Annotated in this window: 199 protein-coding genes and 4 tRNA genes (2 of these 203 running past the window's edge); 107 read left to right on the top strand and 96 right to left on the bottom strand. The window is 67.3% G+C overall.

The window, feature by feature from the left end; all coding sequences use genetic code 11:
- Positions 1–317 carry the start of a bifunctional serine/threonine-protein kinase/ABC transporter substrate-binding protein gene (locus DMB37_RS41410; protein ID WP_240771614.1) on the bottom strand. It extends 2128 nt beyond the left edge of the window, so 317 of the gene's 2445 nt are visible here — the first part of the coding sequence; the start codon lies at positions 315–317; its stop codon lies off the left edge, out of view.
- Between the two features lie 264 nt (positions 318–581).
- Here DMB37_RS41410 and DMB37_RS22170 point away from each other — a divergent pair, with 264 nt between their 5' ends.
- On the top strand, positions 582–1067 hold the full coding sequence (locus tag DMB37_RS22170) for a GNAT family N-acetyltransferase (protein ID WP_240771613.1): 486 nt from the start codon (positions 582–584) through the stop codon (positions 1065–1067).
- Positions 1068–1098: 31 nt separating this feature from the next.
- The gene (locus tag DMB37_RS22165) at positions 1099–1737 is read left to right on the top strand and encodes a bifunctional 2-polyprenyl-6-hydroxyphenol methylase/3-demethylubiquinol 3-O-methyltransferase UbiG (RefSeq protein WP_135234350.1); all 639 of its coding nucleotides are present in this window, start codon (positions 1099–1101) and stop codon (positions 1735–1737) included.
- A gap of 50 nt (positions 1738–1787) precedes the next feature.
- Here DMB37_RS22165 and DMB37_RS22160 read toward each other — a convergent pair whose 3' ends face one another.
- A complete protein-coding gene (locus DMB37_RS22160; RefSeq protein ID WP_240772561.1) occupies positions 1788–3257 on the bottom strand; it encodes a wax ester/triacylglycerol synthase domain-containing protein in 1470 nt (489 codons plus the stop codon).
- 221 nt (positions 3258–3478) lie between these two features.
- On the opposite strand from DMB37_RS22160, the gene DMB37_RS22155 reads away from it, so the two are divergent.
- A complete protein-coding gene (locus DMB37_RS22155) occupies positions 3479–5128 on the top strand; it encodes a cytochrome bc complex cytochrome b subunit (protein ID WP_135234348.1) in 1650 nt (549 codons plus the stop codon).
- Here the strand turns inward: DMB37_RS22155 and DMB37_RS22150 are convergent.
- Both DMB37_RS22150 and DMB37_RS22145 read right to left on the bottom strand, forming a co-directional pair.
- A complete protein-coding gene (locus tag DMB37_RS22150) occupies positions 5125–7977 on the bottom strand; it encodes a tetratricopeptide repeat protein (RefSeq protein ID WP_167768903.1) in 2853 nt (950 codons plus the stop codon). The genes DMB37_RS22155 and DMB37_RS22150 overlap by 4 nt on opposite strands.
- A 248-nt stretch (positions 7978–8225) precedes the next feature.
- Positions 8226–8435 carry a DUF397 domain-containing protein gene (locus tag DMB37_RS22145; protein ID WP_135234346.1) on the bottom strand — a complete coding sequence of 70 codons (210 nt, stop codon included), beginning with the start codon at positions 8433–8435 and terminating at the stop codon, positions 8226–8228.
- A gap of 423 nt (positions 8436–8858) precedes the next feature.
- Between DMB37_RS22145 and DMB37_RS22140 the strand changes: the two genes are divergently transcribed.
- Genes DMB37_RS22140 through DMB37_RS22130 form a run of 3 tightly spaced genes read left to right on the top strand, consistent with a single transcriptional unit; the run spans position 8859 to position 11077 of the window.
- Positions 8859–9344, top strand: coding sequence for a DUF309 domain-containing protein (locus tag DMB37_RS22140; RefSeq protein WP_135234345.1), 486 nt, complete (start codon positions 8859–8861; stop codon positions 9342–9344).
- Positions 9345–9392: 48 nt separating this feature from the next.
- Positions 9393–10310 (top strand): tRNA glutamyl-Q(34) synthetase GluQRS, encoded by a 918-nt coding sequence (gene gluQRS, locus DMB37_RS22135; RefSeq protein WP_135234344.1) that lies wholly within the window; start codon positions 9393–9395, stop codon positions 10308–10310.
- A gap of 47 nt (positions 10311–10357) precedes the next feature.
- On the top strand, positions 10358–11077 hold the full coding sequence (locus DMB37_RS22130) for an RDD family protein (protein WP_135234343.1): 720 nt from the start codon (positions 10358–10360) through the stop codon (positions 11075–11077).
- Between the two features lie 1214 nt (positions 11078–12291).
- Here the strand turns inward: DMB37_RS22130 and DMB37_RS22125 are convergent.
- Entirely contained in the window at positions 12292–12825 is a 534-nt protein-coding gene (locus tag DMB37_RS22125; protein ID WP_135234342.1) for a DUF4190 domain-containing protein, read from the bottom strand.
- Between the two features lie 29 nt (positions 12826–12854).
- On the opposite strand from DMB37_RS22125, the gene DMB37_RS22120 reads away from it, so the two are divergent.
- Positions 12855–13634, top strand: coding sequence for a queuosine precursor transporter (locus DMB37_RS22120; RefSeq protein WP_135234341.1), 780 nt, complete (start codon positions 12855–12857; stop codon positions 13632–13634).
- 51 nt (positions 13635–13685) lie between these two features.
- On the opposite strand, the gene tgt is transcribed toward DMB37_RS22120, so the two are convergent.
- From tgt to DMB37_RS22095, 5 genes are all read right to left on the bottom strand, one after another.
- Positions 13686–14930 carry a tRNA guanosine(34) transglycosylase Tgt gene (tgt, locus tag DMB37_RS22115; protein WP_135234340.1) on the bottom strand — a complete coding sequence of 415 codons (1245 nt, stop codon included), beginning with the start codon at positions 14928–14930 and terminating at the stop codon, positions 13686–13688.
- A gap of 124 nt (positions 14931–15054) precedes the next feature.
- Complete coding sequence (locus DMB37_RS22110; RefSeq protein ID WP_135234339.1) at positions 15055–16974, bottom strand: ABC transporter ATP-binding protein; 1920 nt, start codon at positions 16972–16974, stop codon at positions 15055–15057.
- Entirely contained in the window at positions 16971–18704 is a 1734-nt protein-coding gene (locus tag DMB37_RS22105; RefSeq protein ID WP_135234338.1) for an ABC transporter ATP-binding protein, read from the bottom strand. The genes DMB37_RS22110 and DMB37_RS22105 overlap by 4 nt, the downstream gene beginning before the upstream one ends.
- 142 nt (positions 18705–18846) lie before the next feature.
- The gene (locus DMB37_RS22100) at positions 18847–19356 is read right to left on the bottom strand and encodes an Rrf2 family transcriptional regulator (RefSeq protein WP_135234337.1); all 510 of its coding nucleotides are present in this window, start codon (positions 19354–19356) and stop codon (positions 18847–18849) included.
- A gap of 43 nt (positions 19357–19399) precedes the next feature.
- Positions 19400–19993 (bottom strand): TetR/AcrR family transcriptional regulator, encoded by a 594-nt coding sequence (locus DMB37_RS22095; protein WP_135234336.1) that lies wholly within the window; start codon positions 19991–19993, stop codon positions 19400–19402.
- Positions 19994–20192: 199 nt separating this feature from the next.
- Between DMB37_RS22095 and DMB37_RS22090 the strand changes: the two genes are divergently transcribed.
- Both DMB37_RS22090 and DMB37_RS22085 read left to right on the top strand, forming a co-directional pair.
- The gene (locus tag DMB37_RS22090) at positions 20193–22487 is read left to right on the top strand and encodes an MMPL family transporter (RefSeq protein WP_135234335.1); all 2295 of its coding nucleotides are present in this window, start codon (positions 20193–20195) and stop codon (positions 22485–22487) included.
- A 206-nt stretch (positions 22488–22693) separates the two neighbouring features.
- Complete coding sequence (locus DMB37_RS22085; RefSeq protein WP_135234334.1) at positions 22694–24994, top strand: MMPL family transporter; 2301 nt, start codon at positions 22694–22696, stop codon at positions 24992–24994.
- 40 nt (positions 24995–25034) lie between these two features.
- Here DMB37_RS22085 and DMB37_RS22080 read toward each other — a convergent pair whose 3' ends face one another.
- The 3 genes from DMB37_RS22080 to DMB37_RS22070 form a co-directional block, all read right to left on the bottom strand.
- Positions 25035–25265 carry a hypothetical protein gene (locus tag DMB37_RS22080; RefSeq protein ID WP_135237748.1) on the bottom strand — a complete coding sequence of 77 codons (231 nt, stop codon included), beginning with the start codon at positions 25263–25265 and terminating at the stop codon, positions 25035–25037.
- 90 nt (positions 25266–25355) lie between these two features.
- The gene (locus tag DMB37_RS22075; protein ID WP_107653672.1) at positions 25356–25556 is read right to left on the bottom strand and encodes a hypothetical protein; all 201 of its coding nucleotides are present in this window, start codon (positions 25554–25556) and stop codon (positions 25356–25358) included.
- Between the two features lie 264 nt (positions 25557–25820).
- Positions 25821–26021 (bottom strand): hypothetical protein, encoded by a 201-nt coding sequence (locus DMB37_RS22070; RefSeq protein WP_135234333.1) that lies wholly within the window; start codon positions 26019–26021, stop codon positions 25821–25823.
- On the opposite strand from DMB37_RS22070, the gene DMB37_RS41975 reads away from it, so the two are divergent.
- The 4 genes from DMB37_RS41975 to DMB37_RS22055 are packed head-to-tail and all read left to right on the top strand — an operon-like array spanning position 26005 to position 27821.
- Positions 26005–26370: a DUF6191 domain-containing protein gene (locus tag DMB37_RS41975; RefSeq protein WP_370465174.1), complete on the top strand. Its 366-nt coding sequence runs from the start codon at positions 26005–26007 to the stop codon at positions 26368–26370. The two genes, DMB37_RS22070 and DMB37_RS41975, sit on opposite strands and share 17 nt — an antisense overlap.
- A gap of 49 nt (positions 26371–26419) precedes the next feature.
- Positions 26420–26728, top strand: coding sequence for a hypothetical protein (locus DMB37_RS22065; RefSeq protein WP_135234332.1), 309 nt, complete (start codon positions 26420–26422; stop codon positions 26726–26728).
- Between the two features lies 1 nt (position 26729).
- Positions 26730–27347, top strand: a complete 618-nt coding sequence (locus DMB37_RS22060) for a carboxymuconolactone decarboxylase family protein (protein ID WP_135234331.1) — start codon at positions 26730–26732, stop codon at positions 27345–27347.
- Between the two features lie 45 nt (positions 27348–27392).
- Complete coding sequence (locus tag DMB37_RS22055) at positions 27393–27821, top strand: hypothetical protein (RefSeq protein ID WP_135234330.1); 429 nt, start codon at positions 27393–27395, stop codon at positions 27819–27821.
- 7 nt (positions 27822–27828) lie between these two features.
- On the opposite strand, the gene DMB37_RS22050 is transcribed toward DMB37_RS22055, so the two are convergent.
- On the bottom strand, positions 27829–28683 hold the full coding sequence (locus tag DMB37_RS22050; RefSeq protein WP_135234329.1) for an NAD(P)H-binding protein: 855 nt from the start codon (positions 28681–28683) through the stop codon (positions 27829–27831).
- Between the two features lie 62 nt (positions 28684–28745).
- On the opposite strand from DMB37_RS22050, the gene DMB37_RS22045 reads away from it, so the two are divergent.
- The 3 genes from DMB37_RS22045 to DMB37_RS22035 all read left to right on the top strand — a co-directional run bounded on the left by DMB37_RS22045 (position 28746) and on the right by DMB37_RS22035 (position 29920).
- Positions 28746–29138, top strand: a complete 393-nt coding sequence (locus tag DMB37_RS22045; protein WP_135234328.1) for a helix-turn-helix domain-containing protein — start codon at positions 28746–28748, stop codon at positions 29136–29138.
- A gap of 84 nt (positions 29139–29222) precedes the next feature.
- On the top strand, positions 29223–29591 hold the full coding sequence (locus tag DMB37_RS22040; RefSeq protein ID WP_135234327.1) for a type II toxin-antitoxin system RelE/ParE family toxin: 369 nt from the start codon (positions 29223–29225) through the stop codon (positions 29589–29591).
- Positions 29592–29593: 2 nt separating this feature from the next.
- Positions 29594–29920: a multiprotein-bridging factor 1 family protein gene (locus tag DMB37_RS22035; protein ID WP_135234326.1), complete on the top strand. Its 327-nt coding sequence runs from the start codon at positions 29594–29596 to the stop codon at positions 29918–29920.
- Between the two features lie 96 nt (positions 29921–30016).
- Here the strand turns inward: DMB37_RS22035 and DMB37_RS22030 are convergent.
- The 3 genes from DMB37_RS22030 to DMB37_RS22020 form a co-directional block, all read right to left on the bottom strand.
- Positions 30017–30107, bottom strand: a tRNA-Ser gene (locus DMB37_RS22030).
- Positions 30108–30246: 139 nt separating this feature from the next.
- The gene (locus DMB37_RS22025; RefSeq protein WP_135234325.1) at positions 30247–30705 is read right to left on the bottom strand and encodes a nucleoside deaminase; all 459 of its coding nucleotides are present in this window, start codon (positions 30703–30705) and stop codon (positions 30247–30249) included.
- Between the two features lies 1 nt (position 30706).
- On the bottom strand, positions 30707–31246 hold the full coding sequence (locus DMB37_RS22020; RefSeq protein WP_107653664.1) for a tRNA adenosine deaminase-associated protein: 540 nt from the start codon (positions 31244–31246) through the stop codon (positions 30707–30709).
- Between the two features lie 58 nt (positions 31247–31304).
- Between DMB37_RS22020 and DMB37_RS22015 the strand changes: the two genes are divergently transcribed.
- Positions 31305–32255: a prephenate dehydrogenase gene (locus DMB37_RS22015; RefSeq protein WP_240771612.1), complete on the top strand. Its 951-nt coding sequence runs from the start codon at positions 31305–31307 to the stop codon at positions 32253–32255.
- Between the two features lie 39 nt (positions 32256–32294).
- Here DMB37_RS22015 and DMB37_RS22010 read toward each other — a convergent pair whose 3' ends face one another.
- From DMB37_RS22010 to DMB37_RS22000, 3 genes are read right to left on the bottom strand one after another with little or no spacing between them, the layout of a single operon-like run.
- The gene (locus DMB37_RS22010) at positions 32295–32912 is read right to left on the bottom strand and encodes a putative glycolipid-binding domain-containing protein (protein ID WP_107653662.1); all 618 of its coding nucleotides are present in this window, start codon (positions 32910–32912) and stop codon (positions 32295–32297) included.
- Between the two features lie 51 nt (positions 32913–32963).
- Positions 32964–34814: an ABC transporter ATP-binding protein gene (locus tag DMB37_RS22005; protein WP_240772559.1), complete on the bottom strand. Its 1851-nt coding sequence runs from the start codon at positions 34812–34814 to the stop codon at positions 32964–32966.
- A gap of 29 nt (positions 34815–34843) precedes the next feature.
- Positions 34844–36667 carry an ABC transporter ATP-binding protein gene (locus DMB37_RS22000; RefSeq protein ID WP_135234322.1) on the bottom strand — a complete coding sequence of 608 codons (1824 nt, stop codon included), beginning with the start codon at positions 36665–36667 and terminating at the stop codon, positions 34844–34846.
- Between the two features lie 258 nt (positions 36668–36925).
- Here DMB37_RS22000 and DMB37_RS21995 point away from each other — a divergent pair, with 258 nt between their 5' ends.
- Entirely contained in the window at positions 36926–37204 is a 279-nt protein-coding gene (locus tag DMB37_RS21995) for a putative quinol monooxygenase (protein ID WP_135234321.1), read from the top strand.
- Here the strand turns inward: DMB37_RS21995 and fadD32 (DMB37_RS21990) are convergent.
- Complete coding sequence (gene fadD32 / locus DMB37_RS21990) at positions 37201–39126, bottom strand: long-chain-fatty-acid--AMP ligase FadD32 (RefSeq protein WP_370465173.1); 1926 nt, start codon at positions 39124–39126, stop codon at positions 37201–37203. The genes DMB37_RS21995 and fadD32 (DMB37_RS21990) overlap by 4 nt on opposite strands.
- A gap of 106 nt (positions 39127–39232) precedes the next feature.
- A complete protein-coding gene (locus DMB37_RS21985) occupies positions 39233–40480 on the bottom strand; it encodes a KasA/KasB family beta-ketoacyl-ACP synthase (protein ID WP_107653658.1) in 1248 nt (415 codons plus the stop codon).
- Positions 40481–40872: 392 nt separating this feature from the next.
- Here DMB37_RS21985 and DMB37_RS21980 point away from each other — a divergent pair, with 392 nt between their 5' ends.
- The 3 genes from DMB37_RS21980 to DMB37_RS21970 all read left to right on the top strand — a co-directional run bounded on the left by DMB37_RS21980 (position 40873) and on the right by DMB37_RS21970 (position 43454).
- Positions 40873–42006 carry a DNA cytosine methyltransferase gene (locus tag DMB37_RS21980; RefSeq protein WP_206055365.1) on the top strand — a complete coding sequence of 378 codons (1134 nt, stop codon included), beginning with the start codon at positions 40873–40875 and terminating at the stop codon, positions 42004–42006.
- A gap of 59 nt (positions 42007–42065) precedes the next feature.
- Complete coding sequence (locus DMB37_RS21975; RefSeq protein WP_255508398.1) at positions 42066–42506, top strand: very short patch repair endonuclease; 441 nt, start codon at positions 42066–42068, stop codon at positions 42504–42506.
- A gap of 246 nt (positions 42507–42752) precedes the next feature.
- Positions 42753–43454, top strand: a complete 702-nt coding sequence (locus DMB37_RS21970) for a DUF998 domain-containing protein (protein ID WP_240771611.1) — start codon at positions 42753–42755, stop codon at positions 43452–43454.
- Here the strand turns inward: DMB37_RS21970 and DMB37_RS21965 are convergent, their stop codons facing one another.
- Positions 43455–45026, bottom strand: a complete 1572-nt coding sequence (locus DMB37_RS21965; RefSeq protein WP_240771610.1) for an esterase-like activity of phytase family protein — start codon at positions 45024–45026, stop codon at positions 43455–43457.
- 119 nt (positions 45027–45145) lie between these two features.
- Between DMB37_RS21965 and DMB37_RS21960 the strand changes: the two genes are divergently transcribed.
- Together DMB37_RS21960 and DMB37_RS21955 are read left to right on the top strand one after the other, a co-directional pair.
- Positions 45146–45538, top strand: a complete 393-nt coding sequence (locus tag DMB37_RS21960; RefSeq protein ID WP_135234317.1) for a RidA family protein — start codon at positions 45146–45148, stop codon at positions 45536–45538.
- 101 nt (positions 45539–45639) lie between these two features.
- Positions 45640–46371 carry a maleylpyruvate isomerase family mycothiol-dependent enzyme gene (locus DMB37_RS21955; RefSeq protein WP_135234316.1) on the top strand — a complete coding sequence of 244 codons (732 nt, stop codon included), beginning with the start codon at positions 45640–45642 and terminating at the stop codon, positions 46369–46371.
- 54 nt (positions 46372–46425) lie between these two features.
- Here the strand turns inward: DMB37_RS21955 and DMB37_RS21950 are convergent, their stop codons facing one another.
- Entirely contained in the window at positions 46426–46803 is a 378-nt protein-coding gene (locus tag DMB37_RS21950) for a hypothetical protein (RefSeq protein WP_135234315.1), read from the bottom strand.
- An 80-nt stretch (positions 46804–46883) separates the two neighbouring features.
- Entirely contained in the window at positions 46884–47525 is a 642-nt protein-coding gene (locus DMB37_RS21945; protein WP_370465172.1) for a DUF2867 domain-containing protein, read from the bottom strand.
- Between the two features lie 197 nt (positions 47526–47722).
- Between DMB37_RS21945 and DMB37_RS21940 the strand changes: the two genes are divergently transcribed.
- Entirely contained in the window at positions 47723–48253 is a 531-nt protein-coding gene (locus tag DMB37_RS21940) for an SRPBCC family protein (RefSeq protein WP_135234314.1), read from the top strand.
- Between the two features lie 236 nt (positions 48254–48489).
- On the opposite strand, the gene DMB37_RS21935 is transcribed toward DMB37_RS21940, so the two are convergent.
- The 3 genes from DMB37_RS21935 to DMB37_RS21925 all read right to left on the bottom strand — a co-directional run bounded on the left by DMB37_RS21935 (position 48490) and on the right by DMB37_RS21925 (position 49504).
- Positions 48490–48562 (bottom strand) — tRNA-Arg (locus DMB37_RS21935).
- 35 nt (positions 48563–48597) lie between these two features.
- Positions 48598–48687: transfer RNA gene (locus DMB37_RS21930), tRNA-Ser, on the bottom strand.
- Between the two features lie 91 nt (positions 48688–48778).
- On the bottom strand, positions 48779–49504 hold the full coding sequence (locus DMB37_RS21925) for a dienelactone hydrolase family protein (RefSeq protein WP_135234313.1): 726 nt from the start codon (positions 49502–49504) through the stop codon (positions 48779–48781).
- Between the two features lie 117 nt (positions 49505–49621).
- Here DMB37_RS21925 and hisC point away from each other — a divergent pair, with 117 nt between their 5' ends.
- Positions 49622–50701, top strand: coding sequence for a histidinol-phosphate transaminase (gene hisC, locus DMB37_RS21920; protein WP_107659915.1), 1080 nt, complete (start codon positions 49622–49624; stop codon positions 50699–50701).
- A 12-nt stretch (positions 50702–50713) separates the two neighbouring features.
- Here hisC and DMB37_RS21915 read toward each other — a convergent pair whose 3' ends face one another.
- Positions 50714–51784 carry an alpha/beta hydrolase family protein gene (locus DMB37_RS21915; protein WP_135234312.1) on the bottom strand — a complete coding sequence of 357 codons (1071 nt, stop codon included), beginning with the start codon at positions 51782–51784 and terminating at the stop codon, positions 50714–50716.
- Positions 51785–52634: 850 nt separating this feature from the next.
- Here DMB37_RS21915 and DMB37_RS21910 point away from each other — a divergent pair.
- Positions 52635–53762 (top strand): nitric oxide synthase oxygenase, encoded by a 1128-nt coding sequence (locus DMB37_RS21910; RefSeq protein ID WP_135234311.1) that lies wholly within the window; start codon positions 52635–52637, stop codon positions 53760–53762.
- A 10-nt stretch (positions 53763–53772) separates the two neighbouring features.
- Here the strand turns inward: DMB37_RS21910 and DMB37_RS21905 are convergent, their stop codons facing one another.
- From DMB37_RS21905 to DMB37_RS21890, 4 genes are all read right to left on the bottom strand, one after another.
- Positions 53773–54030, bottom strand: coding sequence for a DUF4235 domain-containing protein (locus DMB37_RS21905; protein ID WP_135234310.1), 258 nt, complete (start codon positions 54028–54030; stop codon positions 53773–53775).
- A complete protein-coding gene (locus DMB37_RS21900; protein ID WP_135234309.1) occupies positions 54027–54656 on the bottom strand; it encodes a DUF3618 domain-containing protein in 630 nt (209 codons plus the stop codon). Before DMB37_RS21900 ends, DMB37_RS21905 begins: the two co-directional genes overlap by 4 nt.
- A complete protein-coding gene (locus DMB37_RS21895) occupies positions 54653–55066 on the bottom strand; it encodes a phage holin family protein (protein ID WP_135234308.1) in 414 nt (137 codons plus the stop codon). Before DMB37_RS21895 ends, DMB37_RS21900 begins: the two co-directional genes overlap by 4 nt.
- A gap of 129 nt (positions 55067–55195) precedes the next feature.
- Positions 55196–56497, bottom strand: a complete 1302-nt coding sequence (locus DMB37_RS21890) for a CdaR family transcriptional regulator (RefSeq protein WP_135234307.1) — start codon at positions 56495–56497, stop codon at positions 55196–55198.
- Positions 56498–56716: 219 nt separating this feature from the next.
- Here DMB37_RS21890 and DMB37_RS21885 point away from each other — a divergent pair, with 219 nt between their 5' ends.
- Genes DMB37_RS21885 through DMB37_RS21865 form a run of 5 tightly spaced genes read left to right on the top strand, consistent with a single transcriptional unit; the run spans position 56717 to position 61385 of the window.
- Complete coding sequence (locus DMB37_RS21885) at positions 56717–57475, top strand: ABC transporter ATP-binding protein (RefSeq protein WP_135234306.1); 759 nt, start codon at positions 56717–56719, stop codon at positions 57473–57475.
- Complete coding sequence (locus tag DMB37_RS21880; protein WP_135234305.1) at positions 57472–58197, top strand: ABC transporter ATP-binding protein; 726 nt, start codon at positions 57472–57474, stop codon at positions 58195–58197. Before DMB37_RS21885 ends, DMB37_RS21880 begins: the two co-directional genes overlap by 4 nt.
- Positions 58198–58199: 2 nt before the next feature.
- Positions 58200–59081, top strand: coding sequence for a branched-chain amino acid ABC transporter permease (locus DMB37_RS21875; protein ID WP_135234304.1), 882 nt, complete (start codon positions 58200–58202; stop codon positions 59079–59081).
- A complete protein-coding gene (locus DMB37_RS21870) occupies positions 59078–60145 on the top strand; it encodes a branched-chain amino acid ABC transporter permease (protein WP_135234303.1) in 1068 nt (355 codons plus the stop codon). The genes DMB37_RS21875 and DMB37_RS21870 overlap by 4 nt, the downstream gene beginning before the upstream one ends.
- Positions 60135–61385, top strand: a complete 1251-nt coding sequence (locus DMB37_RS21865) for an ABC transporter substrate-binding protein (RefSeq protein ID WP_135234302.1) — start codon at positions 60135–60137, stop codon at positions 61383–61385. Before DMB37_RS21870 ends, DMB37_RS21865 begins: the two co-directional genes overlap by 11 nt.
- Positions 61386–61428: 43 nt before the next feature.
- Here DMB37_RS21865 and DMB37_RS21860 read toward each other — a convergent pair.
- Positions 61429–61513, bottom strand: a tRNA-Ser gene (locus DMB37_RS21860).
- Positions 61514–61537: 24 nt separating this feature from the next.
- Positions 61538–62035 (bottom strand): MarR family winged helix-turn-helix transcriptional regulator, encoded by a 498-nt coding sequence (locus DMB37_RS21855; RefSeq protein ID WP_135234301.1) that lies wholly within the window; start codon positions 62033–62035, stop codon positions 61538–61540.
- A gap of 193 nt (positions 62036–62228) precedes the next feature.
- Here DMB37_RS21855 and DMB37_RS21850 point away from each other — a divergent pair, with 193 nt between their 5' ends.
- On the top strand, positions 62229–63218 hold the full coding sequence (locus DMB37_RS21850; RefSeq protein ID WP_135234300.1) for an NAD(P)H-quinone oxidoreductase: 990 nt from the start codon (positions 62229–62231) through the stop codon (positions 63216–63218).
- Positions 63219–63269: 51 nt separating this feature from the next.
- Here DMB37_RS21850 and DMB37_RS21845 read toward each other — a convergent pair whose 3' ends face one another.
- Positions 63270–64472: a cysteine desulfurase-like protein gene (locus DMB37_RS21845; protein ID WP_107659911.1), complete on the bottom strand. Its 1203-nt coding sequence runs from the start codon at positions 64470–64472 to the stop codon at positions 63270–63272.
- A gap of 251 nt (positions 64473–64723) precedes the next feature.
- On the opposite strand from DMB37_RS21845, the gene DMB37_RS21840 reads away from it, so the two are divergent.
- From DMB37_RS21840 to DMB37_RS21815, 6 genes are all read left to right on the top strand, one after another.
- Positions 64724–65329, top strand: a complete 606-nt coding sequence (locus DMB37_RS21840; protein ID WP_135234299.1) for a bacterial proteasome activator family protein — start codon at positions 64724–64726, stop codon at positions 65327–65329.
- Positions 65330–65525: 196 nt separating this feature from the next.
- Positions 65526–66464, top strand: a complete 939-nt coding sequence (locus DMB37_RS21835) for an ABC transporter permease (protein WP_135237744.1) — start codon at positions 65526–65528, stop codon at positions 66462–66464.
- 10 nt (positions 66465–66474) lie between these two features.
- Positions 66475–67314, top strand: a complete 840-nt coding sequence (locus DMB37_RS21830) for an ABC transporter ATP-binding protein (RefSeq protein ID WP_135234298.1) — start codon at positions 66475–66477, stop codon at positions 67312–67314.
- Complete coding sequence (locus DMB37_RS21825; RefSeq protein ID WP_240771609.1) at positions 67311–68327, top strand: glycosyltransferase; 1017 nt, start codon at positions 67311–67313, stop codon at positions 68325–68327. Before DMB37_RS21830 ends, DMB37_RS21825 begins: the two co-directional genes overlap by 4 nt.
- Positions 68328–68593: 266 nt before the next feature.
- Positions 68594–69640 carry a ribosome small subunit-dependent GTPase A gene (gene rsgA, locus DMB37_RS21820; RefSeq protein WP_135234297.1) on the top strand — a complete coding sequence of 349 codons (1047 nt, stop codon included), beginning with the start codon at positions 68594–68596 and terminating at the stop codon, positions 69638–69640.
- A 191-nt stretch (positions 69641–69831) separates the two neighbouring features.
- Complete coding sequence (locus DMB37_RS21815) at positions 69832–70704, top strand: NAD(P)-dependent oxidoreductase (RefSeq protein WP_135234296.1); 873 nt, start codon at positions 69832–69834, stop codon at positions 70702–70704.
- A 52-nt stretch (positions 70705–70756) separates the two neighbouring features.
- Here the strand turns inward: DMB37_RS21815 and DMB37_RS21810 are convergent, their stop codons facing one another.
- Both DMB37_RS21810 and DMB37_RS21805 read right to left on the bottom strand, forming a co-directional pair.
- Positions 70757–72670: a glycosyltransferase gene (locus tag DMB37_RS21810; RefSeq protein WP_135234295.1), complete on the bottom strand. Its 1914-nt coding sequence runs from the start codon at positions 72668–72670 to the stop codon at positions 70757–70759.
- 122 nt (positions 72671–72792) lie between these two features.
- Positions 72793–73341 carry a GtrA family protein gene (locus DMB37_RS21805; RefSeq protein WP_240771608.1) on the bottom strand — a complete coding sequence of 183 codons (549 nt, stop codon included), beginning with the start codon at positions 73339–73341 and terminating at the stop codon, positions 72793–72795.
- 147 nt (positions 73342–73488) lie between these two features.
- Here DMB37_RS21805 and DMB37_RS21800 point away from each other — a divergent pair, with 147 nt between their 5' ends.
- Both DMB37_RS21800 and DMB37_RS21795 read left to right on the top strand, forming a co-directional pair.
- Complete coding sequence (locus tag DMB37_RS21800) at positions 73489–74481, top strand: glycosyltransferase (RefSeq protein ID WP_135234294.1); 993 nt, start codon at positions 73489–73491, stop codon at positions 74479–74481.
- Positions 74478–76052, top strand: a complete 1575-nt coding sequence (locus DMB37_RS21795) for a DUF2142 domain-containing protein (RefSeq protein WP_135234293.1) — start codon at positions 74478–74480, stop codon at positions 76050–76052. Before DMB37_RS21800 ends, DMB37_RS21795 begins: the two co-directional genes overlap by 4 nt.
- 73 nt (positions 76053–76125) lie before the next feature.
- Here the strand turns inward: DMB37_RS21795 and rfbB are convergent, their stop codons facing one another.
- Positions 76126–77139: a dTDP-glucose 4,6-dehydratase gene (gene rfbB / locus DMB37_RS21790; protein ID WP_135234292.1), complete on the bottom strand. Its 1014-nt coding sequence runs from the start codon at positions 77137–77139 to the stop codon at positions 76126–76128.
- Positions 77140–77447: 308 nt separating this feature from the next.
- Between rfbB and DMB37_RS21785 the strand changes: the two genes are divergently transcribed.
- The gene (locus DMB37_RS21785; protein WP_135234291.1) at positions 77448–78170 is read left to right on the top strand and encodes a hypothetical protein; all 723 of its coding nucleotides are present in this window, start codon (positions 77448–77450) and stop codon (positions 78168–78170) included.
- Between the two features lie 193 nt (positions 78171–78363).
- Entirely contained in the window at positions 78364–79074 is a 711-nt protein-coding gene (locus tag DMB37_RS21780; RefSeq protein WP_135234290.1) for a hypothetical protein, read from the top strand.
- A 132-nt stretch (positions 79075–79206) separates the two neighbouring features.
- Here the strand turns inward: DMB37_RS21780 and DMB37_RS21775 are convergent, their stop codons facing one another.
- Positions 79207–80199 carry an alpha/beta hydrolase gene (locus tag DMB37_RS21775; RefSeq protein ID WP_135234289.1) on the bottom strand — a complete coding sequence of 331 codons (993 nt, stop codon included), beginning with the start codon at positions 80197–80199 and terminating at the stop codon, positions 79207–79209.
- Between the two features lie 236 nt (positions 80200–80435).
- On the opposite strand from DMB37_RS21775, the gene rfbA reads away from it, so the two are divergent.
- Together rfbA and DMB37_RS21765 are read left to right on the top strand one after the other, a co-directional pair.
- Entirely contained in the window at positions 80436–81308 is an 873-nt protein-coding gene (rfbA, locus tag DMB37_RS21770) for a glucose-1-phosphate thymidylyltransferase RfbA (protein WP_135234288.1), read from the top strand.
- A 2-nt stretch (positions 81309–81310) separates the two neighbouring features.
- Entirely contained in the window at positions 81311–81859 is a 549-nt protein-coding gene (locus DMB37_RS21765; RefSeq protein WP_135234287.1) for a dTDP-4-dehydrorhamnose 3,5-epimerase family protein, read from the top strand.
- A gap of 66 nt (positions 81860–81925) precedes the next feature.
- Here DMB37_RS21765 and DMB37_RS21760 read toward each other — a convergent pair whose 3' ends face one another.
- Entirely contained in the window at positions 81926–83389 is a 1464-nt protein-coding gene (locus DMB37_RS21760; protein ID WP_206055002.1) for an MFS transporter, read from the bottom strand.
- A gap of 85 nt (positions 83390–83474) precedes the next feature.
- Between DMB37_RS21760 and DMB37_RS21755 the strand changes: the two genes are divergently transcribed.
- A complete protein-coding gene (locus tag DMB37_RS21755; RefSeq protein ID WP_135234286.1) occupies positions 83475–83900 on the top strand; it encodes a MarR family winged helix-turn-helix transcriptional regulator in 426 nt (141 codons plus the stop codon).
- Positions 83901–83933: 33 nt separating this feature from the next.
- Here DMB37_RS21755 and DMB37_RS21750 read toward each other — a convergent pair whose 3' ends face one another.
- Positions 83934–84782, bottom strand: a complete 849-nt coding sequence (locus DMB37_RS21750) for a helix-turn-helix transcriptional regulator (protein ID WP_240771607.1) — start codon at positions 84780–84782, stop codon at positions 83934–83936.
- Between the two features lie 249 nt (positions 84783–85031).
- Positions 85032–85607, bottom strand: coding sequence for a DUF4282 domain-containing protein (locus DMB37_RS21745; RefSeq protein ID WP_135234284.1), 576 nt, complete (start codon positions 85605–85607; stop codon positions 85032–85034).
- 313 nt (positions 85608–85920) lie between these two features.
- Here DMB37_RS21745 and DMB37_RS21740 point away from each other — a divergent pair, with 313 nt between their 5' ends.
- The 3 genes from DMB37_RS21740 to DMB37_RS21730 all read left to right on the top strand — a co-directional run bounded on the left by DMB37_RS21740 (position 85921) and on the right by DMB37_RS21730 (position 89732).
- Complete coding sequence (locus tag DMB37_RS21740) at positions 85921–86403, top strand: hypothetical protein (RefSeq protein ID WP_107659908.1); 483 nt, start codon at positions 85921–85923, stop codon at positions 86401–86403.
- Between the two features lie 265 nt (positions 86404–86668).
- The gene (locus DMB37_RS21735; RefSeq protein WP_135234283.1) at positions 86669–88855 is read left to right on the top strand and encodes a molybdopterin-dependent oxidoreductase; all 2187 of its coding nucleotides are present in this window, start codon (positions 86669–86671) and stop codon (positions 88853–88855) included.
- Positions 88856–89096: 241 nt separating this feature from the next.
- Complete coding sequence (locus DMB37_RS21730; RefSeq protein WP_135234282.1) at positions 89097–89732, top strand: pyridoxamine 5'-phosphate oxidase family protein; 636 nt, start codon at positions 89097–89099, stop codon at positions 89730–89732.
- Positions 89733–89750: 18 nt separating this feature from the next.
- Here the strand turns inward: DMB37_RS21730 and DMB37_RS21725 are convergent, their stop codons facing one another.
- Positions 89751–90206, bottom strand: coding sequence for a GtrA family protein (locus DMB37_RS21725; protein ID WP_135234281.1), 456 nt, complete (start codon positions 90204–90206; stop codon positions 89751–89753).
- A 98-nt stretch (positions 90207–90304) separates the two neighbouring features.
- Here DMB37_RS21725 and DMB37_RS21720 point away from each other — a divergent pair, with 98 nt between their 5' ends.
- The 8 genes from DMB37_RS21720 to DMB37_RS21690 all read left to right on the top strand — a co-directional run bounded on the left by DMB37_RS21720 (position 90305) and on the right by DMB37_RS21690 (position 101596).
- Positions 90305–91786, top strand: a complete 1482-nt coding sequence (locus DMB37_RS21720) for an FAD-binding protein (RefSeq protein WP_370465171.1) — start codon at positions 90305–90307, stop codon at positions 91784–91786.
- Complete coding sequence (locus DMB37_RS21715) at positions 91783–92562, top strand: decaprenylphospho-beta-D-erythro-pentofuranosid-2-ulose 2-reductase (protein WP_107653619.1); 780 nt, start codon at positions 91783–91785, stop codon at positions 92560–92562. Before DMB37_RS21720 ends, DMB37_RS21715 begins: the two co-directional genes overlap by 4 nt.
- 275 nt (positions 92563–92837) lie before the next feature.
- Positions 92838–94865 carry an arabinofuranosyltransferase gene (locus DMB37_RS21710; protein WP_135234280.1) on the top strand — a complete coding sequence of 676 codons (2028 nt, stop codon included), beginning with the start codon at positions 92838–92840 and terminating at the stop codon, positions 94863–94865.
- Positions 94866–95018: 153 nt separating this feature from the next.
- Positions 95019–96887 carry a glycosyl transferase gene (locus DMB37_RS21705; protein WP_135234279.1) on the top strand — a complete coding sequence of 623 codons (1869 nt, stop codon included), beginning with the start codon at positions 95019–95021 and terminating at the stop codon, positions 96885–96887.
- Between the two features lie 59 nt (positions 96888–96946).
- The gene (locus tag DMB37_RS21700) at positions 96947–100345 is read left to right on the top strand and encodes an arabinosyltransferase domain-containing protein (protein WP_135234278.1); all 3399 of its coding nucleotides are present in this window, start codon (positions 96947–96949) and stop codon (positions 100343–100345) included.
- Between the two features lie 138 nt (positions 100346–100483).
- On the top strand, positions 100484–100645 hold the full coding sequence (locus DMB37_RS40615) for a hypothetical protein (protein WP_167768902.1): 162 nt from the start codon (positions 100484–100486) through the stop codon (positions 100643–100645).
- 274 nt (positions 100646–100919) lie between these two features.
- Positions 100920–101159 carry a hypothetical protein gene (locus DMB37_RS21695; RefSeq protein WP_107653617.1) on the top strand — a complete coding sequence of 80 codons (240 nt, stop codon included), beginning with the start codon at positions 100920–100922 and terminating at the stop codon, positions 101157–101159.
- Complete coding sequence (locus tag DMB37_RS21690; protein WP_135234277.1) at positions 101156–101596, top strand: type II toxin-antitoxin system VapC family toxin; 441 nt, start codon at positions 101156–101158, stop codon at positions 101594–101596. The genes DMB37_RS21695 and DMB37_RS21690 overlap by 4 nt, the downstream gene beginning before the upstream one ends.
- A gap of 98 nt (positions 101597–101694) precedes the next feature.
- Here the strand turns inward: DMB37_RS21690 and DMB37_RS21685 are convergent, their stop codons facing one another.
- On the bottom strand, positions 101695–105057 hold the full coding sequence (locus DMB37_RS21685; RefSeq protein WP_135234276.1) for an arabinosyltransferase domain-containing protein: 3363 nt from the start codon (positions 105055–105057) through the stop codon (positions 101695–101697).
- A 385-nt stretch (positions 105058–105442) separates the two neighbouring features.
- On the opposite strand from DMB37_RS21685, the gene DMB37_RS21680 reads away from it, so the two are divergent.
- Entirely contained in the window at positions 105443–105940 is a 498-nt protein-coding gene (locus DMB37_RS21680; protein WP_135234275.1) for a peptidylprolyl isomerase, read from the top strand.
- A gap of 57 nt (positions 105941–105997) precedes the next feature.
- On the opposite strand, the gene DMB37_RS21675 is transcribed toward DMB37_RS21680, so the two are convergent.
- The 20 genes from DMB37_RS21675 to DMB37_RS21580 form a co-directional block, all read right to left on the bottom strand.
- Positions 105998–107500 (bottom strand): acyl-CoA carboxylase subunit beta, encoded by a 1503-nt coding sequence (locus DMB37_RS21675; protein WP_167769152.1) that lies wholly within the window; start codon positions 107498–107500, stop codon positions 105998–106000.
- A 68-nt stretch (positions 107501–107568) separates the two neighbouring features.
- The gene (gene pks13 / locus DMB37_RS21670; RefSeq protein ID WP_135234273.1) at positions 107569–113016 is read right to left on the bottom strand and encodes a polyketide synthase Pks13; all 5448 of its coding nucleotides are present in this window, start codon (positions 113014–113016) and stop codon (positions 107569–107571) included.
- 73 nt (positions 113017–113089) lie between these two features.
- Positions 113090–115003 (bottom strand): long-chain-fatty-acid--AMP ligase FadD32, encoded by a 1914-nt coding sequence (gene fadD32 / locus DMB37_RS21665; protein ID WP_135234272.1) that lies wholly within the window; start codon positions 115001–115003, stop codon positions 113090–113092.
- A 191-nt stretch (positions 115004–115194) separates the two neighbouring features.
- Complete coding sequence (locus DMB37_RS21660) at positions 115195–116214, bottom strand: LLM class F420-dependent oxidoreductase (RefSeq protein ID WP_135234271.1); 1020 nt, start codon at positions 116212–116214, stop codon at positions 115195–115197.
- Between the two features lie 221 nt (positions 116215–116435).
- On the bottom strand, positions 116436–117380 hold the full coding sequence (locus DMB37_RS21655) for a cutinase family protein (RefSeq protein WP_135234270.1): 945 nt from the start codon (positions 117378–117380) through the stop codon (positions 116436–116438).
- Positions 117381–117506: 126 nt separating this feature from the next.
- The gene (locus DMB37_RS21650; RefSeq protein ID WP_167768901.1) at positions 117507–118046 is read right to left on the bottom strand and encodes a DUF732 domain-containing protein; all 540 of its coding nucleotides are present in this window, start codon (positions 118044–118046) and stop codon (positions 117507–117509) included.
- Between the two features lie 101 nt (positions 118047–118147).
- Positions 118148–119953, bottom strand: a complete 1806-nt coding sequence (locus tag DMB37_RS21645) for an alpha/beta hydrolase-fold protein (RefSeq protein ID WP_135237738.1) — start codon at positions 119951–119953, stop codon at positions 118148–118150.
- Positions 119954–120306: 353 nt separating this feature from the next.
- Complete coding sequence (locus DMB37_RS21640) at positions 120307–121341, bottom strand: alpha/beta hydrolase (protein WP_370465170.1); 1035 nt, start codon at positions 121339–121341, stop codon at positions 120307–120309.
- Positions 121342–121734: 393 nt separating this feature from the next.
- Positions 121735–122745 (bottom strand): alpha/beta hydrolase family protein, encoded by a 1011-nt coding sequence (locus tag DMB37_RS21635; RefSeq protein WP_135234268.1) that lies wholly within the window; start codon positions 122743–122745, stop codon positions 121735–121737.
- Between the two features lie 336 nt (positions 122746–123081).
- Positions 123082–124143, bottom strand: coding sequence for an alpha/beta hydrolase family protein (locus tag DMB37_RS21630; protein ID WP_135234267.1), 1062 nt, complete (start codon positions 124141–124143; stop codon positions 123082–123084).
- Between the two features lie 301 nt (positions 124144–124444).
- On the bottom strand, positions 124445–125506 hold the full coding sequence (locus DMB37_RS21625) for an alpha/beta hydrolase family protein (RefSeq protein WP_135234266.1): 1062 nt from the start codon (positions 125504–125506) through the stop codon (positions 124445–124447).
- 259 nt (positions 125507–125765) lie between these two features.
- Complete coding sequence (gene zomB, locus DMB37_RS21620) at positions 125766–127730, bottom strand: flagellar motor control protein ZomB (protein WP_135234265.1); 1965 nt, start codon at positions 127728–127730, stop codon at positions 125766–125768.
- A 4-nt stretch (positions 127731–127734) separates the two neighbouring features.
- On the bottom strand, positions 127735–128661 hold the full coding sequence (locus DMB37_RS21615; RefSeq protein ID WP_135234264.1) for a decaprenyl-phosphate phosphoribosyltransferase: 927 nt from the start codon (positions 128659–128661) through the stop codon (positions 127735–127737).
- A 1-nt stretch (position 128662) separates the two neighbouring features.
- Positions 128663–129217: a phosphatase PAP2 family protein gene (locus DMB37_RS21610; protein WP_206055363.1), complete on the bottom strand. Its 555-nt coding sequence runs from the start codon at positions 129215–129217 to the stop codon at positions 128663–128665.
- Positions 129218–129386: 169 nt separating this feature from the next.
- Positions 129387–131324, bottom strand: coding sequence for a glycosyltransferase (locus tag DMB37_RS21605; protein WP_135234263.1), 1938 nt, complete (start codon positions 131322–131324; stop codon positions 129387–129389).
- On the bottom strand, positions 131321–132550 hold the full coding sequence (gene glf / locus DMB37_RS21600; protein WP_135234262.1) for a UDP-galactopyranose mutase: 1230 nt from the start codon (positions 132548–132550) through the stop codon (positions 131321–131323). Before glf ends, DMB37_RS21605 begins: the two co-directional genes overlap by 4 nt.
- Positions 132551–132746: 196 nt before the next feature.
- Positions 132747–133304, bottom strand: coding sequence for a hypothetical protein (locus DMB37_RS21595; protein WP_135234261.1), 558 nt, complete (start codon positions 133302–133304; stop codon positions 132747–132749).
- 93 nt (positions 133305–133397) lie between these two features.
- A complete protein-coding gene (locus tag DMB37_RS21590) occupies positions 133398–133979 on the bottom strand; it encodes a hypothetical protein (RefSeq protein ID WP_135234260.1) in 582 nt (193 codons plus the stop codon).
- 68 nt (positions 133980–134047) lie between these two features.
- Positions 134048–134824 carry a MerR family transcriptional regulator gene (locus DMB37_RS21585; protein WP_135234259.1) on the bottom strand — a complete coding sequence of 259 codons (777 nt, stop codon included), beginning with the start codon at positions 134822–134824 and terminating at the stop codon, positions 134048–134050.
- Between the two features lie 76 nt (positions 134825–134900).
- Positions 134901–135950, bottom strand: a complete 1050-nt coding sequence (locus DMB37_RS21580) for an EamA family transporter (RefSeq protein ID WP_135234258.1) — start codon at positions 135948–135950, stop codon at positions 134901–134903.
- Between the two features lie 107 nt (positions 135951–136057).
- Here DMB37_RS21580 and DMB37_RS21575 point away from each other — a divergent pair, with 107 nt between their 5' ends.
- Positions 136058–136555, top strand: a complete 498-nt coding sequence (locus DMB37_RS21575) for a MarR family winged helix-turn-helix transcriptional regulator (RefSeq protein ID WP_135234257.1) — start codon at positions 136058–136060, stop codon at positions 136553–136555.
- Positions 136556–136719: 164 nt separating this feature from the next.
- On the opposite strand, the gene DMB37_RS41405 is transcribed toward DMB37_RS21575, so the two are convergent.
- Positions 136720–138924 (bottom strand): SpoIID/LytB domain-containing protein, encoded by a 2205-nt coding sequence (locus DMB37_RS41405; RefSeq protein WP_240771606.1) that lies wholly within the window; start codon positions 138922–138924, stop codon positions 136720–136722.
- A gap of 347 nt (positions 138925–139271) precedes the next feature.
- On the opposite strand from DMB37_RS41405, the gene DMB37_RS21565 reads away from it, so the two are divergent.
- Positions 139272–142124, top strand: coding sequence for an N-acetylmuramoyl-L-alanine amidase (locus tag DMB37_RS21565; protein ID WP_370465169.1), 2853 nt, complete (start codon positions 139272–139274; stop codon positions 142122–142124).
- Positions 142125–142344: 220 nt separating this feature from the next.
- On the opposite strand, the gene DMB37_RS21560 is transcribed toward DMB37_RS21565, so the two are convergent.
- Both DMB37_RS21560 and DMB37_RS21555 read right to left on the bottom strand, forming a co-directional pair.
- The gene (locus DMB37_RS21560; protein WP_135237735.1) at positions 142345–143145 is read right to left on the bottom strand and encodes an HAD family hydrolase; all 801 of its coding nucleotides are present in this window, start codon (positions 143143–143145) and stop codon (positions 142345–142347) included.
- Between the two features lie 114 nt (positions 143146–143259).
- Positions 143260–144450: a hypothetical protein gene (locus DMB37_RS21555; protein WP_135234256.1), complete on the bottom strand. Its 1191-nt coding sequence runs from the start codon at positions 144448–144450 to the stop codon at positions 143260–143262.
- A gap of 158 nt (positions 144451–144608) precedes the next feature.
- Here DMB37_RS21555 and DMB37_RS21550 point away from each other — a divergent pair, with 158 nt between their 5' ends.
- From DMB37_RS21550 to DMB37_RS21490, 13 genes are all read left to right on the top strand, one after another.
- Entirely contained in the window at positions 144609–145586 is a 978-nt protein-coding gene (locus DMB37_RS21550) for an ABC transporter permease (RefSeq protein WP_107653598.1), read from the top strand.
- On the top strand, positions 145583–146506 hold the full coding sequence (locus tag DMB37_RS21545; protein ID WP_135234255.1) for an ABC transporter permease: 924 nt from the start codon (positions 145583–145585) through the stop codon (positions 146504–146506). Before DMB37_RS21550 ends, DMB37_RS21545 begins: the two co-directional genes overlap by 4 nt.
- Positions 146503–148383 (top strand): ABC transporter ATP-binding protein, encoded by a 1881-nt coding sequence (locus DMB37_RS21540; protein WP_135234254.1) that lies wholly within the window; start codon positions 146503–146505, stop codon positions 148381–148383. The genes DMB37_RS21545 and DMB37_RS21540 overlap by 4 nt, the downstream gene beginning before the upstream one ends.
- 12 nt (positions 148384–148395) lie before the next feature.
- The gene (locus tag DMB37_RS21535) at positions 148396–150084 is read left to right on the top strand and encodes an ABC transporter family substrate-binding protein (RefSeq protein WP_135234253.1); all 1689 of its coding nucleotides are present in this window, start codon (positions 148396–148398) and stop codon (positions 150082–150084) included.
- Between the two features lie 32 nt (positions 150085–150116).
- Complete coding sequence (locus DMB37_RS21530; RefSeq protein WP_135234252.1) at positions 150117–151796, top strand: ABC transporter family substrate-binding protein; 1680 nt, start codon at positions 150117–150119, stop codon at positions 151794–151796.
- Positions 151797–151831: 35 nt separating this feature from the next.
- Positions 151832–153502 (top strand): ABC transporter family substrate-binding protein, encoded by a 1671-nt coding sequence (locus tag DMB37_RS21525; RefSeq protein WP_135234251.1) that lies wholly within the window; start codon positions 151832–151834, stop codon positions 153500–153502.
- Positions 153499–154161 carry a hypothetical protein gene (locus DMB37_RS21520; RefSeq protein WP_240771604.1) on the top strand — a complete coding sequence of 221 codons (663 nt, stop codon included), beginning with the start codon at positions 153499–153501 and terminating at the stop codon, positions 154159–154161. The genes DMB37_RS21525 and DMB37_RS21520 overlap by 4 nt, the downstream gene beginning before the upstream one ends.
- 6 nt (positions 154162–154167) lie before the next feature.
- On the top strand, positions 154168–155400 hold the full coding sequence (locus tag DMB37_RS21515) for an MFS transporter (protein WP_135234250.1): 1233 nt from the start codon (positions 154168–154170) through the stop codon (positions 155398–155400).
- A gap of 118 nt (positions 155401–155518) precedes the next feature.
- Entirely contained in the window at positions 155519–156247 is a 729-nt protein-coding gene (locus tag DMB37_RS21510; protein ID WP_135234249.1) for a FadR/GntR family transcriptional regulator, read from the top strand.
- Between the two features lie 8 nt (positions 156248–156255).
- Positions 156256–156972 carry a sterol desaturase family protein gene (locus tag DMB37_RS21505; RefSeq protein WP_135234248.1) on the top strand — a complete coding sequence of 239 codons (717 nt, stop codon included), beginning with the start codon at positions 156256–156258 and terminating at the stop codon, positions 156970–156972.
- 187 nt (positions 156973–157159) lie between these two features.
- Entirely contained in the window at positions 157160–157369 is a 210-nt protein-coding gene (locus tag DMB37_RS21500) for a heavy-metal-associated domain-containing protein (protein WP_107653590.1), read from the top strand.
- A gap of 14 nt (positions 157370–157383) precedes the next feature.
- On the top strand, positions 157384–158343 hold the full coding sequence (locus tag DMB37_RS21495) for a hypothetical protein (protein ID WP_135234247.1): 960 nt from the start codon (positions 157384–157386) through the stop codon (positions 158341–158343).
- 128 nt (positions 158344–158471) lie between these two features.
- Positions 158472–160724, top strand: coding sequence for a cation-translocating P-type ATPase (locus DMB37_RS21490; protein ID WP_135234246.1), 2253 nt, complete (start codon positions 158472–158474; stop codon positions 160722–160724).
- A 139-nt stretch (positions 160725–160863) separates the two neighbouring features.
- Here DMB37_RS21490 and DMB37_RS21485 read toward each other — a convergent pair whose 3' ends face one another.
- Complete coding sequence (locus DMB37_RS21485) at positions 160864–161751, bottom strand: NAD(P)H-binding protein (RefSeq protein WP_135234245.1); 888 nt, start codon at positions 161749–161751, stop codon at positions 160864–160866.
- A 96-nt stretch (positions 161752–161847) separates the two neighbouring features.
- Here DMB37_RS21485 and DMB37_RS21480 point away from each other — a divergent pair, with 96 nt between their 5' ends.
- Complete coding sequence (locus DMB37_RS21480) at positions 161848–162696, top strand: helix-turn-helix domain-containing protein (protein ID WP_135237733.1); 849 nt, start codon at positions 161848–161850, stop codon at positions 162694–162696.
- A gap of 22 nt (positions 162697–162718) precedes the next feature.
- Here the strand turns inward: DMB37_RS21480 and DMB37_RS21475 are convergent, their stop codons facing one another.
- Together DMB37_RS21475 and DMB37_RS21470 are read right to left on the bottom strand one after the other, a co-directional pair.
- Entirely contained in the window at positions 162719–163471 is a 753-nt protein-coding gene (locus DMB37_RS21475; RefSeq protein ID WP_135234244.1) for a 1-acyl-sn-glycerol-3-phosphate acyltransferase, read from the bottom strand.
- A 15-nt stretch (positions 163472–163486) separates the two neighbouring features.
- Positions 163487–164230, bottom strand: coding sequence for a 1-acyl-sn-glycerol-3-phosphate acyltransferase (locus DMB37_RS21470; RefSeq protein ID WP_135234243.1), 744 nt, complete (start codon positions 164228–164230; stop codon positions 163487–163489).
- 120 nt (positions 164231–164350) lie between these two features.
- Here DMB37_RS21470 and DMB37_RS21465 point away from each other — a divergent pair, with 120 nt between their 5' ends.
- Both DMB37_RS21465 and DMB37_RS21460 read left to right on the top strand, forming a co-directional pair.
- Entirely contained in the window at positions 164351–165310 is a 960-nt protein-coding gene (locus DMB37_RS21465; RefSeq protein WP_240771603.1) for a hypothetical protein, read from the top strand.
- 87 nt (positions 165311–165397) lie between these two features.
- Positions 165398–166939 (top strand): Rieske 2Fe-2S domain-containing protein, encoded by a 1542-nt coding sequence (locus tag DMB37_RS21460; RefSeq protein WP_135234241.1) that lies wholly within the window; start codon positions 165398–165400, stop codon positions 166937–166939.
- A 40-nt stretch (positions 166940–166979) separates the two neighbouring features.
- On the opposite strand, the gene DMB37_RS21455 is transcribed toward DMB37_RS21460, so the two are convergent.
- Both DMB37_RS21455 and DMB37_RS21450 read right to left on the bottom strand, forming a co-directional pair.
- A complete protein-coding gene (locus DMB37_RS21455; RefSeq protein ID WP_135234240.1) occupies positions 166980–168035 on the bottom strand; it encodes a DMT family transporter in 1056 nt (351 codons plus the stop codon).
- 222 nt (positions 168036–168257) lie between these two features.
- Positions 168258–169511: an oxygenase MpaB family protein gene (locus DMB37_RS21450; RefSeq protein ID WP_135234239.1), complete on the bottom strand. Its 1254-nt coding sequence runs from the start codon at positions 169509–169511 to the stop codon at positions 168258–168260.
- A gap of 100 nt (positions 169512–169611) precedes the next feature.
- Here DMB37_RS21450 and DMB37_RS21445 point away from each other — a divergent pair, with 100 nt between their 5' ends.
- The gene (locus tag DMB37_RS21445; RefSeq protein WP_135234238.1) at positions 169612–170256 is read left to right on the top strand and encodes a TetR/AcrR family transcriptional regulator; all 645 of its coding nucleotides are present in this window, start codon (positions 169612–169614) and stop codon (positions 170254–170256) included.
- Here the strand turns inward: DMB37_RS21445 and DMB37_RS21440 are convergent.
- The 3 genes from DMB37_RS21440 to serS form a co-directional block, all read right to left on the bottom strand.
- Positions 170253–171527, bottom strand: coding sequence for an MFS transporter (locus tag DMB37_RS21440; protein ID WP_135237732.1), 1275 nt, complete (start codon positions 171525–171527; stop codon positions 170253–170255). The genes DMB37_RS21445 and DMB37_RS21440 overlap by 4 nt on opposite strands.
- 118 nt (positions 171528–171645) lie before the next feature.
- Positions 171646–173511, bottom strand: a complete 1866-nt coding sequence (locus DMB37_RS21435; protein ID WP_240771602.1) for a bifunctional diguanylate cyclase/phosphodiesterase — start codon at positions 173509–173511, stop codon at positions 171646–171648.
- Between the two features lie 223 nt (positions 173512–173734).
- Entirely contained in the window at positions 173735–174997 is a 1263-nt protein-coding gene (serS, locus tag DMB37_RS21430) for a serine--tRNA ligase (RefSeq protein WP_135234237.1), read from the bottom strand.
- Positions 174998–175089: 92 nt separating this feature from the next.
- On the opposite strand from serS, the gene DMB37_RS21425 reads away from it, so the two are divergent.
- From DMB37_RS21425 to DMB37_RS21400, 6 genes are all read left to right on the top strand, one after another.
- On the top strand, positions 175090–176790 hold the full coding sequence (locus DMB37_RS21425; RefSeq protein ID WP_240771601.1) for an aldehyde dehydrogenase family protein: 1701 nt from the start codon (positions 175090–175092) through the stop codon (positions 176788–176790).
- A 126-nt stretch (positions 176791–176916) separates the two neighbouring features.
- Positions 176917–177993: a septum formation family protein gene (locus tag DMB37_RS21420; RefSeq protein ID WP_135234235.1), complete on the top strand. Its 1077-nt coding sequence runs from the start codon at positions 176917–176919 to the stop codon at positions 177991–177993.
- A gap of 9 nt (positions 177994–178002) precedes the next feature.
- The gene (locus tag DMB37_RS21415) at positions 178003–178353 is read left to right on the top strand and encodes a metallopeptidase family protein (RefSeq protein WP_135234234.1); all 351 of its coding nucleotides are present in this window, start codon (positions 178003–178005) and stop codon (positions 178351–178353) included.
- Between the two features lie 158 nt (positions 178354–178511).
- Positions 178512–178832 (top strand): PE domain-containing protein, encoded by a 321-nt coding sequence (locus DMB37_RS21410; RefSeq protein ID WP_135234233.1) that lies wholly within the window; start codon positions 178512–178514, stop codon positions 178830–178832.
- 42 nt (positions 178833–178874) lie between these two features.
- A complete protein-coding gene (locus DMB37_RS21405) occupies positions 178875–180047 on the top strand; it encodes a PPE domain-containing protein (RefSeq protein ID WP_135234232.1) in 1173 nt (390 codons plus the stop codon).
- The gene (locus tag DMB37_RS21400; protein ID WP_135234231.1) at positions 180044–180874 is read left to right on the top strand and encodes an ESX secretion-associated protein EspG; all 831 of its coding nucleotides are present in this window, start codon (positions 180044–180046) and stop codon (positions 180872–180874) included. The genes DMB37_RS21405 and DMB37_RS21400 overlap by 4 nt, the downstream gene beginning before the upstream one ends.
- A gap of 67 nt (positions 180875–180941) precedes the next feature.
- Here the strand turns inward: DMB37_RS21400 and DMB37_RS21395 are convergent, their stop codons facing one another.
- From DMB37_RS21395 to DMB37_RS21385, 3 genes are read right to left on the bottom strand one after another with little or no spacing between them, the layout of a single operon-like run.
- Positions 180942–181625: a histidine phosphatase family protein gene (locus DMB37_RS21395; RefSeq protein WP_240771600.1), complete on the bottom strand. Its 684-nt coding sequence runs from the start codon at positions 181623–181625 to the stop codon at positions 180942–180944.
- Complete coding sequence (pheA, locus tag DMB37_RS21390) at positions 181622–182536, bottom strand: prephenate dehydratase (RefSeq protein WP_135234230.1); 915 nt, start codon at positions 182534–182536, stop codon at positions 181622–181624. The genes DMB37_RS21395 and pheA overlap by 4 nt, the downstream gene beginning before the upstream one ends.
- Before the next feature lie 49 nt (positions 182537–182585).
- Positions 182586–183026, bottom strand: coding sequence for a hypothetical protein (locus tag DMB37_RS21385; RefSeq protein ID WP_135234229.1), 441 nt, complete (start codon positions 183024–183026; stop codon positions 182586–182588).
- Between the two features lie 170 nt (positions 183027–183196).
- On the opposite strand from DMB37_RS21385, the gene DMB37_RS21380 reads away from it, so the two are divergent.
- Positions 183197–183964: a DUF2470 domain-containing protein gene (locus DMB37_RS21380; RefSeq protein ID WP_135234228.1), complete on the top strand. Its 768-nt coding sequence runs from the start codon at positions 183197–183199 to the stop codon at positions 183962–183964.
- A 165-nt stretch (positions 183965–184129) separates the two neighbouring features.
- Here DMB37_RS21380 and DMB37_RS21375 read toward each other — a convergent pair whose 3' ends face one another.
- Positions 184130–184918, bottom strand: coding sequence for a CPBP family intramembrane glutamic endopeptidase (locus DMB37_RS21375; protein WP_135234227.1), 789 nt, complete (start codon positions 184916–184918; stop codon positions 184130–184132).
- A 686-nt stretch (positions 184919–185604) separates the two neighbouring features.
- Between DMB37_RS21375 and DMB37_RS21370 the strand changes: the two genes are divergently transcribed.
- The 3 genes from DMB37_RS21370 to DMB37_RS21360 all read left to right on the top strand — a co-directional run bounded on the left by DMB37_RS21370 (position 185605) and on the right by DMB37_RS21360 (position 188113).
- Positions 185605–186933: an LCP family protein gene (locus DMB37_RS21370; protein WP_135234226.1), complete on the top strand. Its 1329-nt coding sequence runs from the start codon at positions 185605–185607 to the stop codon at positions 186931–186933.
- 10 nt (positions 186934–186943) lie between these two features.
- Positions 186944–187492 carry a ferritin gene (locus tag DMB37_RS21365; protein ID WP_107653566.1) on the top strand — a complete coding sequence of 183 codons (549 nt, stop codon included), beginning with the start codon at positions 186944–186946 and terminating at the stop codon, positions 187490–187492.
- A 72-nt stretch (positions 187493–187564) separates the two neighbouring features.
- Positions 187565–188113, top strand: a complete 549-nt coding sequence (locus DMB37_RS21360) for a ferritin (protein WP_107653565.1) — start codon at positions 187565–187567, stop codon at positions 188111–188113.
- Positions 188114–188367: 254 nt separating this feature from the next.
- Here the strand turns inward: DMB37_RS21360 and DMB37_RS21355 are convergent, their stop codons facing one another.
- The 4 genes from DMB37_RS21355 to DMB37_RS21340 form a co-directional block, all read right to left on the bottom strand.
- Complete coding sequence (locus tag DMB37_RS21355) at positions 188368–189288, bottom strand: DUF5926 family protein (RefSeq protein WP_135234225.1); 921 nt, start codon at positions 189286–189288, stop codon at positions 188368–188370.
- Between the two features lie 304 nt (positions 189289–189592).
- Positions 189593–190360 carry a glycerophosphodiester phosphodiesterase gene (locus DMB37_RS21350; protein WP_135234224.1) on the bottom strand — a complete coding sequence of 256 codons (768 nt, stop codon included), beginning with the start codon at positions 190358–190360 and terminating at the stop codon, positions 189593–189595.
- Positions 190357–191457: a DUF4328 domain-containing protein gene (locus DMB37_RS21345; RefSeq protein ID WP_240771599.1), complete on the bottom strand. Its 1101-nt coding sequence runs from the start codon at positions 191455–191457 to the stop codon at positions 190357–190359. Before DMB37_RS21345 ends, DMB37_RS21350 begins: the two co-directional genes overlap by 4 nt.
- Before the next feature lie 92 nt (positions 191458–191549).
- The gene (locus DMB37_RS21340; protein WP_206054999.1) at positions 191550–191918 is read right to left on the bottom strand and encodes a rhodanese-like domain-containing protein; all 369 of its coding nucleotides are present in this window, start codon (positions 191916–191918) and stop codon (positions 191550–191552) included.
- Positions 191919–192445: 527 nt separating this feature from the next.
- Between DMB37_RS21340 and DMB37_RS21335 the strand changes: the two genes are divergently transcribed.
- The 4 genes from DMB37_RS21335 to DMB37_RS21320 all read left to right on the top strand — a co-directional run bounded on the left by DMB37_RS21335 (position 192446) and on the right by DMB37_RS21320 (position 196019).
- Positions 192446–193057 carry a hypothetical protein gene (locus DMB37_RS21335; protein ID WP_240771598.1) on the top strand — a complete coding sequence of 204 codons (612 nt, stop codon included), beginning with the start codon at positions 192446–192448 and terminating at the stop codon, positions 193055–193057.
- Positions 193058–193505: 448 nt separating this feature from the next.
- The gene (locus DMB37_RS21330; RefSeq protein ID WP_107653560.1) at positions 193506–194129 is read left to right on the top strand and encodes a superoxide dismutase; all 624 of its coding nucleotides are present in this window, start codon (positions 193506–193508) and stop codon (positions 194127–194129) included.
- A gap of 340 nt (positions 194130–194469) precedes the next feature.
- Entirely contained in the window at positions 194470–194997 is a 528-nt protein-coding gene (locus tag DMB37_RS21325; protein WP_135234223.1) for a peptidase, read from the top strand.
- Between the two features lie 296 nt (positions 194998–195293).
- The gene (locus DMB37_RS21320) at positions 195294–196019 is read left to right on the top strand and encodes a TMEM165/GDT1 family protein (protein ID WP_135234222.1); all 726 of its coding nucleotides are present in this window, start codon (positions 195294–195296) and stop codon (positions 196017–196019) included.
- On the opposite strand, the gene DMB37_RS21315 is transcribed toward DMB37_RS21320, so the two are convergent.
- Positions 196016–196693: a TetR/AcrR family transcriptional regulator gene (locus DMB37_RS21315; protein WP_135234221.1), complete on the bottom strand. Its 678-nt coding sequence runs from the start codon at positions 196691–196693 to the stop codon at positions 196016–196018. The two genes, DMB37_RS21320 and DMB37_RS21315, sit on opposite strands and share 4 nt — an antisense overlap.
- Before the next feature lie 26 nt (positions 196694–196719).
- Complete coding sequence (locus tag DMB37_RS21310; RefSeq protein WP_135234220.1) at positions 196720–197598, bottom strand: SDR family NAD(P)-dependent oxidoreductase; 879 nt, start codon at positions 197596–197598, stop codon at positions 196720–196722.
- A 234-nt stretch (positions 197599–197832) separates the two neighbouring features.
- Here DMB37_RS21310 and DMB37_RS21305 point away from each other — a divergent pair, with 234 nt between their 5' ends.
- A complete protein-coding gene (locus DMB37_RS21305; protein WP_135234219.1) occupies positions 197833–198600 on the top strand; it encodes an SDR family NAD(P)-dependent oxidoreductase in 768 nt (255 codons plus the stop codon).
- A 58-nt stretch (positions 198601–198658) separates the two neighbouring features.
- On the opposite strand, the gene DMB37_RS21300 is transcribed toward DMB37_RS21305, so the two are convergent.
- From DMB37_RS21300 to DMB37_RS21290, 3 genes are all read right to left on the bottom strand, one after another.
- Positions 198659–199477: a class I SAM-dependent methyltransferase gene (locus DMB37_RS21300; RefSeq protein WP_135234218.1), complete on the bottom strand. Its 819-nt coding sequence runs from the start codon at positions 199475–199477 to the stop codon at positions 198659–198661.
- A gap of 228 nt (positions 199478–199705) precedes the next feature.
- Positions 199706–201673: a molecular chaperone HtpG gene (htpG, locus tag DMB37_RS21295; protein WP_135234217.1), complete on the bottom strand. Its 1968-nt coding sequence runs from the start codon at positions 201671–201673 to the stop codon at positions 199706–199708.
- On the bottom strand, positions 201670–203406 hold the full coding sequence (locus DMB37_RS21290; protein WP_240771597.1) for a TM0106 family RecB-like putative nuclease: 1737 nt from the start codon (positions 203404–203406) through the stop codon (positions 201670–201672). Before DMB37_RS21290 ends, htpG begins: the two co-directional genes overlap by 4 nt.
- A gap of 153 nt (positions 203407–203559) precedes the next feature.
- Between DMB37_RS21290 and DMB37_RS21285 the strand changes: the two genes are divergently transcribed.
- From DMB37_RS21285 to rraA, 9 genes are all read left to right on the top strand, one after another.
- On the top strand, positions 203560–204204 hold the full coding sequence (locus DMB37_RS21285) for a DUF6474 family protein (protein WP_135234216.1): 645 nt from the start codon (positions 203560–203562) through the stop codon (positions 204202–204204).
- Positions 204205–204211: 7 nt separating this feature from the next.
- On the top strand, positions 204212–204730 hold the full coding sequence (locus DMB37_RS21280; protein ID WP_135234215.1) for a hypothetical protein: 519 nt from the start codon (positions 204212–204214) through the stop codon (positions 204728–204730).
- A 38-nt stretch (positions 204731–204768) separates the two neighbouring features.
- A complete protein-coding gene (locus DMB37_RS21275) occupies positions 204769–205428 on the top strand; it encodes a YcnI family protein (protein WP_135234214.1) in 660 nt (219 codons plus the stop codon).
- The gene (locus tag DMB37_RS21270) at positions 205425–205967 is read left to right on the top strand and encodes a copper resistance CopC family protein (protein ID WP_135234213.1); all 543 of its coding nucleotides are present in this window, start codon (positions 205425–205427) and stop codon (positions 205965–205967) included. Before DMB37_RS21275 ends, DMB37_RS21270 begins: the two co-directional genes overlap by 4 nt.
- The gene (locus DMB37_RS21265) at positions 205964–206923 is read left to right on the top strand and encodes a CopD family protein (protein WP_135234212.1); all 960 of its coding nucleotides are present in this window, start codon (positions 205964–205966) and stop codon (positions 206921–206923) included. Before DMB37_RS21270 ends, DMB37_RS21265 begins: the two co-directional genes overlap by 4 nt.
- Positions 206924–207047: 124 nt before the next feature.
- A complete protein-coding gene (locus DMB37_RS21260; protein ID WP_135234211.1) occupies positions 207048–207527 on the top strand; it encodes an SRPBCC family protein in 480 nt (159 codons plus the stop codon).
- Between the two features lie 25 nt (positions 207528–207552).
- Complete coding sequence (locus tag DMB37_RS21255; RefSeq protein WP_135234210.1) at positions 207553–207927, top strand: DUF5313 family protein; 375 nt, start codon at positions 207553–207555, stop codon at positions 207925–207927.
- A 49-nt stretch (positions 207928–207976) separates the two neighbouring features.
- A complete protein-coding gene (locus DMB37_RS21250; protein ID WP_135234209.1) occupies positions 207977–208342 on the top strand; it encodes a DUF5313 family protein in 366 nt (121 codons plus the stop codon).
- Between the two features lie 86 nt (positions 208343–208428).
- On the top strand, positions 208429–208920 hold the full coding sequence (gene rraA, locus DMB37_RS21245; protein WP_107653545.1) for a ribonuclease E activity regulator RraA: 492 nt from the start codon (positions 208429–208431) through the stop codon (positions 208918–208920).
- 9 nt (positions 208921–208929) lie between these two features.
- Here the strand turns inward: rraA and DMB37_RS21240 are convergent, their stop codons facing one another.
- The gene (locus DMB37_RS21240; RefSeq protein WP_107659886.1) at positions 208930–209148 is read right to left on the bottom strand and encodes an RNA-binding S4 domain-containing protein; all 219 of its coding nucleotides are present in this window, start codon (positions 209146–209148) and stop codon (positions 208930–208932) included.
- Between the two features lie 144 nt (positions 209149–209292).
- Here DMB37_RS21240 and lysX point away from each other — a divergent pair, with 144 nt between their 5' ends.
- The gene (gene lysX, locus DMB37_RS21235; RefSeq protein WP_135234208.1) at positions 209293–212613 is read left to right on the top strand and encodes a bifunctional lysylphosphatidylglycerol synthetase/lysine--tRNA ligase LysX; all 3321 of its coding nucleotides are present in this window, start codon (positions 209293–209295) and stop codon (positions 212611–212613) included.
- A gap of 197 nt (positions 212614–212810) precedes the next feature.
- Positions 212811–213062, top strand: coding sequence for a hypothetical protein (locus DMB37_RS21230; protein WP_135234207.1), 252 nt, complete (start codon positions 212811–212813; stop codon positions 213060–213062).
- Between the two features lie 55 nt (positions 213063–213117).
- Here DMB37_RS21230 and DMB37_RS21225 read toward each other — a convergent pair whose 3' ends face one another.
- Entirely contained in the window at positions 213118–214617 is a 1500-nt protein-coding gene (locus DMB37_RS21225) for an MFS transporter (protein ID WP_240771596.1), read from the bottom strand.
- A 108-nt stretch (positions 214618–214725) separates the two neighbouring features.
- Between DMB37_RS21225 and DMB37_RS21220 the strand changes: the two genes are divergently transcribed.
- The 3 genes from DMB37_RS21220 to DMB37_RS21210 all read left to right on the top strand — a co-directional run bounded on the left by DMB37_RS21220 (position 214726) and on the right by DMB37_RS21210 (position 216546).
- Positions 214726–215424, top strand: a complete 699-nt coding sequence (locus DMB37_RS21220) for a helix-turn-helix domain-containing protein (RefSeq protein ID WP_135234206.1) — start codon at positions 214726–214728, stop codon at positions 215422–215424.
- A gap of 58 nt (positions 215425–215482) precedes the next feature.
- Positions 215483–216094, top strand: a complete 612-nt coding sequence (locus DMB37_RS21215; RefSeq protein ID WP_135234205.1) for a histidine phosphatase family protein — start codon at positions 215483–215485, stop codon at positions 216092–216094.
- Positions 216095–216210: 116 nt separating this feature from the next.
- Positions 216211–216546: a hypothetical protein gene (locus DMB37_RS21210; protein WP_135234204.1), complete on the top strand. Its 336-nt coding sequence runs from the start codon at positions 216211–216213 to the stop codon at positions 216544–216546.
- A gap of 77 nt (positions 216547–216623) precedes the next feature.
- On the opposite strand, the gene DMB37_RS21205 is transcribed toward DMB37_RS21210, so the two are convergent.
- From DMB37_RS21205 to DMB37_RS21190, 4 genes are all read right to left on the bottom strand, one after another.
- A complete protein-coding gene (locus DMB37_RS21205; protein WP_167768900.1) occupies positions 216624–217523 on the bottom strand; it encodes a cutinase family protein in 900 nt (299 codons plus the stop codon).
- A 596-nt stretch (positions 217524–218119) separates the two neighbouring features.
- The gene (locus tag DMB37_RS21200; protein ID WP_135234202.1) at positions 218120–219589 is read right to left on the bottom strand and encodes a glutamate synthase subunit beta; all 1470 of its coding nucleotides are present in this window, start codon (positions 219587–219589) and stop codon (positions 218120–218122) included.
- Between the two features lie 59 nt (positions 219590–219648).
- Complete coding sequence (gene gltB / locus DMB37_RS21195) at positions 219649–224298, bottom strand: glutamate synthase large subunit (protein ID WP_135234201.1); 4650 nt, start codon at positions 224296–224298, stop codon at positions 219649–219651.
- Positions 224299–225170: 872 nt separating this feature from the next.
- Positions 225171–225758 (bottom strand): chorismate mutase, encoded by a 588-nt coding sequence (locus tag DMB37_RS21190; protein WP_135234200.1) that lies wholly within the window; start codon positions 225756–225758, stop codon positions 225171–225173.
- Positions 225759–226024: 266 nt separating this feature from the next.
- Between DMB37_RS21190 and DMB37_RS21185 the strand changes: the two genes are divergently transcribed.
- Both DMB37_RS21185 and DMB37_RS21180 read left to right on the top strand, forming a co-directional pair.
- A complete protein-coding gene (locus DMB37_RS21185; protein ID WP_135234199.1) occupies positions 226025–227728 on the top strand; it encodes a DUF4407 domain-containing protein in 1704 nt (567 codons plus the stop codon).
- An 89-nt stretch (positions 227729–227817) separates the two neighbouring features.
- Positions 227818–229416, top strand: coding sequence for an adenylate/guanylate cyclase domain-containing protein (locus DMB37_RS21180; RefSeq protein ID WP_135234198.1), 1599 nt, complete (start codon positions 227818–227820; stop codon positions 229414–229416).
- Positions 229417–229503: 87 nt separating this feature from the next.
- Here DMB37_RS21180 and DMB37_RS21175 read toward each other — a convergent pair whose 3' ends face one another.
- Positions 229504–230686, bottom strand: the 3' portion of a protein-coding gene (locus DMB37_RS21175; RefSeq protein WP_135234197.1) for an MFS transporter. It continues 365 nt past the right edge of the window; the window shows 1183 of its 1548 coding nt (coding positions 366–1548); the start codon falls outside the window, past its right edge; its stop codon occupies positions 229504–229506.

The raw sequence follows: 230686 nt of genomic DNA, 5'->3' as shown, positions 1-230686 counted from the left end.
GGATTGACCGAGCGCGGATCGAGGGCTCCGGCGTCGATGCCGTCGACGTACTGCATCGAGATCCACCGGATACCGTCGTCGACCCCGCGGTCGTACACCGCGACGATGTTCGGGTGGTCCAATCGCGCGACCAGTTCTGCCTCCCGTTCGAACCGGGCTCGCATCTCGTCGTTGGTATGCAGTTCCGTGCTGAGCAGCTTCAACGCGATCCGTCGAGGCAAGCGCGGGTGCCGCGCCAGATACACCGATCCCATCCCGCCGCGACCCAGCTGGCGCTCGATCACGTATCCGGCGAAAACCTCACCAGCGCGCAGCATCCCGTCCTCTCAGACGTCGAGTCACCGAGCGCATTCCGCTCGATAGATGCGCTGCCGAGCTGAATCGCGCACCTCGCGGTCAAGTTGACCACCCCGGTTCGACCGTGCCGGTCGTTCGGCCATCGTAACCTGCGCATTTGCCATACAGGATGGCCGGAATGTGCTGGGCTGGGACGCGCTGGAAGCGGGCAGTCACGGCGAGTTCCTGCTACGGCACCGGTATTCCGTTGACCAACGCGTGGCTGGTCGACCAGGCTCGATGCTGTGCACAGGAATACGGAACCGGTCCGGCTCGAGCCGCTGACGGAAGGCAACCTAACGTTGCTGCTCGACGCGGCGGTTGCCGATGCCGATCCGCTGGACGTGATGCCACCGGTGGACGGCGAACCGGGCTGGAATACGGCCCGGCGGCAGGCGTTTCTCGACTTTCATCGCGGGCGGGCGCTGCGGGCGGAAAGCCCCGTGGAGTACACGTACCTGATCGCGGTGGGTGATCGGATCGTGGGCGCCGCCCGGTTGCAGCCCGGCGAAGACGGACTCGAGGCGGGGGTTTGGATCGGTCGCTCGGATCGTGGGCAGGGTGTGGGCCGCGCCGTTGCCGACCAGCTACGGGCGGTCGCCGCGACATTCGGCGCACACCAAGTCGTGGCCACCACCACCGTCGACAATTCGGCAGCGCGCAAGCTGCTCGGTTCGGCGACATCGACTGTCGACGGCGGCACAGTCACGGCGAAGCTGGCGCTCGACTGATGCGCGGAAATCCTGTGGCAGAGTGGGATTGATGGCCGGACTCGATTGGAATCACAACAGCTTCTACCACCGGTTTCTCGTGCGGCAGCTGCCGAAACCGTGCGCGCGAGTGCTGGATGTCGGCTGTGGGGCGGGCGCGTTCGCGGTCGAACTGGCGCGGCATGCCGACCAGGTGGATGCCCTCGATCGGTCGCCGGTGATGATCGACGCCGCGAAGCAGGCGACGCCCGGCAACGTGACCTGCCTCTTGGGTGACGTCCTCGAGCACCCGCTGCCCGCGAACGCCTATGACGCGATCGTGTCGATCAGCACGCTGCACCATATGCCGCTCGACGAGGCGTTGCCGGTGTTGGCCGCGGCGCTGCGGCCCGGCGGGGTACTCGCGGTCATCGCGCTGCCGCGCGCCGATCTCCCTCGGGAGCTCCCGGTCGAACTCTTGGCGGCGGTCGGTCAGCGGGTGTTCGCGGTCGGCTTCGCGGCACTCCGCACACTAGGTCGCGGCGACTGGTATGCGAAAGGACCGAACCACGGTGACATGCCGGTGGTGCTGGATCCGCCGTTGACAACTCGTCAGGTGCGGGAGCATGCGGCCGCGCTGCTGCCCGGCGCACGAGTCCGGCGGCTCGTCTACTGGCGGTACGCACTGGTGTGGCACAAGCCGGACAACTAGAACTGCTGGCCACGCGAGTTATCCACAGGTCGAATTATGCTGTGGTGCAATCACTTCAAGCTGTGCACTGTTTCCGCCAACGCGGCGCGCAGCAGCTCGGCGTAAGCGTCGATATCCGGCAGAATTTCGGCATCGGCATGGAGCGAGATCGTGACGGTCTCGCCGAGTCCGTGGACGCCGTGGGTCAGCCGCATGACCGCACCCACGGCGGGAAAGCCACCGGTGAAACGGACCGGACCGCCGCCGAAGGTGAGGTCCGCCGGACCGCGGTGGACGCTGGAGACCACGGTGTGACCGGCGATGGAATCGGGCACCGTATCCAGCGGATAGCGGGCGATGTCGCGGCGGAGCAGCGGCGCGGGAACGACAGCGGTGACCTGATCCTGAGCCGTCAGCAGCGGGTGCTGTGCCCGTCGGCGACGGTCGGCCAGCGCGGCAGCGATCTTGTCGGCGCGGCGACGGAGCTCGGGTTCCTCGATGAACAGGTCGACACTGAGGCTGCGATAGTTGTTGCGCGCGTGCGATACCTCGGCATCCAGCGCCATCGGGACCTGCGCGCCGAGCCGCTCGACCGGCGCGTCCCGCCCTTCCAGGTAGCGGGCGAGCGCGAGCGACACCGCGGTCAGCGCGACAACCGTCACGGTCCGGCCCGGGACACGCAATGCCGTTGCCGCACACACGATCATCCGCACCTGGTGGGCCGAGTCCGTGGTTGGACCGGCACGGTTGATCAGGCTGGATGGAAAGTCGGGGCCGGGAGGCGGCAGCTCCCCCGCCGCGGTGAGCTCGGCGAGTTCCCGCTGCGCCCGAAGCGCCTGATACCCGCGAATTACCGTCCTGGCCAGGCGAATCGGCAGCTGCGGCAAGGCGAGCGCCACGGCAAGCGGTGACTGCTCGATCATCCTTCCCACCGACCGTGCCCGCAGCACCATCGCGGCAACAGGGACCGTTGAACCCCACAGCTCGGACCCCGGCTTCGCGTCGACCGGCCGCCGCCTCGTCACCACATCGGCGTCGGACTGCCGATCCGCTGCAGACACTCCCCCAACAGCGGCTTCGTCCTCGCTGAACAACGCCCGCGCAATCCGAGCAGCACGCCGACCGTCGGCCAGCGCGTGCGACATCTGCAACACCGCGACAAGCGCCGGGCCTGACTGGCTCCCAGGCGCATCGGCGATGCCGCGAAACACATGTAACCGCCACGGCCGCACCGCGGCATCCACACCGGTCCCGACCACCGCACCGACCGCCGCCTGCACATGCGCCCAATTCGGTTCCGCCAGCACATGTTCGACGAACTGATCGTCGGCGAACGCACACGGCACCCACGACGGGTAGTCGAGATCCCCCGGCACGGCACGCGCCCGGACCCGCAGATCGGGGATGCGCGCGCTGCGCTCGGCCACATGGGCACGCAATTCAGCAGACGGCCGCCCACTGTCCGCGAAGCAGTACAGCAGGAACAAATCGTTGCGGGTGCGGCCCGACAGCCAATACATCGTCGCATCCTGCGCCGCCATCGAGCTCACCCTCCGACAGTATCGAACCTGGCTAGCACACCCGTCCCCGGCGCCGAAGGGGGCGTGGACGGCGCCAGATCACGCCCCATGTCCCGGCCGCCGCCAACCGTGAATGATCTTGATCTGCAAGTAGATCCGCGAAAATCTATCGATTACGACCGGAGTTACTGCTACCGTCTGTAGTAGAACGCATACCACTCTCCAGGGGCGGGGTGTCGGCCATGGCAACTCAACTCGGTCGCAAGGTCAGCGCGCAGGCGAACTCCGCCGACGAGCGATATCAGGCCGCCAATTTCCTCAAGCGCTCGATCAACAAGGTCTTCCCGACACACTGGTCGTTTCTGCTCGGCGAGATCGCGCTGTACAGCTTCATCATCCTGTTGCTCTCCGGTGTGTACCTGACTTTGTACTTCGACCCGTCGATGACCGAGGTCGTCTACAACGGGTCCTATCAGCCATTACGCGGCGTGACCATGTCGCGGGCCTACGAGACGGCGCTGAACATCTCGTTCGAGGTGCGCGGCGGACTCTTCGTGCGGCAGGTACACCACTGGGCCGCACTGCTTTTCGCGGCGTCGATCATCGTGCACCTGTTCCGGGTGTTCTTCACCGGCGCGTTCCGCAAGCCGCGCGAGGCGAACTGGGTGATCGGTTCGCTGCTGCTGATCCTGGCCATGTTCGAGGGCTACTTCGGCTACTCGCTGCCCGACGATCTGCTGTCGGGCACCGGCCTGCGGGCGGCGTTCTCCTCCATCACCCTCGGCATGCCGATCATCGGCACCTGGCTGCACTGGCTGATGTTCGGCGGCGACTATCCGGGCACCATCATCATTCCGCGCCTGTTCATCGCGCATGTGCTGCTGTTCCCCGGCATCATGCTCGCGCTGATCGCGGCCCACATCGCGCTGGTCTGGTATCAGAAGCACACTCAGTTCCCCGGACCGGGCCGGACCGAGAAGAACGTGATCGGCGCGCGCATCGTGCCGGTGTTCTCGCTGGACCAGGGCGCGTTCTTCGCGTTCACCCTCGGCATCGTCGCGATCATGAGCGGCCTGTTGCAGATCAACCCGATCTGGAACATGGGTCCCTACAACCCCTCGCAGATCTCCGCGGGTTCGCAGCCGGACTTCTACATGATGTGGACCGACGGCATGATGCGCCTCATCCCACCGTGGGAGCTGTATCTGGGCCGCTACACAGTGCCCGCCCCGGTGTGGGGCGCGCTGATCATGGGCTTGGTGTTCACGGTGTTGATCGCCTATCCGTGGATCGAGAAACGGCTCACCGGCGACATCGTCCAGCACAACCTGCTGCAACGGCCGCGGGATGTACCGGTGCGCACCGCGATCGGCGCGATGTCGATCGCGTTCTATGTCGTGCTCACGCTGTCCTGCGTGAACGACATCGTTGCCTACAAGTTCGACATCTCGTTGAACGCGACGACCTGGATCGGCCGGATCGGCATCCTGCTCGTGCCGCCGCTGGCCTACTTCGCGGCCTACCGGATCTGCCTGGGCCTGCAACGCTCCGATCGGGAGGTGCTGGCACACGGCGTGGAGACCGGGGTGGTCAGACGGCTACCGCACGGCGAGTACATCGAGATCCACCAGCCGCTCGGCCCCGTGGACGAGCACGGCCACCCGGTCCCGCTGCCGTACCAGGGCGCGCCGGTGCCGAAGAAGATGAGCAAGCTAGGTGCGGCGGGTAAGCCGGGCACCGGCAGCTTCTTCCGGCCCGATCCGTGGCAGGAGTCCGAGCGCAATCACGAGGCCGACCACGAGGAGGAGCGCAGGCAGCTCGCGGTGCTCCGGAAATATCAGGAGCGCGGCAACGGCTCGCACGGTAATGGCTCGCCGCCTACGTCTGCCTAATCAGCAGATGGCGATGTTTGCTTGGCTTTCCAATGCGCAAGCTGTTCCTCAGTAGCAAGGACGTCGGGATGATCCGGCCCTACCAACCGCAACCGGTCCGCCAGTAAGTCCGAAAAACCGGTGACTGCCGCCGCCACATCTCCACTGAGTCCACACCACGATGCAAGGTTGTGACGTGCACGGAGTGTGTCGGGATGGTCGGGTCCCTGGACCCGCAGCCGATCTGCAAGTAGCTCCTTATAGCCAGCCACCGCTCCGGCCAGATCCCCACCTGCGCCGCGCCATGCGGCGAGGTTGCCCCGTGCTGCGAGAGTATCGAGGTGGTCCGGTCCGATCAGACGCGGAAGATCACTCAACAGTGACTCGAATTCACGCACAGCCTCCTCGAGATGCCCTTCGTGCGCACGCAGGTTCGCGAGGTTCTGACGAGTGTTCAAAGTAAGTGTGGCGTCAGGTCCAAGTACCCGAACGCAGTCGGCGAGTGCCAGTTCCAATCCTTGAATTGCTCCAGCCCGGTCCCCGCTCGCCCCCCGCCAGTACGACAGGTTGCGCCGAGTTGCGAGAGTATCCAGATCATCCGGCCCTAACACCCTCAAACTGTCCACCAGCAATTCCTCGTACTCAGCGACCGCCGCGACGGCGTCCCCACTCTCGCCTCGCCAGTCCGCCAGGTCGTCACGGACGTCGAGCGTATCCGGGTGGTCGGGCCCCAACACCCTTACGCAATCCTCAAGAAGTCGCTCGAATTCTCGAACCGCTTCACCGGGATCGCCGCTACTGCCACGCCAATGCGCCAAGCTGCCTCGAATGAGGAAGACCTCGACGTCATCGGGCCCGTTCACCCTTACGCTGTCGTCAAGCAGGTGCCCAAAACTTGTCACTGCAGCGTTCAGTTCGCCGGTTTCACCTAACCAGTGGGCGAGATGGAACCGTGCTGTGCGGCAATCGGGATGTACCGAGCCAAGGGTTTCCACGAAGAGAGGAAGCCACGCGGCCCACATATCTCGGTTGTCTGCTGCCCGGACAGTCTCGGAAGTCGCAAGCAATTGCACGGCGGCCGCAGAGTCTCCACAGGCCAAATGATGGCGTACGCCAGCTGCCCGGGCATATTCGACCGCGCGGTCTCCATCCGCTCTCGAGATCGCGGTGGAGATCGCGCGATGCGCCTCAACAACGGGCACTCCGATTCGGTCGGCTTCATCCTGCGTTGGGGACACGAAATCTTGGTGCGTCATCCCCAACATCTCTTGCCGAGTCCCTGGGTTGCCCCGACTGATCAGCGCCCCAAGCGCCACCACAACGTCGCGAACTTCCCTGATGGACAGCTGGTGACCAAGCACCACTACAGCGTCACGCACCAGCTCGAGGGGCATGACCGGACCTGACCCCGCCACCGCCAGAATAGCTAGCACTGCCGCCATCGAATCGTGCGGTGCAGGGGCGGCTGTGCCGAGCGCACACCGGATCCGCTCCTTAACCAGCGCGCCCAGATCGCCGTCAGCCGCGGCCTTGCAGGCTCGGTCGTCAGTTATCTCTGTCAACAATCGGGCGTGCAGCCAACCTCCTGCTTCTGTTTGTCGCAGCAACTGGAGGACAGATTGCTCCCACGCTGAATCACTCGCTAGTCCACGATTTGCAACTGCCCTGGCGAGCTCTCCAACAGTGGGCGGAGGCAGCTCGATGCGATGCATCCCTGCGAAAGCGGGGAGATCATCGATACCTGTCCCTGAACGAATGCCGACAATGACTCTGACATGTGTTAGATCAGAACGATCCGCGAGGTCCGCGATCGCACTTACGATCAGCTGTCTGACACCAGGCTCAGCCTGATCAATACCGTCGACCACGAGATTGATTGGTTCCCATGCTGATTCGAGTCGGGCCAGCGGCGTGAGCACCAATCGATCGAACAGATCAGCAGCGGAGTTGTCTCCACCGGCATCGGCGATGGCCGTAGCGATGGGCGCGAAGCCGTCCACTCGACGACACAGTTGGTCGGACAACTCTCGGGCGAGCGATTCGATCGAGCTGGCTGCTGAGACAAACGCCGCTGCAGCGATGTACTCGGACGTGAACCTTGCTCGCGCGAGTAGGTTGGGCCGGATCAGCAACGACATCAGCGTGGACTTGCCGGAACCGGCCGGTCCGACTACCCCGCGCAGCCGGCTGGAATTGTCGTTCAAGACCTCCGCGAGCCGCCGACGCAAAGTTTCGGTGATCAGTAAGCCGTTCGTGAGTTGGTCTACGAAACCCGCTGTGGGCCTGCCCCACACCGCATCGTTGCGCCGCGCCGCGTTAGGGACCAACCACAGGCCTGGATCGCCGCCATGCGCGATGCCCAGATGCCCAGGCACCTGACGCGCACACTCGACTTCCAATGGATCGAGCAAATCTACAGGCATGAGATTCTCCCCACGCAGAGGCAGGCCTTGGTCGAAGACGGCCAACGTGGTCCGGGTGAAGCAACCCCCGTACGCAGCATCGCTACCGGTCGCTATCAGTAATTCGATCCGTCGCGCGGCCAACTCGATTCGATCGGTTAAATGCCGGGCGGCACCACTCAGACTCTCCTGCGTCTCACAGGCATCGATCAGCACGATCAACCCATCAAGGGCATGCCTGTCCAGCTGCTCGCTGATCACTTGGATGACGTGGAGGGCAGTATCCGACTCCGGCTGTTGAGGGGAGTCGTGAGCAAGCAGAAAAAAGTTGCCACCCCCCGTCGCTACCCCGTGGCCGACAAAGCTGAGTAGCAGCGCGGCCTGCCGCCGGGCGGCCAGGGCGAACGCGGCTTTAACTTCCGCTACTAACTCTCGCGTCGTCGGATTCAGGAGCGGTCCGTCATCCAAGCGAGCAGAGTCCCAGCCACCCAACGTAGTCAACCGCGAATGAAGATCAGTGGCCAACTGCAACGGAAAGCCCAACTCACCAAGCACTTTGCACTCGGAACCGACAACGAGCGCAAGTCTCCCACCCATACTGGGAAGATACCGGATACGTGCCCGGCCCAGTTCCGGATCGAGCCGAATCAGTGCTCGAAACATGAACAAAGCGGCTACCTCGAGTCGCAACCGACCCGAGGTATGCGGCCGAAAGTTCAGACGTGCCTGAAGTTTCCTGCCAATATCCCGCCAAGGAACGCGTCCCACTCGTGTGGAGTGAAGGCAAGTACCGGGCCGCGCTTCTGCGCCTTGGTATCCCGAACAGCCACATTGCCTTCCTTGAGGAAGGCTACTTCTACACAGGCTCCGTCGGGTCCGCTAAAGGTACTCTTACGCCAAACAGCGTCCGTCAGATCAACTTTCACGGCACTAGCTCCTTTGCCTGCGTCGAGAACGAGAATTTACCTGACATGGTTCCGCTCGCACCGAACACCTGCAGGGGCCACCGCATGCGTTCTATGCATTGCGTTAGCACGCGGTTTCTACGGTGCGACATCATCACCCTTGCACCACTAGGTACAAACACCACTTTTGAGGGCTGCCCCCGCAACTCAGACCTTAGCAGGTCTATTGAAAGTTTGCCCAGCTCTTGGCTATTAGGCCATCGCAAATGCCAAGTTTGCGAAGAAAAAATGTTGCGGAAACATTGCCGAAAGGTATAGACCATTCCCCTGATCGGTCATCCGCAAACGTTATGGCCTATGTGATTGCTCTGTGATCCGTCATCATTTCCGTCTTCGGACACTGGCACATCGACGCCATCGCCGGGGCAGTGCATGATGGAAGTCATGGTTGACCGCGATCGCGACGACGCAGGTCGCGCCCTCAACTCACGTCCGCGTGATCGACTGGGCCGCCCGCTTCCGCCCGGCAGTGCCGGAGTTGCCCGAATTCCCGACGATCTGGACCTGCCACCGCAGCAAACCCTCACCTTCGCTCAGCAACTGCTGGACGATGGTTTGGCATTCAACGCGCACGAGGTATTAGAGGCGGCGTGGAAGAACGGCCCGTTCGCCGAACGGATGCTGTGGCAGGCGCTGGCCCAGCTCGCTGTCGGTGTCACACACATCCAGCGTGGTAATGCGAAGGGCGCGCGCACGCTGCTCACCCGCGCGATCACCCGGCTCACCGAGTTTCACCCGGCGGACGATGCGGACGTGCCCTACGGCATCGACCGCGCGGGTCTGATCGCGCACGCGCAAGCACTGCTCGCCGCCTTGGACGCGGGCACCCCGATCTCGCCGACGGAGCTGACGCCGCGCCTGCGCGGCTGATATCTACGATGGGCATCGTGTCCACGTCATCCCGTTCCAGCCGGGCCCGTGCCTGAGCCGGGTGCGGGCCGGTACGCGCCGAGCCCCTCCGGGGACCTGCACGTCGGGAATCTGCGCACGGCCCTGCTCGCGTGGGCGTTCGCCCGCTCGACCGGCCGGCGCTTCCTGATCCGGGTCGAGGATCTCGATCGCGTCCGCCCCGGCGCCGAGCAGCGACAGCTGGACGATCTGGCCGCGATCGGGCTCGACTGGGATGGTCCAGTGGTCCGGCAGTCCGAGCGGTTGCCGTATTACCAGGCCGCCATCGACCGGCTCACCGCCGCCGGGCTCACCTACGAATGCTTCTGCACGCGAAGGGAAATCCAGCAGGCGGCGACGGCACCGCACGGTCCGCTGGGCGCCTACCCCGGCACCTGCCGCACCCTGACCGAGCAGGCGCGCACCAGATTTCGCGACGAAGGTCGCCAGGCCGCGCTGCGCTTACGTGCGGCGGCAACCGAATTCGAGATCGTCGACGACCTGCACGGACGCTATCGCGCCCCGGTGGACGACGTGGTGCTGCGGCGCGGGGACGGCATTCCCGCCTACAACCTCGCGGTGGTGGTCGACGACGCGGCGCAGGGCATCGACCAGGTGGTGCGCGGCGACGATCTGTTGCCGTCCACGCCACGGCAGGCCTACCTCGCGACATTGCTCGACCTGCCGGTGCCGCACTACGCCCACGTTCCGCTGGTACTCAACACCGAAGGGCAACGCCTGGCCAAGCGCGACGGCGCGGTCACGCTGTCCGATCAACTCGCGCTCGGCAACACGCCCGACCAGGTAGTGGCCGCGCTGGCCCGATCACTGGGCTACGCGGCAACCTCGTCGGCGGAGCTCCTCGACAGTTTCGACCCGGCACATCTGCCACACGAACCGTGGATACTCGACGGGAATGGGTTGTTGCAACGCAGTCGATGTCCGTAACGTACGCATTCGTCCAACTACTGATCACTCGACGAGGACAAACAACTATGACAAGCGGTGGGTACGACCCCAACCAATATCCGCAGGGCGGGCAGCCGTATGGGCAGCCGTACCCGCAAGGCGGCCAGCAACATCCGCAAGGCGGTCAGCAGTATCCGCAGGGCGGCCAACAGTTCCCCCAGGGCGGCCAGCAGTACGGCCAGCAGCCCCAGTACGGTCAGCAGCCGCCGCAGTACGGGCAGCAGCCGCAGTACGGCCAGGCGCCGCAGTACGGGCAGCCGCAGGACGCCTACGGTCAGTACCCGCAGCAGCCGGGCGGTTTCAACAACTACGGTGGGCAGCCGGGTGACCTGCTGTCCCGGTTCGGTGCGCGTGTCATTGATGGCATCATCAGCGGCATCCCGGCGGGCATCGTGTACTGGCTGATCGCCTTCAGCATCGGCGGCATCGCCGGCACCATCCTCGCTACCGCGCTTGCCTATGTCCTGGTAACCGCCTACTACGTGCTGATGGAAACATCGCAGGGCGCGACCTTGGGCAAGAAGATCCTCGGCCTCAAGGTGCTCGCACCAGGTGGCGCGGCAAAGATCGACGTACAGACGTCGCTCAAGCGCAACCTGTTCGTTGCGTTCAACATCGTCTACTGCCTCGGCTCGCTTCTTTCGTTGGGTCTGGCAATCTACATCGCCGTCACCATCGAGCAGGACCAGAACAAGCAGGGCTGGCATGACAAGTTCGCCGGCGGGACCCAGGTCGTCAAGGCCTGAACTTCGTCGTACGAACCGACAGCTACGTCAGGGGCGCACCCGATTCGGGTGCGCCCCTGACGTTTCGTGCGCTCGGCGAGCTGGCCGCTGGCCCCGCCGCCGACGACCCAGGCGCAGCACTTCGTCAGGCCGGCTCCCACGCATAGTCGCGGACTGTCCCGCAGGCGTTGACCGCTGAGATAGAGAGCTTTATCGGCCTGCGTCAACACACACCATTGTTCAATGTCACTCAATCATAGCCTTTCGCTATGTTGATTCAAAGCTGTTGAATCGCTTGCTGTTCGAGAATCGACCAGGTAGCGTTTTGCGAAAGTTAGATCTTGCTCGTCACCCAAAGCAAGTACGATCTACTCACCCGGGGGGGCTCATTGTTGTCACAGTGCTTTCATCCACTGCTGCAGCGAAGTCGGCGCCAACTCACGACAATGCGTTCGCCGATGATCAAGTCGTCCGCAACGGCCTCGTTTGGCCCGAGCGTGCGCGGCCCGAAATCCAACTCGCCCTGATCAGCGATACCGGTGGCATCTCTGCCAACTATCCACCGTCACAGCATCGTTGATGCCCCACGCATCACCGACGCGTCCGATGCTTAATGCCGGATCCCGCCCGCGATGGCCCGGGCTCAAGAACCTCGGTTCGGGGAGCTGCCACTCACCAAACCAGGAACTGCACTCCGGTGCAGTTAGCCGCAATACACAACTCACGATTGGAACAAGATGAAAATCCGTAAGCAGATCGCAGCCGCTGGAATCTTGCTCGCAGCGATGGCGGGTGCGGGCGCCGCGCTATCACCTGCCCTCGCTACTGCTGCGCCGAACAGCGCGGGGATCAACCAAAAAGCCCCGCAGTGGCGCGTCGGCGCGGGAGTGGGTAGCTACCTTTACCTGACACCAGCAGAGCAGCAGATGGTCGCCGCGGGTGGTGCTGCGGCCCTCGGCGCAACCATCTGCGGGGCTACCGTAGGACTAGCATGCCCCGCGGTAGCAGGTGCTCTGGCCGCTTCGGCGGCGTGGATCAGCGCAAATGGCGGGGTGTGCCCCGGCGAGTTGGAGATCCGGCAAATCATCGGAAACCCCATGTTCAAATGCGTGTAGCGAGCAAGCTGCGCCAGTAGGACTGTCGCCACTGTTCGGCGCGAGCCCGAATTAACGTGGTCAACTGCTGCACAACCAGGGGGCATCCGAGACCGGGTGCCCCCTGTTCGTTCATACCGGCTACATGCCGCTGAACCCGGCTACGAACGCGACGACGAACCACAGGATGCCGAGCACGATGGAGCCGACGCCGATCCAGACGCCCGCGAGCGCCATGCCGCGGCCTTCCTGGCCGGACTGCTTGACCTGGTTCAAGGCGATGACGCCGAGGATGATGCCGATGATCGAGCCGAGGCCACAGGTGACGAACCCGGCCAGCGAGGAGATCAGCGCGCCGATCGCCATGCCGTTGGTGCCCTGCTGCGGCGGCATGCCGTAGGGCTGGTAGGCGGGCTGGTAGCCGTAGTTCGGCTGCTGACCGTAGGGCTGCTGCGGTTGGCCATACGGTTGCTGCTGGTAGCCCGGGTACTGCTGTTGCGGCGGGGGCGTCATGGGCTGAGCGGACTGTTGCGGGTATTGCGGCGTCGACGGGTACCCCGAGGGCTGGTCAGCGTTCGGGTGTTGCGGAACAGAGCTTTGCGCACCGGATTCCGGCGATACGCCTTGGCCGCCGTACTGCTTCCACCATTCGTCGGAATCGCCGGGATTCGTCATTGCTACAGGGTATTCCACAACCTGGTTGGATGATGCGGGTGAGTGAGCCGAATAAACCCGAAGCCCCGGAACCTGGGCACCCCGCGCCGGCACATGCGGCATTCGCCCAGGTGGCGCGGGGGTACTACACACCGATCGTGGCGTTGTTCACGGCGACGCTGATCATCTCCAATATCTGCGCGACCAAGGGCGTGCAGTTCTTCACCGATCAGTCGGTGAAGATCGGACCGGTGGAGCTGCTGCCGATCAGCACCGACGGCGCCTTCTTCCTCTTTCCCCTCGCCTACATCCTCGGCGATGTGCTGAGCGAGATCTACGGCTTCCGGTCCGCGCGCCGGGCCATCTACTACGGCTTCGCCGTCCTGCTGCTGACGGTGGTGTGCTTCAAGATCGCGATCGAGTTGCCGGCCGCGGCGTTCTACGAGAATCAGGACGCGTTCCGCTCCGTCATCGGCAGCACGCCGCAGCTGGTGGCCGCGGGCCTGGCCGGCTACTTCGTCGGCGAGATGCTGAACTCCGCGACGCTGGTGCTGATCAAGGAGCGGACCAAGGAAAAGCACCTGTGGGCGCGGCTGATCGGCTCCACCGTGGTCGGCGAGTTCGGTGACACGCTGATTTTCTGCTCGATCGCGGCCACCGCCATCGGCATCGACTCGTGGAGCCAGTTCGTGAACTACGTGATCGTCGGCTTCCTGTGGAAGACGCTCGCGGAGATCCTGGTGCTGCCGATCACCTATCGGGTGATCGCCTGGCTCAAGAAGAACGAGCCGACCTACGCACCCCGCAAAGAACCCGCACTACAGAGCTGAAAGACGTTGGCGGCCACCGGACTGCACACCGTGGAGTCCGGGGCCGCCGGTCTACGGCGTCGGGATGCGGCCCTTCCAGCGACCGAGCGTCTCGGCCTTGTGCTCGTCGAAGTAGCCGCCCTCGATGCTCTCGCGGATCCGGTCGACCAGCCGAATCGTGTAGCGCTCGTTGTGAATGGTGCACAGGGTGGCGGCCAGGATCTCCTTGGCCTTGAACAGATGGTGCAGGTAGGCGCGGGTGTAATTGGCGCAGGTGTAGCAGTCGCACGTCTCGTCGATGGGCGTGAAGTCGCGCCGGAAACGACTGGTGTTGATGTTGAATCGGCCCTCGGCGACATAGATGGCGGCATTGCGCGCGACCCGCGACGGGTTCACGCAGTCGAAGGTGTCCGCGCCGTTCTCCACGGCGGTGAAGATGTCCTCCGGCTCACTGATGCCGAGCATGTGCCTCGGCTTGTCCTCGGGCAGTTCGTCGCTGCACCAGCCGACGATGGTGCCGAGATTGTGCTTCTCCAGCGCGCCGCCGATGCCGTAACCGTCGAAACCCGTTCCCTCACTGCCGCGCAATGATTCCAGGCCGCGACAAGCCTTGCGCCGCAGGTCTTCGTACTGCGCGCCCTGGATCACGCCGAACAGCGCCTGGTACGGACGGTGGGTGCGGGCCGCGGTCAGTCGCTCGTGCTCGTCCAGGCAACGCTGCGCCCACTCGTGTGTGCGCTGCAACGACTTCTCTTGATAACCACGGGTATTGAGCAGGGTGGTGAGCTCGTCGAAGGCGAACATGATGTCGGCGCCGAGCTGGTGCTGGATGCCCATCGACACCTCGGGGGTGAACCGATGCTTCGAGCCGTCGAGGTGCGAGCGGAAGGTGACGCCGTCGTCATCGACCGTCGCCAGCCGCTCCTTGCCCTTCGCGATCACGTCGTCGCTGCGGACATCCACCGCTTCCATCGCGAGCACCTTCTTGAAACCGACGCCCAGCGACATCACCTGGAAGCCGCCGCTGTCGGTGAAGGTGGGACCGGGCCAGTTCATGAACTTGCCGAGCCCGCCCGCCTCGTCCACGATGTCGGACCCCGGCTGTAGATAGAGGTGGTAGGCGTTGGCGAGCAGAGCCTGCGCGCCGATCTCTTTCATCGTCTCCGGCAGCACCGCCTTCACCGTCGCCTTGGTGCCGACCGGGATGAACGCGGGGGTGGCGATATCGCCGTGCGGCGTGCTGATCACGCCCGATCGGCCGTGCCGCGCTTCCAGGCGCTTACGAACAGCGAACGAAAAAGATCCGGGTCCAACCACTCGGCCATCCTCCCAGGTCCGCGACTCGGTTCTCACCGAGGCAACCGATAGTCGGTGAACTGAGCGTTCTCGACCTGGGCCACACCGCCGCGGCCGCCGCCGCGAGCCGGACATTCTCGCTCAGCTACACCTCGGCCGCCGCGGCCGCGAACTGCGCGTTGTAGAGGCGGTAATAGGCGCCACGTTCGGCCAGCAGGCGTTCGTGGGTGCCGTGCTCGACGATGCGGCCTGCCTCCATGACGACGATCAGATCGGCGTCGCGGATGGTGGACAGACGGTGCGCGATGACGAAGCTGGTGCGGTCGCGGCGCAGGGCCGCGGTCGCGTGCTGCACCAGCAGTTCGGTGCGGGTGTCCACCGAGCTGGTCGCCTCGTCCAGGATCAAGATGGACGGCTTCGCCAGGAACGCCCTGGCGATGGTGATCAGCTGCTTCTCACCGGCGCTGACGCCGGAGCCCTCCTCGTCGATGACGGTGTCGTAGCCATCGGGCAGCGCGTGCACGAAACGGTCCACGTACGCGGCCCGCGCGGCGGCGAGGATGTCGGCTTCACCGGCGTTCGGGTTGCCGTAGGCGATGTTCTCCCGGATGGTCCCCTTGAACAGCCAGGTGTCCTGCAGCACCATGCCGATGCGGGAACGCAGGTGATCGCGGCTGATCCGGGTGATGTCGACGCCGTCGATGGTGATCGCGCCGGAGTCCAGTTCGTAGAACCGCATCAGCAGATTCACCAGCGTGGTCTTGCCCGCGCCGGTCGGGCCGACGATGGCGACCACGTGGCCGGGTTCGGCGAGCAGCGACAGCCGTTCGATCACCGGCTGCTCCGGTTCGTAGCGGAACGAGATGCCTTCGAACTCGACCTGCCCGCGGTCGACCGGGCGGGTGTCGGCCACCTCCGGGTCGGGGCTCTGCTCCTCGGCGTCGAGGATCTCGAAGATCCGCTCGGCCGAGGCGACGCCGGACTGCAGCAGGTTAGCCATCGCGCCGATCTGGGTGAGCGGCTGGCTGAACTGACGCGAGTACTGGATGAAGGCCTGCACATCGCCGAGCGAGAGCTGGCCCGTCGCGACCCGCAGGCCGCCGACCAGCGCCACCAGCACGAAGTTCACATTCCCGAGGAACATGATCGCGGGCATGATCAGCCCGGAGATGAACTGCGCCTTGAAACTCGACTGGTAGAGCTCCTCGTTGCGCTTGTCGAACTCCGCGCCGACCTCCCGGTTGCGGCCGAACGCGGTGACGATCTCGTGCCCGGTGTAGGCCTCCTCGACCTGTGCGTTCACCAGACCGGTGTTCTTCCACTGGGCCACGAAGTGCGGCTTGGAACGCTTGGCGATCAGCGCGGTGACGTACACCGCGGCGGGCACGGTGAGCAGGGCGATCAGCGCCAGCAGCGGCGAGATCCAGAACATCATCACCAGGATGCCGAGCACCGTGAACACCGAGACGATCAACTGGCTCATCGTCTGCTGCAGGCTCTGCGCGACGTTGTCGACGTCGTTGGTGACCCGGCTCAGCACATCGCCGCGCGGTTGAGAATCGAAGTAGCGCAACGGAAGTCGATGGATCTTGTCCTCGATGTCGCTGCGCAGCCGCTTGACCGTCCGGTTGATCACCAGGTTGAGCAGATAGGCCTGCAACCAACCGAACACCGACGCGCCGAGGTAGAGGGCGAGCACCAGCAGCAGCACCCGGCCGACCGCGTCGAAGTCGACGCCGACTCCGGGCACCACGTGCATGGCGCTGAGCATGTCGGCAAAGGTGTTGTCGCCCTTGGCCCGCAGGTACTCGACCGCCTGCTCCTTGGTGGTCCCCGCAGGCACATCCAGCTGCTTGCCGACCACACCGTCGAAGACGATGTTGGTCGCCTTACCGAGCAGGTACGGACCGAGCGTGTTCAGCACCACCGAGACGATGGCGAGCGCCACGACGAGCCAGACGAACATGCGTTCCGGCGCGAGCCTGCGCAGCAGTCGCTTGAGCGACGGCCCGAACGACTTCGGCTTGGCGTCCGGCGCACCGGGGGCCGGCATTCCCGGCCTCATCGCACCTCCTCCGCGCTCAGCTGGGACGACACGATCTCTTGGTACTCCTTGCAGTCGCGCATCAATTGCTCGTGCGTACCGACACCGGCCATCTCGCCGTCCTCGAGCACCACGATCTGATCCGCATCGCGAATCGTGGTAATCCGTTGCGCCACAATGATGACCGCGCAATCCTTGGTCACCGGCCGCAGTGCGTCCCGCAATCGAGCGTCGGTCGCCACGTCGAGCGCGGAGAAGGAGTCGTCGAACAGATAGACCCGGGGTTTCTTGACCAGGGCGCGCGCGATGGCGAGCCGCTGGCGCTGACCACCCGAGACCGTCGTGCCACCCTGTGCGACCGGAGTGTCCAAGCCCTGCGGCATGTCTCGCACGAAGTCGGCGGCCTGCGCGATCTCCAGGCAGCGCCACAGGTCCGCGTCGGTGGCGTCCGGATTGCCGTAGCGCAGGTTGCTGGCCACCGTCCCGGAGAATAAATAGGCCTTCTGCGGGATCAGGCCGATCTGCGCGCGCAGCAGTTCGAGGTCGATGTGCCGGACATCGGTGCCGCCGAGGTAGACCGCGCCGTCGGTGACGTCCATCAGCCGCGGAATGAGGTTGAGCAGCGTGGTCTTGCCCGAACCGGTGGCACCGACGATCGCGGTGGTGGTGCCCGGCTTCACCTGGAACCGAATGGCTTTCAGCACCGGCTTCTCGGCACCGGGGAACGCGAACTCGGCGAACTGGAAGTCGACGTCGGCGGGGTTGCCCTGGAACGGTTGCGGCAGCGGCGGCGGGACGACCGAGGACTCGGTCTCGAGCACCTCGCCGATCCGGTCGGCGGAGACCGCGGCGCGCGGCGCCATCATGGCCAGGAACGAGGCCATCATCACCGCCATCAGGATCTGCATGATGTAGGAGAGCAACGCGGTGAGCGAGCCGATCTGCATGGTGCCCGCGTCGACGGCGTGCCCGCCGAACCAGATCACCGCGACGGCGGTGACATTGCTGATCAGCATGACCAGCGGGAACATCAGCGCCATCAGCCTGCCGACGCGCAGCGCGGTGTCGGTCAGCTCGGAGTTGGCGACGCCGAAGCGCCAGGTCTCCTGGCGTTCCCGGACGAAGGCCCGCACGACGCGGATGCCGGTGATCTGCTCGCGCAGTACCCGGTTCACCTCGTCGATTCTGGTCTGCATGTCCCGGAAGCCGGGCACCATCTTGCTGATGATGAAAGCCATCGACAGGCCAAGCGCGGGCACCGCGATCAACAACAACCAGGACAGGCCGAGGTCTTCGCGCAGCGCCATGACGATGCCGCCGACGCACATGATCGGCGCCATCACCAGGATGGTCGCCGACATCGCGATGAGCAGCTGCACCTGCTGAATGTCATTGGTATTGCGGGTGATCAGCGAGGGTGCGCCGAACATGCCGACCTCGCGCGCGGAGAAGGTGCCGACCCGGTGCAGCAGTGCGCCGCGCATATCGCGGCCCGCGCCCATGGCCGCCTGCGCCCCTAGGTACACCGAGCAGCCCGAGGCGACGATCTGCACGCCGGTGACCGCGAGCATCCACAGGCCGGTGCTCCAGATGTATCCGATATCGCCCTTGGTGACACCGTTGTCGATGAGATCGGCGTTGAGACTCGGCAGATACAACATCGCGATCACCGAGATCAACTGCAGCACAACGACCCCGGCCAGCTGGGCGCGGTAGGGGTACAGATAGGTGCGCAGTAGTCGAATCAGCATGATGGATCGCAGGCTACCGGCAACCGGTGACGGCCGTCGTAAACATTTCTGACCAGCATCAATACCCTCCAGTCGAGGCGCTTACCCACCAATCGCGCGGCCCTGGCTGCTGATTCATCCGATGCATGTGCCGATCGCCGACCTAATTCAGCGGATGCTCTCTGCGCGCCCACGCACCCGGATCGTTGGTGAGCGCGTCGACGAACTCGGGCAGCCGATTGTCGGCGACCTCATCGATCGACACGTTCTCCAGTACCGCACGAATATTCACCCGCAAGGCGATCCAGACCCGTTGCAGCGATTCGGCCGCACCCGAATACGTCACGTCCTCGGGCCGCTCGCCGCGCACCGAGGCGAGTGGACCCTCCATCGCCCTGATCACATCGGCGACGGAGATCTCCGACGCCGGGCGGGCCAGCCAGTAACCGCCGTCGGGGCCGCGCCTGCTGATCACCAGATCGGCGCGGCGCAGATCGCCGAGCACGGTCTCGAGCACCTTCGGCGGAATGCGCTGAGCGGTCGCGATGGCGTCGGCCTTGACGACCGGCGCCGCCTGCACGACCGGGCCGCTCGGGACCTGATTCAACCGCGGTGCGCGGGCGATTTCGAGCAGCGTCCGCACCGCGTAGTCGACCTTCGCGGTGATGTGCACAGCGTCTCCTGGCGTTTGCGGTGGTCCGACGAGTAGCTGCAATCTACGCGCTACGCAGCGGAGTCAGCACGCAGGTCGCCGCATCGAGCAGCGTGGCCTCCACCAGCGCGTCGTCCGCGCCGGGTGCGAACTCCTTGGACATCAGCGCGACGCCGAGCATCGCGAGCGCGGCACTGGCGCGCAGCTTGGCTTCATCGGTGGCGTCCGGGCCGGCCAGCCATTCGCGCAGGGTCTGATCGTCGTCGACGAGATCGGGGTGTCGGTCGGCCACCGCGTTGACGATCGTCACGGTGTCGCGCAGCACCAGCGCCCCCGCGTCGCGGTGGTGCACCATGCCGCGCAGGTAGCTGCGCAACACGTAGCGAATGCCGTCCGCGTCGTGCGGCGTCCGGTCCAGATCGACGACCACCGAACGCAGGTGATCGATGATCGGATCGATGATCGCGTGCAGTAGATCGAGCTTCGAGGCGTAGTGATAGTAGAGCGACGCCTTTGTGATTCCCACCGCATCGGCGACCTCGCGCAGGCTGGTCTGCTCGAATCCTTTGTCACCGAACAGCTTCACCGCGGCGTCGCGTATCGCGGATTTAGTGCCCCGACCAGCGGCAACGGTGGCGGGGACGGAACGAGCGGCCATCAAGTGATCCTCTCACCATTCGTGCGCCGAGCTAACGATGCCCGCGAAATTGAGGTTGTGCCTCCGCTTAGACCTCGATAGTCTACCTACCGCACGGTAGGCAGAAAGCGCCAGTGGAGGCGGGGACAGGCAGGGCGCCCCGCGAGTGCTGTCTCCGGCTTGATCAGCACGCACCCAGCTATCGCTAGGAGATTCCTTCGTGTCCGTTTATCTGTACCGATGGGGAAAGTTCGCTTTCCGAAGAAAGTGGATAGTACTTCCCGCCTGGCTCGTTCTGTTCCTGCTCCTCGGCGGCCTCGGCGCACAGCTCAGCAAGCCGATGACCAACGACTTCAGCATGCCGGACCTGCCGTCGGCCCGCGCCAACGACATTCTCGACCAGCACTTTCCCGGCGCCTCCGAGGCGTTCAAGTTCGACGCTGTCACCGGCACCTATGTGATCGGCGCGCCGGCCGGCCAGAAGCTCACCGACCAGGTGAACCGGACGGCCCTGGACGCCTTCATCGCCAAGCTCGGCGCGCTCGACATCGTCGACCACAGCAAGCCGATTGTTAACCCGGTCGAAGCGGCCGACAAGATGGGCTGTCTGGCCAACCCTGATCCGGCCCAGTGCAGTGGCGCGCCGCTGAACGTGCTGAGCAAGACCGTGCCCAACTCGGTCGCGGTGCTGAACGTGCCGTTCGCCATCAAGAAGTTCACCGACGTCACCGACGAGCAGCGCGACGCGGCCTACGCGGTCGCCGCCGACGCGCGCAACGCCGGGCTGACCGTCGAGATGAGCGGCTCGATCGCGATGAAGCAGGAGGCGCCGAGCGGCAAGTCCGAGCTGATCGGCATGGGCGTGGCGCTGGTCGTGATGATCGTGGCGTTCGGCGCGATCGTCGCTGCCTTCGTGCCGATCGTCACCGCGATCGTCGGCCTCGGTGCGGCCACCTCGCTGATCATGCTGGGTACCTCGGTGATCGAGGTGCCGAGCTTCACCACCTTCCTCGCCTCGATGATCGGCATCGCGTTGTCCATCGACTACGCGCTGTTCATCGTCTCGCGCTACAAACATGAACTGGCAGTACAGGATTCGCCAGAGGAAGCAGCCGGTACCGCGCTCGGTACCGCCGGGTCCGCAGTGGTGTTCGCCGGTCTCACCGTGATCATCGCGCTCGGCGGGCTCAGCATCGTCGGCGTGCAGTTCATGACCTTCATGGGTCTGGGCGGCGCGATCGCCGCCGGGTTCGCGGTGCTCACCGCGATCACCCTCATGCCCGCGCTGCTCGGCGCGTTCGGCCGCTTCCTGTTCAAGCCGAAACTGCCGCTCGTCGCCAAGCACGACCCCGAGGACGACAACTCGGTCACCAACGGCATGCGCTTCGGCAAGCTGATCGGCAAGGCGCCGTGGGTCGCGCTGGTCCTCAGCGTCGTGGTGCTCGGCGCGCTGGCCGCGCCCGCGGCCGGACTGAACCTCGGCCTGCCCGGCGACGACAGCCAGCCGAAGACCTCCACCATTCGCAAGGCCTACGAGCTGCGCACCGAGGGGTTCGGTGAAGGCAGCAACGGCGTGCTGAACGTGGTGGCCGACCTGTCGAAGGTGCCCGAGGAGAACCGGGACAACGCGGTCAAGGCCTTGCGCGACAAGCTCTCCGCCTACCCCGGCATGGACTACGTGACCGAGCCGCAGTGGAGCAAGGACAAGCAGGGCGTGCTGCTCGACGGCGTGCCGAAGTCGGGTCCGAACAACCAGGCCACCAAGGACCTGGTGAGCGACGCCCGTGACGCGGAAGGCCAGTTGAAGGCCGAGTTCGGCATGGAGTACGGCATCACCGGCACCACCGCCATCTATGCCGATGTGGACAACGTGCTGCTCGGCAAGATCGTGCCGTACCTGGCGATCGTCGCCGGCGCCGCGTTCGTGCTGCTGATCCTGGTGTTCCGCTCGATCCTGGTGCCGCTGACCGCGGCCTTGGGCTTCCTGCTCTCCATGGCGGCGACGTTCGGCGCGACCGTGCTGATCTTCCAGGAGGGCAAGTTCGGGCTCATCGAGGACCCGCACCCGCTGGTCAGCTTCCTGCCGATCATGTTGATCGGCTTGGTGTTCGGCCTCGCGATGGACTACCAGGTGTTCCTGGTGACCCGGATGCGCGAGGAGTTCGTCAACGGCAAATCGCCCAAGGACGCGGTCGTCGCCGGTTATCACCACGGCGCCCGCGTGGTGACCTCCGCGGCCATCATCATGATCTCGGTGTTCGGCTCGTTCCTGATGGAGACCGACGTGACGGCGAAGTCGTTCGGCTTCGCGCTGGCGGCCGGTGTGCTGTTCGACGCGTTCATCGTCCGGATGGTGCTGATCCCGTCGCTGCTGATCCTGATGGGCAAGTGGTCGTGGTGGATTCCGCAGTGGCTGGACCGGGTCCTGCCCGACATCGACGTCGAGGGTGCGAAGCTGCGTGAACTGCAGCAGCGCTCGGCCGACACGGTGCAGGAGCCGGTCGGCGTCGGCTGATCCCCGGTACTACCTCTCGGCCCCGCCCCCGTTCTCGGGTGCGGGGCCGAGTCGTATCCGGGGTCGGTTCTTGATCTTGTGCGCTGTCCACAGCAGACTCAGTAGCAGTTCGGCCTCCAGCTCGGTAGTTCCCCGGCGGGTGCAGTCGGCCCGCGCGCGTTTTGTCGCTCGATCCGGCACGACTCGATCACCGCGAGGAGAACCCTGTGTCCGTGTACCTGTACCGATGGGGAAAATTCGCCTTCCGCCACAAGTGGATAGTGCTGCCCATCTGGATTGTCGGCTTCCTGGTTCTCGGTGCGCTGGGGACACAGCTGAAGGAGCCGATGAGCGACGACTTCAGCATGCCCAACCTGCCGTCGGAGCGCGCGACGCAGATTCTGGACAAGCACTTCCCAGGCATGTCCGAGGCGTTCAAATTCGACGCCGTGACCGGGACCTACGTGCTCGGCGCGCCCGCTGGGCAGAAGCTCACCGATCCGGTCAACCGGCAGGCGATCGACGCGCTGATCGCGAAGCTGAACCAGCTCGACATCGTCGACCACAGCAAGCCGATCCCCAACCCGATCACCGCGACCGAGGAGATGGGCTGCCTCGTCCCCGACCCGGACGCCTCGAAATGCAGCGGCGCACCGTTGAACGTGCTCAACAAGACCGAGCGTGACACTGTCGCGTTCTTCTCCGTGCCGTTCGGGATCAAGAACTTCACCGACGTCACCGCCGACAACCGCAAGGCCGCCTACGACGCGGCCGACCAGGCGCGCGGCGCGGGATTGTCGGTCGAGCTCAGCGGCACCATCGCGATGGAGCAGCAGGCGCCAAGCGGTAAGTCCGAGCTGATCGGCATGGCCGTCGCGCTGATCGTGATGATCGTGGCGTTCGGCGCGATCGTCGCCGCGTTCGTGCCGATCATCACCGCGATCGTCGGACTGAGTGCGGCCACCTCGCTGATCTTCCTCGGTACGTCGTTCCTTTCCATCCCCAGCTTCACCACCTTCCTCGCCTCGATGATCGGCATCGCGTTGTCCATCGACTACGCGCTGTTCATCGTCTCGCGCTACAAACATGAACTGGCAGTACAGGATTCGCCCGAAGAGGCGGCCGGTACCGCGCTCGGCACGGCCGGGTCCGCAGTGGTGTTCGCCGGTCTCACCGTGATCATCGCGCTGGTCGGGCTCAGCATCGTCGGCGTTCGATTCCTCACCTTCATGGGTCTCGGTGGCGCGGTCGCCGCGGCGTTCGCGGTGCTCACCGCGATCACCCTCATGCCCGCGCTGCTCGGCGCGTTCGGCCGCTTCCTGTTCAAGCCGAAACTGCCGGTCATCGCCCAGCACGATCCGGAGGACGACAGCTCGGTCACCAATGGCATGCGGGTCGCCCAGGCCATCGGCAAGGCGCCTGCTGTCGCGCTGATCCTCAGCGTTGTCGTGCTCGGTTTGCTCGCCCTGCCCGCGGTCAATATGAACCTCGGGCTGCCCGGCGAAGACAGCATGCCCAAGACCTCCACCGTCCGGAAGGCCTATGAACTGCGCACGGCCGGGTTCGGCGAGGGCAGCAACGGCGTCCTGCAAGTAGCGGTGGATCTCACCGCCGTACCGGCTGAGAAACGCACAGCGGCGCTCAGCTCCCTGCGGGACGAGCTGGCGTCCTACCCGGACATGGACTACGTGACCGAGCCTCGCCTGAGCCAGGACGGGCTCGGCGCCGTCATCAACGGTGTGCCGAAGTCAGGCCCGAACGATCAATCCACCAAGGATCTGGTCCGCGACGCCCGCGACGCCGAGGGGCGGCTCGAAGCGGAGTACGGGATGGAATACGGCATCACCGGCACCACCGCCATCTACGCCGACATCGACCATGTGCTGCTCAGCAAGATCGTGCCGTACATGGCCATCGTCGCGGGCGCCGCGTTCATCCTGCTGATCCTGGTCTTCCGGTCCATCCTGGTGCCGCTCACCGGCGCGCTCGGGTTCCTGCTCTCCATGGCGGCGACGTTCGGCGCGACCGTGCTGATCTTCCAGGAGGGCAAGCTCGGGTTGATCCAGGATCCGCGGGCGATCGTCAGCTTCCTGCCGATCATGTTGATCGGCTTGGTGTTCGGCCTCGCGATGGACTATCAGGTGTTCCTGGTGACCCGGATGCGCGAGGAATACGTGCACGGCAAACCGCCGAAGGAGGCGATGATCAGCGGTTATCACCACGGCGCCCGGGTGGTGACCTCCGCGGCGATCATCATGATCTCGGTGTTCGGCTCGTTCCTGCTGGAGTCCGATGTCACCGCGAAGATGATGGGTTTCGCGCTGGCGGCCGGCGTGCTGTTCGACGCCTTCCTGGTGCGCATGCTGTTGATCCCGTCGCTGCTCGCGCTGATGGGCAAGTGGGCATGGTGGATGCCGCGGTGGCTGGACAAGATCGTGCCCGATATCGATGTGGAGGGTGCCAAGTTGTTCGCGTTGCGTGGACAGCCGACGCCGGGAGCGGCGCGGCAATCCGCTGACGTCGGTTGATGACACTCGCCCCGCACCGCGCGGTGCGGGGCGAGGTCGTTTACTGGCTCGGCTGCGGCAACGTGCAGTCGTCGACCTTCGGGTTCACACCCATGTAGTTGAGCGGGCCCGCGATCGCCGTGACGGCTATCGTGCCCCAGCCCGCACAATTGGTCGGACTGCTGTCGAAATAGTGACGCTGACCGGCGGCGAGCAAGCCGACGGCCAACCAGATCAGCAACAGAAAGCTGAAGAACCGAGTACCTGTACGGTGCACTGCTCGACCGCGCATACCGCGGTCGCGAATCTCGTGGTCGCGCATGTCGTCGCTCCCTTTCCGTGCTCCCCACCTGGGAATACCCGTCTGAGCACGGTTTATCCCCTACGGGCTCGGCTGCGGCACGTTGCAGTCGGCGACCTTCGGGTTCACGCCCACGTAGTTGAGCGGGCCGGCGAGGACAGTAAGCGCGGTATTGCCGAATCCGGCGCAATTGATCGGACCGCTGTCGAAGTAGTCGCGCTGGCCCGCGGCGATCACGCCGACCACCAGCCAGAGCACGACAATCAAGCTGCCAAGTCGCATCGCTGCCTCGTTCGTCGGCGTCTTTTGAGCAAGCTCATTATGTGGCGCGGAACGCGACGCGCCGAACGCGACGAGGACCCTGCGCGCCGCCGACGATTGCGGAGGCTCCTGCGTGCAGCCGACGATGCGGCGAAGCTCCTGCGCCTCGCAAACGCGGCGGAACCTCTGCGCGCCCGCACGCGGCGGGCCTCGCGCCCGCTGCCGGGCGCGAGGTCACCGAATGGGTTGGGCCGGTGCGCTATCCGCGATCACCGGGTCTGGCGACTACGGACTGGGTTGCGGGACATTGCAATCGTCGACCTTGGGGTTCACACCCATGTAGTTGAGCGGGCCTGCGATCACGGTGACCACGATGGTGCCGGTACCGGCACAGTTCACCGGGCCACTGTCGAAGTAGTCGCGCTGGGCTGCGGCGATAACGCCGATCAGCAGCCAGACCAGGACAATAATGCTTCCGATTCTCATGTTTCTCTCGCTCATCGGTCTCGAGCGGACTGTTCGACGGCGCATGGGCCACCACGTCCTTCCCGCATTTAGCTATCCGGCGTATACCCCGGTTCGGGCGAAATATCCGTTGCGGGTGAACTATTGCTCGCCGGCTGGATCATGGGCGTGTCGTCGCAGGTCAGGCAGTTGTGGACGGTGGCGCTGCTACCCGACCGCACGGGTGGAGCCGGCCCACCGCGAATCGGTGTCGATGCTGCGCGACGAAGACGCGGGAGGCGCACCGCCCTCCGGTGCCGAGCTGGACCGGCGCACCGCAATACTGCGAGCCGAAGGGCGAATGAGCTTGGCCCACCTAGCCTTCCGATAGTGGACCGACGGCACGCCGAGCAAGGGATGATGGGTCGATGGAGCGGTCGATGGATGAGCAGTGGCAGCGGTTAGGTGAACATCTCGAGTCCGCGCCCGGACGGCTACCGGGCGAGGTGCGTCGGCAGATCCGCAGGCGCGCAACCGATTCGGCGGAGGGTGACGGCATTTCCGCCGAGCTCGCCGCCTTCACCGATCTGGTCGCGCAGCGTTCCTCCCGGGTTACCGCGGCGACCGTCGCCGAGCTGACGGCGGCGGGCCATAGCGACGACGAGATCTTCGAGGCGGCCGCCGTCGCGGCGTACGGGGCGGCCGACCGGCGCCTGCGGGCTGCCCGCCGCGCGTGGGAAGGACGCTGAAATGTGGCTCACAGCAGTCGAATCCGGACATGATCGGCCGACCCGGTTGATGTTCGCCATGATGCGGCGATTCACCAAGGGGGAAGTGCCCGCGGTGCTGAAGGTGATGTGCTATCGGCATCGCTATCTCGGGACACCGCTGTCCGACCTCACCCACCAGGCCATGCGCGGACCCTCGTTCTGGACCGAGGGCGAACGCGAGATCTTCGCCACCGGCACGGCGCAGACGAACGAATGCCCCTTCTGCGCGTCGGCCCATCACGCGATCGCCAGCGCGTACGCGGACAGCAACGTCGTGCGCCTGGCCTTGGCCGCCGGCGACGACTCGCCGCTGCGCCCCGAGGCACGGGCGATGCTCGAATTCCTCGAGAAGCTGGCCCGCGACCCCGACGGACTCACCCCGGGCGACGCGGACAAAGTCCGGCAAACAGGCGTTTCCGCGGCAGCGTTCGAGGAGGCCGTATGGGTGGGTGTCACCTTCGGCGTGACCACCCGCATGATGAACATGGTCGGCGCCGGCCCGCTGGAGCCCGAAGAGGCCAAGGTCGGCGCACGATTCATCAAGAGTTTCGGTTACCGGATGCCGCCACCGATTACGCTCTTGTCACGCGGCACTTGACCCTCGCAGCTCGCCCGCATACCCACCTGTCCAGGAGGTAGCACGATGAGCAGGTCCTTCCCCCGAACCATCGTGAGCGCCGCGGCCTTCGCAGCCCTCACCGTCACCGTCGGTCCGCCGGCCAACGCCGACGTGGAGTCCGTCAGCGCCGCCGTCGGGGCCGAGGGGCTGCTGACCGGCTGTCGCTACACCGTGACGGCCACCGTCACCGACTCGGTGATCCCACCCGGCTCCGTGTTCTTCATGCTCGCCGGCGGGGTGATCCCCGGTAACGGTGAACGGATCCCCGGCGAGGTCGTGCACCATCCGGAGAACAACACCGTCACCGCCACCTGGACGCCGACCAGGGTCGGTTCGCAGAATTTGATCGGCATCCAGAGTGAACCGGGCAAGTACACCTCGACGAAGTTCATCACCGTCGAGGTCGTCGGCAGCGGGCTCGACACCGGTAGTTCCTGCGTGCGGATCGGTTAACCGCTCGTCAGGCGAAGTCCGCGGCGTGGTCGGCGGCCCACTGCCGGTAGCTGCGGGCGGGTGAGCCGGTGACCTCCTGAACCGTCGATGTCGGTTGCCCGGGTACGTCGACCATCGCGGCGAGCCCGGCCAGCACGAAGTCCGCGTATTCCGGTGGGAGCCAGGTCATGTGCTGTGCGGCCTGCTCCGGCGGGAGTTCCTCCCATTCCAATGGGCGGCCCAGTGCCGCTCCGATGGCGGCTACCTGTTCGACTCTGCTCAGCGAAATCGGCCCCGTCAGTTCGTATTTCGCCCCGGCGTGCCCGTCGGTGGTCAGCGCGCGGACGGCGACCGCGGCGATATCCGCCTCGTGCAGCAGCGTCATCGATGCCGCACCGTACGCGCCGCGTACGACATTGCCCGCGCGGATCTGCGGGGCCCATTCCAGGGTGTTCGTCGCGAAACCGTGTGGGCGCAGGAAGGTCCATTCCAGTCCGGACTCGACGATCGGTCGTTCGACCGCCGCGTGCGCCGCGCCGATCGGGTTGTCCTGCTCGTCGACGTCGTCCCGGACCGCCCCGGAGGACAGCAGGACAAGACGATCCGCGTGCTCGGCGATCACCTGAACCGCCGAGTTCGCCACGGCGGCAGGCAAAGTCGGCCAAGTCAGGTACACCGCGTCCACGCCGTCGAGTGCGCGAGCCAGCGTCTCCGGTGCGGCCAGATCGCCGGGCGCGAGCTCGACATCGGCAGGCAACGACGCTGCTTCAGGTCGGCGAACCAGTGCGCGCACCGCCACCCCCGTCTCCGCCAGCTGCGAAACAACTTGCCCGCCAACGTGACCGGTCGCGCCGATCACCAGAATTCTGTTCGGTTGAGCCATGCGCTCACGATACGAAGCAAGCTAACTTCAGGTAAGTCCCTACCTCAAAGTAAGCTCATTCCGTGGACGTAGGTTTCCAGAACAGCAAGCTGCCACCCGCTCCCCAGCGTGACGTATTCGACAGCGACTGCCCCGCCCGCACCGTCCTCGACAAACTGACCAGCCGCTGGGGAGTCCTCATCCTCTCGGCTTTACGCTGCGGACCCCTGCGCTTCCACGCCCTGCGCGACAACATCGGTGGCATCAGCGAAAAGATGCTCTCCCAAAACCTGCGCACCTTCACCAATTACGGCCTCGTAGACCGCACCGTAGAACCCACCACCCCACCCCAGGTCACCTACACCCTCACCCCGATGGGCGAGGAAGTCGCCGAACAATTACACGGCCTACTGTCCTGGGTCAGCGTCAACGCCGAGGCCATAGTGCAGTTCCAGTCGGAGTCGTTGACTCCGTAGATCACCGCGATTCACGTTCACCGCGGCGAATAGTGGCAGTTGCGAGCAACTCATATCATCACATGCGTGTGATAATATGAGGTAGTGGACCTGTTCGAGATCTACCTTGACGATGAAGTACTCGAATTTCTCGATGCACTGGCGATCGTCGACCTCGCCCGCGCCGACACCGCCGCCGGGTACCTCGCCGAACACGGTCCAACCCTCGGCGAACCCCACTGCCGCCACCTCGGCGAGGGCGTACGCGAACTCAGGTTTCGGCTCACCGGTGACCGGCCAACCCGCATCACCTACTGGTTTCCACCGAAAACAGGACCGCTGGCGATCCTGCTCACCGCTTTCCGCAAGACCAAGCAGGTGGAGATCAAACAAGTCGCGCGGGCAAAGCAGGCCCGCAAAGTCTGCGAGACCGAGCACGAAACCACGTATCACACGATGTTCGAAACGGAGTGACCATGACCGCCACAAAAGTGACCAGTGCAAAGAAGCCCACGAAGAAAACCCGAGGCGAGATGGCCGCCAGCCTCACCGCCAAGCGCGCCACCCCCGAATACCGGGCCGCCGCAGCGGCATTCCGGCTGGCCACCGAAATCGGTAACGCAGTCCGGGCCGCCCGCGAGGCGCGCGGCTGGTCGCAATCGGACCTTGCCGAGCGGTCCGGGCTGAAGCAGCACGCGGTGTCGCGGCTGGAGTCCGGCGATGTGGTGCCCACGTTGAAAACCCTGCTGCGGGTGTCCGACGCCCTCGACGTGGAGATCGTCACCGTCAAGCATGTCGCCTGAACAGCAATGGTGCAGTGCCAATCGCACTCGTCGCCACAAGTCGAAGCCCGCCCCAAATAAAAGCCCTTCACCCGCTCGCGCAGATGAAGGGCTTTTTGGCGGTGGCGGAGGGATTTGAACCCTCGGAGGGGGGTTACCCCTCACACGCTTTCGAGGCGTGCTCCTTAGGCCGCTCGGACACGCCACCGCCGACAACCATACCGGAATGGGTCCGGATCGCTAAATCGCCAGCGCAGGTACGGAGGCGGTGTGACGTGACGCACGGAAGGTCCGCATGAGGCAAGCGGCAGCCTGCGTCGAGAGCGCGGACCGTGCGTCAGGTGGGTTCAGCGCTGGGTGTGGAAGAAGGTGTTGAGGAGAGCGGCGCAGTCGGGCTCGAGGATGCCGCCGTGGACTTGGGGGCGGTGGTTGAGGCGGCGGTCGCGGACTACGTCCCAGAGGGAGCCTACGGCGCCGGTTTTGGGTTCCCAGGCGCCGAAGACGAGGCGGGCGACGCGGGCCAGGACGAGGGCGCCTGCGCACATGGTGCAGGGCTCGAGGGTGACGGCCAGGGTGGCACCCTCGAGGCGCCAGCCGTCGCCGTGGAGTTCGGCGGCGCGGCGCAGGGCGAGGATCTCGGCGTGGGCGGTGGGGTCACCGAGGGCCTCGCGCGCGTTCGCCGCGCGCGCGAGTTCCCTTCCGGTGGAGTCGAATACGACGGCGCCGACGGGGACGTCGCGTGGGTCGGCCGCGGCGGCCGCGGCGATCGCGGCGCGCACCATGTCGGCGTCCGACGGGGCGGTCATGTCAGCGGGGGAGCTTGTCCAGCACCGCCGCGAGTTCGTCGGCGAAGCCGAGGCGTTGGGCGATCATGCCGAGCTGCTCGTCGGGGTAGAGGTCGGTCTCGGCGAGGATGACGCTCAGTACCGGCTCGGGCAGACCCAGATCGGCGAGCACGCCGAGGTCGCCCTCTTCCCACGGCTCGATGTCGTCGAGTTCGTCGGGGTCGATGTCCGGAATTTCCACGTTGAGGGCGTCGAGGACGTCCGCGGCGATGTCGTAATCAATGGCGGCGGTCGCATCCGAAACCAGCATCCGGGTGCCGCTCGGCGCGGGCCGGACGACGATGAAGAACTCGTCATCGATGTCCAGCAGACCGAACACGGCTCCCGAGCTACGCAAGGCCTTCAGTTCGTTTTCCGCGGCGGACAAATCCGTGAGCGCGGCCTGGCTCAACGGGCTGCACCGCCATTTGCCTTCTTCGCGGACAACCGCCACTGCGAACCCTTCTACGTCGTCGTAATCATCCGACGCCGCCCTATTCGTGCCCGAGCGCTGTGCTGCCATGGGCGCAACGGTAGTCTGCCCGAGCCGAAATGTTGAAGTCGTATGCGAATCTGTTCCGGTGACTTCGACTGGGAAAGCGTCCGTGTGCGTCCTCGGCACCGGCTTGATCGGCGGTTCCCTGCTGCGCGCGGCCGTCGGCGCCGGGTACGACGCCTGGGGGTACAACCGATCGCCGGTCGGCGCACAGGCCGCGCGGGCCGACGGCTTCGACGTCACCGAGCAGCTGCCCTCCGCGCTCACCCGGGCCGCGGCGGCGAACGCGCTGATCGTCATCGCCGTGCCGATGCCTGCGGTCGAGCACATGCTCTCCGCCATCGCCACCTACGCGCCGGATTGCGGGCTGACGGATGTGGTCAGCGTGAAGGCACCGGTCGCCGAGGCGGTGCGCAAGGAGGGTTTGTCGGCCCGCTACGTCGGCGGGCACCCGATGGCGGGTACCGCCGAATCCGGGTGGGCAGCCACCGATTCCGGCTTGTTCCGGGACGCCGTGTGGGCGGTCGGCGTCGACGAGGGCACCCACGTCGAGCCGTGGACCAGGGTCGTGCGGCTGGCGCTGGACTGCGGTTCGGTGGTCGTCCCGACCGTCGCCGACGAGCACGACCGCGCGGTGGCCCGGATCTCGCATCTGCCGCATGTGCTCGCCGAGGCGCTGGCGCTGGCCGGGGCGGCGGGCGGCGGACTGGCCCTCGGGCTGGCGGCGGGCTCTTTCCGCGACGGCACCCGCGTCGCAGGCACCGCACCTGATCTAGTGCGCGCCATTTGCGAACCGAATTCCGGCGCACTGTTGACCGTCCTCGAGGAAACGCTCACCGTGCTCGGCGCCGCACGCGACAGCCTGCGCGCCGACAATTCCCTGGCCGATCTCGTCGAAGCCGGACACGATGCCCGGGAACGCTACGAAACCGCGCGCCGATGGGAAATCACCGACATCCACCCCGGCGACCACAATTGGCTCGCGAACCTTCGGGATGCCGGACAACGCGGCGGAGTAATCACTCGACTGCCCTGATCCCGAAGCACCGCCGAGAAAACGCGACGCGATGAAAACTCAGATGCGTTCGGCCAGACCCGGGTAGTCGAGCAGGAAGCCGTCCGCGTCGACGGTGACCGTCGCGCTGGAAACCGGCGACAGCACGCTGATGCCGTCGGCGGCGCTGCTGTAGGTGAGGCTCGCCTCCTGCACCAGCAGGTCGGGCAGGCGCACGTAGACGACCGGGACCTGGACGTCGTGCACCGCGTGCTGCAGGTCGAAGCGGCGGATCGGCAGCGTGTTGAAGAACGGGCTGAGCACCACGTCCACATCGAGCGCACCGGCGAAGGTGGAGCGCACGTGGCTGCCGCCCGCGTCGACCAGCCAGTAGTTCTCCTCGTCCCTGGCGATGGACGCGTGCCGCTCACCGGCGGCCGTGGTGGTACGCAGCGAGAGCCGCTTGGTGGCGCCGCTCTCGTCGGTGACCAGGTCGTAGGACGCGCTGAACGCCGGGTGGTCGTCGCACGCGCCGCCGATCATGCGACCGGCGGCGCGGATGCGATTGCCGTTCAAGGTCACGCGCACCGACTCCATCCGCGACGCGTTGTGGGCGCGCCAGGTGAGAATCGCCGGCCAACGGGAGGCCGGGGGCGTCTCGGGGCCGGAGGCCTGGCTCTCGGGGGCTGGAGTCGTCACGTATCTACCGTAAGCGACACCGAGCTGTAGTCCGCACCACACCAGCTCGCATCACACGAGGGATTCGCGCCATGCCGCGTGCAGGCTGGCGAACCGGCCGGTGCCCGCGATCAGCTCGGCCGGGGTGCCGTCCTCCACGATGCGCCCGGATTCCAGCACCAGCACCCGGTCGGCGATGGCCACTGTGGACAGCCGGTGAGCGATGATCACCGCGGTGCGCTCGCGCAGCACCGTTTCCAGTGCCCGCTGCACCAGCCGCTCGCTCGGGATGTCCAGACTGGACGTGGCTTCGTCCAGCACGATCACCGCCGGATCCGCCAGGAACACCCGGGCGAACGCGACCAGCTGACGCTGCCCCGCGGAGAGCCTGCCGCCGCGCTTGCGCACGTCGGTGTCGAAGCCCTCCGGCAGCGCCTGCACGAAGTCGTACAGGCCGACGGCGCGGGCCGCCGCGAACACCTCCTCGTCGGACGCGTCCGGCCTGCCGAGCCGGATGTTGTCGGCCACCGAGCCGGAGAACAGATAGGACTCCTGCGTGACCATCACGACATTGCGGCGCAGGTCGGCGTCGGAGATCCGGCGCAGATCGATGCCGTCCAGGGTGACCACACCGTCGGACGGGTCGTAGAACCGCGTCAGCAGCTTGGCCAGCGTCGACTTGCCCGCGCCGGTGGCACCGACCAGCGCGACGACCTGTCCGGCGGGGATGTCCAGGGAGAACTCCGGCAGCACCTGACGTTCGGTGCCGTAGCCGAACGACACCCGATCCATCAGGACCGCCCCGTGGGCCTTCGCCAGCGGTGTCGGATCGGTCGGCTCCACCACCGAGGGCTCTTCCTCGAGCACACCGGAGATCTTCTCCAGCGCCGCGGCCGCGGACTGATACGAGTTGAACACCTGGGCGAGTTCGTCGAGCGGACCGTAGAACTCGTTGAGGTACAACAGGTATGCCGCGAGCACGCCCACCGCGAGATTGCCCTCGATCACCTGCCAGGCGCCGACCAGGATGATGATCACCGTGGTCAGGTTGCCGAGCAGCCTGGTCAAGCCCGCGTAGTCGCCCATGCCGCGCATGGCCGTGGTGGTCGCCTGCTGATATTCACCGTCCTCGTAGGCCAGCACCGACTCGTTGCGCTGCTCGCGGCGGAAGGTCTGCACCGCGCGCATGCCGCCCATCGACTCGACGAACTGCACGACCACCTTGGCGATGGCGCCACGGGTGCGGCGGTAGCCCGCCCGCTGCCTGCGCTGCGCCCACCGGGTGACGAACACCAGTGGCACGAAACCGATCAGCACGATCGCGGCCAGCATCAGATCCAGGTAGATCAGCAGCGCCGCGATGGTCACCACCGAGAGGATCGCGCTCAACGCCTGGTTCAGCGCGCTCTCCAGCAGTTCCTGCAGCGTCTCGATGTCACCGGTGAGGCGCGCGACGACCTTGCCGGAGGTGTACTTCTCGTGGAAGGCGACGCTGAGCCGCTGCATGTGCGTGAACGAGCGCACCCGCAGGTCGAACAGCACGCTCTGGCTGAGCCTGCCGGACACCCGCAGGAACAGGAAGGTGGTCGCGATGCCGAGCAGCACCGCGCCGAGGTACCCGCTGACCGTCCAGGTCAGCGGGGCCCAATTCCCTTGGCGGCCTTCGGCTATGCCTTTGTCGAGCCCATACGCGACGAACAGCGGCGCCGAGACCATCGCGGCGTTGTCGACCACGATGAGCACCAGCGCGAACGCCGCCAGCTTGCGGTAGGGCCGGACCAGGTCGAGCAGCAGTCGGCGAGATCGCTCGGCCAGCACCAGGTTTCCGGCCTGGGTGACCTCCTTGTCCTCGCTGGCGATGCCGCGCCAATCGGCGGCTTCGTCGCGTGGCTTGTCCAGTACCGTCGAGTTCTCGGTGGTAATACCGTCTTTCGACGTGACCGTTTCCGTGCTCACCGCTGTTCACCTCCCATCAGGTCGCGGTATCGGCTGCTGGTGCGCAGCAGGTTGTCGTGGGTGCCTTCGGCGACGATCCGGCCGTCGGCCAGCACCGCCACCCGGTCGGCCAGCGCGGCCGTCGAGGGCCGGTGCGCGACCAGCAACGTCGTCGCGCCGGCCAGCACGGTGCGCAGTCGCTCCTGCACCCGTTCCTCGGTCTCCACGTCGAGCGCGGACAGCGGGTCGTCGAGCACCATGATCCGGCTGCGACTGCCCGGGCCCGCCCCGCTCAGCACGGCGCGAGCCAGCGCGAGCCGCTGCCGCTGGCCGCCGGACAGGCTGAGTCCCTGCTCGCCGATCCTGGTGTCGAGTCCCCACGGCAGGTTGTCCACGAACTCGGTGGCCTGCGCGACCTCCAGTGCGCGACGCACATCGGCGTCGGTGGCCGTCGGGTCGCCGAGCGCGACGTTCTCCCGCACACTCGCCGAGAACAGCACCGGATCCTCGAACGCGACCGAGACGAGCGAACGCAGGTCGCTCAGCCGCATGGACGCGATGTCGATGCCGTCGATGGTGATCACACCGCCGGACAGGTCGTAGAGCCGTGGAATCAGGTTGAGCAGCGCGGTCTTTCCGCTGCCGGTCGCACCGACCAGCGCGACCGTTTCGCCGGGCCGGATCTTGATCGAGACATCACGCAGCACTGGCGATTCCGCGTCGGGGAAAGCGAATTGCACGCCTTCCAAACGCAATTCGCCGACAATTGTCTCCGGCAACTCGACCGGATCGGCCGGGTCGGTGATGTCGACGGGCGTGTCGATGATCTCCCAGTACCGGTCCCCCGCCGTGCGGGCGTCGTTCAGCTCGGCCAGCAGGAAACCGGTCCAGATGATCGGCCACTGCAGGAAGTTCGCCAGCGTGATCGCCGCGACCAAGGTGCCCAGCGTCATCGAGCCCTGCACCACCGCATAGCCGCCGAAACCGAGCGCGAACGCGATCGCCAGCTGCGGCAGACCGGTCATCGCCGACCACAGCCGCGCATCCAGCCGCACCTTGTGCAGTTCGGTCTGCTGGAGTTCGCGCGACTGGGCGAGGAAGCGCCCACCGAAGAACACACCGCGCCCGAACGCCTTCAGCACCCGCACACCCTGCGCCGACTCCTCGGCGATGGTGGCCAGGTCACCCGACTGGTCCTGGGACTTCCGCGACGCCAGCGAGTACTCGCGCTCGAAGCGAATGCAGATGTAGGTCAACGGAATCGAGATGATCACGAAGATCAGCCCGACCTGCCAGCTCAACCACACCAGCACCAGCAGGCCGACCGGGATCAGGATGATGTGGATGATCAGGAACGGGCCGGCGAACGCGACGAAGCGGCGCAGGGTGGCCATGTCGTCGACCGCACGGGACAGCAGCTGACCCGACTCCCAGGCCTCGTGCCTGCCGATCGCCAGCGACTGGAGTTTGCGAAAGATCTTGGCGCGCATGGTGATCTCGACCATGGACGCCGGCTTGGACACCAGCCAGCGGCGGCCCCACACGCCGAGGGCTTCCAGGAGGCCGAGCACCAATACCAGCAGCACCGGCGCGACGGCCGCACCGAGATCGCGCTGGGCAATCGGCCCGTCGATGATCCTGGCGATCACCAGCGGGATCACGATCGCGGTCAGCGAGGCGAGGATCGCGAGCGTGGTGGCACCGAGCAGCGCGCGCCGATACGGGCGCACATAGGGCCAGAAACGCCGCAGCGAATGCAGGCGACCCGGCACGGACGCACCGGGCCGCTCCGGTCTGTCGGCCTCCAAATCCACCGTCGCGACATCAAGTGCAACCGACATAGTTCCCCCTCGAGGTCTGTGGATGGCAGTGTCGAGAACCCGGACACTCGGTGATGTTCGCATCGAGGTCCGACATCTCAGAGTGGCAGCATCACCTGGGTCAGCCAACTGGTTTTCTGCGTCGGCCGATACCGCAGCATCGGTATCCGTGCTGGATATCACGGTCGGACCGCAGGTGGCGACAACCTTCATGAGCCGAGTCAACAACCTCGAGCAACCTCGAGGTCAAGGGTCGATCCGCCGAATAGACTCCGCGGCATGCTGATCGTCGCCGGATATCTGAAGGTCACCGACCGGGACCACTATCTCGCCGCCTGCCGCGAGGTGGTCGAGCTCGCCCGCGGCGCCGACGGCTGCCTGGACTTCACGCTCGGCGCCGACCTGGTCGAGCCCGACCGCGTGAATATCTACGAGCGCTGGGCGACCAGGGACGCGGTGGACAAGTTCCGTGGCACCGGGACCACAAACGACCTCGGCGCCCACATTGTGGGCGCCGAGGTCAGTGAATTCGACTGCACGAACGAGGTGCGGCTCTAGCGAACGCCCGCGCTCTCCCGCTCCTCCGCGGGAGCATCCGGGAAAGCTTGCTGCTGGTATCCGCCGCGCAGCGTGCCGTCCAGGTACGCGGCTCGGCAGGCCCGTCGGGCGATCTTGCCGCTGGAGGTCCGCGGGATCGAGCCGGCTGGCACGAGCAGCACATCGCGCACGGTGACGCCGTGCCGCTGCGAGACGGCCGCCCGCACCGTGTCCGCGACCGGTTCGGTCTCCAGCTTGCCCGCGCCGGTGTTGCGTTCGGCGACGATCACCAACTGCTCGGAGTTGTCGTCGGCGTCGAACTTCAGCCCGGAGTGACTGCCCTTCTCGAACACCAGTGCAGGCAGTTCGTTGGCGGGCACGGAGAAGGCCGCGACGAAACCGGGTCGCAGTGCGGTGCTGGATTCCTGTGCCGAGAACTCCAGGTCCTGCGGGTAGTGATTGCGGCCGTCGACAATCACCAGATCCTTCACTCGGCCCGTGATGTACAACTCGCCGTCGAGATAGGCGCCGTAATCGCCGGTCCGCATCCAGTGGGCGTCCTCCGGTGTGCCCTCCGCATGGCTGCCCGTCGGCTGGCGGGCTGCCAGCTTGGCTTGGAAGGTGGCCACGGTTTCCTCGGGACGCCCCCAGTAACCGATGCCCATGTTCTCGCCGTGCAACCAGATCTCGCCGACCTCACCGTCGGCCCGCTCGACGCCGGTCTCCGGATCGACGATCGTCGCCCACTGCGACAACGCCACATAGCCGCAGGACACCTGCGCGATCGAGTTCTCCGCGCCCTCCTCGACCTGGACCATACGGCCCGAATTGAGCTGGGCGCGATCGACATACACGACCCGCGCCTCGTCCTCGGCCTTGGTCGCGGACACGAACAGCGTCGCCTCCGCCATGCCGTAGCACGGCTTGATCGTCGTCTTCGGCAACCCGTACGGCGCGAACGCCTCGTTGAATTTCCGCATCGACGACACCGACACCGGTTCGCTGCCGTTGATCAACCCGATCACATTCGACAGGTCGAGCTCTTCGCCCGGTTTCGGCTTACCGCGCGCCGCGGCGTGTTCGAAGGCGAAATTCGGTGCCGCCGCGAAAGTTCCGGCACCGTCGGAGGCGGCGGCCAGCTCTTTGATCCAGCGGTACGGACGGCGCACGAACGCGCTCGGCGACATGATGGTGATGAATCCGCCACCGACGGTCGGCAGAATCACACACAGCAGACCCATGTCGTGGAACAGCGGCAGCCAGGTGACGCCGCGCGAATTCTCTTTCACACCAATCGCATCGATCATCTGCAGCAGATTCGTGCCGACGGCCCGGTGCGTGATCTCCACGCCCGCAGGCGTTCTGGTGGAGCCGGAGGTGTATTGCAGGTAAGCGACGCTGTCGATATTGATATCCGGGCGCACCCACGTCGCGCCGACGCTGTCCGGAATCGCTTCCACCGCAATAATCCGCGGCCGCTGTACCGCGGGCAGATGGCGGAAGAAGTTCCGCACACCGCCCGCCGCGGAGCCGACCGTGAGAATCGCGGCGGGCGTGCAGTCGCTGAGCACCGCGGTGAGCCGGTCGGTGTGCCCCTGCTCCTCCGGGTCGAACAGCGGCACCGCGATATTGCCCGCGTAGACGGCGGCGAAAATGGAGACGACATAGTCGAGCCCCTGCGGTGCCAGAATCGCTACCCGGTCACCGGGTTTGGTCACCTGCTGTAGCCGGGCCGCGACGGCCCGCAGCCGGACACCGAACTGTCGCCAGGTCAGCTCGTGGTACTCACCGTCGCGTTCCCGCGAATAGTCGATATAGCGGTAGGCGAGGTCGTCGCCGTTCTCCGCGCTGTGCTTGTCGACGAAGTCGATCAGGGTCTTGTCGCCGCGGATTTTGATATTGCCCTGGTCGTCCAAATAGTCGTCGAAGGTCTCGTCGATCATCGCCTTATCCTTTTGCCAAAGCACGCACACAGGCCGTGCAGTTACACCGAACACAGGTCGATAACGAAGCGTCGGGAAGGCTAGCAGGTGCGCAGCCTTCCGACGCTCAGTACCGCCCGAAGGCGATCGCCACGTTGTGTCCGCCGAAACCGAACGAGTTGTTCACGGCGTAATCGATCCGACCCGGCCTGCTCTGCCCCTTGACCACATCGAGGTCGATGGCGGGGTCCTGATTGTCCAAATTCAGGGTCGGCGGGACGATTCCGTCCCGAATGGACAGCACGGTGATGACCGACTCCAGCGCACCGACCGCGCCGATCGAGTGCCCGAGTGCCGATTTCGGCGCGTAGACCGAGGTGTGACTCCCGATCGCGGACGAAATCGCTTGTGCCTCAGCGGTATCGCCGATCGGGGTGGCGGTGGCGTGCGCATTCACGTGGGTGACGTCCTTCTTCGACAGCCCGGCCTTCTCGATCGCCCTGGTCATCGCGCGCGCGGCGCCCTTGCCCTCGAGATCGGGCGCGACCAGATGGAAGGCGTCGGAGGTGATGCCCGCCCCCATGATCCGCGCGTGGATGGTCGCGCCGCGCGCCTTGGCGTGCTCCTCGGTCTCGATGATCATCATCGCCCCGGCCTCACCGAACACGAAGCCGTCCCGGTCCTTGTCGAACGGGCGCGACGCACTCTTCGGATCATCGTTGCGGGTGCTCATCGCGCGCATCATGGTGAACGCCGCGATCGGCACCGCCTGGATGGAGCCCTCGACACCGCCGGTGACGACCATGTCCGCGTCGCCCATCACGATCATCTGCCACGCGTTGGCGATCGCCTCCGAGCCGGACGAGCAGGCCGACACCGGCGTGACGACGCCCGCGCCCGCGCCGAGCTCGATGCCGACGCAGGCGGCCGAACCGTTGGGCATGATCCGCTGCACGGTCAGCGGTGAAATCTTGCGGTAGCCACCATTTTTGATCCGGTCCCGCGCGTCGATGATGTACTCGCCGCCGCCGAGCCCGGTGCCGATGGCGACCCCGAGCCGGGTCTTGTCGACCTCCGGGCTGCCTGCGTTGCGCCATACCTCGCGACACAGGACCGTGGCCATCTGCTCGACGTAGGACATGTTGGTCGCCTCGACCCTGGTGAGGCTCTCGGCCGGTGAGACCTTCAGGTGCCCGCCGATGCGGACCGGCAGTTCGAACTGGTCGATGAAGCTGTCCTCCAGGACGTCGATCCCGCTCTCCCCGTTGAGCAGGCCTTTCCACGTCGAGTCGATATCGCCCGCAATCGAGGTGGTCGCCGCGAGGCTGGTGACCACGACGTTGGGAAAGCTCCTGTTTTTCGAAGGTATCTGCATGTTCGCTCACTTTCCCTAGCGTGACGACTAAGAAATTTGTCGAGCCCAAAACCTTGTGGAGCACAGACGCTGTGTGGAGCAAATGCGTTTCGCATGCGGACGCGCCGCCGAGCACGTGGGGCGGCGTCCGCGCGGATAGCGCTGGAGCGCAGGCAGATCAGCCTGCCGAGCCTGTCATCAGGGCCGCACACATGATCGGCCGATGAGCATTATCGAGCAGCAGCAGACCGATCATGTTGCTGACACGCGGACGGTACCAGGCCACCATCGGGTTTGCTCCGTCGCGCCGTCATGGCGGTGTTCGCGGACGGCAACCGGCAACTCGAGTAACCTCTGCCGGGCACAGGGGAACCGAGGACGCGAAGAAGGGACAGTCGGTGACGGGCGCGCGGATGGTCGGGCTGTTCGCCGGGATCGGCGGGCTCGAGCTCGGTCTCGCCCGCAATGGCTGGCAGTCCGAGCTGTTGTGCGAGATCGACGCGGGCGCACAGGGCGTGCTGGCCGCCCGCTTTCCCGATGTGCCACTGCATTCCGACATCACTACCCTGCGCGCGCTACCGGCGGGCACCGAACTGGTCGCGGCAGGCTTCCCCTGCCAGGACCTCTCGCAGGCCGGGCGCACCGCCGGCATCACCGGCAAGCGCTCGGGTCTGGTCGACGAGGTGTTCCGGTTGGTGCGCCGTAAGCGCGGGCCGCGCTGGCTGCTGATCGAGAACGTGCCGTTCATGCTGCAGCTCGGTCGCGGCGCCGCGATGCGCCACATCACCACCGCCCTGGAGGAGCTCGGCTACACGTGGGCCTATCGGGTGGTGGACGCACGCGCGTTCGGCTTGCCACAGCGGCGGCAGCGGGTGCTGATGCTGGCCTCCCGGACCGAGGACCCGCGTGGGGTGTTGTTCGGCGAGGACGCGGGGCCGCGGATCGTCGGCGACGCGGACCGCGATCCGTGCGGCTTCTACTGGACCGAGGGTGTGCGCGGGCTGGGGTGGGCGGTGAACGCGGTGCCGACGCTGAAGGGTGGGTCCGCGCTGGGTATCGCGAGCCCGCCTGCGGTGCGGCTGCCGTCCGGCGAGATCGTCACGCCCGGCCTGGTGGATGTGGAACGGCTGCAAGGCTTCGAGCCGGATTGGACCGCACCCGCGGGTGACGTGCCGGGTATCCGGCAGGGGCATCGGTGGAAGCTGGTCGGCAACGCCGTGAGTGTGCGGATGGCCGGTTGGGTCGGGTCCCGGCTGGCCGCGCCGCTGACTCCGTTGCCCGGCGACCAGCCACTACCGCCGGGCACACCGTGGCCGGTGGCGGCATGGGGACACAACGGGGTGGCCCATCGGGTGGCGGTGTCGACCTGGCCGGTGCACGAGCCGTACGAGGACCTGCGGTACTTCCTGACCGACTCGCGACTGTTATCCGCGCGGGCGACCGCGGGGTTCTTGCGCCGGACCGGCATGGGCAGCCTGCGGTTTCCACCGGGCTTCCTCGATGATGTGGAGAGTCATCTCGATCGGATGGGCGGCTGGGCGGCATGAGCGACTCGCGGGACGGTCTGGACGACGCGCCCGGCGATGCGCAACAACGACCGAGTGAGCTGCGGCCGGTCGGGCGCGCACCCCGTCCAACAACCGATGCGGCGACGAGCGCGCGGATGGCGCGGCAGCGGCGCAGCGGGACCAAGCCGGAGCTGGCGTTGCGCAGGGAGCTGCACCGGCGGGGGCTGCGGTACTTCGTCGATCGAGCGCCACTGCGTGGGCAGCGGCGGCGGGCCGATCTGGTGTTTCCGCGACTACGGGTCGCGGTGTACGTCGACGGCTGCTTCTGGCATCGCTGCCCGCAGCATGCGACTGATCCGCGCAACAACGCGCAGTGGTGGGCCGACAAGCTGGCCGGGAACGTGGCGCGGGACCGGGCGACCGATGCGGCGCTGATGGCGGCCGGCTGGCACGTCGTTCGCGTGTGGGAGCACGAAGACGCGGTGGCCGCCGCCGATCGGGTGCAGGCCGCGCTGGGACACCGGCCTAGCGGGACCTGACCCGGACCAGGGTGCGCGGTGCGTGGGCGGCGAGGTAGCTCGACGCCACCATCACCGACATCACGGCTATTCCGGCGGCGGCTGTTGCGAAGCCGATCATGTGGGACCTCCTTGGGAACGCTTCCCTGTCAGCCTGTCGGTCGAACCTGACAGGAGCCTGTGTGCTGGTTGTCAATGGCGTGTGTTTGCCGACGCGCTGACCTACCGTTCGAGCATCGGCCCGGCGGCAGGGAGGAGAATGGATCCGTGACGAATAGCCAGGAGGTCGCCGAGCGGCGCGCACGAGTGGCGTCCCTGGCGATCGCAGCGGCGATCCTGGTCGCGGGCGTCTGCTACTCGTCCTGGGTGCTCGAGTTCTTCCTGAAGGTCGACGTCGACCCGGTCAACTCGTTCCTCAGCGAGTTGGATGCCGAAGGTAAGCCCTATCGTGCGGTGTTCGCCACCGCGGACAAGATCGTCGGCGCGCTGCTGATCCCCGCGGCGATCGGCGGACTGCTGGTGTTTCCGCGGCGCCGGTTCACCACGATCGGCTGGGTCGCGCTGCTCTGCTTCGGTGCCGCGACGATCGCCGATGTGTTGCTGCCACTGAAGGATTGCACGGCGAGCGACAGTGGCTGCGGCGGTGAAAGCGAGCTTTTCCCGCAGTTGCACCAACCGCACGCCCTGTCGAGCACCATCGCGGTCACCTCGATCGCCATCGCCACCTTCGCGTTCAGCCTGGCCGCGTTCCGCTATCACCGCTGGCGGATCCTGCGCGAAGCCGGGCTGGTCGTGCTGGTGGTCGGGTCGGCGGCGACCGTGTGGATGCTGATCGCCGACAACCTTTCCGGCAATTACGCGCTGGGCATCGCCCAGCGGATCCAGGTCGGTTCGATGTCGCTGTGGCTGATCACGTTGGCCGTCGCGGTGATTCTGGAGGGGCGTGAGTGGACCGATCGCGGCGATTAGCTACTCCACTGTCAGCTTGACGGTATGTTCCGCGGTCTTCGCGGGCAGCTTGGTGGTGTCGACGAAGAGGATCTCGCCGCTGTCCTGCACGCCATTCGGCAGCGTCTTGGGCTTCAGCGCGAACGGCGGCTGCTCGCCCTTGCTGCCGGCCAGACCGAAGTCGCTGTCGTTGGCGATGTAGAGCGTCTTGCCGCCGTCCAGGGTCGCGACGCCCTCGATCTTGTCGTGGCCGAAGAACTTTCCGTCGGCGTCGAGCTCCCTGACCAGCGCGGCGAAGTCGAGGTTCGCGGTCTTGGCGGCCGGGGTGACGCCCGCCTTGGTCAGCACGGCGACACCGTCGGAGGTCGAGACCGAGCCGACCAGTGCCTCGAGCGACTTGCCGTCGATCTGCAGGCCGAGTTCCGGAATGTACTGCGCGCCAGGCACCTTCGCGTCGGGACCGACGTCGGTGGCATTGGCGATGTCGACGGTCCACAGCTTCTTGTCCGCCTTCGGCGCCAAGCTGCCGTCACGTTCGTCGATCAGGAAGGTGGTCGCGCTGAGCGCGGTGATCTCCGAGTCGGCGACCTTGCTGCTCTTCGGGTTCTCCAGCGGGACCACGAACTCCTTCAGCGCCTTCGTCTTCAGGTCGACGGTGACGATGCGGGTCAGCGGGGTCTCCTTGGCGGATCCACTGAGCCCGGGCGTGTTCAGGCCGCTTTGCATCAGGCCGACGAGGGTGCTGCCGTCCGGGGTGATGGTCAGGCCTTCCATGCCCTGGTTCGGTGTGCGCAGCGAAAGTTCTTTCGGCAGCCCGGATCCCGGTGCGAGCCGCTCGATCTCGGCACCCTTGGCGTCGAAATGCACCAGGAACGGGCCGTATTCGTCGGAGACCCAGAAGGTGCCGTCAGGCAACGCGACCAGACCCTCTGGATCGAGGCCGTGATCGGTGGGCGGCAACACGTTTCCGGCCAGGTCCTTGATGGTTTCGCCGGTGTTCGCGGCGATGTCGACCTGGCCGTTGAACGGCACGCCTGCCGCGGTGTGCAAGTCGATGCTCGATTGCAGCACCGCACGGGTGCCGACCAGCTTGAACCGGCCGATCTTGGGCACGAAACTCGCTATCGGCGCGAGCTTCTCGTTCTTGCCGGGGCCGTCCACGTTCGGGCCGCGGTCGGTGAGCCCGTAGAACTCGTCCGTGCTGCCCGGCACCGGCGTCCACGCGGAGCCGAAACCGCTGCCCTGCACCGTGGTTCCGCCGAACTCACCCAGCGACGGAATGTCGGTGGTGTACAGGCGCACCGCGTCGGTGGTGGTCACCTTGAAGGTGTCGGAGCCGCGGTAGCCGGCGTCGGGGGTGTAGACCAGCGCACCGTCCACCCGGCGGCTCAGCTTGCCGTGCGCCGGGTCGGCGATGCGGACGGCGGCGCTGCCACCCGTCTCGGCGAGCAGGTCATCCAGGGAGATCACCAACGGCTGGTCCGCAGTCGCGGTGAAGGCCGCGGCCGAATCCGAGGTGGAACAGCCGGTAGCCAGCGCGCCGACACAGAGGACGGCGGCGGCGGTGACGCGAGGACGAGAATGAGCTTTCACCGGGACTGCGTACCCTGCCGATCCGACTTCCGGCCGACGCGCAGGTGACATCTCGGTGTCGAACCTCGGCGTTGCTGGCCGTTGACTGCCCGATCGACGCCGCATGCGATGCTGTCGCCATGACCGCACGCGTGAACATTTCCTCCGGCTCCGAGTTCGAAGACATCGTCGGTTACAGCCGCGCCGTCCGAGTCGGCAACCACGTCGCGGTCAGCGGCACCACCGCCTCGATCCCCGGCGGCGACGCGGTCGGCGGCGACGACATCGGCGAGCAGACCAGGGAAACGCTGCGGCGCATCGGCAGCGCCCTCACCGAGGCGGGCGCGAGCCTCGCCGACGTTGTCCGCACCCGCATCTTCGTCACCGATATCGCCCGCTGGCCCGAGGTCGCCAAGGCGCACGCCGAGGTCTTCGGGGACATCCGGCCTGCCACCGCCATGTACGAGATCAGCGCGCTCATCACCCCCGCGCTGCTGGTCGAGATCGAAGCGGACGCGATCGTCGCCGAGTAGTCCGCATGATCGACGGGACATGATGATCACTCCTGCCGTCCTGTCCCGTTGATCATGAAGAAGCCCGGCGGGGCCCGCCCGGGATCGCTAGGGTCGCAACTGTGACCAGTGCTGCTTTGGAAGGCCCCGTCTCACTCGACATTCTCGCCGAGGCGACCGATCGTTTCCTCGACACCGCGCGCAAGCTGAGCAACGACGACGTACCCGAACCGTCGCTGCTGCCCGGCTGGACCCGCGGACATGTGTTGGCGCACACCGCGCGCAACGCCGACAGCTTGCTCAACCTGCTGCTGTGGGCGCACACCGGGGTGGAGATCCCCCAGTACGCGAGCATGTTCCTGCGCGATTTCGACATCGACGCCGGTGCGCCCCGCCCCGCCACCGAACAACTCCTCGACAACGAAGCAGCCGCCAAACGCTGGTTTGCCCTGGCCAATTCGTTTACCGAGGACGCCTGGCACGCGGAAGTCCGTACCCGCCAAGGGCGGCCGATCCCCGCCAGCGAAGTGCGATGGATGCGCTTGCAGGAGGTGGAGATTCACCACGTCGACCTGAACGCCGGGTACACCCCCGCCGATTGGCCCGCCCCGTTCGTGGCTCGCGTGCTGCATCAGGCGACCGTCGACATGAACCGAATCACCGCCGCCGCAACCGAACCGGTCGCCGGCTTCGAACTCAACGCCACCGATACCGACTTCCACGGCGTCGTCGGCGCCGATGCCCCCACCCGCTCCGTGGCCGGTCCCGCGTCGTCCATCGCCGCCTGGCTCATCGGGCGCTCCGATGGTTCCGATCTCACCGGTGAGCTTCCCGAGCTGCCCGCCTGGAAGTAGCGCCGTCCGGTATCCGAATGAGCCGGTCGCGCAATGGGTCTCTTTCGCTGGAGCTCAGCGGAAGGTCTCGTACAGGCGAGCGTCGGTGGCGATGCCGAAGTGGCCTGTGATGAACTCGTTGCACTCGGCCCTGGGATGGGTTTGCGTCGCATCCATCTCAGGGTGCGGGCCCGCGTAGGCGTGGCGCTGACTCGACTGCCGGTACGGGCCGAACCCCACGCCGCCACGGGTGACGAACACACCGAAGCAGTCGGCTTCCACGGTGAAATACCCGTCTCCGCCGGGGCAGAAGCCCGTCGCCCCGGTCACCGACCGATCGAGGACACAATCCCTCGGCTCGGCCACCGCCGAACCGGCGGTGGCGATGGTCGCGGCCGCCGCGACGCCGAAGAGGGTCGAACCAGTGATGATGCGGCGCCAGGTAGCTGCCATGTCGATCTCCGTTCGTTGAGCCTTCGGTGCAATGTAGCGCCCGAGTCCACACCGCGGTCGCACCTTCGCCGACCCCACTTTCAGTGGGTGTGCGCGTCCGGATCACCCGCGCGACCGTTCTGGTCAGCCTGCGCCGCGCTCGTCGGCTCGAACCGCCAGTCGCGCCCGATCATCCGGATCAACGACGGCCACACGATCAGGCGCCGCACCGGCGCGATCAACGCCAAATAGAGCACCCCGAGTACGCCGTTGGGCCGCACCAACACGGCCATCTGGCCACGGTAGCCACCGGTCACCCCGTCCGGTACCCAGCCGATATGCAGTATCGCGTGCACCGTCCGGTTGGCACTCTCCGATACCCATTCCTCATGCGTCGAGTACACCGAGGTGAACGGCACCGCGCGCAGATCCGGGCCGACGGGTCCGTCGCGCAAATCGGGCGGCAATCTGTCACGCAGCGAAGGCACCCGGGAACCGAGGCCGAAATCAGTTCTGTCCCAACCGAACACCGCGCCGAGCGTCCAGCGAATCGCAAACAGCGCGCGGACCAGCCGCGACCGGTGCTCGCCGTTGCCTTCGGCCAGCTGTCGCACCAATCGCGGGAAGTCGGATGGCCCGCCGGGGGTCGGCAATGCCCACACATCCGCGAGGCGGAAGTCGCCTGCCAACTCATGGATCCGCCAGGGACGGTCGGTGTGCGCGGTTTTCGGAAGCTTCACCACCAGGCCTTCCATCCGGCGACCAGATCATCGAATCTCGGTGACAAGCGCTCGTCGCGTGCGTGATCAAGATAGCCCGCCAGGGTCGCAATCCGGCCTGACCTGCACCTACCTCGGCTCCCGCGCCCTGCTCTCGCCATGCGCGCAATCACCACCTGCTAATATAGAACGAACCTTCTAATAAGAGCCAGGAGGCAGCGATGGCCGTCTACAACGTGCACGAACGACTACTGGCCGCCAAGCCCAGCGAGGCGGGAGCGCTGATCGACACGTTGTCGAGCGGCAACGACCTACTGTGGCCGCGCGAGGCGTGGCCGCCGATGGAGTTCGATCGCCCCCTCCAGGTCGGGGCGGTCGGCGGGCACGGCGTGATCCGCTACACCGTCGCCGCCTACGTCCCCGCCACCTGGGTGCGTTTCACCTTCACCGGGCCACGCGGCTTCCACGGCTTCCACGAATACGCCGCCCTGACCGTCGACGAGAACCACACGCTGCTCCGGCACACCGTCGCCATGAAAACCCACGGCATGGCCCGCCTCATCTGGCCACTCGCCATCGGGCCACTCCACGACGCATGTCTGGAAGACAGCCTGGACCGCGCCGAGCTGGCCTGCACCGCCACCGTGGCACACCCGGCGCACTGGAGCCCCTACGTCCGGCTACTACGCAAACTCCTGGGCTCACCAGAACCGCGGAACAACGTAAGCCACGACAGCCGCCCGGCTGCATAGCCGACCAGGTCGGCAAGCGTGCCGATCGAGCATCCACCGGTACCGAGATCCCCTGCGGGCGGCGGCAGCCGGTCCAGCTCATCGAACCGCGACCGAGACGGTCACCACCGATGTCGATGCCCTCTGACAGAACGGCATTGACGGAGAACGCGATTCGACGCCTGTCAGCCACGCCGCAGTGTCTCGGATATGTGAGAAGCCCCCTTCCGGATCTCCGAAAGGGGGCTTCTACTGTGTGCGGCTGAAGGGATTCGAACCCCTAACCTTCTGATCCGTAGTCAGATGCTCTATCCGTTGAGCTACAGCCGCATGGGTATTCAGTTGTGTACCGGTTGCCCGGGTTGTGGCGGAGGCGAGAGGATTTGAACCTCCGGTCCCCGTGAAGGGACAACTCATTAGCAGTGAGTCCCATTCGGCCGCTCTGGCACGCCTCCTGGAGCCTTCTCTTCGAGGGCACCGGTCCTTTCGAACCGCCGAGCATGAAGATTACAGGAGCCGTTGTCCAGATCGCAAAACGGCTGGTTATCAGCGTAAGTTGCTGTCGAACCAGTCGAAAATACGGGTCTGGGAGTCGACCAGACCGTTGTCGTCCTCGGTGGCGGGATGATCGGCGCGGTGGCGCAGGCCGGGGTAGCTGACGACCAGGCTGGCCACCGCGGCTCGGCCGGTCGCGTCGCGTAGTCGTTCGACCTCCGCGGGCGGGGTGGCCGGGTCGTCGGTGCCGAACAGTCCGAGCCACGGCGCCTGCAGGTGCGGGGCGACGCGGACGAGGGCGTCGGCCTGTTCGGTGAGCGGTTCGACGATGCCGGGTGCGGCGACGCTGACCGCCGCGCCGACCGGGCGGTTGGTGGCGACCAGGAACGCGGCGGTGCCCGCGGAGTCGAAGCCGAGCACGCCGATGGTGTCGGGGAATACCCCGTGCCGGGTCAGCCAGTCGAAGCAGGCGTCGAAGTCGTCGAAGAGCTCGTCGCCGAACACCTCAGCGACCGACTCGCGGCTGGACCGGTGGAACAGGTTGGGCGCGACCACGGTCCAGCCCTCGGAGGCCAGCGAGTTCATCAGCGCGAGCAGCGAGCCGGTGAACTCGCGGGATTCGTGCAGCATCACGATGCCGCCGCGGGCATTGCCCTCGGGCTCCACCACGATGATGGGCACCTGGGTGTCGGCGGCCTGAGGTTTCGAGCCGGTCTCGGGTTCGGGCGACGGGTCGTCGCGGCGCAGGGGGGCGAGGTCGTTGTAAGTGCCCGACATGAAACCAGCGTAGGGCGACTTCTTGATCTTCGGTAGAAATTGCTGTTGGGAGCCTATCGACCACAGATTTTCCGGTACGCGGGCCATGCTTTGCGCTGCGCCACCTATGGTTGGTATGTGACAGCGTCAACCCGGCCGGATCTCGATTCGATTCCGGCGTATGTTCCCGGCCGCAACCACCCCGGCGCGGTAAAGCTCGCCAGCAACGAGACCACCTTCGGCCCGCTGCCCGCCGCGGCCAAGGCGATCGCCGAGGCCGCCGAGCTGGCCAACCGGTATCCGGACAATCTGGCCCTGGAGTTGCGTGCCGCATTGGCCGAGTTCCTCGGCGTCGCGCAGGACAACGTCGCGGTCGGGTGCGGCAGCGTCGCGCTGTGCCAGGAGCTGGTGCAGATCACCTGCGACGCACCGACCGACGAGGTGCTGTTCGCCTGGCGCTCGTTCGAGGCCTACCCGATCGTCACCAAGGTGGGTAACGCGACCGCCGTCCAGGTGCCGCTCACCCCGGACCACGTGCACGACCTGGACGCGCTGGCCGCCGCGGTGACCGAGCGAACCAAGCTGATCTTCGTCTGCAACCCGAACAACCCGACCGGCACCGCGGTCGGCAAGGCCGAGCTGACCCGCTTCCTCGACACGGTGCCCAAGCGGGTGCTGATCGTGCTGGACGAGGCGTACTTCGAGTACCTGCGGCTGGCCGAGGAGGACTACCCGAACGGTATCGAGCTGGGTCGCACCCGCCCCAATGTGGTTGTGCTGCGCACCTTCTCGAAGGCGTACGGCCTGGCCGGCCTGCGCGCGGGCTACGCGGTCGGCGATCCGGCCGTGATCACGGCGCTGACGAAGGTGCACATCCCGTTCAGCGTCAACCGGGTCGCGCAGGCCGCGGCGATCGCCTCACTGGAGGCGCGGCACGAATTGCTGGACCGCACCCACGCTCTGGTGCTCGAACGCGACCGTGTGCGCGACGCACTGCTGGCCGCGGGCTATCAGGTGCCGCCCAGTGAGGCCAACTTCGTCTGGCTGCCGCTTGGCGCGCGCAGCGTCGAGTTCGGCGAGGCCAGTGCCGAGGCAGGCGTGCTCGTCCGGCCCTACGGCGGCGACGGCGTGCGGATCACCACCGGCGATCCGCATGAGAACGACCTGTTCCTGAGCTTCGCCACCGATCCCGCAGTGCTCGAACGCTTCTCGATCTAGACCGCAACCGGGTCAGACGCCGAGGGCACCCGCCACGACCGGCCACGACCGGACCAATTCGTCGGCCCAGTACGGCCACGAGTGGGTTCCGGTCGGCCGGAAGTGCGCGGTGACCGGGATGCCGAGTACGCGGAGCCGATCGGTGAGCCGGTGCGTGCAGATATTGGTCGCGGCCTCGAGCGGACCGCCGAAGCTGATGGCGGTGGCCACGTCGACGTCCGGGTTGCCGGGCACGTCGTGGATGCCCGGTATGCCGCTGCCGACGGACATGTAGATCGTCTTGCCGCGCAACGCTTCCGCGTGCAGCGTCACGTCGTGGTCCAGCCAGGCGGGATCGTCCTGCGGGCCGAACATGTTGTCCGGCTCGCCCTGATAGGTGGCGATCACCGTCCTGGCTTGCGCCTGGCCGAGGTCGGTGCCCATGGAGAAGCATCCGCTGTGCGCCGCGATCGCGGTGTACAGCTGCGGGTTCCGGAACGACAGCATCATCGCGGCCTCGGCGCCCATCGAGACACCCATCACGGCGTTGCGTCCGTTGCCGTTGAACTTCGCGTCGATCAGCGGCGGCAGTTCGCGGGCCAGAAAGGTCTCCCACATGTTGGTGCCGAGCACCGGATCGGGCTTCTTCCAGTCGGTGTAGAAGCTGGCCGGGCCGCCGACGGTGAGCACGACATTGACGTCTTTGTCCTCGAAGAACCGATCGGCATGGCCCATTTCGGTCCAGTTGTTGCTGTCGGGGCTCGCGCTGCGGCCGTCGAGCATGTAGACGGTCGGACGGGGTTTCGACGTGTCCCGCGGCAGCAGCACCTGCACCTCCACGGCGCGGCGCATGGCGGGCGATTCAACGAAGACCCGCAGCCACCGATCGTTGATCGGTTCGATGCGGTCGATCGCCGGTTTCGCGGCCCGGCCCGTGGTCGGCTCGGCCGGGGCCGGGCCGTCCGAGGAGCCGGTGCTTGGTTTGGGTGCATCCGAAGGGGCTGCCGACGACTGGGGAGCGCCGAACACCGCGGCACCGGAAACCAGTGCCGCACTGACCAAGACGCTGGAAACCCAGCGCCGCATCCTGCGCCGAGACAGCATGCGACCCATCCTGCCAGAAATGTGTAGTTAGATCGGTCGGCCATAGCGAGTCGCAATAATGTGTGACCAGGGCCACGTTTGACTCGTGCGGCGCCGGTATTCGAGCCCTGCCAGCAACATTCCGGGTCCCGCCGACCGGCCGATGGCCAAGTGGCGACCCGGCAGCACACAACGCATCCGGCAATGCTGTTGCAGAGATCACGTGGATCCGTCCACAGACCGCGTTGCCCGCCCGCACAACCGACAGCATCCGCGTGCCGAGGCTTACGTCGGCGGCACCCCAGCCGCGCGGGAAGTCGGCCATGCTGCACCCGCGCGGACATGCGGGTCGGGCAGCTGCACGAACGGTTCCCCTCGACCTTATGAATCACCACCGCAAAATGGCTGTCCTGCCCACGCAGCAAACTCCTGGTGTGCGAACGCACCGCGCCGTCAATGGGACTCGACGCCACCCGATTTCGATCCGCTACTCGGTCCGACCCAGCAAATCCAGCAAATCCAGGCACACCGCCAGCACACCCGCCGTAGGCTACTCTCCGGGCCTCTCCCGGGCATGAACAAGGACGCACATGATCGTGGATCCGCACTATCGGCACCGAGCTCGCCGCGCTGCGCTTATGCCCAGCAAGCGGACCGGCCGCTCGGTACGAAGTCGCGACAGCCCACGGCGGCGCGCACTCGCCTTCGAGCCGAAGCTAATTCACGGCATCGCCCTGGGTGCCTCTACGCGCGGACCACCGGCGGGCAACGGTGTCGGCCACGCGCCCGTACGAATTCTCCCGCTCGAACTTGTCTGTTTCACCGCAGTACCGATGCCCGACCGGAGAAAACCGTGAATCCTGTGTTACCCGTGCCACCGTTCGAAAGCTCCCCTGACACACAGCCTTTCAGTACCGATCTGAAACGCCGGCTACGTGAGTGCGACGAATTCTTCCGCATGCCCGAACTGGCCCATCTGTCGTCCCAGCGCCGCCGTACCGCGCTGGAGCAGCTCGAACAGACCGGCGGCTACCTGCAGACCGCCGAGGAGATCCTGGTCGGCGCCAAGCTCGCGTGGCGCAATCACGCGCGCTGTGTCGGCCGAAAGCATTGGCGCTCATTGAAATTGCTCGACGCACGGCGCGTGCGGTCCGCGCGTGATCTGGCCGAGGTCTGCTGGCAACATCTGCAGATGGCCACCAATGGTGGTGCTATTCAATCGATGATCACCGTCGGCCCGCCGCGGCAGCCGGACGGGCGCGAGTTCCGGATAGTCAGCCCGCAGCTCATCCGCTACGCCGGCTACCGCAACGGCGACGGCACCGTCACCGGCGATGCGGCGAATGTGACGCTCACCGAGTTCGCCATGAAACTCGGCTGGCGCGGCGCGGGAACCCCTTTCGACATTCTGCCGCTACTGATCAGCACGCCGGACGAGCCGATCCGCTGGTTCGACATTCCGCCCGAGCTGGCCCGCGAGGTGGAACTCGAGCACCCGGAGTTCGAGTGGTTCGCGGGGCTGGGCCTGCGCTGGCACGCGCTGCCCGCCGTCTCCAACATGAACCTCGAGGTCGGCGGTGTCACTTACCCATTCGCGCCGTTCAACGGCTGGTACCTGGGCGCGGAGATCGGCGCACGCAACCTGAGCGACACCAACCGCTACAACATGCTGCCGCTCATCGCCGAAATGATGTGCCTGGACACCCGTTCCGAGCGCACGCTGTGGCGGGACTCGGCGCTGGTCGAACTCAATCGCGCGGTGCTGTACAGCTTCCGCAAGGCGGGGGTGTACATCGTCGATCACCACACGGTGGCCAAGCAGTTCTGCGATCACGTCAAGCGGGAGGAGGCCGCGGGCCGGACCTGCCCGACCGACTGGAGTTGGATCAACCCGCCGATCTCGTCGGGCCTGACCCCGACGTTCCACCGGTATTACGATCCGCCGGACCCCGACATCCGCCCCAATTTCGTCCGCCGGGATTTCAGCGGAGACGAATGACCCGGCTCGGTTACTCGGGCCAGGTGCCGGTCAACGACTTGTAGCCGGTCGCGCCTGCCCGGTCGATGGCGGCTTTGACGAGGCCGAATATGGCGCCCTGGAGCGCGGCGGCGATCAAGATCTCGCTCCAGGTGTAGTTCCGGGCCGTGGCGCTGGGGGCTTCGTCCTCACCGCTGACGGTGCGCCACACCCGGGTGAACGCCGCGTTGGCCGCGAGGCCGCCCACCACGCTGACCAGCATGCCCAGCGGCTTGTACAGCGTCTTCATGCCTGCCGCCTGCGCAGGATCCACCAGACGATGAGCGCCGCGAGCACCGCGGCACCGGCCACGGCGGCGGGTTGCCGACGCGCCACGTCCGCGGCCTGCCTGCCGCGTTCGACCACCGGCTCGGGGGTGGCGGCTTCGGCTTTATCGACCAGGTCGCGCGCCTGCGCTTTGGCCTGCTGTGCCTTCTCCTCGGCGGCCTGCTTGACCTGCGCGGCCTTCTCGGCGGTCGCCGCCTCCACCTCGGCGGCCTTCCTGCTGGTGGCTTCCTTGGCCTCCGTGGCCTTTTTGTTCGCGGCCTGCTTGGTCGCGGCAGCCTTTTTGGCCGCCGCTTCCTTGGTTTCGGCTGCCTTGCGGCTGGCCGCGGACTTGGCCTGCGCGGTCTTCTCGGCGGCGGCTTCGGTTGCCTCCGTTGCCTTTTCGCGCACGGTGTCGGCGGTGTCGTGCAGTTTGTCCTGCGCTCGACCCTTGACGTCCAGTTTGTCGGTCAGCTCCGAAACCGTTTGCCCGAGTTCTTCTCTGGTCGCGTCACGGTCCGCGCGCAGTGCTTCCTCGTCGATCGGACCGCTCACGATCGGCGTGTCGACCTCGGTGGTGTCGTCGGCGGCCCGGCGTCCCTGGTCGCTCATCGGTGTCTCCCGTCCTTGATGGTTTCGATGTCGCGTTTGACGCCCGCGGCCGCTTCATGCGGCACCGGCGGGACCGCCTCCTGGACGTCCTTCTTGCCGAGGAGGGCGAGTACGGCACCGACGACCACCAGCACTCCACCGACGATCAGCGCCGCGGCCCACGCGGGTAGCGGTATCGCCAAGGCGAATATCGCCGCGGCGATCAAGGCCGCTCCGCCGTAGAGAGCCAAGAGGGCGCCGACTCCGGCAAGCCCGGCACCGCGGCCGATGAGCTTGCCCTTTTTCTGTACCTCTAGCCTGGCCAGCTGCAGCTCGTCCCGAATCAGCCTGCTGATCTGCTCGGTAGCGTCGTTGACCAGTTCGCCGACCGACCGAGTCTCCGCCGGTGGCCCGCTCCGCGCTTCTGTCATTTGGCACCTCCCAGTCGACGGCCGGTTACCCGGCGTCGCGGGCGACAAACACGCGTTCTGGGCGGCGATCGGCAGGGCCGGTACCTATCGCCCCTGCCCTGGACACCAAACGTGGTGTCGGTCAACCACTCAGGAGCCGACCGGCGCCGCGGGCTGCTGTAGCTCGATCGCCACCAGCAACTCGATCAGGTCGTTGACGCTGCGGACACTGCGGCCGGTGAGGTCTTGGATGCGGCGCAGGCGGTATTTGGCGGTGTTGTGGTGGATGCGCAGGGTGTCGGCGGCTTCGCGCAGGTTCATGTCGGCGGCGGCGAAGGCGCGGATGGTGTCGGCGAGCACGCCGCCGCGGGTTCGGTCGTCGGACAGCACGGCCGCGATGCCGGGGTCGATGAGATGGCGGGCGGTGTCGTCGGCGCGCAGCATGAGGTAGCGGAACGGGGTGATGTGCGGCAGCGCCAGCACGCCGCCCGCCTCGAGCAGCAGACCGAGGGCGTTGCGGCTCTGCTGATACGCCTTCGGCAGCTGCGCGATGCCGGCGACGACGGTGCTGACGCCGACGGCGAGGGTGATGCCTGCCGCGCTCAGCTTGCGCTGCATCGCCTGTAGTCGCTCGCAGAGTTCGCCCGTGCTCGCGCTGCGGTTCAGCGCGGGTACGGCGATGATCTCGGTGCCGCGCACCGCCGCGAGGGTGCGCAGGCCGTTGACGCCGACGCCTGCCATCGCCGCGGCGGCGAGTTGTCTTGCCTCGGTGTCGGTTCCGTCCTGCGCCTCGCGCAGCTGACTGTCGAGCACGGTAGCGGTGACGACCACCATAGCGGCGGTGCTCTCCGCGCCGATGCCGTGTGCGCTTGCCTTGGCGAGCAGCGGTCCACGCTCGGGCAGTGCGCCGGCGAGCAGCCGTTCCAGCAGGTCCTGTCCTTCGCGACAGAAGTCGGCCGAGCACGCCTGCTGGAACTCGAGGTAGGCGTTGGCGGCCTCGGTGCTGACCAGATCGTTGTAGCGAGCCAGCGGGGCGACCATCGACAGCGCGGCTTGCCGCCCGGCCTCGGATTCACCGGCGAAGGCCAGCAGCGACTTCCACGTCGCCTGCTGGCCGAGCCGGAAGGCGGTGATGTAGTCGACCAGGGTGAGCCCGGCCCTGGCTCGGCGCACCGCGGCACGGCGGGTGTAGGCGAGTTCCTCGACGGTCACCTTGCGGTGCTCCAGGAACGCGCTGAGCCCGGACCGGCACAGCCTGGTCAGTTGATCATGCACATCGGCGTGGAAGGTGCTGTCGCGCGCCGCGTAGCTGGGAATCTGGGCGAGGATCGCCGAGAGTCCGGCGTCGGCGATCTCCTCCGCGTGGGCATAGGCGTTGCCGATTATTCGAATGCGCTCGGCCTGCACTTCGTCCGGATACACCGTGCTGTCCGAATGTGACCCAGCTGACATATGCGGATACTCCATCGCTGTATCGGGGGTGTCAACACGACTAGAGCCGGGCCGTCCATGTCCGGCGAGGACAACATCGCGGGACGGCTTTGGCCTCCACGGCCGATGTGCCCGCTGACCAGCGCACTTACGCTGACCATCTGCACTCCTGGCGAGCAGCGGAAGTCGTTGCCGCGCAGGGATTTTTTCCCACGTCTCAAACGTGGGCTGGGAGGCCGAATGCTGGAAATATCCGACCTGACCGTCCGCTTCGGCGGCATCACCGCACTGCACGAGGTCGGATTCCGGGTGGAGCCGGGACAGATGGTCGGCCTGATCGGACCCAACGGCGCGGGAAAGACCACGCTGTTCAACTGCCTGACCCGCCGCCACCTGCCGGATTCGGGTGCTGTGCGCTATCTGGACACCGATCTGCTGACCGTGCGACCGGATGCGCTCGCCGCGCTCGGGATCGCCAGAACCTTTCAGAATCTCGGGCTGTTCCCTCGGATGTCGGTGCGCGACAACGTCCTGGTTGGCGCACACCACCGGGCCGGTGCCGGATTCACCAGCGCGGCATTGCGGTTACCGCGGGTGCGGCGCGAGGAACGCGCCTTACGCATCGAGATCGACACGCTGCTCGACCGTTTGGAGTTGGCCGACGTGGCCGATCATCCGGCTGCCGGGCTGCCGTTCGGTACGCTCAAACGGATCGAGCTGGCCCGGGCGCTGGCCGTCCAGCCGCGGTTGCTGCTGCTGGACGAGCCGGTCAACGGGCTCAACCACAGTGAGGTCGGCGAATTCGCCGATCGCCTGCGGGCGCTGCGGGACGAGTCGGATCTGACGGTGATAGTCGTCGAGCATCACATGGGGTTCGTCATGGGCACCTGCGATCGGGTGGTCTGCCTCGACTTCGGGCGGCTGATCGCCGAGGGCGATCCCGACGCGGTACAACGTGATCCGGCCGTCATCGCGGCGTACCTGGGGACGGCGGCATGACCGAGGAACCCTTCCTGTCCGTCACCGAGCTGCGGGCCGGATACGGCGGCGCCCAGATCTTGCACGGGGTGAGTTTCACGGTCCGCCGCGGCGAGGTCTGCGCGATCCTCGGCGCCAACGGTGCGGGAAAATCGACCTTGCTGCGCGCCATCTGCGGCATGATCCGGCCGCGCGGCGCGGTCCGGCTCGACGGGGCCGAGGTCACCGGACGCGCACCGGAGGCGATGGCCCGCCTCGGCGTCGCCCACGTGCCGGAGGGCCGCGGCACCTTCATGCCGCTGACCGTCGAGGAGAACCTGCGGCTCGGTGCGTATCCACGTCGCGATCGCGATCGCGTCGAGACGGACCTACAGCGGGTGTTCGGTTACTTCCCGGTGCTCGCGGACAACCTGCGCAAGCCGGCCGGCGGCCTGTCCGGCGGCCAGCAACAGATGCTGGCCATCGGCCGGGCGCTCATGCTGGCGCCCCGGCTGTTGCTGCTGGACGAGCCGTCGCTCGGGCTTTCGCCGCTGGTCACCCAGGAGCTCTTTCGCATCGTGCACACCATCAACGAAGAGGAAAAGACCACGGTGATCGTTGTCGAGCAGAACGCTCATCTGGCACTGGAGAACGCGCATCAGGCGCATGTGCTCGAGACCGGCCGAATCGTGTTGTCCGGCAACGCCGCCGAGATCAAGGCCGACGAGCAGGTCGCCAGGTCGTACCTCGGATATCGGGTGTGATCGTGGCCGGATTTCTACAGCAAGTCTTCGAAGGCATCAGTTCCGGTGCGTTGTACGCCGGGCTGGCGCTGGCCCTGGTGCTGATCTACCGGTTCACCGGGATCGTGAATTTCGCCCAGGGTGAGCTGGCCATGTTCTCGGCCTTTCTCGCGTGGCAGTTCATGCAGCACGGCTTTCCCTTTTGGTTGTCGCTCATCGCGACACTGATCGTCTCGTTCATCGGCGGCATGCTCATCGAACGGGTGATCATCCGGCCGGTCGAGGGTGCCCCGGAATTGACGCTGGTCATCGTGACGGTGGGGTTGTTCTTCTTCATCAACGCCGCAGCGGGCTGGATCTGGTCTTTTCAGGTCAAGTCGTTCCCGAATCCGTTCCCGGAAGGCGCAATACGAGCCGGCGGTGTGACCGCGGGATACGGGAACCTCGGTGTGCTCGCGGTGGTCGGCGTCGTGATGGCACTGCTCTATCTTCTTTTCCGCTACACCAAGATCGGGTTGGCGATGCGGGCGGTCGCGTGTAATCCGCAGTCCGCCAGGCTCGTCGGGATCCGCGTCGGCACCGTCCTGTCGCTCGGCTGGGGGCTGGCCGCACTGGTCGGCGCGGTGTCGGGTGTGCTGTCCGCCCCGATGCTCTTCCTCGAACCCACCATGATGGGCGGGGTTCTCATCTACGCCTTCGCGGCGGCGACCCTCGGCGGTTTCGACAGTCCGGGCGGCGCGGTGGCAGGCGGTTTGATCGTCGGCATCGCCGAAACCCTCACCGGCGCATACGTCGACGTGATCGGGACCGAACTCAAGATCGGTGTGCCACTGGTGATCATCCTCGGCGTGCTACTGGTCCGGCCGCAAGGCCTGTTCGGCCGGGCGGTGGTGGAGCGGGTATGAGCGACACCACCAAGCCGGTCACCGAGACGGTGACCGCCGAACCTGCTCCGCAACAGACTGTGCCACAACGGAACACATCGCTGCGCGGACTAGCGGCGCAACACTGGCGATGGCTCGCGCTTGCCGCGGTGATCGTCTTCGCCTGCTATGCGCCGTTCCAGTTGGTGCCGTTTCGCACCTTCCAGCTCGCGATGGCGATGATCTACGCGATCGCCCTGGTGGGACTCAACCTGCTGGTGGGACATACCGGTCAGATCTCGCTCGGACACGGCGCGTTCTTCGCCATCGGCGCCTACACCACCGCGGTACTGATGAACCGTTGGGACACACCGTATCTCGCGACGCTGCCGGTGGCTGCGCTGGTGGCGTTCGTGCTCGGCTTCGCGCTCGGCGTGCCCGCGCTGCGGCTGCGCGGGCTCTATCTGGCCTTGGTCACGCTGTCCATCGCGATCTTCCTGGTACCGCTGCTCAAGCGATTCGAAACACTGACCGGCGGGTCGATGGGGCTGACCCTGACCAAACCCGTGCCACCGCAATGGACCGGGCTGGCCGAGGACCAGTGGCTGTACTTCCTGGCCTTGGTCACCACCGGGCTGTGCTTCCTGCTCGTCGCGGGACTGCTCAGATCTCGGGTCGGCCGCGCACTACACGCCATCCGGGACAACGAGATCGCCGCGGAGATGCTCGGCGTGCGCACGGCGTTCTACAAGACGCTCGCCTTCGCCTGGAGCGCGATGCTCGCCGGCGTCGCGGGCTGTGTCTACACCTGGGTGATCGCCTTCGTCTCCCCCGACTCGTTCGCCGTCGGGCTGTCGATCACGCTGCTGGCCGGACTGGTCGTCGGCGGGCTCGGCGCCCAGTGGGGACCGCTGCTCGGCGGGTTGTTCGTGCTGTACGTGCCGAGCTTCGCCCAGGACATCAACCAGGCCGCGCCGGGCGTCATCTTCGGACTGCTGATCATCGCGGTCATGTACCTCGCGCCGAACGGATTGGCCGGGCTCATCGGCCGGGCGGCGCGCTGGATCGAAAACCTCCTTCGGAAAGGGAAAACCCATGCGCACTAAGGCGATCCGAGCCGTGGGAGCGGCGGTGGCCGTGCTGCTCACGGCGACCGCCTGCGGAGGCCGCGGCGAAGACGGCGGCACCGTGGGACAGGGCGACTGCAAGGGGCAGCAGACCACCGGCATCACCGAGACGAGCATCAAACTCGGCGGCGTCTACCCGCTGTCCGGGCCCGCCTCCGCCTACGGCGAACTGCCCAAGGGCGTGCGCGCGTACTTCGACTACGTCAATGCCGAGCAAGGCGGGGTGGATGGGCGCAAGGTCGAGTTCCTGATCCGTGACGACGGTTACCAGCCACCGAAAACGGTGGAGGAAACCCGGCGGCTCGTCGAACAGGATCAGGTGTTCGCCGTCTTCTCCACCCTGGGCACGGCGACCTCGGCGGCGGTGTGGGACTACCTCAATCAGCGGAAGGTGCCGCAGGCGTTCATCGCGGGCGGTGCGACCAAATGGGGCAGCGACACCGAACACCCCTGGACCATCGGCTGGCAACCCAGCTATCGGGCCGAGGGGCAGGCGTTCGCGCGCTACGTCCGCGAACAGCGGCCGAATGCGACCGTCGCGGTGCTCTATCAGAACGACGACTTCGGCAAGGACCTGCTGACCAGCTTCACCGAAGCCGTCGCGGGCAGCGGCATCAAGATCGTCGGTGAGCAGAGCTACGAGGTCACCGACCCGACCGTGGAACCGCAGCTGCGCAATCTGGCCAACTCGAAAGCCGATGTGCTGCTGAACTTCTCGACACCGAAGTTCGCTTCACAGGCCTTGGCCGCCGACGCACGCAACACCGACTGGAATCCGCTGCACATCCTCGCGCAGGTAGCCAACAGCGTCACCATGCTCAAGCAGGTCGGCTTCCAGAACGTGCAGAACGTGGTGTCGGTGGCGTTCATGAAGGACCCCGCCGACGCGCAGTGGGACACCGACGCAGGCATGCGCACCTACCGGGACAAAGTGGCCCAGTACACCCGCGACGCCGACCCCACCAACCAGTACACGGCCGTCGGCTGGGCGATGGCGCAGACCTTCCACAAGACCATGGAAGCGGCGAAATGCCCCACCCGCGAAGGACTCCGCGACGCCATGCGGGCCCTCGACAACATCGACATCGGCCTGCTGCTGCCCGGTATCACCGTCAAGACCGGCCCCGGCGACGCGTTCCCGCTCGAAGCCATGCGGATCCAGCGGTTCGAAGGTGACCACTGGACCCTCATCGGCGACCTGATCAACACCAGCAAATAACCGCACACGACCTTGACCTGCTGGTTCAGGTCAAGGTCTGTTGCGGAGACGGAGGGATTTGAACCCCCGGTCGATCTCTCGACGCTCGCTTTCAAGGCGAGTGCATTCGGCCGCTCTGCCACGTCTCCAGGACCACGATGGTAGCGGACGGGTCAGAGGGGGCGCGTTCCGATTTCCTGATCGATGCGGGCGAAGACCTCGCCGATGACCTCTAGCTGGTGCGGGGTGAGCAGGTCGACGAAGTCGCGGCGGACGGCTTCGACGTGGCCGGGAGCGGCGGCTTCGAGGCGGCGCATGCCCTCGTCGGTGAGCTCGGCGAGGACGCCGCGGCCATCTTCGAGGCAGGTGTTGCGGCGCACCATGCGCTCGCCTTCCAGGCGCCGGATCTGGTGGGTGAGGCGGCTGCGCGAGGAGAGCACGCCGTCGGCGAGTTCGCTCATCCGTAAGGCGCGGCCCGGCGCTTCCGACAGCAGGACCAGGATGCGGTATTCGGCGACGCTGAGGTCGCTGTCGCGCTGCAACTGGCGATTCAGCGCGGTCATCAGCCGCTGGTGGCCATCCATATAGGCCCGCCAGGCCCGTTGCTGCGCCGGGGTGAGCCACCTCGGTTCGGCCACGGGACTACTCGGTTCTGGATGCACGGTGCTCATTCTATGCCGCCCTCAACTGCGGAAATTCCCTGTGGGGAAAGATGTATCGCTCAGTGGACAGTCTCGCTCAGTGATCTCTGCAGCTCGGCGGGGTTCGCGAAACCGCGAGAATGCGCTGGTGGCTGCGCCTGAGCCGACCGCTCGCAAGGGGCCCGCCGTTCGGGACGGTACAGACGGGGGCACTATGGAACCCGTGCGTGCTATCGAGCTGAACGGATTCGGCGGCCCCGAGGTAATGACGTGGGCCGAGGCGGCAGATCCGGTACCTGGCCACGGTGAGGTGCTGATCCAAGTGGCGGCAGCAGGGGTGAACCGCGCCGACCTGATGCAGCGCCAGGGGCATTACCCGCCACCGCCGGGTGCCAGCGAGGTGCTCGGTCTCGAATGCTCCGGCGTCATCGCCGAGCTCGGTGACGGCGTGCACGACTGGCAGGTCGGCGATCGGGTGTGCGCGCTGCTGTCCGGCGGCGGGTACGCCGAAAAGGTGGTCGCCCCGGCCGCCCAACTGCTGCCGGTGCCCGACGGACTGGATCTCGGCGCGGCGGCCGGGCTGCCCGAGGTGGCGGCGACGGTGTGGTCGAACCTGGTCATGACGGCCGGACTGCAAGCGGGTCAGCTGGTGTTGATCCACGGTGGCGGCAGCGGGATCGGCACGCACGCCATCCAGGTGGCGCGCAGCCTCGGCGCGCGGGTCGCGGTCACCGCGGGCTCGGCCGACAAGCTGCAGCGGTGCAAGGAACTCGGCGCGAGCGTGCTGATCAATTACCGGGACGACGATTTCGTCGCCGCGGTGCGGGCCGACGGTGCGGGCGCCGACGTCATCCTGGACAACATGGGCGCGGCCTATCTGGCCCGCAATGTCGAGGCCCTGGCGAATTTCGGGCACCTGGTGGTGATCGGCATGCAGGGCGGGGTCGGCGGCGAGCTGAATCTCGGTGCGCTGCTGCGGAAATGGGGCACGGTGCACGCCACCAATGTGCGCAACCGGCCGGCCACCGGCCACGGCAGCAAGGCTGAGATCATCGCCGAGGTGCGCAGGCAGCTGTGGCCGTTGGTCGCCGACGGCACCGTGGCGCCGGTGATCCACGCGGAATTGCCGATCAATGAAGCGGGCGAGGCGCATCGGCTGCTGGAATCCGGCGATGCCTTCGGCAAGGTTGTGCTGCAAGTACAGGAGCTCTGAGCTGGTAAACCCAAGGGAGAGTTACCACCCCGCGGGAAGGACGTGGCTCGACTACTCCATCGCGGCGAGCGCGCGGCCGAGCTGGTCGATCTCGAACTTGGTGGTGTAGGGCGCCAGGCCGATGGTGACCGCGCCGCCTTCGTCGTTCACGCCGAGGGCGTCGAGCAGCCGACTGCCGCCGTGCACGCCGCTGAGGGTGCCGATGCGGTTGTCGGCGAGCTTGGCGGCGACCTTCTCGGCCTGCATGCCCGCGAGAGTGAAACTGACGGTGGGGATTCGGGTGGAGGCCCGGCCGATCACGGTCAGGTTCGGGATCTTGTCCAGCACATCCATCAGGTGCTCGAACAGCTGATCGTGGTAGTCCTGCAGCGAGGTGATCGACATTTCCAGGCGCTGGCGGCGACTGCCGCGGGCCCGCTCGTCGAGGCCGGCCAGGAAGTCGATCGAGGTGGTCAGCCCGGCGAGCAGGGCGTATTGGTGGCCGCCGACCTCGAGCCGCTCGGCGCCCTTCGCGTAGGGGTTCAACGACATCGACGGGATTCGGTCCAGGAAGGCCGGATCGCGGAACACCAGCGCGCCGATCTGCGGGCCGCCCCAGGCGGGTGCGCTGAGCGCGACCACGTCGGCATTGAGTTCGTCGATGTCGATGAGCGCGTAGGGCGCCGCGCCGAACGCGTCCGCGACGAGCAGTCCGCCCACCTCGTGCACCCGGTCCGCGGCCACCCGGACCGCGGGGGCGGAGCCGACGATCGGCGAGGCGGCGGTGAGTGCGACCAAGCGTGCGGTGGGCCCGATCAACTCCTCGAACTGCCAGGACGGCATCTCGCAGGTCTCGATCTCCACCTCGGCCCAGCGCACGTGCGCGCCGTAGCGATTGGCGATGCGCAACCACGGCGCGACGTTCGCCTCGTCGTCCAGCCGGGACAACACGATGCCGGTGCCGAGCCCGAGCCGCGAGCTCAAGGACTCGGCCAACCAGGCGAGCAGCACGGCCCGATCCGGGCCGAGCACAACGCCCGCCGGATCGCCGCCCACCAGATCCGCCACCGCCTCGCGGGCCGCGTCCAGAATGGCGGCGCTACGCACCGCCGCACCATTGCGACCGATATGCGAAAAAGAAGAAGTTCGGAATCCTGTTGAGACGGCGCGAGATACCGCATCGGGCACCAGCATGCCCGCCTGCGGGTCGAGATGGATCCAGCCGTCGCCGAGGGACGGTATCAGGCCCCGAACCCTCGCGACGTCGTAAGTCATGTTGGCCACTCTAAGGGCAGCGGGCGAGCCTGTGTAACCGTGTTCCCCTCCGCTTCACAGCGGGGGCACAGCGACCTGGGACTCAGCATGGCGACCGACTTTCAGCAAATCCGAACCACACGACCCGAACAGAATAGAACGCCGCCCCGCGCCTATGACGAGGACCGGGCAACCTGGTCGCAGCCGGTTATCCGCAGGCGGCGTGAACACCGGCTTAGCGCGTTCGGGAGCGACGCGACATGATAGGGACCATGACGCAATCGGATGAGGCCCCGGACCACATCGTCGTAGTCGGGCCCGACGGCCGCCCGTTGATCATCCCAGCGGAGGCCGCGGACGACGCGCCCTTCACCGCGCAGGTGGTGACCGACGAGGATAAGAAGGGCAAGTCGGACGACCGGGACGATACCGGCGAATCGCTCGCCGACATGGTCGAGCAGCCCGCGAAGGTCATGCGCATCGGCACCATGATCAAGCAGCTGCTGGAAGAGGTGCGCGCGGCTCCGCTCGACGACGCCAGCCGCAGCAGGCTGAAGGAGATCCACAAGTCGTCGGTGCGCGAACTGGAACAGGGCCTGGCCCCGGAACTGCGCGACGAACTCGAGCGGCTCACGCTGCCGTTCACCGACGACGCCATTCCGTCCGACGCCGAACTGCGGATCGCGCAGGCCCAGCTGGTCGGCTGGCTGGAGGGCCTGTTCCACGGCATCCAGACCGCGCTGTTCGCGCAGCAGATGGCCGCACGGGCGCAACTCGAGCAAATGCGCCAGGGCGCGCTACCGCCCGGCATCCACGCGAGCGACCCCCGCGGCGGCCCGGCCAATCACGTGACCGGCGGTTCCGGGCAGTATCTGTGAGGCGCTGACCCGCGTGTGCCACGCGGGTCGGTAGGAATGTCCAAGGGTAGTGTCGAGCACCGTGCCCGCCGCTGCCGCTCGCCCCGACTCGGAACAGAGTCCGGGGCGTCCTGAAGAGAGCTCAGTGCGTTCAGATGACAGCCAAGTGCGTTCAGATGACTCCGTGCGTTCGGAGGAGGATTCCTCCGGCGACCGCATGGTGCGCTCCGATGACGGCGCGGCGGAAGAGGATCCGGTGAGTCCCGCGGAGACCCCGGCCGCGCCCGGACAGACGACCGAGGTCGCCGAGCCGGTGGACACCGAGCCGATCGCCTCGGATTCGCAGACCCTGCAGCGGGCGTTCAAGGATTTCCGCGTCGGTTTCGGCCAGCGGGAACTGTGGTTGTCGCTCGGCTGGCAGGACATCAAGCAGCGGTACCGGCGCTCGGTGCTCGGCCCGTTCTGGATCACCATCGCGACCGGTGTCCAGGCGGCCGCGATCGGCCTGCTGTACGCGGCGCTGCTCAATCAGCCGATCAAGGACTACCTGCCCTACGTGGCGGTGGGCATCATCGTCTGGAATGTGATCAACGCGAGCATCCTCGAGGGCTCCGATGTCTTCATCGCCAACGAGGGACTGATCAAACAGCTGCCCTCGGCGTTGAGCGTGCATGTCTACCGGCTGGTCTGGCGGCAGTTGCTGTTCTTCGCGCACAACATGCTGATCTATCTCGTGGTGCTCGTCGCGTTCGGTGTGTGGGAGAAACTGCACTGGACCGCGCTGTTCGCTATTCCCGCGCTCGGGCTGCTGTTCCTGAACGCGATGTGGGTGTCGATCGTGTTCGGCATCTTCAGCACCCGCTACCGCGATATCGCGCCGATCCTCGGCAGCCTCACGCTGATGCTGTTCGTGCTGACGCCGGTGATGTGGAATACCAAGAGCCTCGAGGCGCAGGGCGGTCAGGTCAGCGAGCGCGCGAAATTGGCCGAGCTGGTCCCGACGTTCCACTACTTGGAGATCATCCGCGCGCCGTTGCTCGGCGACGATCAGCATCTGTATCACTGGGGCATCGTCGGCGCCATCACCGTGGTCGGCTGGCTCGTCGCCATCTACGCGATGAAGCAGTTCCGCTCGCGCGTGCCGTACTGGGTTTAGGAGGGCATCGATGACCGACCATGTGAGTATCGAAACCCGCCAGGCCTGGGTCGAATTCCCGATCTTCGACGCCAAATCGCGGTCGCTGAAGAAGGCGTTCCTCGGCAAGGCGGGCGGCGCGATCGGCCGCAACCAATCCGACGTGGTGGTGGTCGAGGCGTTGCGCGACATCACCCTGTCGCTGAAGGAAGGCGACAAGGTCGGCCTGGTCGGGCACAACGGCGCGGGTAAATCCACGCTGCTGCGGCTGCTTTCGGGCATCTACGAACCGTCGCGCGGCAGTGCGCGCATCCGCGGCCGAGTGGCGCCGGTGTTCGACCTCGGCGTCGGCATGGATCCGGAGATCTCCGGCTACGAGAACATCATCATCCGCGGGCTCTTCCTCGGGCAGACGCGAAAGTCGATGCTGGCCAAGATCGATGAGATCGCCGATTTCACCGAGCTCGGCGAATACCTGTCCATGCCGCTGCGCACCTACTCCACCGGTATGCGGGTTCGCCTGGCCATGGGCGTGGTGACCTCGATCGACCCGGAGATCCTGCTGCTGGACGAGGGCATCGGCGCGGTGGACGCCGAATTCATGAAGAAAGCCCGGCTGCGTCTGCAGAAATTGGTGGCCCGATCGGGCATCCTGGTATTCGCCAGCCATTCCAACGAATTTCTCGCGCAACTCTGCGATTCCGCGTTGTGGATCGATCACGGACAGATCCGCCTGCGTGGCGGTATCGAAGAAGTGGTGCGAGCCTACGAGGGTCCGGACGCGGGAAACCACGTCGCGACCGTGCTGCGCGAATTGGAAGCCGAAAAGACCATGGACACCGAACGAGAACTGGAGCGGAACCAGGCATGAGTGAGCCGACCGGGCAGGACACCCCGATCGAGAAAGGGGCATCTGCTCCGGTCGACGCCACCACAGCGCCGGTGAGTGCGAGCGGCGCCGTCGGCGCGGCCGTCGGCACCGGCCCCGATGCGCGGATCGTGGCGATCGTGGTCACGCACAAGCGTCGCGAACTGCTCGCCGAGTCGCTCAAAGTGATTGCCTCCCAGTCACGCCCGGTCGACCACCTGATCGTGGTCGACAATGCCAACGAGCCCGAGGTCGCGGACCTGGTCCGGGACCAGCCGATCGAGACCACCTACCTCGGTTCGGCACACAACCTCGGCGGCGCGGGCGGTTTCGCGCTCGGCATGCTGCACGCGCTGAGCCTCGGCGCGGACTGGGTCTGGCTGGCCGACGACGACGGACGGCCCGAAGGCCCGGAAGTCCTTGCCATCCTGCTGGATTGCGCGCAACGGCACGGCCTGGTCGAGGTGTCGCCGGTGGTTTGCGACATCGACGAGCCCGACCAGCTCGCCTTCCCGCTGCGCCGCGGCGTGGTGTGGCGGCGGCTGCGTTCCGAACTCGGCGACGAGGACTTTTTGCCCGGCATCGCCTCACTGTTCAACGGCGCCCTGATCTCCGCCAAGGCCGTCGACGTGATCGGCGTGCCCGATCTGCGCCTGTTCGTGCGTGGCGACGAGGTCGAGGTGCACCGCAGGCTGGTCCGCTCCGGGCTGCCCTTCGGCACCTGTCTGCAGACTGCGTACCTGCATCCCAACGGTGCCGCCGAGTTCAAGCCGATCCTCGGCGGCCGGATGCACACCCAGTACCCCGACGACCCGGTGAAGCGTTATTTCACCTATCGGAACCGGGGCTACCTGATGTCGCAGCCCGGCATGCGGAAGCTGCTGCCGCAGGAATGGATTCGCTTCTCCTGGTTCTTCCTGGTCACCCGCCGCGACCCGGCCGGCCTGCGCGAATGGTTCCAGCTGCGCTCGCTGGGCCGCCACGAGCAGTTCGGCAAACCCGACGAGCGTCCCTGAACCTGCGCACCGCCGTCAGGCGGTCGTGCAGGCTGCGCACGCGGGTAGTCGCGCCCCGGCAATAAATGAGTTGCGTGGGGTGTCGAGCCATGTCAATGTTGGGCAACTGCGAGTGAGGCGAGGAGGTGTGGACCGTGGCTAGGAGCCTGCGGATTGTCGTGTTCGGACGAGCTGTGCCTGCGCACGCCGCCACACGAAACGCCCCCTCATTCTTCAGTCACTGAGTCCGCGTTGGGCTCGGTGCCCAACGAAAGATTCCTTCCATCATGGTCGAGAACGACCTCCTTGTCCCTTACGGCTGGACCGAAGCCGTAGCCGATGAATACGCCTCGCTGATCGAGGAAGGCTGTGTGCCCGCCCGGGTGATCCGGATGGACCGCAGCGAATGTGATGTCGCCACACCCACCGGGCCGGCGCGGGCCAAGTGTCCGCGCGCCGATGCCGAGGTCAGCGGGCTCTGCACCGGTGACTGGGTGACGATCGACGCCGAATCAGTTGTGCGGCAGCTGCTGCCACGACGGTCGGCGATCATGCGATCGTCGGTATCCGGACGCTCGCAAGGACAGGTGCTCGCCACCAATGTCGACACGGTGCTGATCTGCACCGCCGCCGACGGGGACGTCGACCTCGGGCGAATCGAGCGGATGCTCGCGCTGGCCTGGGATAGCAACGCCCAGCCCATCGTGGTGCTCACCAAAGCCGATGCCGCAGCAGATATTCCGCTCGACGACGTGCGGGCGGTCGCACCCGGTGCCGCAGTGGCCGCGGTGAGCGCGAACAGCGGTGCCGGCCTGGATGTGCTCGCCGCCATGCTCGACGGCACGGTCGCGCTGATCGGACCTTCCGGCGCGGGGAAATCCACCCTCGCCAATGCCCTGCTCGGGCAGGAAGTGTTCGCTACCAACGCCGTTCGCGCCGCGGACAAGAAGGGCAGACACACGACGGTGCATCGGGAACTGCGGCCGCTGCCCAACGGCGGCACGCTGATCGATACCCCGGGGCTGCGCGGGATCGGGCTGTGGGATGCCGCCGAAGGCCTCGAGAAGACCTTCAGCGACATCGAATCCCTCGCCGCCCGATGCCGATTCGGCGACTGCGCGCACAACGGCGAACCCGGCTGTGCCGTGCTCGAAGCCATCGACAACGGCGAGCTCCCCCAGCGGCGCTTCGACAGCTACCGCAAGCTGGCCAAGGAGAACGCCTGGATGGCGGCGCGCACCGACAAACGCCTGCAGGCCGAACGCGACCGCCAATGGCGAAGCGTCATCAAACAGCAGCGGCAGGGTTATCGGGAGCGAGGTTCCCGCCGCTAGCAGGCCGCCGGGGTGAGTGGTGCAGTCGGCGATCAGCACCCCACCCCGGTACACCGCCGCCCGGCGGGGCACCGGTCGACCCGCTCAGCATGCTATGCAACTGGTTGCATATGACGAGGGTTTACGCTTAGTGTGCACACGGTGGACGGCTGCGGGGTCTCCCCTGCGGCGCTGACGACAGGAGCAGGTCAATGACGGAACCGGGATCCAAGCCGCTCGCGGGTAGAACGCTGATCATGTCGGGCGGCAGCCGCGGCATCGGTCTGGAGATCGCCAAGCGGGCAGCGGCCGACGGCGCGAACATCACCCTGATCGCCAAGACCGATCTGCCGCACCCGAAGCTCCCCGGCACTATCCATACCGCAGCGGCCGAACTCGAGGCGGCCGGCGCTCAGGTGCTGGCGTTCGTCGGCGATGTGCGCATCGATGACTCGGTGGCCGAGGCCGTGCGGCAGACGGTCGAGCGGTTCGGCGGCATCGACATCGTGGTGAACAACGCCTCGGCCATCGATCTGTCGCCCACCGACGCGCTGCCGATGAAGAAATACGACCTGATGCAGGACATCAACACCCGGGGCAGCTTCCTGCTGTCCAAGCTGAGCATCCCGCATCTGCGCGCCTCGGCCGCGGCCGACCGCAATCCGCACATCCTCACCCTGTCCCCGCCGCTCAATCTCGACCCGAGGTGGGCGGGTATGGCGCTGGGTTACACCATCGCCAAGTACGGAATGTCGCTCACCACACTGGGTTTGGCGGAGGAGCTGAAGGGCGACGGGATCGGCGTGAACTCGCTGTGGCCGCGCACCACCATCGCCACCGCCGCAGTGAAGAATCTACTCGGCGGCGAGGAGATGATCGCCACCTCGCGCACCCCCGACATCTACGCCGACGCCGCCTACCTGGTGCTCACCTCGCCGGCCAAGTCGACCTCCGGCAACTTCTTCATCGATGACGATGTCCTTGCCGCGCACGGCATCACGGATCTGGAGAAATACCGCGTGATCCCCGGCGACGGCCCGCTCACCACCGACCTGTTCTTGACCGACTCCCCGTTGGGTAGGTAGCGCGGAAGCAGGGGACGGGCGCGGCCCGTCCCCTGCTCATGTTCGTGCGAGATCACTTGTCTTGCTTGGCATTCGCGATGCCGTACAGCCGCTCCCAGTTGGCGCGGCTGGTCAGCTCGGGCACCGCGGCGCGGTATTCCCGCTGCAGGGCAGGCAGTTCGTTGCGGAGCCTGCGCAGCACATGAATGGTGCGGCGCAGCAGCTGACGGGCCCGCGCCTTGTCCCGCTGACGGACGCGAACGCCGGACTGCGAGGCGTCGGTGACCACCACGTGGTCGAACAGCGAGACATGCCACCAGTACGCGTCTTCGCGGGTGACGCCGATGACGCCGTGCTGGGTGCGGCCGAACCACTGGTTGACGGCGCGCTTGATCAGCACGAGCAGCGGGCGGCTCGGTTCGCCGGTGGCACGGCGCAACTGGATGTCACCGGAGCGAACCGGCGGCGTCGAGGCCGGATGCTTGATCGTCTCCGGGTAGTCGGCCCGGCTGCCGCGCGCGGCGGCCAGCGCGGCGATACCGCCGTCCTGCAGCACCTTCGGACCCTTCAGGAAGTCCTCGATGCCCTGCAGGGTGGTGTGCACCAGGCCGTACTGCATCGCGACCAGCTGTTCGGCCAGCTCACGGAACAGCTTGCGGGTGATCGCCTTTCCGTCGAGATCGGTGTGCAGCGAGCCGACGATCAACGAGTTGCGCGTACTGAAGTAGCGCGCCCAGTCGTCGTAGTCCTTCCAGTAGAAGTCCGCGTGCCACACCGCCGCGTTCGGCAGGGTGACCGTGACGAAACCGTTCTCGCGGGCGCGGATGCCGTATTCGACATCGTCCCACTGGAAGAAGATCGGCACGGGCAACCCGATCTTGGCGACCACCTCGGCCGGGATAAGGCAGGTCCACCACGCGTTGTACCCGGCGTCGACGCGACGCTCCTGGTTGCGCTTGAGCATGCTGGTGTTGCGCAACGCCTTCGGCACCTTCTGGCCGTGCCGCAGCTGCTGTAGATGCACCTCTTCGGCGCCGACATTGAGGTAGTCGGGGTTGAGCAGGAACAGCATCTGCGCGCCGACCAGGGTCGGCTCCACCGTCATGTTGGCGAAGGCGTTGAGCCGCAACACCGTTTCCGGTTCGCACAGGATGTCGTCATCCATCAGGATGACGTCGGCGTGCTCGTTCGCCGCGGACACCTCGTAGAGCCCGCGTGTGAAGCCGCCCGCCCCACCGAGATTCGGCTGGCGCAGGTAGCGCAGTTTGTCGCCGAACACCGGCACGACCTCTTGGTACAGCGGGCGGTCCTGCACCAGGTCGGTGCCCTGGTCCACCACGTACACCGCGTCGATCGCGCCGAGCACGACCTCGTCGGAGGCCAGCGCCGCGACGGTGTGCGCGCAGTCCTCGGCGCGGTTGAAGGTGCAGATGGCGATCGCGACGGGCCGGATGTGGTCCGGCGCCGCCGTGGTCCAGCTGACCTCGGTGATCCCGAGGTCGCCGCCGATGGCGTCGAATTCGAGCCAGATCGCCCCGCCGTCGACGTACTGATCCAGCGGCGCGGTGAGCGTCAGCGGGCCGCTCTCGGTGACCTGCGCGGTGTCGATGATCCGGCGGTGCCCCGCGATATCGGAGGCGACCAGCCGGATCCTGGCCTTCTTGGTCACGTCGAGCACCATGGCCACCCGCACCTCGGTGACGGTGGTCCAGCGCTGCCAGTAGCTCGCGGCGAATCGGCCGAAGTAGGTGTTGGTGTGCGCGGCCGCGCCCTTCTCCAGCCGCAGCACCTGGCGTTCCCGATGCGCGCGACCCTTGACGACGGCATACAGCTCGTCGCTCACCTTCGCCGAGGGACCGGTGAAGATGCCGCGCTGCAACACCAGCCGATCCGGCGCCCGGTGGTCGGAGCGCAGCGAGGCAGGCGCGACAACGGCCGGCGCTCGATCGTTCGTTTCGGTAACGGCCTGGGTAGCCGACTGATCCATGAAGTCCTCGAAATCGTTATCGTGCCGGACGGGACAGACTGCCCCTGGATGCCGTTCGCGGCGGGGGTGAGGATATCAACCACCGTAGCGAGCTGCCTGCTCAGCCGTGGTGCCGCCGTGTCCTATTTCGATTGCTGAGCGTTCGCTGCTCCGTCGCTGCCTGCCTCGTCACCGCGCTCGCCCGCGCCCGTGAAGACGAATTTGTCGTAGGCCCAGTAGCGGAAGATCACCGCCACCATCTGGCCGATGAGCGTGCCGGAGATGTTGTCCGAGAGCGGCGAGGACAGGTCGAGCACGTACCGGGAGAAACCGAGGCACCCCAGTTGCAGGCCGATCGCGACGACATTGAAGACGGCATAGAGAAGGTATTCGCGGCCCGGGTTGTCGGTCTTCTTGTGCGCGAAGGTCCACCACTTGTTGCCGAAATAGGTGACCACCGTGGCCACCGCGATCGCAATGATCTTGGCGGGCAGCGGGTAGTGATAGAGCATGCCCTCGCCGCCCCAGAACACCAGGAGGTTGTAGGTGCCCGCGTCGACGAGGAAGCCGATCGCCCCGACCACCAGGAACGCGCTGCCCTGCCGCAGCGCGGCGAGCACCTTCCCGACGATCGATCCCTGGGCAGGTGGCACGGTCTCGCCCGCCCGCGCGGTCGATTCACTGGTTGGCACGGCCCGACGGTACCGCAGCCCCGGCGCGGCATGGCGCGACCGAAAATTCCCCCGTCGGCGCGCTGAGGTCGGCCACACGTCCGCAGTGAGTTCCCTGTACCCTCCCGGTGTTCCCACATTCACCACCGATCGCGAGGATTGACCCGGGTGGACTCCACCGAGCTTCGAATTGCCGCCGTGGTGCCGTGCCACAACGAGGAGGCGTCCGTCGCCAAGGTCGTGGCCGACCTGCTGGCCGCCGTGCCGGGAATCGTCGTCTATGTCTACGACAACCTGAGTACGGACAAGACGGCCGAGCGCGCCCGCGAGGCCGGTGCGATCGTGCGCCACGAATACACCAAGGGCAAGGGCAATGTGGTGCGCCGCGCCTTCGCCGACATCGAGGCCGATGTCTATCTGATGATCGACGGCGACGACACCTACGAGGCGTCGGCCGCGCCGCTGATGATCAAGACCCTGCTCGACGGTCCGTACGACCACGTGCTCGGCGTCCGCAGGCAGGACGAGAGCGGGTCGGCGTACCGCACGGGCCACGAGACCGGCAACAAGGTGCTCAACGGCGTGGTCGGCAAGGTGTTCGGCGAGAACGTCGAAGACATGCTGAGCGGCTTCCGGGTGTTCTCCCGCCGATTCGTGAAGAGCTTCCCCGCCGTGTCGCGCGAGTTCGAGATCGAGACCGAGCTGACGGTGCACTCGCTGCACCTGCGGGTGCCGCGGACCGCGGTGCCGGTCGGTTTCCGCGACCGCCCCGCGGGCAGCGAGAGCAAGCTGCGCACCTATCACGACGGTTTCAAGATCCTGGCGCTGATCATCGGCCTGGCCAGGCACGAGCGCCCGGTCGCGTTCTACGGCCTGTTCGGCACGCTGAGCTGGCTGGTTTCCATCATTCTGAGCGTCCCGATCGTGGTCGAGTTCTACAACACCGGTGAGGTGCCCCGGTTCCCGACGTTGTTCCTCGCCTTCACATTGCTGCTGCTCGGCAGCCTGGCGTGGACCGCGGGTCTGATCCTGGACGGCATCCGGCGCTCGCGGCACGAGGCCGCGCGACTGGTGTACCTGCGCTATTCCGCGGTGAGCGCGGACGAGCACCAGCCCAACGGCAACGGCGGTGACGCCCGCACCGGCGGAGCAGGACTGTGACCACCGCGGCGGAGGACACCGAATCGAGTTCGGCACGGGCGCTGGACGAATCGGCTGCTGAATCGGCCAACGGGTCGATGAAGACCACCTCGGTCGAGGCTCCGGCCAAGTCCGGGTCGGCTCGTGACTTCGGCGCGCGGATCGTGACGCGGCTCGGCGGGGCAACGGTCGCGTTCACCGTGCTCGTCGCGATCTTCGGCGGGCTGTTCACCGTTCTCACGCCGCCCTTCTGGGGCCACGACGAGATCACCCAGTTCGGCCGCGCCTACCAGGTCGCGCACGGCGGGCTGTTGCCGCAGCAGATTCACGACACGCGCGGCGTCGCCTACGGCGGCGATGTGCCGAAAAGCATCACCGCCGTAATGGGTTACGCGCTGCGCGACTACACGACCAACCCCGAAGAGCCGGGCTCGATGGTCGAGGACCCGGGCGCCTACGACCGGCTCGGCGGGGCCGCGGTCTCCGACGCCACCGAACCGGTCTGGTTCACCAACACCGCCGCCTACTCGCCGGTGCCGTATATCCCTGCCGCCGTGGGTATTCGACTGGCCGAGCTGTTCGGGCTCGACGTCGGCGGGATGATCGCGCTGACCAGGCTCGCCGGGCTGCTCGCCTACCTGACGGTGGTCGGCTTCGGTCTGTACGCGCTGCGCAGGCATCGGGTGCAGTGGCTGGCGTTCACCGTCGCGGTGCTGCCGATCGCGGTGTTCCAAGCGGGCACCGTCACCGCGGACACCATGACCAACGCGTTGGCCATCATGGTGTCGGCGCTGCTGGTGAAGTCGCTGTTCCTCGGCGACCGGCTCGGTCGCGTGGAAACCGGTGCGCTGCTTGCCGCGACGATCCTGCTGCCGGTGAGCAAGCCGACCTATGTACTGCTCGCAATGCTGGTGGTGCTGGTGCCCGCGGACCGGCTGGGCTTCGCCGGTTGGCGGCGCTGGATCCCGTGGGCCTTCGCGGCCGCGGGCGGCCTGGTCTTCGCCGCGTGGATGAAGATCGCGGCACCCACCGGCGACGGCATGGGGCTGATGCGGCCCGAGCACCAGTGGCGCTCGGTGCAGCCGGGCGAGCAGCTGCGCGGAATTCTCACCGATCCAGGGCATTTCATCTCCGTGTTCGGCGAGAGCATCGCACTGCGCGACCAACGGTGGTTCAGCCAGTTCTTCGGTGAGCTCGGTTTCGCCTACATCGATGTCCCCGCGCTGACGATGCTGGCCTGCCTGTTCGCCTTCGCGGTGAGCATCGGTGTCGCGGATCGGCTGAGCGCGGCCACCTTCCGGCGCACCCTGCTCGTCGCACTGACCGTGGCGGCCAGCGTGGCGATGATCTACGTGACGCTGTACATGTCGTTCACGCCGGTCGGCTACTACATCATCGACGGTGTGCAGGGCCGCTACTTCGTGCCGCTGGCCATCATCGCCTTCGCGGTACTGCTGCGCTGGATGCCGTTGCGGCTCACCAACATCGCGGGCCGCACCCCGACCGTCGGCCCCGCGGTCACCGTCATCGTCGCCACCGTGATCGCCCTCATCGGCGCGGTCTGGAAGTACTACGACATCGTTTGGGGCTGAGCCGGATCGTTCTTGATTTCCCGCACCTGGAATCGCAGGCGAATCTCGGTGCGGGAAAACGGAAAGTGTGCGGCTAGTCGGTTGGGGTGAGGGTCTGTTCGCCCGCCGCCACGTACGCGCGCTCGGTGATGGCTTTGTAGGGGCGCCACCAGGATTCGTTGTCGCGGTACCACTGGACGGTCGCCGCGAGGCCCGCGCGGAAGTCGGCGTAGCGCGGGGCCCAGCCGAGTTCGGTGCGCAGCAGCGTCGCGTCGATGGCGTAGCGCTGGTCGTGGCCCGGTCGATCGGTGACGTGGTCGAAGTCGTCCGGGTCGCGGTCGAAGGCCTGCAGGATCATCCGCACCACGGACTTGTTGTCCAGTTCGCCGTCGGCGCCGATCAGATAGGTCTGCCCGATCCGGCCGCGCTCCAGGATGTCCCACACGGCGCGGTTGTGGTCGTCGACGTGGATCCAGTCGCGCACCTGATGGCCGGCGCCGTAGAGCCGCGGCCGGACGCCATCGATCAAATTGGTGATCTGGCGCGGGATGAACTTCTCCACATGCTGATACGGGCCGTAGTTGTTGCTGCAGTTCGACAGCGTGGCGCGGACACCGAACGAGCGGGTCCAGGCGCGCACCAGCAGATCACTCGAGGCCTTGGTGGCCGAGTACGGGCTCGACGGGTTGTACGGGGTGCGTTCGGTGAACGCGGGCTCGTCAGGGGTGAGATCGCCGTAGACCTCGTCGGTGGAGACGTGGTGGTAGCGCACGTCGTAGCGGCGCACGGCCTGCAGCAGTGAATAGGTGCCGATGATATTGGTCTGCACGAACGGCCACGGCTCGGCCAGCGAGTTGTCGTTGTGCGATTCGGCGGCGAAATGCACCACCGCGTCGACGCCACTGACCAGCTCGTCGACCAGATCGAGGTCGGCGATATCGCCGTGCACGAAATCGATCCGGTCGGCCACCGGGTCCAGCGAGGCGCGATTTCCCGCGTAGGTCAGTGCGTCGAGCACCGTTACGGTGGTTTCGGGACGGTCGGCAACGGTCTGCTTGACGAAGTTGGCTCCGATGAATCCGGCTCCGCCGGTGACAAGCAAGCGCACCCCATGACTCTACTTCGGTGGGTGCACGACAGCGGGATCGGCGCAACAGCAGGAGATCTCAGCCGATCCGCCAGAGTTGCGCTCTGTGACCTTCGTCTCATACCCTCCGGTAGATATAGGACGGCCAGTCCGGTTCGCCGCCCAAAACCACGGCAGGCGTGCATATTTCCGCAACCCCACCATGCCATGGGTCTCTTTGGTGAACAAAATTTGAATAAAAGGTCACAACCGGTTCACCACTCGTTAGCTGGTCTAGATTTCGATCGTCTAGTCCCCTCCGAACGCTTCACATCGAGGTTTTCAACACAATGCTGATGAGGAAATTCGCCGCGACGTCGGCGCTGCTGATCGCCGCCCTCGGCGTGACGGCAGGCACCGTCAACGCCGCTCCGGCCCCCGAGGCAGAAAGCGGAGCCGTCAACTTCACGGCGAGCTCTACCGCCACCCAGTCCATCATCACGACCGATGCCGGTTCCATGGTCGTCGAAGACGGTATTTTCAAGATCAAGGCCGCCAACGGCACCACCATCGCGGGTACCGACCTGAAGTTCCGCGTGGATGAGTTCGAGTTCCCGATCGCGGCCGACATCTCCGACCGCACTGCGACGCTGACCCCGCAAATCGACATGGACAAGGCGACCTACAAGCCGGTCGCCCTGCCCTTCGAGGACAAGGCACCGTGGAAGTCCGAGTACGACCGTGAGCAGGCCGCCTGGAGCCGACTGACCAGCACCATCTCGATGGGTGCCACCGTCGGCACGCTCGTCGGTGGTCTCGGCGGCGCGGCCGTCGGCTGCGTGCTCGGCGGCATCCTCGGTGCCACCGCCGCCTCGGCCACCATCATCGGCCTGTTCGGCCCCTTCCTTCCGGCCGCTGCCATCGGCTGCCTCGGCGGCATCATCGCCGTCGGCGCCCTCGGCACCGTGGCCGGCCAGATCCTGGTGACCGCCCCGGTCGCCATCGGCGCGGCGATCCAGTACTTCACCACGATCAACCAGCCGTTCAACGCGCCCCCCGCGCCGCCGAAGTAGAGCCGAGAAGCTCTCTTATCCAACTGAATCGATCCACAACTGAGTTCGCATAACTGAAGAAGCGAGCCAGAGGAACCCCCGCTCGACAGCCCCGTGGGGCGGGGGTTCCACCGGCCCGGCCGTGTTACTGAAGTGTGCGATCAGTTTCCGGCCCCCACCCCCTGCCACAAGCACCTGGATGAGGACCACGATCATGCTTATCAAGAAATTTGCCGCTACCTCGGCACTGCTCATCGCCGCGCTCGGCGTCACCGCAGGCACTGTGAACGCTGCCCCCGAGGCGGGCGCAGACGCAGTCAACTTCACCGCCGAGGCGGTGAACCAGACCTCCATCATCAAGACCGATGCCGGCTCGATGGTCGTCGAGGACGGCGTGTTCAAGATCAAGGCCGCCAACGGCGACGTGGTCGCGGGCACCCCGCTGAAGTTCCGGGTCGACGAGTTCGAGTTCCCGATCGCGGCGAACATCTCCGATCGCACCGCGACGCTGACCCCGCAGTTCGAGATGGACAAGGCGACCTACAAGCCGGTCGCGCTGCCGTTCGAGGACAAGGCGCCGTGGAAGAACGACTACGACCGTGAGCAGGCGGCCTGGAGCCGGATGACCAGCACCATCTCGATGGGTGCCACCATCGGCACCCTGGTCGGTGGCCTGGGCGGCGCGGCGGTCGGTTGTGTGCTCGGCGGCATCCTCGGTGCTGCTGCGGCCTCGGCCACCATCATCGGCCTGTTCGGCCCGTTCCTGCCTGCCGCTGCCATCGGCTGCCTCGGCGGCATCATCGCCGTCGGCGCCCTCGGCGTCGTCGCAGGCCAGATCCTGGTGACCGCCCCGGTCGCCATCGGCGCGGCGATCCAGTACTTCACAACGATCAACCAGCCGCCGGTGCCCGCGCCTGCCAAGTAGGCAACGCGCACAACCGAATACGAAGCAGAACCCCGCTCGGCCATTGCCGGGCGGGGTTTTTCGTTGTCCCGGCATGCGCGAGCCCCGTCCCGGCCACAGCGGAACGGGGCTCGCCTGGACAGGCCGGCCGGCTTACGCCGTCCGCGCCTGTTGGCCTTCCTCGATCCGAGCCCGGACGAAGCGCGACACCCTGGCCAGGGCCGCCCTGCTCTCCGGCAGGCTCGGTGCGATGCTCATGAACGCGTGCACCTGGCCGCGCCAGAGCTCCACCGCGTTCGGCACGCCTGCCGCGGTGAGCCGCTGCGCCATCAACTCGCAGTCGTAGCGGAGCACCTCGTCTTCGGCGGCGATCAGCAGCACCGGCGGCAGGCCCGCCAGGAGCCCGTTGACCGGGGACAGCAGCGGGTCGAGCTTGCCGTCGATCTCCGCGCCGATGCGGACCACGGCTTCCAGTGCGAGCAGCGGGATGTACGGATCTTTCCGCACATTCATGTGAGTTCGCTTCGCGGCGTAGTCCAGGTCGAGCAGCGGACTCAGTCCGACCAGTCCGGCGGGGGCGGGCAGGCCCACCTCGATCGCGCGCAGTGCGGTGGCGAAGGCCAGGTAACCGCCCGCCGAGTCACCGGCGAAGACGATCCGGCGGGCGTCCGCGCCGTGGCGCAACAGCCAGCGGTAGGCGGTGAGACAGTCGTCGACCGAGTTGGTGATGCGCCTGCTCGGCAACTGCCGATAGTCGACGTTCACCACGGGCAGGCCCGTGCGCCGCGCCAGGCTCGCCGCGACCGGCCGGTGGGTACGCAACCCGCAGACCGCGAATCCGCCGCCGTGCATGTATAGCAGGGCGCCGTGGCGCAGTGCCCTGGCCGCGCCAGCGGGCCGCACGATCTCCATCCGGAAACCGTTGAGCGACACCTGCTCCCGATCGATGCCCTGCGGCTCCGGCCGCAACCTGGCGAGTGTGTCGATCGCCAGCGCGCCGATCGGGATGGTCGCGCGGGTGATCGGTGCGGCGCGCAACGCGGGGCGGACCACGCCGAGGCAGGCCGCCAGGACCAGACGCGCGGGGGCACTCAGATTCTCCGGATTCATGACAGTGGCTGACTCGCCGACCCTGGTCGCTGCCATCGCGCACCTACCTCACCAACTGGCGCGCCGAGCCACGACCGAGCGGTCCCAGGCGAGCTGTCGGCGCTGACATCTCACACAGTGTTGTTTCAGAACACCATGCTTGTGTGACCTAAGCAACAGAATCGCTGAACCGACCGCTCCGGAAACCGTGAACGCCGATTCCGTAATCAATTCGACGAACACTCGGAACCTCGCCGACGCTTGGCGCAGGCCGAACTGGCAGACTCCTGGTCATGCGGGGAATTATCTTGGCGGGTGGTACCGGCTCCCGGTTACACCCGATTACACGCGGGGTCAGCAAGCAGCTGGTCCCGGTCTACGACAAGCCCATGGTCTACTACCCGCTGTCCACACTGATGCTCGCGGGCATCCGCGACATCCTCGTCATCACCACGCCCGAGGACGCCGACGCGTTCGGCAGGCTGCTCGGCGACGGCGCGCAGTTCGGCCTCTCGATCAGCTACGTGGTGCAGCCCGAGCCGGACGGTCTGGCCCGCGCCTTCGTGCTCGGCGCCGACCACATCGGCACCGACAACGCGGCGCTGGTGCTCGGCGACAACATCTTTCACGGCCCCGGGCTCGGCACCAGCCTGAACCGCTTCGCCGGGATCGATGGCGGTGCGGTGTTCGCCTACTGGGTATCGGACCCGACGGCATACGGCGTGGTCGAGTTCACCGAGGGACGCGCGGTGTCCATCGAGGAGAAGCCCAAGACCCCGCGCTCGAACTACGCCATCCCCGGGCTGTACTTCTACGACAACGACGTGGTCGAGATCGCGCGCACGCTACGGCCTTCCGCGCGTGGCGAATACGAGATCACCGACATCAATCGGGCCTACCTGGAACAGGATCGGCTGCGGGTCGACGTGCTCGCGCGCGGCACGGCCTGGCTCGACACCGGCACCTTCGACTCCCTGCTCGACGCCGCCAACTACGTGCGCACCATCGAGGAGCGGCAGGGCCTCAAGATCGGCGTGCCGGAGGAGGTGGCCTGGCGGATGGGCTATATCGACGACGAACAGCTGTGCAAGCTGGCCGAACCGCTGACCCGCTCCGGTTACGGCAGCTACCTGCTCGACATCCTCGAACGCGGCCGGGACTGGTGAGCATGGAGTTCCGGGAGCTCGACGTCCCCGGCGCCTGGGTGATCACCCCGCGCCAGCTCGGCGACGGCCGCGGCATGTTTCTCGAGGGATTCAAGGCCTCGGAGTTCGAGAAGGTGACGGGCCGGCCGTTCGATCTGCGGCAGGTGAACTGCTCGGTCTCGGCCGCCGGGGTGCTGCGCGGCATCCACTACACCGAGGATCCGCCGGGCCAGGCGAAGTACGTAACCTGTGTGCGCGGTGCGTTTCTCGACGTGGTCGTCGACCTGCGCCCCGGTTCACCCACCTACGGACGCTGGGACAGCGTGCTGCTCGACGATGTCGACCGGCGCTCGATGTTCCTGTCCGAGGGGCTCGGTCACGCGATCCTCTCGCTGGAGGACAACTCCACCGTCACCTATCTGTGCTCGCTGGAGTACACGCCCGAATTCGACAGGGACATCGATGCTTTCGATCCGCAGCTCGGCATCGACTGGCCGACGGTCGGCCGCGACGGTAGCCCGCTGACCTTCATCCGCTCGGCCAAAGACACTGCCGCACCGCCCTTTTCCTGAGTAGCACGAAACAGGCCGGCACCACCTCGCGGTGGCACCGGCCTTTTTCGTGTCGGCTGTCGGAGGTCAGCCGACGAGCTCGAGCTCCGGTTCCGGAGCACGCTCGGCCTGCTTGGCGCGCTTGCCGAAGAAGGCCGAAAGGGCAACCAGCGCACCGACGATGGAGACGGCCGCGGCGAAGATCAGGCCGGGACGGTAGGTGTCCAGCATCGCCGTCGGCGAGGTGTCACCGTGGCTGCCCGACGCGATGATCGCGGTGGTCACCGCGAGCACGATGGCCGCACCCACCTGCATCGAGGTCTGCAGCACGCCTGCCGCGAGACCCTGCTCGTCGTCGTCGATTCCGTTGGTCGCCTGAATGTTGATGGCGGGGAAGCCGACCCAGCCGATGCCGATCAGCATGATCGCGGGCAGCAGCATCGTCCAGTACGACGGCGCGGTGTCCAGTCGCAGGAACATCAGGTAGCCGACGGCCATCACGGCCATGGTGACGCCGATGATCGGGCCGGTGCCGAACCGGTCGACCAGCTTGTCGGAGAACACCGCGGACAGCGCGACCATCAGGCCGACCGGCAGCAGCGCCATCGACAGCTTCAGCGGCGACCAGCCCAGAGTGTCCTGCATGTACAGGGTCACGATGAACTGCCAGCTGAAGTAGGAACCGGCCACCGCGACGATCGCCAAGCTGGCGCGGACCAGCGAGACCTTGCGCAAGATGCCGAGCCGGACCAGCGGGTGCTTGACCCGCTTCTCCACCGCGACGAAGCCGGCGAACAAGACCAGCACCGCGGCGAACGAACCGAGGGTGCGCGCGGACGCCCAGCCCGCTTCCGGCGCCGTGACGACGGTGTAGACCAGCAGCAGCATCGCGGAGGTGGACAGCAGCGCGCCGAACAGGTCGTGGCCGCCTTCCTCGGCGGGCTTGTCCTTGGGCACCAGCACCCACGCCGCGGCCAGCGCGGCCAGCGCGATCGGGACCGGCAGCAGGAAGGTCCAGCGCCAGCCGACCCCGGTCATCAGGCCACCGAACAGCAGGCCGGACGAGTACCCGCCCGCGCCGAACACGGTGTAGATGGACAGCGCCTTGTTACGGGCCGGGCCCTCGGCGAAGTTGGTGGTGATGATCGACAGGCCGGTCGGCGCGGTGAACGCGGCCGCCAGGCCCTTGATGAATCGGGTGAGGATGAGCAGCGGCCCGGAGCTGACCAGGCCACCGGCCAGCGAGGCGACGGCGAAGACGGCCAGTGCGATCAGGAAGACCTTGCGGCGCCCGAACAGGTCGGCGGTGCGTCCGCCGAGCAGCAGCAGGCCGCCGTAGCCGAGGATGTAGCCGCTGACCAGCCACTGCAGGGTGGAGGTCGAGAGATCCAATTCATTGCCGATGGACGGCAGCGCTACGCCGATCATCGAGACGTCGAGGCCATCGAGGAACAGCACGATGCACAACGTGATCAGCATGCCCCAAAGCCGGGTTGTCCATACGTTCGCGTCGGTCGCGGAGGCGGCCGCCGGGGTTGCCGGTGAAGTCATGCGGGGTACGTTACATGCGCACGCATTAAATGCCAACACATTTAATGCAGTTGCATAGACCTCCGGCGGCCACTAGGATGGGGCCATGTCGAACCCGTCGGCAATCGAGACAGCCCGGCGCACCGTCGCGCCGACCGGGCTGGTTGGCGAGTGGCGTGAGCTGCTCGACCGGCATGCGACGGTGAGTTGCGCACTGGAAAAAGCGCTACAGGGACAGCATCGGATCGGACTCAGCGAGTTCGAGACGCTGGACCGGCTGGTCGACGCCAACTGTGGCGACTATCGGATGAGCGATCTGGCCAACGACATCTACCTCAGCCAAAGCGCGCTCTCGCGTGCGGTGGCCCGGCTCGAACGCGACGGCCTCGTCTCGCGCACCATGTGCCCCGAGGACCGTCGCGCCGTGTTCGTCTGCCTCACCGAGAAGGGCCGCGAGGTCTACCAGCAGGCACTGCCCACCCACCGTGCGGTGCTGAGCGACACGTGGCCCTCGCCCGGTCGAAAGTGCTGAGGCCCAGCCGAAACTGCTGAGGCACAACAGACTTCAGACGGCGCAGCTCTCGCGCGCTGCTTCGATGCGTTCGCGTGCGTCCACCGCCACCGCACCCAGGCTCGCGAAAGCCCTTCGGTACCGGTCGATGTCGTTCTCCTTGTCCAGGTAGACCGGTCCGGTGAACGCCTCGACGTAGACCACCGGCGGCTCGGGCTGCTCACCGACCCGCAACTCGGGGAATTCGAGCATGACGAACCGGCCCGAGTCCATGCCCTCGTGGTAGCCGGAATCCGGTGGCACCACCTGGATTCCGACGTTGGGCAGGTCGCACATCTGCCGCAGGTGCGCCAGCTGCCCGGCGGCCACCTCGGCCCCGCCGATGCGGCGCCACAGCACGCTTTCGCTGATCACCGCGTCGAGCTGCAGCGGCGCGTCGGCCCGGGTGACGAGTGCCTGCCGGGCCATTCGCAGCTGCACCCGGCGATCGATCTCGCTCGCGGACATATCGGGGCGCGCGGCCGCCAGCAGCGCCCGCGTGTACGCCTCGGTCTGCAACAGGCCGGGCACCAGTTCGTTCTCGTAGGTCGACAGCCGGGACGCGGCCTCCTCGAGGCCGATGTACACCTCGAAACCCTCGGCGATGACGTCACCGTAGGCGGTCCACCACCCCCGCGCCTTGGTCTCCCGCGCCAAGGCGGTGAGCGGACCGATCAGATCGGACGGCGCGCCGTAGACCTTGCACATCGCCTCGACATCGAGGCTGCGCAAGGAGGTTTGGCCCGTCTCGATCCGCCAGATCTTGGCCTCCGACCATTCCAGCTGCTGAGCCGCCGTCCTGGTGGTCATCCGGGCGCGATTGCGCAGATCACGCAAATGACGCCCCAGCTGGCGCCGGGGCATCGTCGATCCAGTGGTCCCCTGCGGTAAAGCCATAAGTTTGTTCCCCCCTCGTTGCCGTGCGCCGGTCGCACTGCCGAACCCCTCACGAGTTCGTCATTGTGACCATCCCTACCAGATGCTGTCGTCGGTATACCGGCATCCAAACAGCATTGTTTCACAGCAAAACGGACATAGGTCACGATGGATGTCACAGCTAGGCCGGTGGCAAAACAACGCCAAATGCCCTGTGCCTGGCGAGATTCGATGCGTCTACCTGCGCGAGCCGCCCTTGCGGAAGCGCCAGAACTGCACGGCGCGAACGTCTTCGGAGAGCTGATTGACCGGTTCGGCGACATCGGACAGCGCCTGGAACAAATCGTCGGCCAGCTCGCTGATGTGCTCCACCCTGGTCGCCAACCGGGACGCGTTCACCAGGAATTCCAGCATCAGGCGCACCGCGGCCGCGATGGTCAGCCCCAACGGAATTCCGATCACCGCGGCAAGCACCCCCAGCACCGCGGAGACCCGCCACATGAGTACTGTCAGCGCGATCGGAACGGCGCAGGCGAACACCAGACCGAGGATGTAGGCCAGCGGCAGCAGCGTTCGGGTGGCGGGCCGCCGGAACTGCACATCGAGCAAGCCGCGCGCCGCCTCGACACTCCACTGGCCGAAGGCGCGCGGACTCTCGAACGGCTCGGCCGGTTGCTCCTCCTCGATGACAGCGGCGCGGGAGAACCGGCGGGTCGCTGATTCTTTCCAGGTGATCCACCGCGATTCGGCTTCGTACCCCGCCGGGTCGGGTAGCTCGGTCCCCTTGCCCGCACCGGTGGACTCATCGCTCATGGTCGAAATCCTCCCCGCAATCCCACATCCGAGCCAGCCGGAGAAGTAGCGCAGACCACATCAGTCCCATCATCCTCAGCGGTCGCGCAGTAATGACGCAGCGAAAGGACAGGTCAGCGACTCGAAGTAGCCGGGGGACAACACAATTTGCGAAGCTCGAGCAACGTCATAGCAATTTGCTTTCAAGGGTGCCTGAAAGAGACGTAGCCAACACTGACGAAGAAGTTTCGAAGATCGCGTAACGCTGCGGACAGCTGGCACCGATACGACCCATGAATGCAGGACCCAGATCTACCGGGGAATGGAGAGAACAGTGCGCACCACGTTTCCGACTTCCGTCTCGGCGGCCGCTATGACCGCCGCTGCGCAGGACTACACCCAGCGCGGATGGACGGTCGCAGAAACGGCCAACGGTCTCTGCCTGATCACCGATGACGACCTTTCGGCCATCGAGGTCAGCGGCGAGCTGGCCGGCGAGGTTCGCCGCTTTCTGCGGGCGAACAATCTTTCCGGCCCGGTCATCGAACTGCCCGGCGCGGAGCGTCGCGAGATCCACCTGGTCACCGGCGTCCGCAAGGCCGCTATGGCGCTCGAGGCGCTGACCGCCGCGGGTGCCATCGTGCACACCGACGGCGCGACCGTCCCGCTGCCGCCCACCCACCTGCTGGCCGGTTCGGCCTGCTGGGGTGTCGCACCGGGCGAGGCCCGCTGGGTTCCGCCGGTGGTCGCGATCAGCGCCGCCGTCCGGGCCGCGACCGCGCAGAAGCGCGACCAGCTCACCAGCGTCGCCTGCTAGAGGTTTTGCACGACGGCCGGGTGACCCCCGGCCACTACGACCGATATCCGATTCGCGTCGACAGCCCCGGCGCTCCGGTATCGGTCGTTCTGCTTCCAGCAGTCGCTCGGTCGATATGAGGGGCGCCGCAGCCGCCCTGGACACCCGCACCCCGTACTTCGATGTACCGAAGTAGAGGTAGCGGGTATCGGTCGTCGTAGCCTGCACCTGCCTCGCATATCCCGTGTGCTCTTTCCAGACCGGCCATAGCGCGGGAGGATGTGCCATGGCCTCGATCACGGATTCACGCAACCTGTTGCGCACCTGCCCGCTCTGCGAGGCGGTGTGCGGACTCGAGCTCACCCTCGATTCCGATGACCATGTGACCTCGGTCCGCGGCGACAAGCAGGACCCCTTCAGCAAGGGATTCATCTGTCCCAAGGGGGCGAGCTTCGGTCATCTCGACGAAGACCCCGATCGGGTGACCGAGCCGATGATTCGCGACCGGGCCACCGATACCTGGCGGACCGCCTCGTGGAACGAGGCGTTCGATCTGATCGCGGAACGCTTTCCCGCGGTGCTCGCCGAACATGGAAAACAGGCGGCGGCAGCCTATCTGGGCAACCCGAACGCACACACCGTGGCTGGGGCGCTCTATGTTCCTGTGCTGCTGCGCGCGTTGAGCACCAAGAACCTTTTCTCGGCGAGTACCGCCGACCAGATGCCCAAGCAGGTGGCCAGCGGGCTGATGTTCGGCGATCCGCTCACGGTGCCGGTCCCGGATCTGGATCGCACCGATTACCTGCTGATGCTCGGCGCGAATCCGCTGGAGTCGAATGGGTCGCTGTGCACCGCACCGGATTTCCCCGGGCGATTGAAGGCGTTGCAGCGCCGCGGCGGCCGGTTCGTGGTGGTGGACCCGCGCGTCACCCGGACCGCGAAGCTGGCCGACGAGCACCTGTTCATCCGACCAGGCAGCGACGCGTACCTGCTGTTCGGCATCGTGCACACGCTGTTCGCCGAGCAGCTCACCGACCTGCGGGTCGAGGTCGCCGGGCTCGACGAACTGCGCACGGCCGCAGCGGCCTTCAGCCCCGACTCGGTGGCGGTACGCACCGGGGTGCCCGCAGCGACGGTGATCCGCCTCGCCCGCGAGCTCGCGGCCGCGCCGACCGCGGCGGTGTACGCCAGGATCGGCACCTGCACAGCGGAGTTCGGCACCATCACCCAGTGGCTCGTCGATGCGATCAACGCGTTGACCGGCAACCTGGACGCGCCGGGCGGGGCGATGTTCGCCACCGCGGCGGCGGGCGGGATCACGCGCAGCAGGCCGTTCCGGCTCGGCCGCTGGACCAGCCGGGTGCGGGGACTGCCCGAGGCGATGGGTGAACTGCCGGTCGCGACGCTGGCCGACGAGATCCTCACCCCGGGCGAGGGGCAGATCCGCGCGCTGGTGACGGTCGCGGGCAACCCGGTGCTGTCCGCGCCGAGCGGTGCCCGGCTCGACGCCGCCTTCGCCCAGCTCGACTTCATGGTCAGCGTGGACCGCTACCGCAACGAAACCACCAGGCACGCCGACGTGATCCTGCCGCCGCCGCGACCGGTGCAGTCACCGCACTACGACTTCGCCCTGCTGCAGTTCGCGGTGCACAACTACGCCCACTACTCCCGGCCGTTGGTGCCGCTCGGCGATCGCCCGTCGGAGTCGGGGGTGCTGGCGCGCCTGGCCGCGGCGGTCTCGGGCATGCCGCACGAGGGTGCGGACGGGGTGGACCCGCTCACCGGAGTGGACGAACTGATCATCGCGGGCATGCTGCAGAAAGCCGGAATGGCGGACCGGCGCGGTGAATTGATCGGGACCGACACCACCGAACAGCGCCTCGACCTGATGCTTCGCCTCGGGCCGTACGGCGAATGGAACGGCGGCACGCTGAATCTGCAAGTGCTGCTCGACAATCCGCACGGTATCGACCTCGGGCCGTTGCAGCCGAAGCTGCCCGGCGCGCTGCGCACCGAGTCGAAGAAGGTGGAACTCGCACCGCGGCAGCTGCTCGACGATGTGGCCAGGATGCGGGCCCGGCTGGCCGACACCGCGCCGGACGTGGTGCTGATCGGGCGGCGTCAGCTGCGGTCCAACAACAGCTGGATGCACAACATCGGCCAGCTGGTGAGCGGGTCGAATCGGTGCACGCTGCATATCAATCCGGCCGATGTGGCGCGGCTCGGGCTAGGCGAGCACGCGGTGGTGAAGTCGGCGGCGGGCACGCTGACGGTGCCGCTGGAGCCGACCGAGACGATCATGCCCGGCGTGGTGAGCCTGCCGCACGGCTGGGGCCACACCGACAGCACGCAGACGGTGGCGCGGGCGCACGCGGGCGTCAATGCCAATGTGCTGACCGATGATTCGGTGGTCGACGTGCCCTCGGGCAACGCGGTCTTCAACGGTGTCCCGGTGACCCTGAACCCGGCGTGACGCGCGTGGGGGAACCCCTCGCCTGCACGTCGGCCGGCTCGGCCAACCATTCCGGCCGGTCGGCTTGTAGCTAAGTTTCGGAATCCCTTGTGCTAACTACGCATTCGGTGCATTCTCAACGTGGATTTCGTAGTTTTGCCAGGCCGAACGGACTTAACATGGACAGGATTTCGGTTTAGTCGCGGGGCTCAACGCCGAACCCTCGCAGGATCCGGATTCCGGCTACCAGAGGGTGACGAAGATGCCCAGTACGCAGTGCGGCAGTGACGGCGAGCACGAGCTACAGCAGCGGTACGGCACACAGGACAGAGCGGCGCGTTTCTACCACGACCAGGTGCTCGAGCAGCTCAATCCCACGATGATCGAGTTCATCGGGCGGATGGACATGGCCTTCATCGCCACCTCGGACAAACACGGCGAGTGCGACTCGACCTTCCGGGCGGGCGAACCCGGCTTTCTGCACGTCATCGACGAACGCACGATTGCGTACCCCGAATACCGCGGCAACGGGGTGCTGGCCAGCCTCGGCAACATCCTGGAGAACCCGCACGTAGGCATCCTGCTAATCGATTTCGTGCGTGACCTGATCGGTCTGCACATCAACGGCTCGGCGCGGATCGTCCCGGACGCGACCTTGCGCACCGCGGTGTCCGGTCTGCCCGAAAATCTCAAGGGGCGCACCGCCGAACGCTGGGTGGTGGTCGACGTCGAAGAGGCCTACATCCACTGCCGCAAGCACATTCCACACCTGGTCCCCGCAGACCGCGAACGCCGCGACTGGGGCACCGACAATGTCCGCGCCAAGGGCGGCGACTACTTCGGCGCCAAAGCGCAGAGCGGCGACCGGGTCGAGGTGGCCGCGCTGGTCACCCGCTGATCGAGCTGACCAACAGGCCTAGTGGATCTTGAAGATCACCAGGCGCTGCACGACGAAGTTGATCACGGTGGCGGTGCCCTGGGCGACGACGAAGGCCAGCAGCTGACGCCAGACGGCGTCGGGCAGGGCTTCGTAGAGCACCGCGTTGATACCCACCTGGACGGCGAAGGTGACCGCGTAGAGGATCACCACCGCGATGAAGCGGGCTCGGCTCGGCGCCGCCTGGAAGGTCCACCGGCGGTTGATCAGGTAGGCCGTGGTGGTGCCCGCGATGAAGCTGAGCGACTTGGCGGCCTCGCGCGGCAGCCCGAGCACGTTGAACAGCAGGCTGTACAGCCCGAAGTCGACGACCGCCGACAGACCGCCGGTCAGCGTGAACCGGACGATCTGGGTCTTCAGGTCGACGTCGGTACCGCCCGGCTCGTCGACCAGCGGCAGCTCGGCCGGGAGCGGCAGGTGGGGTTCGGCATGCACGCGACGAGCGTAGCGGTCGCCAAAACGATATGTAGATCACTACTCCGGAGTAAGAGACCTCGACCGGATGTCCGGTCATACCTGTAGCCTCTATCCCGATGTCCACGAAAGCTCCGACCGCCACCACGACAACCGGTAACGAGAGCGGCACCACCGTCACAAACGATGGGGCCGACGCCGGGAACGCGTTCGCATTGCCGACGCACACCCGCACGTTGACCGGGTGGGGTCGCACCGCACCAACCTCTTCCGAAGTGCTCTCGACCAGCGATCCCGAACTGATCGCCAAGGCCGTCGCCATGGTCGCCGAGGACAACGACACCAAGCCACCGCACCTGCGCCGCGGCATCATCGCGCGCGGGCTCGGGCGCTCCTACGGCGACCACGCGCAGAACGCGGGCGGGCTGGTCGTCGATATGACGGCGCTGAACCACATCCACCGGATCGACCGCGACACGCGGATCGTCGACGTGGACGGTGGCGTCAGCCTGGACCAGCTCATGAAGGCGGCGCTGCCGTTCGGGCTCTGGGTCCCAGTGCTGCCTGGCACCCGTCAGGTAACGATCGGCGGCGCCATCGCCTCCGACATCCACGGTAAGAACCATCACAGCGAGGGCAGCTTCGGCAACCACGTGCGCTCGATCGATCTGCTGACCGCCGACGGGCAGGTGCAGCACATCACCCCGAAGCGCAACGCCAAGCTGTTCTGGGCGACCGTCGGCGGCAACGGGCTCACCGGCATCATCCTGCGCGCGACCATCGAGATGACGCCCACCGAAACGGCGTACTTCCTCAACGACGGTGTGAAGACCACCACGCTCGACGAGACCATCGCGGCACACAGCGACGGCAGCGAGGCGAACTACACGTATTCGAGCGCGTGGTTCGACGTGATGAACCCGCTGCCGAAGCTCGGCCGGGCGAACATCACCCGCGGCCGCCTTGCCAAGGTGGATGAGCTGCCCAAGCGCAAGCGTGCGAATCCACTGAAATTTGATGCGCCCCAGCTGATGACGGTGCCGAACATCTTCCCGAGCTGGGCGGCGAACAAGCTGAGCCTGGGCGCGGTGGGCGAGGCGTATTACGCACTCGGCGGCAACTACACCGGCAAGGTGCAGAACCTGACGCAGTTCTACCACCCGCTCGACATGATCGCCGAGTGGAACCGCGCCTACGGACCTGCCGGTTTCCTGCAGTACCAGTTCGTGGTTCCGACCGAGGCGGTCGAAGAGTTCAAGCGGATCATCATCGACATCCAGGCGTCGGGTCACTACTCGGCCTTGAATGTGTTCAAGCTGTTCGGCGCGGGAAATCCGGCCCCATTGAGCTTCCCGATGCCGGGTTGGAACATCTGTGTCGACTTCCCGATCCGGCCGGGCTTGAACGAGCTGGTCAGCGAGCTGGACCGGCGGGTGCTGGAGTTCGGCGGCAGGCTGTACACCGCGAAGGACTCGCGGACCACCGCGGAGACGTTCCACCAGATGTACCCGCGGATCGACGAGTGGATCAAGATCCGCCGAAGCGTCGATCCCACAGGCGTTTTCATGTCCGATATGGCGAGAAGGCTGGAGCTGCAGTGATCAATGCCGTAGGAAACCCGCAGGCCATCCTGCTGCTCGGCGGGACCTCCGAAATCGGCCTGGCGATCTGCGCGGAATACCTGAAGAAGGGCCCCGCGCGCATCGTGCTCGCCGCGCTGCCCAACGATCCGCTGCGCGACGAGGCGGTCGCGCAGATGAAGGCGGCCGGCGCGAGCCAGGTCGACGTCATCGACTTCGACGCCCTCGACACCGACAGCCACCCGAAGGTGATCGACGCGGCGTGGGACGGCGGCGACGTCGATGTCGCCATCGTCGCGTTCGGGCTGCTCGGCAATGCCGAGGAGCTGTGGCAGGACCAGCGCAAGGCCGTGCAGATCGCTGGAATCAACTACACCGCCGCGGTTTCGGTCGGCGTGCTGATCGGCGAGAAGATGAAGGCGCAGGGCTACGGCCGGATCATCGCCATGTCCTCGGCGGCCGGTGAGCGGGTGCGCCGCTCGAACTTCGTCTACGGCTCGACCAAGGCCGGCCTGGACGGGTTCTACCTCGGCCTCGGCGAGGCGCTGCGGCCGTTCGGCCCGCGCGTGCTGGTCATCCGGCCGGGTCAGGTGCGCACCAAGACCACCATCGACGCGTGGGCCTCGGCGGGCGTCAAGGAGGCTCCGCTCACCGTCGACAAGGAAGACGTTGCGGCACTTGCCGTTTCGGCTTCCCAGCGGGGCAAGGAACTGATCTGGGCACCCGGCGCCTTCCGCTACGTGATGATGATCCTGCGCCACATCCCGCGCCCGATCTTCCGCAAGCTGCCCATCTGAGTTTTGCGTCCGGCCGCACCTCGATCCGATCCCGCATTCGGTACGCGGGTCGGCGAGGTGCGGTTTTCGTTTCGCCACGACCGGCACAGGTCGCCGCATCCGAAGCCGGACCTGGCAGCATGATCGCCGATCCCCCGCACGCTCTCGATCCGAGACCGTGCGGCGCCGACGCGAATGCTCAGCCCGAGTGAACCCGGAGATGCCATGCGAGTAATCCGAGAATGCCGCACCGGCACGGCGTGCCCGGCGCACGTCGAGGCCGCTGGAGTGGGTCGATGACCGCCACGGTCGCCGAGCGGGGCGAAGCACCCGCTCCGGTGCGTGGGCGAGGTGCATTGCTGCTCAGGCACATCGGGTCCGGCGTCGGCGAGGCGCTGCTGGCAACGCTGGTCGCCATCGCGGTGACCGCGGTGGGCCTCGTGGCGTTCTCGATGGTGCAGTGGCCCGCGTTCAACTCCTCCAACGTGACTCGGGCACTGACCACGGTGGGACAGGTCGTCGCCGCGGTCTTCGTGGTCGCGGCGATCGCGCTGGTTCGACGCGGACAGCGCCCAGGTAGGTGGTTCACCCAGCCGTGGGTCGCGAAACTGCTGTCGTGGGTGGGCATTTCGACGTTCGTCACGTTCACCCTCGGCATGCCGTTGGCGGCGACCAAGCTGTATCTGCTCGGTGTCTCGGTGGATCAGGAGTTCCGCACCGAATACCTGACCCGCCTCACCGATTCGGCCGCGCTGCACGACATGACCTATGCGGATCTGCCGCCGTTCTATCCGGCGGGCTGGTTCTGGATCGGCGGGCGCGTCGCGAACGTGCTCGGCATGGACGGCTGGGAGGCGTTCAAGCCGTATGCGATCGGATCGATCGCGGTGGCGGCGGTGATCTCGCTCGTGCTGTGGTCCAAGCTGATTCGCGCGGACTGGGCGATCGCGGTCACGGCGGCGGTCACCGCGCTCGCGGTGGCGTACGCCGCGCCGGAGGCGTACAGCTCGGTGATCGTCATTCTGTTGCCGCCCGCGCTCGTCCTCGCGTGGGGAGCGCTGCACCGGCCGGAGGAACCGACCGCGCGCGGCACCGCCGGTGGCTGGGGCGCGGTGGTCGGCACCGGGCTCTTCCTCGGTGTAGCGGCGAGCTTCTACACGCTGTACTTCGGCGTCGCGGCTTTCGCCGTCGGCCTGATGGGTCTGGTGGCGGCCTGGCTTGCCGTGCGGGAACGGCGACTCGCCGGTCATCCTCGGCGGGTTCGAACCGCCGAGGGCGCGGCTCGTCCGGTGTGGCGGGCAGCCGTCCCGCCGCTGGTGCGGCTGGTGGTGATCGCCGCGATCGCCGCGGTGGTCGCACTGATCGTGTGGCTGCCGATCCTGTTGAAGGCGCTGGACGGGGTGCCGACGAGGTCCGGTTCGGCGTTCCACTACCTGCCGGAGGGCGGTGCCGAGTTGGCGTTCCCGATGGCGGAGTTCTCGTTGCGCGGCGCGCTGTGCCTGGTCGGGTTGATCTGGCTGGTGGTGCGCGCGGCCTCGTCGCGTCGGGCACAGGCGCTCGGCATCGGTGTGGTGGCGATCTACCTGTGGACGCTGCTGTCCATGACCGCCACCGCGGCCGGCACCACACTGCTGTCGTTCCGGCTGGAGCCGGTCCTGCTGGTACTGCTCGCGGCGGCGGGCGCGTTCGGCTTCGTCGAGGGTGCCAGGGCCATCTACCAGGCGATCGGCGAGCCGAGCCGGTTCCGGCTCGCGGCGGTCGCCGTCGCCATCGTCGGCGCGCTCGCCTTCACCCAGAACATCCCGCACGTCTTGGCGCCGGAGATCACCACCGCATACACCGACACCGACGGCAACGGCGAACGTGCCGATCAACGCCCGCCCGCTGCGGTCGCGCACTACCGGGCGGTGGACGCGGCGCTCACCGCGCAGACCGGCCGCCCACGCTCCGACACGGTGGTCCTCACCGCCGACACCAGCTTCCTGTCCTTCTACCCGTACTACGGCTTCCAGGCGCTCACCTCGCACTACGCCAACCCGCTCGCCGACTTCGCCGGCCGGGCCGCGACCATCGAGGGCTGGAGCAAGCTGAAGTCCTCCGGTGCGCTGCTGGACGCCTTGGCCGCCTGCCCGTGGCGCGCTCCGGATGCCTTTTTGTTCCGGCGCAGTGATGACGCCTACACCTTGCGTCTCGCCAAGGACGTCTACCCGAACGATCCCAACGTGGAGCGCTACACCGTCAGCTTTCCCAAGGAACTCTTCGCCGACCCGCGCTTCACCACCACCGACATCGGCCCGTTCGCTCTGGTCACTCTCCGCCGGTAGCGCCGCTCCGCACAGAACATCGCAGAAGCGCGTCCCGACCTGCTCGTCCGCGATGTTCCGTGCGCCCGTCACCCCCCGTTGCCAGGCACAACACAGCGTGTTCGGTTACCGTGGGCGGCTGAGTTAGAGCTAGCTAGTAGGAGAAGTTTGCAGGTGGTACGGGCAGAGCAGGTCGATCTGGGCAATCTGGACGGGTCGGCGGTCGGGGTCGCGAACAGGGAATCCATCGCGACCGGAGTGCTCACCAAGGGCCCATCGGCTCCGGTTCGCCGGCGAAGACTCCCCCGCGTCCGGGTCAACCGGTTCGATCTGTTCGCCGGTCTCGGCTACCTCGCGCTGGCCGTCCTGGTCCTGTCCGGGCAGTGGCGCAATACGCAGAGCGGCTACCTGATCAAGAGCGGTCAGGACCAGACGATGTGGGAGTGGTTCTTCGCGGTCACCGCGCACTCGGTGGCGAATCTGGAGAACCCGCTCGGCACGAACCTGCAGAACTTCCCCGCCGGGGTGAACATGATGGCCAACACGGCCATGTTCGGGGTCGGAGTGCCGTTCACGCCGATCACCCTGCTGTTCGGGCCGACGGTGACATTCGTGCTCGTGCTCACCCTCGGCCTGGCCGCTACCGCGCTCGGCTGGTACTGGCTGTTCTCCAGGGAGCTCGTCGAATCCAAGTTCGCGGCGAGCATCGGCGGCCTGTTCTGCGGCTTCGCGCCCGCGATGATCTCGCATGCCAACGCCCACCCCAATTTTGTTGTGCTGGTACTTCTTCCGGTCATCGCGGGGCACCTCATCCGGATGGCGCGGCGGCCCGGTGCGGCGGGGGCGCGCGCCCGGATCCGGGATGCCGTCGTGCTCGGTTTGCTCGTCGCCATGCAGATCGCGCTCGGCGAGGAGCCGTTGCTGATCTTCGCGCTGTCGTTCGGGCTGTTCGCGGTCGTGTACTACCTGCACGCGCCGCGGCTGGGGCTGCGCGCGCTGCGCCGGATCACCCCGACGGTACTGCTCGCGGCGGTGATCACCCTGGTGCTCACCGTGATACCGCTGTGGTGGCAGTTCTTCGGGCCACAGAGTTACCGCTCGATCGATCACGGGCCGATGGGCAACGACCTGAAGGCGATCGTGCAGTTCCCGTCCGAATCGCTGGGCGGACTGTTCTCGCCGGGTCAGAACGTGGCGATCAACGAGACCGAGCAGAACGCCTACTTCGGCTGGCCGCTATTGCTGCTGGTCGCCGCCACCGCCGCGCTGCTGTGGCGTGATCGTCTGGTGCGTGCGGCAGGCGCGGTGATCGTGGTGTTCGGCGTGCTGTCGCTGGGTGCGGTCGCCATGCTGGGCAAGCGGAGCACCGGCGTCGAATTGCCGTGGCGCTGGGCCGAAAAGGTCCCGCTGCTCAACACGGTGCTGGAGTCCCGGCTCACCATGGCCGCGATTCCCGCCATCGCGGTGATCCTCGCGCTGGCGACCGATCGGGCGGTCCGGGCCTGGCGCGAGTCGCCGGTCGACTGGCGACCGCTGGCCTGGTTCGGCACGCTCGCGTGCGCGTTGCTGCCGCTGGTGCCGACGGTGCTGCCGGTGATCGAGCGCGCGCCGACGCCGGAGTTCTTCGCCGACGGCGCGGTGCGCGAGTATGTCCGCGACGGGTCGGTGGTCATGGTGCCGCCGCCGCGCCCGGCCGACGCGCGGGCGTTGCGCTGGCAGGCCGACGCCGGCTTCGACTTCCCGCTGGCCGGCGGGTACTTCGTCGGACCGACCGGGACGCAGAAGAAAGGCATCTACGGACCGGAGATGCGCCCGACCACCGCGCTGCTCATCCAAGCGCAGGACACCGGGGTGGTGCCGCCGATCGGCGCCGAGGAACGCGCGCAGCTGCTCAACGACCTGAACTTCTGGCAGGCCGACGTGCTGGTGCTGCCCGCGACCGCGAACGGCGACACGCTGTCCGCCACCGTGACGCGCCTGCTCGGCTTCGGGCCGACCCGGGTGGACGACGTGTGGGTTTGGAACGTTCGCGCGCTGCGATGAGCGCCGGTAACAGTGGTGATCACCGGGTCCGGCCGCTCGGGTAGCTAGCATCAACCCCCGTGCGACCGGACCGATCAACTCGAGCGTTCACCCGTTACCGCCTGATCGCCCTCGTCTCCGGGTTCCTGGGATTCGTGCTGGCGCTGCTGACACCGCTGTTGCCGGTGCGGCAGGACCAGGCCACGCTGGACTGGCCACAGGCCGGGGTCGGCAGCGTCGAGGCGCCGCTGGTGTCGTATCAGCCGCTGCAGCTGACCACGACGCTGCCGTGCTCGGTCATCCAGGCGGTGGGCACGGGCACGGTGGTGTCCACCGTGCCGGTCGCCTCGGGCCAGGCCGCGAGCAAGGGGCTGGTCGTCTCGGTCGCCGACGACACGCTGTCGGTGGTGCTGCGCGACGTTCCGCTGCTGTCCGCACCGGTCGCCGAGATCACCGCGGCGGGCTGCACGGCACTCACCGTCGACTCGACCGCCGCCGCGACGACCACCGAGATCACCGGCGCGTCCCGGCAGGACGGAACACCCTTCCGTAACACCGTGACTCGCGACATCCGCCCGCAGGTGGTCGGGGTGTTCACCGATCTGGCGGCCGGTCGGTTGGACGGTGCCCGGTTGCACGCCGACATCGACTCCCGGTTCTCCTCGTCGCCGACGGCGCTGAAGCTGGCCGCGATCATCGCGGCCGTGCTGTGCACCCTCATCGCACTGATCGCGCTGCACCTGCTGGACACCAGCGACCGACGCCGGGCCCGCCGGTTCCTGCCCGCGCACTGGTGGCGGTTCACCGCGACCGACGGCGTGGTGCTCGGCACGCTCGGGCTGTGGCACTTCATCGGCGCCAACACCTCCGACGACGGCTACATCCTCAACATGGCACGGGCCTCCGGGCACGCCGGGTACATGGCGAACTACTACCGCTGGTTCGCGGTGCCCGAGGCGCCATTCGGCTGGTCGTACGAGGTGCTCGCCTGGATGACCCGGATCTCCGATGCCAGCCCGTGGATGCGGCTGCCCGCCGTGCTCGCGGGCGTGGTCTGCTGGCTGGTGATCAGCCGGGAAGTGTTGCCGCGCCTGGGTGCTCGGGTGCGGCGGAACAAGGTCGCGCTGTGGACCGCCGGGCTGGTGTTCCTCGCCTTCTGGCTGCCCTATGACAACGGGCTGCGGCCCGAGCCGCTGATCGCGGCGGGTGCGCTGCTCACCTGGTGCTCGATCGAACGGGCCATTGCCACCGGGCGGCTGCTGCCCGCCGCGGTCGCGGTGCTGATCGCGGGGTTCTCGCTGGCCGCCGGGCCGACCGGGCTCATCTGCATCGCGGCGTTGATCGCGGGATCGCGGCCGGTGTTGCAGATCATCATCAAGCGGGCGCGCGGGGTGGTGCCTGCGTCGGGCGGCGGGGTGGCCGAAAGTCCCACGGGGGCAATGGGGCTCGGTGCCGAAGGCGGCCCCGCTGCGGCTACTGCGGCGGCCGAGAACGCCGGTTCGACAACGAAGTCCGGGGCACACGAGCCAGCGCGCCGTCCTTCATGGGCGACAACGCTTTTCCGCTACCTGGCGCTGCTCGCACCGGGCCTGTCCGCCGGAACCCTCGTGCTGGTGGTGGTTTTCGCCGATCAGACCCTGTCCACCGTGCTGGAAGCCACCCGGGTGCGCACCATCGTCGGCCCGAACGTGGCCTGGTTCGACGAACGCACACGGTGGGATTCGCTGCTGATGCTCTCCCCGGACGGGTCGCTGGCGCGGCGGTTCGGTGTGCTGGTCATGCTGCTGTGCCTGCTGGTCTGCGTGCTGCAGGTGCTGCGCAAGGGCCGCATCCCCGGCACCTCGCGCGGGCCGTCGGTGCGGATCCTCGGCATTGTGTTCGCGTCGCTGGTCCTGATGATGTTCACGCCGACCAAGTGGACGCACCACTTCGGTGTGTACGCCGGCTTGGCCGGATCGCTGGCCGCGCTCGCGGCAGTCGCGGTGGGCAGCGAGGGAATTCGCTCGCCGCGCAACCGGGCGCTGTTCGCGGCGGCGGTGCTCTTCCTGCTCGCGATCACCTTCACCGGGTCCAACGGCTGGTGGTACGTGTCCAGCTACGGGGTGCCGTGGTGGGACAAGGCGCCACTGTTCGCGGGCAAGGGCTTCTCCACGCTGTTCCTCGGGCTCAGCGGGGTCGCGCTGCTGGTCGCCGTCTGGCTGCACTATCGAGAGCCGTACCGCAAGGCGCGTACGGCGCCTAAGCGATTCGATCGATTCGCCACCGCGCCGCTGACCGTCGCCGCGGCCGTCCTGGTGTTGTTCGAGGTGATGTCACTGGCGAAAGCGGCCGTCGCGCAGTACCCCGCATACTCGGTCGCCAAGTCGAATCTCCAGTCGTTGAAGGGTGATCCGTGCGCGCTGGCCAACGAGGTGCTGGTGGAGACGGACACCGCCAACTCGCTGCTGCTCCCCTACTCGGGTTCACCCGCCGACGGATTGGCTGCTGAGACAAAGGGATTCACGCCCAACGGTGTCGCGAGCGACCTGACCGCCGATGCGGACGAAACCGTGGCGGGCGGCGCGAACTCGGTCAACTCCGACGCCAAGAACAAGACAACCAAGACCACCGGCGCGGGCACCGGTGGCGGCACCACCACGCAAACCGGCATCAACGGCAGCACGGTCGCCTTGCCGTTCGGCCTCGACCCGGCGACCACGCCGATCATGGGCAGCTACCAGGAGGACGAGCAGCAGCAGGCCTCGCTGATCTCCCAGTGGTACCGCCTCGACCTGGCCGACAGCATGCGCCACGACCCCGCCTACCAGGTGCTCGCGATCACCGCGGCGGGCCGGATCAGGCATGTCGACGCCGACGGCGTAGTCACCTACGGGCAGGAACTGCATCTCGAGTACGGCGTGCACGAGGCGGACGGCTCGGTGCGCAAGCTCGGTACGGTCGATCCGATCGACATCGGGCCCGCGCCGTCGTGGCGCAACCTGCGGGTGCCGTTGGACCAGCTGCCGGTCGAGGCGAACGCGGTGCGGTTGGTCGCGGTGGACAACGACATCACGCCGAAGCAGTGGCTCGCCGTCACCCCGCCCCGGCTGCCCAAGCTGGCTCCGCTGAACTCCGTTGTCGGCTCAGCTGATCCGGTGCTGCTCGACTGGCACGTCGGACTCGCCTTCCCGTGCCAGCGTCCGTTCAATCACCGCGATGGCGTCGCCGAGGTGCCGAACTGGCGGATCCTGCCCGACCGGGTCGGCTCCGACGCGTCCAACGCCTGGCAGGACGATATCGGCGGCGGGCCGCTCGGCTGGACCGGGCTGCTGCTGAAGTCGGAGACCATCCCCAGCTACCTCGAGCACGACTGGTCGCGCGACTGGGGTTCGCTGGAGAAGTTCACCCCCTACGACCCGCAGGCCGAACCGGCTCGGATCGGCGTCACCGTCGAAACCCGCACCGGTCTGGCCAAGGATGATCCGATCCGGGTTCGCTAGGTCGGTAGCCGCGCGCGACACCGAACCAGCCGGTTCGGTGTTGCGTCGCTGCAAAGATGTCGTAAACAGACCGGTTGGAAGCCTATTTCGCCGCACGATCGCAGGACGAAACCCACATAAATCCGTAATCTGTGCAGTATGACGTCGACCTTCGACCACATGGATCTGCGCGATCTCGTTGGTCTCCTCACCGCAGAAGAACAGCGCGAACTGCGTCCCGCAGTCCTGCGCGTACTAGACCGCCTCCCCGCCCAGGAGGTCCTCCGACGCGAACTCGGTCTGCGTATGACCAAGGTCTGAGCAACCCCCGGCCACTGAACCGGCGCGAAGCGATCCATACCGCGCAATCCACGGTATGTCGATGCCGCGCAACACAATCGGAGTCACGCCTCGCTTCAACGTCCCGGCCCTGACTCGCCGGTGGACTGCGCACTGACCGAATTGCGACAAAGTCTCGAACCGGTCATCCGCACCCTCGAACCGGCTCCACCAACTCACTGTCGGCCGTGCCGTAGGCCGGGGCGGCTACGACAATGAGCAGGCACACCAAGTTGACGAGCGATAGTCTTTCATCATGACCGCGGCATTCGATGACATGGACTTGCCCGCGCTTGTCCGGCTGTTGACCGAGGACGAGCAACGGGACCTTCGACCCGTTGTGCTGCGCTTGGTCGCCAGCCATGGGCGCCCTACTGAACAGCATCCGACCACCCCCGCACGCCGCCTGTCCTTCAGCGGAACAGTCGAAGCCGCACCGGACTTTGCCACCACCGCACAGGAAGTTCTCCGGCGCGAACTCGGCGGCGGCGCGTGATCGTTTGCGATACCGGGCCCCTGCTGGCGATCGCGAACAGCAAGGACAGCGAGCACCAGTCCTGTACGACCGCGCTCATCGATGAACCTGGCCCACTGATCGTTCCAGCGACCATCGTGACCGAGGTCTGCTACATGCTCGCCAAGCATGGACCACAAGCTGAGGCGCAGTTCCTGCGAGCCTTGGCGGCAGAAGAACTTCAGGTCGAACCACTGACCTCGTCGGACTTCGGGCGCATGGCCGAACTGGTGATTCAGTACGGCAGCTTCCCACTCGGAGCAGCTGACGCATCGGTCGTCGCTGTCGCCGAACGTCTCGGGGTATCCACCGTGGCCACCCTCGACCACCGCCACTTCCGGCAGGTCGTTCCGAAACACTGCGCCGCCTTCACTCTCATCCCAGGCGAAGAGCAGTTGGCTCGGCATCAACGACGTTAGTCACCAACGCCGTCCGGCTGCCGGAACACAACGACCACAGGCCCGTCGGGGCCGGCTGGAGTGCCGGTGCGACGGGCCTGTGGTGGTGTCGGGGGTGGTTAGAACACCCGGAGGTTGCCTGGGGACCAGAGGCCGGAGCGGGTGGCGGTGCCGGTTTCCAGGCGGGCGGGGGTGGCGGTGCGGTCGTACTGGTCGTAGCGCTCCAGGGAGCCCCAGTCGCGGGCCCAGTCGTCCTTGAGGTAGGTGGGGACGGTGACGGAGTTCGCGAGCATTTGGGAGAAGCCGAGGAGGCCGCCGAACTCCTGGGCCTGCCAGGTGTTGGTGGAGGTGGTGGCCAGCGGGCGATCAGGGAGGATGCGGTAGCCGGGGACCTCGGCGACGCCGTTCTTGTGGTAGAGCGGGCGCTGGCAGGGGAACTGGAGACCGACGGCCCAGTCCTCGAGCACGGGCTGATCGGGCCCGAGGAAGGTGTTGAGCGACTGCAACTTCGGCATCCGCGGCGGGGTGAACGCCAGCCACTGGTCACCGATCAGGATCGGGTCGTTGGCGACGATCCGCACCGCGTCGGCCTCGGGCGCGATCTCGGCGAGCGGGACGCGCAGGTTACGCCAGGACGGGGCCGGCCCGATATCACGCGGCAGGTAGGTGCCGAGCTTCGCGACGCTGCCGTCCGGCAGCCGCTTGCCGTAGTCGAGGGTGAGCGACTGGCCGTACTCGGTGTCACCGGTGTCGTCGACCGACAGGACGCGGCCGGCTGCGGAGATCACCACGAGCGGGCTGTCCGCCGAGCGCGGGGCGAGCCCGTACCAGCTCGACGTGAGATGCGCGGGCTGCTGCACATTCTCCTGGTAGCTGCCCAGGACCGGCGTGGTGGCCGGGTCCAGCCCGAACGGCAGCGCCACGGTGCTGCCGTTGACGCCGCGCGCGCCCTGACCACCGCCGGTGCCCGCGCTCTGCCCCTCGGCGAACGCGGCGCCGACGGACTGCTTGGAGGTGTTGCCGGTACCCGGCTTCACCTCCACGCTGTCGGCGGACAGGTCGTTGGGCACCCCGTTGGGAGCGAAGCCGACCGCGTCGACGCCGGCCAGCGGATCGTTCGGATCGGTGAGCGGGTTCGCCGGATCGATGATCGGCGCCAGCGCGCCGCCGTTCGGATCCGCTTCCACCAGTACGTCATTGGCGAGACCGCAGCTGTTGCCGCGCAGCGCATCGAAGTTCGAGCGGGCCAGCGAGTACGCCGGGTACTGCGCGACCGCGCCCTTCACCAGCGACATCGCCTCGAGCAACACCATCAGCGCGGCGACGACGGTCAACGGGATCGCGGCGAACTTGCGAATCCGTCTGCCGCGCGCCGACTTCGGTGACGCCTCCGGTTTGGCATACCCCTCGCGCAGCGAGTGCCAGGCGACCAGCGCCAGCGCGAGACCGAACAAACCGAGCATCAGGGTGTTCGACTGGTACCCGTGCAGCGAGATCCGCTTGTCGAACCACGGCACCCCGAAGCTGGACACATACCAGTAGCCGTTGATGCCGGAGAACGCGAGGGCGAGCACGAACAACAGACCCGCCAGGAAGATCGCGCGATTCTTGCGCGCGCGCAACGCCGACGCCGAGACGGCGACCGCGGTCACCGCGGCCAGCGAACCGGCGATACCCGCGTACGCGCCGAAGTGGTGCGTCCACTTGGTCGGGTTGAACATCATGAAGAAGACGGTGCCGAAGACGACGCCCATCAACCGCCAGGTCGGGCCGCTCGCGATGCCGGGAACCTGCCTGCGCCGCAACAACACCAGCATGGTGGTGAACAGGCACAGCAGCATCACCAGGAACGCGAACCGGCGGGCCAGCGAACCGTCGACGGTCTCCACGAACAGGTAGTAGTAGCGCAGGTAGTCCTCGTACCAGGCCAGGTTCGGCCCCTTCACCTGACGCACCCGGTTGGCCTCTTGGATACCCGAGAAGGTCTGGTCGCCGTACACCACGATCAGCACCAGCAACCCGGCCGCGGCGATCGGGGCGAGCAGCGGCAGCGTCGACCACCACTTGGCTCCGGCCGAGCCGAACTGCCTGCGCCTGCGCACCACGATCCGCACCAGCGGGCGAACGCCGGCGAGCAACGCCGCCACACACATCAATCCGGTCGGCGCGGCCGCGAGCGTGAACGCCGCGACCAAAACCGCGACACCGGCGGGCAACAGCCGTCCGGTCGCGATGGCCCGCTCGATCGACACCCAGGTCAGCAGCGCGCCGAGCGCGACGATCGGCTCCGAGCGCAGACCGTTGTCGAACGGCATCCAGAACGCGAGAAACACCAGACCGCCGGTCCACAGCGCGACCTTGCTGTTGCGCACCCCGCGCCCGAGCCGGGGCACCACCTCCCGGCTGATCACCATCCAGCAGAGGATGGCGCAGCCCAGCGCGGGCAAGCGCACCCACGGGCTGGCGGTGGAGATCTCCGAGAAGGCCTGGATCACGTAGTAGTACCAGCCGAACGGCGCCTCCGGCACGCCGTACCAGCGGAAGTAGTTGGCCATATAGCCCGCGTGCGGCGCGACCCGCACCATGCTCAGGATGTAGCCGTCGTCGGAGGTGTTGGCGCCCACGAAATGCCACACCAGCAGCGTGCCGACCACCGCGCCGTCCGCCCAGGTCGGCTTCAGCCAGTTGGACGGCAGGAACCGGCGGTGCCCGCGCCCGTCGCTGCCGTCGAGCCGAGCCAGCGCCGCGAGCGCGACCAGGGTGCACAGCACCGCCGCGATCATCGCGATCAGTTTGATCACGGTCGGGCTGGTGGTGAACCGGGTGTCCACGGTCATGTGGAAGTCGAGTCCGGCGGGCGCCGCGCCCTTCAGATCGGAGAAGACGCCGACCACCTGCGGCCGCAGGTCACCGTTCAGCGCACCCTCGACCGGCACCTCGACCTGCTGCTCGGTCCCGGGCGCCGCGCCCTCGACCGGCTTGGTGACCGTGGTGGTGAGGCCGGTGAACACCGCGTGCGTGCGCTTGTGATCGGAGGTGAGCTCTAGCGCCGAGCACCGCTCCATGTCCGCGCGCGGCGCCGACACCACGACGGCGTTGCGGTCGACCACGTCCACCGAGGTGTCCGACACTCGAATGAACATGGCCTCCAGCGCGGCCTTGTGGCCCTGCGGCGGCGCGGTGGCCAGCAGCATGCCGCCCCGCTCCGGCAGCTGCGCGACCGCGCTACACGGAATGGTGGCGCGTAGGTCGATCGGGACCTGAGACATCAAGGGGGCCTGCACATTGCCGAGCGTCGCGCCCTGCGGCCAGTTCAGTTCCGCGGTGGTCTGGGTGACCGGCAGGAACGGGGTGGCCAAGGCGAACAGCGCGCCGAGCAATCCGGCGACCAGCGCGATTATTCGCGCGGTGCGGAAATCGGCCGTGGAGGCCGCTGGCACGGCGGGCGGTTTCGTCAGGACAGCAGTAGCGGCGTCGGGCACGATTGGCAATGCTAGCTCCCCAGCCCCGCCGCGTCTTCAGGCCCGGCCAGTCCGCCTCTCCGGGTCTTTAGCCCAGACTTAGGTGCGCGGTAAGTTTCGTGGGCGTCCGGCGGATAAGTGCCGAATCACGTTGTGGGCGTGCCCGACGAGTTACCCATGTTCCCGCGAGATCAGTTGTCTGTTTTCTTGATCAATTGAAATGCGAAATGAACTTTGGACCTTCCGACCTGGACAAATGTCACAGCTGATCATGCCGGGATGCCTCCGGCTCACCTGGCGCGCACGGTACTGCCGCACTTCCCCGCGGTGCGGGCCGTCGAGGAAAGTCACGGCACATCCCAAGACCGGCAAAAGGCGTGCGATGGCGGGCTGGCAAGGTGTGGGTATGACCAAGGTGAATCTCTCGACGAATTACGGACCGATCGTCCTGGAACTTGACGACCAGAAGGCGCCGAACACGGTGCAGAACTTCGTGGATTACGTGAACGCGGGCCACTACAACGGCACCATCTTCCACCGTGTCATTCCCGGCTTCATGATTCAGGGCGGCGGCTTCGAGCGCGGCCTGCGGCAGAAGGGCGTGCAGGCGCCGATCCAGAACGAGGCCAACAACGGCCTGAAGAACGACAAGTACACCGTGGCGATGGCGCGCACCAACGACCCGCACTCGGCGACCGCGCAGTTCTTCGTCAACGTCTCCGACAACGCGTTCCTCAACCACTCCGCGCCGACGCCGTCGGGCTGGGGCTACACGGTGTTCGGCAAGGTGATCGAGGGCACCGAGGTGGTCGACAAGATCGCCGGCGTCGCCACCGGTAGCGCGGGCGGGCACCAGGATGTGCCGGTCGACGACGTCGTCATCGAATCCGCCAGCCTCGGCTGAGGTAACCGACCTCGGTGAATCGGGCCGCGCCGCAACGGATGCGGCCCGATTCCGGCGTCAGAGCGGCAGCAGGTGGTGCTTGCGCGGATTGCGCGCGAGCGACTTGTCGCGCAGCAGCTGCAAGGCTTTGCGCAGTTCCAACCGGGTGTTCGCGGGCTCGATCACCGCGTCGATGTAGCCGCGCTCGGCAGCCACCCACGGCGTCGCCATGGTGGCGTTGTAGAAGTCGATCATCTGCTGGCGCACGGCCGCCCGCTGTTCCTCCGGCGCCGCCTCGATCTGCTTACCGCCGATCAGGCTCACCGCGCTCTCCGCGCCCATCACCGCGATGCGCGCGGTCGGCCAGGCCAGGTTCACGTCGGCGCCGAGCTGCTTGGAGCCCATCACCGCGTAGCCGCCGCCGTACGACTTGCGAATCACCACAGTGACTTTCGGCACGGTCGCCTCCACGAAGGAGAACAGGAACCGGCCGCCGCGCTTGATCACGCCGATCTTCTCCTGCTCCACCCCTGGCAGGAAGCCGGGGGTGTCGACGATGAAGACCAGCGGGATCTCGAACGCATCGCACAGCCGCACGAAATGCGCCGCCTTGTCCGACGCCCGTGCGTCCAGCGCGCCCGCGTAGACCATCGGCTGGTTCGCCACCACACCGACCGGACGGCCGTCGACACGGGCGAAGCCGGTGATCATATTGCGGCCCGCGGTGGCGCCGATCTCGTGGAAGCCGCCGTCGTCGAAGATCCGCAGCAGGATGTCGTGCATGTCGTAGGCGGCGTTATCGGAGTCCGGCACAAGGGAATTCAGTTCCCGGTCGCTGTCGGTGAGCTCCGGCTCCAGGCCGGGGTTCACGATCGGCGCCAGTTCCTGACAGCTGGTCGGCAGGAAGCTCAGGTAGTCGCGCACCCACTCGAACGCCGACTTCTCGTCCGGTGCGACGTGATGGATGTTGCCGTACTCGGCCTGGCTCTGCGCGCCGCCGAGCTCCTCGAGGCTGACATCCTCGCCGGTGACCTCGCGGATCACCTTGGGGCCGGTGACGAACATGTACGCCTCTTCGGTCGCCACCACCACGTCGGTATTGATCGGGGCGTACACCGCGCCGCCCGCGCACTTGCCGAGGATCATCGAGATCTGCGGCACCAGACCGGACAGCGGTTCCTGCCTGCGACCCAGCTCGGCGTACCAGGCGAGCGAGGTCACCGCCTCCTGCACACGCGCGCCGCCGGAGTCGTTGATGCCGACCACCGGGCAGCCGACCTTGGCCGCGTACTCCATGATCCCGGCGACCTTGCGGCCGAACATCTCGCCGACCGAACCGCCGTAGACGGTCTGGTCGTGCGAGAACACCGCCACCGGCCGGCCCTCGACGAGGCCGTGCCCGGTGACCACACCGTCGCCGTAGAGCGCGGTGGGGTCACCCGGCTTGCGCACCAGCGCACCGATTTCCACGAAGGTGCCCGGATCGAGCAGCATGTTGATCCGTTCACGGGCGCTGGGAATCCCCTTCTTCGCCCGCTTCGCCACCCCCGCTTCACCCGCCGGTTCCTGCGCTAGATCCATTCTTTTACGCAGGTCGGCGAGCTTCTCGGCAGTAGTGCTCACTTCGTCCCTTTCGTAAGGCGCACCCGCTACGGGGCGATCACCGCAAGCTTGGCGGTGAGGTCGGCTCCGATCTTTCCGATCCGTGGTTCGTCGACGATCTGCAGGTGGTCACCCGGGATGTGAATGACCTCCAGGTTCGGAAGGTATTCGTCCCAACCACCATTGGGGCGTCGATCGGCGAAACGCGGTTCCAGCTCGATCATGCCGTCCTGATAGCGATCCGCGAGGTAAAGCACGACATCGCCGTCGTAGCGAGTCGGCGTGGTCTTGGCCAGGTGCCTGCTCTCGATCCACGAGGTGCGCTGATGTTCGAGCACGCCACCGGGAATCTTGGTGCCGCTCATCTTGACCAGATCGCTGATCATCTTGAACTGCTCTTCATCGGAGGCCGCAGCCAGCGTCTCCAGCTGCTCACGATCCAGCTCGCCCTCGACGCCGTAGGTCTTCTTCGCGAAGACCTGGTAGCGCTCGATCCGGCGCACCCGCTCCTCGGGGCTGTTGTCCTCGTCCTCGACCGGCAACGCCAGGTCGATCAGACCGACAACCCGCACGTCGGCGCCTTCGTCGCGCAGCAGCTGCGCCACCTGCAGCGCGAACACCGCGCCGAGGGACCAGCCGTAGAGCACGTACGGGCCGTTGCCCTGGATTTTGCGCAGCTCGGCGACGTACTGCTGCGACCGCTCCAGGATGTCGCCTTCGACGCGCTCGAAGCCGTACATGGGCGTGCCGGCCGGCAGCCGCTTCAGCAGCGGTTCGTAGACCAGCGTGTTACCGCCCGACGGGTGGAACACGAAGACCGGCACGGCATTCGAGCCCTCTTCGCGAGCCCGCAGCGGGCGGATGAAACCGTCCACGTCGGCGCCGCTGTCCTGCAGATTGCGCACGATATCGGCGAGCTGCTCGATGGTCTCGCAGTCGAGCACGTCATCGACGGTGACCTCGGCCTTGACCCGCTCGGTGAGGCGCTCCGCCAGCTTCTCGGCGACCTCCTCCTCGAGGATGGGCAGGGTGTTGAAGATGCCGCCCGCCGACTTGCCGGTGACGATCGCCCAGGTCGCGTAGGTCAGCCGTTCCGCGGCGTCTCGCGGCGGCACGTCGTCGTCATCGCTGGCCGACGGCTGCGCACCGAAGGTGACCGGAGCCTGCACCGCCTGTGCGGCAACCGATTCGGCGGCACCCACCGCGGTGGTGTCCTGAGCGTCGAGCGCCCGCTCGTTCGCCGCTTCCTTCGCATCCGCCGCTGCGGCCTGCTCCGGCGACACCGGGGTGGGTGCCGCGGTACCGGCGGCGGCACCGGTGATGCCCGCGGCCTTCTCCGCCTGCGCGACGATCTGCTCGGCCTCCGCCTGCACCGAGGTGGTCTCGACATCCAGCGAAACACCTTCGGCGGCAGCCGCTTCGGTGACCGCAGCGGCCGGGTCCGTGCCGGCTTCGACGGCCGCGCGGGCGGCGGCGATGAAGTTGCTGTCGACCACGATCTCTTCACCGGCGGCCTGCCGCTCGGCCACCGCGAGCATTTCCTCGCGATGGTCGATGGCGTAGCGCAGCACCTTGCCGACCTCGGTCAGGTTGGCGTCGCGCACCGCCTGGATCTGCAGCTGCGGGATATCGAATTCGTACTCGACGCGGTTCTTGATGCGCATGGCCATCAGCGAGTCGAGGCCGAGCTCCATCAGCGGGATCTCCATCGGGAGGTCCTCGACCGCGTAACCCATCGACTCGGCGACGATCAGTGCGAGGCGGTCCTCCAGCGACTGGGTGCCGTTGGGATCCCAGCGCTCGCCGAAGGTTTCGACGACCTCGAGATCGGCGTCGCCCGCCGGGGCAGTGACGGTCGCCGGAACAGCCTCGGCCACAACGGATTCGGGCAGCGGCGCACTAGAGGTGACCACCGCGTCGAACAGTAACCGGAAGGCGTTGCCCTCCTTGGCATGCACCTGCACCGAGGCGCCGCCGGGGTGCGGGGTCAGCGTGGTCGTCAGCGTGCCGGTGGCCGGAACGGTGGCGTGCGCGACCGAGGCGCCCAGCGACACGTCGCTGAGTACCTGTGCCGCAGCGGCATTCACCAGCGCGGCGAGATCGGTGACCGCGGACGCCTGGACTTCCCACGCGTGCCTGCCGTCCGGCATGGCCACGTGTGCACCCGGCACCCGGGCGTTGCCGCTACCGCTGGCCAGCGAGACTTTCGGCCAGAACTCCTTGCGCACGAACGCGGTTCGCGGAATATCGGCGTACTCGCCTACCGGCAACAGCGACGGCAAGTCCACCTTGTGCCCGTGCACGTACAGCTGGGCGAGGGCGCCGATCACGCCCGCCGCCTCGTCTTCCTTGCGCTTGAGCGTCGGGATGAGCTGTGCGTCGTGCAAGCCCGCCGCGAAGGTGGTGCCCAGCACCTGCATCAGCGCAACGGAATTCGGTGCGAGCTCGAGGAAGGTGGTGTGCCCGGCGTCGACCGCGAGCTTCACCGCGTTGGTGAAGTACACGCTGCCGCGCATGTTCTTGACCCAGTAGTCCTCGGTGTGAATCGGGTCGTTGCCCGGTCGGTAGAACTCGCCTTTGTGCACCGTCGAGTACAGGCCGGTCTTCAGCTTGGTCGGCTCGATACCGGCGAGCTCCGCGGCCAGTTCACCGAGCAGCGGGTCCATCTGCGAGGTGTGACCCGCGCCGCGGGTCTGCAGGATCCGCGCGAATTTGCCCTCCGCCTCGACCCGCGCCACGATCGCCTCGACCTGCTCGCGCGGGCCGCCGATCACCGTGTTGGTGGGCGCGGCGTATACGCCGACCTCGACGTCTGGGTACTCGGTGAGCAGCTTCTCGATGTCCTCGGCGCTGTACTCGACGAGCGCCATGTTGCGCACGTCGTCGTCGGTGATCATCTGCTCGCCCTCGTGCATCAAGCGCGAGCGGGCGCAGATCACCCGGACCGCGTCCTCGAGCGGCAGGCCACCGGCGATGTAGGCCTCGGCGACCTCGCCCATCGAATGGCCGGCCACCGCGTCGGGTTGCGCACCGTGCGCGCGCAGCAGCGCGGCCAGGCCGATCTGGATGGTGAAGATGCCGACCTGCGAGGTGCCGACGTTGTAGTCCTGGCTGTCGTCCAGGAACATGTCCCGGATCGAGTACCCGGCCTCGTCCTGCACCAACTCGTCGACCTCGTCGACGGCCTTGGCGAAAATCGAGTTCTCCAGGTAAAGCGCCTTGCCCATCTTCCGGTGCTGCGCACCGAAACCGGAGAGCACCCAGACCGCACCCATGGTGGCGGGCGCGTCGGCGGTGAACACACCGTTGCCCGGCTTACCCGCCGCGATGGCACGCAGACCAGCGACGGCTTCCTCGTGCGTCTTTGCGAGCACGACACCGCGCGAACGCCAGTGGCTGCGCTTGGCCAGCGACCGCGCGACGTCCTCCAGCGAAACATCGCGTCCCGCTTCGGATTCCAGCCAATCGGCCAGCTCGGCGGCGGCTCGGCGGCGGCGCGAGGGCAGGTAGCCGGAGACCGGCAGGATCACCGGCAGCGGTTCGGCGCGCTCGGCGGTCCATTCCGCCACGGGCGCAATGGATTCCGCGACCGGCTCGGCTTCGGCGACCGGTGCGGGCGCTTCGGCGGGCTCGTCGGCCACCGCATCCGCTTCCGTGATCACTTCGACCGTCTTGTCATCGAGGTCGGCATCGAGTGCCGAGGCGGCCACCTCGCCCTCCGCAGCGGGCGCGGCAGGCTCGGGCACGACCTCGGCCGAGGCCGGAACGTATTCCTGCACAACGACATGCGCGTTGGTGCCACCGAAGCCGAAACCGGAGATGCCGATGGTCGCCTTGCCGCTGTAGCGGGGGAATTCGGTCGGCTGGTCGACAACCTTCAAATGCGCCTGGTCGAACGGGATGTACGGGTTCGGACCCGCGAAGTTGATGTTCGGCGGAATAACATTGTGCTGCAATGCCATCACGATCTTGGCGAAGCTCGCCGCACCGGCGGCGGACTCCAGGTGACCGAAATTGGACTTTGCCGATCCGAGCAGCGCGGGCTTGTCGTCGGCACGACCACGACCGACCACCCGGCCGAGCGCGTCGGCTTCGATCGGGTCGCCGAGCAGCGTTCCCGTGCCATGCGCCTCGATGTAGTCGACAGTGGACGGCACGATGCCCGCGTCCCGATACGCCCGGCGCAGCACTTCGGCCTGGGCATCAGGGTTCGGCGCGACGAGACCGTTGGATCGTCCGTCGGAGTTGATCGCGGAACCCTTGATAACAGCCAGGATTCGATCGCCGTCGCGTTCCGCGTCGGCGAGCCGCTTGAGAACGATAAGCCCGGCGCCCTCGGAACGAACCATGCCATCAGCATCGGAGGAGAACGCCTTGATCCGGCCGTCCTTCGCGACCGCGCCGACCGAGTCGTAGCCCAAGGTGACCATCGGTGCGAGCAGCATGTTCACACCACCGGCCAGGGCCAGGTCAGCGTCGCCTTCGCGGAGCGCACGCACCGCCTGATGCACCGCCACCAGCGTGGAGGAGCACGCGGTGTCGACGGCGACCGAGGGGCCGCGGAAGTCGTAGAAGTAGGAAACGCGGTTGGAGATGATGCCGGACGACGCCCCGGTGATCCCGTACGCGGCGGCCGAAGCGGGCCGGTTGGGGTCCTGGTCGCCCACCCCGAGCGCCGCGACAAGCATGAAGTCGCTCGTGGAAGTACCGATGAAGACGCCGACCGGCGAGCCCTTGAGGTCGCTCGCGGGAATCCTGGCGTGCTCCAACGCCTCCCAGGTCAGTTCCATCATCAGGCGCTGCTGCGGATCGACACTCTCGACCTCGATCGGCGACATCGCGAAGAATTCCGCGTCGAAGCCCTTGACCACGTCTTGGTCCAGGTATCCGCCGAGGGTGTTGGCGGCGGCGATTGCCGCGGCCGCATTCGGATCCGTGGCGAACTCGCCCCAACGGCCCTCGGGCAGTTCGCGAATCGCGTCGCCGCGATTGATCAGGAACTCCCAGGTCGACTCCGGCGTATCGCCCGCACCGGGCAGCCGGGTCGACAGGCCGACGATGGCGATGTCGTGCGCGTCGTTCGGCTGGTAGCCCGCCGTATAGAAAGAGTCGCCGGAAGCATCTTCCACGCTTTCCGGCTCACCGTTGATGACCACCTCGGCCAGCGAGGCGATCGTCGGATGCTGGTAAACGACCGTTGCCGTCAGCACCACACCGGTCAGTTCCTCGATGTCACCACCGAGGGCGATCGCGTCGCGCGAGGCGAGCCCGAACTCCTCCATCGGACGATCAACGGTGATCTGCTCGATCGGTTGCCCGGTCGCCTCGGCAACCCAGTTGCGCAGCCAGTCCCGCAGCTCGGCGACCGTCATGTCGGTCTGCGCGCCGGACGCCTCGGTGGAGGCAGCGGCCACCTGCGCGGATGCCTGGTCGGCGTCCGCGTCGGCGGGCAGGGATTCGGTCGTCGTGGTGGACGTGCCCTCGTTGTCAGCCATCAATTCCTCAAGCTACCTGTCTGCGTACCGGGCGCACCGCGAATGTCGGCTGTCCGAGGCCACCCCTGGGCAATTACTCTTCCGGTGCATCGGGGAACGCCTGCTGGGTGTAACCACCCCGCAGCGTTCCCTCGAGGTAGGCGGCCTTGCAGGCCCGCCGGGCGATCTTGCCGCTGGAGGTGCGCGGGATGGAACCCGCGGGAACCAGCAGTACGTCTCGAACGGTCACGCCGTGGCGCGACGCCACCGCGGCGCGCACCTCGTCGGCGATGGGTAGTGGATCGGCCTTGCCCGCGCCCGGGCCGCGTTCGGCCACGATGACCAGTTGCTCGGAGGCGTCGTCGGCGTCGAACTTGAGTCCGGAGTGGCTGCCCTGGTCGAAGACGAGCGCGGGTAGCTGGTTCGCGGGCACCGAGAACGCGGCGACGAAGCCGGGGCGCAGCGCCTTGGAGGCTTCCTGCGCGGAGAACTCCAGGTCCTGCGGGTAGTGGTTGCGGCCGTCGACGATCACCAGGTCCTTCACCCGCCCGGTGATGTACAGCTCGCCGTCCAGGTACACGCCGTAGTCGCCGGTGCGCATCCAGTTGGCGTCGCGGTCGGTGCCCTCGGCATGGCTGCCCTCGGGTAGCCGGTGCGAAACCTTGTTCTGGAAGGTCGCGGCGGTCTCGTCCGGCCTGCCCCAATACCCGATGCCCATGTTGTTGCCGTGCAACCAGATCTCACCGACCCGGCCGTCGGGCTGCTCATGCCCGCCGTCGGCCTCGACGGTCTCCGGGTCGACGATCACGGCCCACTGCGACAGCGCGACGTACCCGCAGGAGACCTGCGCGATGGCGTTCTCCGAGCCCGGCTCGACCTTGACCATGCGGCCCGCATTGAGCTCGTGGCGGTCGACGTAGGTGACCTTCGCTTCGTCCTCGGCCTTGGTCGCGGACACGAACAGCGTCGCCTCGGCCATGCCGTAGCAGGGCTTGATCGCGGTCTTGGGCAGGCCGTAGGGCGCGAACGCCTCGTTGAACTTCTTCATCGAGGAGGTGGTCACCGGCTCGCTGCCGTTGATCAGGCCGATCACGTTCGACAGATCCAGCGACTCGCCGTTCTTCGGCAGGCCACGCGCGGCGGCGTGCTCGAACGCGAAATTCGGTGCGGCGGCGAAGGTTCCGGCGCCGTCGGACTGCGCGGCGAGTTCCTTGATCCAGCGGTACGGGCGGCGCACGAACGCGCTCGGCGACATGATGGTGATGTACTTGCCGCCGACCGCGGGCAGGATCACCGTGAGCAGGCCCATGTCGTGGAACAGCGGCAGCCAGGTGACGCCGCGCGAGTTCCAGTCCAGGTTGATCGCGTCGACCATCTGCAGCAGGTTGGTGCCGACCGCGCGGTGGGTGATCTCCACGCCGGCCGGGGTCCGGGTCGAGCCCGAGGTGTACTGCAGGTAGGCGATGTCGTCGATGGCGATATCCGGGCGCACCCAGCCCTCGCCGACACTGTCCGGGATCGCGTCGACCGCGATGATGCGCGGGCGCTGCGCGGCGGGCAGCGACCGGAAGAACTGCCGCACACCGGCCGCCGAGGAGCTGGCGGTCAGGATCGCGGCGGGTTCGCAGTCGCCGAGCACGGCGTGCAGGCGGTCGGTGTGACCAGGCTCGTCCGGGTCGAACAGGGGCACCGAGATGGTGCCCGCGTAGATCGCGGCGAAGAAGGAGATCACGTAATCCAGGCCCTGCGGCGCGAGGATCGCGACCCGGTCACCCGGGTTGGTCACCTGCTGCAGTCGAGCGGCCACCGCGCGCAGCCGAATGCCGAACTCACGCCACGTCAGTTCCTGCGCCTCGCCATCACGCTCACGCGAGTAATCGATGTAGCGGTACGCCAGAGTGTTCGCGTCGTTCCGGGTGTGCTTCTCGACGTGATCGACCAGGGTGTGATCCTCGGGAATTCGGATGTTCCCGGTCTCGTCCAGGTAGTCGTCGAAAGTCTCTTCCATTCCTTCTTCTCCTCCGAGGCACACGCAGCAAGACGGCGACAACGCCGTTGTTACCTGTGAGGCCCCGACTCGCTTTCGCCCGCGGGTGGCTCCAAGTGCTCGAGTCAGCCTGCAGTTATTGGGCGGTCTGCGCGGTGACCGCTATCGGCTAGATGTACTCAAACCAGAGTCATGTTACAGAGAAGACCGGCTCACTCGTCTCGCAGCAGGGGAATAACGGGGGCGAATGCGTCCATCTGGGTGGGAAAGACCCCGACATACGACATCGAGGTGAGTTGGCGCACACGGCGGATCTGGTCGGCGATTTCTTCGAAGCTGCCGATGGCCACGTACGGCGAGTTCAAGATGTCCTCGACCGAAAGCTTCACGTCCACCTCGAGATCCGGGTGCAGACCGCGATCGATCGCGGAAAGCGCCATCTCAGCGGTCTTCTCGCGATCGTCGGTGATGACGATGGCGGTGATGGCCCAGTTCAGCTCGATATCGGCGAACCGGTCGCCCGCGGCCTCGCGGATCAGGTTCACCTTCTCGATGGTCTTCTCCATCGTGATGCCCGACAAGAGGCCTTTACCGTTCTTGGTGGTCACCGGCACGACCGAGATGATGTCGGCGTGCTTGGCGGCCAACCGCAGCATCTTCGGACCGCCGCCGCCGGTGCAGATCGGCGGGCGCGGACCCTGCCGCGGCCTAGGCGTGCCCTTGACGCCCTGTACTTGGTAGTACTTGCCCTCGAAGGTGCACTCCTGGCCGCGCAGCAGCACGTCCAGGATGGTCAGCGCCTCGTCCAGCTTCGCGAGCCGAACGCCGGGCGTCTCGTAGGGCAGACCCGCGGCGAGGAACTCGTCCTGCTTCCAGCCCGCGCCGAGACCGACCTCGAGCCTGCCCTTGGACAGCACATCGATGGTGGCCAGATCCTTGGCCAGCACCACGGGGTGCCGGAAACCGTTGGCCAGCACCGACGTTCCGAGGCGGATCTTCTCGGTGGCCTGGGTCAGCGCGCCGAGGGCGGCGATCGGGCCGATCTGGTCACCCAGGTGATCCGGCACGACGAAGGTGTCGAAGCCGTACTCCTCGGCCTGCTGCGCCGTCTGGATGAACTTGCGGGCGCCACCCTCTTGCTTATTTCCCTCGCCCGCTGCCGCGAAGCGGAAGCTGCGCAGCGGCGTACCCAGCGCGGTCAACTCACCGGCTGGTGCGGCGGCTTCTGTCATGAACTCATGCTCCTGGCTGTAAGGAAACTCGGGCGCGACGGTGCAGGGTGATGTCCCGAACACGGTGTCGGTGCTACCTGCGTCGCGATCACCTGCGGCACTTTACAGCGTGCTGTCCAACGGGAGTCGCGCTTGTCGGGGCAGTACTGGTGTTCTGCGTGCCGACCTCAGCGCTGACTGTGAAATCTCACGACTCCACGCTGTATCACCGGCTCGCGCACTCACGAATGTGGCGGATGCGGTGCCGATTCGATGAGGCCGTTCGCCCAGTTGACGGTCCACTGGGTGGAGGTGGTGCCGTTCTCGTCGACGATGAAACCGTTGTACAGCGCGTGCACCGGGTTGCCCGCCGCGCGCACCAGCGCGCCGACGCTGCCCATGATGTTCCACGGGCTCAATGCTTCGCGCGGTGCGTCGCAGATCAGGTCGCCCTGCGCGCAAATCGTGAAGGTGCGTTCGGCCAGTTCACCGAAACCACCCGGGCGCGGACCCGTCATCGTGATGCCGGGGACGTTGAGACCCTTCAGCGCGACCTCGGCGCCGACGCCCGCGGGCACCGCACCGATCTGGACGGGCTGGCCGGGACCGGTGTCGCCGGTGCGCCTGCCATCGGAAATGAGCGTCACGCCGAGCACCTTGTTCGCAGGCACCGGTCCCTTGCCCTGGCCGATCTGCGAAGCCACATCACCCGCGATCACCGCGCCTTGCGAGAACCCGGCGATCACGTAGGTGGTCAACGGACATTCGCGGTGCCGCTGCTGCATCGCGTCGATCATCCGCTGGGTGCCCTCGGACCGGCTGTTGTTGTAGGACTGCTGGCCGTCCGGCGGGATGGCGATCGGATTGGAGAACTGCGCGACGTACGGGACGGTGTACACGTCCAGCCGTTCCTTCGGGAACTGCTGCCCGACCGGGTTGGAGATGTTGAGCATCAGCGAGATCGGGTTCGCGGTCGGGTTGTGCGGGTCGTCGTTGCTGTTGGACTCCCAGGTGCCCGGCACCGAGATCATCTGCACGTCCGGGCAACTCGCCGGTTGCGAGGTCGGCTCCTCGGGCGGCTTCGGTCCCGGCTTCGGCTGGCGCAGCAGCCCGGCGAGCAGGTACCACAGCAGCAACACCACGATGATGATCAGGATCGGGATCCCGATCAGCAGGAGACATCCCACCGGCCTCGACCGGCGGGATGTGCCGCCACGGCGCGCATTCACAACTGCGCCTCGCTAGCGCTCGGCTCCGTCGTGCCTGCGGTGCAGCTGTGTTCCCGGTTCACTCGCCGCGCTCCTTCACGTTGCTCACGCCTTGCAGTAGGTCTGCTTCGCGGCGCTGATGTAGACCTCTCCGGCCTTCTCGACCGGCATCTTCGCCGGATCGAAGGAGGGATCGGAGCCGGCCATCGCGGTCACGAAGGTCATCAGATCCTGGTCGGAGGCCCCGGACGCGGTGCCCTGGCAGACGTAGTTCGCCACGCTCAGCGCGATATCCGGGGTGGACGGGGTGACGCCCTGCTGCTTGAGCGCGTCGAGGTACTTCTTGTCCTTGTCGGTGAGCTTCGAGGTGTCCGCGGGCGGCGCGGACTCGGCGGGCACCGGCTGCGGACGCTCGGGGGCGACCGTCTCGGCGGGCGGCTGCTCGGGCTGGGGGGTGGGCGCCGGCGCCTGCTGGCCGGTGTCGGCGCCGCTGGTGGACGAGGCGGGCGGCTGCGTCGCCGCCGTGGTGCGGGTCAGCGTCGGCGTGCTCGATGCGGTCGAGTCGTTGCCACCGCAGGCGGCGAGCAGGCCGGTCGCCGCGATCGCCACGACAACGCCGAATACCTTGCCACGGGTCCTCTGCATGAATTCTGTCCTCGATCTGTTCGCAAACGGGGGAGGTCGCCACCCAACATAGCGGCAAGACTTAAGAGATCGGAGCCGGACAACAAACAGACCGGTCAGATTTAAAGCCCGTGAACCTCCGGTTTGCCATCGCGCAGCACGATGAAACCGGTTTGGAAGTTCTGCTGCACACCGCCGGGGACGGGGAACTCGTCGCTGATCGGATAGCCGAGCTTGCCGTTCTCATACCCGAGCACCTGCCAGGCCTCCATGAGCGGACCGTTCTTCACCGCCCACGCACCCGAGAGCGGGCTCCAGTAAATATTGCCGCCCTCGAAACGGCTGTACCGGCCGAGGTCCTTCAGCGGCTGCTCCTCGGCGGCGGGGAAGCCGAGCCAGCTGTTCTCGTAACCCATTTGGGCGTATTTGCCCAGGATCATGCCCTGCACCCGGTGCACACCGGTCTTGGCGCTGTAGTAGAACGGGCCGTTCTCGAACGACTGCACGGCGCCGTCCCGGTTCGGGGTCGCCACCTCGGGTCCGATCGGGTAGCCCGCCGGGCCGGCCTCGTAACCCTGCTTGCCCCACTCGTCGAGGATCGCGCCGCGCACCGCCTGCGCACCGGTCTGCGGGGTCCAGTAGAGCGAGCCGTGCTGGAAGGTCTGCATGCGGCCCTTGCCGTCCGGCAGTCCGCGTTCGTCACCGGTCGGCAGGCCGAGCGGACCGGCGGCGCCCTGTATGGCCTGATAGCCACCGCCGATCATGCCGCCGACCGGGTGCGCGCCGCTGCCCGGGGTGAAGTAGACCCGGCCGGACCGGAAGTCTTGGGCCACACCGCCGCCCGCCACCGGATACTCGGCGGACAGGCAGTCGCCCAGCCAGTTGTTCGCGGCGGCCACGGTGGCGATCTGGCCGCCGACCGTGCAGCCGGTCTGCCCGGGATCGACGCCGAGCGCGGCCGCGGCCTGCGTCCAGGACTGCCGCATCTCGAAGTCCCAGTAGGGCCACGAGTGCGTGCCGGACGGGCGGTAGTTCACCTGGGCCGGGATCGCCAGCTTGCCGAGCTTGGTGACGAAGTTCTGCGAGGTGAGCCGCGACAAGATCTCCAGCCCCATGCCCGCGTAGTTGGTGCTGACGCCGGGAATGCCGGACGCCTGGTCGAACGGGCCGGAGGCGCCGCTGCCGCTGGACACGTACAGCGTGACGCCCTTGAGCTTCTCGGCCAGCGTGTACGGGTCGTGCGCGGCCCATTCCGGGCTGGTCGGCGGGCCCCACATGGCGCCGACGTCGTAGCCGCCCGCGTCGCGCATGGCGAACTGGATGGCCTGCGGCATGCCGATCGTGGTGGTGGTGAGGAAGCCCGAGTACGACGCGGCGTACTTGGCGAAACCGGGGTTGCGCGCGGCCAGGAACATGGCCGCCGTGCCGCCCATCGAAAGCCCTTCCATGCCACGGACATCCGTCGCGCGCCAATCGGCCTCGAGCAGCGGCGGCAGTTCCTTGGTCAGGAAGGTTTCCCACTTGTAGTTCTTGCCGTTGTTCGGCTGGATCCAGTCGGAGTAGAAGCTGGACTGGCCGCCGATCGGCAGCACCACGGTGACGTTCTTGTCGGCGAAGAAATCGACGGCGCCCGCGTCCTTGGTCCAGCCGCTCTCCTCGTCGGTGGCGCGCAGGCCGTCGAGCAGGTAGAGCACCGGGAAGCGCACGTCGGGGCGGGTGTTCCAGTCCTTGGCGAGCAGCAGCTGCACCTGGATCGGGGTGGCCATGGACGGCGAGTTGATCCACAGGGCGACCCGGCGGTCGGTCAGCCAGATCACCTTCTGCACGGTCGCAGGCACGCCTGCCTCCGCGGCCGCAGGGCCGGGTGCCGGGGCGGGAGCGGGTTGCGCGGCGGCCGGTGCGGCGCCCGCGGCCAACGGGATGACCATGGCGGTGGCGAGCAGCACTAACCGCCCGCGAGCCGGACGCGCGCCACGACGCTCGCGTCTCCCCCATCTCCCGCGCCGAATCCCTGCCACAAGAGCTTTCTACTCCCGTACGCGCCGTCTTCCGGGGAGGACACGCACTATAAGAAAACCGCCGTGTTCGTTTTGCAGGCTCGCACAACGCATCCGGCGCCGCCTCTTCCGTGCGAGAAGGTGCGGCGCCGAAGCGGTCTTACCGGGACAAATGATGTGTGAGCACAGAGATACCGCAGCGAACGGCTCGGCAAACCACCTGTGCCGAAACGCAACTCGGGCCGCACCCCGAGGGGGTACGGCCCGAGTGGTTGATCAGGCGATCACCAGGCGCCGGTGGCGTCCAGGATCTGGTTGCGCGAGTTGAAGAGCTGACCCTCCCAGTACTTCCAGGAGTGAGTGCCCTGGGCCGGGAAGTCGAACCGGGCCGGGATACCCAGCGAGGCCAGGCGAGCCTGGAACGCGCGGGTGTTGACCAGCGAGAGGGCCTCGAGCGCCATCGCGTTGCTGGTGTTGAACACACCGACCGCCGAGTTCGGCGCGTCGTACTGTCCCGGCAGGCCGCTGGCCGCCGAGATGTACATCGGCAGGCCCTTGAGCTGCGGTGCGAACACGAAGGGGTCCATCCGCAGCCACGCCGGGCTCCACGGCGCCGCCATCGAGTCGACGTTGAAGCGGCCCGCGTCCAGCATCGCGACGCGGATCGCCTCGCGCATGCCCGGCGCGGAGATGTTCAGGTAGCCCGAGTACGAGGCGGCGAACTTGAACTGGTCCCGGTGGTAGGCGGCGAGCGCGAGCGCGCCACTGCCACCCATGGAGAGACCGGCCACCGCGTTGTTGGTGCGGGAGACGCCGTAGCCCTCGAGGAAGGCCGGGAGCTCCTTGGTCAGGAAGGTCTCCCACTTATAGGTGGTCTTCTGGCCGTTGGTGTTGCTCGGCGCGTACCAGTCCGTGTAGAAGCTGGACTGACCGCCGACCGGCATCACCAGGGTGATGTTGTCGTTCGCGAACTGCTGCAGCGCGTTCGTCTCGAACGACCACGCGTTGCGGTCGTCCCGCGCGCGGAGTCCGTCGAGCAGGTAGAGCGCCGCGTTGCCGCCGCGTGCTGCCCACTGCACCTGAACCTTGATCGGGCCCATGCTGGACGGGACCATCAGATCTTCGAATCCGCCTGCGGGAGCACGCAAGACCGGTGCGTGCACCGGCGCCGCGGTGGCGATCGGGGCCGCCACGCCCGCGGCGATCGGTAGCGCCAATGCAGCGGCACCGACAGCCAGAATTCGATTACGCCAACCACGAGGTGCGCCTCGCCGTCCCGACTCACTTCTCATCGGCGCGGCCGCCCTGCCGAAACGCATGAATCCTGCTCTCTTTCTGCTTTTCTGCCTGTTGTGGTGCCGTCGGCGACCCCGCGAGGGGCGCAACCGCACCAGTGCTGCCAACGAGACGCACGCCGCAGCACACCGGACCCCGACATTCCGGCGCATGCGACTGCGAAACTACGATCTGGTCACACTTGCGCTCGCTGGACGATATTCGACACCGGTGGCCTTAGCAAGGCCGAGGCAACCAGGTGGCCGAAATCCGCCCGTACGCAATCTGTGATGGTGCGGTGACCCTATCGCGTTCGGCCGGTGATTGTCGTGCCGGAGCACCAAATTTTCACCTGATGGCCGGAAGTGTCAGCGCGGGCGTGGGCGCCGAACCCGGCGTGGACAGCGGAGAGTGCCTGGGAATGCGGCGAATTGAGTTCACCCCAAATTCGCGCTGAGATCTGGCAGCATCTGGAAAACCTGGTCCTGCCAGTAGTTCCAGCTGTGCACACCCACCGTGGTGTACACGAACACCGCATTGCTCGGACCGAGACTGTTCATCCGCGCTTCGAACGCACGGGTGTTGGCCAGGGCGATCGTCTCCAGCGCCATCGCATTGCCGAGGTGGTAGACGTCGATCGGGGCGTTGATCACATCTCGTGGTCCGTTCGCGCCGTTGCCGGTAGCGATCCACAGACGAGTTCCGTTGTCGCGCAACAGTGACGCGAACATGAACGGATCGTTGCGCAACCAGCGCGGATCCCATGGCGGACCCCACATGGCGTCGATGTTGTAGCCGCCCGCGTCGAGCATGGCCAGCCGCAGGCCCTCCTTCATGGCCGGCGCGGAGATGTTCAGGTAACCCGAATATGAACCGGCATAACGGAACTGGTCGGCATGGTATGCGGCCAGCGCGAGCGCGGCGCTGCCACCCATGGACAGGCCGAACACGCCGTTGCCACGCGGGTTGAACCCGAGACGGTCGTGCAGCGCCCAGCGCAGATTGTCGGTGAGAAAGGTCTCCCACGCATAGGTCTGCTGTTGGCCGTTGGTATTACTCGGCGCAATCCAATCCGAATAGAAGCTGGACTGGCCGCCGACCGGCATCACCACATTGATGTTCCACTGCGGCAGCACCCTGGAGATGTCGGTGTCGATCTCCCAGCCGCTCAGATCGTTGCGGGCGCGCAGCCCGTCCAGCGCGTAGACCACCCGGTCGGTGTTGCCGTCCGCGGCGCGGAAGATCCTGGACTTGATCGGGCCCATGCTGGAGTCGACCCAGAAGTCGAAGCCGCCGGGATCGAACGCGGCCTGCGCGGGGGCGCCGAGGCCGCCGCCGAACGGCGCCACGATGGCGACGGCGAGACCGGCGACCGAGCGCCGGAACCGGCGGCGACCGAGCGCTGCACGCCTACTGGCAACCGCTCCGCGTACTCCATCCGACCGCATCGAGTTCACCTTTCGCCCGTGCGGTCGTCGTTGACCGCAACCGTGGTGCATGGAGATCGACACTCGGCGTCGATGGCTTCCAACGGCGAAGTCCTCGGGCCTATGGCTCTTCTATAGGCAGTTATTCGGATTTTCCCGCTCGGAAACGCGTGGCGATGCCGGATCGTGACGGAAACCAGCGATTTGCCGTTATCGGCGAGCAGCCCGCATGTCCTGACAATGACAAGATCGCAATTCGGCCGCCAGCGATCAACCAGCCAATGAATGCGTTCCGGTAGAAAGCAGCAGACCGCCCGGCACTGGACAGCGCCGGGCGGTCTGGTTACGACGAATTCGTCAGCCGATATTGGCGGACATGTCCGGAATCATCCGGTAGGCCTCGTCGGTCCAGTTGTTCCACGCGTGAATACCGAAGGCGGGATAAGAGTAGACGGTGTTGCCGCCGCCCAGCGTCGCCATCCGCACCTGGAACGCACGGGTATTCGCCAAGGCGAGTGCCTCCAGCCCCATGCCGTTCAGGGTGTTGAAGCTCGGTCCGTCGGTCGCCGTCGGCAAACCGCTCGCCGCGGCGATCCACAGGCGGGTGCCGTTGCGCACCAGGTTGGGCGCGAAGACGAACGGATCCATCCGCAGCCACTGGGGGCCCCACGGCGGCGCCATCGAGTCGACGTTGTAGCCGCCGGCGTCCAGCATGGCGATCCGGATGGCCTCACGCATGCCCGGCGCGGAGATGTTCAGGTAGCCGGAGTACGAACCGGCGAAGCTGAACTGGTCCGGGTGGTACGCGGCCAGGGTGAGCGCCGCGCTGCCGCCCATGGACAGGCCGAACACGCCGTTGCGGGTGTCGCTGAAGCCGAGCCGATCGCGCAGCGCGTTGCGCAGGTCGCGGGTCAGGAAGGTCTCCCACTGGTACCGGTAGCTCTTGCCCGGCCCCGCGGCCAGGATGTTGAGCGCCCCGGAGCCGGAGGACGAGCCGGTGCCCGCCGGGACGCCGAGCAGCTCACTGGGCGCGTTCCAGTCGGCGTAGAAGCTGGACATGCCGCCGACGGGCATGACGACGTTGATGTTCCAGTCCGCCAGCACCTGGGGAACGTTGGTCTCGATTTCCCAGCCGTTGAGGTTCTCCGGCGCCCGCATGCCGTCGAGGACGTAGGCGACGCGGTTGGTGTTGCCGTCCCTGGCGCGCAGCACGCGGGACTTGATCGGGCCCATGCCGGAGTCGACCCAGAAGTCGAACGCGGCGGGGTCGAAGCCCGCCGATGCGGTGGCACCGCTGCCTGCTGCCGCGATACCGAAGGGCAGCAGAAGTGCCACGGCGATCCCCAGAGCGGATCGCTTGACCCACGAACCAGTGGCTCCCGAAGTACCGGGTCTACCTTTCCAGCGGGCAATTCGCATCAAACTCGACCTTTCGTTCGGGCGGCCGGGGGGCAAACAGCTGGCGATCTCTACCGGCCCCCTCTTCGGACACCGAGTGCCGCTGTCCACCGAAATGGGACGAATCGACCTCTGTGCATGTTCTTCGTGTATCAATCGGCAGCGGAAGCTTATATGTTGCTGGAAAGTGACTCATGCCACAACTCACCGTCCACTACCTCTCCACATTCGTTACCGAACAGCACTTGGACGACTGGCACACGAAAAGACCGCCCGATGCACTCGGCACCGGGCGGTCCAGTCGAGGAGACTTACCCGAAAATCACCCGATATTGGCGGACATGTCCGGGATCATCCGGTAGACCTCATCGGCCCAGTAGGTCCAGTTGTGCACACCGACGGCCGGGAAGTCGTAGGTGGCGTTGGTGGCGCCCAGCGTCATCATCCGAACCTGGAACGCGCGGGTGTTGGCCAGGGCCAGCGCCTCGAGTCCCATCGCGTTGACGGTGTTGAAGCTCAGCCCGTCGGCGGCGCTCGGCAGACCGCTGCCCGCCGAGATCCACAGCCGGGTGTTGTTGGCCTTGAGCCGCGGCGCGAAGACGAACGGATCCATCCGCAGCCACTGCGGGCCCCACGGCGGCGCCATCGCGTCGATATTGAAGCCACCCGCGTCCAGCATGGCCACCCGCAGCGCCTCGCGCATACCCGGGGCCGAGATGTTCAGGTAGCCGGAGTACGAACCGGCGTAACGGAACTGGTCCGGGTGGTAGGCGGCGAGGGTGAGCGCGGCGCTGCCACCCATGGACAGACCGAACACGGCGTTGCCGGTCGGGCTGAAGCCGAGGCGGTCACGCAGCGCGTAGCGCAGGTGCTTGGTGAGGAAGGTCTCCCACTTGTAGGTGTTCGACTTGCCCATGCCCGCCGAACCCGACAGCAGTCCCGAGCCGGAGTTGGCCGAACCGGTCGACGAGGATCCGGCGCTGCCGAGACCGAAGAAATCGCTCGGCCCGTTCCAGTCGGCGTAGAAGCTCGACGGTCCGCCCACCGGCATCACGACGTTCATGTTCCATTTGGTCAGCTCGCGCACGACCTCGGTGTCGACTTCCCAGCCGCTCAGATCCGGCCGGGCGCGCATGCCGTCCAGCGCGTAGACCACGCGACTGGTGTTGCCGTCGGCGGCCCGGAACACCCGATTCTTGATCGGGCCCATCTCCGAGTCGACCCAGAAATCGAAGCCGTCCGGGTTGAACGCCGCGGACGCCGGACCGGCCGGGCCTGCCACCGACACCCCGAGCGGTAGCAGAATCGCCATCGACAGCAGCGCCGAACGCCTCAGCCACGATCCGGCTCTTCGAGTATTCAGACGCCCGAACACGCCTCGCATCAGTTTCGACCTCTCGTTCGTGCAACAGCATCGGCCGTTGTCTAACGATGACCCGCCGATGCCAACACCTAGTTGACGCCATGACGGGCGTACTTTCGCAGCCTAGCGTGTCATCGTGACTCTGGCGTTATCGAACCGAGACAGAGGGGTGTACACCAGATTTGTGGACTCGACCAATGCGACGCGCCGGACCCTGTGAAAGCACCAACCCACCGGAACCCGGAAAGCCGGGGCGCCGGTGGGTTGGTCGGGCACGTTTCTAGCGCGGCGGCTGCGGGGCCTTGGGGAACGGATCGACCAGGCCGCAGCGTTCGATCTCGTACTTGGGCACCCGATCGATCCGGTACTTGGCGAAGGTCAGCGCATTGCGCAGGTTGTGCCGGAACCGCTCGAAGGTGAGCGGGTCGCGGGAGGAGACCAGCAGCGCTTCGGTGGTCGGGCACGCCATCGCGGTGCGCGCCTGGGTCACCCACTTCTCGTCCATGTACCAGGGCATCCACGGCTTCTTGTCCACCATGCCGGTGTCCACCACGACCCAGTCCGGGTACAGGGCCTTGTCGTGCCCGATCCGGCCGTCGGTGAGCCGCTCGGTGTGCGCGGCGAGCGGATAGGCCAGGCCCATCTGGTCGATGACGCGCACGTCCAGCGGGACGTTCATGCTGGTCATGCCGAGGTTGAGGAAGTAGACCGTGTGCCCGGCGCCGCCCGGCGGGATGGGCTGCGGCGGCGGTGCCATGTACCAGAACATGAACGACGGCGAATTCAGCAGCAGGCCGCCGTTCGGCGTCGCGGCGATCGTGTCGACCATCGGCCGGATGCGCGGGTAGTCCAGGTAGTCCTCGGCCAGGATCGGATGATCGTGGCCGGTGTTGAGGACGTAATAGACCCGCTCGTCGACGATGCCGGACGCGGAGATCTTGGTGCCGGTCTTGATCGCGGTCGTATTGGCGGCGAACAGCGCCCAGCCCGCGGTGCCGAGCAACGCGAACAACACCACCGCGAACGACCAGTCGGCGGCGGTAGCCGACCGTAATCCGGCCGCGGGCAACCGGATCGGCACCACGGCGACCGGAAGCAGCAGCAAGAACAACTGCGCCAACAACATTCGGCCGTGCATGAAGTCGCCGCCGACGCGCAGCGCGTAGATCGTGAGCAGGAAACCGCTCACCAGCACCAGGGTGACGACCGCGCCCGGCGAGCGCAGCCACACCCGGATCCGGTGCGCGTTCCACCGGGACCGCTCCTCGGGTGCGGCATGGCGCCCGATCGGATCCGCGGGTACCGGCGCCGTGCCGCGTGCCGCGATCACACCCGCGACGAGCAGCACCAGCAACGGCACCCACAGGTAGTACGGGCCGACCAGATCCCACAGGTAGGTGAAGCCCTGGCCCCACTTGGCCCCGCCCGCGTCCTTGGCCACCGCGGTGTTCGGGTAGGGCAGGCCGTAGTAGCCCATCCGCCAGATCTGGTAGCCCATCGGTACCAGACCCGCGACGACAACGATCAAGCCGCGCAACACGATCGGGCTCAGCCGCGCCTGCGGCATCGGCGCGATGACGATCATCAGCAGCGCGAGCCCGCCGACCAGCGTCATCTCCGGACGGATCAACGGGGCCAGCCCCGCGAGGAACACCAGCCCGAACAAGCCGGGCAGCCGCACCCGCTCCGCCTGACTCCAGCGGATCAGCTGCCACCACAGCAGACCGAGCCAGCAGATCACCAGGCTGCTCTCCAGCCCGGAGGTGACGTAGTCACGGGCAGGCGGGATGGCGATGTAGACCAGCATCCCGGCGGGCAGCAGCAGCGCCGACTTCGGTCCGCCCCACAGCCTGCTCGCGCCGAGCATCGCGAACACCACCGCGGCCAGCGACAACGTGAACGCGATGCCGAGCACCACGTACTCGAGTCGCGCCTGGGTCAGCCAGCTGAAGAACCAGACGAGGTAGGTCCACGCGGTACTGGTGTTGGTCTCGACGCGCTCGCCCGCGTTGAAGACGGGCCCGTTGCCTGCCAGCAGGTTGCGCACGGTGCGCAGCACGATCAGGCCGTCGTCGGCGATCCAGCGGCGCTGCCAGCCGCCGACGGCGAAAAGGACGACGGTGAACGCGATCCCACCGACGAACGTGGCGCGGGATAGGAGGGTGTACCGCGACGCCGAGCGGGCCGGCTGCACAGCCGGCCCCTCGTTCGCGTATTCCGTTTGCTCCACTCCCGCTACCAACATCTCGTCAGGTGAGATAGACAGCGACACCTACCGCTCCGATCCAGGCGATTGCGAGGAACTGGAGGACGCGATCCCCCAGTGCGATCTCTTCGGGTTCACCGGCCTCGCCGCCATCGACGTCGACCGCGTAACGCAGGATTGCGATGGTAAACGGAATCATAGAAATAGAGAACCAGTTGGTGTCTTTCAGACTGTCCTGCTGGAACGCCCACAGACCGTAGAACACCACGACGGCCGTGGCCGCGAGGGTCCAGATGAACCGCAGATAGGTCGGCGTGTAGTACTCCAGCGACTTGCGGATCTTGGCGCCGGTGCCCAGCGCGATCTGCAACTCGGCGTAGCGCTTACCCGCCGCCATGAACAGCGAGCCGAACGCCATGATCAGCAGGAACCACTGCGACAGCACGATATCCGCGGCCGCGCCACCGGCCACGGCGCGCAGCAGGAAGCCCGAGGACACGATGCAGATGTCCAGCACCGCCTGGTGCTTGAGGCCGAGGCAGTAGGCCAGCTGGATGCCGATGTAGACCGCCATCACCACGGCAAGATGCCAGGAGGCGAGGAACGATCCGGCGATCGAGGCGGCCAGCAGCAGCACCGCGAGCACGTACGCCAGCTTGATCGGGACGACGCCCGCGGCGATCGGCCGGTACCGCTTGGTCGGGTGGGCCCGGTCGGCGTCCACGTCGAGCGCGTCGTTGATCAGGTAGATGCCCGAGGCGGCCATGCAGAACACCACGAAGGCGATGGCGATCGGCTGGAGCACGTCGAGTTCGTTGGCCGTGCCAGCGGCCAGCGGGGCCGCGAGCACCAGGACGTTCTTGACCCACTGCCGCGGCCGGACAGCCTTGAACAGCCCACCGGCCAATGTCTTCGGCGGACCCTTGACGACCGCTTCGGCTAGGTCGGTTCCGGTTGGCTCTTCGCTCATGTCAACTACCAAGGCTCTTTCTGTGGCGGTCATCGAGTCTCTTTTCGGCGGCAAGCACAACGGCGGCGGACGCGGCACCGAGCGCCGAACCAGCGAGCACATCGGAGGGATAGTGCACCCCGAGCACGACCCGGGAAAGCAGCATCGGTGGGACGAGCACCGCAGGCAAGGGTAGCCCGGTCAATCTGCCGAGCAACACCGCCGCCGCGGTGGTCGAGGTGGCGTGCGAGGACGGGAAGCTCAGCTTGCTCGGCGTCGACACGTTGACCTGCACCGAGGGATCGTTCGGGCGCGGGCGGCGGACGACCCGCTTGATGACGATCGAGGCGGCGTGCGCGCCGACGGCGCCCACCGCGACGCCGGCCCACTGCCTGCGCCGCGGCTTGTCGACCAGCCAGCCCGCCGCGGCGATGCCGACCCAGCCGAGCGCGTGCTCACCGAAGTGCGACATGCCGCGGGCGACCTTGACCACCTCGGGTGTGCCGATCTTGGCCTGCACCGCGTTGAGGATTCGCACCTCGGTTGCGGTCTGCTCGGTGGACGGCAACGCGGACACCGGGCCGCCGTGGCCGTTCGTACTCTGCAGCGGCTTATCCACCGCGGTGTTGTCCGCGAGACTCACGACTCCACCTCGCTGACGCTCGGCTCCGTCGTGCGCCTCGGCACACTGTGTCCCTGGTTCGCTCGCTGACGCTCGCTCACGACTCCACCTCGCTGACGCTTGCTCACGACTCCCCCTTCGTCTCAGCACCGATGCCGAAGGCATTTTCCCAGGCCGCGGTGCTGGTCAGCTGCGGGTGGGCGGCGCGGTAGCGCTGCTGCATCTCCGGGAAGCGCGCGGCCAGTTCCTTACGCAGGCGCATGGCTTCCTTGAAGAGGCCGAGAGCTTGGCGCGGGTCGCGCTTGCGGTAGACAACGCCGCGGCCGTCGGCGGTGGTGACGGTAACGCCGTCGACCTGCGACAGCAAGAACCACCGGGCGTCCAGCGTCGGGACATTCAGCTGCGGGACCTCGTGATGCTGCGTGTGTGCCGGGCGCAGGTTGTGCACGACGCCCTTGGCCAGGCGGACCACCTTGGCGATCGGGTTGGCCGGCTCGCCGACCGCACCGACCTCGATATGGCTGGCCAGCGGCAATTCGGTGGACGAGGGCAGGATGACCGCGTCCGGGTACTGCTTGCGCAGCGCGTGCACCGCGCCGAGGGCGCTCGGCAGCAGCTGGAACAGCCGCTCCGGGCCGGCCAGGAAGTCGCGGATGGCCAGGTTCTGGATGGCGACCGTCGAATACTCCAGGCAGAGCAGGTGTTTCAGGGTCGCCTTGACCGTGTTCACCACCATGCCGCGCCCGTTGCCCGGCATGTGCAGCGAGGCCACGACCAGCCGGTTGCGCAGGTGGAAGTAGGCCTGCCAGTCGATGGCGTCGTCCTTGTCGCTCCACGCCATGTGCCAGACCGCGGCACCGGGCAGGGTCACGGTGGAGTAGCCGTGCACCCGGGCGCGCAGGCCGTATTCGACGTCGTCCCACTTCAGGAACAGCGGCAGCGGCTGGCCGATCTCCTCGGCGACCTGGCGCGGGATGACACAGGTCCACCAGCCGTTGAAGTCGACGTCGATGCGCCGGTGCAGCAGCTTGGAGTTGTCGCGGTCCTTGAGCGGGTACTTGGCGAAGTCGTGGTCGTACTCGACGTTCGGCGCCGAGGTCCACATGAAGATGCCGCGGTCGACGACCTCACCCATGCTGTGCAGGTGCGAGCGCTCCTGCAGGTTGAGCATCTGCCCGCCGACCAGCATGGGCGACTTGGCGAACCGGGCGAAGGCCAGCGCGCGCAGGATCGAGTCGGGCTCGATCTCGATGTCGTCGTCCATGTAGACGATGTACTGGGCGTCGGTGGTCTTGAGCGCCTCGTACATCACCCGGCTGTAACCGCCGGAGCCGCCGAGGTTGGGCTGGTTGTGGATGGACAGCCGGTCGCCGAGGGTCGCGGCGGCCTCGGTGAAACCGGGCTCGTCGACCACCTTGCGGTTACCCTGATCGGCCACGATCACCGCGGTGATCTTCGCCAGCACCAGCGGGTCCGAGCCAAGGGCGGCAAGGGTTTTCACCAGATCTGTGGGCCGGTTGAAGGTCGGCATGCCGACCGCGATGGTGCCCTCGTCGGGTGCGTCCACCGGCGCGTACCAGCCGCCGGACAGCAGCGTGACCGCCGTGTCGGTGGTGATGTCGAACCAGATCCAGCCGCCGTCCTCGAACGGACCCAGATCGGTCTCGAACTCGACGCGCACCGACTCGGTGCCCGGCTCGACCGCGAACTCCTTGCCCTGCACGTGGATTCGCGAACCGTCCGCCTTCGAACGGTAGACGTCCACCCGGCCGTGACCGGCCAGTTCCAGGCGCAGCACCACCGATTCGAGGATGCTCCAGCGGCGCCAGTAGCTCGCGGGCAGCGCGTTGAAGTAGGTGCAGAACGACACCTCGGACTCCGCGCCGACCGACAGCGAGGTGCGGGTAGCGGCGTGCGCGCGCTTGGCGTTGGTCTTGGATTCCTCGACGTAGAGGGTGCGCACGTCGAGCGGCTCACCCGGCCGGGGCAGGATGATCCGCTGGAGCAGCGATTTCGCGCGAGTCTGGGTGGTCATGTCTTCCACAAGGGCTTGGGAGGTCATTCTGCACTTTCGTCAGCGAGCGGCGCACCGGTCTCCAAGTGCGGTCGCAGCACATTGTCGAACATGCTGAGCGCACTGCCGATGGCCATATGCATATCGAGGTACTGGTAGGTGCCGAGGCGGCCGCCGAAAAGGACCTTCTCCGTCGCGGTTTCCTTCTTGGCGAGCGCGCGGTACGCGGCCAGCTTGGCCCGGTCCTCCGGCGTGTTGATCGGGTAGTACGGCTCGTCCCCGGTCTGCGCGAAGCGAGAGAACTCGCGCATGATCACCGTCTTGTCCTTCGGGTAGTCGCGCTCCGGGTGGAAGTGGCGCGGCTCGATGATGCGGGTGAAGGGCACGTCCGCGTCGTTGTAGTTCATCACCGAGGTGCCCTGGTAGTCGCCGGTCTCGAGCACTTCGGTCTCGAAATCGATGGTGCGCCAGCCGAGTTCGCCCTCTTGGTAGTCGAAGTAGCGGTCCAGCGGGCCGGTGTAGACGACCGGGGCGTCCGGGTTCGCCGCGCGCAGTTCGTCGCGCACCTCGAACCAGTCGGTGTTCACCCTGACCTCGATGAGCTCGGAGGCGGCCATGTTCTCCAGCCACTTCGTGTAGCCCTCTTTGGGCAGGCCCTCGTAGGTGTCGTTGAAGTAGCGGTTGTCGAAGGTGTAGCGCACCGGCAGGCGGGTGATGTTGCCTGCGGGCAGTTCCTTCGGGTCGGTCTGCCACTGCTTGGCGGTGTAGTCGCGGACGAACGCCTCGTAGAGCGGGCGGCCGATCAGCGAGATCGCCTTCTCCTCGAGGTTCTGCGCGTCCTTGGTCTGGACCTCCGCGGACTGCTCGGCGATGAGCTTGCGCGCCTCTTCCGGCGTGAAGTAGCGGCCGAAGAACTGGGAGATCAGGCCGAGGCCCATCGGGAACTGGTAGGCCTGCCCCTTGTGCATCGCGAAGACCCGGTGCTGGTAACCGGTGAACTCGGTGAACTTGGTGACGTAATCCCAGACGCGCTTGTTCGAGGTGTGGAACAGGTGCGCGCCGTACTTGTGGATCTCGATCCCGGTATCCGGATCCGGCTCCGAGTAGGCGTTGCCGCCGAGGTGGTAGCGACGATCGATCACCAGCACGCGTTTGCCGAGCTCGGTAGCGGCGCGTTCGGCGACGGTCAGCCCGAAGAATCCGGAGCCGACGACGATCAGATCGAACTGTGAGGTGGAGTTGGCGGAGTTACCCGGGGACGATGCGACGGTCACGGGAGCCCAGAGTATCGGAAGTCCGCGCGGGGTCTGGGTGGAGTCGTGCGGCGCACAGAGCGGCGGGTTGTTCGCGGCGGGTTTCGTGTCCGAGCCATCCGAATTTCGCCGGAAGTTTGCCGAACGGTGGGGCTGACGGAAAAGGGATGCTATCCAATGGACGGTTCGCCCGGCCGAAGTGCGTATGGACAGCCAATCAGGGGTGTGGGGGTCGGTAGGGCATCGGGGCGGGCGGGTACTGGGGAGATTGCGCCGGTGCTTGCGGGGTGGCGGATCCGATCGGCGCGGTGGTCACCGTCAGCACCAAGGAGATCAACGCCAAGGCGGCCCCGATGATGATCATGTCGGCCAGGACGAAGGAATCGGCCAAGCCGTAGTCCCCGCCGTACGTCACGCTGATCAAGCCGCCGACGACCAGCCAAACCGCACCGATGATCTCCATCTGCCGGCCGGCCGGCTTGCCGAGCATGGACAGCAGGTTGCCCAGGGCAAGGAGGCCTGCCATCAGCACCGAAACGATCAGCAGAACTTGCAGCACGGAATGATATTGCGACGCGAGTTTCCAGGCCTCGTATTTGTCGTCGGTGATCTTCGGCTCGGAGACCCGGTCCACCACCCGGAAATGCTGAAAGCCGGCGAGCGAGCCCATGCCGACCGCCGCCGCGCCGAGCCAGGCCGACAGGATGGTGATCACCCCGGTCAGCCCCTGGTGCGTGGACGTCGAATTGCTCTGTCGGCCATATGGATCAGCCATCGAACCCCCCTCTAGGTATCGGGCGAACCTTACCGCGCGACCAGCGGCCGATCGAGCCGATGCGGGGAATCGGATGACGTCGGGTCCGGCGAACTAGATGCCCGCTTGTTCCAAAGGCACTTCACTGTAGGAAGATTCGGCACGGAAGCGTGGTGGGGTGTAGGCGATCCAGCGAGTGGTGTAGCCCGAGGAGGCGGCGAGGAACACCGCCAAGGGCAGCACGGCGGCGGTCAACGAGGCCAGCCATTCGCGGTGCAGCAAGGCGGTGACCGAGCCGACCAGGCCGTTGAAGAGTGCGTTGACGGCTTCGAGTGAATGGCTTTCTGTTGGAAGCCAATCGATGCCGTATTCGGGCTGGTAGTCGGTGAGTGAGCAAGCCAAGGCGACAAGGGCGATCGCGGTCAGCAGGCCCGAGGTGAGGATCAGGAGGTAGCGGCCGGTTTCGTCGCGGCGCAGCAGCAGGACGGCGCCGTAGCCGAGGGTGATGGCGGCGAGCAGGGCACCCAGGATCGAGAAGACGGCCATGGATTGATCGATGTGGGATTCACCGCGCAAGGCGCTCAGCACGGTTCCGGCACCCCACAGGTTGAGCAGCCCCGCGCACAGCGCCAGCACGACCGCGGTGGTCGCGACGGCACCACTCGGCGCCGCGGGACGCTCACTGGCGTATGTCATCGATGCCCTTTCTCCGCCGACGGCCGGCACGCATCCAGTATGCGTACCGGCCGTCTGTTGGGCGCGATCTACAGGTGTGTCTCGGCGTAGACCCGCATGGCGTCACGGATCAGCTCCGCGGTGCCTGCGCCGTGTACGTCGTAGTTCGCGGTGAAACGCGGGTCGGCGACGTACATCTCACCGAGCCCGATGAAGGCCTCCTTGGCCACCGGGCGACCCTGCCAGCCGATGCCGACCCAGCGGAAATGGCGGGCCGTGATGGCCTGCACTTCCGCGCTGTCCGGGGCGAGCCCGGCGGCGTGGGCCCGGCCGAAATCCGCGGCGATGTCGGCCTGGGTCTGCTGGAACTGCTTCTGCTCGGCTTCGCTCATCGAGCGCCACCAGCGATCACCGCTCTCGTAGGCCTCCTTGCCCCAGCGTTCGATCACCTCATCCTTGTACTGAGTGTGGTCGAAGCCATCGAAAACCTCTGCGGCCATGAGTGGTTCACCTCTTTCCGTCTTGTGCAGCGTGGTTTGCACCGACTCGATCTGGCGCCGGATCCGTTCCTGTTCCTGCCGAAGCAGTTCCAGGTGTGTGCGCAGTGCGGTACCGGAGTCCTGTTCACCGGCGAGGACTTCGGCGATGACCGGAAGGCCGAGGCCGAGTTCCCGCAGCAGCAGGATGCGTTGCAACCGCACCAGGGAGCCCTGGTCGTAGTAGCGGTAACCGTTGGTGCCGATCCGGCTCGGCGGCAACAGTCCGAGCTGGCCGTAGTGGCGCAGCGTGCGACTGGTGGTACCGGCCGCCTTGGCCAGATCCTGGATGGACCATTCGGTGCGCACGACCTCGTTCTCCCTTCTCATCTCGTCGGTGGAACCAGCATGCAAGTTGACGTTACGTCAAGGTCAACCTCTTTAATCGCAGCTCAGCATTCGCAGCTCAGCGCACGGTCGCCAGCACCGGCCGAGCAGGCTCCGAAATGGTGACCGGCTCGGCCCGTTCGGCGACAGCGACCGGCGCGGTCGCCGCGGCAGTGGTGACGGGCGCGGTCTGTGCCGCAACGCTGGCCGACGCGGTCGGCGCGGCAACGTTGACCGTGGCCGCTCTCGGCCGACCTGCCATCTGACCGAACACGGTGCCGCCCAGCGCGATGACCAGACCTGCCATCTGCAGCGGGCTCAGTGCCTGACCGAGCGCGATCCAGCCGATCACGGCGGCGGACACCGGGCTCAGCAGGCCGAGGAAGGCCACCGAGGTCGCGGGCACCTTGGAGATGCCGCGCAGCCAGAGCCAGTAGGCCGCGGCGGTACCGATGATGCCGATGTACAGGTAACCACCGATGGCGCGGCTGTCGAGCGCCGGCGGTGCACCCTCGATGAGGAAGGCGAGCGGCAGGATGAACAGTCCACCGGCGGTGAGCTGCCAGCCGGTCATCGCGAGCGGGCCGACGCCTTCGGGACGTCCCCAGCGCTGCGTGAGCACGGTGCCCGCCGCCATGGACGCGGCACCCGCCAGTCCGGCGATGACGCCGACGGTATCGAGTTGCGCATTGGCTCGCAGCACCACGAGCGCGACCCCGAAGACGCCGATGAGACCGGCAATCACCTTGCGCCCGTTGGGCTTTTCGGCGAGCACGACGGTGGCCAGACCGAGCGCGAACATCGGCGCGACCGCACCGAGCACGCCGGCGACGCCGCCCGGCAGCCGGTACGCGGCGAGGAACAGCAGCGGGAAGAAGGCGCCGATATTGAGCAGGCCGAGCACGGCGGCGCGCCCGATCCAGTTGCCGCGCGGCAGCACCCTGGTGATGACGAGCAGCGCGAGACCGGCGGGCAGTGCGCGCATCAGCGCCGTGAACAGCGGGCGGTCCGGCGGCAGGAATTCGGTGGTGATGGCGTAGGTGGAGCCCCAGACGATGGGGGTGAGGGCGGTGACCGCCAGGGTGCCCGCGTACGAATCTCCGGTGCGCGGGGTGATGCTTGTGGTCATGTCGTTCGCTCCTCATTGATATTCTCAACGTTGAAATATTTACTCCGTTGGATGCCTCAACGTCAAGTAGATCAATGTTAAGATTCTTAGAGTCGAGAGGAGCGGCCATGGACGCGGTGGATCTGTTCACCCAGCACTGGAATCGGGAGCGGCCGGATGTCGACGTCTCGCCGATGGCGGTGATCGGCCGCATCCAACGGTTGTCCCGCCTGTTCGAGCAGGACCTCAAGCGGTTCTTCAGCGAGTTCGGCATGGAGTTCTGGGAGTTCGACGTGCTCGCCACGCTGCGCCGCTCCGGCAGCGAAGCCGGCCTCACCGCGGGTGCGCTGATCAAGGTGGCCATGGTGACCTCGGGTGCGATCACCAACCGGATCGACCGGCTGGTGGCCAAGGGCTGGATCGAGCGCCAGCCCTGCCCGGAGGACCGCAGGGTGATCCGAGTCAGGCTCACCCCGGAAGGTCGCAAGATGATCGACGATGTGCTGCCGAAACACATGGAGAACGAGCAGCGGCTGCTCGCGTCCCTGGACATGGACTCGCGCGAGCAGCTCGCCGGGTTGCTGCGGACGCTCGCCGAATCGCTCGGTGATGGTGCGCCGGACTGACGTCGATCTACCGAAAGCCCGGCCTAGGTGGACACTTTCGGCCCTTGTCGGGCTTCTAGCGTTGCGACGCAACGAAAAGTGTCCGCCTGGACCGACCACCCTGTGCAGTCGTCATCGCCCGCAACCCATCCCCCACCCTGTGCAGTCGTCATCGCCGCAACCCATCACCGTTGCGCCACAACGGTTTCCGAGGATGCGGCGGCGAGCCGACCGCTGGTCGCACTACCTGTCGGGATACGGATCCCAGGCGTCGGACGTGGCGTCGGAGTAGCCGCGGTAGTCGGCGCGAGCGTGCGCCCCGGTGCCGCTGATGCCGCGGGCGGCAAGGTGGCACCGGACTGCGCGGACACCGGCGGCACACCGGAACTCGACGGAGCGGACTCGAACACCGGCGGAACGCTCTCGTTGGATGGTGCCGACTCATACAGAGGCGTCACGACGACATCGGAGGGGGCAGGCTCGTATGCCGATGGCGCGCTCACTCCTGGCGGCACAGAATCCTGAACGGGAGCGATGTGCGCATCGGACGGCGGGGATTCACGCCTCCATAGCGCGCTCGCGTTCGACGGCACCGATTCGTGCGGCCGCGACCCGCCGGTCCCGGGCGGCGCGGATTCTCGCTGCCGCGGCGCGTTCGCGTTCGACGCCACCGATTCGTACCGCGGCGGCACGCTGGTACCGGACGGCGCGGGCCCGTTCTCGAGAGGCGCGCGCACGCCAGATGCCGCAACGTCCGGCGCAGCTGGTGAATTCGTCAAGGACGGCGCGAATTCCTTTGCAGCCGTTGAACTTATGCCGGATACCCCGGATTTCCCCGCGGGCGGCACACTTCCGCTGGGAAGAACGGGCGCACGCCCCGGCGGCGCACTGACGTCGGCGGGCGCGGATTCATCCACAGGCGGCACACCTGTGGATCCGGGTTCGCGCACGGGAAGCACGTTCAGACCGACCGGCGCGGGCTCGCCTAGACCGGCGGGTGCGGGTCCATGCACAGGCGGCACGCTCGAACTCGCGGGTGCAGATTCATCCACAGGCGCCGCACCCGCGGGTACGGGCTCACCCACAGGAGGCCCGCTCAAATCGCCAGGTGCAGGTGGTACACCCACGTCGGCAGGTACGGATTCATGCACAGGCGGCGTGCTCGAACCCGCCGGTGCGGATTTATCCACAGGCGGTATGCCCACGCCGGACTCGCGGGCGGGCGGCACGCCCGGGGCGGGTGTGGCCGGGTCGGGGACCAACTGGAGGAGCGTGGTGAAGTCGACGACCTGGGCACCGAGGGTGGGGGTCGAGATGATGACGCCGTTGGTGAACATGCGGTAGGTTCCGGCGTTTTCCGGCAGTGCCATCTCCGGACCGAGTGGCCGGCCGACCGCGCTGTTCGCGCCGCCGATCCGCCGGTACTCGATGTCGATCGGTGATTCGGCGACTGCGGCTCGGGTGCGTGGGTCCACTGGAATCCGCGGTGCATTGGGCGCGAGATCGCTCAGCGCGGGTCCGACGTCGAAGGTGTAGATGTCGGCGGGTTCGCCGCCGTCGGGCGCGGAGGAGTACTCCGATCGCAGGATCCGCCCGTCCCGCAGCAGCACGGTCCCGGCGCTGGCCGCCACGGCGGCGGCCGTGCGCGGATCCTCCTTGACGGTACCGGGATACACCTGGCAGTCGGTGCTGTCGCAGCTCTGCGCGTACGAATAACGGTGCTCGGCAAGGACATACGAGCGAGCGGCGATCGCCTGGGCGCGCAATGCCTCGGCAGCGCCCTGGTCCGCCCAGTTCGCCTGCACCTCGGCCGGCAGGACGCCGAGCAAGTAATCCTCGACGTCGACGCGGTTGACGGTGCGCGCCGCCCCGTTCTCCAGCGCCACACCGAGCGCGCCGCGGTACCCGGTGCCGCCACAGAGCGTGAGGTGTTCGGCGGCAGGTCGATTCGGGCCCGGGTCGAGCGGATAGACCCACGGATCGTTGGTCCCCGCCTGCCACAGCACCTCGCCCTCGCACCCGACCGTCACCACCACGTTCGCTCCGCCGTTCGGCAGCGGGGTCAGATGCGCGGCCTGCCCGGCCTGAACCACCCGGCCGGCGACGCGCAGACCGGCGGCCGCGTAGGTGTCGAGGGTGGAGTCGTCTTGAGCGGTCAGCCGGATGCCGACGGTGTTTGCCGGAACGGTGCCGAGAGTGGCGCCCGGGTAGTAGTGACCGAGGATGGCTTCGGCGGTCCACCCCTCCTGCGCGTTCGCGAAAGCGCCGTGCTGGCTCATGCCGCGCCCATGGCCCGGTCCCGCCACCGTCCGATAAGGGGTCTCCCCCGGCCAGGCCCACAGCATGAGCACCGCGCCTACCGCCAGCGCCGCAGTGCCCGTGACCAGCACCGGACGCACGGATAGCGCAGGTCGATCGGGTCCGCGCCTGCGCTGCCCCCGGCGCATCGCTCGTTTTTCTCTGCGCGCAGATTTCACCCGCATTCGTGCTCCCCCCGTGCTCTTTCGTTCCGGTGCTGTGTTGCGTCGCATCCGTTCACTCCCACGGTATTCCGGGGTCGGGCGGATTGGATACCTGTCGGCATGTCGTTCCGTCCCGGCCGCATTCCGAGAGCTACATTCGAGCAATCACATAATCCTCAACAAGAGGTTTAGATATGTGACAGTTGTGACTATTGTGGTCGTTGATACATCAGGAAGCAACCCTGGTTTTGCAGACGATCACTGGTTCGACCTGAATGGAGACGCTCGTGCCCTACCGCAAACCGAAACGTTCCTACGTCCTCCCGGTTATCACCACGCTTGCGGTAGCGGCCCCGCTCGCGGCGCTCACGATGAGCGACTCGCCCGACTATCGCTCGGCCACCGATACCGAGCTCGCCGCCGTGCCGGCGCAGCTGGCCGAGGTCGTGCTGAATTCGGCGCCCGACATCGTGCTTCCGCTACGCGAACTCACCGGATTGGACCTACCGGATTTACGCCTGTCCGATCTACGAATGCTGCCGCTACCAGCGTCCATTCCCATTCCGGAAGGGCTACCGCTGCCGCCCGGCGTAGAACTACCCAAAGAAATTCCACTACCGAAGCTGAATGGTCCACACCCGGCCACTCCCGGCCAGCAGAGCGCGCCAGGTCAGAACTCCACACCTGGACTGAACGCCACTCCCGGGCAGGGCATCGCACCAGGCCAGACACCATTCCCGGGACAAGCCGCCACACCAGGGCAGGCACCCCTTCCCGGTCAGGCCACCGCGCCGAATCGAAACGCCATTCCAGGTCAGGGCGCAGCGCCTAACCAGAACCTCACTCCAGGTCAGGCGATAGCGCCGAATCAGAACGCCGTCCCAGGCCAAGCCGTCGCACCGAACCCGAACACTGTCCCGGGCCAGGCCGCCGCGCCGGCCCAGAACACCTTCCCAGGTCAGGCCGTCGCGCCGAGCCAGAGCACCCCAGGCCAAGCCACCGCACCGGCGCAGAATCCCGCCCCAGCTCAAGCCACCGCGCCAGCGCAGAATGCCGTACCGGGCCAAACCGCCGGGCCCGGTCAGAACCCCATCCCCAGCCAGGCCGCAGCTCCAGGGCAGGCCGCAACACCGGGTCAGGCCATCGCGCCGAGTCAGAACCCCGTTCCAGGCCGGGCCGCAGCACCAATTCAGAACCCAGCCCCAGGTCAGGCGCCCAATGCCGGGCAACCCGCACAGGCGCCGACATACACTCCTGGCGCCCGTTTCATCGCCGATCCCAGCCACCTCGAACCCGGCACCACCCCCGACACGCCCGCGCTGGCACCCGGCGCCGTCCCGCCCGAATGGGCCGACCAGGTCGGTGCTCAGGTCAAGGAACTGTCTCGGGAAACGCCTTTCAGCGTGGTCGCGCTCACCGGCGCCGACCTGACGAACACCAAGGCGCTGCTGCGCGCCCGCCAGACCGACGGCACCTGGGGCCCCTGGCTCGACACCGAACCGGTGGACACCCGCCGCACCGATCGCACCGCGCCGGGCGGCAAGACCGGCACCGAACCGATCTATGTCGGCACCACCAACGCGGTGCAGATGCTGGTCACCCGCAAGCCCGCCGCGGCGGCAGTGGACGACGCCATCGCACCGGACCCCGCGAACCCACCGGCCCCGCGCACGGACGATCCCGCGCAGCTTGCGGGTGTCGACCTGACCGCCGTCCTCATCGATCCGGGTCGCGGCGCCATCGACAGCGCGCTGCACAAGGTCGCGGCACCCGTGCCCGGCGGCGGTGGACCCAAGGTGATCACCCGTGAGGGGTGGGGCGCGGACGAAAGCATCCGTTGTGAGGAACCCACCTACGACGACGGCCCCGGCAAGGACGGGCTCGGTGGCATCACCGTGCACCACACCGCCGGACGCAACGACTACAGCAGGGAAGAATCCGCGGGCATCGTCCGCGCGATCTACACCTATCACGCGCAGACGCTGGGCTGGTGCGACATCGGCTACAACGCACTGGTCGACAAGTACGGCCAGATCTTCGAGGGTCGCGCGGGCGGACTCAACCGCGCGGTGCAGGGCGCGCACGCGGGCGGTTTCAACGAGAACACCGCGGGTGTCGCGCTGATGGGCAACTACACCTCCGAGGAGCCCAGCGAGGAGTCCATCGAAGCGATGGGCAACTTCATCGGCTGGCGCGCCAAGATCGCGGGTCTCGACCCGGTCGGCTACACCACGATGTACTCCGAGGGCACCGAATTCACGTCGTATGCCCTGGGTCAGGCGGTGCAGCTGCCGATCGTGTTCGCGCACCGCGACGTCGGCAACACCTCCTGCCCGGGTGACGCCGCCTACGACATGATGGATCGAATTCGCGAAATCGCCGCGAGTGTCGCGGGCGGTGCGAGCCTGGCGAACAGCGGAAACGGTGACAGCTACGCGAACAACAGCACTGGCACCGAAGGCACCGCGAACAGCACGACCCCGCAGGCCGCACCGCGCGGCAAGCCCGACCTCGCCGCGCTGGCCGCGCTCACCAAGAAGCTGCTCAGCATGGTGAACGACAACGCGATCGCCAAGCACTGGGCCGACAAGGGCGGTCCGAGTGGACCGCTCGGCGCCGCGCAGACCGAACCGCTGCCCGCCGCGCAGGGCCAGCAGTACGCCAAGTTCGCCAACGGTTACGTCTACACCGCGCCGGACGGCAAGGTGATCGAGGTGCTCGGCGCGATCCTCGACCGCTTCCTGCAGCTCGGCGGTGACGCGGGCGTGCTCGGCCTCCCGCAGAGCGACGCTTACCCGGTGCCGGACGGACTGCGTTCGGATTTTCAGTACGGCTCGCTGATCCTCAACCAGGCGACCGGGATCGTCACCACGGTGTGGAAGACCTACAACGACCTGTATCAGCAGGAAGCGAGTCGTCCCGCGCCGGCGGCACCGGCTCCGGCCGAATCGCCGGCTCCCGCTGCGGTTCCCGCGCCGAAACCCGCCATTGTCCCGGCCCCGAGCCAGGACTCGGCCCCGGCTGAGAGCCCCGCGCCCGCCGAGTTCGCAACTCCGGAACCCGGCACCCTCCAGTTCCCGGCACCCGAGGACTTCCTCCCGCACCCCGCCCCCGAACCAGCGGGCTGATCCAGGACCACCTCTCGGAGCTCGCTGCCACGGCAGCGGGCTCCGAGTTCGTGCACGGCACCATGATCAAGTTGAACCCGGTGTATCCCGGCTCTCGACCGATGGCATCGGCTCTGGCATCCGAGTTGCTTCGCCCGGTCGCCGGACCCGTAGCCAGGCAGCGAGGGGCACGCCGGAATCGCCTGGGCGCGTGCGGCAGTCGCGCGAAAGGGTTACCCGCTCAGATCCACCAGCGTTCGAGAACGCGGGCAACACCATCGTCGGAGTTGGATTCGGCGACCTCGTCCGCCGCCGCTTTGGCTTCGGCGTGCGCATTCGCCATCGCGACACCGTGGCCGGCCATGGTGAGCATCGGCACGTCGTTGGGCATGTCGCCGAACGCGACGATGTTCGCTGCCTCGACACCGAGGCGCTGCGCGACGATCGACAGGCCGGACGCCTTGGTGACACCGGGTGCGGACAGCTCGATCAGTCCGTGCTCGGTCGAGTAGGTGATATCGGCGCGTTCGCCGATCAGCGGCGCCAGCACCGTGCGCATGTCGGAGCTGCGGGCGCCGGGTAGTCGGATCAGCATCTTGATCGCCGGTGCGTCGACGACCTCGTTGCGGGCCACCGTGGTGTCGTCCGGATTCAGCCAGGCGTGCTCGTACAGCGGCGAGCTCACGAACTGCGGGGTGACCGCGTCGTGTGCGCTCTCCCCGACCCGCTCGGCCGCGAGCCCGCACCCCGGCAGCGCCTCCTCGGCCAGGTCGGCGATCCAGGACAGGGTGTCCACGTCCAACGTCATGCTGGCCAGCACCCGATCGGTCGCGCTGTCGTAGATGACCGCCCCGTTGCCGCACACGCACAGCGGCGCGTAGCCGAGCCCGTCGACGACCGGATCTATCCAGCGCGGCGGGCGTCCGGTGGCGAGCACGAACGGCACACCGTCACCGATCAGCGCGTCGACCGCGGCTTTGGTGCGCGCGGTGACCCGCTCGTCGTGGTCGATGAGGGTGCCGTCGACATCGGTGGCCACCATCTTCGGCTTGGGCAGGTGCAGGAGGGTCACCTATTCCATCCTGCCGGACAACCATCTCGAAGTGGCGGGCGTGTCGTCCTGCGCACAGGAGCCGATCGCTCGACGCCCGACCGGTTACGACGGTGGCGGACGCCAAACACTGTCGTCCTCGGGGTTCGATGACTCCGAAGACGGTGGTTGCCGGACCGTCTCATCGTCGAGTGCGGGTTGTGCGGGTGCACCCCAGGCAGCTCGCGACTCGGATTGCGGACGCGCCTGACCGCTGGGCGTCTGGGCCGGCGTACTCCGAGCAGTTTGCGGCTCCGGCCGTGGCTCCGCAGCCACACCACTCGAGGTTTGGCCGGGTGCGCCCCGAGCGGCTTGCGGCTCTGGCGGAGACCACGCGGGCTGACCACCCTGTGGCATGGCACCGGGCAGTGCGGGTCCGCTCCCACCGGCTGGTGGCGCAGCAGGCACCCACCCACCCTGTCCGTTCGGCGCCGGGGGCTGTGCCGACAGATTCCAGGCAACTTGAGGTGTTGCCGGCGCCTCGGCGGCCTTGTCGAGGGACACCGCGCCACCAGATGGCGCGGGCACACCCCAGGTGGGTTGGGGTGAGGGTGCGGCGACGTGATCGGCGGGATCCGCCGACGCGGATTGCGCAGGAGGTTGGGTGGGTGCGCTCCAGGCGGCTGGTGGTGCGGGCGGTTGGTGCCAGGCCTGATCAGGGCCACCCGATTGTGCGGGCTGCCAGGGCTGCGGCGGGCCGGGGTAGGGATATCCGTACTGCTGGGGCATGGCGGCTGCGGGGCTGTGTGCCAACCAGCGGGTGGTGGGCGGAAGCAGGGTGAGTATCGCGGTAGCGACGGGAAAGATGAGCCCGATCAGGCTGCCCGCGCTACCACTGATCACGCCGAGCCCGTCCGAGGAACCATCGATGGAACGAATGAGCGCGAACCCGACGATCTCCGCGACCACCACCGTGACACAGCCGACGACGACGAGCAGCCGGCCGAACGATTTCCTGCTGAACATCGCGACCGCGCCGACCCCGAGCACGACCGCGATCAGCAGCGACAGCACGCCGGACACGATGGCCCAGGTCTGGAACCAGTCCTGCGAAAACAACCCGGAGGTGTCGTAATCCTGCAGTTGCCAGCCGATGAACCCGAACGCCAAACTGATTCCGCCACCGAGCAATTGGCCGATACTGCCGATGCATGCCAACACTCCGGCGGTCACCGCGGTTGCCCCGCTCGGCGCGGGAACTCCGGCCGAATACGCCGGATATGGGTTGTATCCCCCGGGATATTGCGGATAACTCACGACTCCCCCTTCGACGCGTCGCGCCGCCCGCGCACCTAGTGCCGCAAGAATAAAGGACATGCCGAACCCCGCGTGACACGCGCGACCGGGTCATCGTCCTTATGATCAGGGGCTAATACTCGACGCTGGTCCGTCCAGCCGAAAGACCATGAGGACTGATGACCGGCTTCCTGCTACGACGCGCGCTTCACTATGTCGTGCTGTTGCTGCTGGCGTCGTTCCTGACCTTCAGCTTGGCGTCGCTGACGTTTCGCCCGCTGGACAGTCTGGAACAACGCAACCCACGCCCACCGCAGGCGGTGATCGACGCCAAGGCGGAGGAGTTACACCTCAACGACCCGATCCCGCAGCGCTATATCACCTGGCTCAAGGGGATCCCGCAAGGGGATTTCGGCAAGACCCTGGCCGGCCAGCCGGTGAGCGAGGAGCTGCCGCGCCGGGTCGCGGTGAGTTTGCGGCTGCTGATCCTCGGTTCCCTGGTCGGCACGGTGCTCGGCGTGCTGATCGGTGCGGCGGGTGCCATCAGGCAATACAAATTCAGTGACTACTTCACCACGGTGATCTCGCTGCTGGTGTTGAGCACGCCGGTGTTCCTGCTCGCGACATTGTTGAAATACGGTGCGCTGGAAATCAATTCGCTCACCGGCTCGCAGATATTTCTCTACACCGGGGAGACCTCGGCGAACCGCATCGACGGATTCTGGCCGCAACTGCTCGACCGGCTGCAGCATCTGGTGCTGCCGACGGCCGGTCTCGCCCTCGGCGGTATGGCGGGCTACAGCCGCTATCAACGCAACGCGATGCTCGACGTGCTGCAAAGCGATTTCATTCGCACCGCCCGCGCCAAAGGCCTGACCCGTAGCAAAGCGCTCTACAAGCACGGCTTGCGCACGGCGTTGATTCCGATGGCGACCTTGTTCGCATACAGCCTGCTCGGCTTGATCACCGGCGCGACGTTCACCGAGAAGATCTTCGGCTGGCACGGCGTCGGTGAGTGGCTGGTGGATTCCATCAATGCGCAGGACCTGTACGTGGTGGTCACGGTGACCGCGTTCGCCGGACTGGTGGTGCTGGTGTCGGGCCTGCTCTCCGATGTGGTGCTGGCGATTCTCGATCCCCGGGTGCGTGTGCGATGACTGATGCCGTCGAGATCATCGTCCAGGGTGCGCCCGAACCGGCGGCGGCAGGCCGGAGCAAGCTGGTGCTGCGCAGGTTCCTGCGCAACAAGCCCGCCGTCGTCGGCGCGGTGATCCTGATCCTGCTGTTCATCGCCAGCTTCGCGTTGCCGCCGCTGCTGAAATACGACTACCAGCAGCTGGATTACACCGCCCTGCTGAAGCCGCCCAGCGCCAATCATCCGTTCGGCACCACCCAGATCGGGCAGGACGTGCTGGCGCAAACCCTGCGCGGCATGCAGAAGTCCCTGCTGATCGGCCTGTGCGTGGCGCTGGTCTCCACCACCATCGCCGCGACGGCGGGCGCGATGGCCGGGCTGCTCGGCGGCTGGACCGACCGCACGATCATGTGGCTGGTCGATCTGCTGCTGGTGGTGCCGAGCTTCATCATCGTGGCGCTGTTCGCGCCGCGCACGAAGGGCAGCGGATCGATCCTGCTGCTGATTCTGCTGCTCAGCCTGTTCGGCTGGATGATCAGCGCGCGCATCGTGCGCGGCCTGACGCTCAGCCTGCGCGACCGCGAATTCGTCAGGGCCGCACGGTATATGGGCGCTCCGACGCGCACCGTCATCGTCAGCCATATCCTGCCGAACATCGCCTCGATCCTGATCATCGACACCACGCTGGCGGTCGGCGCGGCGATCATGGCCGAAACCGGGCTCAGCTTCCTCGGTTTCGGTGTGCAGCCGCCGGATGTCTCGCTCGGCTCGCTGATCGCGTCCGGCACCAAGTCGGCGCTGACCTATCCATGGCTGTTCCTGTTCGCCGGTGGCCTGCTGATCACCATCGTGTTGTGCGCCAACCTGGTCGGTGACGGACTGCGCGACGCATTCGATCCCGGCGCCAAGCGGGCGCGCTCGAAGAAGAAGGCAAAGGTATGACGGGCGCTGACCCCACCGAGAAGGTCGTGGTCGAGAAGAACTTCACCGCACCGCTACTGGAGGTCACCGACCTTCGCGTCTCCTTCCCCAGCGAGGAGGGCCGCATCGAGGCGGTGCGCGGGGTCAACTACACCGTCTCCGACGGTGAGGTGCTCGCCATCGTCGGCGAATCCGGCTCCGGCAAGTCCGTGTCCTCGCTCGCGGTGATGGGCCTGCTGCCGGAGCAGGCGCGGATCGGCGGCTCGATCCGGCTGCGCGGCCGCGAGCTGCTCGGCCTCGGCGACCGCGAATTGTCCAGGCTGCGTGGCAGTTCCATCAGCATGGTGTTCCAGGATCCACTCTCGGCGCTGACCCCGGTGTACCGGGTCGGCGAGCAGATCGCCGAAGCCCTGCTGGCGCACGGCAAGATGAGCAAGACAGAGGCGGCGGACCGAGCGGTCGAGCTGCTCGGTCTGGTCGGCATCGGCGAACCCGAGGTGCGCGCCAAGGCTTTTCCGCACGAGTTCTCCGGCGGCATGCGCCAGCGCGTGGTGATCGCCATGGCCATCGCCAACGATCCCGCGCTGATCATCTGCGACGAGCCGACCACCGCACTCGACGTCACGGTGCAGAAGCAGATCCTGAATCTGCTGCGCAAAGCGCGCGACATCACCGGCGCGGGCGTCATCATGATCACCCACGACATGGGAATCGCGGCCACACTCGCGGACCGGGTCGCGGTGATGTACGCCGGGAAGATCGTCGAAACCGCTACCACCACCGAGCTTTTCAGCGCACCGAGGATGCCGTACACGGTGGGTCTGCTCGGCTCCATTCCCCGGATGGACCGCCCGGCCCGCCAGCCGCTGATCCCGATCTTCGGCGCACCGCCCGCCATGCACGCGCTGCCGCCGGGCTGCTCGTTCGCGCCGCGCTGCCCGATCTCGATCGATGAATGCCGGGTCGCCGAGCCGCCGTTGGAGAAGACCAACCCCGGGCACGCCGCCGCCTGCATCCGCACCGCGGAGGTCGGCACCGACGACCTGTTCGAGGCGTATCGGCAGGAAGTCACCGAGCCGAGGGCCGAAGCCGAGGTCAGTGAGCAGGTGGTGCTGCGGGTTTCGGAGTTGGTGAAGACCTTCCCGATCACCGCGGGCATTCTGTTCAAGCGCCGTAAGGGCGAGATCCGCGCGGTCGACGGCATCAGCTTCGAGGTGCGCGCGGGCCGCACGCTGGCGCTGGTCGGCGAGTCCGGTTCCGGGAAATCGACGACGCTCAGCCAGATTCTCGACCTGGTCCGTCCGGAATCGGGCACCATCGAGATCATGGGCAGCGACGTCGCGACCCTGACCAAGGCCCGCAAACGCGAGATCCGCCGGAAGATGCAGATCGTCTTCCAGGATCCGACCGCGTCGCTGGACCCGCGCCTGCCGATCTTCGACGCGCTGGCCGAGCCGATGCGCATCGACGGACGCGGACGCGACGAGATCAGCCGCCGGGTACCGGAACTGCTCGAGCAGGTCGGCCTGCGCCGCGACCATGCCGAGCGCTATCCCGCCGACTTCTCCGGCGGCCAGAAACAGCGCATCAGCATCGCCCGCGCCCTCGCACTGGACCCGGAGCTGCTGGTGCTCGACGAACCGGTGTCCTCACTGGACGTCTCCATCCAGGCCGGTGTGCTGAACCTGTTGCGCGACTTGCAGATCGAGCGCGGACTGTCGTATCTGTTCGTCTCGCACGACCTATCCGTGGTGCGCAACCTGGCCCACGATATCGCGGTGATGTACCGCGGCAAGATCGTCGAATCCGGCCCGGCGGAACAGATTTTCGCCGATCCACGGCACGAGTACACCCGCGAGCTCATCGACGCGGTGCCCGTGCCTGCCGTCAGCCGATAGAAGGAGAGTGCGATGCCGATCCGAGCGAGCCGAAGGCCGGCATTGCGCTGGGCGATACCGGTGGTCGCGCTGAGCCTGATCACGGCGGGTTGCGGTACGGGTGACACGCCCTCGACCGAGGGCGTGTCCGGCGCGATCGGCACCACCAGCGACATCAACCCCAAGGGTGTCGACGAGTTGCGCGACGGCGGCAACCTGCGGCTGGCCACCACCTCGTTTCCCGCCAACTGGAACACCCTGTCCACCGACGGCAACGACGGCGAGATCGCCGACATCGAACGACCGTTGATGCCGCGCGCGTTCAACACCAACGCTGCGGGTGAGCTGACGGTCAACCACGACTACTTCACCGATGTCCAGCTCACCAGCACCAGCCCGCAGCAGGTCACCTACACGATCAACCCGAAAGCCGTCTGGTCCGACGGCAATCCGATCACCTGGGAAGACATCGCCGCTCAGGCCAAGGCACTCAACGGCACCGACAAACGCTTCCTGATCGCCATCACCGTCGGTTTCGACCGGGTGGAGAAGGTGGAGCGTGGCGTCGACGACCGGCAGGCCGTCATCACCTTCCGGCAACCCTTCACCGAGTGGCGCGGCCAGTTCGCGGGCAACATGTCGCTGTTCCCCAAATCGGTGACCGCCGACCCAGAAACCTTCAACAAGGGTCTCGTCGACAACATGGGGCCGACGGCGGGCCCGTTCCTCGTCCAGTCGACCGATCGCGGCCAAGGCCGAATCGTGCTGGGGCGCAACCCGAACTGGTGGGGTGCCGAACCCAAGCTCGACACCATCACCTACACCGTGCTCGACCGCAACTCCTGGGTCGGCGGCCTGCAGAACAACGAGCTCGACGCGGTCCTGCTCACCAACCTCGACGACGCGACGACCGTGCGCAGGTCCTCGGGCGTCGTCGTCCGCCGCGCACCGGGTAATCGCTGGCGGCACATCACCTTCAACGGCGCACCCGGCTCCATCCTCGCCGACCCCGCTCTGCGCGTGGCCATCTCGAAGGCGATCGATCGTCAAGGCATCGCCACCGCGGTGCAGAACGGACTGGTCGAGCAGCCGAAGCCACTGAACAACCACGTCTTCCTGGAGGGCCAGGCCGGCTACCAGGACAACAGCCTCGGCTTCGACCCGGACGCCGCCGCAAGGGAACTCGACGCACTCGGCTGGAAACGCAACGGTGACACCCGCGAAAAAGACGGCCGCAAACTGGTCATCCGGGACGTCATGTACAACGACGACACCTGGGTCCAGATCGCCCGCATCATCCAGCAGAACCTCGCCCAGATCGGCGTCGAGCTGACCATCGACACCAAGCCCGGCACCGGCTTCTTCACCGACGTCATCATCCCCGGTGACTTCGACGCCGCCCAATTCTCCTATATCGGCGACGCATTCCCGCTGAGCAGCATTCCGCAGACCTACGGCTACAACCCCGGCGACTGGCAGAACAACTTCGGCCACATCGGCTCCCCGGAACTCAACGCCCTGATCGATCGCACCCTGTCCGAACTGGACCCGAAGAAGGCGATCGAGTTGGCCAACGAGGTCGACCGCAAGGTGTTCGAGGAGGGGCATTCGTTGCCGCTGACCCAGTCGGAAGGGAACTGGGGCGTGCGCGCGGACATCGCCAACTTCGGGTCACCGGGGTTGGCGTCGTATGACTACATCAAGATCGGCTTCCTGAAGTAATTAAGCAGCAATCCTGCGGAAAGGAGCGGACCATGCGGGTTCGTTCATTGACCATTCGACTGGCGATTCCGCTGCTCGCCATCGGTTTGATCACTGGCGGTTGCGCCGCTGACGATACCGACGCACCAGCGGGTTCCACTGCCGCACTCGGTACCACGAACGACATCAATCCGAAGGATGTCAGCGAATTGCGCGACGGCGGCAATCTGCGCCTCGCGCTCAGCGCCTTACCGCAGAACTGGAATGCGCTGCACAACGACGGAAACGACGCCGACACCGGCTCGCTGCTACGGCCGATGCTGCCGCGCGCCTTCAAAACCGATGCCGCAGCCGCGCTTTCAGTGAACACCGACTACTTCACCGACGTACAGTTGACCAACACCGAGCCCCAGCAGGTCACCTACACGATCAACCCGAAAGCCGTTTGGTCCGACGGCAGTCCGATCACCTGGGAAGACATTCGATCCCAGGCCAATGCCCTCAGTGGCGCCGACAAGTCCTTCCTGATCGCCATCAACAATGGATTCGACCGGGTGGAGAAGGTCGAACGCGGCGTCGATGACCGGCAGGCCGTCATCACCTTCAAACGGCACTATGCCGACTGGCGTGGGCAATTCGCGGGGAACTCGTTCCTGTACCCCAAGTCGGTCACGGCGACACCTGAAGCGTTCAACAAGAGCCAGCTGCAAGACATCACCTTGACGGCGGGCCCGTTCCTCGTCCAGTCGGTCGACCGGGCGCAGGGACGGGTTGTCCTGGGCCACAACCCCAAGTGGTGGGGTGACAAGCCGAAGCTCGATACCCTCACCTTCAGCGTCCTCGACAACGCCGCGCGCCTGCCCGCGCTGCAGAACAACGAGATCGACGCGGTCGGCCTGGCCAGTAGGGACGAGCTCAAGTCCGCGCGTAATACGCCCGGCATTGCTATCCGGCGTGCGCCAGGAAACAGCTGGTCGCACTTCACCTTCAACGGCGCGCCGGGTTCTGTGCTCGCCGATGCCGGTGTGCGCGTTGCCATCTCGAAGGCCATCGATCGCCAAGCCATCGCCACCGCGATCCAGAATGGTCTGGTCGAGGACCCGAAGCCACTGAACAACCACGTCTACCTGCAGGGACAGGAGGGCTACCGGGACAACAGCCTCGGCTTCGACCCGGCCGCGGCAGCCAGCGAACTGGACGCACTCGGCTGGAAACTCAACGGTGACGTCCGGGAGAAGGACGGCCGGAAACTGGAAATCCGCGACGTCATGTACAACCAGGACGTCTGGGTGCAGATGGCCCAGATCATTCAGCAGAATCTCGCGCAGATCGGCGTCAAGCTGAACATCGAAACCAAGCCGGGTGCCGGGTTTTTCACCGACGAGATCCAGCCGGGCAACTTCGATGTCGGCCAGTGGACCTGGGTGGGTGACCCGTTCCCACTCGGCAGCCTCTACCAGATCTACGGCTACAACCCCGACGACCTGCAGGGCAACTACGGCCGCGTCGGCTCTCCTGAACTCAACGCGCTGATCGAGCAGACGATCTCGGAACTCGACCCGAAGAAGGCCATCGAGCTGGCCAATCAGGTCGACCGTAAGGTCTTCGAGTTGGGGCATTCGCTGCCGCTCATGCAGTCGCCGGGCAATGTCGCGGTTCGCGACAACCTGGCGAATTTCGGTGCGGCTGGGCTGGCGTCCTACGACTACACCAAAATCGGTTTCGTGAAGTAGGCGTTGCCGATTGTCCACTGCAAGGAAGGTCCCGAATGAGGATTCGCCATTTAGGCGTGCGGTTTGCGATTCCGTGCGTCGCCGTCGGGCTGATCATGTCCGGTTGCGCGGACAACGGCGGCGTGACGCCGGGTACGAGCACTATCGGCACCACGAACGACATCAACCCGAAGGATCCGAGTGAACTGCGCGACGGCGGCAATCTACGTCTGGCGCTGACCTCATTCCCCGAGACCTTCAACTACCTGCACGTCGACGGCGGTCTAGAGGATGTGTCGGCTGTTGCCGCGCCGACCATGCCCTCGCCGTTCGTCAGTGACGCCGCAGGCGAACTCACCGTCGACCACAACTACTTCACCGACGTGAAGCTGACGAGCACCAGCCCGCAACAGGTCACCTACACGATCAACCCGAAGGCCGTGTGGTCCGATGGTTCGCCGATCACCTGGGAGGATCTGCGCTCGCAGGCGGCCGCGCAAAGCGGCCGAGACAACCGCTATCTCGTGTCTTCCACCAGCGGTTTCGAACGCGTCGAAAAGGTCGAACGTGGAGTCGACGATCGGCAGGCGATCGTCACATTCAACAAGCCCTATGCCGAATGGAAAGGCCAATTCGGCTACCTGTACCCGAAGGAAACCACGGCAACTCCTGAGGCATTCAACGATCGCGACCGGAACGGCCTGGCGGTCAGTGCAGGACCGTTCGTGATCACCGAGATCGACCGCGGCCAAAACCGGATCATCCTGAGCCGCAACCCTAAATGGTGGGGTCCGACCCCGAAGCTGGAGTCGATCACCTTCAGCGTGCTCGACAGCACGGCACGGCTGCCCGCGATTCAGAACAACGAGCTCGACTACGCCTACATGTCCGGCATCGAGAACGTCACCGCGGCACGCAACTCGCAGAACGTCGTCATCCGTCGCGCACCTGAGCCGAGTTGGTCGCACCTGACCTTCAACGGTGCACCTGGCGCGCTACTCGAGGACCCCAAGCTGCGCATCGCGATTTCGAAGGCGATCGACCGGCAGGGCCTGGTCAGCGCAGCCCAGAACGGCGTGGTCGACAACCCGAAACCGCTCAACAACCACATCTTCATGGCGGGCCAGAAGGGCTACCAGGACAATTCCGCGCCCATCGCTTACGACCCCGACGAGGCCGCGCGAATGCTGGACGAACTCGGCTGGAAGCTGAACGGTGATGTCCGCGAGAAGGATGGGCGCAAGCTCGAGCTCCGCGATGTGATGTATCAGCAGGACCAGTGGGTGCAGACCGCGCAGATCGTGCAGCAGAATCTCGCGAAGGTCGGGGTGAAGCTGAATATTCAGACGGTGCCCGGTGCCGGGTTGTTCAAGAACGTCATCGATCCGGGCAACTTCGACATCGCCCAGTTCAGCTGGGGCGGTAGCGTTCTCCCGCTCGGCGCACTGCCCCAGATCTATGCCTACGATCCGAACAACCTGCAGGGCAACAAGGCACGAATCGGTTCGCCAGAGCTGAATGCGCTGATCGAGGAGACCATTTCGGAGCTGGATCCGCAGAAGGCGATCGAGCTGGCCAACAAGTGCGACCAGATGATCTGGGCCGAGGGGTATTCCGTTCCGCTGCAACAAGCGTCGGGAACCTACGCCGTCCGCGAAAACCTCGCCAACTACGGCGCCTTCGGCCTCGCTTCCCCTGACTACACGAAAGTGGGCTTCCTGAAGTGAGTTTCGGATCAGGCCACCCACTGGCCTATCCGAGCAGCGTGACGATCGGCGCCCTGGCGATTTGCCTCGCCTGGGCGCCGTTCGGCGATCTGGACCAGGTGGCGGCGCTGGCGGCGGTGGCGTTGGGGATCATCGGGTATTCGAGCTACCGGATCGCTGTTGCGCTCGGGTTTCTGGCGTTCTGGCCATCTGGATCGGCTCGCACCGTCGGAGTTTCGCGTATCCGCCAGCAGCACCGGCTGCTCAGCCGATCATGGCTGGAGATCAGCGGCACCGGCCGACCACGATGGGTCCCGGTCTATTTCGACCCTGCACTGATGACCATGACCGAAAGCCGCGCCGACCTCACCGATCGAACCATCCGAGTCGCGGGCCGCCGCCTCTACCCCTCCGGCCGTATCCGCACCACGGAACCACCGGGACGACTGATCGATAACCCGTCCCGCCCCGACCCGGACGCCCCCACCCTCACCACCACCGCGTCCCGCTTACGCCGGCGCCTGCTCCTCGACGCCCAATCCACCGTCGCCGCCCCCTTCGCGGCCCTGCTGTGGATCTACATCGACGGCGGCTCCTTCACCACCTTCCTCGCCGCCACCTGCGTCGCCGCCGCCACCGCCCTCTGGCTCTCCGCCATCCGCGGCTCCGACCCGAGCTGAACCACGGTGACGTCGCCGCTAACGGTGGAAGCGAAGCTCCCCACCGACTTTCACCGGCTATGGGGCGCGTTCGCTGTCAGTCAGCTCGGGAGTTCGCTCAGCGCCGGTGCTTTGCCGTTGATCGCGATTCTGGTGCTGGGTGCGTCGGACTTTCGAGTGTCATTGCTCGCGGCGCTCGCGGCCGTGGCCAGTGCGGCCATCGCACTGCCGCTCGGGCCGTTCGTCGAGTTCCATCGCAAGCGGCCGGTGATGATCGGTGCGGACGTGCTGTGCTTCGTGGCGCTGGCGACTGTTCCGGTAGCGATGGCCTTCGGCGTGCTGAGCTACGGCCAGCTGTGCCTCGTTGCTACCGCACAGGTGCTCGGTGCCATGGTCTTCAGCGCGGCCAGCGGGGCACACCTGAAAGCACTGGTCCCGGAGCCGATGCTGACCACCGCGAACAGCAGGTTCGAGACGACGTTCTGGACGGTGTCCGGTCTCGGTGCGCCGGTCGGCGGCATCCTGATCGGTGTGTTCGGGGCGGGGGTCACCGTGTTGATCGATGCGGTCAGTTTCCTGTTGTCCGCGTTGGGCATTCGCACGCTGCGGCAACCCGAGCCGGCACCGCCGGTCGCGCAGGTCGAGCGCCACTGGGTGGCCGATATGCGCGGCGGCTGGTCTTACATCTTTCGGCATCGCACGCTGCCTGCGTTGTTCTGGAACGCCATGCTGTTCGGCGGTGCGATCAGGCTGTTCGGGCCGCTGCTGGCGATTCTGATGCTGCGCGAGTTACAGCTCACGCCGTGGCAGTACGGGCTGGCACTCGGCATTCCCAGCTTCGGCGGCATCGTCGGATCGTTGCTCACCGGGCGGCTGGTCGCCCGCTTCGGCGAACGCGCCGTTCTGCTCGGCTTCGGAGTGTTGCGCACCTGGTGGATGGGTTTCCTCCTGTTCGCCGGGCCGGGGGTCGCCGGGCTGGTGGTCATTGTCGTGGCAGAGACCACGCTGCTGTTCTGTGCCGGTGTGTTCAATCCGGTCTTCACCACGTTCCGTATGCGGCCGACGGACGACGCGTGCATGTCGCGGGTAGGCCTCGCCTGGTCCATCAGTGCTCGCTGCTGTCAGCCGATCTTCATCGCGCTTGGCGGCGCCTTGGCCGCCGTGACCAGCGTTCGCTTCGCCCTCGGCTGCGCGGCCGTCGCCCTGCTGACCAGCTCCCTGCTCCTGCCGTGGCGGACTGGGTCCGAGCTCCGGCGATAGATCTCCGCTCGGCGGACTGGCGCGACGAAGTGTGGGTGGGCGCTTCGTAGTGTCCCGCTCAGTACGTGAATTGGTCTGACCACTTGACCTCCTGACCTATAGGGCGCAGAGTGGGGGTATGGCTTTGCAACCTGTGGTCAAGCGGTCGGTGTCGGGGGATGTTTTCGAGCAGATCGCGGCGGATGTGCTGAGTGGGGAGTTGGTGCCGGGGGCGACGTTGCCGAGTGAGCGGCAGTTGGCGGAGGCGCTGGGGGTGTCGCGGCCTGCGGTGCGGGAGGCGTTGCAGCGGCTGGCGGCGGCGGGGTTGGTTGCGGTGCGGCAGGGGGATGCGACGACGGTGCTGGATTATCGGCGGGGGGCTGGGCTGGAGGTTTTGCCGCGGCTACTGGTGCAGGCCGGGGAGTTGGATCCGAAGGTGGCGCGCAGCATCTTGGAGGCGCGGCTGCACAACGGGCCGAAGGTGGCCGAGCTCGCGGCCGGGCGACTGGGCGTGACGGATGCCGAGACAGTGGGCGCCCTGCTGGCGGGCGCCGTGGAAGCGCTTGCCGCGGAACAGGATCCGGTGGCCCAGCAACGGCATGCGATGGAGTTCTGGGATCACGTGGTGGACGCGGCCGACTCGATCGTGTTCCGGCTGATGTTCAACATGTTGCGCGCCGCATATGAACCAGCGCTCGCGGCGCTGGCCCCGATCATGTCCGCCGAGGTGGGCAATGTCGAAGCCTACCGCGAACTGGTCGCCGCCATTGTGGCGGGCCGGGCACAAGAGGCCGCCGATATCGCACGAGCCCTGCTCGAGCCGGCGACCACCGCACTGATCGACGTCCTCGACGGACGCTTCAACTAGGAAACAACATGACGAAACCCCAAGCTTCCGAGCAGAATTCAGTCGAGGCGAAGGCGCGGGCCCGAGTACGCAACGATGAGCGATCCTTGCGTCGCGGGCTCACGCTCGACGCCGCGTTTCGCGAGTTTCTGCGCCATCCCTCGCCATGGCTCATCGGGGTAACGCTGATCGCGGCCGTTGTCGGCCGAATCCTGGTGGGCGACTGGCACTCCACCGATCTCCTGGTGCCTGCAGTGATGCTCGCGGTGTTCCCGATCTTCGAATGGATCGTGCACGTCACCGTATTGCACTGGCGGCCGAGGCAACTCGGACCGATTCCGATCGACAGCGAACTGGCTCGCAAACACCGGGAGCACCATGTCGATCCGCGCGATATCCCGCTGATCTTCATTCCGACCAAGACACTGTCGGCGCTGGTGGTGGTCCTGCTCGCGCTCGCCGTCTTCGCTTTCCCGCGCCTCGGCCTCGGTCTGACCTTCCTGATCACCATCACGGTCCTCGGCCTCGGCTACGAGTGGACGCACTACCTGATCCACACCGACTACAAGCCGAAAGGCGCGCTGTACCGGGCGGTCTGGCGGAATCACCGGCACCATCACTACAAGAACGAGCACTACTGGTTCACCGTGACGACCTCGGGCACCGCCGACCGTCTCTTCGGCACCCACCCCGACCCCGCCACCACCGAAGCCTCCCCCACCGCCCGCAACCTGCACGCAGGCTGATCGCGCGGTCCACCCCGAACAAGCCATCGCCCTGAGGGCGGTGGCTTTTTTTCATGTCCCGGCCGAACACGTCTGTGATCAGGCGCACTTCTTTCACCGCGAAACAGCCTCTTGACTCAGTACCCTAGGGGGGTATGGTAACTAGCAGGAGTACGGCAGAGGCCGTCGCCGGAGAAGGAGAACCACCATGAGCACCGCGATCACCGTGACCGTCACCGGAATGACCTGCGGCGGCTGCGCCACTTCGGTGCGTGACGGGATCGGCCGCGTCTCCGGCGTCGACACCGTCACGATCGACCTGCCCACCGGCCAGGTCACCGTCGAGAGCGCAGCCCCGATCGAGCGCGACACCATCGTCGCGGCCATCGATCAGGCCGGCTACACCGTCGCCGACTGACAACGGAGCATCCGATGAACGCAACCACCAAGTTCGCCGGCTTCGCCCTCGGCCTGGCCGCCGTCTTCGGGATCGCCATCGCCACCGGCGCCGCAATCGGCCCGGAGCCCGCGGCCCCTGAATCACACGCACACGAGGACGCACCTGCGGCACCCGCCGCCCGCGAACCCAACGGCACGATGGCCACCGACCGTGGTTACACGCTGCGGCTCGACACCGCACTCACCGCCGCGGCGCCGAACGTCGCGCTGCGCTTCCGCATCCTGAACCAGGACGGCGCACCGCTCACCCGCTACCAGCGCACCCACGACAAAGACCTGCACTTGATCGTGGTGCGGCGCGACATGACCGCCTTTCAGCATGTACACCCCGTCCTCGGCGGCGACGGAACCTGGAGCGTCCCCCTGGATCTCACCCGCGCGGGTGACTATCGAGTGTTCGCCGACTTCACCCCTGAGGGCGGCGACAACCTGACCCTGGGCACCGACCTGCGGGTGGCGGGCAACTACGACCCACGGCCGCTGCCGGTCGCGGCGACCACCAGCACGGTCGACGGCTACACCGTCACCCTCGACGGCACCGTCACCCCCGGCCAGGCCTCGAAGGTCACGCTATCGGTCAGCCGCAACGGCACGCCGGTCACCGACCTGCAGCCCTACCTGGCGGCCTACGGTCACCTCGTCGCACTGCGCGCCGCCGATCTCGCGTACCTGCACGTGCACCCCGACGGTCACCCCGGCGACGGTGTCACGCCTGCGGGACCGGGCATCACCTTCTACGTCACCGCACCGAGTGCGGGCGACTACCGGCTGTTCCTAGATTTCCAGCACGAAGGGGTGGTCCGCACCGCCGAGTTCACGCTGACCGTCGGCCAGGGCGCCGGGGCGGCGGAGTCCGCGACCCACGACGGGCACGGCAGCACGCCACCGCCCGCTCCGGCACCTGGCGACCCGGAACCGGCACACGGCCACTGATGTCCGGTCGGTGCTTCGCAGACCGCAAGGCACCGGCCGGACAGATATCGACCCAGCACGGCGCGCACCACGGTCGCGACAGCGACGACCGAATCTCCACTACCGTGCCGCACAGAACGGAGCACACGATGACCACCGCGACGCAACCACCCGGCACCGGGCAGGTCGAACTGGTAATCGGCGGCATGACCTGCGCGTCCTGCGCCAATCGCATCGAGAAGAAGTTGAACAAGCTCGACGGCGTCACCGCGACGGTGAACTACGCGACCGAGAAGGCGCGGGTCGATGTCACCGGTGACGTCTCCCCGGCGGAGCTGATCGCCACCGTCGAGCAGGCCGGGTACAGCGCGACGCTGCCGCCGCCGAAGTCCGCGCAGGCCGAAGTCGCTGTCACCGAGCAAGATCCGACGGCCGCACTGCGCACGAGACTGCTGGTCTCGCTGGTGCTGACGGTACCGGTGATCGCGATGGCGATGATCCCCGCACTGCAGTTCACCAACTGGCAGTGGCTTTCGCTGACGCTGGCCGCGCCGGTGGTGGTGTGGGGTGCGCTGCCGTTCCACCGCGCGGCGCTGACCAACCTGCGCCACGGCACGGCCACCATGGACACGCTGGTGTCGATGGGCACCCTGGCCGCGTTGGGCTGGTCGCTGTACGCGCTGTTCTGGGGTACCGCGGGCACGCCGGGCATGAAGCACCCGTTCGAGTTCACCATCTCCCGGATGGACGGCACCGGCAGCATCTACCTGGAGGCCGCGGCGGGTGTCACCACGTTCATCCTGGCCGGACGCTTCTTCGAGGCGCGGTCCAAGCGGCGCGCCGGTGCGGCGCTGCGGGCCCTGCTGGAACTCGGCGCGAAGGAGGTCTCGGTGCTGCGCGACGGCACCGAGCAGCGGATGCCGGTGGAGCAGTTGGCCGTCGGCGACCGGTTCGTCGTGCGGCCCGGTGAGAAGATCGCCACCGACGGCGTGGTGACCGAGGGCTCCTCCGCGGTCGACGCCTCGATGCTGACCGGCGAGTCGGTGCCGGTCGAGGTCGGTCCGGACGACACCGTGGTCGGTGCCACCGTCAATGTCGGTGGCCGGATCGTGGTGCGCGCCAGCCGGATCGGCTCGGATACCCAGCTGGCCCAGATGGCGCAGCTGGTCGAGGACGCGCAGACCGGCAAGGCCCAGGCGCAGCGGCTGGCCGACAAGATCTCCGGCATCTTCGTGCCGATCGTGATCGCGCTGTCGGTCGCGACACTCGGCTTCTGGCTCGGCACCGGCGGTTCCGTCGCCGCGGCCTTCACCGCCGCGGTCGCGGTGCTGATCATCGCCTGCCCCTGCGCCCTCGGGCTGGCCACGCCGACCGCGCTGATGGTCGGGACCGGTCGCGGTGCGCAACTGGGCATCCTGATCAAGGGCCCGGAAGTGCTGGAATCGACCAGGCGGGTGGACACCGTCGTGCTGGACAAGACCGGCACCGTCACCACCGGCAAGATGACGCTGCTGGATGTCGTCGCGGCCGACGGCGAAGACACCGCCGAGGTGCTCGCATTGGCTGGGGCACTGGAGGATTCGTCCGAGCACCCGATCGCCCAGGCGATCGCCAAGGGCGCCAGGGAGCAGACCGGTGCGCTGCGCGCGGTCGAGGGCTTCGCGAATATCGAGGGCCTCGGGGTGCAGGGCGTGGTCGACGGGCACGCCGTGATCGTCGGACGGGCCCGCCTGCTCGCCGACTGGGCACAGCACCTGGACGCGGAACTGGAGCGGACCATGCAGGCCGCCGAGGCCGAGGGCAAAACCGCGGTGGCGATCGGCTGGGACGGTAAGGCGCGCGGCGTGCTCGTGGTCGCCGATGCCGTGAAACCGACCTCCGCCGAGGCGATTTCGCAGCTGCGTGCGCTCGGGCTCACGCCGATCATGTTGACCGGCGACAACACGGCCGCCGCCGAGGCGATCGCCGCGCAGGTGGGCATCGATCAGGTGATCGCGGAGGTGCTGCCGCAGGACAAGGTCGCCACCGTCAAGCGGTTGCAAGCCGAAGGCAAGGTCGTGGCGATGGTGGGTGACGGGGTCAACGACGCCGCCGCGCTGGCCCAGGCCGACCTCGGCTTGGCCATGGGCACCGGCACCGATGTCGCCATCGAGGCCAGTGACCTGACCCTCGTCCGTGGCGACCTGCGTGCCGCGGCCGACGCGATTCGCCTGTCCCGCAGGACCTTGGGGACCATCAAGGGCAACCTGTTCTGGGCCTTCGCCTACAACGTGGCTGCGATACCGCTGGCCATGGCCGGGCTGCTGAACCCGATGCTCGCGGGCGCCGCCATGGCGTTCTCCTCGGTCTTCGTCGTCAGCAACAGCCTGCGACTGCGCACCTTCCGCTCGACCGCGCAGTAGTAATCGTCGCGAATCCGACGGGGCGGCACCCACACGGTGCCGCCCCGCCGGCCTGCTCATTCTGCTGTTTCGACTGCTATGGCGGCGCTACCCGGTGGCCCGCGCCGCGTCGGCGCTACTGGTCGCCTGTTCGATGCCGCTACGCCAGAGTCATCCGGCCGGGGGTGACATCCCGCGCTTCGAGGAATGCTGCGGCATGATCGGTGACCCAGTCGGCGTAGGTGCGTGGCGGCCGGCCCAGGACCCGGCTGATGTCGTCGGTGAGCACGGCGTTGCCGCCCGCGCGGACATACGCCTGCCCGGCGAGGGCACCCTCGATGAACTCCGCGGACATGCCCAGGGCGCGCATGTGTGCACGGGCCGCCTCGTTCGGCACGTCGAGCACCGGTACCGGGCTACCGAGCACCTCGGCGAGAGTGGCGGCCTGGTCCGTGCTGGTCAGGAGTTCCGGGCCGGTGAGGGTGTAGATCTTGCCCGCGTGGTCGGCGGAGAGCAGGGCCTCGACCGCGGCTGCGGAGACATCGCGTGGGTCGACCACCCCTTGCTGTCCGGTACCGGTCATGCTGGGTACCGGCTGGCCGTTGCGGATCGCGTCGGCCCAGCTCAGCGTGTTCGAGGCAAAGGAGCTCGGGCGCAGGATGATCCATTCGACGCCACTCTCGCGGGCCGCTTGTTCGCCGGGCAGGTGCCAGGTGCCGACCCGGCCGAGAGCGGTATCGCCGGTGCCGATGGCGGACAGTTTCACGATGCGGCGGACGCCGGCGTCGCGGGCGGTGGCGATCAGGGCGCGGTCGGCGTCGACGTATTCCGGGCCGAGGACGCCGACGATGAACGCCGCATCGACGCCTTGTGCGGCCGCCGCCATCGAGCTGGGGTCGAGGTAGTCGCCGCGGACCACCTCGACGCCTGCGGGCAGCTGCGCCTGCGCCGGTGCCCGCGTGACGGCGCGGACCTGCTCGCCGCGCGCCACCAATTGCCGGACGATCTCGCTGCCGATGGTGCCCGTGGCACCGGTGATCAGAATCATGAGCGCAACGCTGCCGTCCGAGCCGCCGCGTTCGCTAGGAAATTTCGGCACAGTTACCCGACCTGATCAGTGCTTACAGTGGGTCGGGTGACCACCATGCTGCGCACGGCGCCCGTCGTGACCACGGACCTCGTCGAAGCGACGGTCCCCGTGCCGGAATCATTGCGGCCCTGGTTCACCGAGCTCGGTCGCATTCCGATGGTGCACGACCTGCCCGAGCTGTTCACCCACCTGCCGCAGACCGCGACCACGCTCGTGCTGCGCACCGAGGAGTTCGGTCCGCGGGAGATGCTGGTCATCGGCCCGCAGACCAAAGCGTTCTACACCGAGCAGATCAAGCCCGCGGGGTGCGTCCGGCTTCGACTGGCGCCCGGTGCGGCGCGGCCACTGCTGGGTGTTCCGGCGGCTGCACTCACCAACCGGGTGGTTCGCCTCGCCGATCTGCCCGGTGCCGCAGCGGATCTCGCCGATCGGCTGGCCGAATTGGCGCCGGACGAGATCGTTTCGTTCCTGGAAGAGGCCCTGCCGCAACGTATCTCCGAGAACGCATCGCTGCGTACCCAACGCGACGTGCTCCGTGCGGCCGTGGTGGCGCTGTCGACGGACCCCACCGGACGCTCGGTGCAAGCATTGGCCGACGAACTCGCGGTCAGTGAACGCCAACTCCGCAACCTGTTCACCGCCGGAATCGGCCTGTCCCCCAAGCACTTCGCGCGCATCGACCGGGTGCGCCGCGTGTTGGCCCAAGCCGGGAACGCGCGGTGGCGTAGTACCAGCACGCCATGGGCCAGGACGCCCCTCGCGCAGCTGGCCGCCGACAACGGCTACTTCGACCAATCCCACATGACCGCCGACTTCCGCACCCTGATGGGCGTCCCGCCGACCTCGTTCCTCCGCGGCGCCCTCCCCACCCCGACCCCCTGCCGACCACTCGACCGCATCTAGCTCGGCGAATGACAGGCCATGGCTAGCGATGCGGGCGTTGGGATTTGGCTCGGCGGCGGGCCAGTTCTTCCTGTTCCAGGACGGCGGCTTCGGCGAGCGTGGGTGCGGTGCCGCCGAGGCGGGCGGGGACCCAGCGGGCGCCGGGTTCCATAGGGTAGTCCCGCTGGGCCTGGTCGAGGAGGTCACTCATGCGGGTGCGCAGAGTGGCGGTGAGAGTTTCGGGTGGTGCTGCGGGTGGGATGGGTTCGCCGATGCGGATGTTGATCGGAAACCGGTGCCGGCCGAGCTGTTTCGGGATGTCCTTGGTCCAGACGCGGTGGGCACCCCAGATGACCAAGGGGAGGATCGGGACGTCGGCCTCGAGCGCCATCCGGGCCGCACCGGACTTGAATTCCTTCAGTTCGAAACTGCGGCTGATGGTGGCTTCCGGATAGACCACGACGAGTTCACCGTCGCGCAGCGCCTGTACCGCGCGGCTATAGGATTCGGCGCCCGCCGTGCGGTCCACCCCGATCGCCTTGCAGTGCTTCATCAGAAAGCCGACGATGCCGTGCTCGAGCTCGGCCTTCATCATGTACCGGACGTTGCGGCCCGACTTGCGGCCGACCAGGCCGACCTCCATGAAGTCCAGGTACGCGGTGTGGTTCACGGCGAGCACCGCGCCACCGGTGCGCGGGATCCGATCCTGGCCGGCGATATCGAACCGCAGCCCCTGCACCGCGAAAATGGTGCGGACCAAGCCGGTGAGAATGTCGTAAACCGGTTCCCGCGCCATCCGAATTCTCCGCTACTACGTGGCCGTCTTCCGCGCGGCCTTTTCCGCGGCCTCAGCGGCATCGAGCGCGTCGGCCTCTTCCAGCGTAGGAGCGCTGCCGCCGAGCCGGGCGGGTACCCAGTACGCGCCGGGCTCGTGGGTGTAGTCCTTTTGCAGGTCGAGCAGCATCTCCTGCATGGTCGAGCGCAGCTTCGCGGTCAGCTCGGCGGCCGGCTCGAACGGCGGGATCGGCTCGCCGACCGCGATGGAGATCGGAGTGTTGGTGCGGCCGAGCCGCTTCGGGAAACCCTTGGTCCACACCCGCTGTGCGCCCCAGATGACGATCGGGATGATCGGCACGTCGGCCTCGATCGCCATGCGCGCGGCGCCGGACTTGAATTCCTTGATCTCGAAGCTGCGGCTGATGGTCGCCTCGGGATACACCCCGACGAGCTCACCGCGCCGCAGGTACTCGACCGCGGCCTTGTACGAGTCCGCGCCTGCGCCACGGTCGACCGGAATGTGCTTGAGCGCACGCATGATCGGGCCGGAGATCTTGTCGTCGAAGACCTCTTTCTTGGCCATGAACCGGATGTAGCGCTTGGGGGTGCGCACCGGTAGACCCGCATAGGTGAAGTCCATATACCCGGTGTGGTTGACCGCGAGCACGGCACCACCCCGCGCGGGGATATGTTCATCGCCCTTGACGGTGAACTTCAGGCCTTCGACGAAGAAGACGGTACGGGCTAGGCCGATGATCGTCCGGTAGACGGGTTCCACAATTCCGCTAGCGTAGTCGCTGACTGTCTCATCCGGCAGTGGGCCGCTGCTTTATCGGTCACACCGGGCCTGGGACGGCTCGCTCGACCGACGCACGCTGTAGAGAAGAGGATCGTCGAAGTGGAAACCGCCCGTCCGAATTCATCTGGACGCGACCGGAAAACGACGCGCCGAACCGGACAGCAGCTCGGCAGGACCGCCCCGGATCCGGGAGCCGCTCGACTGCTCGGCGCGCAGCACCGCTCGTCGTCGCTTGCACGGCGAGTAGTCGTCGGCGGCTTGGCGGTCGCCGGCGCCCTCGTCCTCGCGGGCTGTGACTCGGTCTCGGGCATCCCCGGCGACGAGCCTGCGCCCGCCGCGGTCACCACCCCGCCCGCCGCGGTGCCGACCATCCACGCCACCTCGGCGGCGCCCGCACCGTCGGCCGCCGCACCCTCGACCGGCGCCGTCGCAGAATTGCCTGCCGCCGTGCAGCGTTGGGCGGACGACCTGAAGACCAGCACCATCGCGCAACTCCAGGCGAAATGCTGGACCATCGCGCCGAAGAACGTGTCCGACATGTACGGCGACGAGCAGCCCATCCTGGCCGCCCTAGCCCAGCCGGGCACCGCCACCAAGGACGCCGTCACCTGGAAGACCCGCACCACCACGGTCGCCGTCGAACGTGCCGCCCTCGACACCGGTTATGCCTGCCCCCGGGTCGCCTCGGCGGGCGCGGACATCGAGTACAACGACGCCGATGCCAGGCACACCGTGCGCCGCTACCTGGCCAGAATCGTCGGCACGCCGCTCGACGCCGCGGACAAAGACGGCACCTACCCGCTGGTCTGCAAGGCTTCCCCGGCGACCTGGGACCCCACCGGTACCGGCAGGCCCAGCGCCGCGCCGCTCGCCAACAACCCCGGCAAGCTGACCGGCGTCACCAAATTCGCTGATCAGGAGATCAGCTCCGAGACCCTGCGCGGGGACTACCTCGCGGTCGAGGTCCCGGTCACCAACTCCGCAGGCGTGACCAAGACCCGCACCTTCACCCTGGTCGCCGGCGCACAGGGTTACTGCATCGGCGACGTTTCCCCCTAGCCGGCGGGTGCTCGTACCGCACCGCGAGCGCCGGCATTCCCTACAGCCACTACCCTGGATGGCTGGTAACGGTAGGAGGAGCAGCTCGTGCAGATCACCAGCGTCGGACACGCCGGATTCCACATCCGCACCGCGGCGGGGTCGATTCTTTGCGACCCGTGGGTCAACCCCGCGTACTTCGCGTCGTGGTTCCCGTTCCCCGACAACACCCAGCTGGACTGGGACGAGCTGGGCAACTGCGATTTCCTCTACGTGTCGCATCTGCACCGCGACCACTTCGACGCGAAGAACCTGACCGAGCACGTCAACAAGGACGCGACGGTGCTGCTGCCGGACTATCCAGTACCGGATCTGCGGCGCGAGCTCGAACAGCTCGGCTTCCACAAGTTCTTCGAGACCGAGGACTCGGTCAAGCACACCATCACCGGCCGGGACGGCGCCGCGCTGGACATCATGATCATCGCGTTGCGCGCGCCCGCCGACGGGCCGATCGGCGACTCCGGGCTGGTCGTCTCCGACGGCGAGACCACCTGTTTCAACATGAACGACGCCCGCCCGGTCGACATGGACGTGCTGCACGACTCGTTCGGCCACATCGACATCCACCTGCTGCAGTATTCGGGCGCCATCTGGTATCCGATGGTCTACGACATCCCGAGCCGGACCAAGTCGAACTTCGGTAAGCAGAAGCGTCAGCGCGGCATGGACCGGTGCCGCAGCTACATCGAGCAGGTCGGCGCCACCTGGGTGGTGCCGTCGGCCGGGCCGCCGGTGTTCCTGGACGACGAGCTGCGCTACCTCAACGACGATCGCGGCGACGAGGGCAACATCTTCCCGGACCAGATGGTGTTCCTCGAGCAGATGAAGATCCACGGCAACGAGGGCGGGATCCTGATGATCCCCGGCTCGGTCGCCGACGTGCGCGGCGCCGAACTGGAGTTGACCCACCCGTTCGAGCCCGGGCTGATCTACGACAACAAGGCCGAGTACATCGAGCTGATGGCGCAGCGGCTCGCGCCGGTGCTCGCGGCCGAAAAGGCCTCGTGGGCAACGGGCGACGGCCCGCTGCTGGAACCGTTGCAGGCGCTGTTCGAGCCGATCATGGCGCAGAGCGATCTGATCTGCGACGGCATCGGTTATCCGGTCGGTCTGGTGCTCGGCGACGAGACCGTGGTGCTGGACTTCCCCAAGCGAGTGGTGCGCGGCCCGATCGAGGGCGAAGGCAAATACCGCTACGGGTTCCGCATCGCGCCCGAACTGGTGCGCACCGTGCTGCGGGACAACGAACCCGACTGGGTGAACACGATTTTCCTGTCCACCCGCTTCCAGGCGTGGCGGATCGGCGGTTACAACGAATTCCTCTACACCTTCTTCAAATGCCTCACCGACGAGCGGATCGCCTACGCGGACGGCTGGTTCGCCGAGGCGCACGACGATTCCGCCTCGACCGAATTGGACGGGTGGGAAGTGCAGCGACGCTGCCCGCACCTGAAGGCGGATCTGTCGAAATTCGGTGTGGTGGAGGGCAATACCCTCACTTGTAATCTGCACGGCTGGCAGTGGGACCTGGAATCGGGGCGTTGCAAGACGTCCAAGGGTCACGAACTGCGGTCGCGCAAGCTGAGCTGAGGCAGCGGGGCGGGCAGGCCGCAGCCGTGTGCCATCCGGGTCAGGGCTGTGAACGCGTGGCGATGCCGACGGCCACCAATGTCAGCGCGCTGCCGACCACAGCGGTGGCAGACAGGCCCGCGCTGGTGGGGGTGGCTAGATCGAGGGCGATCGACATCAGGAGTTGGCCTGCGATGGAGGTCAAACCGAGCAGGAGGACGCCGATCCAGCGGACGGTGAGCGCGGCCAGTGCGATGAAGGCGATACCGATCAGTCCGCCGAGATAGAGCCAGGGCTGCGTGGGGAATTCGGCGGGCAGGCCGGAACCGATGAGGACGGCGGCCTCGAGCACCACCAGGGCGATCAGGCCGACGCAGAAGTTGACCAGGGTGGCGGGCAGCGGGCCACCGGCCTGGCCAACCCGGCCGTTCACCGCTTGCTGCCAAGCCAAGCCGATGCCGGCCAGCGCGGGCAGGATGATCAGCAGCGCGGCCGGTGCGCCGCGCAGCGAGTCGGGGACGGACAGAGCACCGGTCGGTGCACCCGAGCGGCCCGACCCGGCGAGTACCACCGCGACCACCCCCAGTGCGGCACCGCCGAAACGCAACGCGGTGACCGGAGTTCGCCCGTTCGGAGCCATACCGAGGCGATCGACCACGAGGCTGCTCAGCAGCTGACCTGCGACGACCGCGACGGTGAACGCCGTGACTCCGATCGCCGCGACCGTCAGGCCCTGGCAGGCGACGAAGAACGCGCCACACAAACCACCGAGCAGATGCCAGGGGCGCAACGTGCCCGCCGCCAGCGCCCGCCGAACCTGCACCACCCCACCGCGGAGTCGAGCGCTCAACGCGAACGCGATCACCAGGATCAGCAGACCGGACCCGAAACTGATGGTGGCCGCGGCAATCCCGTCGTGCAATCGCGCCCCGAGCGCCCCATTGATCCGGCCCTGCACGGCCACCCCCGCACCGATGCCGAACCCGAACACCAGTCCCCACCTCGCCCGCGCGGTCACCACCGGCACGCTACCGCCGCGCCACCACACTCCGCCGCGCGCACGCCGGACACAGCCCAGGTGGTATTGGGCAATGCCACCGGCGTGTCCGGCGGCCATGACACGCGATCAGTCGATGCGCCCGAGGCGAAGGACCGTGCCCGATCGCCGGCCCGGCCGTATCCCTGTTTCTGGACACCGTTCCGCTTCCCGGCAGACCCGGATTAACCGCCGACACGCTGAGCCAGGAGCCGCAGGCCATGCCGTGCAGGGGTCGACCGCACTCGGATACCGCTTGGGCGCGTGCAGCGACCGGTGCGCACACGCCGCACGGGGGCGGGATCAGCCGGCGCGGAGGGTGGCGCGGGTGGCGTAGGTGTCGTGGCGGGCGTAGGTGCGGTCCCCGCCGTTGCGGGCGATGGAGCCGCGGACCAGGCGGGTGCGGATGCGGGCGCCGAGGTTCTCGTGGAAGCGGGTGGCGCCGGGGAGGATTCGGCGGGGTACCTCCAGCGCGCCGTTGAGTACGGCGGTGGCCAGGACGGCGGTCTTGAAGAATCTGCTGTCGGGCAGGTCGAGGAAGTCGGCGTTGCTGGGGCCGAGGATGATTCGGCTGTAGGCGACCATGTAGCTGGTGACCACGCGGCGCACCGCGCGCTGCGCCGCGGTGGTGTCGCCGACGAACAGGCCGCCCGCGGCGGGGATGAGGGCTTGGGCCAGGCGCTGGGAATCGGCGTCGGGGATGAATTCGGTGTCGGCGAGGATCCAGAAGGCGCGCCAGGTGTCGGTCTCGCAGGTCGGCAGGATCTCCGCGTCCACGCCGAGCAAGAACCCGACATAGCGCCACAGCTGGAATACCGCGTCCTTCTCCTTGGCCGAGAATTGCAGCCCGAGCGCTTGGGCGCCAACCAGATTCGCCATGGAGAAGAGGCCGAGCGTGCCTACGGTCAGCACCTGGTTGACGGGGTGGTCCCAGGCCGCGTAGTCCCAGTCGGGGCGCCGGTTCATGCCTGCCCGCACCAACGCGTGCATCAACCGCACGCGCAGCACGCTCTTGTAGCCGACCGCATTGCGTTCCAGGCCACCGGGAGTCGTCACGTCCAGCCACCACTGGGTGGTTTCGGCGAGCCTGCGCGGCGCCATCGCGTCCAGGTCGCCGGTGCCGACCAGGGTCTTGTCCGCCCGCGACGCCAGGTAGCCGCCCATCAGGGCGAACATGCCCATGGCGATGCCACCCCAGACGCCGGTGCGACCGACCACCCGGGCACCGCGATCGATCTTGTCGCGGTCCAGCCAGTACGGTGCCGCTTCCACCTGTTCGAAGAGCGCCACCAGCTCCGCCGGGGCGTCGGGCACCGCGTCGATACCGTTTTCGACGGCGAGCTCGAACATCCGGCGGCCCTCGCCGACGGGCAGCCGCTTGAACATGGTGACCACGGCGTCCGCCAGCGGATCACCGACCTGGGTGAAGCGGCGGAACGAGTCGCGCTGGGCGGCGGTGCAGCTCAGGTCGCCCGGTGCCAGGACGGGCACGGCGTACTTGAACGGGAACTCCGTGAACAGCTGCGGAGTGGGCAGTTTCTGGTTGTCATGCGCCATTGCACTTCACCCGTCGGATCGAGGTTCGCGGTCGAGCATTCTGACAAGACCGTCCCACAAAATCGGATATCTGGCAAGGAGGTATGCCAGAATGTCTCGAATGGCTACCACCTCGCGGTCCTACGGCGGCGTCCCGATCGAACAGCGCAAGGCGCGCCGTCGCGGCGCCCTGCTCGATGCCGCGCAGGAAATCATCGGGACCTCGGGTTTCGCCAAGCTGACCGTCTCCGGTCTGTGCACGCAGGCGCGGCTTTCCGAGCGGTACTACTACGAGAGCTTCACCGACCTCGACGCGGTGTTCAGCGAGGTGTTCGACCGGATCGTCGACGAGATCGGTCAGGCGGTGGTCACCGCGTTCGTCACCACGCCCACCGACATCCGCGCCAAGACCAGGGCGGCCATCGCCGCGGCCATCGACCTGATCGCCGACGATCCGCGCAAGGCGCGCATCGCCACCGTCGAAGCACAGCTGAATCCAGCCCTGCTGATGCGCAGAGCCGAGGTGATGCGCTCCTTCGCGGGCATCATGCTGGCCGTGTGTGCGGGCGAGGTGGGTGCCGACGTGGTCGAAAATGCTGGTGACCACGCCGAATTCGCCGCCACCCACCTGCTCGGCGGTCTCTGGGAAACCACCAACAGCTGGCTGGCGGGCACCCTCCCGGTCACCCGCACCGCGCTGATCGACCGCTCCACCGACCAATTCCTGCTTACTGCAAGCCATCTCATCGGCGTCACGCTCGACTAGTCATCGACAGCTTTCGGCGGTAGCCACCAGGTGGTCACCAGGGCGATCGGCAGCAGGGTGGCGCCGAGGACGGCGAGGATGGTCGGCATGGACCACCAGGTGGTGGCGACGGCGGCGAAGGCGAAGACGACCAGGGCGACAACCTCGCCGAGCAGCCCGGATACCGAAGTGACGGTGGCCCGGGCCGGCCCCTCGATGGCGTCCTGGAGGCGCGCACCCGCGACGACACCGGCGTTGTAGACGATGCCGTAGGAGACGCCGATCGCGGTGAACCCCAGGCCGGTAAGGACATACACGGCGCTCGGCCGATGCTCGGCGAGCCCGGCGATGAGCGAGCCGCCGAGAAACAGCACACCACCGAAACCGACCGCGATCGCCATGGTGCGCCCCGACATACCCTCGGTGCGCCCGGCGAGAACCGATCCGATAAGCGAACCGAGCACCGTCACGCCGACGAGCAGCGGCACCACCGCCGTGGCCACCCCGGCCGACTCGGCGAGCAGCGCGAAGTACTCGTCGAACGCGGTGATCCCGAACAGCAGTGCCCCGAGCAGGACCCCGTTGCGCACCGCCCGCACCCGGATCGCTTCCCCGACACCGGTCTTCAGCATGCCGATATAGCGAGCGAATGGTCCCGAGGCATCCGTTGCCACCGGGTACGCGAGGTGCGGTTGATCGGCCTCCTCTTCCAGCTCGTCGACCGCTGCGGCGGATACCACCTTCGGCGCGCTGGGCAACGTCATCGCGATCACCGTGTGCAGCGCGGCGAATCCGACACTGGACCAACCGATCAGCGCGTAGCCACCCCACAGATACAGCGGGGTGGCGGCCACGATGCCGATGACGATGGCGGTCTCCGAGGCCGCGCGGGTGTAACCGAGGATGCGCGCGTAGGAGGCCTGTTCGCCGCGGGCGGCGAGATCGTCGTACAGCAGCGCTTCGAAGGTGCCGGACACCAAAGCGCCTGCGGTACCCCACAGCACGAATCCCAGCGCGAAGCCGAGGTAGGTGGGCACCAGGGTCCACAGAGCGAACCCCGCGGTCAGCAGCACACCGCTGAGGATGAGCAGGGCACGCCGCGACACCGTGTCCGCCCAGGCACCCGATGGCACCTCGAGCAGGAACGCGGTGGTCGACCAGATCGCGAACAGCGCGGAGATCTGCCCGGTGCTCAACCCATGATCGGCGAACAGCAGCGAGTACAGCGCATAGAGCGGAATCAGGTCGCCGATGCCTTTGAACAGCACGGCGCGAATGGTCAGCGCGCGCAGCGACGGTGCAGCGGTGCCACCCGTCAGCCGGGTGAGCACCTCACTGACAGATCAATAGGCATAAACGAGCAAACGCATACGGTCAGCATGCGCAGCCGCGCCGGGCCGCGTCAAGCGGTTATCGCAGTGGCAGCCAACCGTTGGCGGCGTGCATCGAATCGCCGTCGTCGAGCCGCCGGTCCGTCGCGCCGGGGCCGACCCGTCCGTGGTTCTCGTTGAGGTCGCTGATCAGCTCCGCCACCGGATGCGAGTCGCTGTAGTGGTAGCCCTGGGCGAGCGCGAAGCCGAGTTCGGTGAGTACGGCGGCCTGGTATTCGGTCTCCACACCCTCGGCGATCACCTGGAGGTCGAGCGCGCTGCTCAACGCGGCGATCACGCCGAGCAGCGGCGGCGCCGGGGAGTCGGAGCGGATCGCGGCGACGAAGGACTGGTCGACCTTGAGGATGTCGCTCGGCAGCGTGGCCAGCCTGCTGAGCGAGGAGTATCCGGTGCCGAAGTCGTCGATGGCGATGCGCACCCCACGCTCGCGCAGCGTGTGCAGATTCGCGATGGCGGTGTGGGATTCGGCGGCCAGCTCGCTCTCGGTCACCTCGAGCACCAGTTGCTCGGCGGGCCAGCCGGTGCCGGCGAGGATGCCCGCCACCCGGTCGGCGTAGCCGGCTTCGGCCAGTTCCAGGCCGCTGACGTTCACGTTCAGCGTCAGGTCGAGCTGGGCGAAGGTGTCCTGCAACCGCGCGGCGTCGGCGCAGGCCCGGCGCAACACCAGCTCGTCCAGATCGGAGATGAGGTCGTACTCCTCGGCGACCCGGATCAGGCCCTCGGTGGTGACGTCCGGCTGCGCGCTCGACGACCAGCGCAGCAGCGCCTCGACCCCGACCGCCTTGCCGCCGCCCTCGGTCAGGCTGACGATCGGCTGGTAGTGCACGTCGAGCAGGCCGCGGTCGATGGCCTCACGCAACTCCACCGCAAGCGGCAGCTGGCGCGACGACTCCAGCACCGTCCGGTTGCGGCCCGCCTGCTTGGCCCGGTACAGGCCGACGTCCGCGCGACTCACCAGCAGCGAACCGGATTCGCCCGGCTGCCACGAGGTCACGCCGGCCGAACAGCCGGTGGTGACCGCCGCGCGTAACTGCTCGGTGAGCAGGATGGCGGCCTGCTCGGTGGTGTTCGGCAACAGCATCGCGAACGCGTCGCCGCCATAGCGGGCCAGCCGCTGGTCCGGCGCAAGCAGTTTCGACCAGGTGTCGGCCACCCGCTGCAGCACGGCGTCGCCCGCGCGGTGGCCGAGGTGGTCGTTGATCTTCTGGAAGCGGTCGAGATCGACCAGCACCAGCGCGAGGCCCTGGCCGGTGCGGGTGGCCTGGTCGATCGCGGAGTTCAGCGCGCGATCGAAGCCGCGCCGGTTCAACAGCCCCGTCAGCACGTCGATATCGGCTTCCGAGGCCATCCTGGTGAGGATGCCGACCACCACGCCGACGCCGACGGTGACACCGGCCGGGATCAGCCCGGACCACCACGGCAGCCCGGGGTCGACCGGCCGCGCGGGCAGCACCCACAGGCACAACGCCAGTGCGAAGGCGATATGCGCGGCGGCTTGCGACCACGCGAAAAACAGAGCCGCGTCACAGGCGATGAAGACGTAGAACGCGGCGAGGCTGATCGCGCCGACCGTGTTGGGGAACGCGTACACCGCGATGGTCACCAGCACCGTAGCGATCGCGACGTAACCGTGGTGCACCGAGTGCGGCAACCGCGGTCCCCACGCCAGCAGGGTGAGCCCGAGCGTCAGCGCGATCGCCGCTGCCGTGCCGACCAGTGCCCGATTACCCTCGTCGCCCGGGGCGACGGCAGTGATAAGCAGACCCAGCACACCACCCATGACGTAGAACGCCCCGGTGGTCCGAGCCATGACCATAGCTGTCGCCAGCGCCGATGCCGCCCGCACCCGGGTTCGGGTATCGCCGCGCGCCCCGATTCCTCGCACGGTGAATAGCCTAGACACAACGAATCCCAGCGGTTGCCACATCCCGTGAATCCGGAGTGGCGAACGGTTGGCTATTCATCTTCGCGAAACATCCGGGTAGCCAACACGACTAGGCCGCGGGTGCCCACACTCGATATTCACAGGCACTATCCAGTGTGCCGAGGGGCGGACCGGAGGCGGGTTGGGACGAGCGAATGTCCGCCCACCGCCGCAGGCCCGTCCGCTACTTCGGCGGGGTCAGCACCTCGGTACCGACGAACGGCACCAGCGCCGCGGGCACCCGCACCGACCCGTCGGCCTGCTGGTGGTTCTCCAGGATCGCCACGATCCAGCGGGTGGTCGCGAGCGTGCCGTTCAAAGTGGCTGCGATTTGCGGCTTTCCGTTCTCGTCGCGGTAACGCACCGAGAGGCGACGGGCCTGGAAGGTGGTGCAGTTCGAGGTCGAGGTGAGTTCCCGGTAGGTCTGCTGGGTCGGCACCCAGGCCTCGCAGTCGAACTTGCGCGCGGCCGAGCTGCCGAGATCGCCTGCGGCGACGTCGATGACCCGGTACGGGACCTCGACGGCCGCGAGCATGTCCTGCTCCCAGCCGAGCAGACGCTGGTGTTCGGCGTCGGCTTCTTCGGGCGTGGTGAAGACGAACATCTCCACCTTGTCGAACTGGTGCACCCGGATGATGCCTCGGGTGTCCTTGCCGTAGCTGCCCGCCTCCCGCCGGAAGCACGACGACCAGCCCGCGTAGCGCTTCGGGCCGTTGCTCAGGTCCAGGATCTCGTCCGAGTGGTAACCGGCCAGCGGCACCTCCGACGTGCCGACCAGGTAGAGGTCCTCCTCGGCCAGGCGATAGACCTCCGAGGCGTGCTGGCCGAGGAAGCCGGTGCCCGCCATGATCTCCGGGCGCACCAGCACCGGCGGGATCATCATGGTGAACCCGTTGGCCACGGCCTTCTGCGCCGCGAGTTGCAGCAGACCGAGCTGCAGCAGCGCGCCGTAGCCGGTCATGAAGTAGAAGCGGGCGCCGGAGACCTTCGCGCCGCGTTCCATGTCGATCAGGCCGAGCGACTCGCTGAGATCCAGGTGGTCTTTCGGTTCGAAGTCGAACTCCGGTGGCGTCCCGATGGTTTCGAGCACGACGAAATCGGCCTCGCCGCCGGCCGGAGCGCCCTCCTGCACCACGTTGGAGATGGCGCGGTGCGCGGCATCCATATCGGCATCGGCCGCGTGCTGCGCGGCCTCGGCCTCCTTGACCTTGACCGACATCTCCTGCGCCTGCGCGAGCAGCGCGGGCCGCTCCTCTTTGCTCGCCTTGCCGACCAGCTTGCCCATCGCCTTGTGCTCGGCGCGCAGGTTGTCGGCGGTGGCCACCGCCGCACGGCGGGCGGCATCGGCCTCGAGCAGGGCATCGACGAGGGCGGGGTCTTCGCCACGGGCGCGCTGCGAGGCGCGGACCGCGTCGGGGTTGTCCCGCAGGAATCGGAGGTCGATCATGGGGCCTCAGCCTAATGGTCCGGATATTGCTGTTTCACCCCGATATCCCAGGATGCGGACCGCTCGGCCGAGGACGCGCGCATAGTTGGCTTGTGGGTACAACTTTCGACGAATCAGCCATCGATGACGTACTGACCGAGCTGACCGCGGGCGAGAAAGCCTGGGCACAGACCCCGCTTCGCCGCCGCCGTGAGCTCCTCGACGACATCCACGCCCGCACCGGGCGCTTCGCCGGCGACTGGGTGCGGGCCGCGCGGACCATCAAGGGTCTGGCCGCCGACTCACCGCTGGTCGGCGAGGAGTGGATGTCCGGACCGCTGACCCTGCTGCAAGCCACGGCCGCGCTCGCCGCGACGCTGGCCGCGCTGGACGAGGGGCGCAGCCCGCTCGACGGAGTCACCGTGCGGACCGCGCTCGGCAATCGGGTGGCGGTGCCGATCCTGCCGCTGAGCAACTATGACCGGTTGCTGCTCAACGGTTTTCACGGCGAGGTCTGGCTGCGGCCGGGCGTCGACGCCGACACCGCGCGGCGGCGGGCCGGACTGGCGCAGCTCGATCCGACCGCGACCGGCGGCATCGGGGTCGTGCTCGGCGCGGGCAACATCACCTCCATTCCCCCGCTGGACGCGTTGTACGAGCTGTTCGCGCACAACCGGGTGGTCGCGCTGAAGCTGAACCCGATCACCGATCCGCTGTACACGGTGTTCGAGATGGTGTTCGCGCCGCTGTGCGAGCTCGGCGTGCTGCGGATCGTGACCGGCGACGCCGACACCGGTCGCTACCTGGTGCACCACCCGGAGGTCGCGCATGTGCACATGACCGGCAGCGCGCAGACCCACGACACGATCGTGTGGGGGCCAGGCCCGGAGGGGCTGGAACGCAAGAAGGACAAGCGGCCGCTGCTGGACAAGCCGATCACCAGCGAGCTCGGCGGCGTGTCGCCGACCATCGTGGTGCCCGGCGACTGGTCCGACGCCGATCTGCGCTTCCAGGCCGAGCACGTGGCGACCCAGCGGCTGCACAACGGCGGCTACAACTGCGTCGCCGCGCAGGCGGTGGTGCTCAGCAAGGACTGGGCGCTCAAGGACAAGTTTTTGGCCGAGCTGCGCACCGCGCTCGCACACGCCCCGCAGCGGGCCGCGTACTACCCGGGCAGCGACTCGCGGGTCGCGGACGCGCTGGCGTCCTACCCGGGCGCCGGCCAGGTCGGCTCCGGCCGGGTGCTGATCGAGCAGCTGCCGCTGACCGATACGCCGCTACTGCGCACCGAGTACTTCTCGCCCGTCCTCGGCGTGGTCGAACTGCCCTACCCGGGCGGCGAATTCCTGCAGCGAGCAGTCGATTTCGTGAACAACGAACTCACCGGGACGCTCGGCGCCAACGTGCTGGCCCATCCGTCGACCATCCGCAGGCTCGGCATCGCCTTCGAGCGCGCCATCGAACGGCTGCGCTACGGCGCGATCGCGGTGAACGCGTGGACCGGGCTCGCCTTCCTCGCCCCGCACGCCGCGTGGGGCGCGTTCCCCGGCCACACCCTCGACGACGTACAGAGCGGAATCGGCGTGGTGCACAACGCCTTCCTGCTCGACGACGTGGAGCGCACGGTGGTGCGCGGACCGTTCCGGCCCGCGCCGCGCTCGCTGCTGCACGGGGAGCTCGCCTTGTCGCCGAAACCGCCCTGGTTCGTCGGCAACGCGGCCGCGGCGGCGACCGCGCGCAAGCTCACCGAGTTCTACGCGAGCGGCAACCCGGCCCGGATTCCCGGCATCTTCGTCTCCGCGTTCCGTGGTTAGCCGGGAAAAGCGCTGATCAGAACGGGTCGTGGCACCGCGGCGCGGAGACTGCCATGATGGATCGCGATGTCCCCCTCCGATCACGCCCCCGAGCCAGCGCCGTCGAGCCGGCCGACCACGCGCGCCATGCCGTCACGCAGCGGCGGCGGCGCGGCGCGGCGGTCGTTAGACGCGGTACGGGGCGTGTTCACCGGTGAGACGCCGCTGCCTGCGCCGACGCTGCGCTGGGGGCTGCTGCTGGTGGCCACCGGTGCCGTGATCGCCGCCCTGGTGACGCTGTTCGTGACGGGGTTCGACAACAACAAGATCGAGGCGCACAGCCCGGCCTCGGCCGGTGAACCGGTGGTCGACAAGGAGTTCGGTACCGCGGTCAAGGGCGATTGCCTGAGCTGGTCCAAGCCCGACCACTCCGACCTGGTCAAGGTGCGCTGCGAGAGCAAGCACATGTTCGAGGTCGCGGCGGATATCGACATGAGCAAGTACCCGGGCAAGGAGTTCGGGCCCGGTTCACGATTCCCCGACTCGCTGCGGCTGACCGAGCTGAAGGAAGAGCACTGCGTGCCCGCGGTGCAGCAGTACATGGGCGGCAAGTTCGATCCGCGCGGGCGCTACATCGTCGGGTTGATGTATCCGAGCCCGGACGGTTGGCAGCACGGCGACCGCACGCTGCGCTGCGGCTTGCAGTACGCGGCGAGCGCGGGCACGCCGCCGTCGACCGGCAGCGCCGCCGAACACGATCAGTCGAAGGTGTACGGGCCGGGCGTGTGCCTCGGCATCAACCAGAACCTGCCGACCGACCCGGTGGACTGCGCGCAGGTGCACGCCGTCGAGATCGTCTCCACCATCGACCTCGGCCAGCGGTTCCAGGGCGGGCCGCCCGCCAAGGAGGAGCAGGACCGGTTCGTCGAGGAGGAGTGCGCGCGCACCTCGGCGGAGTATCTCGGCGGGCCCGATGTCGTGCGCAACAAGACGCTGACGCTGTTCTTCGACTTCCTGGACGCGCGCAGCTGGCTGGCGGGCAGCCGCAAGCTGGACTGCATGGTCGGCAAGGGGGCCGATCGGGAGGGCTTCGCGCCGATCACCGGTTCCGCGCGCGGCGACATCCTGATCAACGGGCAGGCGCCGCAGCCGCCGCCGAATACCGGCCGCTCCACCCCGACGCCGCTGCCCGGCGCCGCGCCGCTGCCGCCGCAGCCGAGGTAATCCGCGACGATGTCGGTCTCCATGTCCGAGGACCGGTTCGAGGAGTTGGTCGGCGACGCGCTCGACCGGATCCCGCCGGAGCTTGCCCAAGCCATCGATAATGTCGTCGTGCTGATCGAACCACGCAATTCGGATGATCCACATTTGCTCGGGCTCTATCACGGAATCGCACTCACCGAACGGGACAGTCACTACGGCGGCGCGCTGCCGGACACCGTGACGATCTATCGCGAATCCATCCTCGCCATCTGCTCGGACGAGAGCGAAGTGGTGGAAGAGGTGGCAATCACCGTGATCCATGAGATCGCACACTATTTCGGCATTGACGAAGACCGCCTGCATCAGCTGGGATGGGGCTAGTCTTTATCCAGCTGTATGAGTGCGGTTGCAGTTGGGGCGAGACAGGAAGAAACTTCAGGGGATTCGATGGAACCGATCGCTTCGCTGTCGCGTCCTATCACTCGAAGGGGGAATTCTCGTGGTTCCGCCCCATAGCCGCCACTAGAAGGAGTCGAGTCATGGTTGGCCACGTACACGTACAACCCGAGGTCGTCCTTGCCGCCGCCGCTGAGCTGGATCTGCTCGCCGAGCGGCTCGCCGCCGCCGCCGCGCTGACCGCACCCGCGACGCATGTCGTCCCCTCCGGGATCGATGAGGTGTCGCTGCACGCCGCGAACCACCTCAACAAGGGTGCCGCGACGCACGACCAAGCCGTAGCCCAGGGGATTCTGGAACTGCACCACGCCGCCGCAACGTTGCGCAGCCAGCTCGTCACCCACGTCGGTGAGGATGTCGTGCGGGCGGGCGCACTCAACATCGTCAGCGGAACAATCGCTTAACGCCTGCGGGCATCGCATAAAGCACAAGCAAGGGGAGAAAGCATGACCGCAGGAATCACCGGGGTGTTCTGGCTGCCCCGTCAGGCAGAAGGCAACTCGATCGCGCTGAACGCAGGCGCGCACGCCATCCCGATCTCGGCAGCGGCCACCGCGTGGGGCGGGCTGACCGCGGCCTGGGTCGATGCCACCGCGACCGTCGCCCGGGTGATGGCGGAGCTGGGCGTCGGCATGCAGGGCATCAACGGCATCTCGGCGCTGTCCAAGCTCACCGGCTTCATCGGCTGGTCCGAGCAGCAGGGTGTCATGGCGGCCACCATGAGCTCGAAGGCGGCGAGCAACGCGATCGCCTACACCGTGGCCTCGCTGGCCATGCCGAGCATCCCGGAGATCGCGGCGGTGAACGCGGCGCGCATCGCCGCGCACTCGACCGGCGGCGTGCTCAACGGCACCTCGGAGCTGGCCGAGGCCGCCAAGGCCGCGCTCGACCTGCGGGCCGCGCTGACCATGGAGACCTACGAGGCGGCGACCACCGCGATGGTGGTCACCCCCGGCGAGTTCGTGAACCCGCCGACGATCGCGAAGGGCGCGGGCACCGCGGACGCGGGCCAGACCGATCAGGCGTTCCAGGCCACCAACGCCGACCCGGTGCAGAGCGCGATCGCCGCGGCGGGCGCGTTCGTGAACAACCCCGCCGTGGTGGGCGCGGCGACACAGGCGGCGAACATCGCGGGCTCGGTGGCGACCACCGGTGTGTCCACCGTGGGCACCATCGGCTCGCAGGCGGTCGCGGCCGTCACCACCGCCGCAACCCCCGGAATCACCAGTGCCGCACCGGCCGCCATGGTCGGCGGCGCCGGACTGGCCTCCGCCGCCTCGGCCGCGGGAACGCGGTCCGCGTCGTTCTCCTCCGGCCCGTCGGTCGCACTCGGCAACGGCTCGCTCAAGCTGCCCGAAGGCTGGGGCGCCGGAGCGCCGACCGGTGCACCCGCCGCGGCACCCGTCGTCGAGAACGTCTCGGCTACTCAACCCGCCGCGGCACCGGCGCGTAGCAACAACACCGCGGGGAGTCCGTTGCTGGGCAACCAGGTGCGCGACGAGGACGACGAGTCCGAGCACAAGGGGCAGGACTACCTGCGCTCGACCGAGCACTTCAACGACGGCCGCTACGCCGCCGACGGGGTGATCGGCGCCGACGCCGGTATGGCCGCTAAGTGACGGTGCTCGGTGCGGGCCGCGGCCCGTCGATGCTCGCATCGGTGGTGCTGTCGCTCGATGAAATGCAGTTTCTCCTGGAGAAGCTGGAGATCGACGAGGTGCCCGTCGTGCTGGACGCACGCGGGCAGTACGACAACGTCACCGATCACGATGCCGCGATGGCCGCGGCCGCCCAGTCGCTCACCGATCGGGAACTGCTGATCGGTGACGCGGTGCACCAGGAACTCGAGGACCGGCTGCGGGCGCTGTACCGGCCGCACTGGGTGGTCGCGCTCCGGCTGTTCGTGGAGGGTCAAGCGAGTCGCATGTGTCTCGCGAAGGGCGACGATGTGGTCACCGTCGCCCTGCGCGGGCCGCAGTCCTACGTGATCGACGAGGCCGAGGACGACCTGCCCGGTCCGGTGATCGCCGCCCTGGGCCAGGCCGACCCGCTCGACCTGACGGGCATGCGGGCACCGACCGAACAGCTGGTCCCGATCTTCGACGACACCGGCGACGCGGCGGCGACCGCCAACCGGCTGGCGAAGGTCGGCACCCCGCCTGCGGACGCGCAGGCCCTCGCATCGGCCATGGTGCAGATCCATTCGCACGCCGAGATCGTCGGCGTGGTGTACGGCGACGGCACCCGCGACCTCACCGACAACCACATCGCGGTGTTCAACACCCGCGCGGGCCGCTTCATCGCGACCGCGAGCAAATCCGATGACGGCGTGAAGTGGACGTCGCTCAGCACCGGAACACCATCCCGTTTGCGAACAGCCTTGCAGGACTTGATCAGTGGACTGCCGGAGCGCGCGGAGTTCCCGCGCAAACCGGAACAGGTGTAGGCCGAGGCCCTATGTCGAAGTCCGGCCGAATGCATCCGGGGGGCTGGATGGGACTTCGACATAGGGCCTAGCCCATCGGGTCGTCCGAAGTCGGTGCGACGTCGTAGCCGAAGGGTGGGGTGAAGCGGCCCCAGCGGATGCAGTCCCAGGTGCCGTCGGGCAGCGGGACCAGCTCGATGGTCTCGGTGTTGTCGAGGTGGTTGTTCGTGGTGAACGGCGGCAGCACGTCGGCTAGGTAGCGGGACACCAGACGCATCGCGGCACCGTGGTTGACCAGCAGCACATCGCCTTCGCTCGACCCCGGCGTCAGGTACGTCTCGCGAAGTTCCTCGATGACGGGCAGGAAACGGGCGAGCACGTCGCGGCCGGACTCACCGCCGGGGATCCGTTCATCCAGATCGCCGTTGTGCCAGGCCCGGTAGATGCGCTGGAAGAACAGGTGCGCCTCCTCGCTGTGCTTGCCCTCCAGGTCGCCGGCCTGCACCTCCTGCAGGTTGTCCAGCACCGTGGCAGGCACGCCGGTCGCGGCTTCGATGTAGCCCGCGGTCTGGCGTGCGCGCAACGCCGTCGAGCAGAACAGCACGCGCGGCGGGTTCAGCAGGGTTTCGCCGAACAACTTCGCCTGTGCCGCACCGCGTTCGGTGAGCGGCAAACCAGGCACCTTGGTATCGAGCAGCTTCGCGACATTGCCTTCGGTCTCGCCGTGCCGGACCAGAACCAACTTGGCCGGGCCGATCTTCGCCTCGGTCACAGATCCGCCACCCCCTTTCGTAGCTGGGTCAGCCATCCCGCGGCCGCCTCGTCCGAGGGCGGAGGCGTGCCGGTCGCCGACGTGGCGGGCCAGGAACCGAGGAACCGGATCCGGGCGGTGCGGTGCAAAGCCTTGAGCGCCTCGGCCACCGCGGTGTCGTCGATGTGCCCGACGCAGTCGAGATAAAAGCGATAGGTGCCCATGCCCGTGCGGGTGGGCCGGGACTCGATCCTGGTCAGATCGATACCGCGAGTGGCGAATTCGGCGAACGCGCGCATCAGCGAGCCCGGCTCGTTCGGCAACTCCAGCACGATCGACGTCCGATCCGCACCGGTAGCGGGCGGCGCCACGCACGGCCGGGTGACCAGCACGAAGCGGGTGATCGCCTGCTCGTGGTCGGCCACGCCCGCGGCCAGCACTGCCAGTCCGAGCCGGGTTCCGGCCAGCGCGGTGGACACCGCGGCATCGGCCTTGCCTGCCGCGACATCCTCGGCCGCCGCGGCATTCGAGGCCGAGACGTAGGGCTGGGCTTGCGGCACATTCCGCGACACCCACTCGCGGACCTGGGCGGCGGCCACCGGATAGGCGGCCAGCGTGCGCACCTCGGACAGGTCGGTGCCGGGGTGGCCCAGGATCGTGAAGGTCACCTCCAGCTCGGTCTCCGCCACGATCTGCAACCGCGGGCCGACGGCCAGGGAATCGAGCGTCGCGGCGATCGAGCCCTCGACCGAACTCTCGATCGGCACCACCGCCCCGTCGACCTCCCCGGCGCGGACCAGCTCGAGCGCGGCCCCCTGACTGGGCGCGGCGACCCGCTCGACGGCCCCTTCGAAGGCCCCCGAGGATTCGAGTTCGGCGAGCGCCATCTCGGTGAAGGTTCCGGAGGGCCCGAAGTACGCGATACGCGGCACGGTTACGACCTTACTTGCGTCCGCGACCGGCGCTCCCGGTATTTACCGGCTAACCCTTTTCACCACGCCTTTCACCGTTACGCGCGAGCGGGGCGAGGGCGTGGGTTACTTCGTCGGGGTGCTCGGTCTCGATGGCGAGCAGGACGGTTCGGAGAGCTTCTACCGCAGGCGGTTTCAGTGCGTTCAGGAAAGTAGTGTCCGGGGCGCCGAGTGCGGTGCGGATGTCTTCGCCGCAGAGGGCGGCGGCGGTGGCGGCGACGATCGCGAGGGCGCGAGCACCCGAGGAGGTTCGGGCGATGAAGCCGGTGTCGGTGTGCACGATGGCGGCCAGGAAGTCGGCGATGTCCGCGTCGGGTGCGTCGGCGTCGAGGATCGGCGCCGAGTCGCCTGTCGTCGGGGCGCGCACCAGGTCGTCGACGATGCTGCGCCGGGCCGGTGCCGTCAACGCGATGAGTACCGGTTCGCCAGGTGTTTCCGCTCCGTGCGCCACCGATCCACCGTAACAACCAGGTGCGGTGCGGAGTTCGGCTGTGCAACGGGCGGCGAATTCTCAGGATCAGCGTGGGGCGAACGCTTGCGGATGTTCCGCTCGTCACTTAGCTTAGGGTAACCTAATTGAGCGCCGAGCAAGGCGAACAACGCCCGACCACGGAGGTTTGCATGCCGCGTCCGACACCGACCGTCACACCGTCCACCGCCGAGCGGGTCCGCAGTGCGTGTGCGCATGCGGAACAGGCGGTGCTGGCCATGCCCGGCATCGATCCGACGCCCGTCTCGGTGCATCACGTGCGCGAGTGCGGCGACGCGGTGATCGCGGTACCGACCACGTCGGTGGCGGCACTGGTGGCAGGCAACTCACCGGACGCAGGCGCGCCCGCGGTCTTGGAGCTCACCGATCACGCCCCGCTCCCTTTGCGCGAACCCGTGCGCGCGCTGGTCTGGCTGCGCGGCTGGGTGCGCGCGGTGCCCGCGCAGGCGCAGCGGGCGCTGGCCGGCGAGGTCGCGAAGGAGAACCCGGACCCTGGTCTGCTCGATGTCGGGCACACCGCGACCCTGTTGCGGCTGGTGATCAACTCCGCCGTGGTCGCCGACTCGACCGGCGCCGAATCGGTGAGCATCGACGAACTACGAGCGGCGCAGCCGGATCCGTTCTGCGCCTTGGAATCCGCCTGGCTGCTGCACATGGACGCCGACCACGCGGACGTCGTCGCACAGCTGGCCAGGCACCTACCGCCCCGGCTCCAGCACGGCATCGTGCACCCGCTCGCCATCGACCGCTACGGCCTCACCCTGCGCGTCGAGGGCCGCGACGGGGACCACGACTTCCGGCTACCGTTCAACTCCCCCGCCGACGACATCGAGTCGCTCAGCCGCGCGGTCCGCACCTTGGCGGGTTGCCCGTTCCTCAACGGACTGCGTCGCATTTGAGCCGCAGACCGCGCGGTAGTCGGCGGCGCCGATAAGGGCGTTGAACCAGCCGGGGTGACCGGCCGCTCGAACTCGGGCACTCGAAATCGGCCTATCCGCGAGTGATCATTCCTTGGGTTAAGTCCTGCTCTGCGTGCGCAATACGCGCGACCGCTCAGGGGCGCGCTACGGCAGCCAGGACACGTGACCGCGCAGGACCGTGTAGCCGAGGTAGGCGACCGCGTCGATGGTGGCGTGCGCGAGGATCAGCGGCCACAACTTGTTCGTGCGCTGCCAGTAGCGGCCGAAGATCAAGCCCATCACCAGGTTTCCGATGCCGCCGCCGAGCCCCTGGTACAGGTGGTAGCTGCCGCGCAGCAGGGCCGAGGCGAGCAGTGACGAATTCTCCGACCAACCGAGCTTGCGCAGGCGGGTGATCAGGTAGGCGACCACGATGATCTCCTCGGCCAGCGAGTTCGCGCAGGCGGACAGGATCAGCGCGGGCAGTCGCCACCAGTGGTCGCCGAGCGACGCGGGCACGATCGTGACGCTCACCCCCATGGCGTGCGCGATCAGGTACAGGCCGAGGCCGGGCAGTCCGATGATGGCGGCGAGCACCAGTCCGGGCACGACATCCGCGCGCCACCGCAGCCGGGCCGCCAGCCCGATCAGGCGCGGCCCGATCCCGCTGCGCCACAACAGGTACAGGCCGAGCGCCGCCCACCCGACCAGGCGCGCCACGCTCAGCAGCTGGAACAGCAGGTCGATGGTCGACTGGGCGGACCGCGACGGATTCAGCGCGACGGTTCGCCCACCCACCCCGCCGGGCGCGAGCGCGCTCTCCACCAGCGACAGCCCCGCATTGAGCCCACTCAACCCGAAGGTGACCACCAGCACGACCGCGATCTCGAGCTTGATCCCGAGCCGCTCCCGCTCCGTCACCTCGCCCTGCTCGCCCCCGGACTCACCTCGCATGGGCTCGAATCTATTGCCCCGCCGCCACCGGCGCGGCGCACGCCCCGCGCGCCACGCCTTTCGGCACGCCCTATGCCGCAACACCGACTCAGCCAGGGCCGGTGGCACACCACCGTCGAGCAGAATCATTTAGTCGCCGAACTGCCTAGGTGGCGCACCACCGACACGGCGCACTCCCCGCGCGCACGCCTTTCGGCACACCCCCTGCCGCGACACCGACTCAGCCAGGGCTCGTAGCGCACCACCGTCGAGCAGAGCCATCTGGTCGCCGAACTGACCGAGGGGCCGGTGGCACACCACCAGCGCGCAGAGCCATCTGGCCGCCGGGCCTCGCCTAGGCCGGTGGTCTCACGGACCGCGTCGTGGGCGGCGGAGGCGGCTGCACACCATCCAGCGAGCTGGGTCACCTGGTCGCCAGGCCAGCGGCACACCCCTCACCGAGCAGCGCGGACAAGACTCCGCTCACCTGCATCGATACACCCGGGCAGCTACCGTGACCGAACTGTTCTCCGTCCGGCGATAACACTGCCGGGGCGCCCGCGAATTCATAGAGAGTGCGCGGGCGGACGGGCACTGCGACCGGGGCGATATCCGCGTGCCTACTGGGCCGGAGAACGCTCGCACCGGATCGAGATCATCCGTCGCACCACCGACCCGAACGACGAGCGATAAGTAGAGTCTCAGTGATGAATGGCGACGACCCCCAGTACCGCGCACGGATGCGCCGGGTGCCGCCGCCCGGTCAGCCGCCGATGCCGCGCCCCGGACCGCGCCGTGCGGGACCGCCGGTCGACCCGCAGTCGCCGTACGTCGAGCCGACGCAGGTGCTGCGCCGCGGTGGCCCGCATCAACCGCTCGCGTATTCGCAGGTCCCGCCGGAACCCGCGGTCTCGCGGCGGCCTCCGCCGCTCGACAAGCCCCGCGGCGGCCCCACGCATGCGCCTACTCAACAGCCGGTGCCCTATCGCGAGGGCCCGCCACCGCAGCGGCCCCGGCCGCGCCGCGGCAGTCCGCCGCCACCGCCGCCCGGTCCGCCACGCGGCGAACGGCAGGCGCGCGCCCCGCGCCCGCGCCGCAAGCGCCACTACTTCCGCTGGTTCCTGGTCCTGCTGCTGGTGCTCGTGCTGGCCGCCATCGGCGCCGTCGTGAAACTCGACGGCTCGCTCACCCGCATCCCGGCACTGGCCAACTACTCCGACCGCCTCGGCGATACCCCCGGCACCAACTGGCTGATCGTCGGCTCGGACGGCCGCGCGGGCCTAACGCCCGAGCAGGAACAGGAGCTCGCCACCGGCGGCGAGGTCGGCCCGGAGCGCACCGACACGATCATGCTGGTGCACATCCCGAAGTCGGGAAAGACCACCATGGTCAGCCTGCCGCGCGACTCCTACGTCAGCATTCCCGGCAACGGCCAGGACAAGCTCAACGCCGCCTTCGCCATCGGCGGGCCGCAGTTGCTCGTGCAGACCGTCGAGATCGCCACCGGCGTGCGCATCGATCATTACGCGCAGATCGGATTCAGCGGGTTCGCCGGCGTCGTCGACGCGCTCGGCGGCATCGACGTCTGCCTGCCGACCGCCATCGACGATCCGCTGGCCGGGATCAACCTGCCCGCAGGCTGCCAGAAACTGAGCGGACCGGAGGCGCTCGGTTTCGTGCGCAGCCGCGCGACCGCGCTCGCCGACCTGGACCGGATCAATAATCAGCGCATCTTCATGGCCGCTCTGGTCAAGAAGGCGACCAGCACTGCGACCCTGGTCAATCCGTTCAAGCTGTGGCCGTTGGCCTCCGACACGGTGAAATCGTTGAAGGTCGACGACGGCGACCACATCTGGCATCTGGCGCAGCTCGGCTGGGCGATGCGCGGCGACACGGTGGCGACGACGGTGCCGATCGGCCGGTTCGCCGATACCGACAGCGGCAATGTGCTGGTGTGGGACAAGAACAAGGCGAGCCAGTTCTTCGATGCACTCGCTTCCGACCGTCCGATTCCGGAGGACCTGCTGACGAGGTAGCGTCGGTCACATGCCGGACACCGAGCTCGATCGCCCCTTCCCGACTCTGCTCACCGCACAGATTCGTCACGGGTTCACGGCAGCGCAGCAGTATCTCGCCGCCGCCGTGTACCTGGACGCGAATCGGTTGCCGCAGTTGGCCAGACACTGCTACGGCAAGTCCGAGGAGCAGCGCGCACACGCATTGCGGATGGTCCAGTATCTGCTCGACCGTGATCTCGACGTCCGGATCGGCGGGCTGGACGAGATCCAGTCGACCTTCGAATCCCCGCGCGCCGCAATAGCTTTCCTGCTGGAGACCGAGCAGCACCGCAGCACGCAGATCACCGGGCTCGCCCGTGCCGCCCGCGAATCGGGCGACTATCTCGGCGAGCGCTTCGTCCAGTGGTTCCTGAAGGAACAGGTCGAAGACGTCGCCAGGATGACCACGCTGCTGACCGTGATCGACCGCGCGGCGGACAATCTGTTCGACGTCGAGGACTTCATCGCGCGCGAACTCCGGGTGCCGCAGCGCATCGACAACGCGACCCCGAGAATGGCTGGGACAGCGAAGAATTAATTAGGCAATACTAGCCTCAATAAGGTTGCACTTGGATGACACGCGCCTTGACCAGCGCTAATGTCAGCTACTATGTCCAGCCATCCGGAGTCCCCACGCAGCAAATTCCACGGCCTGCTCCATGATCAGATCAGGCATGAATTCAATGCCGAACATCAATACATCGCCATCGCGGTGTGGTTCGACAATGCTGATCTGCCCCAGTTGGCCAAGCGTTTCTATGCGCAGGCGGTGGAAGAACGCAACCACGCGATGATGATCGTGCAGTACTTCCTCGACCGGGACATCAGTGTCGAGCTGTCCGGCATCGACGCCGCCAAATCCAAGTTCGAGAATGTGCACGAGCCGATCGCGCTCGCCCTCGCCCAGGAGAAGACGGTCACCGACCAGATCATCCAGCTGGCGAGCACCGCCCGCGAAGAAGGCGACTACCTGGGCGAGCAGTTCATGCAGTGGTTCCTGAAGGAGCAGGTCGAGGAGGTCGCCAACATGACCACCCTGCTCACCATTGCCGAGCGCGCCGGGTCCAACCTGTTCGATCTGGAAGAGTTCATCGCCCGGGAAATGAGTGGTCCCAGCGATACTTCCGGCGCCCCTTCGGCAGCGGGTGGATCCGTCTGATAGGCGTCGCCCATCAATAGCGAACAGGCCCAGCTCGCGCGACGAGCTGGGCCTGTTGCCGTTCAACACTGTTCTACCGAACACCCGTAGGGCTGAGCAGCGATTTCAGCCGGTGCTGAATAATGTCGACGGTTTATTCTTCCGCACCGGCTGTTGAGACCGCGCTCACCTACACCGCTTTTTCGGCAGGAGTAGCGAGCCACGCAATTAGCAGGAGCGTTTTTCGCTGAATTCTCCTACTGGTTCACCGCAATTCAGCGCAGGGTCACCTGACGCGAGCGCAGACCATCGCGCGACCGACGCTCACCGGCGGTCAACGGCGCGTCCGAAGCCAGCGCCTCGGCCAGCCGGGCGTCGAATTCCTGAGCGGGCTTGGCCCATTCGTCGGCGTGCATCTCGGGATCCAAGTCGAAGACCGGAACGAGCACACCGTGCGTGCGGAACGAGCCCGCGAACCGGGAGCCCTCGCCGAGCTGCAGCCCACCGGCGGCGTGCAGGCGGGCCAGCGCCAGCATCAGGTCGTCCTCGTTCTCCGGGCGAACCCAGCGAATGTGCGCCTTCTCGCCGGCGTCCACCCACCATGCCGCACCGACCGCGTCCGGACCGAGCGCGATCCGGGCAGACGGCTTGATCGCCAGCTTGGCCTGCTCGATGGTCGCGGCGACCTGCGGGTCGGGCTGCACGCCCTCCGGCACCCACCAGTCGAAGTCCTGGTGCACCGTGATGTCCAGCGGCGCAGCGGGATCGATCACGTCGGCCAGGCGCGGGCCGCCCGCGACGCTCTCCACCGAGGCCAGCGAGTCACCGGGCTCGGCGGACTGCGTCCACAGGATGGCGGCGGCGATATCGGCACCCAGGTCGGCGCCTTGGAACTGCACCTGCGCGCCGACGTAGCCGCTCGGCGGCTCGCCCGCCCGCACCAGCGCGGCCACCGCACCCGGTAGCACGGTGGCGAGCACGACCGAACGCTCGGCCGCGACACCGGACGCCAGCTTCAGCTCGGCGGTCGCCGACGGCACGAACTCGCACAGCGCGACCAGATCGCACTCCGCGGCCAGCCCCTCGAAGGGACGCGAGACGGCCTGCGCCGCCTGCTCGAGCGCCACCTTCCGCTCGGCGAGACGCTGTGCCCGGTTCCCTCCGGGCTTAGGACTATTCCGCTTGCTCTTACCCACGGGGGGTCAACCTACATGGTGTGCGCTCCGCCACCCCGCGCGCCACGGCACCGGGACGGTGCTCGGCGCGGCCGCGGGCAGGTCGCTGCTGAACGGCGCACGCGCACAGCCTGGTTCGCCGGTCCGCCGGCGCGCGACGAACCAGTCGCCGGACCAACTCTGTCAAGCCGCCTTTCGGCAGCCCGCCGGTGTCGAGCGACGGCGCCGACGGGCAGCGAGCGGTGCGGGTGGGCATGGGCCTCGATCCAGAAGGGCGCGAAGCGAATACGCCTGGGCCGCGATGCCGATCCGTTCGAGCGCAGGATCAGGCGGCGTCGAGCAGCGACTTGGTCCGTCCGGGGTGGTTGGTGGCGACCCAGCTGACACCGAGGTCGGCGCACAGGCGCACGTCGTCGGGGTCGTCCACGGTCCAGCAGTAGGTGGCGCGGCCTGCGGCGGCGGCCTTGTCGACCAGCTCGGGGTGGTCGCGCAGCGTCTTCACCGACGGGCCGACGGCGGTGGCGCCCACCGTGGTCGCGGCGCCGCCGCCGAGGTAACGCGACGATTCGCCGAGCAGCACGGTCGGCAGCAGCGGCGCGGCTCGGCGGATCCGCCAGACCGCGGTGGCCGCGAAAGACATGACCACCGCGCGGGAATGATCGGCGGAGGCGGGGGTGGCGATGCCGAACCGCTGCAGTTCGGCCAGCAGCTTGTTCTCCACCAGCGCGCCGTAGCGGACCGGGTGCTTGGTCTCGATGAACAGCTTGGTCGGCCTGCTGCGCCAATCGAGCACCAACGTGATCAGCTCGCTGAGAGTGAGTACCTCCGCGGCTGCGCCGTCGGCGCCGAAGTCGAGTTCCTTCAGTTCGTCCAGCGTCATCTCGCTGACGAGGCCGGTGCCGGAGGAGGTCCGGTCGACTGTGCGGTCGTGCACGCACACCAGATGCCCGTCCCTGGTCAGCCGGACGTCGCATTCGACGCCGTCCGCGCCTTCCTGGAGCGCCAATTCGTATGCGGCGAGGGTGTGTTCGGGGCGCGCCGCCGAAGCACCTCGGTGCGCCACGACGAACGGTGCGCGACTGACCTGGCTCACTTGGCCAAAACCTCCTGTTGCTCACGGTCCACTGCACCGTTGTCCTCAACGCCTGTGCCGTTGTCGTCAGCACCGTCGCCCTCAGCATCGTGGTGCTCAGCCGCATCCGGTGCGGACTCGCCGACCGCCTGCGGCGCCCGCCCACCGGGATGCACCGGCTCGATCACCGGCACGGCCGGGTCGACGGCGATCAACCAGCGCCGGGCGGTCCTGCTGCGGCCGAGCACGTCTCGTTCCTCGACCGCCCGCATCACGGCCAGGGTGAGCAGCGCGACGGCGGCGGCGACCAGGTCGGTGAACGCGGTGAACAGCACGCCGTCCGCCTCGGCCTGCAACGAATCCGCAGTCCGCCACAGCAGCGCGGCCGCGGCGACCACACCGCCGAACACCCAGGCGGCCCACCAGATCCGGATCGTCCGCAGCGCGCGCGGATCGGACCGTCGTGCGACGAGCTCGGTCAGGAAAACCCCTGGCCACAGCAGATTGACCACCGGGATCACACAGCCGAGCACCAGTACCCGCACCGAGCGCGGGTCGGCGCGCCCGGTTTCCTGGAAGGCGGCGCGGCGCGCGTCGATCAACCAGCCGACCACGGCGACCGCGCTCAGCAGCGCGAACAACAGAGCGAGCACCGCGGCGCCGACGACGAGCGCGTCGGAAGAGAACAGCAGCGCGGGATGGATCAGCCGGGTGCGATTGCGCAGCAGGAGTAGATAACGCAGCAATTCGGCGACGGCCGCGACCGCGAACAACGCTGTGGTGGTGATCAGCAGGGTGGATGCCCTGGCCGTCAGCCTGGTGAGCGGACGAGCAGCTGCGGCGGCGGGCTTCGGCGGCGGATCGAGCAGACCCCAGCGCGGAATATGGGTGTAGCGCGGAGTTTCGGCGCTCGGCACAGGGTGTCCGGCGGCCGGGGCCCGGCGCGCGCGATGGTCCGGCCTGCGAGCCACCCAGCGATAGTTACGCCGCTCGGCGGGTGCGTCGATGGGGGCGGGCGACAGCAGCACGCCGCGGCAGCGCGGGCACCAGTGCATCGGGGTCGACTGCACGGCCCAGCGCGCGCCACACCGCGCACAAGGTTGTACGACCGTGCTCACCGTGCCTCCTGTGTCTTGCGGGACACCCGCGCCCGGTCGGCGCTGATGAGCGCTGCGCCATTGTGTCTCATCACGCCTCCTTCGCGGCGGTCCTAGTAGATCTTCGCCTGCCCGTCACCGTCGGCGACCAGCGGGCGGCCCGCCTGCTGCCACGCGACCATGCCGCCGTTCACCTGGATGGCGTCGAAGCCGATGTGCGTGAGGTATTCGACCACCTGGAGGGAACGGCCGCCTTGCCTGCAGATGACGTAGAGATCGACGTCGTACTCCAGCTCGTCCACCCGGGCGGGCACGTCGACCATCGGGATGTGCACGGCGCCCGGTGCGTGCCCGAGTTGCCACTCGTCGTCCTCGCGCACATCGAGCAGGATCGCTCGCGCGGTGTCGGCCGCCGGTTCGGCGCTGTCGAATTCGCGCGGCACCGCGTCCACCGGGACCGAGGGCACATGGGGACTCGTCACAGTTTCGATCCTGCCATGGGCGACGGAGGGCCGTGCGGTGCCGCCCGCGCGGCGGCCGTCGGCGGCTCGACATCGAGCCGATACTTCAGGTATGTTCTGCGTCCCGGAACCCTGATCGATGCCCCGCTCAGGGTCGGCATGTGCATACCTCCGACAGAGTTATCCACATAATCCACAACTTCATCCACAGGCTGCAGCTATCAGACAGCGCACCATTCTCAGGATTTGGCTATCAAAGCTATCCTCCGGCAAACCCACTCTCCGAGCCCAGACTGCCGGATCAGCGACATATCTGAGCCCTCAGCGGATTCGCGGCATGACCTTCGGCGCGAACGACCGATCCGAGACTCCCCTCCAGCCGCCAATCCCGGAGCGGTCATTCGCCGCCGACCTCGGAACTCGCGGCGCGGCGGGTTCCGATATCTACTTGGACGGCGCGAGGTCCGGTTCGGTTCCATAAAAAACGAGAACACTAGCGAAAAACTGAAATACTGGGCTCCACCGGTAGCTGTCGGTAGCCTGTGGCCATGAACGTGAGCAGGGGGCTACTCGACGGCATGGATACGGCTGGGCTCAATGTCGCTCTGTCCGAGGCGACCTGCCTCGGCCTGGAGGTCGACGCGGCGGCCGGACAACTACGACTCGACTTAGAGGTGCTGACGCTTCCGGAAAACGGAACGCCCACCGAGGATTACCGGGTGCAGGTCACCTTCACCGGGGTCAGCCGCGTCGCGGCGTCCCTGCGGATGCAGAACTGGGACGACCTCGAACCGCGGGTGCTGCCACTGGAACTGACCGGTCTGGACGAGGCCATCCGTAGTTTCGGCGGCGGCAGGCTGCACGGCTGGGAGTTCATCGATCTCGACGACAGCGGCTGGGCACTGTGGAGCGAGTTGCTCAGCTTCGACACCACCCTCGATGAGCATGTCTCCGCGCACGTACTGGAGTTCTCCCAGGAGGAGGGCATCGACCCGCGCGAGCTGGACGTGCGCGTGTGGTTCGACAACATGCTCATCAACGACACCACCGGCCGGGAGATCCCGCTGGCGGAGTTCATCGCCGGCGCGGCGCGCTGGTGGGCGGCGCACGACGCGGGCGACCCGCGCGCAACCCGTCCTGGCGTAGCGCCGCCGCTCTGAATCGACCACACCGATACCGCACACTCGGACTTCCGGATGTGCGGTATTTCTGTATCCCGCGTCGCTGACGGGCCGCAACCGCGGTGCTTCTCGGCCGGAAACACGCCCTCGACTCGGGCTGATTCCGGAATCGGCGGCTGCCGCGGATGACCATTGACGTATTGGGTATCCGGAACGAGGATCGGTGCTGCCGACCGGGCAGCGCCGCTCCGAGTGATGACGGACGCGCGCGGGGAGGCGCAGTCGCTCCACTGGTTCGTCGTACCGCGACATGGTTCGATGCAACGCGTGAGGTTCGACCCGCTGCCGATGACGACGTGCCGGTGCACAGCCCGTGCCCGCGTCGGAATGCGGGGGCATCAGGCCCGGTTGGAACCGAGCGGGTGTACGAATGATGGTTGGGTGTGCTCGATAAGGGCGCACACAGCCCGACATAGGAAGGGACATCGTGGCTGAGTACACGCTGCCAGATCTGGATTACGACTACAGCGCCCTGGAGCCCCACATCTCCGGGCAGATCAACGAGCTGCATCATTCCAAGCACCACGCCGCTTACGTCGCGGGCGCGAACACCGCGCTCGAGAAGCTCGAAGCGGCCCGCGAAAGCGGCGATCACGGCGCCATTTTCCTGTACGAGAAGAACCTGGCCTTCCACCTGGGTGGGCACGTCAACCACTCCATCTGGTGGAAGAACCTGTCCCCCAACGGTGGTGACAAGCCGGTCGGCGACCTCGCCGCCGCGATCGACGACCAGTTCGGCTCGTTCGACAAGTTCCGCGCGCAGTTCACCGCCGCGGCCAACGGCCTGCAGGGCTCCGGCTGGGCGGTGCTCGGCTACGACACCCTCGGCCAGAAGCTGCTGACCTTCCAGCTCTACGACCAGCAGGCCAACGTCCCGCTGGGCATCATCCCGCTGCTGCAGGTCGACATGTGGGAGCACGCCTTCTACCTGCAGTACAAGAACGTCAAGGCGGACTACGTGACCGCGTTCTGGAACGTCGTCAACTGGGAAGACGTGCAGGACCGCTTCACCCGCGCCGTCGGCCAGGGCAAGGGCCTCATCTTCGGCTGATAGCGAGCACCCGCCCACGGGCCCGTGTCCCTGCCGCGCTCACGCGGTCGGGGCGCGGGCCCGTCGCCGTTTCCGGCGGTTGTCGCGACGCGATCCGGACACGCCCGAGCGGCAAACCGGTCTCGGACCGTGCGCGCGAGCGGCCGTCACGGGCCTGTGGGCTGGCTCGATCGCTGGTCAGCCCGATTTCTCCGGGCAGCTGGCACTCTTTGGTACTTGTGTGCCAGGTGATTCGTAGTTCATTCTCGGATTCCACAGTTCGAGGACGGGCAAAGCCGCTGGGAGCGCTATCGAGCGTGAACGCGCGAGGCCGCCCCCGGTTACCCGGACGGGAGGCACCATGCGGACGAATGGACCGATCGGCATCACGCCTTTCCATGCCCGCGGCTCGCTGCGCGGCTTCGTCATCTCCGGCCGCTGGCCGGACACCACCAAGGAATGGGCGCAGGTACTCGTGCTGGCCGTCCGGGTGGCCACGCTACCCGGGCTGCTGTCCACCTCGACGGTGTTCGGGGTGCGCGAGGAACTGCCCGACGACCCGGCACCCGACATGGTCGGCCTGGTGATGGCCGAGGGAACCGTGCTCGGCGAGGAGGCCCTCGCACCCGGCCGGTTTGCCGACCATGTGCCGGCCGCCCTGTTGATGCTGCATCCGCCCTCGGAAACCCGGCCCTCCCTGCCGGAATGCGCAGGCGCAGCCTCGGGCTGTGTGCTGCTGCCCGGCGTGCCGCATCTGGGCCTGGAACACCGGGCGGCGTGGGCCGAGGCCGAATCCGACGGGACGGTCACCTCCCTGGTCAGCCGGGTGGGGCTGGACCCGATCAGCGATCCCGACACCGCGGTTCTGGCCATGCTGCTGGCCGCGTAAGGGTACCCGAAACCCTGCGCATGGATCGCCAAACTTATTGTGCGCATTGCGATTTGGGTAACAGCCGGTTGGCATGGTTGAGCACCCGCGGGTAGAGTCGGGGACAGCGAAGGGGAGTAGCCCCCAATTGCACAGTCGACATACTGACCCGCTTCCCCACGAGGGCTCGGGTCCGGCTGTGTGAACCGGCGTAGACCGGTGGGCGAGACCTTCGGCCGAGACAACTATTTCGTTGTCGGCCGGAGGCATACCCAGACTCCGACCGGCAGGCCGGAGACCCGGGAGCCACACACATCATGATCGCCACCGTTTTGCTGAGTATCGGCATCGTCTTCCTTGCCGAGCTCGGTGACAAATCCCAGCTGATGGCCTTGACGTTCGCGTTGCGCTACCGCTGGTGGGTCGTGCTCGGCGGCATCGCGACCGCCTCGGCCGCGGTGCACCTGATCTCGGTGGGCGTCGGCTACTTCCTCGGATCGGCGCTGCCCACCCGGGCCATCTCGCTGGTCGCCGCCCTCACCTTCCTGGCTGTCGGCCTGTGGACGCTGCGTGAACACTTCGGCGCGGACGAAGAGGACCCGGCGCCGAAGTCGTTGCGGGCGAGCACCGCACCGTTCCTGGTGGTGCTGTCCGCCTTCCTGCTGGCCGAACTCGGCGACCGGACCATGTTCGCGACCGCCGCACTGGCCACCGACTACGACTGGGTCGGCGTGTGGGTCGGCTCGACCATCGGCATGGTCGCCGCCGACGCGCTCGCCATCGGGATCGGCATCCTGGTCGGCAAGCACCTGCCGGAACGCGCGATCGGGATCGGCTCCGGGCTGCTGTTCCTCTACTTCGGTGCCGCGACGCTGCTCTCCACCGCCGCGCCCGCGCTGGGCGGGCCGAGCGTCGCCGTACTGGCGATCGTCGCGCCGGCGCTGGGTGGTGCGGTCATGCTGATCCTGCGCAAACTGCGGCCTGCCGCGGTACCCGATCGCCCGGAGCCCGCAGCGGCGACACCTGATGCGGTCGACATCTAGGTCCGCGGCTCGTTCGATTCGAGCAAGGCGTCGCCGTACAGCTCCCCGCCGCGCCGCACCAGATTCAGCAGCGGTACCCGCAGCGCGAGCAGGCCGTCCAGATCATCCGCCGCGATCCGGCCGGTGACCATCGCGCTGATCGAGGCCGCGAGGGTCTGGCAGGCGAACCGCTGATCGTCGGTGCCCGCGCCGAGCACGTCGGCGATCAGGCCGACGAACAGTTCCATCAGCTGCGCGCGCCGCGAGAGCGCCGCCGAACCCACCGCATAGACCTCGACCAGGAACAGCCGCGCGCTGGCCGGATCGTCCACCAGGTGCTGCAGGTAAGCCTGGAAGATCCGGTCCATCCGGTCCAAGCTGCTCAGTTCGGGCCCGGCCGGATCGTCGGCGCCGCGGGAGGCATCCTCGATGCGGCCGAGCAGATTCTGTACGGCGCGCTCGTAGGCGGCTTCGAAACACGCCTCCTTGGAACGGAATTGCTCGTAGAAGGTCTCCCTGGACACTCCAGCGCGCTTCAGGATCGCCGCGACCGACGTTCCGACGTAACCGTTCTCGGCCATCGCCTCGGCCATCGCGATCAGGATGCGCTCGCGCTGCGAGGCGACCACCTGCTCCCGCGGCAGGCCGTGCCTACCGCGCGGGAGTTGGCGTGCGCTGGTTGCCGATTCGGTCATTCGGTGGCTCCGGTGGTTCGGTCGGGCTAGGCTGGCCGCTCCATTTTGCGGGGTCGGGTGGGTTGGTCCGTTGTGAAGGGTGCCTCTTCACTTCGTGCGATCGCCAAGGCGCGCGGCACACCTCGGCGCAGCGTCAAGCCGACCAGCCGCTGGGCGATCGGCCGGAACGGCAGGGCGACGGCCACCCACCAGGGCGAAACCACCTGACGACGCCGGCGCGCGATGGCTTTTTCCACCGAATCAATGGCGGGGCCGAGCGGCGCGACACCGGAAACGGTGGAGCGGCCGAGGATGGCGCGGGCCGCGGCGGTGCCGAAGCCGCGCGAGGTCATGTCCGTGTCCAGTTCGGCAAAGTATGCGATGCCGACCTTCGCGCCGGTGTGTTTCAGTTCGATGCGCAACGTGTGGCCGAGCGCCTCCACCGCGGCCTTCGACGCGCTGTAGGCACCGACCAGCGGCAGGTTCACCGCGGCGGCGAGCGAAGAGACCACCAGCGCATAGCCGTTCGCGTGACTGATGTGCGGACCGGCCGCGCGCACCGTGTAGTAGACGCCGAGCACATTGACCGCCAGCGTCTCCTCCATCACCGCCGGGTCACCGCCGATCAACGGCAGCTGCCGCGCCACCCCCGCATTGGCCACCACCACATCCAGCCCACCCAGCTCACCGACCAGCGTCTCCACCACCCGGTCCACCTGCGCGACATCCCCGACATCGCAGTAGCGCCAGGGCGCGTCCCCACACTCCCGCGCTACCTCCCCCAGCAACTCCTCCTCCAACCCCAGCAGCGCGACCTTCGCCCCCGCGTCATACAACTGCCGAGCCAACGCAGCCCCGATCCCCCGCGCCGCCCCGGTGATCAACACCCGCCGCCCTGCCACCGACACCCCACCGAACAGCTTCATGCAGCGACGGTACCACCGAAGAACACGTTTGTTCGCAAATAGTCGTTCCACCTCGTTGCCGCGGTTTTCGAGGATCCTGAGCGGCCCCGAAGGAACCTGCCCCGGTAACCGCGCCGCAGGTGAGCCGAGAATCCACGCGGAAATGAGAGGGATGCCTCATGAAGCTCGGTGGTGGCAACCGTTAGGGTGCAATTGACGAAGGGCCAACTGGCTGTCACGAACGAGAGGACCATCGTGGAGATTTCGGGTTCCGCCGCCATTGTCACCGGAGGCGCATCCGGCCTCGGCGCCGCCACCGCCAAGCGTTTCGCCGAGCTGGGGGCCACTGTCTTCGGACTGGATGTGCCGCAGTCGATCGAACGGGCCGGGGACAATGTGCCCGCCGGGGTCACCCTCATTCCGGCCGATGTGACCAGCAATGACGAGGTCGCCGCCGCGGTCGCGCAGGTCGTCGACTCGGGTGCGCCGCTGCGCATCGTGGTCAACTGCGCCGGTGTCGGCTGGGCCGGACGCATCCTGTCCAAGAACGGCCCGCACGACCTGGAGCTGTTCCGCACCGTCATCACCGTGAACCTGCTCGGCACCTTCAACGTGATGCGCCTGGCCGCCGACGCCATCGCCAAGACCGAGGCCGTGGACGAGTACGGCCAGCGCGGCGTCGTGATCAACACCGCGTCGGTCGCCGCGTTCGAGGGCCAGATCGGCCAGATCGCGTACTCGGCCTCCAAGGGTGGCGTGCACGGCATGACCGTGCCCGCCGCGCGCGACCTGGCCCAGTTCGGCATCCGGGTGAACACCATCGCCCCCGGCATCATCGACACCCCGATGCTGGCCGGCGTCACCGAGGAGTACCGCAAGGGCCTCGAGGCGGGCGTGCCCTTCCCGTCCCGCCTGGGCCGCCCGGACGAGTACGCGCAGCTGTCGCAGTACATCGTCGAGCACGACTACCTCAACGGCGAGACCATCCGTATGGACGGCGCACTGCGCATGGCCCCGCGCTAGGGAACCAACGCGAAAGCCGCTGTCGACCAAAACACGGTCGGCGGCGGCTTTTTCGTGCTCAGGCGAGCGGCTTGTGCCCGATACCGAGGAACGCGGTGGTGGACAACGGCCGCTGCGGGCGATAGTGCTCGGCGAGGTAGGCCTTCATCAGCGCGACGCGTTCGGCCCACACCTGTTCGCCGACGCTGCGGCGCATCAGGGCCAGCGGCGCGCTGCTGCGCACCAGGGTTTCCCACATCTCGTCGGCGCTTGCGAAGGCGAGCGCGGTCGAATGTCGTTGGATGGAGACGGCTTCGAAGCCCGCGCGGCGCATCTCGGTCTGGAAGACCTCGGGATTTTCCAGGCTGAGGTAGTTGGGCTGCGGCTCCTGGACGGTGGGGTCGGCGGCGTGCAGCGCGCCGAACATCGTCCGCATCAGCGGTGATTCGACCACCGGCGCCCAGCTGGACACCACGGCCGTGCCGCCCGGGCGCAGCACCCGGAACAGTTCGGCGAAACCTTTGGTTCGTTCCGGGAAGAACATCAGCCCGAACATCGAGAATCCCGCGTCGAAGGTGTCGCTGTCGAACGGCAGGGCCTGCCCATCCCCCACCCGCGCTTCGATATTGGTCAGCCCGGCGGCCCGCGCTGCGGCGGTGAGCCGCTCGATCATCGGAGCGGAGAAGTCGATTGCTTGCACCCGCGCCACCTGCGGCGCGGCAAGCAGGCTCAGCGCGCCCGTCCCCGCCGCGACATCGATGACCTGGGAAGACGGTGTCAGCGAAGCGAATTCGAGCGCACGATCGGAGAAGGGCTGCATGATCGCGGGCGCGAACTCGGCGTATCCATCGGCGACGAGATCCCACGGCTCGGCGACGGCAAGAGGGTTTCCGGACATAAGCTGACGATCCTTTCGATCGCCCAAATTTAACCGCGTCCACCCATGACCCAGCACCAACTCAGGCGAATATCGCTGTGCGCGAGGCTATTCGGATCGCGTGCCAGAAGGTAGCGAAGCCTGCCATTTCACACTGGACGCACGATCGTGAACCACTCGTGCCTGCAGGTCATCGGCGGACGTGCTTCGGCGAGGACCACCGTGGGGTGGCCCTCGCCGAAGTCCGGATCAGAGGGTGCGGGTGAGGCGATCGGTGAGGATGTGCGCGAACCGCGCCGGATCCTTCAGCTCGCCGCCCTCGGCCAACACCGCTGTGCCGTAGAGCAACTCGGCGGTCTCGGTGAGCTCGGGCACCTTGCCCGCGTCGGCGTCGTCCTTGCGGGTGTCGTAGGCGTCGCGCAGGCCGGTGACCAGCGGGTGGGTCGGGTTGAGCTCGAGGATCCGCTTGGTCTCCGGCACCAGTTGGCCGGAGGCGCGATACATCCGCTCCAGCATCGGGGTGAAGTCGAAGACGTCACCGACGAGGCAGGCGGGTGAGGTGGTGAGCCGGTTGGTGAGGCGCACCTCCTTGACGCTGTCGTCCAGCGTCTTGCCGAGCCAGGTCAGCACCTCGGCGAAGTCCTTGTCCTGCTGCTCACGCAGCGCCTCGGAGGCCTTCTTCTCCTCCTCGGACTCCAGGTCGACCTCGCCCTTGGCGATCGAGGTGAAGGCCTTGCCGTCGAATTCGGGCACCGAGCCGACCCACATCTCGTCCACCGGATCGGTGAGGATCAGCACCTCGCGGCCCTTGGCCTTGAAAGCCTCCATGTGCGGGGAGCTTTCGACCTGCTGGCGGGACTCGCCGGTCATGTAGTAGATGGCGTCCTGACCCTCCGGCATGCGCTCCACGTACTGGGCCAGCGTGGTCAGCTCGGTCTCGGAGTTCGTCGAGGCGAACGAGCAGACCTGCAGGATGGTTTCGCGGTTGTCGAAGTCGCCGAGCAGGCCCTCCTTGAGGACGCGACCGAATTCCTTCCAGAAGGTCTGGTACTTGGTCTGGTCCTCGGCGCCCTGCAGGTCCTTGACCGTGGACAGCACCTTCTTGACCAGCCGCTTGCGGATCATCTGGATCTGGCGGTCCTGCTGCAGGATCTCGCGGGAGACGTTGAGCGAGAGGTCCTGTGCGTCCACCACACCCTTGACGAAGCGCAGGTACTCCGGCATCAGCTCTTCGCAGTTGTCCATGATGAACACCCGCTTGACGTAGAGCTGCACGCCGCGCTTGTGCTCGCGGGTGAACAGGTCGAACGGCGCCTGCGACGGCAGGAACAGCAGCGCCTGGTATTCGAAGGTGCCCTCCGCCTTGAGCGGGATGATCTCGAGCGGATCGTCCCAGGCGTGGCTGACGTGCTTGTAGAACTCCTTGTACTCCTCGTCGCTGACCTCGCTCTTCGGGCGGGTCCACAGCGCCTTCATGGAGTTGAGGGTCTGGTCCTCGACGATGGTCTTCTCGGACTTCTCCTCGCCCTCACCCTCGGTGACGGTCCGCTCGACCTGCATGCGGATCGGCCAGGCGATGAAGTCGGAGTACTTCTTGACGATCTCCCGGAGCTTCCACTCCTGGGTGTAGTCGAAGAGGTGATCCTCTTCGTCGGCGGGCTTGAGGTGCAGCGAGACCGCGGTGCCCTGGGGTGCGGTGTCGAGGGTTTCGATGGTGTAGGTGGAACTGCCCGCGGCCGACTCCCAGCGGGTGCCCTCGGTCTCCCCGGCCCGCCGGGTGGTCAGGGTGACCTTGTCGGCGACCATGAAGGTCGAGTAGAAGCCGATGCCGAATTGGCCGATCAGCTCCGCGGTGTCGACGTTGGCCGCCGCGCTCTTGGCCTCGTTGAGCTTCTTGCGCAGCTCGGCGGTGCCGGACTTGGCGAGGGTGCCGATCAGGTCGACCACCTCGGCGCGGGACATACCGATGCCGTTGTCCCGAACGGTCAGGATCCGGTTGTCCTTGTCGACCTCCAGCTCGATGTGGAGGTCGGACGTGTCGACATGCAGATCCTTGTCCCGGAAGGACTCCAGCCGCAGCTTGTCCAGCGCGTCGGAGGAGTTCGAGATCAGCTCCCGCAGGAAGGTGTCCTTGTTGGAGTAGACCGAATGGATCATCAGCTCGAGCAGCTGATGCGTCTCTGCCTGGAACTCGAGTTGTTCGACGTGCTCTGTCACGACGCGATAGTACGACGCCCGAAATCCGCTAGGCCAGGAACCTCGAGGTCTGCCCGATTCGACATCCACTCGCGCAGCACCTGGGTGGCCCGGACGTCGTCCTCGTTGTACTCCAGCAACCGGGTGCGCTGGGACATGTCGGGGTCGCCCTCGTAGCCGACGGCCAGCCGATACCAGCTCATCGACGCCTCGCCGCCCGCCTCGGCATCGCGCCAGGAAAAGCCCGCGACCGGCGCGATCTTCTTCAGCCCCTTGCCGTTCGGGCAGATGAACTGATCGGAGACGGCCTGGAACATGTCCACCCACTCCGGTCCGTCGACGAACGCGCGCACCTGCTCGACCGTCGGCACGCCGGGGCGCCCGGCGAAGCGGCGCGCCGACTCGTAGAGCCACTTGTCCTCGGCGGTGCGCGAGTAGCAGTAGGCGGCAAAGGTTTTGCCGTGCGCGGCGGCTTCGGCACGGATGGTCATCAGCCAGGTCCAGAACTCGCCGAACGAGCGGCCCTCGTCCTCGGTGGGCAGCGGATCCCAGGTAACGAACGGGCGGTACACGCCGTCGAGCAGCGTCCCCCACAGGTACGCGCCGTACTCCTGGAAGCTCTCCAGGTCGACGTCGACCTCCACGTCGGCCCGCTGCACCCGGATCGGCTCCACCCGGCGGACCAGCGGCGCGCCCGCGATCCAGGCGCGCGCGGTGACCACCGCCTCGTCGAACGGGCCGTGCTGCCAGTCGTCGGGGTCGTCGCCCGCCCACTCGGCCAGCTCGTCGATGGTCTGCACGCCGTGCCTGCGCAGCACGTCGGCGCGCGAGCCGGGCGCGACCAGGCTGACGTCGCGATGCTCGATGAGCCAGCCCTCACAGCTCGGTCCTTCGATGCTGCGCGTCCACCACGGGCACTGCCTGCACTCGGGCACCTTCGACGGAATCGTCGGCAGTTCGCCGCGGACCACCGCGACCCGGTCGGCGTAGCGCTGGTCGTAGTCGGCGAGCACCGGCCCGAGGTCGTGCACCAGGATGCAGTCGAAGTGGTAGCCGATCACGCCGCCGACCAGCGCCGGGCTGGCCATGCCGTGGCGCTGCAGCATTCGGTACAGGTGCGCGAGGCGCTGCTGGTCGCGCGGCTGCTGGCGCAGTTTGCGGTGCCGGTCCGGTTTCGGGTTCCAGTGGTACGGGTTCGAGGTGGTCGGGTGAAAATCGGCGGGCTCGGGGTTTCGCGGGTCGGTCACCTTGTGGTTCACCACGATCACCGGGATGTACCCGCCGCGGTCGAGGTCGCGCAGCAGGATCTCCGAGCCGCCCCGCCTGCCCGTCTCCGGTTCCTGCGGCAGCAGCCCGCCCCAGATGTGGTGCACGCCAGCCGCACACGCCTGCATGGTGGCCTCGGCGCGCTCGGCCGCGCGCAGCGTGGGGTCGATGACCACCCAGCCCGCCGGGTCCGCCGCGATCAGCGCGTCGCGGACCCGCAGCCGATGGGCCGTGGCCGCCTCCCTGCGCTGCCGCACCCCCGGGTCCTCGGTGACGCCGTGCAGCGCCCCGGGATGTGCCGCGTCCAAGTGCAGACGATGACGACAGCCGATGAGCGCTCTGGCATCGATGAAGGGGGTCGGCGCATCCGCGACGCCGGCCGGCCGTTCGACGGCCGTGCCGTTGTGCTTGCGACCCGCTCGGTCACCGATGCCCGATTCCACGCTATGCAGTATGGTCCCTACCCCCGACAAACCCACGAACCCCATGGGCAACGGCACCGTTCGCGGCTCGTCGCCCTGCCACGCTCGCTGGTGTCGCGATGCACCCGTTAGGGTAGGACGCAAACCGTGTGACATGGGCGGACGGGCTTTCCCCGGCGTCGTACTGCCATGGCAAACCAGCATGACGGAGGGCCTTCGATGGGGTTGTTCACGAAGCGCAAGCGGCGCCCGAGCCGCAGGGCCGAGGCGAAGGCTCTCAAGCACAAGGCCGGTTTGGAAGCCAAGCTGGTCGCCAAGAACGACCGCAAAGCCCGCCGCGCGGAGGCCCGTACCCAGCGCAAGGTCGCCAAGGCGCAGATCTCGGCCCTGCAGGCGGAGGAGAAGGCCGCGCTCAAGCTGGCCGCCAAGGCCGAGCGTGACCTGTTCAGCGCCGGTCAGGTGAAGAAGTATCTCGGCGTGGCCCGGGTGCTCATTCCGGTGCTCGCGCCGCTGGCTTACCGCGGCGCGACGTTCCTGCGCGCACAGCTCGACACCCGCAAGGCCCAGCAGCTCGGCATCGGCGTCGATCAGCTCGCCGACTTCAGCGGCCACGGCGCCAAGCTGCGGGCCAGGATCGTGAATACCGAAGCGGCCCTTGGCAAGGTCGGCGCGCAGGGCGGCAAGGACAAGGCCGAGACGCAGAAATTCGTCGCCGCCACCCAGGCCCGCCTGGACAGCCTGGCCGCCGCGGTGCAGACCGCCGAGCAGATGCCCGCGCCGCGGCGCCGCGCCGTGCACACCTCGATCGCGGACGAACTGTCCGGCGTCGAGGCGGACGTGCTCGCGCGGCTCGGCGTGCGCTGACCTCGCGATGCCGCCAGCACCGAGTACCGGCCACCTGCGTGGTGGCCTGGTCGGTGTGCTGGTGGGCGCGCTCGCCGTCGCCGCGCACGGGGTCGCGGGCGGCGGTTTTCCCGGCTCGACCGAGCTGACCCTGGTGCTGCTGGTCGCCGCGCTGGCCGGTAGCGCCGCGAATGTGGCTGCGCGCGGTCGTGGTTCGGTGCTCGTCCTGCTTGGGCTCGGACAGCTGGCGAGCCATCTCGCGCTGTCCGGCCTGCTCGGCCACGAGCATGGCACTGCCGCAACGAATCCGCTGCCCACCGGCTGGATGCTCGGCGCGCACGCCATTGCCACGATCGGCTGTGCCGCGGTCATCTCCGTCGCCGAACGGCTCTACGGGCTGGTCTCCGGCGCCGTCCGCGCGGTACTCGCGAAACCGCGACTCCCCCGCGCCACCGGATCGCCGCGCTGGGCCGATCCCGGTCTCGCGCACTATCACTGCCCGCCGAAGGGTGCGATCGGCCCGCGCGCGCCACCGGTGCTCGCCTGACTCGCAGCACCATTCCCCTTCGGACAGAAAGTCTTTCCATGCACCGTTCGATTTCGCGCGCCACCGGCACGGCGGCCGTCGCCGCCACCCTCGCCGTGCTGGCCGGCGGTACGGCCACCGCCCACGTCAGCGTGGACGCGCCGGGCGCCCAGCAGGGCAAGTATTCGGTCGCCACCTTCCGGGTGCCCACCGAATCCGACACCGCGAGCACCACCGCGCTCACCGTCACCCTGCCCAACCTGAAAAGCGCACGGCCCGAACCCATTCCGGGCTGGTCGGTCAAGGTCGACAAGAACGAGAAGAAAGAGATCACCGCGATTACCTGGACCGCGGACCCTGGTGCCCCCGGTGTCGGCCCCGGCCAGTTCCAGCGGTTCGCCGTCTCGGTCGGCCCGCTGCCCGCGCAGGAGACGGTCAGCTTCCCGGCCAAGCAGACCTACAGCGACGGCAAGATCGTCGACTGGGATCAGCCCGCGGGCAAAGACGGTGCGGAGCCCGAACATCCGGCGCCGTCGCTCACCCTGGCCCAGGGCAAGGCCGACGCGGGCGACGATCACAAGGTCGACAGCGACGCCGCGCACGGCTCCACCGACGACACCGACAACACTGCCCGCTGGCTCGGCGGCATCGGCCTGGCGCTCGGTCTGCTCGGCGTCGCGCTCGGGCTCGGCAACGTGATCCGGGCGCGGCAGTCATGACCCGGCGCCTGCTCACCGCGCTCGTCGCGGGGCTGCTCCTGCTCGGATTCGGTCTCGCCGCAGCGGGAACCGCCGCCGCGCACTCCGCGCCGACGGCCAGCGTGCCGGAGGACGGCGCGACCATCGAGGCGGGCCCGGCGCGCGCGAGCGTCACCTTCAACGAGGCCTTGCAGCCGAGTTTCCCGGCGCTCACCGTGGTCGGACCGGACGGCAAGCTGTGGTCGAAGGGCTCGCCGACGGTCGACGGCAATACGGTCAGCGTCGAAGTGGGCGAGCTCGGCCCGGTCGGCGAATACACGATCGCCTACCGGGTGACCTCCGCCGACGGCCATCCGGTCAGCGGCACCCGGCATTTCACGCTGAGCAAGGCGGGCAATGGGGTCCCGGGCGCGAAGCCGAACGCTGACAGCGGTAGCTCCGACGACGACGGCTCGGGCGGAATCCCGTTGTGGGTCTTCATCGTCGGCGCCGTCGTGCTCTTCGGCGGCGGGCTGGCGTTCGCGCTGTTCGGCGGCAGGAGCCGGAAACCGAACCAGTGACCGGAAGGACGATCGGCGGCCGGGGCGGTGCGCGGCGGGGTACCGCCCGCGCACCGTGGTCGGTGCTGCTGGTCGTCCCCGCAGGTTTGCTCGGTGTGCTGATCGCCTGGGCGCTGGCCGTGTCCGCTGGTTTCGCGGCCGAGGCCATCGTCCGGGTCCTCGCCGACGGCCTCGGTGCGACGGTGCTCGGCTTGGCCGCGCTGCCGCGGCTGCACCCGCGGCTGGAGCCGCCGTGGCGGCTGCTCGCGGTGCTGGCCGGGTGCTGGTGCGGCGCCGAGTTCGCGATCATCGTGTTCGAGGCGGCCCAGGTGGTCGGGGTGCCGGTCGGTGAGTTGGAGGCCGCGCAGTTCGGCGACTATCTGGTGCAGATCAGCGGCGGGCAGGTCGGCATCGCCATCCTGGTGGGCGTCGGCGCGGTCGCGTGCTATTCGACGGTGGCGTTCCGGCGGACCGAGATCGCCTCCGCCGACCTGGTTCTGGTGTTCGCGGCGGTCGCGCTGGCGTTGCGGCCGATCACCGGGCACATGTCGCAGCAGGCGTTCGGGTCGGTGCTCGCCGCGGTGCACGCGCTGGCGGCGTCGGCCTGGTTCGGGCTGCTCGTGGCGCTCGCGCTGGTGGTGCGCACCCGTGGCGAGTGGGCCGTGGTGTTGCCGAGGTATTCGGCGGTGGCGTTGCCGCTGGTCGCGGTGGTGGCGGCGACCGGCCTGCTCAACGGCCTGGTGCGGGTCGGTGGGATCACGCCGTTCGTCAGCACCGGTTACGGTCGCGTCCTGTTTGCGAAAACCCTTGTGCTGGTGGGTCTGCTGGCACTGGGCTGGTGGTGGCGACGCAACTGGGTGCGCCGGGCCGCCGATCACCGGATGACCGCCGAGGCGTCGCTGCGCCGGGCGACCATCGAGGTGGTCGTGATGGCACTGGCCTTCGGTTTGGCCGCCACGCTCGCGGTCACCGCCTGAACCTCTGCACCGTCGTGCCGGTGCGCCCTTCGGTCCGGCAGCCCCACAACTCGAGGACGTAGTGCGGCATCCGGGCATCTCCGGCGAGCAGGCGACCTGGATCGCCACCGGTTACTGTTTTCGCATGACCGAAGTGAAGATCGTCGAGGACTGTGCGGCATCGGCGGAGTCCGCGTTCGCCTACGTGAACGACTACCGGAATCTGCCGAAGTTCCTGTACGGGATCCAATCCTTCACCCCGGTCGGCGAGCAGACGGTCGGTGTCGGCGCCGCGTTCGACGGGCACATCAAGCTCGGGCCCGCCTCGCTGAAGTCCCGCGTCGAGGTGGTGCGCTGGGCGGAGAACTCCCTGATCGCGGTGAAGTCGATCAAGGGTTTCGAGGTCGAGTCGACCTTCCTGTTCCACCCCAAGGGCGCCGCGCTCTGCACCGTCGACGCGATCGTCGACTTCCGGGTCGGCGGCGGGCTGGCCGGCCGCGCGCTCGGCAAGACCATCGAGCCGTTCGTGAAGATCGCGGTGCAGCACACCACGCACAACCTGATCACCCAGATCCAGGCTTTTCATGCCGATCGCGTCGCGGAATCGGATGAGTCCGTGCATTGATCCGCCGGTGGGGGATGCTTGATCGATGAGCGCCACACCGTCCTTCGTCCAGCGCATCGGCTACATCGCGGGCCGCACCCTGCCCGCCTCGATGACCGACTGGGTGCGCGAAGACCTGGTCGGCCCCGGCGCGACGCGGCGGTATCTGCTGCGCATCCTGGTGCCGTTGATTCCGGTGCTCATGCTGTTCCTGCTGCTGCCCGGCCCGCTGTGGATGGGCCTGGCGATGATGGCGCTGCTGTATCTGCCGCTGATCTACTTCACGGTCGCGCTGATGTATGTGTACCGGCGGCACCGCCTGATCAAGCACGGCCTCGATCCGGCGCTGGCCGACGCGGACGCCCGGCGCAGAGCCGAGCCGGAACGCCTCGCGTACGAGCGTCGGCACGGCCGAGGTTGAGGGCTCAGCAACCTAGCGGTGACCGATACCACAGGCATAGCCTTTAGGTATGAAAACCCCCACAATTCGGCAGCGGATCGCCTACGATCTGGGCCGCGAGCTCCCTGAGGAGCTGCACGAGTGGGTCATCCGCGACCTCGTCGGGCACGGGGCCATGGAGCGCTATCTCGTCCGGTTTCTCGGGCCTGTGCTGCCGTTCTTCGCCCTGGTACTGCTGTTCCCGGGTCCGATGCCGCTGAAGATCGGCTTGATCGTGATGATGATCGTTCCGATGGTCATCTTCACCGTGGCGCTCAGCTATGTCTGGCGCCGCTACCGTTTGGGCCAGCACGGGTTGAACCCCGAACTGGTCAACCGCGCCAAGTTCTCCGAGCACGACCGGGAGAGGTACGAACTGCGCTACGGGCACCGTTAGCGCCCCTCAGCACATCGAGAGCGACCAACCTCACAACGGGAGCGGCCCTCCCGGAATTGCTGCTCGGTCACCTTTAAGCTGAGCCCGTGACCGAATCGCAGAATGATGTTGTCGCCACTGCCGACCTGGCCGATGAGATCGGCCCCGAGATCCGCAGCTGCGACACGCAGTTCATCCAGTTCGGTGGCCGCGCGGCATTTTCCGGCCGCATCTCCACCATCCGCTGCTTCCAGGACAACCTGCTGGTGAAGCAGACGCTCGGCGAACCCGGCCACGGCAAGGTGCTGGTCGTCGATGGTGACGCGAGCGTGCACACCGCACTGGTCGGCGACGTCATCGCCGGTCGCGGCGTGGACAACGGCTGGGCCGGCGTGATCATCAACGGCGCGGTGCGCGACTCGGCCATCCTGCGCACGCTCGACATCGGCATCAAGGCGCTGGGCACCAACCCGCGCAAGAGCACCCAGACCGGCTCCGGCGACCGTGACGTGCCGGTCGAGTTCGGCGGCGTCACCTTCGTGCCAGGCGACATGCTCTACAGCGACCACGACGGCGTCGTGGTGCGTGCCGAGGACTGAAAGTCCGCCTCAGACCGACACTCTCGCCTGATGACCGGCCAGGGTGACGACGTCACCGATCTGCAATTGCCTGCCGCGGCGCAGCTCCACCTCGTCGTTCACCCGCACCAGACCGGAGGCGATCACCGTCTTGGCCTCCGAGCCGGATTCGATCAGGTTGGCCAGTTTCAGGAACTGACCGAGCCGAATGACGTCGTCATCGATCGGTACATCGACTGGTTCTGACATGAGGTACATCCTTACCTTGCATTCGTAAACAGCAAACGCCAGCCCCCTGCGCGCGTCGCTGACACGCGTGTGCGACGCGCCGAGAACCGACATGCCCGGGTGGTCTTCGAGCACCGAAACGGCGGCACCGTACACACTGGTTCAGTGACCACCACGCAAGCCCGGCAACACCTGATCGAACCGCCCGCGGATAGACCCACCCCACCCGTCCCGCATCGGGGACACGGCCGACTGGCCGAGGTACCGCATATCGCGGGCCTGGTGCTCGGGGTTTTCGCGGTGGCGTGCTTCCTCTGGAGCCTCTCGCCCGGCCTGCGTTTCCTGACCCAGGTACCGCGTCGCTACATCGACAACTATTACTTCGACGCCCCCGACACCAACCTGATGTGGGCGCTGATCGTCGGCCTGCTCGCGGGTGCGCTGGCCAGCCGCAAACGGATCGCCTGGTGGTTGCTGCTCGGTTATCTGGCGTTGTACGCGCTGGCCGACGGCTTGGATTTCGCGGACACCGGCAATATCGACGCGCTGGTGGCGATGATCGTGCACCTGGCCGTGATCGGCGTGCTGATCGCGGCTTGGCGCGAGTTCTACACGAGGGTGCGCCGCGGGGCGGGCTTGAAGGCGCTCGGCGTGCTCGCCGGCGGCCTGACGGTCGGCTCCCTGCTCGGCTGGGGTCTGGTCGAGTTGTTCCCCGGTTCGCTGCCGAGCGGCGCGCAGCGGCCCGGCTGGGCGATCTATCGGGTGACCGCCGCGGTGCTGGTGGACAACGAACACTTCGACGGTCACCCACGCCCGTTCGTCAACTTCCTGCTCGGCCTGTTCGGCGCCGTCGCGCTGCTGGCCGCGGTGCTCATCCTGCTGCGCTCGCAGCGCGCGGCGAACGCGATGACCGGCACCGACGAGTCGGCCATCCGCGGCCTGCTGGAACGTTCCGATCTGGAGGACTCGCTCGGCTACTTCGCCACCCGCCGCGACAAGGCGGTGGTGTTCGCGCCCAGCGGCAAGGCGGCGGTCACCTACCGCGTGGAACTGGGCGTCTGCCTCGCCAGCGGCGACCCGATCGGCATCCGCGAGGCCTGGCCGCAGGCCATCGACGCCTGGCTGCGGCTGGCCGACCAATTCGGCTGGGCGCCCGCGGTGATGGGCGCCAGCGAACTCGGCGCGACCTCCTACCGCCGGGCCGGGCTCTCCGCGATCCGGCTCGGTGACGAGGCCATCCTGGACACCAGAACGTTCTCCCTGGCGGGCCCGGAGATGAAGCCGGTCCGCCAAGCCGCGAACCGCTTGCGCAAGCACGGCATCACCGTCCGGATCCGGCGGCACCGCGACATTCCGGCCGAGGAGTTCCGGCAGGTGATCGCCCGCGCGGACGCCTGGCGCGACACCGAGACCGAGCGCGGCTTCTCGATGGCGCTCGGCAGGCTCGGCGATCCGCTGGACGGGGACTGCCTGCTCGTCGAGGCGGTGAACGGTCAGGACCGGGTGCTCGGCATGCTGTCGCTGGTGCCGTGGGGCCGCACCGGTGTCTCACTGGAGTTGATGCGCCGGGACCCGAACGGCCCGAACGGCGTGATGGAGCTGATGATTTCGCAGCTCGCGCTGAACTCCGACCAGCAGGGCATCACCAAGGTCTCGCTGAATTTCGCGGTGTTCCGCTCGGTGTTCGAGGAGGGCGGCCGGATCGGCGCCGGTCCGGTGCTGCGGCTGTGGCGCGGTGTGCTGCTGTTCTTTTCGCGCTGGTGGCAGCTGGAGGCGCTGTACCGCTCCAACGTGAAGTACCAGCCGCATTGGGTACCAAGGTTTTTCCTGTTCGAGGAGCGCAGGCAGCTGCCGAGGGTCGCGGTGGCCAGCGCGCTCGCCGAGGGTTTCCTGCCGCGCTTCGGCAAGGAGCCGGATACGGTCGCGCACACCGGCATTCATAGCGCGGTGCCCGCCACCATGACCGGACTGCACGCTGACGGCAGCCCGCCCGACATCGATCACGTCGAGGGCAAGGAGCAGCTGCCGCGCCGCCCCGAGCAGGTACGGGTGCGGATGGACAAGCTGGACCGGCTCACCGCGTCCGGCGTCGAGGCCTACCCGGTCGCCTACCCGCCGACGCACACCGTCGCGAAGGCCAGGCAGTCGCCGCGCGGCACCACGGTCCGGGTCTGCGGCAGGCTGCTGCGCATCCGCGACTACGGCGGCGTGATCTTCGCCGTGGTCCGGGACTGGACCGACGACATCCAGCTGGTGATCGACCGCGATCGGGTCGGCGCCGAGCGCAGCGCCGAGTTCACCGAGTTCTTCGACCTCGGCGACCTGATCGAGGTGAGCGGTCAGATCGGGCGCAGCCGCCGCGGCGAACTCTCGCTGCTCGCGGCGGACTGGCGGATGCTCGGCAAGTGCCTGCATCCGTTGCCGGACAAGTGGAAAGGCCTGTCCGATCCCGAGGCGAAGGTGCGGCAGCGCTACGTCGACATGGCGATCAACGCCGAGACCAGGGAGGTGCTCGCCAAGCGCAGCGCGGTGGTTCGCTCGCTGCGCGACTCGTTGAACGCCTGGGGTTATCTCGAGGTGGAGACGCCGATCCTGCAGCAGGTGCACGGCGGCGCCAACGCCACCCCGTTCCTCACCCACATCAACGCCTACGACCTGGATCTGTACCTGCGGATCGCTCCCGAGCTGTACCTGAAGCGGCTCTGCGTCGGCGGCATGGAGAAGGTCTTCGAGATCGGCCGGACCTTCCGCAACGAGGGCGTCGACTTCAGCCACAACCCCGAGTTCACCATTCTCGAGGCGTACGAGGCGCACAGCGACTACGAGCGGATGATGCACGCCTGCCGCCAGCTCATCCAGGACGCCGCGCTCGCCGCGAACGGCGCGATGGTGGCGTTGCGGCCGCAGGGCGACGGCACCTACGAGCCGGTGGACATCTCCGGCGAGTGGGCGGTGAAGACGGTGCACGGCGCGGTGTCCGAGGCCATCGGCGCCGAGATCACCCCGGACACCGGCCTGGACCAGCTGCGCGAACTGTGCGACAAGGCCGAGGTGTCCTACCAGCACGGCTGGGACGAGGGCCAGGTGGTGCTGGAGATGTATGAGCACCTGGTCGAATCCCGCACCGAGGAACCGACTTTCTACATCAACTTCCCCACCTCGGTGTCGCCGCTGACCCGCGCGCATCGCTCGATCCCCGGGGTCACCGAGCGTTGGGACCTGGTCGCCTGGGGTGTCGAACTCGGTACCGCCTACAGCGAACTCACCGACCCGGTCGAGCAGCGCCGCAGGCTCACCGAGCAGTCGATGCTCGCGGCCAACGGCGACCCGGAGGCGATGGAGCTCGACGAGGACTTCCTGCAGGCGCTCGAGCATGCGATGCCGCCGACCGGCGGGCTCGGCATGGGCGTGGACCGGGTGGTCATGCTGATCACCGGGCGCAGCATCCGCGAGACGCTGCCGTTCCCGCTGGTGAAACCGCGCTGAGGCGAGGCAAGGTTCGCGAAGGGTCCACTTCGGATGAATCGGACAGCTACCCTGGGTTATTCGGTCCGGGCGGCCGAATACTCGGGTTGACCGGCCGGTGGTTCGGGCGTGCGGTGAGTGGTATTCGGCCCGGGAGGAGACCGATACACGAGATGGGGTTCTGAATGTATCTTGACCTGCTTACCAATATGAGCCTGGTGGACACGAGCGTGTGGGCGAGCCCGGACGTGTGGAACTCGGCGCTGGACCTCGCGGCCAAGAAGAAGCGCAGAAGCAGCGGTGGGTTGATCATCGGCGGGCTCTGCTGCCTGTTGGTCATCGCGGCGATCATCGCAGGCGTCTATCTGATGCGGCGGCGCAAGAAGGGGCCCAACCAGCAACCGCCGAACCAGCCGCCCTACGGCGAGCAGCCCCCGTACGGGCAGCAGCAACCGCCTTACACTCCTTGACCGACCGAATGGCCCGGCTCGCATAGCGAACCGGGCCATTCGTTTGCGTCGTCCGTCAGATGGCGGTGCGCTCGGACGCCACTTCCGCCTCGAGCAACAGCTCGTCGTCCAGGTCGACGCCGGGTGAAGCGGCGGGCACCGACTTCAGCACGAACATCGCGGCCAGCAGCGCGGCGACGACCAGCGCCGCGCCGATCCAGAATGCGAGCTGGAACCCGCTGGTCAGCGCCTCGTTTACCGGGGTGCCCGCCGCCAACAGGTCAGTCGTCTTGCTCGCCGACAGGGTGGCGAGCACCGCGAGCCCGAGTGCGCCACCGACCTGCATCGTGGTGTTGGCCAGTCCGGAGGCCAGCCCCGCTTCCGCCGGCGCCACCCCCGACATCGCCAGGTTCATCAGCGCCGGGAAGGCAAGGCCCGCACCGGTTCCGAACAGCACCATCGGGCCGAAGATATGCAGCCAGTAGTTGCCGTCGACCGGCGCCTGGGTCAGCCAGAGCAGGGCGGCGAGGATCAGCGACAGACCCGGGATCAGCACTTTTCGCGCACCGAACCGCATCACCAGGCCCTCGGAGTAGCGCACCGAGAGCAGACCCATGATCGCGGCCACCGGGAAGAACGCCAGGCCCAGTTGCAGCGGCTCGTAGCCGAGCACCTGCTTCAGGTACAGCGAGCCCAGGAAGAACATGCCGAACATGCCCGCCACGGTGACCACCTGAATCGCGTTGGCGCCGGACAGGTTCCGGGACCGGAAGATCGTCAGCGGCATCAGCGGTGTCTTCGCCGTCGCCTCCCGCGCGACGAACCCGGCGAGCAGCGCCAGCGACGCCACCCCGAGGCCCAGGGTGACCGGGTCGGTCCAGCCGTACTCGGCGGCGGGCTTGACGATGGTGTAGACGCCGAGCATCAGCGCCACCGTGATCAGTACGGCGCCGGGCACATCCGCGCCGTCCTTCAGGCCCGCGCCCTGATCCTTGTCCAGGATCTTCATCGCGGCGAGCCCGACCAGGATGCCGATCGGCAGGTTGACCAGGAAGATCAGCCGCCAGTCCAGCGCGGTGAGCAGGCCGCCGAGCAGCAGGCCGATCGCGCCACCGGCCGACGCGACGAACGCGTAGCGCCCGATCGCCTTCGCCTGCTCCCTCGGGTCCGGGAACATCGCGAAGATCATGCCGAGGATCACCGCGGAGGTCATCGCGCCACCGATGCCCTGCAGGAACCGGGCCGCGATCAGGGTGACCTCGTTGACGGCCAGCCCGCACAGCACCGAGGCCACGGTGAACACCACCAGGCCGGACAGGAACATGGTTCGGCGACCGATCAGGTCGCCGAGCCGGCCCGCCAGCATCAGCAGGCCGCCGAACGAGATCAGGTATCCGTTCACCACCCAGGCCAGCCCGGCCGAGGTGAACCCGAGATCCTGCTGGATGTCGGCGAGCGCGACGTTCACGATCGTGGCGTCCAGCACGATCATCAGCATGCCGCCGCACAGCACATACAGCGCGAGCCAGCGACCGCGGTCCGCCGCCTCGCGCGTCCGTTCTCTTACGTCAACCACCAGCGTTGCCTTCCACCCGAAGATCGTTATGGTGCGACGCTAGCAGTGGTTAGTCCTAAAAGACAACTATCTAATTCTCTTGCAGTATCTAATGATATGCTGTATTCCATGACTGCTGCTCCCGAGCACCGCAACAAGCGCAGCTACCACGACGCGTGCGGCGCGGCCCGCGCACTCGACCTGGTCGGTGAACGATGGACCCTGCTGGTGGTGCGTGAACTGCTCTTGGGCCCCAAGCGATTCACCGATCTGCGGGCCGGGCTGCCCACGATCAGCCCGAACGTGCTCTCCCAGCGGCTCGACGAGCTGGTCCACGCGGGTGTGGTGCACAAGCGCAAGCTGCCGCCGCCGGTCAGCGCCGCGGTCTACGACCTCACCGACTGGGGCAAGGAACTGGACACGGTGGTCCTCGCGCTCAGCCGCTGGGGTGCGCGCACACCCAACACCTACCGCTGCTCGGAGGTGAGCACCGACGCGCTGGTCGTCTCGTTGCGCACCCATTTCCAGGCGGATCGGGCGGCCGGCGTGCGAGCCGACTTCGACCTGTACTTCACCGGACCCGATGCGAACACCGACGAGTTCCACGCGGTGGTCGACGACGGCGCGCTCACGATCACCCGCGGCGCGAGCGGCACGGCGGCGACCGCCATCCACACCAGCGTCGCCGCCTTCGTCGCGGTCGTCTACGACGGGCACTCGATGGCCGAGACGATCACCGCGGGCGTCACCGAGGTGACCGGCGACGCGGCCGCCGCCGAGCAGTTCACCACCCTGTTCGAGCTGCCGCGGGAGTGCACCGGGCGCTGACCGGGCGCCGTATCGCGCCCGGATCGAGGCGCGGTCCGCGATACGGCAGAGTGGGCTTGTGCAGTTGATCCTCGTTCGCCATGCCCAACCGGTCCGGATCATGAACTCCGCCGGTCCCGCCGATCCCGAACTCGCGCCCGTCGGGCTCGAGCAGGCCGAGCGGGTGCCCGCCGCGTTGAGCCAGCACCGGATCACCCGGGTGGTGAGCAGCCCGCAGCGCCGGGCGCGCGAGACCGCGGCACCCACCGCGGCGAAGCTCGGCTCCGGCCTCGACATCATCGACGACCTGGCCGAATACGATCGCGATCTGCCCGCCTACATTCCGATCGAGGATGCCAAGGTCGAGTTCCGCGAGGTCTACGAACGGATCAAAGCGGGCCACCTGCCGCACCAGATCGACGGCAAGGCGTTCAAGTCCCGGGTGCTCGACGCCGTCACCGAGATCGCCGCGAGCACCGACCCGGCAGGCACGGTGGTCGCCTTCACGCACGGTGGCGTGATCAACGTGCTGCTCCAGGAGATACTCGGATTGGAACGGCCACTGACGTTTCCGATCGACTACTGCTCGATCACCCGAATCCTGTTCTCCCGCACCGGGCGCCGGACCGCGGCGACGATCAATGAGACCGGGCACGTCTGGGATCTGTTGCCGCGCAATATCAAAGCCTGAGCGCCACTCACAGCCGATTGGCAGGGACGTCGCACCGTCGTCCCAGCGACGGAACCTTCTATGGGACGGGTGCGCTACCACCCTCAGTAGCGCACGGTTCCAGAGAAAGGATTCCCGTGTTGCTCTCCAGTACATCGAGACGCCGCCTCACCCGAATTGCCGTGGCGGGAGCGTTGATCGCGCTACCGGTCGGCGCGTTGGCCGCGACCGCTTCGGCGGCGGCACCCGATCCGGCGGCTGCTCAGCTGACCCCGGCTGACGGCACCGATATCAGTGCGCATCCGCACGGCGGCCTGGACCTGCCCGGCGGCCAGGGACACGACGGCCCGCGGGTGGAGTATCGCGAGGGCCCGCGCGGTGACGGGCCGCGCATCCACAAGAAGGACGAGCCCGGTCCGCGGATCTTCTTCAAGGACGGTCGCCCGTCGACCGGTTCCGCGGGCAGCAGCTGATCCCTTGTCCCGGTAGTACATACGACGAAGGCCCACCTCCTTGCCGGAGGTGGGCCTTCGTTTCGGTACGTCGTGGATCAGGCCATGCCCGCGATCCAGTTGTGCATCCAGGAGACGGCGGTCTGGCCGCCGCCGACCGGGTAGCTGCCGTACAGGGTGTGCGCCTGCGACTTGTAGAAGCGCTCCAGGTCCTTGGCCCGCTGCTCGTTCGCCGACTCGGTCAGCTGCGCCTGCAGTGTGGGCACGCCACCATGCGCGAACAGGTCGTTCATGATGTTCCCGGCTTCGATCTGGTAGCGCCACATGTTGGCCGGGTTCGCGTCCGAGGCCTGCGCCAGGAAGCCGGCGAACCGGGTGACGAAATCGTCGGGTGCGGTCGCGCAGTACAGGTCGCTCACCGCGCAGATGGTGCGGGTGCGGTCGCTGATCCAGCCGAAGCCGCCGACCCGGGGGCCACCGGCACCCGCACCGGGCGCCGGGGCGCCGACCTGGATGTCGTTCGGGGCACGGCGCGGGTCGGAGATCAGGCCGACGCCCGCGATCCGGTCCGGCGCGACCACGCTGAGTCCGGTGCCGATCTCGGCCGCCAGATCACCGGCGGCGTCGGCGCCCTGGCTGTAGCCGACGAGCGCGATCTTCGTCGCGCCGCACGACTTCGCCATGTCGGAGATGAGGCCGCGCGCGGTGTCGACGGCTTCCTTCTTCGAGTTGCCGTAGACCTCGCCCTCCCACGGGAACGCGGTCGCGGCATAGGTCACGTAGTCGACCTCCGCCGAACGCGGCAGATTATTGGTGACCCCGGCCAGCATGCCCGGCTTCGGCGTCTTGTCTTTGCCGGTCTCCCAGGTACCCGGGATCGCCACCACGTACAGGCTCGGGCAACCCGGCGCCGCGCTCGCGGCACCGGCGCCGAACACCATACCGGACAACACCGTCGCGGACGCACCGAGAGCCGCGACAACCTTCTTCAACTGCATACCGCTCCAGTCCAAAACCATGCCTCTCGCGAGTTGCGTCCTCGACAAGTTGCGCCCCAATGCTGAACCCGACGGATGACGTTCCAGTGCACGCTGGGTTAACACAAGCCACCCACCGATGTGCCGGCTACGACCACAACCCACAGCCCAAGATCAGCAGCACGACGGGATCACAATAGAGGTACCAGCTCGCCGGCGCCATCCGAAACCCCGGCCTTGTTCGAATTTTCGTCGAATGCCCAAAACTCCAGCTGTTCACCACAACCCGCGCACACTCGACTCCCACGCCGCAGGCGAACCGAGAGCAATTACGCAGCTACCACAAGTCCCGCCGTAATCCGCGTAAGCCGGTCTGCGGCAAACCGCTAGACGCGCCACGCACCGCCACACCGACCACGAACACGCCGCAGCAATCAGAGAAACACCCGTACGTCCCGTTCGCCGCGAAAGTCCTTATGCGCTCGGATAGTTGAGCGTCGAACCGGATTGTCGTCAGGCCCTTGCTATTTGAGGCCGCCCGATACGGAAAACAAAGGCGCCTGTGGACATTGCTGTCCACAGGCGCCTTTTCCGCTCCGGTAAGAGAGGGGTTCAGATCATCGCTGGGCGACCATGGTGGGGGTGATGGGGGCGGGCAGGGCCGTCTCACCTTCCAGGAAGCGGTCCACCGCGGCGGCCGCGGCGCGGCCTTCGGCGATGGCCCAGACGATGAGGGATTGGCCGCGGCCCATGTCGCCGGCGACGAAGACACCGGGGATGTTGGTCGCCCAGTTCTTGTCCCGCTGGACGTTGCCGCGCTGGTCGTAGCCGACGCCGAGATCTTCGAGCAGGCCGGGCTTCTCGGGACCGGTGAAGCCCATGGCGAGCAGGACGAGGTCGGCGTCGAGGGTGAAGTCGGTGCCGTCGACCTTCTCGAAGCGGCCGTTGACCATCGTGACCTCGTGCGCTTGCAGGCCGGTCACCTTGCCGTCTTCGCCGATGAAACGCTCGGTGTTCACCGAGAACACCCGCTCGCCGCCCTCTTCGTGCGCCGAGGACACCCGGTACATGAGCGGATAGGTCGGCCACGGGGTGGAGGCGGCGCGCTCCTCGGGCGGGCGCGGCATGATCTCGAACTGGTGGACGCTGGCCGCGCCCTGCCGGTGCGAGGTGCCGAGGCAGTCGGCGCCGGTGTCGCCGCCGCCGATGATGATGACCTTCTTGCCGCGCGCGTGAATGGGCGGCAGGCCGTCTTCGTCGGTGACGTCGTCGCCGAGCTGCACCTTGTTGGCCCACGGCAGGAACTCCATGGCCTGGTGGATGCCGTCGAGCTCCCGACCGGGGATCGGCAGGTCACGCGCGAGGGTGGCGCCACCGGAGAGCACGACCGCGTCGTAGGTCTCGCGCAGCTGCTCGGCGGTGATGTCCACCCCGACGTTCACGCCGGTCTTGAAGATGGTGCCCTCGGCCTCCATCTGCGCGAGCCGCCGGTCGATGAAGCGCTTCTCCATCTTGAACTCCGGGATGCCGTAGCGCAGCAGCCCGCCGATGCGGTCGGCCCGCTCGAACACGGTCACGGTGTGGCCCGCCCGGGTGAGCTGCTGTGCGGCGGCGAGTCCGGCGGGACCGGAACCGACGACAGCGACCCGCTTGCCGGTCAATCGAGTCGGGTAGACCGGAGTCACCCAGCCCTCGTCGAAGGCGTTCTCGATGAGATCGACCTCGACCTGCTTGATGGTCACCGGGTCCTGGTTGATCCCGAGGACACAGGACGCCTCACACGGCGCCGGGCACAGCCGACCGGTGAACTCCGGGAAGTTGTTGGTGGCGTGCAGCCGGTCGATGCCTTCGCGCCACTGCCCCTTGTAGACCAGGTCGTTCCACTCGGGGATCAGGTTGCCCAGCGGGCAGCCGTTGTGGCAGAACGGAATACCGCAGTCCATGCACCGGCTGGCCTGCCGCTGCAGGGTCTCCTTCGGATACCCCTGCTCGTAGACCTCTTTCCAGTCCATCAACCGCAGCTCGACCGGCCGGCGGGTCGGTAGCTCCCGGTGCGTGTGCTTCAAAAAACCTTGTGCGTCAGCCACGTTCGGCCTCCGTAATCTTGCCTGTGGACATCGGACTCAGCTGCTGAATGCGTCGCGTGCTAGCCACGAGCCGCCTCCATGATCGCCTCGTCTACGTCCTTGCCCGCCTTCTCCGCCTCGGAGATGGCCAGCAGTACCTTCTTGTATTCGCGCGGCATCAGCTTCACGAAGTGGTTCACCTGCTGCGACCAGTCACCCAGAATGCGTTCGGCGACAGCGGAACCCGTCTGATCGCGGTGCTGGGTGATGATGTCGCGCAGCCAGGTGAAGTCGTCACCGGAGAGCTGCTCGACGGCGTCGGCCTGCTCGGGGTTGAGCCTGGACTCGAAGGTGCCGTTCGGGTTGTAGACGAACGCGACACCGCCGGACATACCGGCGCCGAAGTTGCGCCCGGTCTCACCGAGGATCACCACCCGGCCACCGGTCATGTACTCCAGACCGTGGTCGCCGACGCCCTCGACCACCGCGAGGGCACCCGAGTTACGGACGGCGAAGCGCTCGCCGACCACACCGCGGATGAACGCCTTGCCGTTGGTGGCGCCGAACAGGATCACGTTGCCCGCGATGATGTTCTCCTCCGCCACGAACTCGGCGGGCGCGTTCAGCGACGGACGCACCACCAGGTGGCCGCCGGAGAGTCCCTTGCCGACATAGTCGTTCGCGTCACCCTGCACCCGCAGCGTGATGCCCGCGGGCACGAAGGCGCCGAAGCTGTTGCCCGCCGAGCCGGTGAAGGTGATGTCGATGGTGTCGTCGGGCAGGCCCGCGCCACCGTAGAGCTTGGTCACCTCGTGGCCGAGCATGGTGCCGACGGTGCGGTTCACGTTCGTGATCTTGGTTTCGAACTTCACCGCCTGGCCCCGCTCGAGCGCGTCGCGGCTCTGCGTGATCAGCTGCTGATCCAGCGCCTTGTCCAGGCCGTGGTCCTGGGTCTTGGTGCAGCGCCGGTCCTGGTACATGAACGCGGTCTCGACATTGTCGAGGATCGGCGACAGGTCCAGCTTGCTGGCCTTCCAGTGCTGCTTGGCCTTGGCGGTGTCGAGCAGATCGACCCGGCCGATGGCCTCGTCCAGCGTGCGGAAGCCCAACTGCGCCAGCAGTTCCCGAACCTCTTCGGCGATGAACAGCATGAAGTTCTCGACGAATTCCGGCTTGCCGGTGAAGCGTTCGCGCAGCACCGGGTTCTGCGTCGCGACACCCACGGGGCAGGTGTCGAGGTGGCAGACCCGCATCATGATGCAGCCCGAGACCACCAAAGGCGCAGTGGCGAAACCGAATTCCTCGGCGCCGAGCAGCGCGGCGATCATCACGTCGCGGCCGGTCTTCATCTGACCGTCCACCTGCACGACGATCCGGTCGCGAAGTCCGTTGAGCAGCAACGTCTGCTGGGTCTCGGCCAGGCCGAGCTCCCACGGACCGCCCGCGTGCTTGAGCGAGGTGAGCGGCGAGGCACCGGTGCCGCCGTCGTGGCCGGAGATCAGTACCACGTCCGCGTGCGCCTTGGACACACCGGCCGCGACGGTGCCGACGCCGGGCTCCGCAACAAGTTTCACGTGAATCCGCGCCTGCGGGTTCGCGTTCTTCAGGTCGTGGATCAGCTGCGCCAGATCCTCGATCGAGTAGATGTCGTGGTGCGGCGGCGGCGAGATCAGGCCGACACCCGGCGTCGAGTGCCGCACCTCGGCGACCCACGGGTACACCTTGTGCGCCGGAAGCTGGCCGCCCTCACCGGGCTTCGCGCCCTGCGCCATCTTGATCTGGATGTCGGTGCAGTTGGTCAGGTAGTGCGCGGTCACGCCGAAGCGGCCGGAGGCCACCTGCTTGATCGCGCTGCGCCGCCAGTCGCCGTTCTCCTCCGGCTCGAAGCGGGCCGGCGATTCGCCGCCCTCGCCCGAGTTCGACCGGCCGCCGAGCCGGTTCATCGCGATGGCGAGGGTCTCGTGCGCCTCGGCGGAGATGGAGCCGTAGCTCATCGCGCCGGTGGAGAACCGCTTCACGATCTCCGACGCGGGCTCGACCTCGTCGATCGAGATCGACGCGCGCTCCTTCTTGAACTTGAACAGGCCACGCAGCGAGGCCAGCCGCTCGGTCTGGTCGTCGACCATCTTGGTGTACTCCTTGAAGATGGAGTACTGACCGGTGCGGGTGGCGTGCTGCAGCTTGAACACGGTGTCCGGGTTGAACAGGTGGTACTCACCCTCACGCCGCCACTGGTATTCGCCGCCGACCTCCAGCTCGCGGTGCGCGCGCTCGTTGCGGTTCTCCAGGAACGCGAGCCGATGCCGCTCGGCGACGTCGGCCGCGATGTCCTCGAGGCCGATGCCGTCCAAGTGCGAGCGCAGGCCGGTGAAGTACTCGTCGGCCAGGTCCTGGGACAGGCCGATCACCTGGAACAGCTGCGCGCCGGTGTAGGAGGCCAGCGTCGAGATGCCCATCTTGGACATCACCTTCAGCACGCCCTTGCTGGCGGCCTTGTTGTAGTTGGCGACCGCCTTGCGGAAGTCCTCGGCGTGATCGCCGGTGCTGCCGGGCATTTCGAGCGCACCGCGCTCGAGCATGTCCTCGATGGTCTCGAAGGCCATGTACGGGTTGATCGCGGCCGCGCCGAAGCCGACCAGCATCGCCATGTGGTGCACCTCGCGGGCGTCACCGGCCTCCACGACGAGACCGACCATGGTGCGGGTGCGCTCGCGCACCAGGTGGTGGTGCACCGACGCGGTCAGCAGCAGCGACGGGATCGGCGCCAGCTTCTCGTTGGACTCGCGGTCGGAGAGCACGACGATCCTGGCGCCGCCGTCGATGGCGGCCGAGACCTGGGTGTTGATCGCCTTGAGCGCCTTGCGCAGGCCCTTGCCGCCCTTGGCCACCGGGTACAGGCCGCGCACGATCACCGAACGCAGCTCGGGCTGGGAGCCGTCGTCGTTGATGTGCACCAGCTTGGCCAGCTGGTCGTTGTCGATGATCGGCGATTCGATCGCGATCTGCTTACACGACTCCGGGCCGGGGTGCATCAGGTCGGCCTCCGGGCCGATCGCCCGGCGCAGGCTGGTCACCACCTCTTCGCGGATCGCGTCCAGCGGCGGGTTGGTGACCTGTGCGAACAGCTGGGAGAAGTAGTCGAACAGCAGCCGGGGCCGCGACGAGAGCACCGCGATCGGGGTGTCGGTGCCCATCGAGCCGAGCGCCTCACCGCCGGTCTTGGCCATCGGCGAGATCAGCAGGTTCAGTTCTTCGTTGGTGTATCCGAAGATCTGCTGGCGGATCAGCACCCGGTCGTGCGACATGTGCACGTGCGGGCGGTCGGGCAGGTCCTCGAGCTTGGTCACACCCGCGTCCAGCCATTCCTGGTACGGGTGCTCGGCCGCAAGGTCGGTCTTCAGCTCGTCGTCGCCGACGATGCGGCCCAGCGAGGTATCGACCAGGAACATGCGGCCGGGTTGTAGTCGGACCTTGCGGACCACCTTGGACGGGTCGATGTCGAGCACGCCGACCTCCGACGCCATCACCACGAGGCCGTCGTCGGTGATCCAGATGCGGCTGGGGCGCAGGCCGTTACGGTCGAGCACGGCGCCGACCACGGTGCCGTCGGAGAAGCACACCGACGCCGGGCCGTCCCACGGCTCCATCAGCATCGAGTGGTACTCGTAGAACGCGCGGCGGCGCTGATCCATGGTCTCGTTGCGTTCCCACGCCTCGGGGATCATCATCAGCACCGCGTGCGGCAGGCTGCGGCCGCCGAGGTGCAGCAGTTCCAGGACCTCGTCGAAGCGCGCGGTATCGCTCGCCCCCGGGGTACAGACCGGGAAGATCTTCTCCAGCCGGTTGTTGCCCGCCGAGTCGGTGCCGAAGATGTCCGAACGCAGCAGCGCCTCGCGCGCCCGCATCCAGTTCTCGTTGCCGGTGACGGTGTTGATCTCGCCGTTGTGCGCGACCCGGCGGAACGGGTGCGCCAGCGGCCAGGACGGGAAGGTGTTGGTGGAGAAGCGCGAGTGCACGATGCCGAGGGCGGACTCCACCCGGCCGTCCTGCAGGTCCAGGTAGAACGCGCGCAGCTGCGGCGTGGTGAACATGCCCTTGTAGACGAAGGTCTGGCCGGACAGGCTCGGGAAGTACACCGACTCCTTGCCCACCGCGCCCTCGCCGGGGCCCGCCTTGCCGAGCTCGTGCTCGACCCGCTTACGGACGACGTAGGCACGGCGCTCCAGGTCCATCCCGGACAGCTGCTCGGCCGCACCCCGCGGGGAGCCGATGAAGATCTGCCGGAACGTCGGCATGGCGTCGCGGGCCAGCGCACCGAGCGACGACTCGTCGATCGGCACCTCGCGCCAGCCGAGAACCTCGAGGCCCTCTTCCTTGACAATCTTCTCCACGCCATAGGCGGCACGCGCGGCCTCGCGCCTGGCCTGCGGCAGGAAGGCGATACCGGTGGCGTAGGAGCCCTCCGGCGGCAACTCGAAGTCCACGATGGCGCGGAAGAACCGGTCCGGGACCTGGATCAGGATGCCCGCGCCGTCACCACTGTTGGGTTCGGCGCCTGCGGCACCACGGTGCTCCAGGTTCAACAGAGCCGTAATAGCCTTGTCGACGATGTCGCGGCTGCGGCGGCCGTGCATGTCGACGACGAACGCGACACCGCAGGCGTCGTGTTCGTTCGCCGGGTCGTAGAGCCCGACGGGTCCAGGTGACCTGTGGCCAGGAAGTTGCATCATGCCTCTGCCTTCAAGAAGGGCGTTCGACGAAATGAATTACGCAATTTCGCCTGAATGCCTCCGTACAAGACTGCGCCCGTACGTTCCGAAACCAGCCGCGCTGATGGTCTTCGGCGTGCAGTCACGTCTCCAGTTGTTCACCCGCTTCAGTGACGTAGTGGGTGCTCGTCGGTAACAGATCCCTAACGAGATCCTTACCTCCGTGCGGGTTCTCGCCAGCTACGCTGAGCACCGGTCCAGGAGCTGCCCGAGCGGGCGAGGGTGCCGAGCATTCTGTGTTCGGCGTAAGAGCAAACGATAAGTCAGGTCCGGGGCCCAACCAACTAAGGTTGCACTAATAACCGGGTCTAGCTGGGCTTCTTCATTCGGTCCTCCACGTGTGCGCGTCGTCCAGTGTAAAGCAGCGGGTACCGCTGGATCGACCCTGCGGCACCCTCGGCCAGCCGCTCGACGCCGGCGCGCGAGAGCTGCCCCAACCTTCGCAAAACGGTCAGAAGAACGCTCTCACCTGCATCGAAGATGATTTCCCTCGCTCAGCATCCGGCAAACCCCTCGGCGGCGGCTAACTCGGAAGCGGGCTGGATGAGATATTTCCGACAGGGTCCTGACGAGCCCGAGATGTGATCCGACCGTCCGGACTGTTTTGTTTGCTGTGGCCTTCAGCACATCTTCAGCTAACTGACCGGAGTGGTATTCGACACATTTTCGCGGCCGAAACCTATACGCCGTCAGGGGGTAATGGGTGTGATTTATTGCGGGCCCGAACGCTTTTCGCCGAATATTCGCCGACCGCGCGGACTCACCGCCTGAAGTCGGCGCTTAAGAAAGGGTTAAGCGGGGTATGGAGCGGGTTCCGTGGGAGCGCGCAGCGTTCAACGCGGCGCGCACAACGCGGCCGCGGCACGCACCAGCGCCGCCTGATGCAAGGCGTCGGTATTTCCGGCGCCGAATACGCCGAAGACGCTATAGGCCAATCTTTCCGCGCAGTCCGGTGCGGTCAGCTCGGCCCGCCGGGCGGCCAACTGGTCGACGATCTCGATGTTCACCCGGTCGATCACCGGGCGCACCGCCGCCAGATCGGGTGCCGAACCGGGTGCCGCGGCCGGGTCGAAGCGCCAGCGGGTGATCAGACCGCGCTGCACGATCTTGTTGGACTCGATCTGGCCGGAGAACACCTGCCGCACCCAGGGTTCGGGCAGGTCGCGCCCGGCGCCCAGCTTTGCCATCGCGTCGTAGACCACGGCTTCCCTGGCCGGATCGTCGATGGTGGGTTCGGTGCCGGACTCGGCGGCGGCCACCCACTTCGCCGCGGCCACCGCGTCACCGGTGTCGAGGCGCTCGAGCACCAGCGCGACCAGGCGATCCAGCGACTCGGCTCGGCCGCCGCCCGGCTCGGCTGCCGCGCTAACCGGCGACACGATCAGGGCCGCCGACACGATCATCAGCATGACAAGGCGCATAACCCGACCTCCTGAGCTGGCTCGCGCGGAAACCGATCATCGAGCCAGGGTAAGCGAATGGACCCGCGTGCTCGGTCCCGAAACCGGCCCCGCGCGGCAGCCGCCGGCACCCGTACCCGCACCACATCGACGGTTTTGTGAGCCTGACCACATACCTCCGCCGCCACTCGGTGTGTCGGGTTCGGTCCTGTCACGCTGTGACCACGAAACCGTGACGGTTTCATCGAGCCCTGAAATCGACTGGGACCAAGAGGATGTGAGTTCCCATGACCGTCATCGGCTTGTTCACCTGGCTCGGCGGGGGTCAGACCGGTGAAGTCGCCTACCGCCACGAGCGCACCGGCTACGCCGTCACCGGTGCGGCGGTGCTGTTGTTCGCGGTGGTGTCCGGCCTGATCGCCGCGCTCGCGCTGGCCTCGACCGGCGCCTGGGCCCTGCTCGCAATTATTCCGGTAGCCCTGCTCGTCGCGGTGCTCGCGGGCGCGATCGCCCGAGCCGTGGCGACCGCGCGACCCAGCGGCGAGCCCGACCGGCTCGGCCTGCTCGCCCGCATCGCCGTCGCCGTGCTGGCCGGCGGGTTGCTCGCCGAGCTTGCCGCGATCGTCGTCTTCGGCGGCAGCGTCGACCGGACGCTCGACGAACGCGCCCAGCGTTCCGTCGCCTCCGAGCCGCGGGTCGTCGCCGCGACGGCCGAACTCGACAAGGCGCGCGCCGACCGGACCGCGCTGGATCAGTCGATCACCAAGGCGCAGGCCGACCTCGACCGCTCGCTGGTGATCGCCCGCTGCGAGTTCAACCCGACCCCCGACTGCCCGCAGACCCGGATCACCAACGTGCCGGGGCGCGGGCCGGAAGCCCAGACCGCCAACGACATGCTCGACGACGCCCGCAGGCAACTGGCCGCGGCGCAGGGCCGGGCCGACGCACTGGACCAGCGGATCGCCGACGACGAAAAGGCCGTCGCCGCCGCCGAATCGGCCGCGTTCAGCTACGCCGACCGTGGCCTCGGCGCGCGCTGGCTGGCGATGAACGACTACACCACCCACCACGCGGGCGCGCTGCCGCTGCGCATCCTGACCCTCGTCGCTGTCGTCGCGCTGGCGCTGCTGCCGCTGGTACTGCGCTGGTGGCGCGGGCAGACCTCGTTCGACCGGCGCGTCGCCTACCTCGATGTGCAGGCGCGCGCCGAGCAGGAGGCCGACACCGCCATCGCCCGGAAACGGGCCGAGGTACGGGCCGAGGCCGAAGCACTGCGCGCCGAACAACAACTCACCGCGGCCCGCCTCGCCGCCGAGGCGGACACCGCCATCGACCGGGAGCGCCAGCGCACCAGGATCGTCGCGGCCATCGGCGGCCTGGAGATCGGTATCGCCGAACCGCCGCGCCGCCCCGCACTGCCAGCCGCACCGGCTGACGACCGAAAGGACAGCTCCGTGTCTGAAGGATTCGCGCCGTCGAACCTGCCCGCCCCCGTCACCGCGCGGGAGCTCACCCCGGGCACCGGGGCGCCGACGCCCAAGTCCGGTGGCGGCCTGGAGCTCCCACTGATCGGCACGGTGCCGTTCACCGACACCGCGGCCCGGTTGATCCGCCCGCTGGTGCCGTCGTTCGTTGCCAACGCGATCGACAACGCCACGCACCCGCTGCGCACGGCCCGCCAGGCGTTCGAAGAGGTCGAGGAGATCACTTTCACGCTGCGCCGCACCCGCAAGGTCACCGTCGATACCCAGGACTCGCACGCGCCGACCGGTTATCAGCGCACGCCGGGCTCGCCCGAGGCGCTGCATGCCCAGCGCGTCGCGGCCACCGTGGTCGACGCCGACTACGGACAGCAGGATCCGCGCTACTCGGCACTGCCGGACGGCGCGCAGCCGTACGGTCTGTCGGCCGGGCGGCAGGACGAACTCAGCGGGCGCCGCAATCCCGAACTGCCGGGGCCTGGCCGCCGCGAACTGCCACGCGGCAACTGACCGTCTACCGCGCGCTGGTCGAGGCGCTCGGCCGGTCCTGGACCACTGGTCCGGCTCTTCGCGGGTGGCCCGGCCTAGGCTTTGGTCCCATGGCCCACAGTGACGTCTCGACAGCCGCGTTCGGGTCGCGGCTGCTCGGACCGGTGGACGAGTCCTCGGGGATGCGGCGGATCCGGGTTCAGCTGCTGCTGACCGTGCCGCTGGTGGCCGCGAACCTGGCCGGCATGGCCGTCACCTTCGCGCTGATCGGGTTCGTGCTGCCGGGACCGACGGTGTTCACCCGGGAACTGCTGCTGCTCGATGTCATCGCGACGCCGCTGTACGCGGCCCTGGCCCTGCTGATCGGCATGTGGTGGGGCACCGTGCGTGGCCTGCGCACCCTGCGCTGGGCGATCCAGCCGGACCAGGTACCCACCGAGGCGGAGCAGATCGCCGCGTCCAGGGTGCCCCGGCATCTGGTGCTGCAACAGGCCCTGCTGTGGTCGGGTGCGGCCGCCGTACTGACCCCGCTGTACGCCATGGTGGAGCCCGCGCTGATTCCCAAGATCCTGATCGGCATCGCCTTCAGCGCCATCGTGGTCTGCGCCAACGGTTACCTGATCGCCGAGTTCGCCCTGCGGGCGGTGACCGCCCGCGTCCTGGACGCGGCGCCGTTGCGGCGGCGGCGCGGCATGGGTGTGTTCTCCCGCTCGATGGTGGCCTGGATGCTGGGCGCCGGTGTGCCGGTGACCCTGTCGATGATCGTGGCGGGGTGGGCCCTGGTCGACTCGTCGGTCAGCACGGCCCGGCTCGCGGTCTGCGTGCTCTCGCTCGGCGGCGCGACGCTGGTGTTCGGCCTGTTGCTGATGATGCAGACCGTGTCCACGATCATCGCGCCGATCCGCGGGGTGCGCCGCGCGCTGCGGCAGGTCGAGGACGGTGACCTGCGGGTGGCGATCACCGTGTACGACGGCACCGAATTGGGTGAGCTGCAAAGCGGTTTCAACCACATGGTGGAGGGACTGCGCGAGCGCGAGCAGATCAGGGACCTGTTCGGCAGGCACGTCGGCCGTGACGTGGCCGACGCGGCGCTGGCCGGTAATCCGACGCTCGGCGGCGTGGAGACCGAGGCGGCGGCGCTGTTCATCGACATCGTCGGCTCGACCACGATGGCCGCGACGGTGCCCGCGCCCGAGATGGTCGCCATCCTCAACCGTTTCTTCGACATCGTGGTCGACGAGGTGGAGGCGCACGGCGGGCTGCTCAACAAGTTCGAGGGCGACGCCGCCCTGGCCGTATTCGGCACGCCCGCCGCCCTTTCCGACGCCTCGGGTGCGGCGCTGGCCTGCGCCCGCGCCATCCGGCAGCGCCTCGACCTGACCGCCGACGACTTCATCGCCGCCATCGGTGTCGCTGCGGGCCGGGTGGTCGCGGGCAATGTCGGTGCCCGGCAGCGCTACGAGTTCACCGTCATCGGCGACGCGGTCAACGAGGCGGCGCGGCTGTGCGAACTCGCCAAGCACGACGACCTCCTGCTCACCTCCGCGAACACCGTCAACAGCGCCGACGACACCGAGGCGGCGCATTGGCAGCTCGGCGAGTCCGTCACCCTGCGCGGTCGCCTCACCCCGACCCGACTCGGTCGCCCGCGTAGTTCCGGGCAGTCGGCTGATCGCGGTCTGCACCCGAGCGAGCAGCGAACCGAATGACGGCCGCGTCCGAATGGTGAACGGCCGCACCTCTATATAGCTTCACGCCCGCTCCGAGGAATCCAGAGCGGGCGCGAAGAGTCGGCTTTACGGACGCGCGGCCCGCAGCCGGAACGCGACCACCGCCGCGATCAGCAGAATCGACGCCGTACCGAGCGCGGCGAAGTGGATGCCGGAAACGAACGCCTCATGTACCGAACTGAGGAACGCCGCCGACATCGACTCCGGTAGCTGACGCGCGAAACCCGTGGCGGCGCCGAGGGATTCCGACGCGACACCCACCTGGTCGCTCGGCACGCCGGTCAGGTCGAGGCCGTTGCGGAAGATCGCCATGACCACGCTGCCGAGGATCGCGACGCCAAGGGCGATGCCGGTTTCATAAGCGGTCTCCGAGACCGCCGCGGCCGCACCGGCCCGCTCGGCGGGTGCCGAGCTGACCACCAGGTCCGACGAGACCGTCAGTGCGATACCGACACCCGCGCCGATGAACAGGAAGCCGAGAATGAACGGCGTCGTGCTACCGGCGGCGTCCGGCCCGAGCCACAGGAACAGCGCCGAGCCGAACGCGGCGACGGTCAGCGCACCACCGAGCACGGCACCGGGCCGCACCCGCTGCACCAGCCACGCCGCGGCCAGCGACGCGACCACGCTGGCGGCCAGACCGGGCAGCAGCAGCAAACCGGCCTGCATCGGCGAGTGGCCGAGCACCAGCTGCAGGTACTGCGAGCCGAAGAACAGCACACCGGCCAGCGCGAACACCGCGAGCAGGTTGGTGATCACCGCGGTGCGGAACCTGGGCAGCGCGAACAACTTCAGGTCCAGCATCGGATTCGCCAGCGTGCGCTGCCTGCGTACGAACAGCACGCCCGCGACGACGCCGACCGCACCGATCAGGGCGAGCTGGATGCTGGCGCCGTGCGCCGCCGACTCCTTGATCGCATAGACGATCGGCACCAGCGCCAGCATCGACAACCCGGCGCTCGGCAGATCGAACCGGCCGGGGTTCGGGTCGCGCGACTCCGGCACGAGGAACGGGCCGAGCGCGATCAGCACCAGCATGACCGGCAGGTTCACCAGGAACACCGAGCCCCACCAGTAGTGCTCGAGCAGCCAGCCGCCGAGCAGCGGACCCGCCGCCGCGCCGCCACCGGCCATCGCGCTCCACACCGCGATGGCCACGGTCCGCTGCCGCGGATCCAGGAACATCGAGCGGATCAGGCCCAGCGTCGCAGGCATGAGCGTCGCACCGGCGACACCCTGCAGCACGCGC

This window comes from Nocardia sp. CS682, assembly GCF_004634405.1.
GTDB classification, from domain to species: domain Bacteria; phylum Actinomycetota; class Actinomycetes; order Mycobacteriales; family Mycobacteriaceae; genus Nocardia; species Nocardia ninae.
The sequence above is the reverse complement of the archived record's forward strand: the minus strand, read 5'-3'. Positions and strand labels throughout refer to the sequence as shown.

Coding starts and splice junctions, on each gene's coding strand:
- DMB37_RS21660 (WP_135234271.1), bottom strand. CDS start 116,214: ATGACAGAAGCCGCCGCACCAGCCGGTGAGTTGACCGCGCTGGGTACG.
- DMB37_RS22075 (WP_107653672.1), bottom strand. CDS start 25,556: ATGCGACTTGGCAGCTTGATTGTCGTGCTCTGGCTGGTGGTCGGCGTG.
- DMB37_RS21895 (WP_135234308.1), bottom strand. CDS start 55,066: ATGACAGAAGCGCGGAGCGGGCCACCGGCGGAGACTCGGTCGGTCGGC.
- DMB37_RS22125 (WP_135234342.1), bottom strand. CDS start 12,825: ATGACGAATCCCGGCGATTCCGACGAATGGTGGAAGCAGTACGGCGGC.
- DMB37_RS21290 (WP_240771597.1), bottom strand. CDS start 203,406: ATGGGGTTCGTGGGTTTGTCGGGGGTAGGGACCATACTGCATAGCGTG.
- DMB37_RS21635 (WP_135234268.1), bottom strand. CDS start 122,745: ATGCGGTCGGATGGAGTACGCGGAGCGGTTGCCAGTAGGCGTGCAGCG.
- DMB37_RS21960 (WP_135234317.1), top strand. CDS start 45,146: ATGACCGCACGCGTGAACATTTCCTCCGGCTCCGAGTTCGAAGACATC.
- DMB37_RS22105 (WP_135234338.1), bottom strand. CDS start 18,704: ATGCTGATTCGACTACTGCGCACCTATCTGTACCCCTACCGCGCCCAG.
- DMB37_RS21810 (WP_135234295.1), bottom strand. CDS start 72,670: ATGGATCAGTCGGCTACCCAGGCCGTTACCGAAACGAACGATCGAGCG.
- DMB37_RS21540 (WP_135234254.1), top strand. CDS start 146,503: ATGACGGGCGCTGACCCCACCGAGAAGGTCGTGGTCGAGAAGAACTTC.
- DMB37_RS21250 (WP_135234209.1), top strand. CDS start 207,977: ATGAAAACCCCCACAATTCGGCAGCGGATCGCCTACGATCTGGGCCGC.
- DMB37_RS21940 (WP_135234314.1), top strand. CDS start 47,723: ATGGCCGTCTACAACGTGCACGAACGACTACTGGCCGCCAAGCCCAGC.
- DMB37_RS21880 (WP_135234305.1), top strand. CDS start 57,472: ATGACCGAGGAACCCTTCCTGTCCGTCACCGAGCTGCGGGCCGGATAC.
- DMB37_RS21925 (WP_135234313.1), bottom strand. CDS start 49,504: ATGTCGGGCACTTACAACGACCTCGCCCCCCTGCGCCGCGACGACCCG.
- DMB37_RS21360 (WP_107653565.1), top strand. CDS start 187,565: ATGTCCAGCCATCCGGAGTCCCCACGCAGCAAATTCCACGGCCTGCTC.
- DMB37_RS21890 (WP_135234307.1), bottom strand. CDS start 56,497: ATGTCAGCTGGGTCACATTCGGACAGCACGGTGTATCCGGACGAAGTG.
- DMB37_RS21455 (WP_135234240.1), bottom strand. CDS start 168,035: ATGGCCGCCGGACACGCCGGTGGCATTGCCCAATACCACCTGGGCTGT.
- DMB37_RS21255 (WP_135234210.1), top strand. CDS start 207,553: ATGAGCGCCACACCGTCCTTCGTCCAGCGCATCGGCTACATCGCGGGC.
- DMB37_RS21180 (WP_135234198.1), top strand. CDS start 227,818: ATGGCCCACAGTGACGTCTCGACAGCCGCGTTCGGGTCGCGGCTGCTC.
- DMB37_RS21870 (WP_135234303.1), top strand. CDS start 59,078: ATGAGCGACACCACCAAGCCGGTCACCGAGACGGTGACCGCCGAACCT.
- DMB37_RS21490 (WP_135234246.1), top strand. CDS start 158,472: ATGACCACCGCGACGCAACCACCCGGCACCGGGCAGGTCGAACTGGTA.
- DMB37_RS21865 (WP_135234302.1), top strand. CDS start 60,135: ATGCGCACTAAGGCGATCCGAGCCGTGGGAGCGGCGGTGGCCGTGCTG.
- DMB37_RS21615 (WP_135234264.1), bottom strand. CDS start 128,661: ATGAGCGAAGAGCCAACCGGAACCGACCTAGCCGAAGCGGTCGTCAAG.
- DMB37_RS21595 (WP_135234261.1), bottom strand. CDS start 133,304: ATGGCTGATCCATATGGCCGACAGAGCAATTCGACGTCCACGCACCAG.
- DMB37_RS21735 (WP_135234283.1), top strand. CDS start 86,669: ATGGCCTCGATCACGGATTCACGCAACCTGTTGCGCACCTGCCCGCTC.
- DMB37_RS21320 (WP_135234222.1), top strand. CDS start 195,294: ATGATCGCCACCGTTTTGCTGAGTATCGGCATCGTCTTCCTTGCCGAG.
- rfbA (WP_135234288.1), top strand. CDS start 80,436: ATGCGGGGAATTATCTTGGCGGGTGGTACCGGCTCCCGGTTACACCCG.
- DMB37_RS21625 (WP_135234266.1), bottom strand. CDS start 125,506: ATGCGAGGCGTGTTCGGGCGTCTGAATACTCGAAGAGCCGGATCGTGG.
- DMB37_RS21695 (WP_107653617.1), top strand. CDS start 100,920: ATGACCGCGGCATTCGATGACATGGACTTGCCCGCGCTTGTCCGGCTG.
- DMB37_RS21565 (WP_370465169.1), top strand. CDS start 139,272: ATGGAGACGCTCGTGCCCTACCGCAAACCGAAACGTTCCTACGTCCTC.
- DMB37_RS21190 (WP_135234200.1), bottom strand. CDS start 225,758: ATGCGCCTTGTCATGCTGATGATCGTGTCGGCGGCCCTGATCGTGTCG.
- DMB37_RS21775 (WP_135234289.1), bottom strand. CDS start 80,199: ATGGCAGCGACCAGGGTCGGCGAGTCAGCCACTGTCATGAATCCGGAG.
- pks13 (WP_135234273.1), bottom strand. CDS start 113,016: ATGGCTGACAACGAGGGCACGTCCACCACGACGACCGAATCCCTGCCC.
- DMB37_RS21745 (WP_135234284.1), bottom strand. CDS start 85,607: ATGAGCGATGAGTCCACCGGTGCGGGCAAGGGGACCGAGCTACCCGAC.
- DMB37_RS21915 (WP_135234312.1), bottom strand. CDS start 51,784: ATGCTGTCTCGGCGCAGGATGCGGCGCTGGGTTTCCAGCGTCTTGGTC.
- DMB37_RS21650 (WP_167768901.1), bottom strand. CDS start 118,046: ATGCAGAGGACCCGTGGCAAGGTATTCGGCGTTGTCGTGGCGATCGCG.
- DMB37_RS21675 (WP_167769152.1), bottom strand. CDS start 107,500: ATGGATCTAGCGCAGGAACCGGCGGGTGAAGCGGGGGTGGCGAAGCGG.
- DMB37_RS21530 (WP_135234252.1), top strand. CDS start 150,117: ATGCGGGTTCGTTCATTGACCATTCGACTGGCGATTCCGCTGCTCGCC.
- DMB37_RS21780 (WP_135234290.1), top strand. CDS start 78,364: ATGCTTATCAAGAAATTTGCCGCTACCTCGGCACTGCTCATCGCCGCG.
- DMB37_RS22160 (WP_240772561.1), bottom strand. CDS start 3,257: ATGGCGGCGCAGGATGCGACGATGTATTGGCTGTCGGGCCGCACCCGC.
- DMB37_RS22070 (WP_135234333.1), bottom strand. CDS start 26,021: ATGAGAATCGGAAGCATTATTGTCCTGGTCTGGCTGCTGATCGGCGTT.
- DMB37_RS22120 (WP_135234341.1), top strand. CDS start 12,855: ATGATGCGGGTGAGTGAGCCGAATAAACCCGAAGCCCCGGAACCTGGG.
- DMB37_RS21995 (WP_135234321.1), top strand. CDS start 36,926: ATGCTGATCGTCGCCGGATATCTGAAGGTCACCGACCGGGACCACTAT.
- DMB37_RS22080 (WP_135237748.1), bottom strand. CDS start 25,265: ATGCGCGGTCGAGCAGTGCACCGTACAGGTACTCGGTTCTTCAGCTTT.
- DMB37_RS21840 (WP_135234299.1), top strand. CDS start 64,724: ATGACGCAATCGGATGAGGCCCCGGACCACATCGTCGTAGTCGGGCCC.
- DMB37_RS21750 (WP_240771607.1), bottom strand. CDS start 84,782: ATGCCCCGGCGCCAGCTGGGGCGTCATTTGCGTGATCTGCGCAATCGC.
- DMB37_RS21900 (WP_135234309.1), bottom strand. CDS start 54,656: ATGAGCGACCAGGGACGCCGGGCCGCCGACGACACCACCGAGGTCGAC.
- DMB37_RS21445 (WP_135234238.1), top strand. CDS start 169,612: ATGGCTACCACCTCGCGGTCCTACGGCGGCGTCCCGATCGAACAGCGC.
- DMB37_RS21365 (WP_107653566.1), top strand. CDS start 186,944: ATGCCGGACACCGAGCTCGATCGCCCCTTCCCGACTCTGCTCACCGCA.
- DMB37_RS21645 (WP_135237738.1), bottom strand. CDS start 119,953: ATGGTCATCCCGTTGGCCGCGGGCGCCGCACCGGCCGCCGCGCAACCC.
- DMB37_RS22025 (WP_135234325.1), bottom strand. CDS start 30,705: ATGACCGCCCCGTCGGACGCCGACATGGTGCGCGCCGCGATCGCCGCG.
- DMB37_RS21375 (WP_135234227.1), bottom strand. CDS start 184,918: ATGCGAGGTGAGTCCGGGGGCGAGCAGGGCGAGGTGACGGAGCGGGAG.
- DMB37_RS22140 (WP_135234345.1), top strand. CDS start 8,859: ATGGTTGACCGCGATCGCGACGACGCAGGTCGCGCCCTCAACTCACGT.
- DMB37_RS21325 (WP_135234223.1), top strand. CDS start 194,470: ATGCGGACGAATGGACCGATCGGCATCACGCCTTTCCATGCCCGCGGC.
- DMB37_RS21510 (WP_135234249.1), top strand. CDS start 155,519: ATGGCTTTGCAACCTGTGGTCAAGCGGTCGGTGTCGGGGGATGTTTTC.
- DMB37_RS21480 (WP_135237733.1), top strand. CDS start 161,848: ATGCTGCGCACGGCGCCCGTCGTGACCACGGACCTCGTCGAAGCGACG.
- fadD32 (WP_370465173.1), bottom strand. CDS start 39,126: ATGATCGACGAGACCTTCGACGACTATTTGGACGACCAGGGCAATATC.
- DMB37_RS21830 (WP_135234298.1), top strand. CDS start 66,475: ATGACCGACCATGTGAGTATCGAAACCCGCCAGGCCTGGGTCGAATTC.
- rsgA (WP_135234297.1), top strand. CDS start 68,594: ATGGTCGAGAACGACCTCCTTGTCCCTTACGGCTGGACCGAAGCCGTA.
- DMB37_RS21270 (WP_135234213.1), top strand. CDS start 205,425: ATGACCCGGCGCCTGCTCACCGCGCTCGTCGCGGGGCTGCTCCTGCTC.
- DMB37_RS21380 (WP_135234228.1), top strand. CDS start 183,197: ATGCCGCGTCCGACACCGACCGTCACACCGTCCACCGCCGAGCGGGTC.
- DMB37_RS21710 (WP_135234280.1), top strand. CDS start 92,838: ATGACCGCCACGGTCGCCGAGCGGGGCGAAGCACCCGCTCCGGTGCGT.
- DMB37_RS21505 (WP_135234248.1), top strand. CDS start 156,256: ATGACGAAACCCCAAGCTTCCGAGCAGAATTCAGTCGAGGCGAAGGCG.
- zomB (WP_135234265.1), bottom strand. CDS start 127,730: ATGTTGGTAGCGGGAGTGGAGCAAACGGAATACGCGAACGAGGGGCCG.
- DMB37_RS21485 (WP_135234245.1), bottom strand. CDS start 161,751: ATGATTCTGATCACCGGTGCCACGGGCACCATCGGCAGCGAGATCGTC.
- gltB (WP_135234201.1), bottom strand. CDS start 224,298: ATGATGCAACTTCCTGGCCACAGGTCACCTGGACCCGTCGGGCTCTAC.
- DMB37_RS21240 (WP_107659886.1), bottom strand. CDS start 209,148: ATGTCAGAACCAGTCGATGTACCGATCGATGACGACGTCATTCGGCTC.
- DMB37_RS21605 (WP_135234263.1), bottom strand. CDS start 131,324: ATGACCTCCCAAGCCCTTGTGGAAGACATGACCACCCAGACTCGCGCG.
- DMB37_RS21585 (WP_135234259.1), bottom strand. CDS start 134,824: ATGAGAAGGGAGAACGAGGTCGTGCGCACCGAATGGTCCATCCAGGAT.
- DMB37_RS21855 (WP_135234301.1), bottom strand. CDS start 62,035: ATGAGCACCGTGCATCCAGAACCGAGTAGTCCCGTGGCCGAACCGAGG.
- DMB37_RS21755 (WP_135234286.1), top strand. CDS start 83,475: ATGTCGAACCCGTCGGCAATCGAGACAGCCCGGCGCACCGTCGCGCCG.
- DMB37_RS22165 (WP_135234350.1), top strand. CDS start 1,099: ATGGCCGGACTCGATTGGAATCACAACAGCTTCTACCACCGGTTTCTC.
- DMB37_RS21905 (WP_135234310.1), bottom strand. CDS start 54,030: ATGAAGACGCTGTACAAGCCGCTGGGCATGCTGGTCAGCGTGGTGGGC.
- DMB37_RS22000 (WP_135234322.1), bottom strand. CDS start 36,667: ATGTCGGTTGCACTTGATGTCGCGACGGTGGATTTGGAGGCCGACAGA.
- DMB37_RS40615 (WP_167768902.1), top strand. CDS start 100,484: ATGACGTCGACCTTCGACCACATGGATCTGCGCGATCTCGTTGGTCTC.
- DMB37_RS21640 (WP_370465170.1), bottom strand. CDS start 121,341: ATGCGTTTCGGCAGGGCGGCCGCGCCGATGAGAAGTGAGTCGGGACGG.
- DMB37_RS21560 (WP_135237735.1), bottom strand. CDS start 143,145: ATGGTGGCCACCGATGTCGACGGCACCCTCATCGACCACGACGAGCGG.
- DMB37_RS21985 (WP_107653658.1), bottom strand. CDS start 40,480: ATGCAGATACCTTCGAAAAACAGGAGCTTTCCCAACGTCGTGGTCACC.
- DMB37_RS21550 (WP_107653598.1), top strand. CDS start 144,609: ATGACCGGCTTCCTGCTACGACGCGCGCTTCACTATGTCGTGCTGTTG.
- serS (WP_135234237.1), bottom strand. CDS start 174,997: ATGATCGACCTCCGATTCCTGCGGGACAACCCCGACGCGGTCCGCGCC.
- DMB37_RS21785 (WP_135234291.1), top strand. CDS start 77,448: ATGCTGATGAGGAAATTCGCCGCGACGTCGGCGCTGCTGATCGCCGCC.
- DMB37_RS21185 (WP_135234199.1), top strand. CDS start 226,025: ATGACCGTCATCGGCTTGTTCACCTGGCTCGGCGGGGGTCAGACCGGT.
- DMB37_RS21835 (WP_135237744.1), top strand. CDS start 65,526: ATGGTGCGCTCCGATGACGGCGCGGCGGAAGAGGATCCGGTGAGTCCC.
- DMB37_RS21405 (WP_135234232.1), top strand. CDS start 178,875: ATGACCGCAGGAATCACCGGGGTGTTCTGGCTGCCCCGTCAGGCAGAA.
- DMB37_RS22155 (WP_135234348.1), top strand. CDS start 3,479: ATGGCAACTCAACTCGGTCGCAAGGTCAGCGCGCAGGCGAACTCCGCC.
- DMB37_RS21545 (WP_135234255.1), top strand. CDS start 145,583: ATGACTGATGCCGTCGAGATCATCGTCCAGGGTGCGCCCGAACCGGCG.
- DMB37_RS41975 (WP_370465174.1), top strand. CDS start 26,005: ATGCTTCCGATTCTCATGTTTCTCTCGCTCATCGGTCTCGAGCGGACT.
- DMB37_RS21590 (WP_135234260.1), bottom strand. CDS start 133,979: ATGACATACGCCAGTGAGCGTCCCGCGGCGCCGAGTGGTGCCGTCGCG.
- DMB37_RS21205 (WP_167768900.1), bottom strand. CDS start 217,523: ATGCAGTTGAAGAAGGTTGTCGCGGCTCTCGGTGCGTCCGCGACGGTG.
- DMB37_RS21500 (WP_107653590.1), top strand. CDS start 157,160: ATGAGCACCGCGATCACCGTGACCGTCACCGGAATGACCTGCGGCGGC.
- DMB37_RS21730 (WP_135234282.1), top strand. CDS start 89,097: ATGCCCAGTACGCAGTGCGGCAGTGACGGCGAGCACGAGCTACAGCAG.
- DMB37_RS21310 (WP_135234220.1), bottom strand. CDS start 197,598: ATGAAGCTGTTCGGTGGGGTGTCGGTGGCAGGGCGGCGGGTGTTGATC.
- DMB37_RS22035 (WP_135234326.1), top strand. CDS start 29,594: ATGACCGCCACAAAAGTGACCAGTGCAAAGAAGCCCACGAAGAAAACC.
- DMB37_RS21415 (WP_135234234.1), top strand. CDS start 178,003: ATGTCGGTCTCCATGTCCGAGGACCGGTTCGAGGAGTTGGTCGGCGAC.
- DMB37_RS22065 (WP_135234332.1), top strand. CDS start 26,420: ATGGATGAGCAGTGGCAGCGGTTAGGTGAACATCTCGAGTCCGCGCCC.
- DMB37_RS21335 (WP_240771598.1), top strand. CDS start 192,446: ATGAACGTGAGCAGGGGGCTACTCGACGGCATGGATACGGCTGGGCTC.
- DMB37_RS21275 (WP_135234214.1), top strand. CDS start 204,769: ATGCACCGTTCGATTTCGCGCGCCACCGGCACGGCGGCCGTCGCCGCC.
- DMB37_RS21300 (WP_135234218.1), bottom strand. CDS start 199,477: ATGTCCGGAAACCCTCTTGCCGTCGCCGAGCCGTGGGATCTCGTCGCC.
- DMB37_RS22020 (WP_107653664.1), bottom strand. CDS start 31,246: ATGGCAGCACAGCGCTCGGGCACGAATAGGGCGGCGTCGGATGATTAC.
- DMB37_RS21680 (WP_135234275.1), top strand. CDS start 105,443: ATGACCAAGGTGAATCTCTCGACGAATTACGGACCGATCGTCCTGGAA.
- DMB37_RS21450 (WP_135234239.1), bottom strand. CDS start 169,511: ATGGCGCATGACAACCAGAAACTGCCCACTCCGCAGCTGTTCACGGAG.
- DMB37_RS21815 (WP_135234296.1), top strand. CDS start 69,832: ATGACGGAACCGGGATCCAAGCCGCTCGCGGGTAGAACGCTGATCATG.
- DMB37_RS21575 (WP_135234257.1), top strand. CDS start 136,058: ATGGACGCGGTGGATCTGTTCACCCAGCACTGGAATCGGGAGCGGCCG.
- DMB37_RS21525 (WP_135234251.1), top strand. CDS start 151,832: ATGAGGATTCGCCATTTAGGCGTGCGGTTTGCGATTCCGTGCGTCGCC.
- DMB37_RS21475 (WP_135234244.1), bottom strand. CDS start 163,471: ATGGCGCGGGAACCGGTTTACGACATTCTCACCGGCTTGGTCCGCACC.
- DMB37_RS21760 (WP_206055002.1), bottom strand. CDS start 83,389: ATGACTTCACCGGCAACCCCGGCGGCCGCCTCCGCGACCGACGCGAAC.
- DMB37_RS21885 (WP_135234306.1), top strand. CDS start 56,717: ATGCTGGAAATATCCGACCTGACCGTCCGCTTCGGCGGCATCACCGCA.
- DMB37_RS21580 (WP_135234258.1), bottom strand. CDS start 135,950: ATGACCACAAGCATCACCCCGCGCACCGGAGATTCGTACGCGGGCACC.
- DMB37_RS21260 (WP_135234211.1), top strand. CDS start 207,048: ATGACCGAAGTGAAGATCGTCGAGGACTGTGCGGCATCGGCGGAGTCC.
- DMB37_RS21825 (WP_240771609.1), top strand. CDS start 67,311: ATGAGTGAGCCGACCGGGCAGGACACCCCGATCGAGAAAGGGGCATCT.
- DMB37_RS21220 (WP_135234206.1), top strand. CDS start 214,726: ATGACTGCTGCTCCCGAGCACCGCAACAAGCGCAGCTACCACGACGCG.
- DMB37_RS21720 (WP_370465171.1), top strand. CDS start 90,305: ATGTCCACGAAAGCTCCGACCGCCACCACGACAACCGGTAACGAGAGC.
- DMB37_RS21285 (WP_135234216.1), top strand. CDS start 203,560: ATGGGGTTGTTCACGAAGCGCAAGCGGCGCCCGAGCCGCAGGGCCGAG.
- DMB37_RS21370 (WP_135234226.1), top strand. CDS start 185,605: ATGAATGGCGACGACCCCCAGTACCGCGCACGGATGCGCCGGGTGCCG.
- DMB37_RS22110 (WP_135234339.1), bottom strand. CDS start 16,974: ATGAGGCCGGGAATGCCGGCCCCCGGTGCGCCGGACGCCAAGCCGAAG.
- DMB37_RS21420 (WP_135234235.1), top strand. CDS start 176,917: ATGCCGTCACGCAGCGGCGGCGGCGCGGCGCGGCGGTCGTTAGACGCG.
- DMB37_RS22060 (WP_135234331.1), top strand. CDS start 26,730: ATGTGGCTCACAGCAGTCGAATCCGGACATGATCGGCCGACCCGGTTG.
- DMB37_RS21950 (WP_135234315.1), bottom strand. CDS start 46,803: ATGGCAGCTACCTGGCGCCGCATCATCACTGGTTCGACCCTCTTCGGC.
- DMB37_RS21280 (WP_135234215.1), top strand. CDS start 204,212: ATGCCGCCAGCACCGAGTACCGGCCACCTGCGTGGTGGCCTGGTCGGT.
- DMB37_RS21765 (WP_135234287.1), top strand. CDS start 81,311: ATGGAGTTCCGGGAGCTCGACGTCCCCGGCGCCTGGGTGATCACCCCG.
- DMB37_RS21630 (WP_135234267.1), bottom strand. CDS start 124,143: ATGCGAATTGCCCGCTGGAAAGGTAGACCCGGTACTTCGGGAGCCACT.
- DMB37_RS21315 (WP_135234221.1), bottom strand. CDS start 196,693: ATGACCGAATCGGCAACCAGCGCACGCCAACTCCCGCGCGGTAGGCAC.
- DMB37_RS22095 (WP_135234336.1), bottom strand. CDS start 19,993: ATGGCCGCTCGTTCCGTCCCCGCCACCGTTGCCGCTGGTCGGGGCACT.
- DMB37_RS21535 (WP_135234253.1), top strand. CDS start 148,396: ATGCCGATCCGAGCGAGCCGAAGGCCGGCATTGCGCTGGGCGATACCG.
- fadD32 (WP_135234272.1), bottom strand. CDS start 115,003: ATGGAAGAGACTTTCGACGACTACCTGGACGAGACCGGGAACATCCGA.
- DMB37_RS21980 (WP_206055365.1), top strand. CDS start 40,873: ATGGTCGGGCTGTTCGCCGGGATCGGCGGGCTCGAGCTCGGTCTCGCC.
- DMB37_RS21845 (WP_107659911.1), bottom strand. CDS start 64,472: ATGACTTACGACGTCGCGAGGGTTCGGGGCCTGATACCGTCCCTCGGC.
- DMB37_RS21410 (WP_135234233.1), top strand. CDS start 178,512: ATGGTTGGCCACGTACACGTACAACCCGAGGTCGTCCTTGCCGCCGCC.
- DMB37_RS22055 (WP_135234330.1), top strand. CDS start 27,393: ATGAGCAGGTCCTTCCCCCGAACCATCGTGAGCGCCGCGGCCTTCGCA.
- DMB37_RS22050 (WP_135234329.1), bottom strand. CDS start 28,683: ATGGCTCAACCGAACAGAATTCTGGTGATCGGCGCGACCGGTCACGTT.
- DMB37_RS22130 (WP_135234343.1), top strand. CDS start 10,358: ATGACAAGCGGTGGGTACGACCCCAACCAATATCCGCAGGGCGGGCAG.
- DMB37_RS21495 (WP_135234247.1), top strand. CDS start 157,384: ATGAACGCAACCACCAAGTTCGCCGGCTTCGCCCTCGGCCTGGCCGCC.